Source organism: Myxococcus sp. XM-1-1-1, assembly GCF_020037095.1.
Lineage (GTDB): Bacteria > Myxococcota > Myxococcia > Myxococcales > Myxococcaceae > Myxococcus > Myxococcus fulvus.
In genome coordinates, this window is record NZ_JAIQDH010000018.1 from 57,672 (window position 1) to 241,663 (window position 183,992).

145 protein-coding genes and 1 pseudogene (1 of these 146 only partly in view) are annotated in these 183,992 nt (G+C 70.7%); 69 read left to right on the top strand and 77 right to left on the bottom strand.

Features of this window, described 5'->3' with window-relative positions; translation table 11 throughout:
- From K8640_RS29335 to K8640_RS29365, 7 genes are all read right to left on the bottom strand, one after another.
- Positions 1-260 carry the 5' end (the start) of an isochorismatase family protein gene (locus K8640_RS29335; RefSeq protein ID WP_141322786.1) on the bottom strand. The gene continues 289 nt to the left of window position 1, outside the view, so the window shows 260 of its 549 coding nt (coding positions 1-260); its start codon is at positions 258-260; the stop codon falls past the left edge of the window.
- Positions 261-323: 63 nt separating this feature from the next.
- Positions 324-752: a MerC domain-containing protein gene (locus tag K8640_RS29340; RefSeq protein WP_223750081.1), complete on the bottom strand. Its 429-nt coding sequence runs from the start codon at positions 750-752 to the stop codon at positions 324-326.
- A complete protein-coding gene (locus tag K8640_RS29345) occupies positions 749-2,473 on the bottom strand; it encodes a hypothetical protein (RefSeq protein WP_223750082.1) in 1,725 nt (574 codons plus the stop codon). The genes K8640_RS29340 and K8640_RS29345 overlap by 4 nt, the downstream gene beginning before the upstream one ends.
- Entirely contained in the window at positions 2,445-3,086 is a 642-nt protein-coding gene (locus K8640_RS29350) for a hypothetical protein (RefSeq protein ID WP_223750083.1), read from the bottom strand. The genes K8640_RS29345 and K8640_RS29350 overlap by 29 nt, the downstream gene beginning before the upstream one ends.
- A gap of 14 nt (positions 3,087-3,100) precedes the next feature.
- Complete coding sequence (locus K8640_RS29355) at positions 3,101-3,484, bottom strand: hypothetical protein (RefSeq protein ID WP_223750084.1); 384 nt, start codon at positions 3,482-3,484, stop codon at positions 3,101-3,103.
- A 96-nt stretch (positions 3,485-3,580) separates the two neighbouring features.
- Complete coding sequence (locus tag K8640_RS29360) at positions 3,581-4,072, bottom strand: hypothetical protein (RefSeq protein WP_223750085.1); 492 nt, start codon at positions 4,070-4,072, stop codon at positions 3,581-3,583.
- Between the two features lie 299 nt (positions 4,073-4,371).
- The gene (locus tag K8640_RS29365; RefSeq protein WP_223750086.1) at positions 4,372-4,806 is read right to left on the bottom strand and encodes a hypothetical protein; all 435 of its coding nucleotides are present in this window, start codon (positions 4,804-4,806) and stop codon (positions 4,372-4,374) included.
- 224 nt (positions 4,807-5,030) lie between these two features.
- On the opposite strand from K8640_RS29365, the gene K8640_RS29370 reads away from it, so the two are divergent.
- From K8640_RS29370 to K8640_RS29380, 3 genes are all read left to right on the top strand, one after another.
- The gene (locus K8640_RS29370; RefSeq protein ID WP_223750087.1) at positions 5,031-6,503 is read left to right on the top strand and encodes a hypothetical protein; all 1,473 of its coding nucleotides are present in this window, start codon (positions 5,031-5,033) and stop codon (positions 6,501-6,503) included.
- Between the two features lie 99 nt (positions 6,504-6,602).
- Positions 6,603-7,313, top strand: a complete 711-nt coding sequence (locus K8640_RS29375; RefSeq protein ID WP_046713189.1) for a Bax inhibitor-1/YccA family protein — start codon at positions 6,603-6,605, stop codon at positions 7,311-7,313.
- Positions 7,314-7,452: 139 nt separating this feature from the next.
- Positions 7,453-8,604 (top strand): lytic polysaccharide monooxygenase, encoded by a 1,152-nt coding sequence (locus tag K8640_RS29380; RefSeq protein WP_223750088.1) that lies wholly within the window; start codon positions 7,453-7,455, stop codon positions 8,602-8,604.
- A gap of 76 nt (positions 8,605-8,680) precedes the next feature.
- On the opposite strand, the gene K8640_RS29385 is transcribed toward K8640_RS29380, so the two are convergent.
- Positions 8,681-9,022 (bottom strand): ferredoxin, encoded by a 342-nt coding sequence (locus tag K8640_RS29385; RefSeq protein ID WP_223750089.1) that lies wholly within the window; start codon positions 9,020-9,022, stop codon positions 8,681-8,683.
- Positions 9,023-9,626: 604 nt separating this feature from the next.
- Here K8640_RS29385 and K8640_RS29390 point away from each other — a divergent pair.
- Positions 9,627-12,416, top strand: coding sequence for a vitamin B12-dependent ribonucleotide reductase (locus K8640_RS29390; RefSeq protein WP_223750090.1), 2,790 nt, complete (start codon positions 9,627-9,629; stop codon positions 12,414-12,416).
- 174 nt (positions 12,417-12,590) lie between these two features.
- On the opposite strand, the gene K8640_RS29395 is transcribed toward K8640_RS29390, so the two are convergent.
- Positions 12,591-18,164 (bottom strand): hypothetical protein, encoded by a 5,574-nt coding sequence (locus K8640_RS29395; protein ID WP_223750091.1) that lies wholly within the window; start codon positions 18,162-18,164, stop codon positions 12,591-12,593.
- Between the two features lie 335 nt (positions 18,165-18,499).
- On the opposite strand from K8640_RS29395, the gene K8640_RS29400 reads away from it, so the two are divergent.
- Complete coding sequence (locus tag K8640_RS29400) at positions 18,500-20,440, top strand: serine protease (RefSeq protein ID WP_223750092.1); 1,941 nt, start codon at positions 18,500-18,502, stop codon at positions 20,438-20,440.
- 97 nt (positions 20,441-20,537) lie between these two features.
- On the opposite strand, the gene K8640_RS29405 is transcribed toward K8640_RS29400, so the two are convergent.
- Both K8640_RS29405 and K8640_RS29410 read right to left on the bottom strand, forming a co-directional pair.
- Entirely contained in the window at positions 20,538-21,932 is a 1,395-nt protein-coding gene (locus K8640_RS29405; protein ID WP_223750093.1) for an undecaprenyl-phosphate glucose phosphotransferase, read from the bottom strand.
- A gap of 218 nt (positions 21,933-22,150) precedes the next feature.
- Positions 22,151-23,293, bottom strand: a complete 1,143-nt coding sequence (locus tag K8640_RS29410) for a glycosyltransferase (protein ID WP_223750094.1) — start codon at positions 23,291-23,293, stop codon at positions 22,151-22,153.
- A gap of 82 nt (positions 23,294-23,375) precedes the next feature.
- Here K8640_RS29410 and K8640_RS29415 point away from each other — a divergent pair, with 82 nt between their 5' ends.
- Positions 23,376-24,491 (top strand): glycosyltransferase family 4 protein, encoded by a 1,116-nt coding sequence (locus K8640_RS29415; RefSeq protein WP_370640409.1) that lies wholly within the window; start codon positions 23,376-23,378, stop codon positions 24,489-24,491.
- Positions 24,492-24,653: 162 nt separating this feature from the next.
- Here K8640_RS29415 and K8640_RS29420 read toward each other — a convergent pair whose 3' ends face one another.
- From K8640_RS29420 to pssA, 13 genes are all read right to left on the bottom strand, one after another.
- Complete coding sequence (locus K8640_RS29420) at positions 24,654-25,958, bottom strand: O-antigen ligase (RefSeq protein ID WP_255653564.1); 1,305 nt, start codon at positions 25,956-25,958, stop codon at positions 24,654-24,656.
- 13 nt (positions 25,959-25,971) lie between these two features.
- Entirely contained in the window at positions 25,972-27,087 is a 1,116-nt protein-coding gene (locus K8640_RS29425; protein ID WP_223750096.1) for an LptF/LptG family permease, read from the bottom strand.
- Positions 27,084-28,193: an LptF/LptG family permease gene (locus K8640_RS29430; RefSeq protein WP_223750097.1), complete on the bottom strand. Its 1,110-nt coding sequence runs from the start codon at positions 28,191-28,193 to the stop codon at positions 27,084-27,086. Before K8640_RS29430 ends, K8640_RS29425 begins: the two co-directional genes overlap by 4 nt.
- Positions 28,190-29,455 (bottom strand): phosphoribosylamine--glycine ligase, encoded by a 1,266-nt coding sequence (gene purD / locus K8640_RS29435; protein WP_223750098.1) that lies wholly within the window; start codon positions 29,453-29,455, stop codon positions 28,190-28,192. Before purD ends, K8640_RS29430 begins: the two co-directional genes overlap by 4 nt.
- A 1-nt stretch (position 29,456) precedes the next feature.
- The gene (locus K8640_RS29440) at positions 29,457-32,291 is read right to left on the bottom strand and encodes a zinc-ribbon domain-containing protein (protein ID WP_223750099.1); all 2,835 of its coding nucleotides are present in this window, start codon (positions 32,289-32,291) and stop codon (positions 29,457-29,459) included.
- A gap of 3 nt (positions 32,292-32,294) precedes the next feature.
- Positions 32,295-33,839 (bottom strand): bifunctional phosphoribosylaminoimidazolecarboxamide formyltransferase/IMP cyclohydrolase, encoded by a 1,545-nt coding sequence (purH, locus tag K8640_RS29445; RefSeq protein ID WP_223750100.1) that lies wholly within the window; start codon positions 33,837-33,839, stop codon positions 32,295-32,297.
- A gap of 104 nt (positions 33,840-33,943) precedes the next feature.
- The gene (locus tag K8640_RS29450; RefSeq protein ID WP_141322767.1) at positions 33,944-34,435 is read right to left on the bottom strand and encodes a sigma factor-like helix-turn-helix DNA-binding protein; all 492 of its coding nucleotides are present in this window, start codon (positions 34,433-34,435) and stop codon (positions 33,944-33,946) included.
- Positions 34,436-34,490: 55 nt separating this feature from the next.
- Positions 34,491-35,015 (bottom strand): MerR family transcriptional regulator, encoded by a 525-nt coding sequence (locus K8640_RS29455; protein ID WP_223750101.1) that lies wholly within the window; start codon positions 35,013-35,015, stop codon positions 34,491-34,493.
- Between the two features lie 378 nt (positions 35,016-35,393).
- The gene (locus K8640_RS29460; RefSeq protein ID WP_223750102.1) at positions 35,394-37,646 is read right to left on the bottom strand and encodes a serine/threonine-protein kinase; all 2,253 of its coding nucleotides are present in this window, start codon (positions 37,644-37,646) and stop codon (positions 35,394-35,396) included.
- Positions 37,647-37,668: 22 nt separating this feature from the next.
- Positions 37,669-40,146, bottom strand: coding sequence for a serine/threonine-protein kinase (locus K8640_RS29465; RefSeq protein ID WP_223750103.1), 2,478 nt, complete (start codon positions 40,144-40,146; stop codon positions 37,669-37,671).
- Between the two features lie 147 nt (positions 40,147-40,293).
- Positions 40,294-40,638 carry a hypothetical protein gene (locus K8640_RS29470; protein WP_046713170.1) on the bottom strand — a complete coding sequence of 115 codons (345 nt, stop codon included), beginning with the start codon at positions 40,636-40,638 and terminating at the stop codon, positions 40,294-40,296.
- Positions 40,639-40,835: 197 nt separating this feature from the next.
- Positions 40,836-43,787: a choice-of-anchor D domain-containing protein gene (locus tag K8640_RS29475; protein ID WP_223750104.1), complete on the bottom strand. Its 2,952-nt coding sequence runs from the start codon at positions 43,785-43,787 to the stop codon at positions 40,836-40,838.
- 163 nt (positions 43,788-43,950) lie between these two features.
- Positions 43,951-44,595, bottom strand: coding sequence for a CDP-diacylglycerol--serine O-phosphatidyltransferase (gene pssA, locus K8640_RS29480; RefSeq protein ID WP_223750105.1), 645 nt, complete (start codon positions 44,593-44,595; stop codon positions 43,951-43,953).
- Positions 44,596-44,749: 154 nt separating this feature from the next.
- Here pssA and K8640_RS29485 point away from each other — a divergent pair, with 154 nt between their 5' ends.
- Together K8640_RS29485 and K8640_RS29490 are read left to right on the top strand one after the other, a co-directional pair.
- Positions 44,750-47,266 carry a penicillin acylase family protein gene (locus K8640_RS29485; protein ID WP_223750106.1) on the top strand — a complete coding sequence of 839 codons (2,517 nt, stop codon included), beginning with the start codon at positions 44,750-44,752 and terminating at the stop codon, positions 47,264-47,266.
- Positions 47,267-47,642: 376 nt separating this feature from the next.
- Positions 47,643-48,092 carry a DofA protein gene (locus K8640_RS29490; protein ID WP_141322761.1) on the top strand — a complete coding sequence of 150 codons (450 nt, stop codon included), beginning with the start codon at positions 47,643-47,645 and terminating at the stop codon, positions 48,090-48,092.
- Between the two features lie 27 nt (positions 48,093-48,119).
- Here K8640_RS29490 and K8640_RS29495 read toward each other — a convergent pair whose 3' ends face one another.
- Positions 48,120-48,938 carry a ThiF family adenylyltransferase gene (locus K8640_RS29495; RefSeq protein WP_223750107.1) on the bottom strand — a complete coding sequence of 273 codons (819 nt, stop codon included), beginning with the start codon at positions 48,936-48,938 and terminating at the stop codon, positions 48,120-48,122.
- Positions 48,939-49,435: 497 nt separating this feature from the next.
- On the opposite strand from K8640_RS29495, the gene K8640_RS29500 reads away from it, so the two are divergent.
- Positions 49,436-50,794, top strand: a complete 1,359-nt coding sequence (locus K8640_RS29500) for a hypothetical protein (protein WP_223750108.1) — start codon at positions 49,436-49,438, stop codon at positions 50,792-50,794.
- A 10-nt stretch (positions 50,795-50,804) separates the two neighbouring features.
- Here K8640_RS29500 and K8640_RS29505 read toward each other — a convergent pair whose 3' ends face one another.
- On the bottom strand, positions 50,805-52,592 hold the full coding sequence (locus K8640_RS29505) for a sigma 54-interacting transcriptional regulator (protein ID WP_223750109.1): 1,788 nt from the start codon (positions 52,590-52,592) through the stop codon (positions 50,805-50,807).
- Positions 52,593-52,724: 132 nt separating this feature from the next.
- Positions 52,725-53,330, bottom strand: a complete 606-nt coding sequence (locus K8640_RS29510; RefSeq protein ID WP_223750110.1) for a GNAT family N-acetyltransferase — start codon at positions 53,328-53,330, stop codon at positions 52,725-52,727.
- A 464-nt stretch (positions 53,331-53,794) separates the two neighbouring features.
- Here K8640_RS29510 and K8640_RS29515 point away from each other — a divergent pair, with 464 nt between their 5' ends.
- From K8640_RS29515 to K8640_RS29555, 9 genes are read left to right on the top strand one after another with little or no spacing between them, the layout of a single operon-like run.
- Positions 53,795-54,499: a hypothetical protein gene (locus tag K8640_RS29515; RefSeq protein WP_223750111.1), complete on the top strand. Its 705-nt coding sequence runs from the start codon at positions 53,795-53,797 to the stop codon at positions 54,497-54,499.
- Between the two features lie 3 nt (positions 54,500-54,502).
- Positions 54,503-55,297, top strand: a complete 795-nt coding sequence (locus K8640_RS29520; RefSeq protein ID WP_223750112.1) for a DUF4126 domain-containing protein — start codon at positions 54,503-54,505, stop codon at positions 55,295-55,297.
- Positions 55,298-55,339: 42 nt separating this feature from the next.
- Positions 55,340-55,948, top strand: coding sequence for a 4Fe-4S single cluster domain-containing protein (locus K8640_RS29525; protein WP_223750113.1), 609 nt, complete (start codon positions 55,340-55,342; stop codon positions 55,946-55,948).
- Positions 55,945-57,030, top strand: coding sequence for a hypothetical protein (locus K8640_RS29530; RefSeq protein ID WP_223750114.1), 1,086 nt, complete (start codon positions 55,945-55,947; stop codon positions 57,028-57,030). Before K8640_RS29525 ends, K8640_RS29530 begins: the two co-directional genes overlap by 4 nt.
- On the top strand, positions 57,027-57,593 hold the full coding sequence (locus tag K8640_RS29535; RefSeq protein WP_223750115.1) for a hypothetical protein: 567 nt from the start codon (positions 57,027-57,029) through the stop codon (positions 57,591-57,593). The genes K8640_RS29530 and K8640_RS29535 overlap by 4 nt, the downstream gene beginning before the upstream one ends.
- Entirely contained in the window at positions 57,590-59,707 is a 2,118-nt protein-coding gene (locus tag K8640_RS29540) for an AAA family ATPase (protein WP_141322754.1), read from the top strand. Before K8640_RS29535 ends, K8640_RS29540 begins: the two co-directional genes overlap by 4 nt.
- Complete coding sequence (locus K8640_RS29545; protein WP_046713159.1) at positions 59,700-59,966, top strand: hypothetical protein; 267 nt, start codon at positions 59,700-59,702, stop codon at positions 59,964-59,966. The genes K8640_RS29540 and K8640_RS29545 overlap by 8 nt, the downstream gene beginning before the upstream one ends.
- Entirely contained in the window at positions 59,966-63,232 is a 3,267-nt protein-coding gene (locus tag K8640_RS29550) for a hypothetical protein (RefSeq protein WP_223750116.1), read from the top strand. Before K8640_RS29545 ends, K8640_RS29550 begins: the two co-directional genes overlap by 1 nt.
- Positions 63,229-64,275 (top strand): AAA family ATPase, encoded by a 1,047-nt coding sequence (locus K8640_RS29555; RefSeq protein WP_223750117.1) that lies wholly within the window; start codon positions 63,229-63,231, stop codon positions 64,273-64,275. Before K8640_RS29550 ends, K8640_RS29555 begins: the two co-directional genes overlap by 4 nt.
- A gap of 48 nt (positions 64,276-64,323) precedes the next feature.
- Here the strand turns inward: K8640_RS29555 and K8640_RS29560 are convergent, their stop codons facing one another.
- Positions 64,324-65,796, bottom strand: a complete 1,473-nt coding sequence (locus tag K8640_RS29560) for a hypothetical protein (protein ID WP_223750118.1) — start codon at positions 65,794-65,796, stop codon at positions 64,324-64,326.
- Between the two features lie 204 nt (positions 65,797-66,000).
- On the opposite strand from K8640_RS29560, the gene K8640_RS29565 reads away from it, so the two are divergent.
- From K8640_RS29565 to K8640_RS29585, 5 genes are all read left to right on the top strand, one after another.
- Positions 66,001-67,491, top strand: coding sequence for a hypothetical protein (locus K8640_RS29565; RefSeq protein ID WP_223750119.1), 1,491 nt, complete (start codon positions 66,001-66,003; stop codon positions 67,489-67,491).
- A 43-nt stretch (positions 67,492-67,534) separates the two neighbouring features.
- Positions 67,535-68,893 carry a WGR domain-containing protein gene (locus tag K8640_RS29570; RefSeq protein WP_223750120.1) on the top strand — a complete coding sequence of 453 codons (1,359 nt, stop codon included), beginning with the start codon at positions 67,535-67,537 and terminating at the stop codon, positions 68,891-68,893.
- A gap of 7 nt (positions 68,894-68,900) precedes the next feature.
- On the top strand, positions 68,901-70,052 hold the full coding sequence (locus K8640_RS29575) for an STM4014 family protein (RefSeq protein WP_223750121.1): 1,152 nt from the start codon (positions 68,901-68,903) through the stop codon (positions 70,050-70,052).
- A 94-nt stretch (positions 70,053-70,146) separates the two neighbouring features.
- Positions 70,147-71,355: a hypothetical protein gene (locus K8640_RS29580; RefSeq protein WP_223750122.1), complete on the top strand. Its 1,209-nt coding sequence runs from the start codon at positions 70,147-70,149 to the stop codon at positions 71,353-71,355.
- Between the two features lie 210 nt (positions 71,356-71,565).
- Positions 71,566-72,900 carry a reverse transcriptase family protein gene (locus tag K8640_RS29585; protein WP_223750123.1) on the top strand — a complete coding sequence of 445 codons (1,335 nt, stop codon included), beginning with the start codon at positions 71,566-71,568 and terminating at the stop codon, positions 72,898-72,900.
- 56 nt (positions 72,901-72,956) lie between these two features.
- On the opposite strand, the gene K8640_RS29590 is transcribed toward K8640_RS29585, so the two are convergent.
- The 12 genes and pseudogenes from K8640_RS29590 to K8640_RS43300 form a co-directional block, all read right to left on the bottom strand.
- Complete coding sequence (locus tag K8640_RS29590; RefSeq protein ID WP_223750124.1) at positions 72,957-76,109, bottom strand: efflux RND transporter permease subunit; 3,153 nt, start codon at positions 76,107-76,109, stop codon at positions 72,957-72,959.
- Between the two features lie 12 nt (positions 76,110-76,121).
- Positions 76,122-77,288: an efflux RND transporter periplasmic adaptor subunit gene (locus tag K8640_RS29595; RefSeq protein WP_305070691.1), complete on the bottom strand. Its 1,167-nt coding sequence runs from the start codon at positions 77,286-77,288 to the stop codon at positions 76,122-76,124.
- A gap of 361 nt (positions 77,289-77,649) precedes the next feature.
- Complete coding sequence (locus K8640_RS29600; RefSeq protein WP_223750125.1) at positions 77,650-78,567, bottom strand: alpha/beta hydrolase-fold protein; 918 nt, start codon at positions 78,565-78,567, stop codon at positions 77,650-77,652.
- Between the two features lie 234 nt (positions 78,568-78,801).
- Complete coding sequence (locus tag K8640_RS29605; RefSeq protein WP_223750126.1) at positions 78,802-79,686, bottom strand: STM4011 family radical SAM protein; 885 nt, start codon at positions 79,684-79,686, stop codon at positions 78,802-78,804.
- Entirely contained in the window at positions 79,683-80,999 is a 1,317-nt protein-coding gene (locus K8640_RS29610; protein WP_223750205.1) for an STM4012 family radical SAM protein, read from the bottom strand. The genes K8640_RS29605 and K8640_RS29610 overlap by 4 nt, the downstream gene beginning before the upstream one ends.
- A gap of 11 nt (positions 81,000-81,010) precedes the next feature.
- Positions 81,011-81,805 (bottom strand): STM4013/SEN3800 family hydrolase, encoded by a 795-nt coding sequence (locus tag K8640_RS29615; RefSeq protein WP_223750127.1) that lies wholly within the window; start codon positions 81,803-81,805, stop codon positions 81,011-81,013.
- The gene (locus K8640_RS29620; protein WP_223750128.1) at positions 81,796-82,551 is read right to left on the bottom strand and encodes an HAD family hydrolase; all 756 of its coding nucleotides are present in this window, start codon (positions 82,549-82,551) and stop codon (positions 81,796-81,798) included. Before K8640_RS29620 ends, K8640_RS29615 begins: the two co-directional genes overlap by 10 nt.
- 42 nt (positions 82,552-82,593) lie before the next feature.
- Positions 82,594-83,739, bottom strand: a complete 1,146-nt coding sequence (locus K8640_RS29625; protein WP_223750129.1) for an LOG family protein — start codon at positions 83,737-83,739, stop codon at positions 82,594-82,596.
- Between the two features lie 37 nt (positions 83,740-83,776).
- Positions 83,777-84,736, bottom strand: coding sequence for a L,D-transpeptidase family protein (locus tag K8640_RS43285; protein WP_223750130.1), 960 nt, complete (start codon positions 84,734-84,736; stop codon positions 83,777-83,779).
- A gap of 47 nt (positions 84,737-84,783) precedes the next feature.
- Positions 84,784-85,779, bottom strand: coding sequence for a tetratricopeptide repeat protein (locus tag K8640_RS43290; RefSeq protein WP_370640413.1), 996 nt, complete (start codon positions 85,777-85,779; stop codon positions 84,784-84,786).
- Positions 85,780-86,330: 551 nt separating this feature from the next.
- On the bottom strand, positions 86,331-86,414 hold the full coding sequence (locus K8640_RS43295; RefSeq protein ID WP_223750207.1) for an SWIM zinc finger family protein: 84 nt from the start codon (positions 86,412-86,414) through the stop codon (positions 86,331-86,333).
- A pseudogene (locus K8640_RS43300) lies at positions 86,410-87,234 on the bottom strand (ATP-binding protein); the annotation flags it as partial. The pseudogene K8640_RS43300 and the gene K8640_RS43295, both read right to left, overlap by 5 nt.
- A gap of 237 nt (positions 87,235-87,471) precedes the next feature.
- Here K8640_RS43300 and K8640_RS29650 point away from each other — a divergent pair.
- The 5 genes from K8640_RS29650 to K8640_RS29670 all read left to right on the top strand — a co-directional run bounded on the left by K8640_RS29650 (position 87,472) and on the right by K8640_RS29670 (position 92,505).
- Positions 87,472-88,716 carry a heparin lyase I family protein gene (locus K8640_RS29650; RefSeq protein WP_223750131.1) on the top strand — a complete coding sequence of 415 codons (1,245 nt, stop codon included), beginning with the start codon at positions 87,472-87,474 and terminating at the stop codon, positions 88,714-88,716.
- A gap of 92 nt (positions 88,717-88,808) precedes the next feature.
- Positions 88,809-89,126: an antibiotic biosynthesis monooxygenase gene (locus K8640_RS29655; RefSeq protein WP_141327140.1), complete on the top strand. Its 318-nt coding sequence runs from the start codon at positions 88,809-88,811 to the stop codon at positions 89,124-89,126.
- Positions 89,123-90,298: an iron-containing alcohol dehydrogenase gene (locus K8640_RS29660; RefSeq protein WP_370640410.1), complete on the top strand. Its 1,176-nt coding sequence runs from the start codon at positions 89,123-89,125 to the stop codon at positions 90,296-90,298. The genes K8640_RS29655 and K8640_RS29660 overlap by 4 nt, the downstream gene beginning before the upstream one ends.
- A gap of 24 nt (positions 90,299-90,322) precedes the next feature.
- Positions 90,323-91,060 (top strand): dienelactone hydrolase family protein, encoded by a 738-nt coding sequence (locus K8640_RS29665; RefSeq protein ID WP_141327136.1) that lies wholly within the window; start codon positions 90,323-90,325, stop codon positions 91,058-91,060.
- 287 nt (positions 91,061-91,347) lie between these two features.
- Positions 91,348-92,505, top strand: coding sequence for a hypothetical protein (locus K8640_RS29670; RefSeq protein ID WP_223750133.1), 1,158 nt, complete (start codon positions 91,348-91,350; stop codon positions 92,503-92,505).
- On the opposite strand, the gene K8640_RS29675 is transcribed toward K8640_RS29670, so the two are convergent.
- The gene (locus tag K8640_RS29675) at positions 92,493-94,022 is read right to left on the bottom strand and encodes an aminotransferase class V-fold PLP-dependent enzyme (protein ID WP_223750134.1); all 1,530 of its coding nucleotides are present in this window, start codon (positions 94,020-94,022) and stop codon (positions 92,493-92,495) included. The two genes, K8640_RS29670 and K8640_RS29675, sit on opposite strands and share 13 nt — an antisense overlap.
- A gap of 17 nt (positions 94,023-94,039) precedes the next feature.
- The gene (locus tag K8640_RS29680; RefSeq protein WP_223750135.1) at positions 94,040-95,638 is read right to left on the bottom strand and encodes an FGGY-family carbohydrate kinase; all 1,599 of its coding nucleotides are present in this window, start codon (positions 95,636-95,638) and stop codon (positions 94,040-94,042) included.
- A 169-nt stretch (positions 95,639-95,807) separates the two neighbouring features.
- Here K8640_RS29680 and K8640_RS29685 point away from each other — a divergent pair, with 169 nt between their 5' ends.
- Together K8640_RS29685 and K8640_RS29690 are read left to right on the top strand one after the other, a co-directional pair.
- The gene (locus K8640_RS29685; protein ID WP_223750136.1) at positions 95,808-97,304 is read left to right on the top strand and encodes a glycosyltransferase family 39 protein; all 1,497 of its coding nucleotides are present in this window, start codon (positions 95,808-95,810) and stop codon (positions 97,302-97,304) included.
- 260 nt (positions 97,305-97,564) lie between these two features.
- Positions 97,565-101,167, top strand: a complete 3,603-nt coding sequence (locus K8640_RS29690; RefSeq protein ID WP_223750137.1) for an endopeptidase — start codon at positions 97,565-97,567, stop codon at positions 101,165-101,167.
- A 110-nt stretch (positions 101,168-101,277) separates the two neighbouring features.
- Here the strand turns inward: K8640_RS29690 and K8640_RS29695 are convergent, their stop codons facing one another.
- Entirely contained in the window at positions 101,278-102,450 is a 1,173-nt protein-coding gene (locus K8640_RS29695) for an AI-2E family transporter (protein ID WP_223750138.1), read from the bottom strand.
- 308 nt (positions 102,451-102,758) lie between these two features.
- On the opposite strand from K8640_RS29695, the gene K8640_RS29700 reads away from it, so the two are divergent.
- Both K8640_RS29700 and K8640_RS29705 read left to right on the top strand, forming a co-directional pair.
- Positions 102,759-103,088, top strand: a complete 330-nt coding sequence (locus K8640_RS29700) for a hypothetical protein (protein WP_223750139.1) — start codon at positions 102,759-102,761, stop codon at positions 103,086-103,088.
- A 111-nt stretch (positions 103,089-103,199) separates the two neighbouring features.
- Positions 103,200-103,622 carry a cupin domain-containing protein gene (locus K8640_RS29705; protein ID WP_223750140.1) on the top strand — a complete coding sequence of 141 codons (423 nt, stop codon included), beginning with the start codon at positions 103,200-103,202 and terminating at the stop codon, positions 103,620-103,622.
- A gap of 25 nt (positions 103,623-103,647) precedes the next feature.
- Here the strand turns inward: K8640_RS29705 and K8640_RS29710 are convergent, their stop codons facing one another.
- From K8640_RS29710 to K8640_RS29720, 3 genes are read right to left on the bottom strand one after another with little or no spacing between them, the layout of a single operon-like run.
- On the bottom strand, positions 103,648-106,209 hold the full coding sequence (locus tag K8640_RS29710; protein ID WP_223750141.1) for a polynucleotide kinase-phosphatase: 2,562 nt from the start codon (positions 106,207-106,209) through the stop codon (positions 103,648-103,650).
- Entirely contained in the window at positions 106,206-107,609 is a 1,404-nt protein-coding gene (locus K8640_RS29715) for a 3' terminal RNA ribose 2'-O-methyltransferase Hen1 (protein ID WP_223750142.1), read from the bottom strand. The genes K8640_RS29710 and K8640_RS29715 overlap by 4 nt, the downstream gene beginning before the upstream one ends.
- The gene (locus K8640_RS29720; protein WP_223750143.1) at positions 107,610-108,623 is read right to left on the bottom strand and encodes a hypothetical protein; all 1,014 of its coding nucleotides are present in this window, start codon (positions 108,621-108,623) and stop codon (positions 107,610-107,612) included.
- Between the two features lie 316 nt (positions 108,624-108,939).
- Between K8640_RS29720 and K8640_RS29725 the strand changes: the two genes are divergently transcribed.
- Together K8640_RS29725 and K8640_RS29730 are read left to right on the top strand one after the other, a co-directional pair.
- Positions 108,940-110,223, top strand: coding sequence for a P1 family peptidase (locus tag K8640_RS29725; protein WP_223750144.1), 1,284 nt, complete (start codon positions 108,940-108,942; stop codon positions 110,221-110,223).
- A gap of 136 nt (positions 110,224-110,359) precedes the next feature.
- Positions 110,360-112,060: a hypothetical protein gene (locus tag K8640_RS29730; protein ID WP_223750145.1), complete on the top strand. Its 1,701-nt coding sequence runs from the start codon at positions 110,360-110,362 to the stop codon at positions 112,058-112,060.
- A gap of 11 nt (positions 112,061-112,071) precedes the next feature.
- Here K8640_RS29730 and K8640_RS29735 read toward each other — a convergent pair whose 3' ends face one another.
- From K8640_RS29735 to K8640_RS29745, 3 genes are all read right to left on the bottom strand, one after another.
- Positions 112,072-113,829, bottom strand: a complete 1,758-nt coding sequence (locus K8640_RS29735) for a DUF885 family protein (RefSeq protein WP_223750208.1) — start codon at positions 113,827-113,829, stop codon at positions 112,072-112,074.
- A 35-nt stretch (positions 113,830-113,864) separates the two neighbouring features.
- Positions 113,865-116,819, bottom strand: coding sequence for a DEAD/DEAH box helicase (locus tag K8640_RS29740; protein WP_223750146.1), 2,955 nt, complete (start codon positions 116,817-116,819; stop codon positions 113,865-113,867).
- Between the two features lie 69 nt (positions 116,820-116,888).
- Entirely contained in the window at positions 116,889-118,925 is a 2,037-nt protein-coding gene (locus K8640_RS29745; RefSeq protein ID WP_223750209.1) for a membrane dipeptidase, read from the bottom strand.
- A 271-nt stretch (positions 118,926-119,196) separates the two neighbouring features.
- On the opposite strand from K8640_RS29745, the gene K8640_RS29750 reads away from it, so the two are divergent.
- Positions 119,197-120,657 (top strand): amidase, encoded by a 1,461-nt coding sequence (locus tag K8640_RS29750; protein ID WP_223750147.1) that lies wholly within the window; start codon positions 119,197-119,199, stop codon positions 120,655-120,657.
- A gap of 231 nt (positions 120,658-120,888) precedes the next feature.
- Here the strand turns inward: K8640_RS29750 and K8640_RS29755 are convergent, their stop codons facing one another.
- From K8640_RS29755 to K8640_RS29810, 12 genes are all read right to left on the bottom strand, one after another.
- The gene (locus K8640_RS29755; protein ID WP_223750148.1) at positions 120,889-121,371 is read right to left on the bottom strand and encodes a hypothetical protein; all 483 of its coding nucleotides are present in this window, start codon (positions 121,369-121,371) and stop codon (positions 120,889-120,891) included.
- 12 nt (positions 121,372-121,383) lie between these two features.
- A complete protein-coding gene (locus tag K8640_RS29760; protein ID WP_223750149.1) occupies positions 121,384-121,842 on the bottom strand; it encodes a hypothetical protein in 459 nt (152 codons plus the stop codon).
- Positions 121,814-122,275, bottom strand: coding sequence for a hypothetical protein (locus tag K8640_RS29765; protein WP_223750150.1), 462 nt, complete (start codon positions 122,273-122,275; stop codon positions 121,814-121,816). Before K8640_RS29765 ends, K8640_RS29760 begins: the two co-directional genes overlap by 29 nt.
- A 9-nt stretch (positions 122,276-122,284) precedes the next feature.
- Entirely contained in the window at positions 122,285-122,719 is a 435-nt protein-coding gene (locus K8640_RS29770; protein ID WP_223750151.1) for a thioesterase family protein, read from the bottom strand.
- Positions 122,720-122,735: 16 nt separating this feature from the next.
- Positions 122,736-124,055 carry a hydroxyacid-oxoacid transhydrogenase gene (locus K8640_RS29775; RefSeq protein WP_223750152.1) on the bottom strand — a complete coding sequence of 440 codons (1,320 nt, stop codon included), beginning with the start codon at positions 124,053-124,055 and terminating at the stop codon, positions 122,736-122,738.
- A 66-nt stretch (positions 124,056-124,121) separates the two neighbouring features.
- Positions 124,122-125,063 carry a serine hydrolase gene (locus tag K8640_RS29780; RefSeq protein WP_223750153.1) on the bottom strand — a complete coding sequence of 314 codons (942 nt, stop codon included), beginning with the start codon at positions 125,061-125,063 and terminating at the stop codon, positions 124,122-124,124.
- Positions 125,063-125,593 carry a choice-of-anchor Q domain-containing protein gene (locus K8640_RS29785; RefSeq protein WP_223750154.1) on the bottom strand — a complete coding sequence of 177 codons (531 nt, stop codon included), beginning with the start codon at positions 125,591-125,593 and terminating at the stop codon, positions 125,063-125,065. Before K8640_RS29785 ends, K8640_RS29780 begins: the two co-directional genes overlap by 1 nt.
- 21 nt (positions 125,594-125,614) lie before the next feature.
- Positions 125,615-127,474, bottom strand: a complete 1,860-nt coding sequence (locus tag K8640_RS29790; RefSeq protein ID WP_223750155.1) for a hypothetical protein — start codon at positions 127,472-127,474, stop codon at positions 125,615-125,617.
- Positions 127,475-127,478: 4 nt separating this feature from the next.
- On the bottom strand, positions 127,479-128,231 hold the full coding sequence (locus tag K8640_RS29795; RefSeq protein ID WP_223750156.1) for a protein phosphatase 2C domain-containing protein: 753 nt from the start codon (positions 128,229-128,231) through the stop codon (positions 127,479-127,481).
- 2 nt (positions 128,232-128,233) lie between these two features.
- Entirely contained in the window at positions 128,234-129,073 is an 840-nt protein-coding gene (locus tag K8640_RS29800; RefSeq protein ID WP_141329772.1) for a vWA domain-containing protein, read from the bottom strand.
- 124 nt (positions 129,074-129,197) lie between these two features.
- A complete protein-coding gene (locus tag K8640_RS29805; protein ID WP_223750157.1) occupies positions 129,198-130,400 on the bottom strand; it encodes a M20/M25/M40 family metallo-hydrolase in 1,203 nt (400 codons plus the stop codon).
- A gap of 272 nt (positions 130,401-130,672) precedes the next feature.
- Positions 130,673-131,902: a mechanosensitive ion channel family protein gene (locus tag K8640_RS29810; protein WP_223750158.1), complete on the bottom strand. Its 1,230-nt coding sequence runs from the start codon at positions 131,900-131,902 to the stop codon at positions 130,673-130,675.
- A 264-nt stretch (positions 131,903-132,166) separates the two neighbouring features.
- Here K8640_RS29810 and K8640_RS29815 point away from each other — a divergent pair, with 264 nt between their 5' ends.
- Positions 132,167-133,393: an endonuclease/exonuclease/phosphatase family protein gene (locus tag K8640_RS29815; RefSeq protein ID WP_223750159.1), complete on the top strand. Its 1,227-nt coding sequence runs from the start codon at positions 132,167-132,169 to the stop codon at positions 133,391-133,393.
- Positions 133,394-133,400: 7 nt separating this feature from the next.
- Here the strand turns inward: K8640_RS29815 and K8640_RS29820 are convergent, their stop codons facing one another.
- The 4 genes from K8640_RS29820 to K8640_RS29835 all read right to left on the bottom strand — a co-directional run bounded on the left by K8640_RS29820 (position 133,401) and on the right by K8640_RS29835 (position 137,381).
- The gene (locus K8640_RS29820) at positions 133,401-133,862 is read right to left on the bottom strand and encodes a nuclear transport factor 2 family protein (protein WP_223750160.1); all 462 of its coding nucleotides are present in this window, start codon (positions 133,860-133,862) and stop codon (positions 133,401-133,403) included.
- A gap of 85 nt (positions 133,863-133,947) precedes the next feature.
- Positions 133,948-134,262: a hypothetical protein gene (locus K8640_RS29825; protein WP_223750161.1), complete on the bottom strand. Its 315-nt coding sequence runs from the start codon at positions 134,260-134,262 to the stop codon at positions 133,948-133,950.
- 31 nt (positions 134,263-134,293) lie between these two features.
- Entirely contained in the window at positions 134,294-135,742 is a 1,449-nt protein-coding gene (locus K8640_RS29830) for an aldehyde dehydrogenase family protein (protein WP_223750162.1), read from the bottom strand.
- Positions 135,732-137,381: an acetolactate synthase large subunit gene (locus K8640_RS29835; RefSeq protein ID WP_141329782.1), complete on the bottom strand. Its 1,650-nt coding sequence runs from the start codon at positions 137,379-137,381 to the stop codon at positions 135,732-135,734. Before K8640_RS29835 ends, K8640_RS29830 begins: the two co-directional genes overlap by 11 nt.
- 104 nt (positions 137,382-137,485) lie before the next feature.
- Between K8640_RS29835 and K8640_RS29840 the strand changes: the two genes are divergently transcribed.
- The 3 genes from K8640_RS29840 (at position 137,486) to K8640_RS29850 (ending at position 139,749) form a co-directional block, all read left to right on the top strand.
- On the top strand, positions 137,486-138,370 hold the full coding sequence (locus K8640_RS29840; RefSeq protein WP_223750163.1) for a LysR substrate-binding domain-containing protein: 885 nt from the start codon (positions 137,486-137,488) through the stop codon (positions 138,368-138,370).
- A gap of 132 nt (positions 138,371-138,502) precedes the next feature.
- A complete protein-coding gene (locus tag K8640_RS29845; protein WP_223750164.1) occupies positions 138,503-138,898 on the top strand; it encodes a VOC family protein in 396 nt (131 codons plus the stop codon).
- Positions 138,899-138,951: 53 nt separating this feature from the next.
- Positions 138,952-139,749: a phytanoyl-CoA dioxygenase family protein gene (locus K8640_RS29850; RefSeq protein WP_223750165.1), complete on the top strand. Its 798-nt coding sequence runs from the start codon at positions 138,952-138,954 to the stop codon at positions 139,747-139,749.
- A gap of 217 nt (positions 139,750-139,966) precedes the next feature.
- Here K8640_RS29850 and K8640_RS29855 read toward each other — a convergent pair whose 3' ends face one another.
- On the bottom strand, positions 139,967-140,662 hold the full coding sequence (locus tag K8640_RS29855) for a sigma-70 family RNA polymerase sigma factor (RefSeq protein WP_223750166.1): 696 nt from the start codon (positions 140,660-140,662) through the stop codon (positions 139,967-139,969).
- A gap of 38 nt (positions 140,663-140,700) precedes the next feature.
- Between K8640_RS29855 and K8640_RS29860 the strand changes: the two genes are divergently transcribed.
- Together K8640_RS29860 and K8640_RS29865 are read left to right on the top strand one after the other, a co-directional pair.
- Positions 140,701-143,625 (top strand): tetratricopeptide repeat protein, encoded by a 2,925-nt coding sequence (locus K8640_RS29860; RefSeq protein WP_223750167.1) that lies wholly within the window; start codon positions 140,701-140,703, stop codon positions 143,623-143,625.
- Positions 143,609-144,178: a GNAT family N-acetyltransferase gene (locus K8640_RS29865; RefSeq protein ID WP_223750168.1), complete on the top strand. Its 570-nt coding sequence runs from the start codon at positions 143,609-143,611 to the stop codon at positions 144,176-144,178. Before K8640_RS29860 ends, K8640_RS29865 begins: the two co-directional genes overlap by 17 nt.
- A 6-nt stretch (positions 144,179-144,184) precedes the next feature.
- Here the strand turns inward: K8640_RS29865 and K8640_RS29870 are convergent, their stop codons facing one another.
- The gene (locus K8640_RS29870; RefSeq protein WP_223750169.1) at positions 144,185-144,529 is read right to left on the bottom strand and encodes a hypothetical protein; all 345 of its coding nucleotides are present in this window, start codon (positions 144,527-144,529) and stop codon (positions 144,185-144,187) included.
- A gap of 714 nt (positions 144,530-145,243) precedes the next feature.
- Between K8640_RS29870 and K8640_RS29875 the strand changes: the two genes are divergently transcribed.
- The 20 genes from K8640_RS29875 (at position 145,244) to K8640_RS29970 (ending at position 163,748) form a co-directional block, all read left to right on the top strand.
- Complete coding sequence (locus K8640_RS29875) at positions 145,244-145,975, top strand: beta-ketoacyl synthase chain length factor (protein ID WP_223750170.1); 732 nt, start codon at positions 145,244-145,246, stop codon at positions 145,973-145,975.
- Positions 145,968-146,747, top strand: coding sequence for a 1-acyl-sn-glycerol-3-phosphate acyltransferase (locus tag K8640_RS29880; protein ID WP_223750171.1), 780 nt, complete (start codon positions 145,968-145,970; stop codon positions 146,745-146,747). Before K8640_RS29875 ends, K8640_RS29880 begins: the two co-directional genes overlap by 8 nt.
- Complete coding sequence (locus tag K8640_RS29885; RefSeq protein ID WP_046713101.1) at positions 146,734-146,994, top strand: phosphopantetheine-binding protein; 261 nt, start codon at positions 146,734-146,736, stop codon at positions 146,992-146,994. The genes K8640_RS29880 and K8640_RS29885 overlap by 14 nt, the downstream gene beginning before the upstream one ends.
- Positions 146,995-147,023: 29 nt before the next feature.
- The gene (locus K8640_RS29890) at positions 147,024-147,290 is read left to right on the top strand and encodes an acyl carrier protein (RefSeq protein ID WP_223750172.1); all 267 of its coding nucleotides are present in this window, start codon (positions 147,024-147,026) and stop codon (positions 147,288-147,290) included.
- Positions 147,287-147,838 carry a hypothetical protein gene (locus K8640_RS29895; RefSeq protein ID WP_223750173.1) on the top strand — a complete coding sequence of 184 codons (552 nt, stop codon included), beginning with the start codon at positions 147,287-147,289 and terminating at the stop codon, positions 147,836-147,838. The genes K8640_RS29890 and K8640_RS29895 overlap by 4 nt, the downstream gene beginning before the upstream one ends.
- Positions 147,831-149,525, top strand: coding sequence for an AMP-binding protein (locus K8640_RS29900; RefSeq protein ID WP_223750174.1), 1,695 nt, complete (start codon positions 147,831-147,833; stop codon positions 149,523-149,525). The genes K8640_RS29895 and K8640_RS29900 overlap by 8 nt, the downstream gene beginning before the upstream one ends.
- Positions 149,522-150,259: a glycosyltransferase family 2 protein gene (locus K8640_RS29905; protein ID WP_223750175.1), complete on the top strand. Its 738-nt coding sequence runs from the start codon at positions 149,522-149,524 to the stop codon at positions 150,257-150,259. Before K8640_RS29900 ends, K8640_RS29905 begins: the two co-directional genes overlap by 4 nt.
- Entirely contained in the window at positions 150,256-151,200 is a 945-nt protein-coding gene (locus K8640_RS29910; protein ID WP_223750176.1) for an acyltransferase, read from the top strand. The genes K8640_RS29905 and K8640_RS29910 overlap by 4 nt, the downstream gene beginning before the upstream one ends.
- On the top strand, positions 151,175-152,731 hold the full coding sequence (gene hutH, locus K8640_RS29915) for a histidine ammonia-lyase (protein WP_223750177.1): 1,557 nt from the start codon (positions 151,175-151,177) through the stop codon (positions 152,729-152,731). Before K8640_RS29910 ends, hutH begins: the two co-directional genes overlap by 26 nt.
- A complete protein-coding gene (locus K8640_RS29920; RefSeq protein WP_046713096.1) occupies positions 152,721-153,140 on the top strand; it encodes a thioesterase family protein in 420 nt (139 codons plus the stop codon). The genes hutH and K8640_RS29920 overlap by 11 nt, the downstream gene beginning before the upstream one ends.
- The gene (locus tag K8640_RS29925; RefSeq protein WP_223750178.1) at positions 153,137-153,745 is read left to right on the top strand and encodes an outer membrane lipoprotein carrier protein LolA; all 609 of its coding nucleotides are present in this window, start codon (positions 153,137-153,139) and stop codon (positions 153,743-153,745) included. Before K8640_RS29920 ends, K8640_RS29925 begins: the two co-directional genes overlap by 4 nt.
- On the top strand, positions 153,735-156,032 hold the full coding sequence (locus tag K8640_RS29930; protein ID WP_223750179.1) for an MMPL family transporter: 2,298 nt from the start codon (positions 153,735-153,737) through the stop codon (positions 156,030-156,032). The genes K8640_RS29925 and K8640_RS29930 overlap by 11 nt, the downstream gene beginning before the upstream one ends.
- Entirely contained in the window at positions 156,029-157,258 is a 1,230-nt protein-coding gene (locus K8640_RS29935) for an NAD(P)/FAD-dependent oxidoreductase (protein ID WP_223750180.1), read from the top strand. The genes K8640_RS29930 and K8640_RS29935 overlap by 4 nt, the downstream gene beginning before the upstream one ends.
- Entirely contained in the window at positions 157,246-157,812 is a 567-nt protein-coding gene (locus K8640_RS29940; RefSeq protein WP_223750181.1) for a DUF3261 domain-containing protein, read from the top strand. Before K8640_RS29935 ends, K8640_RS29940 begins: the two co-directional genes overlap by 13 nt.
- Positions 157,813-157,816: 4 nt before the next feature.
- The gene (locus tag K8640_RS29945) at positions 157,817-158,995 is read left to right on the top strand and encodes a beta-ketoacyl-ACP synthase (protein ID WP_223750182.1); all 1,179 of its coding nucleotides are present in this window, start codon (positions 157,817-157,819) and stop codon (positions 158,993-158,995) included.
- Complete coding sequence (locus K8640_RS29950; protein WP_141325833.1) at positions 158,995-159,459, top strand: 3-hydroxylacyl-ACP dehydratase; 465 nt, start codon at positions 158,995-158,997, stop codon at positions 159,457-159,459. The genes K8640_RS29945 and K8640_RS29950 overlap by 1 nt, the downstream gene beginning before the upstream one ends.
- Positions 159,452-160,183, top strand: a complete 732-nt coding sequence (gene fabG / locus K8640_RS29955) for a 3-oxoacyl-ACP reductase FabG (protein WP_223750183.1) — start codon at positions 159,452-159,454, stop codon at positions 160,181-160,183. The genes K8640_RS29950 and fabG overlap by 8 nt, the downstream gene beginning before the upstream one ends.
- On the top strand, positions 160,180-161,418 hold the full coding sequence (locus tag K8640_RS29960) for a beta-ketoacyl-ACP synthase (RefSeq protein ID WP_141325835.1): 1,239 nt from the start codon (positions 160,180-160,182) through the stop codon (positions 161,416-161,418). Before fabG ends, K8640_RS29960 begins: the two co-directional genes overlap by 4 nt.
- A gap of 11 nt (positions 161,419-161,429) precedes the next feature.
- Positions 161,430-161,873 carry an excinuclease ATPase subunit gene (locus K8640_RS29965; RefSeq protein WP_223750184.1) on the top strand — a complete coding sequence of 148 codons (444 nt, stop codon included), beginning with the start codon at positions 161,430-161,432 and terminating at the stop codon, positions 161,871-161,873.
- A 102-nt stretch (positions 161,874-161,975) separates the two neighbouring features.
- Positions 161,976-163,748 carry a serine/threonine-protein kinase gene (locus K8640_RS29970; RefSeq protein WP_223750185.1) on the top strand — a complete coding sequence of 591 codons (1,773 nt, stop codon included), beginning with the start codon at positions 161,976-161,978 and terminating at the stop codon, positions 163,746-163,748.
- Positions 163,749-163,959: 211 nt separating this feature from the next.
- Here the strand turns inward: K8640_RS29970 and K8640_RS29975 are convergent, their stop codons facing one another.
- The 5 genes from K8640_RS29975 to K8640_RS29995 form a co-directional block, all read right to left on the bottom strand.
- Positions 163,960-164,772 (bottom strand): DUF429 domain-containing protein, encoded by an 813-nt coding sequence (locus tag K8640_RS29975; protein ID WP_223750186.1) that lies wholly within the window; start codon positions 164,770-164,772, stop codon positions 163,960-163,962.
- A gap of 36 nt (positions 164,773-164,808) precedes the next feature.
- Positions 164,809-165,216, bottom strand: coding sequence for a hypothetical protein (locus K8640_RS29980; protein WP_223750187.1), 408 nt, complete (start codon positions 165,214-165,216; stop codon positions 164,809-164,811).
- Positions 165,217-165,300: 84 nt separating this feature from the next.
- A complete protein-coding gene (locus tag K8640_RS29985; RefSeq protein WP_223750188.1) occupies positions 165,301-165,903 on the bottom strand; it encodes a TetR/AcrR family transcriptional regulator in 603 nt (200 codons plus the stop codon).
- Between the two features lie 109 nt (positions 165,904-166,012).
- On the bottom strand, positions 166,013-166,498 hold the full coding sequence (locus K8640_RS29990; protein WP_223750189.1) for a hypothetical protein: 486 nt from the start codon (positions 166,496-166,498) through the stop codon (positions 166,013-166,015).
- Between the two features lie 36 nt (positions 166,499-166,534).
- Positions 166,535-167,236: a DUF6585 family protein gene (locus K8640_RS29995; protein WP_223750190.1), complete on the bottom strand. Its 702-nt coding sequence runs from the start codon at positions 167,234-167,236 to the stop codon at positions 166,535-166,537.
- A gap of 400 nt (positions 167,237-167,636) precedes the next feature.
- Between K8640_RS29995 and K8640_RS30000 the strand changes: the two genes are divergently transcribed.
- The 5 genes from K8640_RS30000 (at position 167,637) to K8640_RS30020 (ending at position 171,329) form a co-directional block, all read left to right on the top strand.
- On the top strand, positions 167,637-168,365 hold the full coding sequence (locus tag K8640_RS30000; RefSeq protein WP_223750191.1) for a hypothetical protein: 729 nt from the start codon (positions 167,637-167,639) through the stop codon (positions 168,363-168,365).
- Between the two features lie 38 nt (positions 168,366-168,403).
- Positions 168,404-170,014, top strand: coding sequence for a sigma 54-interacting transcriptional regulator (locus K8640_RS30005; RefSeq protein ID WP_370640411.1), 1,611 nt, complete (start codon positions 168,404-168,406; stop codon positions 170,012-170,014).
- Between the two features lie 60 nt (positions 170,015-170,074).
- A complete protein-coding gene (locus K8640_RS30010) occupies positions 170,075-170,419 on the top strand; it encodes a hypothetical protein (RefSeq protein ID WP_223750192.1) in 345 nt (114 codons plus the stop codon).
- On the top strand, positions 170,400-170,870 hold the full coding sequence (locus K8640_RS30015; protein ID WP_223750193.1) for a hypothetical protein: 471 nt from the start codon (positions 170,400-170,402) through the stop codon (positions 170,868-170,870). The genes K8640_RS30010 and K8640_RS30015 overlap by 20 nt, the downstream gene beginning before the upstream one ends.
- 72 nt (positions 170,871-170,942) lie before the next feature.
- Positions 170,943-171,329: a hypothetical protein gene (locus K8640_RS30020; protein WP_223750194.1), complete on the top strand. Its 387-nt coding sequence runs from the start codon at positions 170,943-170,945 to the stop codon at positions 171,327-171,329.
- Here the strand turns inward: K8640_RS30020 and K8640_RS30025 are convergent.
- The gene (locus K8640_RS30025; protein ID WP_223750195.1) at positions 171,319-174,954 is read right to left on the bottom strand and encodes a serine/threonine-protein kinase; all 3,636 of its coding nucleotides are present in this window, start codon (positions 174,952-174,954) and stop codon (positions 171,319-171,321) included. The genes K8640_RS30020 and K8640_RS30025 overlap by 11 nt on opposite strands.
- Positions 174,955-175,461: 507 nt before the next feature.
- Positions 175,462-176,874, bottom strand: a complete 1,413-nt coding sequence (locus K8640_RS30030) for a serine hydrolase (protein ID WP_223750196.1) — start codon at positions 176,872-176,874, stop codon at positions 175,462-175,464.
- Between the two features lie 130 nt (positions 176,875-177,004).
- Here K8640_RS30030 and K8640_RS30035 point away from each other — a divergent pair, with 130 nt between their 5' ends.
- Positions 177,005-177,226, top strand: a complete 222-nt coding sequence (locus K8640_RS30035) for a hypothetical protein (RefSeq protein WP_223750197.1) — start codon at positions 177,005-177,007, stop codon at positions 177,224-177,226.
- Positions 177,227-177,234: 8 nt separating this feature from the next.
- On the opposite strand, the gene K8640_RS30040 is transcribed toward K8640_RS30035, so the two are convergent.
- Both K8640_RS30040 and K8640_RS30045 read right to left on the bottom strand, forming a co-directional pair.
- Complete coding sequence (locus K8640_RS30040) at positions 177,235-177,672, bottom strand: hypothetical protein (RefSeq protein ID WP_223750198.1); 438 nt, start codon at positions 177,670-177,672, stop codon at positions 177,235-177,237.
- A gap of 466 nt (positions 177,673-178,138) precedes the next feature.
- Positions 178,139-178,468 carry a hypothetical protein gene (locus K8640_RS30045; RefSeq protein WP_223750199.1) on the bottom strand — a complete coding sequence of 110 codons (330 nt, stop codon included), beginning with the start codon at positions 178,466-178,468 and terminating at the stop codon, positions 178,139-178,141.
- 595 nt (positions 178,469-179,063) lie between these two features.
- Between K8640_RS30045 and K8640_RS30050 the strand changes: the two genes are divergently transcribed.
- Positions 179,064-181,442, top strand: coding sequence for an Ig-like domain-containing protein (locus K8640_RS30050; protein ID WP_223750200.1), 2,379 nt, complete (start codon positions 179,064-179,066; stop codon positions 181,440-181,442).
- Between the two features lie 360 nt (positions 181,443-181,802).
- Here K8640_RS30050 and K8640_RS30055 read toward each other — a convergent pair whose 3' ends face one another.
- Positions 181,803-182,420, bottom strand: a complete 618-nt coding sequence (locus K8640_RS30055) for a S41 family peptidase (protein ID WP_370640412.1) — start codon at positions 182,418-182,420, stop codon at positions 181,803-181,805.
- Positions 182,421-183,422: 1,002 nt separating this feature from the next.
- Here K8640_RS30055 and K8640_RS30065 point away from each other — a divergent pair.
- Complete coding sequence (locus K8640_RS30065) at positions 183,423-183,734, top strand: hypothetical protein (protein WP_223750211.1); 312 nt, start codon at positions 183,423-183,425, stop codon at positions 183,732-183,734.
- The last annotated feature ends 258 nt before the right edge of the window (positions 183,735-183,992 follow it).

The window sequence follows — 183,992 nt, forward strand, 5'->3', positions numbered from 1 at the left end:
GCGGCGCTGAACTCGAGCTTCTCCACGGCCTTGTAGCTCTTCAGGAACATCTTCAGGAGCGAGTGCGTGGGCCCCAGCCCCTGCGGGTATTGCTCCGTGACGATGATGGGCAGTCCCAGCGCGCGGGCCCCCTGGATGGCCGCGTTGGTGCGCGCGAGCATCCGGTCCAGCGCGTCGCGCTCCATGGCCGCGCACAGGCGCTCCTGGACATCGACGATGAGCAGCGCGGTCTGGTCCTGCGTGAGACGGAAGGTGGCCATGCCCCCTCCTCGCGCGAATGGCGCGGGGCCGTCAAGCACGAGGCACGACGGACGCCCGACGCCTCACGCTTCCGCGCGGCCCGCTTCGGGCGGACGACACTCGCGGCACAGCGTCCGGTTGCGACCATGCGCCACGGCCAACAGCACGCCGCCGCCCACGGTGAGTCCCACCTCCCAGGCCTCGTCCATGCCCTCGGGCACCAGGAAGGCCCCGGCGCCGAGCAACCCGAGCCCTCCCACCGCGAGCACCGGCACCCACGCGCGGCGATGCAGCCGCCACCCCGGGAGGAAGGCCGCGAGCGCGCCGAGCAACGCCAACGCCAGCAGCCCGCGGTGAGCTCCCTCCCCGCCCAGCCACCCCGCCAGCGCCGCGGGCAACAGCCCGAGCACCGCGGGGAGCACCAGGCAATGCACGACACACAACGCGGAGAGCAGCTGTCCCACGCCATCCCAGCGCGAGGGCGCGACGGCGCTCCGTTCAAGAGAGCTCAACAGGACACCTTCTCCAGGGGACGGAAGTCGGGAGGAACCGGGGGCGGCACCTCCGCCGTGTGGACCAGTCGCAGGATGCGCCCGCGGCCGGAGATGTACGTGCGCGCGCGCCGCAGCTCCGGCAGGTGCTCGTCCGCGTCACGCCACCGCTCCAGGAAGCGCTCGAAGTCCTGCACCGCGAGCACCCGCTCCCCCATCGCCACGTGCGTCTCCGCCAGGAGCAGCCGGTAGTGGCCACACGCGGGGCGCTCCTCCACCAGCGCGCGCGCCAGCTCCAGCGCCTTCTGCTCGCGCTCGCCGCGCAGCCGCGCCCGCGCCAGCGTCTCCCGCGCGGGGCGGGAGAAGGCCGAGGGCCCCGCGGTCCGCAGCCGCCGCTCCATGCGCCACGCGCGCACCAGCGTGGCCTCGGCGCGGCCACCATCACCCCGGCGTGACTCCAGCGCGCCGCGCAGCTCCTGCTCGGCCACCTCCACGACGCGGGCGACATCGCGCGGACACAGCTGCCGTCCCTCGGCGCGGCGCAGCTCGGACAGGGGCGCGTGCAGCAGCGCGAGCGCATCACACGCGCGCTCCACCTCCGAGAGTCGGCCGGCATCCATCGCGTTGATGCCGCGCGTGTACAGGCGCAGGCCATCGCGCAGGCCCCGCTCGGCCGCGGAGAGCTCGCCCGAAAGCTCCAGGGGCACGTCCGCCGCCGCACGGCAGAAGCCGAAGCGCAGGTGCGTGGACACCAGCGTGGACGCCGCGAACAGGAGCGCCTGGGGCTCGGCGCCCGCGGACTCCACGCGCTGACGCAGCCGCCGCGCCCACGTCTGCGCGTCACTGTACTGCCCCGCCTCCGCGCAGCCCTGGCTGAGCAGTCGCATGGCCAGCTCCGCGCACGGCGCGAAGGACGCGGGCAGCGACTCCGCCGCCAGGTACGCGTCATCCGTCTCCACGACGGCCTCCAGCACCCGATAGGCCGCGTCCGTCTCCCCCAGCCGGCTCAGCAACCGCCCCGACGCCAGCAGCGCGGGGCTCGCTCCAGGCGCGAGCCGGGGCAGTCGCAGCGCGCTCTCGTGCGCCGCTTCGGGGCGGGAGCTCGGCAGCGTCGCGCACACCCAGGCGAAGTGGACGCCCACGTGGTCCGGACTCGTGCGCATCAAGTCCCGCAACATCGCCTGCGCGTAGGGCTGGCCCTGTCCGGGGCGGCCGTCCGGCTCGTAGCCGTCCACGAGGAAGCCCGCGAGCAGCAGCTTCGCCTCGACGTCCTCGGGATAGCGGTCGATGAGGCTCTCCATCTCGCGGATGAAGGCATGGCGACCGTTGGCGGGCCCCTTGTCCGACAGCAGGCTGGCCGCGACGATGTAGCGCTGCTCCAGGTCCGGCAGGCCCTCGCTCAGCGCGAGCGCGCGGGCCATGGCCTCGGCGCGAGCGGCCGCGAAGCGCGCTCCCGGCCCGCGCGTCAGGGCCAGGCCCCACCACGCCATGGCCAGCTCCGGGTCGTGCCTCGCCGCCTCCGCGAAGGCGCGGCGGGCCTCCGAGCCCCAGCCCAGGTGCAGGAGGCTCAAGCCCTGGTCGAACCAGGCCTGCGCCAGCGGCACACGCGTGCTCACCTTCAGGTGCGAGGCGCCCAGTCCCTCGCGCAGCCGGGGACGCGGAAGCGCCTCGTCCGCGACGTCCTCCCAGGCGGCCTGGACGTAGACGGATGGCTCATCGTTGCGCAGCAGTCGCGACAGCATGATGTCCTCCCAGTGCCCCGGCATCCGAGGCGCCACAGGCTTCGAATTCACAACCCAGTGAGCGAATGCGCGCGCCGAGCCGCCACCACGCGGCGGCCAGCGCTTCCGGTGGAACCGGAGACGCCTTGCGCCGCGACGCGACGCACGCACGCCTCCAGTCCAGTCCCACTTCCCGCAGCACCCAGTCCTCGTGCCCGGCCAACCACTCGGCGAGCTCCACCAGACACTGGTGGACCTCCCGCCGCTCTCCGACGGTGGCCGGAGCCCGCGAGGGACCCAGCTCACTCGCCTGGAAGGCCGGACGCGCGGGCGCGTGCTCGAGCCAGCGAGGGGTGAAGCCGTCCCGTGGGACGAAGACGGCCTGACCGCACTCGCACAGCGCACCGAAGCCCCAGAGCGACAGCCTTCCGCCGTGCGCCAGCGCGATGGAGTAGGCGCTCTGCCCCTCCACGCCCTCGGGCCGCGCGTGACGCGTGAGCCCTCGACGCAAGAGGAGGTTCCCCTCAGGGCAGCGCACATCCTGTCCGAGACACCACATGGTGACGTCGAACAGGCGGTCCGCGTCCCGGAGGACGTCGCGGGGAAGCAGCTGAAGGGCCTCGGTTCCAGACATGGGGTCTCCGGGGCTCAGCTCGCGGACTTCTTCGCGGGGGCGCCGGAGCGGATGGCCGTGTCACCGAACAGGGCCTTGGAGTCCACCGCCGCGCCGCCCTTCTTCGACAGCACCGCGTTGATGGCCCGCACCAGCTTGCCGCGCACCTTGCGGGGCAACGGCTTGTCCTCGAGCGCCGCCTGGAGCTGCTGCGAGCTCACACCCCGGCCGCTCTTCGGCTTGGCGAGCGACAGCTCCGTGTAGCTCTTGCCCTGCGTCTCCTTGTCCCGCCGCTTCGAGGTCCGCTTGCGCGCGAGCGCGCGGCCATCACTCCCCTGCGCCTCCAGCTGACGGGACAGTCGCAGCAACGCGTCGGAGGCAATCTGCTTCTCGGTCAGGAACTGCTGAAAGGTACCCATGGTCTTCTCTCCAGGAGGGGCCGGCCGGAAGGCCGACCCCGGATTCGGTTGAGGCAGGACACGAGGCCCCTCGCGAGGCCCCGGACACGCGGCCGGCTAGTGCTCGTGGCCCTCGTGCGACGCCTCCTCGATGACGAGGTTCACGGACGCGGAGGTGGTGGGGCCGAAGGTGAAGGTGAACGTGCCGACGGACAGCGGGACGACGTGGCGACCCTTGATGTCGGTGCAGGACTCGGAGCTCTTGGCGCTCTCCTCGATCTCCACCGCCGCGCCGCTGGCGTCGGTGATGACCACCGGCACGTCCGCGCTCAGGTAGAGGACGTAGTCGGTGGCCTCCGCCGCGGCGAACGACACCGAGCCCCGACGGCCGCCCGCGCCATCCACCAGCGAGATGTCGTAGCGGCGGTGGTCGTTCGACACGGAGGGCGGCGTGCCCGTCAGCGTGGCGTTGACGGCCGTGGACGGGCCCTCGGCCAGGTGCTCGCACCCCTCGACATCGACGTCCTCTTCGTGCGGCTCGTCGTCACCGCAGGCGGTGGTCAGGAGCGCGGTGGACATCAGGAGGGCGGCCAGAAGCTTCTTGTTCATGTGTGTAGCTCCACGTGGATGGACTGCGGATACCCAGCCACCAACGCCGCCACGGACCCCACCCGCGAGGGCAGAGCCAAGACAGACATGGGCGACAGGGTGGGAATCGCGCGAACCGTGCGCGACACGGGGGGCGAGAGCGTGCACGCAGGGGAAACGAGTCATCCGGCGGCGCGTCGCGCGACGTCTGACGCGGGGCTCCGAATTCCGGAGCCGGACGTCAGGTGTCGACCACGGACCGCGGCCTTCTCACGGCATGGCTGTGCCGGGAGCGAGGGACGCGTACCCTGGGTGCTGACTCAGGCGCGAGGCGGAGAGGCCTTGGGGGCCAGGTGCAGACGGGCCACGGGCTCCGCGTGGAAGCGGAACACGGCCAGCGCCGGCGAGGAACGGGTGGGCACCCGGGTGACGACCGGGGTGACCTCTGTCGGAGGAGGACCCTCGCGACGGATCAACGTGTGGACGCAGTGGGCCTCGGAGCCGTGGCCCGCAGGAGCGTCGTCACGAGAAGTCAGCCGGACGTCGTCGAAGGACTCCTCGGCGACGGGGGCGGTGTGCGAGCCCCCCTCCTCCACGTGGACCACCTCACCGTGCTCCAGACACGTGGCGTGCTGGACCATGGCGAAGTGGAGCACCGTCCCCATGTACGCCAGCGCACACACAGCCGCGAGCGGCAGCGCCAGGAGGCGCGACCGGACGAGACGCGAGGGCAGCGAGTGGAGGGAGCGGCTCACGGTGATAGGGATTCCAGCGTTGAACGCAACGCGGTTGTAAGCCAGACGGAGCGCGCGTGCAAGTCACACGAGCGAGTCCGTGGCGCGCGCGGGCCCCGCTGCTTGTTGGCGCGCGCGCCGTGAGGGGCCGTGCAGGCGGCGCGCCGATGGACCGGTGAGCCTGTCCGCGCATAGGTTCGCCGCCCCGGGCAGGCCCCGGCATCTCGAGAAGGACAGAAACACCCGTGCAAGAGCTCATCGACGTGCTGCGACATCAGGCGCGCCACTTCGCGCCCGAACTCGCGCAGCTCGCGTACAAGCGCGGACTGGCCGTCACCCAGTCGGACGGCACCACGCGCCCCATCCCCATCACCGCGACGCCCGTCATCCTCGACGCCGCGGAGATCCGCCGCCGCGCGGAGCTGTCCGCGCACCTGGCCTCCGCCACGGTGAAGATGGCGCGCGCGTGGCTCGCCGCGCCCGACGCCGAGCTCCTGCTGGCCTCGCTCTCCCCGCTCGAGCGCGCGCTCGCGGAGCGCACCTGGCCCCAGGCGGTGCGGCTGGCCACCACGCGCGTGGACTACTTCGTCTCCGGCGGAAAGCCGTGGGCGCTGGAGGTCAACGCGACCATTCCAGCCATGCAGGGCTACTCGGACATCGCGGCCCGCACGTTCATCGAGGTGGTGGCGCGCCACTTCCGCTATCCGGAGAAGGCGCTGTCCTCGCTGCTCACGCTCAACGGCAGCAACGCGCTGGCGCTCTATCGCTCGCTGTTGGACGGGTACGCCGCCGAGCGCCCCGGCCGGTTCCCGGACACGGTGGCGCTGTTGTGCCGCCGCAACGACGCGCAGATTTCGGAGCTGCGGTGGCTGTGCGAGCGCTTCCGGGAGTTCGGCGCCGACGCGGACATCGTTCACCCGGATGAGGTGTCCGGCGATGCGGCGTTCGAGGTGCGCGGCAAGAAGTACGACCTGGTCTACCGCCACCTCTTCGTGCGCCGGCTGGAGCAGCAGCCCTCGCCCTGGGTCGAGGACTTCCTCGCCACGGTGCCCGGCAAGAAGGCCGTGTTCCTCAATCCGCCCGCGTCGCAGGTCGAGGTGAAGTCCACCTTCGCGCGCCTGTCGCAGGCGCTGGCGGAGCCCGAGCTCGCCGAGGCCGCGGGGCTCACCCCCACGGAGCTGGAGGCCATCCGCGCCTCCGTTCCCTGGACGCGGCTGTTCCGCGCGGGCCCGACGACGGGGCCGGATGGGACGAAGCTGGACGACGTGGTGGCGGAGGTGGCGCGCACCCCTGCCCGCTTCGTGCTCAAGCGGGCGTGGGACTACGGCGGCAAGGCCGTGTTCCTCGGCCGCTCGGCGGGCACGGTGCCGTACACCGAGCGCGTGACGGCGGCGTATGGCGAGCCCCTGGGCTGGCCGGAATTGTGCGCGCGCGCGGCGAGCGACCCGACGGGCGGCGGCTTCGTGGTGCAGGAGATCGTCGACTCTCCTCCCGAGGACCACCTGCTGGTGGAGCCGCATGGGACGGTGCTGCCCACGTCGTTCTTCGTGGACTACTCGGCCTACGCGTCCGTGGGGCTGGCGAAGCAGCCCGCATGGGGCGGCGTTTGCCGGGGCTCCATGGCGGAAATCGTGAATATCGTGGGTGGCGGCGGCGTGCTGCCCCTCATCACCACCGAGGTCGCCTCGAAGCTTTTGCTCGCGTGGAAGGCGATTTAAGGAAGGGCCTCAGCCAGGGTCCGCGCACGCCCGGGTCGAAGACGCTATAAGCAGTGGCGCCGCCGGGGCGGGTCCCCGGCGCGAAAGGATACGATTCAAATGGCCTGGGAAACTTCCGGATGGCAGACGGCCGAGAGCGACTCGGTCAACTCCGTCCTGGTGCAGGAGTCGAAGCGCGCGTTCATGACGCGCGTGCATGGTTGGATGTTCGCGGGGCTGCTGCTCACGGGCGTGATGGCCATGGTGACGCTGAGCAACGAGGCGCTCCTGCGCACGGTGCTCGAGTGGCGGTTCGGGTTCATGATCGCGCAGCTGGGCGCGGTGTTCGCGCTGTCGTTCCTGGCGCCCCGCCTGTCGGGCCCGGCGGCCGCGGCCCTGTTCCTGGGCTACTCCGCGCTCACGGGGATGACGTTCTCCATCCTCTTCCTCGTCTACACGGCGGGCAGCATCGCGCAGGCGTTCTTCCTGACGGCGGGCGTCTATGGCGCCATGGCGCTGTACGGCACGGTGACCAAGAAGGACCTGAGCGCCTGGGGCACGTTCCTCTTCATGGGCCTCATCGGCGTGGTGCTGGCCGGCCTGGTCAACCTCTTCATGCGCAGTGACATGATGTCGTTCGTCATCGCGTGCGCGTCGGTCCTCGTGTTCGCGGGTCTGACGGCGTACGACACGCAGAAGCTGCGGGAGATGCACGCCAACACCGGCTACAGCAGCGCAGCCACGGTGAGCATCGTCGGCGCGCTGACCTTGTACCTGGACTTCATCAACCTGTTCCTCGCCATCCTCCGGTTGCTCGGCCGCCGTCGGTAGTCAGGCAGGCGACAACCCTCCGTTCGCGACGAGCGGCGGCACGGCCCATGTGGGCACGTGTCGCCGCTTTTTTATTGGGGCGTGTTTGACCCGATTGCCGGCCCTCCCTGCTCCATCCGTGGGCACAGGAGGAAACCCCATGCAGAGGTCTCTCGCATCATCCCTCGTCGCGCTGTCCCTGTTGTCCTCGAGCCTGGCGTCCGCGCACGGCTCCATGGAGGTGCCGCTCAGCCGCGTCTACAGCTGCTTCAAGGAAGGACCGGAGACGCCCAAGTCCGCGGCGTGCAAGGCCGCCATCCAGAGTGGTGGCACCCAGGCGCTCTATGACTGGAACGGTGTCCGGCAAGGCAACGCCAACGGCCGCCACCGCGAGCTCATCGCGGACGGCAAGCTGTGCAGCGCGGCCAACGAGAGCCACCGGGGCCTGGACCTGGCGCGCACGGACTGGCCCGCGACGCTCATCTCGCCGGACGCGAACAACCGCTTCGACTTCGTCTTCCACGCGACGGCGGTGCACGCGACCGCGTACTTCCACCTCTACGTCACGAAGGAGGGCTACAACCCCGCGCTGCCGCTGAAGTGGTCGGACCTGGAGGCCTCGCCCTTCTGCACGCTGACGGCGCCGTCCGCCCCGCAGAACAACCGCTATCGATTCACCTGTCCGTTCCCCCAGGGGCGCACCGGCCAGCACGTCATCTACGCCATCTGGCAGCGCTCCGACAGCCCGGAGGCCTTCTACGCGTGCACCGACGTGAAGTTCAGCAACACGCCCCCGCCCCCCACCACGTGGAAGGAGCTGGGCGCGGTGCAGGCGCGCGAGGACCTGGCCGCGCAGAGCAAGGTGACGCTGCGCCTGTTCGACAGCGGCGGTCGTGACGCGGAGACGCACCCGCTGACGCTCTCCGCCGCGACGCCCGCGGCCACGTGGATCTACCAGCTGGCCCAGCAGGTGAACGCCACCTCCAGCCGGGTGCAGGTGGGTGAGCTCCAGACGAACGGCACCGTGCGGCCGGCCAACAGCGCCACCGCGAACCGCGTCTACTCGCGCGAGGCGAGCGACTCGTTCCAGCTCGACATCGAGAAGCCCACGGGCGGCGGCGGGGACCCGGCGCAGTACAAGTATCCCAATGGCATCGACAGCTACGTGGCGGGGACGCTGGTCGAGGGGACCAACGGCAGCATCTACCGGTGCAAGCCCTTCCCCTACTCCGGCTGGTGCAAGGGCTCCGCGCCGTACTACGCGCCCGGCACGGGCAGCCACTGGAGCGACGCGTGGGAGTTCGTGCGCTGAAGGAGCGCTCGAGGTCGGTCCCGACGCGATGACGCAGTGGATGGGCGGGGGGTTGCCGGGGGCCAGGTGCCTTGCGTCAGCTCCCCGCTTTCTCCTTGCGGGAGAACGGCATCAGCAGCCGCTCCACGGGGCGGCCGTTCATCAGGTGCTCCTCGACGATCTCGCGCACGTCCTCCACCTTCACGCCCGCGTACCAGGAGCCCTCCGGGTAGATGACGACGGACACGCCGAAGGCGCAGGTGTCCAGGCACCCCGCGGCGTTGGCGCGCATGCGGCCCTTCACCCCGCGCTTGTCGAGCTCCTCCTTGAACGCGGCGCGCACCTCCTCCGCGCCCTTGGTGGCGCAACACCCCTTGGGGTGTCCGTCCGGTCGACGGTTGGTGCAGACGAAAACGTGGCGCTGGAAGGGAGGAGGCATGCTGGCCTCCTAACGCGCCGGATGTCCGAAATCGACCCCCTCCTGGCCACCCGGCGACGGGACTGTCGAGCGGCGGGCGCGCGGATCATCGCCCCCACTTGTGGCATCGCGGATCCCATGCACAGACTTTCAGCAAACGTCCCCCAGTGATCACGCCCGTTTGCGTCGGAGTGACGATACATGTCTCGCACGCTGTTATCCGTCAAGGTAGAGCCTGGCTTGCGGTGCCGGCGCCAAGGGTCTAGATCCGCCCTTGCACGCCCTCCGAGCTACAGGTTGCTACGTCCTCTGCCCGCACGGACGGCAGCGGGATAGAGCCCATTTAGTTGTGTGTGCGACAAGGCACAGCACTACCAATGGGGTCTGAGCTGTTCCTTGATCAGCCGAGGCGAAGCGCGTATTGATCCCGGCCGCCCGGTCCTCGGCCGGGCAATCTCCACAACGGAAGTCCGGGGCCAGCAGCCCCCCACGCACCGCTCGCGAGCCTGATCCAGTGCCGCTCACGCCTGTCCGCGTGACGTCCCTGGAACCTCCGGAATCTCGCGCGTTTAGCGTTGCGCAAAATTTTGCATTCCAACTCAGAGTGAACCCGGAGGGTGGCGACATGGAGAAGGAACTGAGTTCGAAGGCCCTGATCAACGGCAAGGAGCGCCGTGCGGCACGCAGCAAGCCGAAGGGGGTTTCGACGGGGCTGGGCCTGGAGCGCTACTTCACGACGCCGGGCGTGGACCCCGCGGACGAGCTGGCGTGGGAGTACCGCAGCGCGAGCATCACCGGTGAGGACGGCAAGGCCGTCTTCGAGCAGAAGAACATCGAGGTCCCCCGCTCCTGGTCGATGCTGGCCACCAACGTCGTGGCCTCGAAGTATTTCCGCGGCACGCCGGGCACGCCCGAGCGCGAGACGAGCGTGCGCAAGCTGGTGGCGCGCGTGGTGGACACCCTCACCCGCTGGGGCGTGGAGGGCGGCTACTTCGCCACGGACGTGGACAAGGAGACCTTCCACGCCGAGCTGACGCACCTGCTCCTGCGCCAGAAGGCCTCGTTCAACTCCCCCGTCTGGTTCAACGTCGGCGTGGAGGCGCAGCCCCAGTGCTCGGCGTGCTTCATCAACAGCGTGGATGACTCCATGGAGTCCATCCTCACGCTGGCCCGTACGGAGGGAATGCTCTTCAAGTACGGCAGCGGCACCGGCAGCAACCTCTCCACCATCCGGGGCAGCAAGGAGCTGCTCGCGGGCGGAGGCACCGCGTCCGGCCCGGTGTCGTTCATGCGCGGCTTCGACGCCTTCGCCGGCGTCATCAAGAGCGGCGGCAAGACGCGCCGCGCGGCGAAGATGGTCATCCTCAACGCGGACCACCCGGACGTGCTCGAGTTCATCCGCTGCAAGTCCGCCGAGGAGAAGAAGGCCTGGGCCCTCATCGAGGCCGGGTATGACCCGTCCTTCAACGGTGAGGCCTATGCCTCGGTGTTCTTCCAGAACTCCAACAACTCCGTGCGCGTCACCGACGACTTCATGAAGGCCGTCGTCTCGGATGGCCCCTGGCAGACGCGCGCCGTGCGCGACGGCTCTCCCCTGGACACCTACCGGGCGCGCGACGTGTTCCGCGAGATCGCCGAGGCCGCGCACCTGTGCGGTGACCCGGGCATGCAGTTCGACACCACCGTCAACGGCTGGCACACGTGCTCGACCACCGCGCGCATCAACGCGTCGAATCCGTGCTCCGAGTACATGTTCCTGGACGATTCGGCGTGCAACCTGGCGTCGCTGAACCTGATGCACTTCCGCGACATCGCGGGTGACTTCGACGTGGCCGCCTTCAAGCACGCCGTCGACGTCATGCTCATGGCGCAGGAGATCATCGTCGGCTTCTCGCGCTACCCCACCGAGCGCATCGCCAAGAACAGCCACGACTACCGGCCGCTGGGGCTGGGCTTCGCGAACCTGGGCGCGCTGCTGATGGCGTCGGGCCTGCCGTATGACTCGGACGCGGGCCGCAACTACGCGGCCGCCATCACCTCGCTGATGTGCGGTGAGGCCTACGCGATGAGCGCGCGACTGGCCGAGAAGCAGGGCCCCTTCGCCGGCTACGCGAAGAACGCCGAGCCCATGCTCGGTGTCATCCGCAAGCACCGCAAGGCCGCCTACAGCGTCCCCCAGGCGGGCGTCACGGCCGACCTGCACGCCGCGCAGAAGGCCGCGTGGGACTCGGCGCTCGCCCTCGGTGAGCTCCATGGATTCCGCAACAGCCAGGTCACCGTGCTCGCCCCCACCGGCACCATCGGCTTCATGATGGACTGCGACACCACCGGCATCGAGCCCGACATCGCGCTCATCAAGTACAAGAAGCTGGTCGGCGGCGGGATGCTGAAGATCGTCAACCAGACGGTGCCGCAGGCGCTCGAGAAGCTGGGCTACCCCCAGACGCAGGCCCAGGACATCGTCGCCGCCCTGGACAAGGCCGACACCATCGAGGGCGCTCCCCACCTCAAGCCCGAGCACCTGTCCGTCTTCGACTGCGCCTTCAAGCCCGCCAACGGCTCTCGCAGCATCCACTGGATGGGCCACATCCAGATGATGGAGGCCTGCCAGCCCTTCCTCTCCGGCGCCATCTCCAAGACCGTCAACATGCCCTCGGACTCCACCGTGGAGGACATCGAGAAGGCGTACATGGAGTCGTGGAAGCGCGGCCTGAAGGCCGTCGCCGTCTACCGCGATGGTTGCAAGCGCACCCAGCCGCTCAACACGTCGAAGGCCGGCGTGAAGGACACGCGCAAGGCCGAGGCGGCCCCCGTGGTGGAGCCGGCCGTGAAGCCGGAGCCTCGCGCGGTGCGCCGTCGCCTGCCGGACGAGCGCCGCTCCATCACCCACAAGTTCTCGATTGGCGGCCACGAGGGGTACCTCACGGTCGGCATGTACGAGGATGGCTCGCCGGGCGAGCTGTTCATCGTCATGGCGAAGGAGGGCTCGGTGGTCAGCGGGTTGATGGACAGCTTCGCCACCAGCATCTCCCTGGCGCTCCAGTACGGCGTCCCGCTGAAGGTCATGGTGGACAAGCTGAGCCACACCCGCTTCGAGCCGAGCGGCTTCACGGGCAACCCCGCCATCCCCATCGCCAAGTCCATCACCGACTACATCTTCCGGTGGCTCGAGCTGAAGTTCCTGCCGAGCGAGGACCTGGTGGAGGACGCGGTCCTGTCTCCCGCGGAGGGCGCGTCCAAGCAGCCCGCCCTGCCCGCCCAGGCGGCCTCGTTGTCGCTCCCGTCGACGAACACGCGCGCGACGTGGCTCAACCAGGCGGATGCCCCGCCCTGCCACACCTGCGGCGCCATCATGGTCCGCAGTGGCGCTTGCTATAAGTGCGGCAACTGCGGCGCGACCAGCGGCTGCAGCTGAACCTCACGCGATGAGCTGAAGCACTCGAGGGCTCCGGAGCGCTGCTTCCGGGGCCCTCGCTGTTCTCGCGCTCGCGGCGGCGGCCACGCGGGTGGCGCGGTACGCCCGCCGTGCCCACTTGGGGCGCGAGGTCCGTGGATGCGGGACCTCGCGCGGGAGCGGACGATGCGTGGCTCAGTCCGCCCGGGTCGCGGGCAGCCGGTCGTAGACCTCCGAGGCCTTCGCGGACACTCGCGTCAGCTCGTCGAGCGTCGTGGTGGCCACCTGCGCGCCTCCCGAATCCGCGACGACGAACGCCACGGGACGCCCACGGGCGCGGATGGGGACGACGAGCAGGTGTGACGTGGGCCCACCGAGCGCGGCGAAGATGGCCTCGTCCTGGACGCAGGACGGAGCATCGAAGCTGCTGGGCCCCAGCTGGCCGAGCGCGGACACGAGCAGCGACGGGGCCTCCAGGTCCACCTTGAGCGAGGCCACCGCGGGGCTGTCACTCCCCGGCCCCCATGCATGGCCGACGCGCACGAGCCCGAAACTCTCCCCGAGCAGGAAGGCTCGCTGGAATCGACCCGCGCAGTAGGCGATCAACACCTTGCCGAGCACGCCTTGTGAGCCGACGTCATCGAGCGCCGTGAGGACCTGGTCCGCGGAGACCCTGGGGCCGTCGGGGCTCGCGTCTGGAGTGGACTCGTCCGCGGCGGCCAGCAGCGTCGTCAGTGCCTCCGAGGGAGCACGGGCCTGGGGCTGCCAGGGCTGCTGGATGAAGTCCCAGGCGGAGGCGAGGGGAAGCTCCGTGGTGGCGCCCGCTGGCGCCGCCGGACGAGCGTTGCCCTCGAGGTCCACCGCGCGGTCCTCCCACGTGTTCTCCGCGGAGTGACCGATGGTTCCGTTGCCTTCGGCCCCCTGCCACCCGACGAACTCCCACGTGGACGCGAGCTGCATCGGCGCATCGTCCGCCGCTGGAAGTTCGTCCAACTCGATGGCCGCGCGGCGCTGCGGGACGGGCCTGGGGGGCGGCGCCGAGGGCGTGGGCTCCGCGTCGGGCACCTGGGGCTCGCGCAGGGCAATCACCTCGGCGCCCGAGTGGGGACTGGGTGACGGTGGATCCACGGGAGCCGAAGCCACGGTCGCGGAGCCGGAGGACTCACCGTGGGACGCGAGCATCGTGCCCGCGGCCTCGAGGGTCAGGGTCTCCCCCACGTCGCCCTCGACGGGCACGGAGGACGACGCACCCGAGTCAATCGCGGAGGCGGGCGTGTCCTGGGCAACCGGGCTCGCGTCACCGAGCGTTGCCTTCATGAGCTTCCAGTGTTCGACCGACGGCGCTTCCGTGCTGTCGGATGCGGCGGCGCCCGAGTGCTCGGCCTCGGGGACCTCCGGTGACGACGGGACCTCGGAGTGAGGCTTCACCTCGGTTTCGTCGAGGTAGGCCACCGCGGAGGACGACTGGACCTCGGGAGCGCTCGACGTCTCCGCGTTGCGCGTCTCTGTCGCGTCGTTCGATAGCGCGGCGGTCTGGAGCGCTCGTGCAGCCGACCCGGTGGTCGATGTGAGAGGCACCTCAGGCGCTGCGCTGTCATCGGACTGCGCGGAGATGGAAGGGGCATCAACGCTCGGCTCGAGCGTGGAGACCTCGATGGAAGACCGCGCGACGGTTTGGGACTGCTCGTCGACAGCTCGGCGCTCTTCCGGCGTGGTCCTCGCCTCTCGCGCGGCAGGCTCCACATCCACGGAAGCCCCCGTGACCTTCAACTCCGGCTGCGCGACATCACCCCAGTCATCAAGCGGGCTCGCGTCCTGGCCGGTGATGCGGCCGTCCGCCCCGGAGACACCCTCCGCCAAGGGACGCGCGGAAGGCGCACGGTCGGAGGCCGCGGCGCTCGAATCGACCTCGACCGTCTGGAGCGAACTGCCCTGTGCTGTCTGCGATTCGACCGCGAACGGCGCGGAGGCAATCACCGAGGCGAGGGCCACGTCCGAAACCGTCTCGACATCAGCTGGTGCGGCCCCGTCCAGCGTCGGCACATCGGAGCCCGTGGTGGACGGCGCCACCACCGCGCCCTCCCCGACTTCTTCAGGAGTGGAGAGCCGAACCGCCTCGGCATCCTCGGACGACGATGCGGCTGCGTCCTTGTCCGCGGGAGTGACGTGTTCCTCCAGTTGGGCAGGGACCGGCACATCGGTCGTCGCAGCCGCGCCCTCTCCTTCGAGCGGGTGGGCCGCGCGCGACGTGGCACCGGCCTCATGCGATGAGGCGGGCTCGACCCCATCGACCTGCGCGTTATCACGTGCCTCGATGCGTTCGTCCGCCACACGGGGTTGCGCGAGGTGCGTCTGCGCTCCGCCCACCGGCTCGGGGTGCTGGGCGACGGTCTCGTGCGAGGCGACTTCGCCGTTCGGCGCAGGCTCAGTTCGAGCACCCGCGTCACCCTCACTCCACGGTGACCCGGAGACGTCGGACGTCGTGGCCTGCGGCGACTTCTCCGCGGCACGTTCCCCAGGAGGGAGCTCCTCCTCGGACACGTCCCCCCGTGTCAGGTCGCTCGCGGCTTCGACGTTCAGCGCTGGAGCCGAGCCCGCTGCCGTCGGAGGACTCGCTGCGGCGACCGCATCGTCCAGACCCTGCGTGTTCGACGACGCGAGCCCCGCCACTTGCGCAGGTCCATCGTCGAGAGCACCGAGCGCCGCTGGAGAGACGTCACGTGCGTCTGTCTCGCGAACCGACGAGACCTCGGAGGCATCCGCGGCCTTCGCCGGCCCATCGTCGAGAGCGCTGTGCCCCGCTTGAGGGACCCCAGGTGCTCCACCCTCACGAACCGCGGAGACCTCGGAGCCATCCGAGGCTTGCGCCTGACTGCCTTCGCGAGCGCTGAGCACCGCGCTGGAGACTTCGAGCGCGCCTCCATCGAGGACCGCTCCGGCCACGGAGGCATCCGGGCCCGAAGCGGACTGGCTGTCCTCCGTGGAGAGAATCTCCGGACCCGACTCAGACTCCACGCGCGCATCGAGCGCGCTCGGAGGAGCCTGCGAGACATCGCCGACCGAAGGCGTTGCGGGTCCGATGCTCGACGGAACGGAGCTGGCGGCGGCGTGCGGTGGCGCTCCTCTTGGCGCCATCCCCGGAGGTTGTGGCGCGGCGATTCCCTTCATGCCCGGAGGCGGCTGCGGCCCCATCGACGGGCGCGGCGCTGCACCACCCACTTCGGGAGTCATGCCGCCCATGGGCTGGGGCGGACGCACCGTTCCTGGAGGCGGTGGCGCTCCGGGTCCTCCGGACATCGAGGGAGGTCGTCCCCCTTGCATTCCGGGAGGCATCGCACCGTGCGGTGGTCCGGGGACCGTGGGGAAGCCCGTTCCCGAGGGAGGGCGCGCACCCGACATGCCTGGAGGCACGGGGCCTTGTGGGGCCCCCATGCTCGGCATGCCCGGGTTCGAAGGACGCGTCCCCGCGCCCCCCGGAGGCACCGGCCCCTGCGGTCCCGGACCGCCCGCTCCCTGCGGAGGACGAGGTCCCATCCCAGGAGGCACGGGCCCGGGCACCGTGGGAACTCCCGTACGCGACGGAGGCCGTGCCCCCGTCATCCCAGGAGGCACGGGCCCCGACGGAGGCCGAGCGTTCATCATCCCAGGAGGTGCGGAGCCAGGCCCCCCCATCGACCCCGGAGCAGGCGCGGCCCCAGGCATCGGCGGCGCCCCTGGTCCCGGAGGCGGCCCGCCCACGCCCTGCGCGGGTCTCGCCACCATTCCAGGCGGCAGCCCCTGACCTCCCGCTCCGGGTCCACCCGGAACAGGAGGCCCTCCCTGAACGGAAGGCATGCCGCTGCTCGACGGAGGCCGGGCCCCCATCATTCCAGGGGGCCCACCAGGTCCACCGGCGACAGGTCCACCTCCAGGCGCCCTGGGCGGAACAGCCCCCTGCACCGAGGGCACTCCACTGCTCGAGGGAGGACGCGCGCCCGGCATCCCAGGCGGCCCCAGGGGGCCCGGTCCACCCGGCATCCCAGGAGGCACAGGGCCAGGAACCACGGCCGTGCCCGCGCTCGACGGAGGTCTCGCTCCGCTCATCCCTGGAGGAACAGGTCCCTGCGCACCGGACACGACGGGAATCCCCACCCCCGACGGCCGGGCACTTGCGAGCCCCGGCGGGACAGCCCCTGGGCCCCCCGGCGCGCCGGTGTTCGGAGGAGGCCTTGCGCCTGGCGCGGCGGCCGGTCCCCATCCCGGTGACGCAGGCGGCTTCGCGCCTTGAGGCGCCGCGGACGGAGCCACCACCGGAGCGCCCAGGCCCGGCTGCGGCCGCGCTCCCGGTCCCGCCACGGGCCCCAAAGGCACCGCCCCCTGCGTCGCCACGGCCGGCTCGGAAATGCCACCCGCGGCAGCGGACGGCCGCGCCGCAGCCCCCATCCCCGAAGGAATCCCACCCTGCGGTCCCGAGGCAGCGGCCTCCACGACTCCACCGGGAGCAGACGGCGGTCGCGCGGCCATCGCCGGAGACACCGGCGCCTGCGGCTCCACGGGTGCGCCTCCGGCTCCAGGTCCACGAACCGGAGGCAGCCCCGCGCCACCAGGCCCCGCCGCCCGGGCCAACCCCGGAGGTTGGACCGGAGACCACTGCCCCGCGGACTGTCGCGACACCATGCCCGGCGGTTGAGCGGATTGTCCCCCCTGTCCCTCGGGGTTGCCGGCGAGCACCGGGCTCCTCGGAGCGGGAGTCTCCACCACCTCCTCCATCACCCCTTCGAGCACCTCCTCGGTTTCCACCACATCGAGCTCCTCGGTGGGCTCGATCTCCTCCGCCGCCTCGAACTCCTCCTCGGGTTCGATCTCCTCCGCCTCCTCAATCGGCGTGGGAGGAATCGCCGGAGCCAGCCGAGGCGGCTCCGCCGGCGCGAGCCGAGGCGGAGGCCCCGACGGCCGAGCCCCTCGCGCCGCGTCCACGGACGCCAACTGGGGCGGCCCCGGAGGCCGGGCCGACGCCGCGGGCCCCAGCACCGGTGGCCCGGACTTCGTCACCACCGCCGCGGGCGCCTCCGACGCATCCCCCAGCAGCCCCCCCGTTGGCGCCAGCACCGGGCTCGCTCCCGTCCACGGCGTCTCTTCCGTCGTCGCGTCGTCGGAGTCGTCACTCAGGAACTGCCCGGGCGCCAATCCACCGAACATCCCCTCCGTCCCCGGAGCGGCCCGCACAGGCGCGGGCGGGGGCGGAGACTCGGGCTGCTCCACCACCCCGCCCCGCGTCTGCACGGGCGGGGCCGCGGGACGAGGCGGCGGCGCCGGAGCCAACCGCCGGGCCGTCGCCATGCTCAACGAGCGCGACTCGCGCCGGATGCCATAGCGCTGGGCCTGGTAGTGGAACAGCCGCAGCTCGGGCGTGATGTGCGGGAGGATTCGCAGGCCCGTGATGAACCCCAGCGCGTCCGTGTGCTGGATTTCGAAGGGGCTCGCCATGGCCACCCTCAGCCGGCGCCCCTCCTGTCCCAGCGGGAAGGCCAGGTGCTTCTCCGCGAGCGCCGCCGGAAGCAACGTGAGCGTCGCGTCCGTGACGGCCTCGAAGTCGGCCTCCTGCGCCACCGGGTAGCGGGTCTGCTCCCCCAGCACCATCGCCAGGGTGTCGATGTCCAGCATCTCCAGCTCGACGAGGATGGAGCCCAGCCGCCCACCGTAGATGAGCTGTGCCTTCAGGGCTTCGTCGAGCTGCGCCTGCGAGAGGAGGCCCTTGCGGACCAGGATTGCTCCGAGCTTTTCGGCCATGCCTCCCGGAGTCTAGACGGCTTCGCCCCACACCGGACCGGCCCCCGTGCGGCCTCGCGTCATTTCGCCCAGGTCCGCGGGTACCTCGCACACAACCCGGCGGCAACAATCGCGCTCCGTGTGAAATCAGACGGGCGCCCAACCTGCCTGCCCTCCCCCCGAGACAGTGTCAGTTCCGCGTCCAGGACCCTTGCTCCCGGCAAACGCCGCCAGGCCCACATCCCATCGCTTTGTTGCAACCGGGTACTCAACTGCGAGTCGGGGCCCTACGTGACTGCCGCTATAACGGTGCGTGCAGCCCACGCTGCGAAGTCCCATCCCCTGCAGGAGAACCGATGAAACGATTCCAGCTCGCAGGTCTCGTCGCCGCGCTGTCGCTCAGCGCGCCGGCGGCGCTGGCCTCGGCGCCCGTGTGTGAGGCGACCGTGTCGCCCGCCTCCCAGCGCGCCACGAAGGTCGGCGAAGACGTGCACCGGCGTTTCGAGTCGGCCCATCCCTACGCCACCCCGGAGCTGCGCACACGAAGCGGTCCGCTCCACACCGACGTCATCACCCACCCGGGCGCCGCGTACATCGCCGCGCACTTCGAGCGGCTGGAACTCGCGGAAGGCGACTTCGTCGTGGTGCGCGCCCCGGACGGCTCGCGCTCCAAGCGCTACGACAACCGCCACCCCGGCGCGCGCGACGGCTTCTGGGCCCTGCACATCCCCGGCGACACGGCCATCATCGAACTGCACAGCGCGGACCACCCCGGCCGCCAGGGCATCCTGAACCAGCACGGCTACAGCATCGACCGGTTCGCGCGCGGCTACACCAACGAGGAGATGGGCTTCACCTCCGAGCTGAACAAGGCCGTGTGTGGCGCGGACGACTCGCGCTGGGCGCCCTGTTACGCCGCCAGCGACCCCACCCTCTATGGCCGCGCCCGCCCCGTGGCGCGCCTGCTCATCGGCGGCTCCAGCGCGTGCACCGGTTGGCTCGTAGGCAGCCAGGGTCACGTCATGACGAACCAGCACTGCATCGCCACCGCGAGCGACGCGCAGAACACCGACTTCGAGTTCATGGCGGAGGGCGCCAGCTGCGCCACGAGCTGCGGCAGCTGGTTCGGCTGCCCCGGCCACGTCATCTCCGGCGGCACCCTGGTCCAGGCGGACGCGCCCCGTGACTACGCGCTGGTACGGCTGGCGGTGAATCCCACCAACAGCTTCGGCTACCTCCAGCTTCGCGGCTCGGGCGCGGTGGTGAACGAGCGCATCTACGTCCCGCAGCACCCCGCCGGGTACGGGAAGAAGATCGCCGTCGCCTCCACGGACGCCTCGGACGCGTCCGGCTTCGCGGAGGTCTACAGCCTCAACGAGCCGTCCTGCCAGTCCGGCGGCCCCAACGACGTGGGCTACTTCGCGGACACACAGGGCGGCTCCTCGGGCTCCCCCGTGATTGGCCATGGCGACCACCTGGTGGTGTCGCTGCACCACTGCGCCAACTGCCCCAACCGCGGCGTCCCCATCCAGGCCGTCATCAGCCACCTGGGAGCGAACCTGCCCACGTGCGCCCTGCCCGCCGCCGGCTGCCCCAACCCCAACGGCGACGGCACGCCGCCCCCGGAGGAGCCGCCTCCGCCGACCAACTCCTTCGCGTACACGGCCTCCAACACCAACGACGCCCAGCAGAACACGACGAACAAGCGCATCGCCCTCACCGCCGGCCAGACGCTCACCGTGGCCACCTGCGGCCTGACGGGAGCGAAGACCTCCGGGGACACCTATCTGCGCCTGCACAACCCGTCCGGCGCCTCCGTGGCCGCCAACGACGACGCCTGTGGAGGCCGCGGCTCCAGCATCACCCACGTCGCCACCGTCACCGGAGAGTACGAGGTGCGCGCGGGCTGCTACGCCAACGGGAGCTGCGGCGGCACCGTGGTGTGGGAGGTCTCCGGCGGAGGCAATCCCCCCACGCCCCCCACCTCCGGCACCTTCCAGTACAACGGGACGAACACCGACAGCGCCCAGCGCAACACCACCAACCGGGATGTCGTCGTCGCCGCGGGCCAGACGCTCCTGGTGGCCACCTGCGGCCTGCCGAACACGTCCTTCAGCGGGGACACCTTCCTGCGCCTCTACGGCAACGGGGCGCAGGTCGCGGCGAACGATGACGCGTGCGGGGGCCGGGGCTCCAGCGTGAGCTACACCGCCACCGCCAACGGCACGGTCCAGATTCGCGCGGGCTGCTACACCAGCGGGACCTGCAGCGGCACGGTGGTCTGGAACCTCCAGTAGCGCGGGTCCGGTTCCACGGCGCGTCGGGCCCTCGGATTTCCACGGCCCGACGCGGCCCCGGGCCTCGGATTTCCGAGGCCCGCTCGCCCTCCCGACGTCAGTAGGCGTTCTTCGAGAGGAAGCCGCCGAGCGCGGTGCGCACGAGGATCTTCAGGTCCATCAACAGCGACCAGTTCTCGATGTAGTACAGGTCGTACTCGATGCGCTTCTCGATGCACGTCTGGCCGCGCAGGCCGTTGATCTGCGCCCAGCCGGTGATGCCCGCCTTCACCTTGTGCCGCAGGTGGTAGCGCGGAATCTGGCGCTTGAACTCCTCGATGAAGACGGGGCGCTCGGGGCGAGGGCCCACGAGGCTCATGTCCCCCGTCAGCACGTTGAAGAACTGCGGCAGCTCATCCAGCGAGTACTTGCGCAGGAACGTGCCGATGACGGTGCGGCGCGGGTCGTCCTTGCGCGCCATCATCGCCCCGGAGTGCTCGGCGTCCACGCGCATGGTGCGGAACTTGAGGATGGAGAAGGTGCGCCCGTCCATCCCCATGCGCTCCTGGCGATAGAGCACCGGCCCGCGGCTGGTCAGCCGCACGGCGATCGCGGTGGCCAGGATGAGCGGCGAGGTGGCGAGGATGGCCAGGAGCGAGAAGAGGATGTCGAACGCCCGCTTGGCCACCCGGCTCCAGCCCTCCATCGGGTCGCCCTGCAGCCGGATGATGGGCAGGCCGCCGAACTCCTCCAGGCCGCCATACAGGGTGATGTACTGGTAGAGGTCCGGGACGACGCGGACGTCCACGGTGCGCAGCGCCAGTTGCTCCATGAGCTGCTTGACGTGGGCCTGCTCCTGCAACGGCAGCGCGAGGATGACCTGGTCCACCGGGTGCGCGTCCAGCACGCGCTCCACGTCGCCCACGTGGCCAATCACGCGCACGCCGTTGACGTACTGGCCCACCTTCTCCGGCCGCAGCGACAGAAGGCCCGTCACCCGGAAGCCCAGTTCCTTGTGGACCTCCACCGTCTCCACCACGCGCTGCCCCAGCTCCCCCGCGCCGATGACGAGGATGGACTTCAGGTTGTGGCCGCGCCGGCGCACCTCGCTGAGTACGTAGCGGAACGCCAGCCGGCTGCACGTGACCAGCACGAAGGCGTAGACGACGAAGATGACCAGCGTCAGGCGCGAGTAGCGCTCGCGCACGAAGTAGGTCACCGCCACCAGGATGAGCGTCGCGGTGATGGTGGACTTGAAGACCTCGAACACCTCACCGGTGTTCGTCCGGGAGCGGATGGCCGCGTACAGCCGCGACTGCTTGAAGGTCACCGGGAAGATGACCAGCAGCATCAGCAGGAAGACGAACGAGTCCTCCCAGGGAGGGATGCCCTCCGTGACGGGGACGATGCCGGAGAACCGCGTGGCGTACGCCAAGGCGAACGCCAGCGCGAGCATCACCATGTCCGCGACAACCTTGATGGACGTGTAGAAGCGCTGGAGACGACTGAACACGCCTGGACTCCTGTAACCTGGTCAACGGGGCGCCACCCCACTGCAAGACTCGCACCCTGGTCCGACGAGCACGCGTCCTGCCCGACTCCCTCTGACGAGACGGCCTCCTAACACGGAAAAACGCGTGAAACCAATGGGTTACCTCCACCCCGGCTGGACAATGGTGGGCAGAGGACACAGCCCGTCGATGAAAGACGGAGGTGGGGGTGACAGCCGCGTCACACCGCCGTGGCGCGGGTTGTGGATTTCGTCGACAGGCTGAGGAGCGACTCCACTTCGCGGAGCATCGCCTGCTGGAAGGACTGGCGGCTGAAGCGCTCGGCCTGCGAGCGGGCCTCTCGGGGACTGAAGCTCGCTTCCCAGGAATCGAAGCGGCGGACGGCCTCCGACAACGACGCGGGTGTCTGTTCTGAAAAGAACAGTCCGGTGCGGCTGTTCACCGTCTCCAACGCGCCGCCCTTGGCGAAGGCGATGACGGGGCGGCCGGTGGCCTGGGCCTCCAGCGGGGTGATGCCGAAGTCCTCCTCGGGCGTGAAGATGAGGGCGCGGGCGTCCCGGTACAAGGACGGCAGGGCGTCATCGGAGACGTTGCCCAGGAAGCGGATGTTCGGCGGCGGAGCGCCGGAGGTGAGCCGCGCGGCCTCCTGGCCGGTGCCCACCACCCAGAGGGGAACGCCCAGCTCGCGGAAGGCCTCGAGCGCGATGTCCAGCCGCTTGTAGGGCGCGAAGGCGCCGAGCCACAGGAAGTATCCGCCGCGTCCCCCGCCCTCCAGCGGAGACCGGGTGAAGCGCTCCAGGTCCACCGGGGGATGCACGACGGTGGCCTCGCGCCCCCAGAAGCGCTGGAGCTTGCCGGCGACGTGGTGGCTGTTGGCCACGAAGCGGTCCACGCGCGCCGCCGAGGCGCGGTCCCAGCGCCGCAGCCAGGGCCGCACCGCGTGCGCCGCCGCGCGCACGGGCAGCCGGGCGCGGCCGGGGCCAAAGTAGTCGTCGAACAAATCCCACATGTACCGCATGGGCGCGTGCACGTAGCTCAGGTGCGGCACCCCCGCGGGCGCGCGCAGGCCCTTGGCCACGCAGTGGCTGGAGGACAGCACCAGGTCGTAGTGCCCCTGGAGGCGCAGCGACTCGATGGCCCGGGGCATCAGGGGCAGCAGGTGCCGGTAGCGGCCGTGGACGCCGGGGATGTGCTGGAGGAACGAGGTGAAGATGCGCCGGGACTCGATGGCGGGGGACTGGGTGCCCGGCTGGTGGATGAGGGTGTAGATGTCCGCGTCGGGCAGTGCTTCGCAGAGCGCGTCGAGCACGCGCTCTCCCCCGCGGTGGGTGACCAACCAATCGTGGACCAGGGCGACCTTCACGAGGGCGGCTTCTAGCACCCCCCATGCCGTGCACGGCCAGCAACATGAAGCAGGTGGCTGCCTGCCCCCACGAGGGCCGCGCGTGTGGTACGCGGGAAGCGTGGCTCAAGTCCTCCTCGACCTGCGCATGGTGCGCGGCCGGCTGCATGGAATCGCTCGCTACGCGCTGGAGCTGGCGCGACGTGTGCCGCTCCTCGCGCCGGACCTGCGCTTCTCCGCGCTGGTGCCACCCGAGGGGCTCCCCTCGGACCTGGGGGTGCTCGCGCCCCGGATCCCGCTGCACCGCTCGCTCGCGGGCTTCCTCTCGCCGGTGGAGCAGGCCGCGCTGGCGGCGGAGCTGACGAGGCTGTCACCGGACGTCTTCCACGCCACGTCGTTCTCGCTGCCGCTGTTCTGGCGCGGTCCGCTGGTCGCCACGCTGCATGATGCCAACCACGTCGCGCTCGCCCGCGAGTACACGCCGGCGCAGGCGCTCTACTACCGGCTGGTGGTGGGTCCTCGCGCGAGGCGGGCCTCGGCGCTGGTGACGGTGTCCGAGTTCTCCCGGGAGGAGCTGGCGCGACACCTGGGGCTGTCGCCCTATCGGCTGCAGGTGATCCACAACGGCGTGGACCCGAGCTTCCAGCCGCCGTCCCCGGTGGAGGCCCGCGCGTTCCGCGAGCGGCACGAGCTGCCCGCGCGCTACTTGGCCGCGGTGGGCAACGCGAAGCGGTTCAAGAACCTGGAGCTGCTGCGCCACTTCGCCGCGGACCTGCCGGTGCCCATCGTCCTGCTGGCCGGCAAGGGCGCGGTGGCGCACGAACTGGGGCTGCACGAGAACGTCCTGGACCTCGAGGAGCTGCCCGAGTCTCAGATGCCGCTGTTCTATGGCGCCGCGGCGGCGCTGCTGTTGCCCTCGAAGTACGAGGGCTTCGGGCTGCCCGCGCTCGAGGCGATGGCGACCGGGTGCCCGGTGCTCGCGGCGGACGCGACGGCGCTGCCCGAGGTGGTGGGAGGCGCGGCGTTGAGACTGCCTCCGGATGACCCGGACGCCTGGCGCGAGGCGACGCTGCGAATCCTGCGCGACGATGCGCTGCGCTCGGAGTTGATGGAGCTGGGGCGAGAGCGCGCCGCGCGCTTCACCTGGGACGAGTGTGCTCGGCGCACCGTCGCCGTGTACCGGCGTGTCCTCGAGAACCGCGCGCCCTCCACGACCTGAGGAGTCGACCGACGTCACGCCTGCACGTCGCATCCCGCGGGCGGCGACACCTGTTCCTCACGCGGCCTCGAAGCAATTCATGGCGCGAGCCATGGAAAAGCCCTGACACACGACGACGCGCCAGGCCGAGGCAGAGCGGCGACACGCAACGCCGCTCGGACCTCACTCGTGCGCGGCGGGCGCCGGTGCGGCGGGCCGACGTGGCGCCGCGCCGCGAAGCACCCCGCTCCCCTCGCACAGCCCCAGTCCCCACACGAGCGCGAACGACAGGTGCACGCTGGAGTGGAACGGCAGGTAGTGCACGAGCGCAAGGATGTGGAAGCCCACGAACGACAGCAGCGCGCCGGTGGCCGCGATCGACCCCGCGCGGTGTCGACGGATGAGCGCCCAGCCCAACAGGCCGTGCACCGTGAGCATCAACACCAGCCCCACCAGCCCCGTCTCGGCCCACACCGTGAGCCAGAGGTTGTGCGAGTCCGTGGCCAGCAGGTCCGTGATGCCCGACTCGTCCTGCCGCGCGAGCACCGCCGCCTTGTGGTTGCCGAAGCCCACGCCCACCCAGGGGTGGTCCTGGACGAGGCTCCAACCCACCGTCATCGCCAGCTCGCGCTCGCCGCCGTAGATGTTGTCCGCCGCCTTCCCCAGGCGCGCGCGCCACGCGGGAGACGCGAGCACGACGACAATCAATCCGGCGATGAGCCCCAGCCCCACCCTGCGCGCCAGGCCGCTCACGAGCAGCAGCAGCGCCACCACGCTCACCATCAACGCCGCGCCGAGCGCCGCGCGCGCGAACGCGTTGTAGATGGACACCAACATGCCCAGCACCACCACGCCCGCCAGCAGCCGACGGCGCGCGACCTCGGAGCCTCCGAGGATGGCCAGCGCGGGCCCCAGCGCGGCGATGGCGCCGTGCGCGAAGCGCAACCGGTGGAAGAAGATGCCGCCCGCCGCGTAGCGCGGTGAGGCCTCCGTGCCGAAGTTCTCGTGCAGCCGGGCCAGGTTCAGCTTCAGGAACGCGGGGGGCTCCCAGGGCCAGCGCACGCGGTTCTGGAAGATGCCCAGGCCCGCCGCGAACAACCACCCGCCCAACACCGTCCCGGCAAGCGCCAACCAGGGCACCCCCACCGAGCCCACGCACGCCACCGCCGCGCCCGCCACCGAGTCGAGCACCTGCCCGTAGCGGGAGCTCCGCGGCCACGCCGCCGCCGCGCCCGTCATGAGCGCGAGCGCGGGCGACACCACCTGCCACGCGCACAAGGCCACGCTCGCCAGGACATACGCGCGCACGTCCCTGGCGAGCACGAGCCTCCGCTTCGCCAACAGCACCAGCGAGAGCAGCACCGCGGCGGACGCGGCCACCTGCAGCACGACCTCCGCCAGCACGAGTCCCACGGCCCAGGCGAGCAGCACTCCGGCCACGACGCGACGAAGAAGAATCTCCAGCCGGGGCTGGGAGGGTTGGTCCATGAGGGGGTTCACGCTATCTCACGGCGAGCCAACGACGGGGCACGTGAAGAAACCCCTCCCGACGGAGCCAGAGCGCGGCGGCCACCAGCACGAGGATGACGGGGGGTGTCCACGCCGCCACCGGGGGTGACAGGCGCTCCGTCAGCACCAACGTGCGGCACACCATCATCAGGCCCCACATGCCCACCGCCACGAGCAGGCCCTCGACGATGGCGGCGGTGAGGTGGCCCTTGCGGCTGTTTCGCAGCGCCAGCCCCACCCCCAGCAGCGCGGCCGGCAGCGCCGCCAGCGGATAGGCGAAGCGGTTGTGCAGCGCGAGCTCGAACTGCTTGGTGGCGAGCCCCACCTCGCGCCGCGCGACGATCTGCTCGCGCAGCTCCCGCACGCGCATCTGCTCCGGACGGCCCGGGCGGATGCGGAAGGCCGAGGCGGCGATGCCCAGCTCGTACTCCGCGCTCTCCAGGCTCTTCACCGCCGTGTCCTGCTCCCCGCTGAACGTGCGCTCCACCACGCCCGTCAGTCGCCAGCGGTTGCCGTCCAGCCACTCCATGCGCGCCGCGTCCAGTCGGCTTCGCAGCTCGAACTCGCGCGACAGGGTGAAGATGGACACATCCTGGAAGCCCTCCTGCGCGCTGCCCGCGCGGAGGAAGAAGATGCGGTCCCCTCGGCGGAACCACTGCTTCGGCGTGTAGTAGAAGCGCCAGTCCCCCCACCGGTTGAAGCGCTGGGTGGTGATTTCGTCCACGCGGCGCCCGGCGTGCGTCGCCACGACCTCGTCGAAGACCACCAGGCCCGAGCAGGCCAACAAGCCGAACGCCAGCACCGGCATGTACAGCGCGGAGGGGCCGAAGGTCAGCGCGCGGATGGCCGTCACCTCCCCCTGCTTGCGCAGCGCGGACACCGTGGTGCCCGCGGCCAACAGCAGCGCGGCCGGCCCCAGCTGCTGGACGGCCATCAGCGCCTTGTAGCCGTAGAGCTTCGCCGCGTCCGTCACCCAGCCCGGGCCCGTGTACGTCTTCGCCCGGTCCACGAAGTCCACCACCACGAACACGAGCACCAGGCCGCCGAGGATTCCCAGCGCGAAGCGCACGTACGTCCGCAGCACATAGCCGAAGAGCGTCAGTCTCACCGGACCGTCCCCGAGCGGCTCACCCGATACAGGGCCACCGCCCCCACCACCATGAACACGACATTGGCCAGCTGTCCCGCGAGCGCCGCCGGCAGCTTGCCCTGCTGTCCCAGCTGCTCGAAGGCCCGGCTGAGCAGGTAGTACAGGACGTAGCCGCCCAGCGTCAGCAGGTAGCCCCACGCGCGGCCCGCCTGTCGCCGACCGATGGCCAGCGGCGTGCCCAGCAGCGCGAACGCGATGGGCGCCAGCGCGCCCCCCAACCGGCTGTGCAGCGCCATCCGGAAGCCTCGCGCGTCGCCGCCCTGCGCCTCCGCCTCGCTCGCCGCCTGCATCAACTCCACCGGCGTCAGCTCCTCCTTCGCGGAGGTGAAGCGGCCCCGCTTGCCCATGGACGCACCCACGCCCACGCTGATCTCCGCGCCATCGAAGTGGATGACGCTGTAGTCCTCGCTCGCGCGCCCGGAGCGGTGCACCTCGCCGTCCTCCAGCGCGAAGCGCAGCACCTCGCCGCTGTTGGACGTGCCCACCTGTCCGCGATGCGCCAGCACGAGCAGGGGCGAGCTCGCCTCGCGGTCATCGTGCAGCAGCACGTTCGTCCACTTGCCGTCCGCGGACACCTTCTCCGCGTACAGCGTCAGGTCACTCAGGTCCTCGTAGAAGGTCCCCGACTTCACGTCGCCCACGACGTTCTTGCGGATGACCTCGCTCACCAGCTCCTTCACGCCGGTGAGCCCCCACGGCTGCGCGGTGGAGGTGATGAGCAGCATGAGCGCGCTGAGCGCCACCGCGATGCCCATGGGCGCCGCGAGCAGCCGCGAGGGCCCCACGCCCAACGCCTGGAGCGCCGTCAGCTCGCGGTCCTCGCCCAGCCGCCCCAGCCCCAGCAGGATGGCCAGCAGGAAGGCGATGGGCAGCGCCATCATCAGGAAGTGCGGCGTCAGGTACGCCACCAGCCGGCCCAGGTCCGTCAGCGTCACGGACGAACCCAAGAGCACGTCCGTGCCCCGCAGGAACTGCATCACGAAGAGCAGCAGGAACATGAAGGCCACCCAGACACCGAGCGGCACCAGCAGCTCCTTGAGCAGATAACGCGAGATGCGCGTCACGACGTCGCCTTCAGCCCCTTCGCGCCGATGTCACGACGGAAGTGCATGCCCTCGAAGCGGACCGCCTCCACCGCCGCGTAGGCGCGCTCCCGCGCCCGCGCCAGGTCCTCGCCCCGGGCGCACACCGTCAGCACGCGTCCGCCACTGGTCACCAGCGCCCCACCCCGCTCCTCCGCGCCCGCGATGAACACCAACGCGTCCGCCGGCACCGCGTCCACCCCGTCGATGCGCTGCCCCTTGCGCGGTGACTCGGGATACCCCTCCGCCGCCACCACCACGCCCACCGAAGCGCCGGACGCGGCCACCAGCGGCCTCGACTCCAGCTGCCCCCGCGCGCACGCATCCACCAGCGGCAGCAGGTCCTCACCCAGCTGCATCATCAACACCTGCGTCTCCGGGTCTCCGAAGCGCGCGTTGAACTCCAGCACCTTGGGGCCGCTCCGCGTGAGCATCAGCCCCGCGTACAGCACGCCCCGGAACGCAAGCCCGCGCCGACGCAGCACCGCCAGCGTGGGCGCGATGACGCTCTCGCCCACCTCCGCCAGCTGCCGCGCGTCCAGGAAGGGCGCCGGGCTGTAGGCCCCCATGCCGCCCGTGTTCGGACCGGTGTCGCCATCCCCCACGCGCTTGTGGTCCTGTGACAGGGGCAGCATCACGTAGCGCTCGCCGTCGCAGAGCGCCATGGCGGAGACCTCCTCGCCCTCGAGCAGCTCCTCCAGCACCATGCGCTGGCCCGACGAGCCCAGGGCCGCCACGGCCCGCACCGCCTCGCGCGCGGCCTCCACGTCATGCGCGACGATGACGCCCTTGCCCGCGGCCAGCCCGTCCGCCTTGACGACGATGCGGCCCTGCGCCACCGCGTAGGCCTCCGCCTCCGCCGCGTCCGTGAAGGTCTGGAAGGCCGCGGTGGGCACGCCCGCCTCGGCCATGATCTCCTTGGCGAAGGCCTTGGAGCCCTCGATGAGCGCGGCGCCCGCCACCGGTCCGAAGCAGGCGATGCCCGCCTTCGCCAGCGCGTCCGCCACCCCCGCCACCAGCGGCGCCTCCGGTCCCACCACCACCAGGTCCACCGACTCGCGCTTCGCCAGCGCCACCACCTCGTCCGGCGACTCCGCCTTCACCGGCACGTTCGTGGCCAGCTTCGCGGTGCCCGGGTTGCCCGGGGCACACCACAGCCGCGTCAGGCGCGGGCTCTGCGACAGCTTCCACGCCAGCGCGTGCTCACGGCCTCCGGAACCCAGCAACAGGACCTTCACATCCACCTCATCTGTCCAACAGGTAGAGCATCCGTTTGGCGGGGAGGTACTCGGGGTCCAACCCCACCACGCTCACGAGTTCCTTGCGCGCCTCGGCTCGCCGCTGCGTGGACTCCAGCTCCGCCAGCCGCACCCTCGCGGACCAGAGCGTGGGAGACAACCCCAGCGCATCCCGCAGCGCGCGCTTGGCGGGCTCCACCTGACGGCCGTCCGCCAGCGCCCAGCCATGCGCCAGGTGCGCCACCGGGTGCTGCCGCCCCGCCGACACCGCGCGCGCCGACAGCGCCCGCGCCTCCGTGGTGTTGCCCTTGCGCGAGGCGATGAGCGAGCGGTACGCCAGCGCGTCCGCGTTGTTCGCGTCCGACTCCAGCACGTCGCGCAGGTGCCGGTCCGCCGCGTCCAGCTCCCCCTGATGGAAGCGCAGGACCCCCTCGTAGAGGGAGGGGCCCGGGTCATCGGGGTTCTGCGCGAGCGCGAGGATGGTGCCCTCCACGCCCCTCACCGTCTCCGCGGGCCGCAGCCAGAAGCGCGTGCTCACGGGCCGGGGCTCCAGCCGCAGCGGGTCCGCCGCCAGGGCCTGCTTCAGCACCCGGAACGCCTCCGTGCTCCGCTTCGCCGCGGCCTCGGCCACGCCCGCAAGCAGGTGCGCGTCCAGCCGCCGCGCATCCAGGCCCGTCGCCGTCTGGAAGCGCTCCAGGGCCTCCAGGGGCTTCTTCTCCAGGAGCAGCAGGCGGCCCTCCAGCACCGCCTCCAGCGCGCGGTCCTCGAGCCGACCCTTGATGCCGTCCAGGTGCTTGCGCGCCCTCGCCGCGTCGCGCTGCTCCAGCGCCACCAGGAAGACCTGCAGGTGCGCCTCGGGCAGCTCCTTCGACAGGCCCAGCGCCTCTTCCGCGGCCTTCACGCCCGCGTCGCTGTTGCCCGCGGCGCGCTCGGCGGCGGCCAGGTGCACGAGCACCTGCGCCACGTCGCGGTGGTCATGGCGCTCGCGCGTCTTCAACAGCGCCCGTAGCTCTCGCACGCCCGCGGCGGCATTGCCCTCCGCTTGATAGCGCAGCACCGCGAGCGGCAGCAGCGCCCGCAGCTCCCCGGGGTCCGCCTTCACGCGCGCCTCGTACAGCTTGCGCGCCTCCTGCGGCTCACCGACCTCCTGGTAGATGCGTGACGTGGCCGCCAGGCTGTCCCAGTCCCGAGGGTCCGCCGTCAGGCGCTTGCGCAGCGTCTCCAGCGCGAGCTTGTACTCACCCGCGGACTCGTGCGCGAGCGCCCGGTAGTACTGGATGCGCTTGAGGTCCGGGGCGAGCTTCTGCGCCATGCCGAACTGCTGGTCCGCCAGCCCCCCGGACGACGACAGGTAGACGCGGCCCATCACCAGATGCGCCTCCGCCTTCTGCGCATCCGTCGCCTTCGCGTGCGCCAGCGACTCCTCCGCCAGCACCCGGGCTCGCTCACGCGGCGCGCTCTGCCGCGAGCGCGTCAGCAACAGGTTCGCCTCCGCCAGGAGCAGCTGGGGCACGCGCCCCGCGCGCGACTGGGCGGCCTCGACCAGCTCGCTCGCCTCCTTGAAGGCCCCGTCATCCAACCCCGCGCCGCGCCCCAGCGCGAGCGACTGGACATAGCCCGCGATGGCCTCGTCGCTGCGAGGGTCCAGCAACAACGCCTGCTGGAAGGACTCCTCGGCCTCCGTGTACGCGGAGCGCTCCTCGCGGGCCAGCTGCCGCCGGCCGTCCTCGAGTCGCTGCGCGCTCGTGCCCTCCAGCTCCAGGTACTTCAGCTTCCAGCGCGGGAGCACCGTCTGGATGACCTCGGGGATGGGCGCCACGACGGGCGTCGCGGCCGCCTGCCGCGCCTCTTCCTGATGCTGCAGGTAGAAGTAGCCGCCCACCCCCGCGCCACCGAGCACGAGCACCAGCCCGCCCACCAATCCCCAGCGCCCCCCACCGCCCGACGAGCCCTGCTTCTGCGCGGAGCCCGAGCGCACGTTGGACGGCGGACGCGCCGCGGCGCGCTTGCCACTGCGCGGCTCCGCGCCCAGCTCCGGCGCGGGCGGGCCCCGCATCGAGCTCACGTCGTCCCGCATGCTCTGCCCCAGCGAGGCGTCCACCCCACCTTCCTCGGGCGCGGTGAGCGGGGGCAGGAAGTCCATGCTTCCCGGAGCAGCGACGGGCGCGGCCGACTTGGGCGCACTGCCCGCGGACTCGCGCTGACGGCACGCATCACAGATGCCGAGCGCCTGGTCGAACGGGTCGACGAGCGGCTTGTTGCAGGTGCGGCACCCCATCGTCGCCGGCTTCGGCGCGGCGGCAGCGGCGGGCGGAGGCGCGGCGGGACGCGGCGGCGCCACGGAGACAGGCACCGCGCCGGGCTCCGAGGAGATGCGAGCCACGGGCGCGGGCGGCGAGGTGGGCGCGGGCCCCAGGAAGTCGAGCAGCGGATCCGCTCCCGCCGAGGGCGCCGGCGCGGGCCCGCCCAGGTCGGCGAACGGGTCCACCGGCGGCGCGCTGCTCGGCGAGGGCTCCGGCATCGCACCGAAGTCTCCGAACAGGTCGGCCTCCGGCGCCGCGGCCTTCGCGGGCCGGGCCGGAGCGGCGGGCGCCTGCGCGGGCGTCGGCGCCGGGGCGCCGAAGTCACCGAACAGGTCATCCGCGGGAGGCGGCGCGGAGGAAGCAGCCGCCGCGGGACGTGACGGGGCCGCTGGCGCGTCCTGTGAAGGCGCGGCCGAGGGATCCCGCCGGACGAGCTGCAGGTTGCGGCAGCGGGGACATTGCGCGCGGACGCCCTTTGCCGTGATCAGTCGATCATCGATGGCATAGGCGGCGGCGCATTTCTGGCAGACGATGCGCATGAGTCAGTGCCGGAAGTGTCGCACTCCGGTCACCACCATGGCCATCCCATGTTCGTCCGCGGCGGCGATGACCTCCGCATCCCGAACAGAGCCGCCCGGCTGGATGACGCAGGTCGCACCCGCCCGGGCCGCCTCGTCCAGGCCGTCCCGGAAGGGGAAGAAGGCGTCCGAGGCCACGGCGCTCCCCTGGAGGGCCGCTCCGCCGCGCTGCATCGCGATTCGGACCGAGTCCACCCGGTTCGTCTGTCCGCCGCCCTGCGCCAACAGCTGGCTGCCCGAGGCGAAGACGATGGCGTTGCTCTTGACGTGCTTGCACACCTTCCAGGCGAAGCGCAGGGCGCGCTCCTCGTCCGGTGTGGGGGCCCGCTTGGACACCACCTTCCACCCCAGCTCCGGCTCCACCGCGTCCCGGTCCATCAGCAGCAGGCCTCCGGACACGCTCCGGCCGTCCAGTTGGGCCCTTGGCCGCGCGGTCGGAGACGCGAGCGCCGCGCCCGCCTCCAAGAGCCGCAGGTTCTTCTTGGCCGCCAGCACCTGCAGCGCCGCCTGCGAGTACGAGGGGGCGATGACCGCCTCCAGGAACGTCTCCGCCATCGCCTGCGCGGTGGCCTCGTCCACCTCGCGGTTGAACGCCACGATGCCGCCGAACGCGGAGGTCTCATCCACCGCCCGCGCCGTGCGGTACGCCTTCACCAGCGCGTCATCCACCGCCACGCCGCACGGCGTGTTGTGCTTGATGATGACCGCGGCGGGCCGCTCGGCGAACTCGAGCGCCAGGCCCAGCGCCGCGTCCAGGTCCAGGATGTTGTTGTACGAGAGCTCCTTGCCCTGGAGCACCTTGGCGAAGCCCACCGTCGGCTCCGAGGGCGCCGAGTGCTCGCGATAGAAAGCACCGCGCTGGTGCGGGTTCTCCCCGTAGCGCAGGTCCTGCGCCTTCTTGAACGACAGCGACAGCTCTCCGGGGAAGGGCTCGCTTGCCTGCGCGGACAGCCACGCGGAGATGGACGCGTCGTAGGCCGCCGTGTGCGCGAACGCCTTGCGCATCAGCTTGCGCCGCGTCGCCTCGCCCACCGCCTTGTGCTGCTCCAGCTCCGCGAGCACCGACGGATAGTCGTCCGGGTCCACCACCACGGCCACGTGGCGGAAGTTCTTCGCGGAGGCGCGCACCATCGCCGGCCCGCCAATATCAATCTGCTCGATGACGTCCGCCTCCGCCGCGCCCGACGCCACCGTCTGACGGAACGGATACAGGTTCACCGCGACCAGGGAGATGGGCTCGATGCCGTGCGCCTTCATCTCCTCGCGGTCCGCCTCCAGCTCCAGGCGACCGAGGATGCCGCCGTGGATGCGCGGGTGGAGCGTCTTCACGCGGCCGCCGAGAATCTCGGGACTCTGCGTGTGCTCGGACACCTGGGAGGCGGGGATGCCGGCGCCCTTGAGCGCCTCCAAGGTTCCCCCCGTCGACAGCAACCGGAACCCCAGGTGAACCAGCCCCTGGGCGAAGGGAACCAGACCGCGCTTATCGGAAACGCTGAGGAGTGCCAGCACGTGTGCGCCTCGGTGTGCGGGAAGCGGCGGTACTAGCAACCACCCCCTGGGGTGTCAACGCAACACGTCGGCGCGACGTTGGCGGCACCAGGCCGCCGGTCGATTCAGGGCTTGCGGGCCGAGACAGGAGGCTCGGCCTCGGTGGCCTCGCGCAGCTTCATCAGCCCGCGCGTCTCCACCTGGCGGATGCGCTCACGGGTGAGGTTCATGATCTCCCCCACCTCCTCGAGCGTGATGCCGCCCTTCTCCGCCACGTCCAGGGCGCAGGTGTGCTCCAACTCCCAGATCTCCTTGTCCGGGAAGTTGAGCTTGATGGACCCCGTCTCCGGGTTCACGTCCAGATACAGGTTGTGCTTGCAGGAGACGAACATGCACGGACGCGGTCCGTTCACGCAGTCCGCGCGCGTGCGCGGCCGGGTGTCGTCCATCTGCTTGAGCAGGTCCGCCTCTTCCGGGTCCACCTGCCCGGTGAGCCGACGGCGGCGCAAATCACGCGCCATCTCCTTGCGCGACATCGTCTTGGACCGTCGGCGCTCCTGCGCCAGGTCCTCTTGCGCCTGGTCTCCGCCCTCCTCCACTTGCTTCACTTCCGACATGTCCCCTCCACGTGAGGCCAGTCTAACCGGGTCCACCGGTTGCAGGGCCGGCATCTTATTGCGAACTCATCGTTTCGTCTTCGCGTGCGGTCACCGCGCTGCCCAGCCGGGCCACGTCCCGGACCAGATCCTGCGCTCTTTGCCGCAGCGTTGCCAACTCCGCCTCGAGCGAACGTCGATGCTCCCCCCCGAAGGCGCGCTCTCCCAACTCCTCCTGGAGCCCATCCAATAGACCGCCGAGGTCGCGTTCCACCTGGTCGATGTGGTTGCGGTGGAAGACGAAGGACTTCTTGATGTCCTCCAGGGTGTGCCCCTCCGCCATCATCTTCTTGATGACATTGATCCGGCGCACCGCTTCCACGGGGTAGAGCCCCAGGCTCCCCTGGTGCTTCCCCTTCCGCCCCACCCGGCGACTCCTCGGTAGCAACCCCGCCTGGACGTACTTGCGGAAGGTCGCCTCCGACAGCCTCACGCCCCTCGGACGAAAGATTTCAAGGATGGCGCTCGCGGGCAGACCGCCCGCGTTCTCGCGCTCGATCCGAGCAATCTCGTCGGGAGCCAACAGGTCCATCGGTTCCATTGAATATAAGCCACTCAGTAGAAGACACTGAGTGCCAGAAACGACCATTCGGTGTCAAGGCAGACCGCTACAGGGCTGTTGTGCTGTCGGCCTGTTCACGCTTTCGAGAAAGACGGCGGGTGCGCCCGCGCCCGAGCGAACGGCGCTTCGAACGGAGTGCTCGCGGACCCGGAGGACCCCTCGGTTTTCCACGAGGCGACGCGCGACGCGGGGTGACAGGAGACCCGGCGTGCGACTCGGACGCGGAGTGATGAGGACGAAGCGAGGCTCCGTCACGCGTGGCGCGAGGGCGGAACGGGGATGCAGGCGGACCGGGTCAGCTCACGGCGCGCGGCGGAGACGACGCGATGCTTCGGGGGGCGACGTCGCCGCGGAGGTTCAACGACCGCGCGGCGGTCGGAACTCTCGCGTCACCGTGCCGCCCGCGGAGAGGGTGATGACGAAGAGCTTCTCGCCCGCGGGATGATGGAAGAGCAGCTTGTAGGTGCCCGGCGCGAGCTTGAAGGTCGCTCGGCCGGAGACTTCGCCCAGCTTCCGTCCGTCGAGGAAGACCGTGGCATACGGCGTGGCCCGGACGAGCAGCGTGCCCGTGCTCGCGGGGACCTGCGACGAGGGCTCGGGGACGGAGTCTCCTCCCCTCGAGGGAGTCGGTCCCGCCGCGAGCACCTCCTCGCGCTTCATCCCCTCGACCTCGGCCTCTGAATCGGCGGACAAGGGCTCCACCACCGGGCTCGCGGCGTCACCGGTCTCCACGTCGGCCTTCGGCGCGGTGGGAGCCTGCCCCGTGCCACCCCGCGCGCTGAACTCGCTCGGCGCGGGAACGGCCTCGGGCGGAGTCTTCACCGCGGAGGTGGAAGGGGTCTGCGTGCCCGTCGGCACCGGGTTCCATCGATCCTGCGTCATCACGATGGCGGACACGAGCAGCGACAGGCCCAGGCTGCCGACGAGCAGCCACGTCCTCGGCCGCCGCGACTTCGAGGTCGAAGCGCTGCCCGGCGAGGAATCCGTGACGGTGGGGACCTCACTGCCCGACAGGGACTGTGGCCCCCCTGCCCGCGCATCAGGCACCGCAACGTGGTTCCCGCCCGTCGAGGTCCGCGCACGGCCCTGGCTCGCGTCTCGTTGCGCCCAGGCTCCCGAGTCTCCCTCACCGACGGGCTCCGGAGCACCCTCCGGCCGGGGCGAGGATGTCGCCGCCCCCTCGGACACGTCGGAGACCGCGTCGTCATGCTCCGCGAGTGAGTCCCGTCGCGAGACAGCGGCCACGTCGCCCGGACGGCTCGGCGTCCGAGCGGGCACCGCCGACACGCCGGAGGTCTCCTTCTCGAGCGGCAACGCAACCGAGGGGGTCCCCTCCGGGCGGCTCGGGCGCACCGAGGCCACGGGCGGAAGCGAAGACGGCGTGGGCCTGCGAGGCACCGGCGACGACGCCACCGCCGGCAGCGGCATCATCGGCGTGGCCATGGGCGGCAACGGGACGAGCGGCGCCTCCATCACGGCCTCGTCGCGCCGGGGCAGCACGAAGGTGGACGCGTCGAAGTCCTCGTCGGGCGAGGACGGCGCCCCACCCGTCCGCCCCGGCCTCATCACCGCGGTGGGCTCCCTGCGCGCCGGAGCCAGCGGCGCGACGTCCTCGTCGTCACCCTCGGGCCCCTGCTCGCGCGGCAGCACCTGCGTGCGCTCCTGCACCGCGGGCAGCGCCATGGTGGGCGTCGTGGGGAACAGCCGCCGCAGGAAGCCCGCCAGGTCCGTGTCATCCACGGAGCGGGCGTGCCGCAACACGCACTGCGCCAGGGCGCGCTCCAGTTCTCCCGCAGTCTGGAACCGCGCGGCCGGATCCCTCTCCAGCGCGCGCATCACCACCGCGTCCAGCTCCGCGGGCACCTCCGGGTTGAGCCGCGCCGGGGGCGGGATGACGCTGTGCTGCACCGCCCGCAGCACCGCCAGCTCCGAGTCCCCGTCGAACAGCCGCCCGCCCGTCAGCATCTCCCACAGCACCACGCCCAGCGCGAACAGGTCCGTGCGCGAGTCCACGTCCTCGCCCCGCGACTGCTCCGGGGACATGTACGCGAACTTGCCCTTGAGCATCCCCGGCTGCGTGAGCTTCTTGCCCGCCTTGGCGATGCCGAAGTCCGTCAGCTTCACCGCGCCGTCGTACGAGAGCAGCACGTTGTGCGGCGTCACGTCGCGGTGCACCAGGTCCAGCGGGTGCCCGCTCACCTTCAGCCGGTGCGCGTAGTGCAGCCCCCGGGCGACCTCCGCGCCGATGTGCGCCACCAGCATCGGCGGCATCGGCTCCATCAGCTCCTTGCACTTGCGCCGCAGCTCCCACAGCGAGCAGCCGCGCACGTACTCCATCGCCAGGTAGTACGTGTCCTCGTGCTTGTCGAAGTCGAAGATCTGCACCACGTTCGCGTGGTTGAGCCGCGAGGCCAGCCGGGCCTCCGCGATGAACATCCCCACGAACTCCGGGTCGCTCGCCAGGAACGCGCGCACCCGCTTGATGACCACTTCCTTCTCGAAGCCCTCCGCGCCCCGGGCGGTGCAGAGGTAGATCTCCGCCATCCCGCCCTCCGCGAGCTTGCGGCGGACGACGTACTTGCCGATCTGCGTACCGGCGAGGAGCGTCAAGGGAGCTTCCGGAGCATGTGCGCTATTCGAACTTCACGCTCACGACGTTCAGGTCGATGGGCTTCACTTCGATACGTCGACTGAGCGTCTTCTTGAGGTCGGGATTGAAGAATTTGCAGTCGTAGCTGCCAACGCGCAGCTCTACCGCCTCGAAGGGCGTCTCGCCCAGCTTCTTCCCTCCACACGTCACCTCGGCCCACGGCCTGACGGCGAAGCGAACCTTCGCCATCCGCGTCTCCGCGCGGACCTCCTGCCGGGGCGGACGCGGCGGCGTCACCACCGGGGCCACCCTCGCCTCCGGCTGCAGCGTGAAGCGCTCCACCTGCTCCGGCCCCGAGCCCACCGTCACGGTGCGCTCCAGCGGGTGGTGCTTCGCGGCCTCCACCCGGACGGCCAGCGCCACGCCCGGCGCGGACTCCACCACCAGCGGCGCCGCTCCCTGCTGGCGCCCATCCACGTACACGAGCGCCTGCGCGGGCTGCGACTCCAGCCGCAGGCGGACCTTCTGGGCGACCTGCGCGGGAGGCGCCTCCACGGGCGCCTGCTCCGGCTCGGCCACGGGCACGGGCTTCTTCTCCGCCGGCGCCACCGACACCAGCTTCAGCACGCCCAGCGGCAAAGGCCCCGAGGCCTGCACCTCCAGCTCCGTCCTCAGCTCCTGGTAGCCCTCCAGGGACACCACGAGCGCGTAGCGCCCCTCGGGCATCCCCGGCAGCGTCAGCGGCGTGCGCTCGGGCAGCTCGCGCCCGTCGAACACCACCCGCGCGCCCGCGGGCTCGGTCTCCAGCCGCGCCTGCACCGGCGCCGACTCGCCCGGCTTCATCCACGCCCACAGCAGCACCAGCACCACCAGCCCCAACCCCACCGCGGGGATCCACCAGCCCAGCCGTGACGTGGTCGCCTGCGACACCTCGCCCGTGCGCGCCGCGCCCTTCTTGCGCCCCGGCCGCGACATGCCCAGCGACAAGGTGGGCGCGTCCTCCTCCTGCTCCTCATCCTCCTCACGCGGCACTGGCAGCGCCAGGCGGGAGGGCCTCGAGGGTGACGCCACCTCCGGCAGCGCCAGGCGGGAGGGCCGCGACGGCGTCGACGCCAGCTCCGGCATCGCCAGCGTGGGCGCGTCCTCCTCCACGTGGTGGCCGTGGTGCACGACGACGGGCACGGCCCGCGTCGGCGGCCTGCCCTCGGGCTTGGGCTCGGTGGCCGCCTTCACGTCCGTCAGCGTGGCCCGGGACGCCGCGCGCCCGTCCATCGTCGGCGCGTCCTCCTCCACCCGCGGCGCCGCCGGCACCGCGCCCAGCCCCGAGCGCGACGCCCGCTCCGGCGCGGACGACGACTCCAACGCCCGGCGCTGGCCCGTCAGCCGGCCCGCCGGTGACTCCAGCTCGATGCGCCCCGTGTTCCGCGTCTGCCCGCGAGGCCTGAGCGCCGCCGTCTCCCCCTCGGGCGCCACCGCCGAGCGCGACAACGACGGCCGCAGACCGCTCCTGCGCGGGCCCTGCTCCTGGCGCCCGGAGCCCGACGCGGGGTCGGAGTCCTCCATCGGCACCTCGCCCGAGCGCGCCTCCGACGCCAGCCGCTCCGCGTAGATGTCCTTCATGTACACGGCGACGTGCGCCGTGGACGAGGGCAGCCGGTTCGCGCTCAGCCAGTCCTCGAGCGCCAGCTGCAGGTGGACCGCCTCCTGGTAGCGGTCCACCGGGTCCTTCGCGAGCGCCTTGAGGACGATGGCGTCCAGGTCCTGCGGCACCCGGGGGTTCACCTGCGAGGGCGGCAGCACCTTGCACTCGGCCACCGCCGCCAGCGTCTGGATGTCGCTGGGGCGCTTGAACAGGCGCGTGCAGGTGAGCAGCTCGTACAGCACCACGCCCAAGGCGAAGATGTCCGCCCGGCAGTCCACGCGCTGACCCGCGGCCTGCTCCGGCGACATGTACGAATACTTCCCCTTCAGCACGCCCGAGCGCGTGACGGTGGCCTGGTCCGCCGCCTTGGCGATACCGAAGTCCACCACCTTCACCCCACCCTCGAACGTCACCAGGATGTTCTGCGGGGACACGTCGCGGTGGACGATGCCCAGGGGCCGCCCCGTCGACGGGTCCGTGCGCTTGTGCGCGTAGTCCAGGCCCGAGCACGCCTCGATGAGGATGCGGCACACCAGCGGCACCGGCACCGGCTGCCCCATCGCCTCCGACTGCTTCCAGATGCGCCGCAGGTCGTCGCCGTGGATGTACTCCATGGCGATGAAGAACGAGTCGTCCTGCGCGCCCAGGTCGAAGATCTGCACCACGTTCGCGTGGTTCAGCCTCGCGGCGATGCGCGCCTCGTCCAGGAACATCTTGACGAAGTCGTCGTTCTCCGCGAGGTGCGGGAGGATCCGCTTCACCACCACCAGCTTCTCGAAGCCCTCCGGGCCCTGCTGGCGCGCGAGATAAAGCTGCGCCATCCCGCCCATGGCGAGTCGCTTCAGGAGCTGGTACCTGCCATACGTTTCAATGGTCACGGCGACCTGACCGGCACTCCCACAGGGATACCCACGGCCCGTGGCCTACCGGAATCCGGGCGCGGCGAAGTCCCGAGCGTAAGCCCACACGACAGGGGGGTCAAACCCTTGTAGGCATGGCGGAACCGGTTAATCCCGGCCCGCGCGCTACCGCCGGGCCACCCGGACCTCGCGCGTCTCGCGCATCAGCGCCTCCAGTTCGTCCAGGTGCCGCTTGAGCACCGGCATCAGCACCGGCGCCCGATCCACCCGGTCGAACAGGTCCAGGACCCGGTCCACCTTGCGCTCGATTTCCTGGGCTCGCGCCGGAGAGATGCGGCGCAGGAGCAGGTCGGCGCCGGCCTCCATCAGGGCGCGGGCGACGGCATCCCGGGAAGCGAGCGGCTCCTCCTTGCGGCGGCCCTCGCCCTGGATGACCCGCAGGCCCGGCGAGCGCGCCGCGCTGGGGCGGGCCGGGCTCGTCGTCTTGGTTCCTTCGGAGTCTGGGGACATCACCGGGTGCCTCCTCGGCGGGAGCGGGTACGACCTCAGGGTACACACCGTGAGGAGCGCTCCAATTTTCTGGTCATCCGCACAGGCGGAAGCAGACCTGTAGCACCCGGGACCGACATGAACGTCGAGGGCCGGATGACCGGCCCTTCGACTGGCTCACACCTCCTGTCTGGAAGCCCCCGCCCGCGCCCGCCTGCTCACCCGGCGTCGCACGAGCGGCGGTAGCTGATCGACACCTTGGCGCCCGGCGCCGGCACGTTGGTGAAGACCACGCTGTTGGTGGGCGCGTCGTAGCGCCAGCCCGTCGTCACCGGGGCGCCGTTGACCGTCACCGTCACGCTGCCCGGCTCCGGCGAGTCGCTCAGCGGGAAGCGGTCCTGGGCGGAGAAGGCCTTGTTGGCCACCGCGGACAGGAGCGGGCCGTAGTTGGCCGCGCAGACGTTCATCACCTCGCCGCCGGTGCGCGCGGTGGCCTCCGCGTAGCGCGTGCCCGTGCCGCCCGCGGTGCCGCACGCCGTCGCCGTGGGGGCGATGGCGTAGAACGTCGCGCGCTGGGGCTGGTTCTGCCCCTTGAGCTGCTGGGCCCACGCCACGTAGGTGTCCACCGCGTCCGGCGAGTGATCATCCTCGTCGCCCACGAACACCACCACCAGGGCGGCCGCGTCGCGCAGGAAGCCCAGGTTGCCGTCGCGCGGCAGGGACGTGCGCGGATCATCCGCGTTGTTCACCAGGGGCGGCGACAGCGCCCGCCGCATCGCCTCGAAGCCCTGCTCCACCTGGGCGCACTGCCCCACCTGCACGTTCTGCTGCAGCAGCGTCGTCAGGTTCGGCGTGTTCTGGGTGAGGATGCGCGGCCGGGCGTTGTCCGCCGGGAAGAAGCGGCCGGCCTCGCCCCCCTGGGCGCCGCCCGGGCACGCGTTGGAGACGGCGGAGATGCCCGTCGTCGTCACGGCCACGTGCAGGTCCACCTGCTTGGCCAGCGCCGCGTCCACGAAGGACGGAATCGCCGACACGAGCCGCGGGTGCTCCTCCACCATGGACGCGGTGTTGTCCACGACGAAGAGCACGTCCACCTTGCTCACGTCCTGCTGGGTGAAGTGGTCCGTCTTGTCCGTGCGCTTGGAGGACTCGCCGATGAGCGGCACCAGCAGCGGCGCGGCCAGGTCGTCGGAGCTCACGAACAGGGGCGACAGGTTCATGCCGTACACCTGCGCGGTGTAGTCCAGGTCCACCGTGAAGGCCTCGCCCGGCTGCAGCGTGAAGGGCAGCGGCGTGGGCACGCCGCTCACGGAGAACTCGCCGTCCGTGGTGCCCGGGCCAATCCACACGTTGGACACCGACACGGGCATGGTGCACGCGTTGAGGTAGTTCACCTCGCGCGGCTCGGGCGGACAGTCGCGCCGCGCCACGCCCCAGTCCACGTACCAGGGCGACGGGATGAGGCACGTCGCCTGCGCGTTGGCGATGAGCGGCACCAGCACCACCGGGTTGGCCGGCTCCATCTGCTCCACCTGCAGCGTGCCCGCGAAGGTGCCGCCGGTGACGGGCATCTGCACCGCCACCTGGAAGCTGAACCAGTCGCCCGGGTAGATGATGACGCCGAACAGGTCCCCACCCGGCATGCGGAACACGCCGCCGTCGCTGTCGCGCAGCTGGATGTTCTTCACGGGGCACAAATCGCGCCCCTTGTTCTCCAGCTTCACGCCCAGCACCGCGCCGCGCCCCGGCGGCACCGTGCCGAAGTCCAGCGCCATGGGAGTGATCGCCAGCTCGCAGGGCGCGTGCGCCAGGGCCGTGCCGCGGAAGTCCATCTGCACCATGGCCGCGGAGTACGCGTTCGTCGTCATCACCAGCACGCCCGACGCGGAGCCCGTGCGCGTGGGCTCGTAGAAGACGGGGATGTTGATCTCCTGCCCCGGCTGCAGCGTGTGCGGCATGGCCAGCGGCGTGTGGTTGAACTGCGCTGGTCCCGCGGGGTCCGGCTGCCAGGTGAGCGACTCCAGCGTGAGCGCGCCCGCGTTGGACGAGCCGCAGTTCTTCACGTTGACCATGACGCGCGTCTTGGAGCCCAGCGGCTGCGTGCCGAAGTCGTGCGTCACCGGCGACACGCACAGCTCCGCCGCGCCGCCGAAGCCCTTGAGCTTCACGTCGGTCGTCGGGTGGCGCTTGCTCACCACGTGGTAGCGCGCCATGTCCTCCGCGGGCCCCATGTGGCCGGGGCTGTAGCGCACCTGGAACCCGCGCACCTCGCCGGGCTGGAGCACCAGCGGGAAGCCCGTGTTCGCCTGCGAATAGGACAGGTCCAGCCCGTCCAGCGTGAGCTGGTTCACCGTCATGGGCTCGGTGCTGATGTTGCGGATGCGCGACTCGCGGAAGGCCTCGCGGTCCACCGGCACCGCGGCGAAGTCGAGGACCGGGGGCTCGGCCACCACCGCCTGCTCCAGCGACTCGGCCGCCACCAGCACCGGCACGTCCGCGCAGCCCCGGCACGGCGTGAGTGCCAGCGCCACCTGCTTGCGGCCCACCTTCACCGGGTTGAACTGGATGGGCAGCTCCACCTTGGCGCCCGGCTCCACCACCACGGACTTCGCCACGAACTCGTCCTTGTCCGCGCCGACCAGCCGGGGCGTCACCTCCACCGCCAGCTCCGTGGGGTTCTCCAGCGACAGCGCCAGCGTCTTGCTGGAGTCCGCCTCGATGCGCCCGAAGTCCAGCGAGCGCGGCGACACCCGCGCCCACGCGTCCACGCCCGAGCCCGTGAGGGGGATGCGCAAGAGCGGCTCGATGCGCGTGTCCGAGCGCACCACCAGCATCGCCGGCTGCCCACCCTCCTTCGTCGGCGCGAAGCGCACCTTCAGCGACGCCGCGCTCCCAGGCACCAGGCTGTGGGGCACGTCGCTGGTGAACTCCGCCCGGTAGGCGCCTTCCGGCCCCTCCACCCAGACCTCGTTCACGTCCACCGGCGCACGTCCCACGTTGCGCAGGGAGATCTCCGTCTCGCGCGCGTCGTAGAGCGCCACCTTCTGGAAATCCATCCCGCCCGGGGTCGCCGTCAACCGCCCGTCCGCGAGCGTCGAGCGCTCGCGATCCGCGCACCCCGCAACCAGCCCCAACACCGCGAGGGCCCAAATGCCCAAGCGCCCCGTCATGGCTTCCACCCCTTCCCCGCGCCCATCGCCCTGTGCCGCTTGCTTGCCGCCAGTGAGGCAGCCGAGCGGACCCGATGGCGAAACTAGGCACCCACCCAGGGGCGGGCAACCACCCACGAGGGCCAATCCCGGTGTCAGGGGGGCCTACGACGTCCGGTTTCCCTCAAAGCTTCGGGATGCGCAGCGTCTTGGAGATCATCGCGCTGCCGCTGGCCGCGTACAGCAGCACCAACGGGTGCAGCACCAGCGGCCCCACCTCCCAGGTGCCCCACAAGAGCGCATCGCCGATGCGGCCCATGTAGGTGGCCACCGCCAGCACCATCACCAGGGCCAGGCTGGTGGGGATGGGCGTGCCCTCGAAGTACTTCACCTTCCCCGTCGGGTCGGCCAGCTCCGCCGACGTGACGTTGAAGCGCGCCAGCCGGCTGATGCCGCACGCCACGAAGTACAGCAGCACCGCCACGTCCAGCGCCCCGCGCATCCCCACCGCGAACGCCAGCGCCGCCGGCGCCATCCCGAAGGAGATGACGTCCGCCAGCGAGTCCAGGTCCGCCCCCAGCGGCGACTTCTTGAAGCGCCACCGGGCGATGCGTCCATCCAGGAAGTCCATCACCAGCGCCAGGGGCATCAGCGCGAAGGCCACCCACATCCAATGCACCTGCCCCGTCGCCAGGTACTGCATCGCGGCGAGGATGGTCCCCGCTCCCGCGAAGCCGTTGCCCAGCGTCACGAAGTCGGCGAGCACGAAGGTGCGGATCATCGAGAAGTGGCGGCGCGGGCGGCGGGCTCGCGGCTGCTCGGTCGTCATATGCGCGCTCTCCTAGCACAGGGAATCCTCACTGCCGGTCCCTCGCTGTCGTGTTTCATGCCGCGGTGCGTCTGAGTTCAGGCTCTCAGGAATCGTCGAGTTCGAGAAAACTTTTGACGGCTGAATCAGCCCCTTCCTACGCTCGACGACTGCCATGCATCCAAACCCAACCGTGTCCTCCCCGCGAGGGGCGTCCTGGAAGTCCGGGCGCTCTCGCTGGCACCTCACCCTTTTCGCCGGCGTGAGCCTGGCGCTCGCCACCGCCTGTGGTGAGGATGATGATGGGAAGCCCACCCCGCCAGCGCCGGAGGAGCCCGCGAAGTACGAGGCCACCATCCGCCGCACCGCGCATGGCATCCCCCACATCATCGCGGACGACCTGGGCAGCCTGTCGTATGGACAGGGCTTCGCCTTCGCCAAGGACCACGTCTGCATCCTGTCGGATCAGATTCTGAAGGTCCGCGGCGAGCGTTCCCGCTACCTGGGCATGGGCCCGGGCAACACCTACGTGGGCAGCGACTTCGGCTACCGGGTGCTGGCGCTGGACAAGAAGGCGGAGGCCGCCTTCCCCAAGCTGCCGACGGACGTGCAGGAGATGTTCAACGGCTATGTGGCGGGCTTCAACCGCTACGTGAAGGAGACGCCGCCGGACAAGCTCCCCGCGCCCTGCACGAACGCGCCCTGGGTCAAGCCCATCAGCGCGGTGGACCTGCTGGCCTATGACATCAGCGTGGGCCTCGCCGGCAGCAGCTACCAGCTCATCCTCGCCATCGCCGCGGCCATGCCCCCCGGCCCGGGCGCCGGCAGCGAGGGCCGCCCCGCCCCCGGCAGCTTCAAGGTGGAGCGCCCCGAGTGGAGCAGCGTGGGCAGCAACGGCTGGGCCATCGGCGCGGACCGCTCGGCCAACGGCCGCGGCATGGTGGTGGCCAACCCGCACTTCCCCTGGGAGGGCGAACTCAAGCTGTGGGAGAGCCAGCTGACCGTCCCCGGCCAGCTCAACGTCTACGGCGTGGGCCTGCTCGGCGTGCCCGCGGTGCTCATCGGCTTCAACGAGCACGTGGCCTGGACGCACACGTTCTCCTCCGGCCAGCGCATGACGCTCTACGGGCTGCAGCTCGTCCCGGGCAACCCCACCCGCTACAAGTACGGCTCCGAGGAGCGGGACATGGTGGCCCAGGACATCACCGTCCTGGTGAAGCTGTCCGAAGGCTCGCTCACCCACGTCACCCAGCGCTTCTACAGCAGCCACTACGGCCCCGTCATCGTCATCCCCGGCACCGCGCCGTGGACCGAGGCGTCGGTGCTCACCTACCGCGACGCCAACCTGGACAACACCCAGCTGGTCAGCCAGTTCGTGGGGATGAACCGGGCCAAGAGCCTGGAGGAGTTCCAGAACGTCTACGCCACCGTCCAGGGCATCCCCTGGGTCAACACCATGGCCGCCGACCGCGCGGGCAACGTCTGGTACACCGACGCGACGCCCACCCCCAACCTGTCGCCCGTCGCCATCGGCACCTGGCGCGCGGCCTCCGCCGGCGCGGACCCGACGACGGCCGCCATCTGGAACAGCATGGGCCTGGTGCTGCTCGACGGCAGCAACCCGGAGAACGAGTGGCGTGACGCCGAGGGCGCGCGCGGCCCCGGCCTGGTCCCCTTCAGCGGCGTGCCCAAGCTCGCCCGCCGCGACTTCGTCTTCAACGCCAACGACAGCTACTGGCTGGCGAACCCGAACCAGCCGCTCACGGGCTTCTCCCCCATGCACGGCCTGGAGAACGTGGGCCAGACGCCGCGCACGCGCATCAACGCCAAGCTCCTGATGGAGGAGAACGGCGCGTCGGGCGCGGACAACAAGTTCACCGTGGCGGAGCTGGAGAACGCCATCCTCAGCAACCGGGGCATGGTCTCCGAGCTGATCAAGGACCAGGTGGTGGCGCGCTGCACGGGCGTGACGACGGTGCAGTACAACACCACGCAGATCGACATCCGCGCGGGCTGCGCGGCGCTCACGGCCTGGGACGGCCTGTTCAACGCGAACAGCCGCGGCGCGGCGCTGTTCCGCGAGTTCTCCGGTCACCACACCATGGGCACGCTGTCCAACGGCGGCACCCTGTTCGCGGTGCCCTTCAACGCCGCGGAGCCCCTGGCCACGCCGCACACGCTGGCGGCCGCTCCCGCGACGGGCTCGGACCCGGTGCTGCTCGCCCTGGCCGCGGCCGTCTACCGGCTGCAGGTCGCCGGCATCCCCGTGGACGCGCCGCTGGGTGAGTCGCAGTACTCCACCCGCGTGGACGGCAAGAAGATCCCCATCCACGGCGGCGGCAGCTACGACGGCACGGCGAACATCGTGTCGTGGGGCACGCTCAAGTCCACCACGCCGGACTCCGACTACAGCGCGGTGCGCGGCAGCACGGTCATCAACTCCCGCACCAACCTCACCGACCAGGGCTACGTCATCAACAACGGCAGCAGCTTCATCATGGCCATGGGCTTCACCGACACGGGCGTCGAGGGCCGCGCGGTGCTGACCTACAGCGAGTCCAGCGACAAGAGCTCGCCGTACTACGCCGACCAGACGGAGCTGTTCTCCAACAAGCAGTGGCGCAACATCGTCTTCACCGAGGAGGCCATCAACGCCGCCAAGGTCGAGGAGACGAAGATCTCCGGCAACTAGCCCCAAGCCGTCCGGGCGCTCGCTCCTCGCGTGAGGGAGCGCCCCCCTTGAAGCACCCGAGGCCCCTGCCCTTCAACGGCGGGGGCCTTCGTTTTTTCGGGCGCGTGGGGGACACCACCCCGCACCTTCCCGGGCCGGCCCTCGGAAGCCCGCAGTCCACCACGCGACAGCGGCGGGGGCGCGGGCAACCTCGGGACGACACTCGGCGAGACGCGGGGACGAGCCCCGTGTCCAGCGGGTGATGCCCGCCCTCGTGGGCGGCTGGCGTCACGGCGGGGCGAACCCAGGATGCGCGGGCAGACCGCCCGGCACCGCCAGCAGCACGCGGTGAAACGGCCCCGGGGGCACCGGTACTGCGAAGGAGCGGAAGTGCACCATGACGACGACACCCGTCTTCAAGACAGCCATCATCGACAGGGTCTTCTTCTTGCGGTGGGAGTCCCCTCCCGACCCACAGGACATCCAGCGCGTGTTCCAGCAGATGCGCGACGCCCACGCGAGGCCCGAGCCACCCCTGGTGCTGGTGGCGAGCCTGTCCTCCAGGTCCGCGGTCCCCAACAGCGAGCAGCGCTCGAACCTGTCCGCGTTCCAGTCGGATGCGCGGCCGCTGTTCACGGAGATCCACGCCATCGTCGAGGGCAATGACCTGCAGTACAACCTCCAGCGCGTCATCATCGCCGGCATCAACATCGTCACGCGCACCTACGACAAGACGCTCCAGCGCGTGCACCAGCGCGCCGAACAGGTGGCGCCGCTGCTCTCCGACACCCTGGGCGTGGACGGGCCCCGGGTCATCGAGGAGGCCAAAAGGCGCGGCGTGGTGTGAGCCACCTGCACGCGCGTCGGCCCGCCCTCACGCGGGCTGGCGCGCGGGCTCCTCGCTCCGGGGCCTCGCGCGGGCCTTGACGTAGCGGTGGTCGAAGAGGTCCACGTAGAGGTACTCCGGCCACGACACCATGGTGTGGGCGCCGAGCATCACCCCCCGCATCAGCTCGCTCACCATCATCCCCGCCGCGGTGGTGGCCCCCACGACACAGGTGGGCGCGGGCCCCTTGCCCGCGAAGCACGCCTCCATGGCGGCCTGATGCAGGTAGTCGCCCAGATGCGGGATGATGGCCGGCAGGTCCACGCGGCCATCCGGAAGGATGTACAGCTCCTCGTACAGCGGGGCATCCGGTTGGAAGACATGCAACGCCGCCCCGAACCCCAGCATCAACCCCGTCATCGCCGGGACGCCGCGCTCGCGGCACGCCTTGTGGAGGGCCTGCTTGGCGCGCGCGCCCGCGATGTCGATGACCTCCACCACGTAGTCCACCGGCGGCAGCACCTGGGTGCCCGCCAGCACGTCGGTGACGTTGTCCTCGGTGATGCCCTCGTGGACCAGCCGCAGGCGCAGGTCCGGGTGGATGTCCAGGCACATGCGCCCCACCACGTCCACCTTGGACGCGCCGAGCGTGCTCTCGAAGCACCCCACCTGCCGGTTCATGTTGTGGACCTCGTAGGTGTCGAAGTCGGCGAGCGTCAGGCACCCCACGCCCAGCCGCGCCAGGTCCACCGCGCACTGGCCTCCGGCCCCTCCCACCCCGGCGACGAGGACGTGCGTGCGGGCCAGACGCGCCATCACCTCGGCGCTCACCACTCCCAGATTGCGCTCGAAACGGGGCTCCACCATGACGCCTCCCCTTTCTTTCCCGGGAGCGTCGAGGTGTGCGTGCGACGTGTCGCCCTCGCGTCATCCCAGGGCCCGTCGATGTGGTCCTCGTCCCCCGCTCCCGGGAGGGGCTGGCGGCCCGGGATGTTCACCAGTCCGCCTCCCCCGGGGACGGTGTCCGGCGCACGGCACTCGGCACGTCCGACAGCCTCAGCCATCCGCCCCGCGCCACACCCGTGATGTGCCTGCTTCAGTCGTGAAGCGGGGTCTTTCCCACCGCACCCGCCAGGGCATGTCAGACGGTTGCTTCACAGTGGACACCAGGCGTGAAGTCCAGGGATAGGAGACACTCCGCGAGTTTCGTGTGTTCAAACTCTGGCGTGGATTCTGCTCAGCGGGTGACACGGCACGGAGGAGCCAGGACACCGACGCGCGGCCTCCTCCGAACCCCTCTTCTTCGATTCGAGGTCCCTATGCGTTTGAGGTTCAGCCTTCTTGTCTGTCTGACATTCTTGTCATTGGGTTGTGGGAATTCCGAGCCGCCCGCCACGCCGGAGGCGCTGCGGGACAGCGCGACGGAGGCGCTCGCGACGAACGGCTCCGAGCTGTTGGGTGTGGCGGGCCCCGCCACCGCGCGGCACGCGACGCGCGAGGTGCTCTTCGGAGACCTGGCGCACTACCGCTTCGAGCTCCAGGTGGGGCCCGGTGAGCATGACGTGGTGACGGTGCACCGCGTGGTGCGGGAGAACGCGCCCTGGTGGCCCGCACGGACGCAGCGGGCGGTGTTCATGCTGCACGGCGACGCGTGGGGTTTCGACGCCGCGTTCCTGTCGAGCGTGGGCTCCGCGCACGTGCCGCGCGAGCAGTCCATCGCCGCGTACCTGGCGGAGGAGGGCGTGGACGTGTGGGGCATGGACATGCGGTGGGTGGGCGTGCCCGCCGGTCAGCAGGACTTCTCCTTCATGGCCGGGTGGAACCTGGGCACGCATGCGAAGGACCTGGGCGCCAGCATCCTCCTGGCCAAGGCGCTGCGGCTGACGAATGGAAGCCTGGGCTCGCTGCACCTGCTCGCCTGGAGCCGCGGCGCCATGGTCGCGTATGCCTATCTGAACGACGAGGCGCGGCTGCCCAGGGGGCTGCGCCAGGTGGATGGGTTCATCCCCGTGGACATGGTGATGCGGCATGCCCCGCAGAACGCGGAGCAGCGGGCCTGGGCGTGCGGGCGTCACGCGGCGATGAAGGCCCGGCGGGACTCGGGCATCTACGAGGGTGGGCTGCTCGGCGCGGCGCCGGGAATCACGCTGCAGGCCATCGGCCAGCTCGCGGCCCTGGCGCCGTCGGCGCCGTCCCCGCTCTTGCCGGATGATGTCTTCGGCCCCGGCACGGGTCGGCCCACCAACCGCCGGGCGGCCATCGTCTCCGCCGCGGCCACGGGCGCGCTGCTCAAGCCGCTGGAGCCGCTCGCCCCGGGCTACCACCTGCTGGCGGGCAAGGCGGACGAGACGGGACTGCCGGGCAGCCTGACGTACACGTCCGAGGCCTACCTCTACGAGTACGCCCAGCGCGCGGCGCCCTACCAGAGCCTCAACGAGGTGGTGGAGTCGGATGCGTGGACGTGCGGGCTGGAGGTGCCCTACGACGACCGGCTGAGCCAGGTGAAGCTGCCCGTGCTGTACGTGGGCGCGGGCGGCGGCGTGGGTGAGTACGGGGTGTTCTCCACGTCGCTCCTGGGGAGCAACGACGTGGTGTCCCTCATCGTGAGGGACCACCCGGTGGCCGAGCGCGCGCTCGACTTCGGTCACGCGGACCTGTTCCTCGCGGCCAGCGCCCGTCAGCGGGTGTGGCGTCCCATCCTCCAGTGGGTGCGCGCCCACTGACGCCCGGACGTCAGTCCTGCTTCCACAGGCCGTGGCGCCGGGCCCGGCGGCCCAGCGTCACCGGGTCCATGCCCAGCGCCATGGCCGCGCGTCGGAGCACCCCGCCGTGGCGCTCGAGCGCCTCGCGGATGAGCTCACGCTCCACCCGCTCCAGTCGCGCGCGCAAGGAGCCGTCTCCCGCCAGTTCGTTCCGGGGCGGGGACGCGGACGCCAGGCTCGGCGGCAACAGCCGGCGCGACACCACCTCCCCCGGCCGCGACAGCAGCACGGCGCGCTCCAGCACGTTGCGCAGCTCGCGCACGTTGCCCGGCCACGGGTAGGCCCGCAGCATGTCCTCCACCTCCTGGGACATGCCGCTGGCCGAGCGGCGCAGGGTGCGGTTGAACAGGCCCAGGAAGTAGCGCGCCAGCTCCGGGATGTCCTCGGGCCGCTCGCGCAAGGGCGGGATGTCGATGGTGAAGCTGTTGAGCCGGTAGAACAGGTCCGCGCGGAAGCGCCCCGCGCGCACCTCCTCGCCCAGGTCCTTGTTGCTCGCGGCCAGCACCCGCACGTCCACGTGGCGCACCTGGGTGCCGCCCACCGGACGCACGTCGCCCGTCTCCAACACACGCAGGAGCTTCGCCTGCAGGTTGGGGGTGGTGTTCTCGATCTCATCCAGGAAGATGGTGCCGCCGTTGGCCAGGACGAACAGGCCCGGGTGGTCCGCCACCGCGCCGGTGAAGGCGCCCTTCACGTGGCCGAACAGCTCGCTCTCCAGCAGCGTCTCCGTGAGCGCGCCGCAGTCCTGGATGACCAGCGGGGCCTCGCCGCGCCCGCTGAGGCGGTGGACGATGCGCGAGAGCACCTCCTTGCCCGTGCCCGTCTCGCCCTGCAGCAGGACCGCCACGCGGTGCGGAGCGACCAGCCGCACCATCTCCATCACCCGCTGCATGGCGGCGCTGCGCAGGCCCACCTCCTCCTCACCCCGTGCCCCCGACACCGAGGGCAGGGCCTGCGACAGCGCGCGCTCACGCAGGAGGTTGCGCTCGAGCTCCAGCGCCATGCGCCACTGTTCGGTGCGCACGCCCCGCTCGCGGCCTGCCTGGAGCACGGCTTGGAGCACGGCCTCGGGAGGGGGAGACTCACCGAGCGCGCGGAAGACGAGCCCCGCGTTGAACAGGGCCACCAGTCGCTCGGGCGCGGCGGGCGCGCAGTAGATGATGCGCGAGGTCAGGTCGGAGGGTGGCCCCGCGGAGGACAGGTCCACGTCCTCGGCCGGCGTGCCCAGCCCCGCGACCAACGACAGCGCGCGCTCCTCGTCACGGCCGCAGACCAGCAGCGCCGCCGCGTCGCCACGGGCCAGGAGCGCCTGGGCCTCCTCGGCGCTCGACGCGAAGTGTGGCACCGCCTGGCCCTCAAGCGCGGCCCGCACGTCCTGGGCCTCCTCGTCGCTGGCGAACGCCACCACCACGTGGAGCCGCGCGGTGGCCAGATAGCGCGCCAGCTTCACCCCGTCCGAGTCCTCGAAGGCGTGGAAGAAGACGCCGAGCGCCGTCACCGGGCCGCCCGTCTCGTGCCGCCAGCGCACGTCGCCCCGGGCGCGGATGTGCTCGCCCGAGTCCGGCAGGGAGAAGGACAGCTCCACGGACTCGCCCTCGCACGGGCCTTCCTGCGGGCCACGCGGCGTGGCGATGAGGCCGATGCCGGTCTCGCTGATGTTGACGGCCCAGCACCCAGGGAGCGCGGGCTGCGTCACCACCTTCACGTACAACGGCTTGCGTTCGCTTCGAGGGGCGTAGGCGGACACAGGCCGCGTCATGACGCCCGCAGTCTACTTCACGGATGAAGCCTTGCTGGGAAATTGCGGCGGCAGGGGAAAGACAATGTCGCCGTCCGGTCGTCGAGGGGCGGTGCGGGCGAGCCCGGTGGCGGAGTGAGGGTGGAAGGCGACTCAGGGCCGCTCGGGGTGGAGCAGCAGGCTCATGAGGAGGTCGTCGACCCAGACGCCCTCCTCGGTGCGCAGGAAGTCGCGACGGGTGCCCTCGAGGACGAAGCCGAAGGAGCGATAGAGGGCCTGGGCGCGGGGGTTGTCGCCCCGGACCTGGAGCTCCACGCGGTGGACCCTGTCTCCGTTCGCGTCACGATGGGCGCGCAGCCACGCGAGCAGGTGATGCATCAGCGCGCGACCCACGCCCAGGCCCTGGGCGTCGGGGTGGACGCCGATGCCGAGCACGCCGCCGTGGCGCAGCATCCGGTAGCTCGGCCTCAGGAAGGAGGCCTCGCCCAGGAGCGCGCCTCCGGGTGCGGTGGCGACGAGTGGGAACGCGGTGCCGTCCTGACGGTGGAGCCCCGCGGCCTCACGTCGGGCGGTGAAGGCGGCCGCGTCCGCGGGCAACTCGTCCGGCAGCTTCACCAGCCCCTCGCGAGCCTGGACGACGGCGCGCTCCAGTTCGAACAACGCGGGTCCATCCTCGGGCGTCGCCTCCCGGATGAGACAGGGACGACCCTCCTTCAGCGACAGCGACACGGGCGAAAAGCGCATCGGTGCACCCTTCATCGAGCAAGACTCCAGGGGGAGAGAAGACAGGGGGTCGCCTCACTCGGCAAGAGCGCCCTCGCGAAAGGCGGCATGGCCATGGGATGACGAGATGCCCGAGGGCGCTTCTTCAACAAGCGCGACGGCCGGAGAGACAGTCGACATGGGCTGGAGAGATAGCGCCGGCCGCCTTCAGCAGGAGCAACCGCCGGGGGGAGCATCGACCTGGAATGGCGAGGCAACGGAGCCGCCCCTCGTTCCGCACGCTCCACCCATGGAACGCCCCTCCTTCGACGAGAGCGCCGCTGATGACGAGCCTGTCGACACGGGCTGGCGAGACGGCAGGAAGGCCCCTCCCTCAGTGAGCACGCTCCCGGTAACGGACCTGTCGACATGGGAGGTCGCGACGGGGTGCGGAGACCGGACCTGACTCGCTCGCGGGTTCGGGGCATGATGCGCGCACGCAGATGAGGGGGAGTCCCATCTTGACGATGACCACCACCGCGAGCCCTCGCGGCGAGGAACACGAGCTCGCGCTGCTGCTCGGCGGACGCTGTCGGCGCTGCGCCGAGCGGATTCCGGGAGGGACCGCGCTGCGCGGCCGCCCCTGCCCTCGCTGTGCCGAGGCCACGCTGCCCAGCCCCGAGGACCGGGAGGTGCTCCACCAGCTCGCCACCCAGCGCGCCACGGTGCACCTGAGCGTCGCGGTGGTGGGCGTCGCGGCCGCGGCCCTGGTGGCCAGTTGGGTGCCGCTGCTCACGTCGTTGCTCCTGGTCGCCGCGCTCGTGTGGCTTCGCGTGACGCTGGTGACGCCCGCGCTCCAGCTCCTCTCGCTCCAGCGCAAGCTCGTCGCACGCTGGACGCTGCGGCTGGCCGCGGGCTGCTTCGTGGCGCTGTCCGTCCTCCTGCTGGAGCTCCTGACGCTGGTGCCCGGCCTGGGCGCGCTGGCGAAGGTGGCGCTGAGCGCGGGACAGGTCGCCGTGGCGGGGCTCTTCGCGCGTCGCTACCTGGCGTGGCAGACCGGACGCGAAGCCCGGGGCGTGCCCATCGCCTGGTGGGAGCTGGGGCTTCTCGTAGCGTGGATGCTCCTGCTACTCGCCTTCACCACGGCGTCGGTGCTGCTGGTGCTCTACGTGCTCCAGTCCCTGGGGTTCGTGAAGGAGTTCCTCGTCATGCCGGTGGGAGGCTGAGCGATGCTCACGTACGCCCTCGTCTCGCAGGCCATCGGCCTGAGCGGTGCTTCGGGGACTCGCGCGGGAGGCAGCCTGCTGCTGCTCGCGCTGGCCGCGCATGCGCAGTACCTCACGCTGCCTCCTGAGCTGACGTGGCTCGCCACGCCGCAGGCGCTCGGCGCCATGGTGGCCCTGCTCGCGTTCGAGATGTACACGCAGCGCGACAGCGACCTGCGCATGGTGCTCGGCCTCGCGCAGTTCGCGTTGAGCGCGGGCAGCGGCGCCACGGTGGCACTCGCCTCCGTGGGCGTGGGCACCGAGACTCTCCCACCCTGGGCCGTGGGCGCGGTGGGCGCCTTCGTCGCCGTGTCCACGCTGTCGCTGCGCCAGTGGCTGCACACGCGCGTGGACCAACTGGAGACGGAGGTCCTGCGCCCCCGGAAGTGGCTCCTGCGCATCGAGGACTGCTTCGGACTGGGACTCGCGGCGGTCGCCATCCTCTGGGCCCCGCTCGCCCTGGTGCTCGTCCTCCTGTTCACCCTGGCCTGCGCCGTGGCCGGCTGGTTCGCCTACCGGCTGGAGGCACGTGGCCGGCGCCCCTGCCCCGCCGGCTGTGGCGCGCGCATCCGACAAGAAGCCTCGCGCTGTCCGAAGTGTCGCGCGGATGTGCCCATCGCCCGCACGCTGGACCTGCGACTCGCGGGCCGGATGCGGGATGCGCTCCAGAACGCGCTGGGCTCCGGGACTTCCGGTGTTTCCCGCGCGGACCCGAGCGTCCGGCGCGGCGGCGGCAAGCTCCCCTCCCGACTGGGGTGATGCGCGGCCCGCGCCGTTCCTGGCATGCTGCGAACCTCCGCCATGTCCTCGAGCCCGGACACGTCTTCGACCGGCCCGGTGCTCCGGGTCGCCCAGCAGGTTCCTCGCACCGAGGCGGAGGGCCCAGGCCGCCGCTTCGCGCTCTGGGTCCAGGGCTGTCCGCTGCGCTGCCCGGGCTGCTGCAATCCGGAGATGTTCGCGATGGAGCGCGGCGCCGTCGTGACGGTGGAAGCCCTGGCGGCCCGGGTGCTCGCGACGCCCGGCATCGAGGGCCTCACGATCCTGGGCGGTGAGCCCTTCTCCCAAGCGGACGCCGCGGCGGAGCTGTGTGAGCGCGTGCGCGCGGGCGGGCTCAGCACCCTCGTCTTCACCGGCTACACGCTGGCCGAGCTGAAGGCGCAGGGCCGACCTGAGGTCGAGCGCCTGCTCGCCTCGCTGGACCTGCTGGTGGATGGGCGCTACGAGAAGGACCAACCGGAGACGCGCCGGCGCTGGATTGGCTCTCGCAACCAGGTCATGCACTTCCTCACCCCGCACTACGCCCCGGAGGACCCGACGTTCACCGCGCCGAACACGGCCGAGGTCCACCTCATCGAGGGGCGCATCATCGTCAACGGCTGGCCCGACCTCGCGGACCGCCTGCGCCCATGACGCGCGTCTCGCCCTCCGAGCACCGGCTGCTCACGCTCGCGCGCGCCATCCTGGGTCAGGGCCCCTACGTGCCCGTGGAGGACCTGTTCCGCGGCAGTCACGTCTGTGCGCCCCAGCTCGGCCCCGCGGCCCTCTCCGCGCTGAGGGACTCGCTGTCCAAGGGCACCGTGCTCGCCCTCGCGCGGATGGGCGGCGGTCGCAAGCGTCGCCACCTGCCCTCCACCTCCGGAGCGACGCGGCTCTGGGAGCGACACCCGTCCCGCCCGCTCCACTTCTCCGCGCTCTGCTTCCACACCCTGCGCTGGCTGGTGGAGCAGCCGCTCACCGTCCCCGACCACCGTGCCCTGGACGTCGACGCGCCTCCGACGCTCGCGGATGAGCTGTTCCTGTATCTGTGCTGCCGGATGCTCGTGGGGACCTCCTGCGCGCCGGCGCTGGGCAAGGAGCCCCAGTTCCGCCGCTCCGCCCTGTGCCGGCTCGGGTTCCCCGACGTGTTCGCCTCCGTGTCCGATTCGCTCTCGGCCGACGACTTCGCGCCGCTGCTCGCCGAGGGTGGCTGGCTCCTGGAGGCCGTCCAGGACGAGCTGGCCCTGCGCTGGCGGAAGATGGAGGAGTCCAAGAGCCGGCGAATCGAACCCCGGGAGCTCGTCGAGCTGGGGGCCTCGCAGACGCGGGTGCTGGACGCCTTCTTCGATGCGCTGGACCGCGCGCGCCGAAGAGACCTCGCGGGCTTCCTGCTGGACGCGCTGCGCCCCCTCGTGGACCAGCCCGCGGCCCGCTGGGTGGCCCACCTGTCGCCGCGCGCGCCGCTGGGCGCGAAGGTCGAGGCACGCCGTGGCGCTGGCGCGGGATTGCGTGCCCTGGCCCGACTGGCGCGGTGGGACCAGGAGCACCGCGCGGTGCGCTTCTTCGACGATGACCACGATGACGCCCAGCTGCTGCTCTCCGAGTGGTCCTCGTTCGGCGACGCGGGCTTCCGGCTCGCGGCGGACCGGGAGCGCGAGCTGGGCTCGGACCTGATGGTTTCCTCCGAGGTCCCCGAGGACGGGGCCTCTTCGACTTTCACCGGGAGCGCCCCATGAGCCGCGCCTATCGCATCTCCGTCTCCGAGTCCCTCAACCGCATCGTCCACGCCGACGACGGCGTGTGCTCCAAGCTGGAGCTGTTGCCGCTGCTGTCGCGCGAGGAGACGGCGGGCCTGCTCGCCGCGGACCTCGCCGCGCGAGGCTTCGTCCAGGAAGGCGACGTGGCGGTGCGCACGGAGGCGGACGGCGTGCGCGTGGCCGTGGACGTCACCACCGGCGAGGTCAGCGTCACGCTCGCGGCCCAGCAGGAGGTGGAGCTGACGGCCGTGGGCGAGGTCCTCACCAATGCCCCCTCCGGCACCGAGGCCACGCAGAAGCTCGCCCGGGAGAAGGCGCGCGCGAAGCTGGAGGACCGCGCCCAGGACGCCACGGAGGCGCTGCGCGAGGAGGTCACTCGCAAGCTGGAGGGCCGCCTGCGCGACCTCAAGGCGGAGCTGGACGCCATCTCCAACAAGGTGACGGCGGAGGCGCTCAAGGTGCGCGCCTCCCAGCTCGGCACGGTGGAGGAGATCCACGAGGACGCGGCGACGGGCTCGCTCACCATCAAGGTCCGCGTATGAGCCAGCGCATCCCCGAGGACTCGCTCCCCACGGAGCTGACGCCGTTCCAGGCGGTCGAGGCCGCGTACCCCGCGGAGCTGGAGCGCACCCGCGAGGCGCTCCTGCGCGGCCTGCCCGTCATGGTGGAGGCGGACAAGGAGCTGACGCCCTACTTCTACAAGTGCCTGCGAGACAGGCTGAAGAAGGACGGCAAGCAGTTCCTCTATCTGGACGGACGCGCCGCCGCGGAGCCGCCTCCGGGCATGCCCGCGCCCAGCATGATGGCCACGCTCATCGGCCAGCTGCGGGACGCGGTGCGCGGCGCGGTGCGAGAGCGAATCGTCGTGCTGCCGCACCTCGACCTGCTCACCACCAGCAGCGGAGGGCTTACCTCCGAGGCGCGCGAGGTGATTCCGCTGCTCTACGAGAACCCGGAGATGGTCTGGGTCGGCTTCAAGGACCCGTCCTTCCCGCTGCCTCGGGTCATCGAGAACCTGTTCCCGCACAAGGAGACCCTCCTCGGTGTGAGCCGCGAGCGGCTGCGCCACCTGGTCACCCAGCGCGAGTGCCGCAAGTTCGGCCGGGGCCTCCAGCCCTACGTGCTCTACAAGCACGTGTCCGGAGTGAACGCCGTCCGCCTGCGTCGGCTGCTCGGCGCCATCACTGGCGAGGACTATCCGAGCGACGCGCGGCCCGCGTACGCGCAGCTCCGCTCGGCCACGCTGAGCGGCTCGCTGAACGTGCCGGACCTGGACCTGCGGGCGGACATCGGCGGCTACACGCAGGTGAAGGACCGGCTCCAGCGCGAAATCCTCGACGTGCTCGCGCACAAGGACACGCTGTCGGACCCGGAGGCGGTGAAGCGTGTCGAGGGCCTGCTCCCGCGCGGGATGATCTTCTGGGGCCCGCCGGGCACGGGCAAGACGCTCTTCGCCAAGGCCATGGCGTCCTCGCTGGGCGCGGCGGTGCTCGTGGTGAGCGGCCCGGAGCTCAAGAGCCGCTGGGTGGGCGAGAGCGAGGAGAACCTCCGGCAGATCTTCGTCCGGGCCCGGCAGGCGGCGCCGAGCATCATCATCTTCGACGAGCTGGACTCGTTCGCCTCCGCGCGTGGGACCTATACGGGCTCCGGCGTGGAGCACTCGATGGTGAACCAGCTGCTCACGGAGATGGACGGCTTTCGCAAGGAGGAGCTCGTCTTCGTGGTGGGCACCACCAACTTCGTGGAGTCGCTGGACCCCGCGCTGCTGCGGCCGGGGCGCTTCGAGTTCCAGCTGTGCATCCCCTACCCCAACAACACGGACCGCCGGGCCATCCTGTCCATCTACAACGAGAAGCTGGCCCTGGGCATGACCGAGCGCGCGCTGGACTACGCGGTGAAGCGCACCGGAGACCGCGTCGAGGGCACGGGCACGCGCTTCTCCGGCGACCACATCCAGGCGCTGTGCCGCGCGCTCGCGCGACGCCGGCTGCGTGAAGGCGCCCAGACGCCCACCGAGCCCGTGGACGTCGAACGCGCCCTCACCGACTACCTGGACCGGCCCGCACTCACGCCCACCGAGGAGCGCGTCGTCGCCACGCACGAGGCCGGCCACGCGGTGTGCGCGCTGTTCTGCCCCAGCGCTCCCGCCATCGACCGCATCAGCATCCGCGGTGACCTGGCGGGCACGCTCGGCTTCGTGCAGTACGCGGACCCCGCGCATCGCCACGTCGTCACCCGGGGGCAGCTGCTCGACAGCATCTGCATGCTCTTCGGCGGACGCGAGGCGGAGGCGCTGCTGCTCGAGGACCTGTCCATCGGCAGCGCGCATGATCTGGAGCGCGCAACGGAGATCGCCCGCGAGCTGGTGGAGGAATTGGGCATGGGCGGCGACGGCCTGCCCGTGCGCCGCTTCGACGCGCCGGGCAGGAACGCGGACCGACACGCGCTCTCCGACGCGACGCGCGGCACGCTGGAGGCGGCCATCCTGGAGGTGCTCGAGGTGCAGCGGGCCCGGGCGCGCGACATCCTGCGCCGCGAGAAGCCCCGCCTCGTCGCGCTGCGGGATTTGCTCCTGGAGCGCAAGGTGTTGGACCGCGAGGCATTCGTCCACCTGGCGCCCGAGGCGGCGCCCAAGAAGGAGCCGGCCCATGGCTAGTCTCATCCTCCGCCTGCTCGTCAATCCCCAGACGGGCCGCAAGGACGTCGTCATCCAGTACGAGAGCGACTCCGACGCGCTGCCCATGGAGCACGAGGACGAGCACCGCCGCCTCGTGGACCAGCTCATCGCCGGGGGCGCGTTGAAGGCGTCGGAGCTGGGCCAGGTCATCGTCCAGCGCGACACGCCGTCCGGCCAGGCCGCGAACCCCGAGTCCACGTCCGACGGCAACGCCGAGAAGGTGAGCCAGAAGGCCTGATGTCCACGCTCGTCTTTCCCACCCGGGAAGCGCTCCACCTCGCGCTGACCTCCCGACTCGTCCCTCCCGAAGTCCAGGCCGCGCCGGCCCATCACCACACCCGCGCCGAGGGCCCGCTCTACGTCACGCCGCACGCGCCGCTGACGAAGGCCGCGCTCGCGGAGCTGGCCGCGTTCGGCGTCCGCGTCGACGCGAAGGCCCCTCGCGGTGAGGCCATGGTGCGCTGCTGGGCGGAGCTGCTGCCCACCCACCGCGCCCCGCTGGAGGGCGTGCTCCCCGGCACGGTGATGTTCCTGCCCACCGACGCGGACGCGCTGCTCGCGCTCGCGGGTGAGCTGCTGCGCCTGGGATGCGACCGACAGGAGCTCTGCTTCGCGAAGGGCGAGGTGGGCTCGCGGGCGCTGCTGCGCGCGGTGGCGCCTCCGTACTTCACGCTCACGGGCGCCCTCGACCGCGCGGGCGGGCTGCGCGCCTTCGTCCCCGCCGTCCCGGGTCAGACGTCCGTCTGGGTGGAGCTGGGGCATGTGCATCCGCTGGCGCGAACGCTCCAGCCCGCCGCCGGCAACGTGCTGCTCATCCCGGGCGAGGGCGCGTGGCTGACGGCCGCGGACGGCCCCTGGCTGGACCTGTACCAGCTCACGGACTTGCGGCTCCCGGAGCCCGCGCGCGCCTGGGAGCCCCTCCCCGCGCCCGGCCGGCTGTCCGTCCCGCTGCGCCTCACCCGCGCCGCGCGCACCGAGGCCGCGAGCCTCTGGGTGCTGCGAGAGAACGCCGTGGCCCAGGTGGAGTCACTCGTCCACACGCTGCCCGAGCCCGTTCTCGCGCAGCTCCGCTTCGCGGTGACGGGTCCACCGGACGCGCCCTGCATCATCCTGCGCGCGCGCGCCGGCCGGGAGCGACCTCCGGAGCTGGGCCTGTCCGCGATGGCCTATGCGCCGCTGCCGCAGGTCGCGGAGCTGTACCTGCCGTGCGACGGACTGCTGGAGCCGCCCGTGCGCAAGGAGCGGCTGCGCGCGCTGCTCGTCCCCACGCCGGAGACGGTGACGTGGCTGCACCCCACGGGGGACGGAGGCTTCCGCGCCGAGCGCATCTGCGAGAAGGCCTTCCAGCCACTCGAGACCTGGGTGGACTACGTGGTGGACGCGAGTGCCGTCGCGCTGGAGCCCTGGATGAAGGGCGCGACGTTCGACTTCGACGCCATCGAGCTCGCCGACGGGGAGTGGATTCCCGGCACCACGCGCGCCCCTTCCGCGGAGAAGAAGCCCAAGGACGCGCAGCCCTCGCGGACGGAGCGCCGCGCCCATGACACCGCCGAGCCCGAGCCCGTCGCGGAGCCCTCGCGCAAGGCCTCGAAGAAGGCGGCCACGAAGGCCCCGAGCGCGCCGCTCGTCCCCCTCGCGCCCGAGCGACAGGACGCGGCGGCCGAGGCGCTCGCCCGCGCGGAGAAGGACTTCCTCGCGCTGGACGTCCCGGCCGATGCCCCCGAGAGGCAGGCGCTGTGGGTGCGCATGGCGGAGCTGCAGGTGCAGCTCGGACGCGCTCGCGAGGCGACCCTGTGCTGGACCCGCGCGCTGTGGAGCGCGACGGGCGATGAGGCCACCGAGCTGGCCGAGCGCTGGGCCCGCGCCGAGACTCGCAATGGCCAGCCCCCCGAGCAGCTGTTGACCCGGGACACGCCGTCGGAGGACGACGTCCGCGGCCTCGCGAGCGCGCTCGTGCACGCGGCGCGCGCATCGGGAGGGGCGACCTTCAGCGACGTCCCGACGGTCCAGCGCTGGCTGGACAAGCACGACACCGCGCTCGACGTGCGCACGCTGTGGCTGTCCCGCGCGGCGCTGGACAAGCTCGCGGGGGGAGATCCGCTGAGCCTCGCGAAGGCGGGAGACCGGGTGCAGGAGATGCTCCAGCGCGGCCTCTCCCTGTCGCGCGACGTGCCGCTCTTCCTGCGCGGAGGCACGGACGCGGCGCTGCTGCCCCGGCTGGCGACGCACCTGACGACGCTCCTGGACCGCTTCGAGCGCACCACGCGCCGACGCTCGTCGGTGGAAGCCCCCACCGCGCTCACCCAGGCCTATGTCCGCCTCGTCTTCGCCTGCGGCCTCGCACGGGTGGGCCAGCCGGAGCACGCGCGCACGCTGGTGGAGGCGGCCACGGCGGCGCTCTCCAAGTCGGACCCCATCCACGGCTTCCTCGTCCGGGCGTACGGCGCGCGCGTGACGCAGGCCATGGAGGGCGAGCCCCTGGAGACGCCGCTCCCCGCGGACATCGCCGCGGAGCTCAACGCGCTGGTCACCTTCCAGCGGTACAAGGTGGACCGGCTGCGCCAGGGCTCCGGACTGCTGGAGCCCAGCGAGCGACTGGACCCGGCGCGCGCCTTCGGACGCGGGACGCGCGACCTGCGTGGCGAGGAGTTCGCCGCGCTGCGAGACATCCGCGACCCGGAGGTCGTCGACCGCGAGGTGCGCCAGCTCGTCCAGCGCGCCACCGGGGCGAAGCTGAACGCGGCCGAACGACAGCGGCTCATCGGCGGGCTGCTGGAGACGCTGCCCCGGCTCCCGATGGCGCGCGCGCTGCCGTTGATGGACTCGCTCGTGTCCGCGGTGGACACGCTGCCGGGCGAGGTGCAGGCGCGGCTGCTCGGAGACGCGCTCGCGCTGGCGGCGCTCTTCGGCCGGGTGGACCGCGCCACCACCTTCGCGGGACGCCTGCGCACCGTGCTGGCGGGCCTGCCGCCCGACTCCCACGCGTGGAGCGCGGGCATCCTGGAGGCGAGCCTGCGCGGCCTGCGTCGGGTGGGCCTGACGCGCGAGGCGGGCGACCTGGTGGAGGCGACGCGCGGCCTGCTGACGCGGCCCAAGACGCCGGTGGCCGCGCGACTCGGCGTCGCGTCCGGCATGGCCTTCGTCGGCCGCATGCAGGAGGCGCTGCCCGTGTTCGACGCCGCGTTCGAGGCGCTCGACGCGCTGAAGGGCACGCTCCCGGAGCGGCTGGCGCTGATGCGCAGCCTCGCGGGAGCGCTGTCCCATGCGCCCGCGGACCTGGCGCTGTCGGGCCTGGCGCGCCTGTCCGAGGTGCTGCCCCTGGTGACGGACAGCTACAACACCAACAGCCACTTCTGCCTCTCGGTGGTGGAGCTGGCGGACATGCTGGTGCTGGGACACGTGGAAGTGGCGCGCGGCTCGGGTGAGCGCGCGCGTGGTTGGTTGGATGAGGATGAGTTCCTGGTGCGACGACGCATCCACCAGGAGTTGGAGGAGCGTCTATGAGCAGTGTTCCCCGGCGTGAGGAGCCCGCCGCCGACCCCATCTCCGCGCTGACGTTCGATGCGCTGTCGCGCGAGGCCCAGGGGCTGAGAGACCGACTCAACCGCTTCCGTCAGGCGCTGGGGCGGCACTTCGTGGGCAAGCAGACCCTGGTGGACTTGATGACGGTGGCGGCGGTGGCCCAGGAGCCGCTGCTGCTCGTGGGCCCTCCGGGCACGGCCAAGTCGGACCTGGTGCTCAAGTTCCGCGAGGCGCTGCGCATCCCCTCCGAGGACTACTTCGAGTACCTGCTGACGCGCTTCACCGAGCCGTCGGAGGTGCTGGGCCCCATCGACATCAACCTGCTGCGCCAGGGGCGCTACATCCGCCGCGAGGGCGGCAAGCTGCCCACCGCCCGGCTCGTCTTCCTGGACGAGGTCTTCAAGGCGAGCTCCGCCATCCTCAACGCGCTGCTCACGGTCATCAACGAGCGCAAGTTCTACCAGGACGGCGCGCCGCAGCCGGTGCGCCTCAAGGTGCTCTTCGCCGCCACCAACGAGCTGCCCGAGCACGCGGAGCTGGGCGCGCTCAAGGACCGCTTCTGCCTCAAGGCCGCGTGCCGGCCGGTGCAGGACCGCTACTTCCTGGAGCTGCTCGACTCGGGCCTGGAATCGCAGACGAACCGGGAGCTGAACCAGAAGCCCTGGGCGGAGGGGCACGCCACGCTGGAGGACGTGCTCAAGGCGCACCGCTACCTGACGCTGATGATGGGCCGCAAGGAGGCCGGGCCGGAGGGACGCGAGCTGAGAGACCGCGACCTGTTCTTCCGCGACGAGCTCTTGCGTGAGTTCCGCCGCGTGGTGCAGACGCTGACGCGCGAGGACGGCGTGTTCATCAGCGACCGCAAGCTCGTGAAGCTCTACCGGCTCCTGCGCACGCGCGCGTGGATCTTCCACGGCGGCGCGGTGGAGCGGCAGGACCTCCAGCTCCTCTCCTACCTGGGAGAGACGCGAGAGGAGATCGACCTCCTGGAGGAGAAGGTGCCCCGGCTGCTCGGCCTGACGTGAGTCCGGAAGGAGCGGAAGGCGCCCTGCCCTCCGCTCCCGTCCCTTCGGCTACGGCGTGCAGCTCACGTTCGAGGGCATGGCCCAGAGCTGGTGGTAGCCCGTGTCATCCCTCGCGCCGAAGTAGATGCGGTTGCCCACCCGGGCGAACGCGGTCGCCAGATGCGTGCGCGACGGGCTCGTGGTGATTTCGGACGAGGTCTCGTCGGTGCCGTAGGACACCCACGGCACCGCGAAGGAGCCCTCGCCGCCCGCGGTGAACACCACCCCGCCATTGTCCGCGGCGATGAGCGGAGACCAGTACTCGTCGGAGGTGCTCAGCGCCGCGGGAACCCGCCGCGTCGTCCCGGCCGTCCCCTGCGTCACCCACAGCCACACCCTGCGCGGCGCGGGACCCGACGTCCCGATGGCGACGGAGAAGTAGAGCGTGTCCCCCGAACGCACGACGCCCTGGACGTAGGTCCCCGCATCCGGGTCATTCCCCCATGGGTTCTCCAACTGGGTGACGTTCGCCTTCCCGCCCCCCGCCAGCGACACGCTGGAGAGCGTCATGATGGGCAGGTAGGCGCTGTCCACCAGGTACACCGAGCCGCCCAGCGAGCCGAGCATCAGCATGCGCTTGCCGAAGGTCTCCAGCCGCACCGTTCCCGCGGCCGTCCCGTCCGTCTTCCAGACCTCCGTGTTGCCGCCATCCAGCAGGGTGAACAGCCCCACGGCGCCATCCTGCGTGGTGCCCACGTCCATCACGGGGACCTGTCCGGCATCCAGCTTCTTGACGAAGACCGTTCCGCCCGCGGTGCCATCCGTGCGCCACAGCGACGTGCCGTCCGTCGCATTGGACATGAAGAAGAAGTGCGCGCTCGTGGTCCGCACGTATTTCTCCGACAGCGTGCTCAGCACGCCCAGGTTCACCTCCATCCGCGTGCCGGCCTCCGTGCCATCCGTGCGCCACAGCTCCACCTGCGTCCGGGGCGGCGTGAGCACCTGCCGGGTGCGGAAGAACGACGCGCTGTTGCCCCACACGGAGACCTGCGACATCGCCGTGCCCTCCGGTCCGGGTGTCACGTCCTTCAGCAGCCGCGTGCCAACCTCCGTCCCGTCCGACACCCACGGCTCGCGGCCCGACTCCGGCGTGTAGACGGTGAACAGCAGCTTGTCGCCGAGCGGCGCCCGCGGAGACAGCGCACGCTCGGGCCACATCGCGGAGAAGGCGCGGACCTGCACGGTGCTGCCCTCGGTGCCCTGCGTACGCCACAGCACGGAGGCGCCGTCGGGGTAGTTCACGGTGAAGTACGCCGTGCCCTGCACACCCACGAAGCCCGCGGGTGACAGCCCCGCGAACGGCGGAGGCTCGGGCGTCCCCGGGGGAATGACGACCTTCACCCGCTGCGCGCCACCGGTCGGACATGACGGTGCCAGCAGCGGCGCTTCCGCCGTGCTCACGGGACTCTCCGCCCTCGCCTCCGGTCCTCCGCAGCCCAGGGCCCCCAGCAACATCACCGCCCAGCCAGACTTCGCGCGCATGTGGCCTCCTCTCCCGCGAGGGAGCAAGGAAGCGAGGGTGGGAACCGACCCTGGGCTGGACAACTGCCCCGAAGTCGCAGGGGCCTGTCCGCGTCGAGACAGGGACCGCTCCTCCGGTCCCCTGCCGAAACCACGGCGCCTCGGCGCCGCGCACCGACACGCCCCTGCATCCGCCCCCAGCGGGAAGTGATACATGGTGGACGCATGGGAGTCCCCGAGCCGCGAGCCCCCCAGGACCTGGAACGCTGGTTGTGCGCGGGGCTCTGCCTCTCACGGCAGGAGGGGCTCGACGCGGAGGCGCTCGCCGCGAGCATCCCCGGGCTGAGGGCCATGCTCGAGGAGGCCCCCACGCTCCCGCCGCCCGCGCTCATCGCCGACCTGGGGCGGCTCGTCTCGGGGCAGCCTCCCGCACCCTCCCTCCCCATCGCGGACACCCTGCCCCGCCTGCGCGACGCCGTGCGGGCCTACGACGACCACGTCCTCGCGCGCCTGGCCGCCGAGCCCTCCCTGGAGGCCGTGTCCGCCGCGCTGGCCCGCGTGCCCCAGGCCCTGCGGCCCAAGGGCCTGGCCTTCCTCGTCAGCCGCGTGCTCACGCGCATGGGCTTCACCTCGGGCACGCCCGTCAGCCCCGCGCTGGCACGGCGCATCCTCGAGAAGCCACCGGGTGAACTGTTGCAATCGGGATACGGCGCCCTGCGCGAGCGGGACTCCGCGCTCGAGTCGCTCGCCCGGGGCTACGAGGCGCTGGCCACCGGGGCGCGTCGCGCCAGCGCCCTGCTCGGCGACGCCGAGGTCTTCACGCTGGAGAACCTGGAGCACCTGAAGGGCAAGGCGCAGCGCCTGGCGTTGGAGCAGGCCGTGGAGGCCGCCGAGTCCCTGTCGCGCACGCTGCCGCCGCGTCTGCGCGCGCGCGCCGTCTCGCAGGGCCCCGCGCCCACCGCGCTGGAGGACGAGGCCGCGTTCCCGCAGGGCGGCTTCTCGTCGGTCTCCAACGTGGGCAGCCTGGAGAACCTGGTCACCTCCGAGCTCGTCTACATGGAGGACGAGCCCACGCTCGACTTGTTCGACGTGCGCTACGTCGAGGGCGAGCTGCTCTACTACACGCGCGACGAGAGCCTCGCGGTGCGCCGCCGTCGGGTGCTCGTGTTCCTCTTGCCCGTGAGCCTCGCGGACGCGCGCGTGAAGGACAGCGGCGTGAGCTGGCAGCGCGCCGTCGTGGCCCTGGGGTTGGTGCTGTGTCTGGTGCGGCGGCTCTCCGTGTGGCTCGGAGACCAGGACCTGCGCTTCCAGGTGGCCTTCCCCTGGGAGGGACAGGGCCCCCACCCGCTCGAGGCCGAGCGCGGCTTGTGCGAGCTGCTCCTGCGTGAGTGGCGCGCCCGCGGCACGGTGGAGATTCTCACGCCGCGAGACAATGAGCAGGTGTTGGAGCAGGTGCGTGTCGACGCGAAGCGGGCACGCGTGGACGTGCTGTGGCTCGACGCGGTCCGTCAGTCGCCGCTCGACACGCGCGGGCTGCCCTCGCACGTGAGCGTGCACCGGGTGGACCTGAGCGGGCCGAGCCCTCGGGTGCAGACGTCACGGCCGGGTGTCCCCGCGCAGGGAATCCCGGAAGACGGGCAGGCAGGGCGCGTGCCCGAGACGCCCTGGGAAGCCTGGATGGGCGCGACGCTTGAGCTTGCGCGAGGGCTTCTCTAGCTTCCGGTCGGACGCGCCACGCTCGGCGCAGGAGAGGACGGCCATGCCGCGGTACGAGTTCAAGGAAGGCAGCTCCAGCAAGTTCTGGGAGATCAAGCTCGAGGGCGACTCCTTCACCACGCGTTGGGGCCGCATCGGCACCGACGGCCAGGAGAAGACGCAGTCGTTCGACTCCGACGAGAAGGCCCAGAAGGAGTACGACAAGCTCGTCCGTGAGAAGGAGAAGAAGGGCTACGAGCTGGTGGGCGACGGCGAGGGCGGCGACGACGACGACGAGGGCGAGGCCGTCGAGGGCAAGTCGAACCCGGAGCTCGAGGCCGCCATCCAGAAGGACCCGGACAACGTCGACGCGTACCTCGTCTATGGCGACTGGCTCCAGGCCCAGGGCGACCCGCGCGGCGAGCTCATCGCGCTGCAGCACGCGCTCTCCAAGGCGTCCGGCGCCGAGGCCACCGCGCTCAAGAAGCAGGTGTCCGCGCACATCAAGAAGCACAAGGCGCTGCTGCTCGGCTCCATGGCGAAGGGTTGGAGCGACGAGGAGATCACCCTCGAGTGGCACCTGGGCTTCATCCGCTCGGCGCGCCTGGGCCGCAAGGAGTACGACTCCGAGTTCGACGTGGGCGAGGGCGTCAAGACACTGCTGACGCACCCGTCGGGGCGCTTCCTGCGCTCGCTCGCGGTGGGCATCGTCGACGCCTCGGATGGCGAGAACAGCTACGAGCCCGTCCTGGAGGCCCTGCAGGAGGCGCCCCCCAAGGGGCTCGAGCACCTGTTCCTGGGCGACTTCGAGTATCCGGACGAGACCGAGATCTCCTGGTCCTACGTGAACGACGTCTCGGCGCTCTACAAGCTGGTGCCGAACCTGCGCTCGCTGCGGCTGCGCGGCGCGGGCGCGGACCTGGGCGACATCGACCTGCCGGAGCTTCGCGAGTTCACCATCGAGACGGGCGGCCTGCCGCTGGGCGCGGTGAAGTCCATCGCCAGCGCGAAGTGGCCCAAGCTGGAGAAGCTGGAGGTGTGGTTCGGCCAGGACAGCTACGGCGCCGAGGGCGGCGTGGCGGACATCCAGCCCATCCTGGACGGCAAGGGCCTGTCGAACCTCAAGGTGCTGGGCCTGCGCAACGCGGAGTTCACCAATGACCTGGTCAAGGTGCTGCCGACCGCGAAGGTGCTCCCCCAGCTCGAGAAGCTGGACCTGTCCATGGGCTGTCTGACGGACGAGGGCGCGAAGACGCTCGCGGAGAACGCGGCGGCCTTCAAGCACCTCAAGCACCTGGACCTGACGGAGAACACGCTCACCGACGCGGGTGAGAAGCTGGTGGCGAAGCTCGCCGGCACCGTGGCCGCGGGCAACCAGCGCGAGTACGACCCCGAGTACCACTACGCCGCGGTGGGCGAGTAGTCCTCCCATGTCCGCGTTGCCCGGCTTCATCGTCATTGGCAACGCGGAGAACCGGCGCGTCTCGCTGTTCCAGGACGCGCTGGACCGTCAGGGCCTGCCGCCCGCGAAGGTGGTGCCCTGGCGGGAGCTGCTGGAGTCCCCTGCCCGCCTCGCCGAGCTCCCCGACACGGACGCGTTCGTCCGCATCGACGCCGCGGGCGAGAGCTGGGAGGTGGAGAAGGGCCTGTTGAAGCGGGGCTACGAGGACGCGCTCGCGCACGGGGGACAGGTGCTCGCCCCCGACGAGGTCGACGCGCTCGTCGAGGACCACGGGCGCATCCTCGCCCCCCGGCAGGGACACCTCGGCATCCTGCGCGTCCTCTCGGAATTGGAGGCCGTGTTCCGCGAGCGCCCGTCGTGGCGGGTGCTCCAGTCGCCCGCGAGCATCCGGGACTTGTTCGACAAGCGCGTCACCTCGCGCCAGTACGCCGCGCTGGGCGTGCCCGTGCCGGAGCCCCTGGACGGGGTGACGGACGTGGCATCGCTGCGCGAGCGCATGGACGAGGAGGGCTGGCGCGAGGTGTTCGTGAAGGTGTCCTGCGGCTCGTCCGCGTCGTGCCTGGGCATCTTCCGGCGACTTCGCGGCCACGAGTCGCTGGTCACCACCGTCGAGCAGTCGCCGCGGGGCTGGTTCAACACGCTCAAGGTGCGCCGCATCCGCGAGCCGGAGCCGCTGGAGCAGGTGCTCGGCTTCCTCTTGCGCGAGGGCTCGCAGGTGGAGCGCTCGATTCCGAAGGCGCGGCTGGGCGGAGACCTCTTCGACTGTCGGGTGCTGGCGGTGCGCGGCGAGCCCGCGTTCATCGTGGTGCGCCAGAGCCGGCTGCCCATCACCAACCTGCACCTGGGCGGCTGGCGCGGAGAGCTGGAGGAGCTGGAGGCGGCGGTGCCCCGGAACGAATGGGACGCCGCGATGGAGAGCTGCCGCCAGGTGGCGCGCGCCCATGACTGCCTGCACGTCGGCATCGACCTCATGTTCGAGGAGTACTTCACCGGGCACCGCGTGCTGGAGGCGAATGCCTTCGGTGACCTGCTGCCCGGCCTGAAGCGCGATGGCCTCACCGTGTACGAGTGGGAGATTCGCGAGGCCCTGCGGGCCGCGGGCTTCCACGTGCCCGCCTGACGCCGTCGCCGCAAAGACAGGCACGGACGAGAAAGAGCGGTTCATCCGCCTCTCCGGGCCTAGAGTGCGAGCCTTTCTCGAGGAAGGTTCCGCCATGAATTGGAAAGTGTCACTCGGTGCGTTGTTGTTCACGCTGACGGCCTGCTCGGAGTCTCCGGACCCGACGCCCACGCCGCCCCGGCCGATGAAGGCCGTGTTGTTCCCCTACATCCCGGACACGGTGGGCGACGGCTTCGCGAGCCTCGCGGCGCGCCTGGAAGCGGACTTCGAGCGGGAGCACTCGGACATCGACCTGGACATCGTGTTCGATGCGAACCTGGATGTGTATGACCTGGATGAAGGCGGCACGCTGAACCAGCTGCTCGGCTCGGGGCCCTCGGCGGCGCAGGTGGTGGAGGTGGACACGCTCATCCTGGGCTCGCTGGTGTCGAAGGGCTGGATTCAGCCGGTGACGCCGGCGGCGGGCACGGTGCATCCGGCGGCCGAGGAGGCGGTGCGCATCTCCGGCACGAGCTACGGCATGCCCACGTACCTGTGCACCTACGTGGTGTACTCACACAGCACGAACATCCGCTCCGCCACGAATGGCGCGACGCTGGTGGACATCCTGCGGGAGGTCTCTCCGGGCAAGCGGCCGCTGGCGGCGAACTTCGACGGGAGCTGGACGCTGCCCTCCTCGTACATCGATGCGTGGGGAGACACGCACCCGGCGGACGCGCTGCCCGGCGCGCTGGCGCTGCCGCTGGATGCGACGACGCTGGCCCCGTTCGAGACCGTGGTGGACAGCTGCGCGATGGAGCCGGGCGTCAACCCGTGCCTGGATGGGACGTACGCGGACAACACCGCGGCGGAGGAGGCGTTCGCCTCGGAGCAGGCCAACGGGTTCATGGGCTACACCGAGCGCCTGGTGCCCATCCTGAAGGCCCGGCCGGGGATGGCGTTGCCGGACGTCGTCTCGGTGCCGCTGGGTGGCGGCTCGGCGCCCACCGTGTTCGTGGACGCGCTGGTGCTCAACGCGGGCTGCACGGGCACGTGCGCGGAGGACGCGAAGGCGCTCACCACGTTCCTGGGGAGCCCCGAGGTGCGCGGCCTCATCGCCTTCAGCGGCGAGGGACCGCAGGGCACCCTGCCCCGCTATCTGCTCCAGGCCAACCGCGCCTTCTACCAGCAGGAGCCCGCGCGCTCGGACCCGATGTACCGCAAGTTCGAGCCGCTCATCCACGGCGCGCGGCCCTTCCCCAGCCAGGGCTTCCCGGAGAACCGCAAGGCGATGCAAGCCGCCCTGTTGGAGGCGTTGAAGTAGTAGGGTCCGCCTCGCCATGCGGCGGCTCGGAAACCCAGCGCGTAGACGGTCCGTGGTGACACGGCCCTCTGCATCTCCGGGGTACCCCCGGGGACTCTTCATGAGGAACACACTCCCACGCGAGGCCGGTATCGCGGCGAGCCGCGAGTCTGGCCACGCCGGACGGGACAGGTGGGCCCGAGCCGCCGCATGGCACCCGGAGGCCCGGACGTGAGCACGCGCCACCCCGTGGCGGCGGCGCTCGCGTCCGCGTTCCTCGCGGGTCCCTGGACTCGAGCGGGACTGAGGGAACGAGGCGCCCATGTCGTGGGCGGCCGCCCGCGCTGGCTCGTGCCCGTCGTCCGCGGCATCCTGAGGTACTTTCCTCGCCCGCCCCACGCCCGCATCGAGCTGCTCACCGAGCTGCTCGCCACCCGCCCAGCGCTCATCCGCGCCTGCGGCAACAGCGCCGAGCCCATCCGCATCCGTCACTGGCTGGACGCGGAGCCCCAGATGGGCCGGCGGCCGTGGCCCGTCCCCGAGCTCACGACGCAGGCCGCCCTCGCGCAGTGGCTCGGGGTGACGGACGCCCAGCTGGGCTGGCTCGTGGATGGCGCGGGCTTCGAGCGCACGTCCCGTCCCGGCCAATGGCGACGCTATCGCTACGTCTGGATTCCCAAGCGCACGGGCGGCAAGCGACTCCTGGAGCAGCCAGGGCTGGACCTCGCGCGACTGCAGCGCAAGGTGCTCCACGACATCCTGGACGTCATCCCGCCCCACGCCGCCGCTCGCGGCTTCGTCCGGGGCCTCGGAGTGAAGGACTTCGCAAGCCCCCACGTGGGCCGCGCAGTGGTGGTGCGCGTGGACCTGGAGGACTTCTTCCACGCGGTGCGGCCCGCGCAGGTGTGGGGCGTGTTCCGGACCGCCGGCTATCCCGATGGCGTCATCAACGCGCTCGCCGGGCTCTGCACCAATCGGACGCCGGGCGCCGTCGTTGAACAGGCACGCCGGGCCGAGAGCGCACAGGAGCTTGACGCCTGCTGGCGACTGTCGCGCAGGCTCTCCGCGAGACACCTCCCGCAGGGAGCGCCCACGTCACCGGCGCTCGCGAACCTCGCGGCCTATCGACTCGATGTCCGCCTGTCCGCGCTCGCGGCGACGCTGGGCGCCCGGTACACGCGCTACGCGGATGACCTGGCCTTCTCCGGTGACGAAGCCCTGGCGCGACGCGCGCGCAGGCTGCTCACGTGCGTGACGCGCATCATCCGCGAGGAGGGCTTCACCGTGCACCACGGCAAGACGCGCGTGATGCACCAGGGCCAGCAGCAGCGGCTCGCGGGCGTCGTGGTGAACGCGCACCCCACCGTCCCTCGCGAGGACTACGAGCGCCTGAAGGCCGTGCTGCACCTGTGCCGCACACGCGGCCCCGAGAGCCAGAACACCGAGCAGCATCCCGACTTCCGCGCGCACCTGCTCGGGAGGATTGCCTGGGTGGAGCATCTGCACCCGGCGCGAGGAGCCCGCTTGAGGGCCACCTTCGAGCGCATCACCTGGGCGTCGGAATGAAAAGAGGCCGCCGACAACGCGCCGGCGGCCTCTTCGGGCTTCACGTCGTCCCAGGCTCAGGACGTCGCGTGTGAGTCATCCACCGGGGGCGAGGACTCCGTCTCCGTCTTGCGTCGGGTGAACAGGCGCTGCACCACGACGAAGAACAGCGGCACGAAGAAGATTCCGAGCAACGTGCCCACCAGCATGCCGCCGAGCACGCCCGTGCCGATGGCCCGCTGGGCACCGGCGCCCGCGCCCGAGGCGATGGCCAGCGGCACCACGCCGAAGCCGAATGCCAGCGACGTCATCAGGATGGGCCGCAGACGCGCACGCACCGCGAGCAGCGTGGCCTCCACCAGCTCCATGCCCTTCTCGACGTTCTCCTTCGCGAACTCCACGATGAGGATGGCGTTCTTGCTCGACAACCCCACCGTGGTCAGCATGGCCACCTGGAAGTAGACGTCGCGGTCCATGCCTCGCATGAAGCTGCCCAGCACCGTGCCGAGGATGCCCAGCGGCGCCACCAGCAGCACGGCCGTCGGGATGGTCCAGCTCTCGTACATGGCCGCCAGACACAGGAACACCAGCAGCAGCGACAGCGTGTACAAGAGCGGCGTCTGCGAGCCCGCCTGCCGCTCCTGATACGACTGGCCCGTCCACTCCAGGCTGAAGCCCGGCGGCAGCTGCGCCACCATCTGCTCCACCGCGGCCATGGCATCGCCGGAGCTCACTCCGGGCGCCGCCTCACCGGTCAGCTCCATGGCGGACACGCCGTTGAAGCGCTCGAGCCGGGGAGAGCCCGAGCCCCACCGCACGCTCGCGAACGCGGGGAACGGCACCATCTCCCCCTTCGTGTTGCGCACGGACCACCGGCTGAAGTCCTCCGGCACCATGCGGAACGGAGCGTCCGCCTGGATGAACACCCGCTTCACGCGGCCGCGGTCGATGAAGTCGTCGATGTACTGACCACCCCACGCCGCCGTCAGCGTGTTGTTGATGTCCGCCGTGGAGAGCCCCAGCGCGGTCGCCTTCGCCACGTCCACGTCCACGCGGAACTGCGGCGTGTCCTCCTGGCCGTTGGGCCGCACGTAGGCAATCAGCGGGTTCTGCATCGCCGCGCCCATGAACTGGTTGCGCGCGGCCGTGAGCGCCTCGTGCCCCTGTCCGATGTTGTCCTTGAGGAAGAACGTGAAGCCGGCCGAGTTGCCCAGCTCCGCCACCGCGGGCGGCGGGAAGGCGAACGCGAGCGCGTCCTCAATCTGCCCCAGGGCCCCCGCGGCGCGACCCGCCACCGCGTTGACGCCCAGCTCCGCCGACTTGCGCTCCTTCCAGTCCCGCAGGTTGATGAACGCGATGCCGGCGTTCTGACCGCTGCCGGCGAAGCTGAAGCCCTGCACGCTGAAGAGCGCCTTGACGGTGTCCTTCTCGTTCTCCAGGAAGTGGTCCTCCAGCTGCTCGATGACCTTCATCGTGCGCTCCTGCGTGGCGCCCACCGGCGTCTGCACCAGGGCGAACAGGAAGCCCTGGTCCTCGGACGGGAGGAACGACGTGGGCAGCTTGAGGAACAGCACCACCATCAGCGCGACCATGGCCACGAAGGCGACCATGAAGCTCCACGCCCGGCCCAGGATGCCCTTCACCACCGACTGGTAGCGGGCGTTGCTCCAGTCGAACGCGCGGTTGAACGCGCCGAAGAAGCCCTTGCTCGCCGCGTGGTGGCCCTTGGGAATCGGCTTGAGCAGCGTGGCGCACAAGGCCGGCGTGAGCACCAGCGCCACCAGCACCGACAGCGCCATGGACGTCACGATGGTCACCGAGAACTGCCGGTAGATGACGCCCGTGGAGCCCGCCAGGAACGCCATGGGGATGAACACCGCGGAGAGCACCACGCCGATGCCCACCAGCGCGCTGGTGATCTGCGACATCGACTTGCGCGTGGCCTCCTTGGGGGACAGCCCCTCCTCGCTCATCACGCGCTCGACGTTCTCCACCACGACGATGGCGTCATCCACGAGCAGGCCGATGGCGAGCACCATCGCGAACATGGTGAGCATGTTCGCCGAGTACCCCAGCGCGGTGAGCACGCCGATGGTGCCCAACAGCACCACCGGCACCGCGATGGTGGGGATGAGCGTGGCGCGGAAGTTCTGCAGGAACAGGTACATCACCAGGAACACCAGGAGGATGGCCTCCAGCAGCGTGGAGACCACGCCCTGGATGGCGACCCGGACGAACGGCGTGGTGTCGAACGGCACCACCGCCTTGAGTCCCTTGGGCAGCGTCGGCTCCATCTCCTTGAGGGCCGCCGCCACGCCCTGCGCGGTGTCCAGGGCGTTGGCGCCCGTGGCCAGCGACACGGCGATGCCCGTGGCGGGCTTGCCGTTGTAGCGGCTGATGACGCTGTAGTCCTCGGAGCCCAGCTCCACGCGGGCCACGTCGCCCAGCCGCAGCACGGAGCCGTCCGCGTTGCCTCGCAGGACGATGTTCCGGAACTGCTCCGGCGTCTGGAGGCGGTCCTGCGCCGTCACCGTGGCGTTGAGCTGCTGGCCCTTCACCGCGGGCGTGCCGCCCAGCTGACCCACCACCACCTGCTGGTTCTGCCCGCGGATGGCGCCGATGACGTCCGTGGGCGTCAGCGCGTAGGTGTCCAGCTTGTTGGGGTCCAGCCAGATGCGCATGGCGTACTTCGTGCCGAACACCTGCGTGCTGCCCACACCCGGGACGCGGGAGATGGGGTCCACCATGTTGGTGGCGACGAAGTCCTGGATGTCGTCACCGCCCATGCTGCCGTCCTCGGACACGAAGCCGATGACCTGCAGGAAGCCCGAGGCCGCCTTGGTGACGGCGATGCCCTGCTGCTGCACGGCCTGCGGCAGCAGCGGCGTGGCCAGCTGCAGCTTGTTCTGCACCTGCACCTGCGCGATGTCCGGGTCGGTGCCGTTGGCGAACGTGAGGGTGATGGTCGCCGCGCCGTTCGACTCGCTGGTCGACGACATGTAGAGCAGGTTGTCGAGCCCCTTCATCGTCTGCTCGATGACCTGCGTGACGGAGTCCTCGATGGCCTTCGCCGAGGCGCCCGGGTACACGGCGCCGACCGTCACGGTCGGCGGAGCGATGATGGGGTACTGCGCGATGGGCAGCCGGGTGATGGAGAGCGCGCCAGCCATCATGATGATGATGGCGAGGACCCACGCGAAGATGGGTCGATCAATGAAGAATCTTGCCATGGCTGCGTTCCGTCACTGGTTGGGAGCCGGCGGGACGAGGGGCGCGGCTTCGCCCCCCTTCGTCTCTGTCGGCGGGGCTTCCGTCGCCTGGACGGGCATGCCCGGCTGGATCTTCTGGAGACCGGAGATGATGACGCGGTCGCCCTCGGTCAGGCCGCTGTCCACGAGCCAGCGGTCTCCCACGGTGCGGCTCACCGCGACGGTGCGCGGCTCCACCTTGCCGTCCTTGCCCACCACGAGCGCGGAGGCGTTGCCCTTCGCGTCGCGCGCAATGCCCTGCTGCGGGACCAGGAGGCCCTCCTGACGCAGGCCGTTGCCCACGAGCGCGCGCACGTACATGCCGGGCAGGAGCATCTGGTCGGGATTGGGGACGGTGATGCGCAGCGCGAAGGTGCCGGTGCCCGGGTCCACCGTCACGTCGGAGAACGTGAGCGAGCCGGGGTGGGCATAGCGGCTGCCGTCCTCCAACAGGAGCGTGACGGGCGTGCTGTCGGTGGGCTTGAGCGTGCCGGCGCTGAGCTCCTTGCGCAGGCGGAGCAGCTCGCTGCTCGACTGGGTCAGGTCGACGTAGAGCGGGTCCAGCTGCTGCACGACGGCGAGCGCCTGCGGCTGGTTGGCGGTGACGAGCGCGCCCTGGGTGACGGACGACTTCCCGATGCGACCGGCGATGGGCGAGGTGATGCGCGCGTGTCCGAGCGTCACGCCGGCGCGCTGGACGGCGGCCTGCGCGGCCTTGACGTCCGCCTCCGCCTGGGCGAGCGCGGCGACGGCCTTCTCGTTGTCGGCGGGGGTGACGGCCTCGAGCTTGAACAGCTCGGCGGAGCGCTTGGTGGAGAGGGCGACCGAGGTCAGCGTCGCCTGGGCGCGCTCCAGCGCGGCCTTGGCGCTGGCGTAGTCGGCGCGGTAGGTGGCGTCATCGAGCTCATAGAGGGCCTGGCCCTCCTTCACCTGGCCGCCCTCGGTGAAGAGCCGGCGCTGGACCAGGCCGTTGACCTGGGGGCGGACCTCCGCGACGAGGAACGCCTGGGTGCGCCCGGGCAGCTCGCGCGTGAGCAGCACGGACTCCGACTTGAGGGTGACGACGGTGACGGGGGCGGCCTGGGGAGCCTGCTGCTGCTGCTGTTGCTGCTGCTCGGCGGGCTTCTCACAGGCGACGAGCAGCACGGCGCCAGACAGCATTCCAACGAACGCCGGCGTGAGCCGACGTGAACGAGACCACATGAAGTCCTCGGGGGTGGGGGACTGAAACGGGCGGCCGAAATCCTTCCGGCGCGGCCTCTCCTCTACCGAATACGCGCGCTCATGCCACCAAATCCGCATGCGCCCGGAGTGAATCCTCCGAAGCGACGTCAGCAATTCGCGGCGGACGAAATCCCGCTGGAATCCTGACAGGAGTTGTGTGCACGCGAGATTTCCGGTTGTGCGGCGTGCACGCGTTTTCGAGCACGACGAACGGTCGTTCTCGGGCGCGACACGCGCACGTCACGGAGGTGAGGACGGGCGCCACCCCACGAGGGCGCCCGTCCTCAGGAGCCGGAGCTCAGGGCACCGACGCGCGCTGCTGCGCGAGGAGCCAGTCCCAGAAGGCGTAGTTGTTGTAGGTCTGGGTCCAGCAGTCATGCGCGCTGCCGGGAATCACGGTGAGCCGGGCCTGGAGGTTGCCCGTCGACACGTAGCCCGGCTGGGACGTCCACACGTTGCTCGCGGCGCCGGCGAACAGGTACGTCAGCGTCGCGGACGGCTGCGGCACCGTCACCATCTGTCCCTGGTTGAAGTTCTTCGTCACGCCCATCAGCCACGAGCGCTCGGCCAGCAGCGAGTTGCCATCCGCGAACGAGTGCACGGCCCACACCGGCACGTTCTTCAGCTGGGTGATGGTGGGGCCCGGGCCGCCGATGTTGGTCGCCATGGGCGCGAGCGCCGCCAGGCGGTGGCCGTACGTATACGCGTACTGCCAGGCGCCATAGCCGCCGTAGCTCAGGCCCGTGACGTAGATGCGGGACAGGTCCACGCGGTAGTTCGCCACGATGAAGTCGACGAAGGCGTTGACCTCGGCGGGGACCCAGTTCGTCGCCGCCTGCGGCGTGAAGATCATCACCTGCTTCTGACCGAAGTACGTCTTGGCCGTGGGCTCGTGGCGGATCTTCTTCAGCGCCCCGTTGGCCGTGCCCTTCTCGAACAGGGCCGCCTCGTTCTGCGCGGTGCCGAACTCACCCCGGCCGTTGAGGTGGATGATGACCGGGTAGCGCGTCTCCGGAGACGTCAGGTAGCCGGGCGGCAGGTACTCGACGTAGCCATACAGCGTGCCCGTGCTCGCGGGCATGCGCGTCACGAGCTGGTCCTCGGTGGTGACGGTGAGCCGCGAGCCCTGCGCCTCCAGGGACTCGTGCTCCCCCAGCTCCCCTCCGCAAGCAACAACCCCCATCACGAAACACAGCAACATCCAACGTAGCAGCATGGTGTGCTCTCCAGGGTGAACGACGGTAGGCACCTGGAGTCTGCACAAAAGCTGGAATCCCGGAAACAGCCACAGCCCTGCTGATACAATCGGGATTCAAATGCGACACGAGGGCCGTCGACGCACCTGACCCCCGCTGCCCTCACATCAACCGCCCCAATAGCCCCGGGCAATGCAGGTGCAGCGCACAAACAGACGCGCCATGTCTTGCTTTGCGGCCGCGACGCCCAGGCTTCAGCGACTCGCGACAGGCTCACGCCGCCACAGCGGCTCGGCCGGCACGCGCTCCAGGATTCCGGAGCCGAAGACCCGGTCCAGCTCCAGGTAGTCCATGTGCACATAGCCGATGTGACAGCCACAGGTCGCCTTCGAGCACGGTCGGGGACGCAGCGCCTGGTCGAAGTCCGGCGCGTAGATGTTGCCAATCGCCTCGTCGATGAAGTGACACCGCCGCGCCGTGCCCTCCCCGTCCACCGAGATGACCGACTCCCCTCCCCTGCACGCCTTCCCCAGGCTCGGGTGACGCACGTTGTTCACCGGGAACAGCGGGTCCAACCGCGTGAAGCGCGCCACGTCCTCGGGCGTGTACGGCTCCTCCTGCCCGTCCTTCACCGCGTTGATCCACAGGTACGTCTCGGCCGGCAGCTCGCGGCGCAGCGTCTCCGCCTCCTCCACGAAGCGCAGGAAGCCCACCACGCCCACACTGTGCCGGACGCCCAGCGACACCAACGTCTCACACTGCTTCAGGAAGCGCGGCCGCTTCGTCCACTCCGGGTGGTACGTCGCCCAGAGGCCCAGCTTCTCCGCGCGGCAGTCCTTCACCCAGTCCAGCCGACACGACAGGTTCGTCTGCGCCGCCACCCGCTCCACGTGCGGCAGATGCGTCAGCCGCGCCAGCGCCTGCTGATACCAGGGCCAGATGAGCGCCTCACCCCACGGCGTGAAGAACACCGACACCGTGTCCTGCGTGCGCGCCTCCACCCACGCGATGAACCGCTCCAGGTCCGCGCGGTCCTTCGCCAGCTCCTCGTCCGTGTGCTTCCACTTCCCGAACGGGCAGTACTCGCAGCCGTAGTTGCAGCTCGACAACGGCCCCCGATAGAGCACCGTGAGCTTCATCGCCAGGCGTACTCCGACGACAGCGCGCGCACCCCGTCCGAATGCAGCCACGGACCAATCAAGTCCGAGCGCTCCACCCCCGCCGCCGTCAGCCGCAGCCCCGTGGCGTCCCTGCGCCCCAGGCCGTGCGCCTCCAGCTCCAACAGCTCCGGGAAATCCTCCAGCACCTCCGCGCCGAACCGCGCCCGGTACGCCGCCAGGTCCACTCCTTCCGCGAGCAGCGACAACAACATGAACCTGCGCCGCCGCTCCCCCTCGTCCAACCGGAAGCCGTACCCCACCTCTCCAAAGGACTCCGCCGTCCGAGCGCTGTACGACGCGATGATGTTGCGCACCTCGCGCGAGCCCACCGCGTACTCGGACGAGTAATGCACCGCCCCCGTGTACGAGCGCGCCCCGCAGCCCAGCCCCACCATCCCGTCCTCCTGGCAGCGGTACACGGGGCCCCCCGCGTCCGGCGCGTGCTTCGCGCGGAACATGCGCATCGACACCTGCGTGTACCCCTGCGACAGGAGGAAGTCCCGGCCCGTGCGGTACAGCGACAGCCGCAGGTCATCCCATGCGCGCGCCTTCTTCCCCAGGAAGGTCAAGGGGCGCACGTACAGGGGATACAGGTAGATCTCCTCGGGCGAGAAGCGCAGCGTCTCCCGCAGCGAGTACAGGAAGCTCTCCGGCGTCTGCCCCTCCATCCCATAGATGAGGTCCAGGTTCAGCGTCGGGAAGCCCGTCGAGCGGATGAGGTCCAGCGCCGACTCCACCTGCGCCGTCTTCTGCGGACGCTTCACCGCGGCCACCTCCGCCTCGATGAAGCTCTGCACGCCCATGCTCACCCGGTCCGTGCCCCGCGAGCGCAGCGTCCGCAGCTTCTCCGCATCCACCGTCTCCGGCGACACCTCCACCGACACCGGGATGTTCCGAGGGTCCGCCCCCAGCACCTTCTCCGCCAGATCGAACACCTTGTTCAGCCCCGCCACGTCCAGCAGCGTCGGCGTGCCTCCGCCCAGCGCCAGCCTGGCGAAGCTCGCCCGACCCAGCGCGTCCTTCACCCGCTGCGTCTCGCGCTCCAGCGCGCCCAGATACCCGTCCACCACGTCCTGCCTGGGGCCCGCCGCGGTGAACAGGTTGCAGAACCCGCAGCGCATCTCGCAGAACGGGACGTGGAAGTAGAGGAACAGCGCGTCGCGCCGCTCCTCGGCCCACACCGACTCCAACGAGAGCGGCGGCGTGAAGGGCCGGTAGGCCGTCTTGTGCGGGTACCCATACAGGTACGCCACGTACGGCGACTCTCCCAACATCTGCTCCAGGCGCGTCATGGTGCGGGCTCTCACGGCAGGGTGAACTCCGCGTAGGGCACCGTCCAGACGACGGGGTGACCCACGCGGTGACCGTTATAACCGTCCTCGCCGTACGCCGTGCCGTGGTCCGAGCAGACGATGCAGAAAGCCGGCCCCCGCCGCCGCAGCGCGGCGAACAGGGGAGGGAGCTGACTGTCCACGTATTCCAGGGCTGCCGCGTGGGTCTCCCGCGAGTCCTCGCTGGCGCCCGGCAGGTAATGACGGTTGGGCTGGTGGAGCGCGGAGATGTTGATGAACAGGAAGACTCGCTGTTGCCTCGGGAGGGCGTCCAGGCGACGGACCGCCAGGGCCACCTGGTGCTCGGTCGAGCGGGGCTCGCGCACCCCCAGCTCCGGCGCCCAGTGGCTCTCCGCGAACAGGCCCGGCAACACGTTGCCCAGCGGGTTCAGCTTGTTGAAGAAGCCCACGCCGCCGATGCACACCGTGTGGTAGCCGCGCCCCGCGAGCCCCGTCACCAGGTCCGGCGCATCCAGCACGCACGTCCCCTGCCCCGTCGTCTCGCTGCCCTCGAAGCGCATGGCGAACAGGCGCGGGTGGCGACCCGGGCGCGCGGGGGTGGGAAGGAAGCCCGCGAAGAAGGCGTGGTGCGCGGCGTAGGTGAAGCTCGCGGGCGAGTGCCGCTCCTCCCACTGTCCTCCGGGCAGGAGCGCGGCCAGGTTCGGGATGCGCCCCGAGGCGGCCAGCTCGGTGGCCACGTCGTGGCGCAAGGTGTCCAGCGTGAGGAGGAGCAGGTCGTGCGAGCCGACCACCTGGTTCATGTCCATATCGAGAGCACCCGCTCGAGGTCCCGCACGGCCGTGGAGACGCGCTCCACGGTGAAGTCGGGCGGAGGCAGCGACGCGGGCCACTCGCGCCCGTGCGACACCCAGCACGTGGTGATGCCCAGCCGCCCCGCGCCGACGATGTCGCGCACCGGGTCATCGCCCACGTGGAGCACCTCCGAGGGCGCGCGGTTCACGTGCTTCAGCGCCGCCTGGAAGATGGCCGGGTCGGGCTTCTCCACGCCCACCTCGCTGGAGAAGAAGCCCTGCGGCACGCAGTGGTAGAGCCCGGCGTGGAGCAGCTTCATGCGCTGCGTGTCCGCCGCGCCGTTGGACACCACCACCACGGGCTGACGGCCCGCCCGCGCGGCGAGCCACGCCACCAGCTCCGGGTCCGACGTCACCTGCCGCGCCAGCCCCACGTGGAACTCCGCGCGCACCGCCTTCTCGGAGAGCCCCACCGGGAAGCGCTCGAGCAGGTCCTGGAAGAACGCCTGCCGGTCGCGCCCACCCCGCTCGTCGAGCACGCGCAAGGTGGCCAGGTCCTCGGCGCGACGGTGCGCGGGGAAGACGTCCGGGAAGCGGGCCATGAAGCTCTCGAAGTAGCGCGTGAAGGCGCCCCCTCGGTCGACCAACGTGTCGTCGACGTCGAAGAAGAGCGCCTTCGGACGCACCGGGCCGTGCTTCCCGAAGGCCCGGGGCTTGTCCATCCAGCGTCTGTCCGCGTACTGCCCACCCTTCTTTCGCATCGCATCCTCCCGTGCCTCACGGCGCGGGTGAAGTCCAGCGGCTCAGCTGGCGGCCGGCGATGAGCGGTCGTACGCCCGCAGCGCCTCGACGACCTCCTCGCGTGAGTCCGTGAGGAGCAGGTGCCGCGCGTACTCGTGGCCCTGCGCGAGCTGCGCCAGCAGCGGGTACACCGGGCGGGTGCGCGTCCAGAACTCCCGGCCCAGGAAGATCATCGGGCTGATGACGCCCACGCTGTTGTAGTGATTCTGGCAGGCGTCCTGGAACACCTCCTGGATGGTGCCGGCGCTGCCGGGCGCGTACACGATGCCGCCCTTGGCGATGGTGAGCAGGCCGTCCTCGCGCACGCTGTTGGCGAAGTACTTGGCGATGTGCGTGGCGAACGGGTTGGGCGGCTCGTGGCCGTAGTGCCACGTGGGGATGCCCAGGCTCGAGCAGGCGAAGACGTCCTTGGGCCCGAGGGGGAACGCGCCGCGCACCTCGAAGGCCCGCGCCAGCCACTCGCGGTCCGTATAGCTGGGGGCCCTGGCGAGGATCTCGAGCCCCGCGTCGAGCTCCGCCTCCGTGCGCGTGGCGAACCAGGCGCCCACGTGCGTGGCCTCCATCGCGCCGGGGCCGCCGCCGCTCACCAGGAAGAAGCCCGCGCGCGTCAGCTCGCGCGACAGCGTGGCCACCTCGCGATAGTCGGGCATGCCGCGCTTCATGGAGTGCCCTCCCATGATGGCCACCACCTTGCGCGGCGGCCCCGCCTTGAAGAGCAGGCCCTCCATCGCGTCCGTCACCGCGTGGTCATGCAGCCGCTGCGCGAGCGTCTCCAGCAGCGTCGGCGGCGTGCCCCGGCCGTGGGATTCCCAGTGGCGATAGATGCGCGCGTCGAGCGTGTCCTCATACGTCTCCGGGCGCGCCGGGTCGAAGCCCGCGTACAGCTCCTCCGGCGTGTAGAGCGTGCCCCGGTACGGCTGATAGGGCACCCCGGAGATGGGCGGGAAGACGAGCGCGCCGTGGGCGAGCGCCGCCTGGAGCGCGTCCTTCTCCAGCTCGCAGCCCAGGAACACGGTGCCCGCCAGCGGCAGCGTGCCCAGCTCGCGCGTGTAGCGCCTCAGGTCCAACCCCTGGATGACGACGTTGGCGAGGCTGTGTCCCTCGCGAAGATGCCGCTCGAAGGCCTCGGGAGTCTCTAGCTCGATCACCCCGGAAGGATTCCACGCCTCGCGGCCATCTTGAAGGCTAGAAGAGGACCACCATGGTGCCCTTGGGCATCTGCTCGTACAGCCTGGTGATGTCCCCCGGGTGGAACACGACGCAGCCCCAGGACAGCCGCCCGCCGCTCTCCTCCAGGGACCACTCGCCCGACCAGCCGTGGAACCCGATGCCGCTGCCCAGCCGGGTGCTCGCGTCCGTCGCCTCGCGCGCCGTCCACGCGCGCGCAATCCTCTCGCGCCCCTTCTCCGTGAGCCACCCGCGCTTCACGCCCCGGCTCGCATCCCACGGGTTCGGGTAGTTCACCCGCAGCCAGTGTCCGCCGTAATAGGCCGCGTACGGCCCGGTGATGTTCCCGCGCACCGTCTGCACGATGAAGTACATGCCCACGGGCGTGCGGTTGTCGCCCCGCTCCTGCTTGGGCCCCTCCCCCTGGCCGAAGCCCACCTCCACCCTCGCCCGCTCGACGCCCCGCTCGTACAACCGGAGCTCGTTCCGAGCGTGCGAGATGAGCACCAGCACCGGCTCCTCCAACGGCTGCGGCAGGCGGGCCCGCTCCCGGGTGAAGCGCCGGGCCTCCGCCGGGGACAGCTCGCGGTCCGTGTGCAGCACCACCGAGGCCCGCGGCCCCACGCGCCCGAGCACCTGTCCACGGGACACCCCGGCTCCGCGGTCAAGCGACACCGACGCCAGTCCCGAGTACACGGCGCGCACGCGCTGGAGCTCGTGGTTCTCGTGATACAGATGTTCCAGGGTGACACTTTCGCCCGTGGCCTCCACCACGCGGCCTCGCGCCAGGGAGCGCGCCTCGGCGCCGGGCTTCGCGCCGCCCAGGTCCGCCCACGCCTCGAACCCGTCCGCGGGAGCGTGGGCCGGACGCAGCCAGGCCTCGAAGACATCCGGCGCCTCGGCGAGCGCGCGTGGGGTGACCAGGGCGAACAGGAGGCAGGACAGGAGCCCGCCATGACGGAGCACGAATCGAGGCACGTGTCCTGGACACTCGGGCCGCGCCGACGGTTCCGTCAACCCCCTCGTCAGCGCCGGGCCTCCAGCGCGCGCAGGGCCGCCTGGGCCTGGAGCAGCTCCGGGTGGGCATTGGCCGCGGCGGCGTCCTGCGCGGCCAGCCGCAACTGTCGCGCGGCCTCCTCGCGCTCTCCCAGCCGCAGGTGGGCGCGCCCCAGGGCGCAGCGCAGGAGCGACTTCAGCTTCCGGTCTCCCAGCATCCCCGCGAGTTGGAGCCCCCGGACGGCGTCCTCCTTCGCCAGCTCCGGCGCGTCCGCCTGGCTGTGCAAGAGCGCGAGGCCATGGTGCGTGTACGCCATGCCGCCCCGGTCCCCCGTGCGCGCCTTCGAGTCCAGCGCGAGCTGGAAGTAGTGCACCGCGCGCTCACGGTCCCCCGAGCGCGCGTAGGCATCCCCCAGGTTGAACAGCGCCGTGGAGTGCTCCCACGTGTCCCCCGCGCGCTCGGTCCAGCGCAGCACCGCCGCGTACTCCGCCGTGGCCTGCTCCGCGCGCCCCTGCCGCATCAGCAGCATCCCCATGGCGCGGTGCAGGGACGCCTCCGCGCTCGCCCGGCCCACGCCGTCCTGCCCCGACACCTGGAGCAGCCGCGCGCGCGCGCTCCCCAGCCGCGCCTCCGCCTCGGTGAAGCGGCCCAGCCAGCACAGCGCGAGCGAGGACAGCGCGTCCAACGAAGCGGCGGCGACGAGCGCCTCCTCGGACGACTCCTCCACGACGCCCACCTCGCCCAGCGCCACCACCTCCTCGTGGCGCTCCAGCGACAACACCACCGAGACCAGCTTGCTCAAGCACTGGAGCCGCCCGGCCGTCCCCCCGCGTCCCCCCACCTCGTCGAGGGACAGGGCGATGCGCCACGCGGACTCCGCCTCCCCCCGCTCCCCCGCCAGCCGGTGCGCATCCCCCATCCGCTCCCACAACACCCGCCCCCACTGACACGCGGACTCCAATGACAGCCGCGAGGACACCTCCAGCGCGAAGCGGTACACCTCCAGCGCGGCCGCGGGCTCCATCGCGGCCAGGTTCCACCCGGCGACCTCCAACAGGTGCGGCAGCGCGCGCTCCGGCCGCTTCGCCCCCAGCCAGTGACGGGCCACCTCCGCGCACGCGCGCCGACGCGTCTCCTCGGAGAGCGCCTCGTAGGCCTCCGCCACGCGCGCGTGCAAGGCCACCCGCTCCGCTTCCGTCCACGTCGCCTCGAGCCCCGGCGCCCGCGTCGCGCTCGCGTAGCGGCCTCCCGAGACGGGCGTGAGCCACCCGCCCGACTCCAACCCCGCGAGCGACGCGAAGCCCCCCACGAGCGCGCCCAGCACCGCCCGGGGGAAACACGGCCCCAGCAACGCGCCCACCCGCAGCGCCTCGCGCCGCGCGTCCGACAGCGCCTGGAACCGGGCCGACACCACCTGCTCCGCCGTCGCGGGCAACGGCTCCAGCGGCGACTCCTCGTGGAGCGCGAGCGCCTGCAACAACCTGCGCGGATGGCCCGCGCCCACGCGCAAGAGCGCCTCCCGCGGCAGGCCCGCGGGCAGGCGCGCGGAGACCAGCGTGGCGGCCTCGCTCGCGCTCAACGCTCCCACCTCCAGCACCTCGGCCGGTGGCGGCACGGACGCCCCCGTGCGCTCCAGCACGAGCACGAGCACCGGCGCATGCGCCAGTCGCGTCACCAGCACCTCGAGCATCGCCCGGCTGAGGCCATCCGCGTGCTGCCAGTCCTCCAGGACGAGGACGCGCGGCGTCCGGTGTGGCAGCAGCGCATGGCAGAGCGCGTCGAGCAGGGCGATGCTCTCCGCGGAGAGGCTCGCGGGCACGCCTCGCCACCGCCGCCCCTCCAGCCACCCCGCCACCCGCTCCGCCTCGGCGCTCGACATGCGCCCCACGCCCGCCACCGGCCGCAGCGAGCGCGTGGCGTCCAGCAGGTCCAACAGCGGTCCCGCCGGAGTCCCTGGATGGGCCAAGCCGCTGCCCTCCCAGATGTCGAAGCGGTGCGCGGACAGCGACTCCACCAGCGCGTCCTTCAGCCTCGACTTGCCGATGCCCTCTTCTCCCACCAGCCAGATGGCCCGCCCCAGCCCCCGGCGCGCCTCCTCGGCGCACCACTTCAGCCGCTCCAGGTGCGCCACCCGCCCCACGAGCGGCGGCTGACACGAGGCGAGCCCCCAGCGGCGCACCCCGCCCGCCAGGGGCGCGAGCAGCAGCGCGCGCGGGCACGTGGAGAGACCCGGGGAAAGTCGTGTCCCACAGGCCAGGCACACGCCCGACGACGCGGTCATGAGCACCTCCAGAGCCCGAACCTCTAACGCCACGGCCCCTTCACGCGCCTCGCGCCCGAGGGCTGTGCGTCTGTATTGAATCCGCCTGTGGGCCTGCCCTCCAGGCCACCGCACGCACGCACGCCCCCGCTGGATGTATGCCCTTTCCCTCACGGCATGGATGGGCTCGCCACCAATGCCAGACATTTCCAGCACCATCGCCCAGACCCACACGTCGAGTATGCGCGCCGCGTTTCCTGCCCAGCAGGCAGGCTCGACGAGAACTGTTGAATACGAAATAAAATGAGGCGATGGTTGTCCTCCGCTGCAACGCGGCGAACCCCCGCCGTGACCTTGGAGAAGCCCCGCAACTGAAATCACTCGTCGGCCCGTCGTGAGACGTCGCCGGACACACTCCCCGTCTGTCTGTTTTTGAATCCCCCCAGAGGTTCCCACATGAAGCAGTCTCTTCTGCTGGCCGGCGCGTTGCTCGGCCTTGGCGCCACCGCGTGCGGTCCCCAGGACTACAATGAGCTGGGAGAGGCCCCCTCCGGCGCGGAGGCCACCGCGTTCGCGACGTCCGCCGCCGCGCTGACCGCCTCCAACTGCACGCAGCTCACGGCCACCTCCGTCATCGCCAAGGGCCACGACGGCAATGTGCCGGCCAACACGATGGATGACCGGCTCGACACGCGCTGGAGCATGCTCGGCAAGGGCGCGTGGATCGACTACGACCTGGGCGCCATCAAGTCGATCTCCGGCGTCACGGTGGCCTGGCACGAGGGCAACACGCGCTCCAACACCTTCACCGTGTCGGTGTCGCCGGATGGCTATACGTACACGCAGGTCTACAGCGGCACGAGCGCGCTGCAGACCGCGGCGCAGACGTACTCCTTCGGCACCACGTCGGCGCGCCGGGTGCGCATCACCGTCATGGGCAACACCGTGAACGACTGGGCGTCCATCGCGGAGGCCCGCGCCTGCGGCAGCACCGTGACGTCCCCGCCTCCGCCCACCGGCAGCAGCGTGGTGTGGGTGGGTGACTTCGAGACGGGAGACCGCACCCAGTGGACGCGCGCGCAGATGGTGAGCTCGGACCGGCTGGCGCTGGTGTCCTCACCCAAGCGCCAGGGCGGCTACGCGCTGAAGGCCACGGTGAAGAAGGGCGATGACCCCATCAACTCCAGCGGCAACCGCAACGAGCTGGTGCGCATGACGAAGGAGCCGTCCGGCTCCGAGTACTACTACCGCTGGAGCACGATGTTCGACTCCACGTTCCCCAACGTGAACACGTGGCAGCTGTTCACGCAGTGGCACCAGGAGAGCGACACGGTGGGCGGCTCGCCGCCGGTGGAGTTCTACGTCTACGGCAACGAGGTCCGGCTGAACATCGGCGGCAACCCGGGCACCATCGTCTGGCGGGCGCCGCTGGTGCGCGCCAGGTGGATGGACTTCATCTTCCACGTGCGCTGGTCGGCGGACGCGAAGGTGGGCTTCGTGGAGCTGTACGTGGACGGCAAGCTGGTGCTGCCCAAGCGCTACATCGCCACGCAGTACAAGGGGCAGGTCAACTACCTGAAGATCGGCCTGTACCGGAACGACACCATCACCCCCACCGGCATCGTCTACCACGATGGCTGGGTGATGGCGCGCAAGCTCGAGGACGTGCTGAGCCCCACGGCCATCGTCAAGGCGCCGTAGCCCGGCGACGGCTGTACGGCACTCCACACGGTTTCAACCTCCGGGTCCTGGTCGCGTCCCCACGCGGCCCGGGCCCGGAGTAGTTTCGGGGCATGCCCAACACCCTGCGGGTCGTCCATGTCCACGTCCACGTGAAGCCCGAGCACGTGGACGCCTTCCGGGAAGCCACCCTGGCCAACGCGCGCGAGAGCGTGAAGGAGCCGGGGGTGGCGCGCTTCGATGTCATCCAGGACAGCGAGGACGCCACGCGGTTCGTGCTCGTGGAGGTGTACCGGAGCGCCGAGGCACCGGCCGCGCACAAGGACACGGCGCACTACCTGCGCTGGCGCGACACGGTGGCGCCGATGATGGCAGAGCCGCGCACCAGCCGGAAGTACGTGAACCTGTTCCCCGAGGACGCCGGGTGGTGACGGCGGGCCCCGCGGTCTTCGAGTTCGCCACCGCCACGCGGATTGTCTTCGGACCGGGCAGGTTGTCGGAGGCCCCCGCGTTGGTGCGCGGCCTGGGCGCGGAGCGCGTGTTGCTCGTGACAGGGAAGAACCCCGGGCGTGCGCGCGGGCTCCAGACGGCGCTGGAGGCGCAGGGGTTGGTGGTGAGCACGTTCTCGGTGGAGGGCGAGCCCACGGTGGACGTGGTGCGGCGTGGGCTGTCGGTGCTCGCGGCGGCGAGATGCGAGGCGGTGGTGGCGCTGGGAGGTGGCAGCGCGCTCGACGCGGGCAAGGCGCTCGCCGCGCTGGCGACGCAGCGGGGCGACCCGCTGGACTACCTGGAGGTCATCGGCCGCGGACAGCCGCTCACCGGGGTGGCCCTCCCCTTCCTGGCGATTCCGACCACGGCGGGCACGGGGTCGGAGGTGACACGCAACGCGGTGCTGGGGTCGAAGGAGGCGCAGGTGAAGGCGAGCCTGCGCGGACCGCAGCTGCTGCCGCGGGTGGCGTTGGTGGACCCGGACCTGCTCATCGGCGCGCCGCCGTCGGTGCTCGCGTCCAGTGGCATGGATGCGTTGTCGCAGCTCATCGAGCCGTTCCTCTCCGCGCGCGCCAATCCGCTCACGGACGCATTGGCGCGTGAGGGGTTGCGTCGGTCCGCGCGCTCGCTGCGCCGGGCTGTGTTGTCGACGGAGCCGGATGCCGAGGCCCGCGAGGACCTGGCGCTGGCCAGCCTCTTCGGTGGACTGTGTCTGGCCAACTCGGGGCTGGGTGCGGTGCATGGCTTCGCGGCGCCGCTCGGAGGCATGTTCGATGCGCCGCATGGGGCGGTCTGCGCGGCGCTGCTCTCCGCGGTGCTCGAGACCAATCTGCGCGCGCTGCGGGAGCGTGCTCCCGAGCACCCGGCGCTGCCGCGCTACCGGGAGCTGGCGACGCTGCTCACGGGCCGCGAGGGCGCGAGCGCCGAGGATGCCATCGAATGGGTGGAGTCCTTGCGGGGAGCGCTGCGCATCCCTGGCCTGGCTCGTCATGGACTGAGCCTGGAGCGGGTGCCGGAGCTGGTGACGAAGGCGCGCGCCGCGAGCAGCATGAAGGCCAACCCGCTTCCACTCACTGACGCGGAGCTCACGCACATCGCCACCCGTGCGCTGTAGCCCCCGGCATTCACGAGGAACCCTATGGAAGACATCGACCTCGACACGCCTGATGGAACGATGGACGCGAAGCTATTCCAGCCGGAGGGGCGCGGCCCTTGGCCCGCCGTGCTGCTGCTCACGGACGCGATGGGCATCCGCCCCGCCTTCGAGCACGCGGCCCAGCGGCTCGCGGACGCCGGCTTTGTCGTGCTGCTGCCCAATGTCTTCTATCGCGAGGGGCGCGCCGCGACCCTGGACCTGAACGGCTCCTTCGCGGATGAGGCCTTCCGCAAGCGCATCTACGCGCTCATCGCCACGCTGACGCCGGAGCGCGTGCGCACGGACGGCGCGGCGGAGCTGGACTTCCTCGCGCGGCTCCCTCAGGTGCGTGGCCCCAAGGTCGGCGTCGCCGGCTACTGCATGAGCGGCGGCATCGCCGTGCGGCTGGCCGCGGACTTCCCTGACGTCATCGCCGCCGCCGTGTCCAATCATGGCGGTCGACTCGCGACGGACTCGCCGGACAGTCCTCACCTGCGCCTGGGCGACGTGAAGGGCGAGCTCGTCTTCGGCCACGCGGACCAGGACGCCTCCATGCCGGCTGATGCCATCCAGCGACTGGAAGCAGCGCTGAAGGCGGCCGGCGTGCGACACCAGTCCCGACTCCACGTGGGAGCCCGCCACGGCTACGCGGTGGAGGACTCGGCCGCCTATCAGCCCGAGGCCGCCGAGGAACACTGGCGCGAGCTGCTCGACGTCATGGGACGCACGCTGGCGAAGTGAGGCCCACCCGAGGCCCTCTTGCCAGCAAATCGCGGGAGCGTTATTCGTACGCCCATGGTTCGCGTCGTGATTGCTCGTCGATTTAGCCGCCCCCCGGCCCCCTTCGGGTGTCGGGAGGCCGTGCTGCTCTGAGCGCGCACGCACCTCTCGTTGGCGAAACGCCGTCTGGCGCGACGCCCACCCGGAGCCGCCGGGGGGGCATCCGAGGCCGGTGACGCCTGGCGGACTCCTCGCTCGGCGTGCCGGAGACCGCTGCGTTTCCCGTTCGCTTCCGAGAGGTCTTCCCCATGTCGTCCCTTCCCATCGCCGTCCTCAGCGCCGAGGAGCTTCGGCGCGCCCTGTCCGTTCGCGATTTAACCGACCCCGCCTCGGGTCCCCACGCCCTCCAGCTCCTCGTCGCCTCCGCGCTCGACGCCCTGCGCACCGCCTGGCGCTGCGAGGTCCTGACGCATCGACAAAGCCCCGTCGTCTCCATCGCCGACAACTACGACCGCCTCCACTACCCACCCGGAGGCGTCGCCCGCGACGCGCGCTACACCCGATACGTCTGTGACACCGCCCTCCTGCGCTCGCAGACCTCCGCCATGATTCCCGGCGTCCTGCGCCGCCTCGCCTCCTCCCCACCCGAGGACGTACTGGTCGCCTGTCCCGGCCTCGTCTATCGACGCGACTGCATCGACCGGCTCCACACCGGCGAGCCCCATCAGATGGACCTGTGGCGCATCCGCCGTGGCCCGCCCCTCACCCCCCAGGACCTGCGCCAGATGATCGCCACCGTGGTCCAGGCACTCCTCCCCGGACGCGAGCTGAAGCTCACCGACGCCGTGCACCCATACACGACCGACGGCCTGCAGATCGACGTCCAGGACGGCGACGACTGGGTGGAGATCGGCGAGTGCGGCCTCGCGCTCCCCGCCCTGCTCGCCGAGAGCGGCCTGGAGGCGGGCCCCGTCACCGGACTCGCCATGGGCCTGGGACTCGACCGCATCCTCATGCTGCGCAAGGGCCTGGACGACATCCGGCTCCTGCGCTCCACCGACCCACGCATCGCCACGCAGCTGTTGGACCTGACGCCCTATCAGCCCGTGTCCTCGATGCCCGCCGTGCGCCGCGACATGTCCCTGGTCATCGACGAGCACCGCACGGCGGAGGAGCTGGGCGACGCCGTCCGCGCCGCGCTGGGCGCACGGGCGGAGCTGGTGGAGAGCGTCGAGGTGGTGAGCCAGACGCCCTACGCCGAGCTCCACCCCAACGCGGTGAAGCGCCTGGCCCTCCGCCCGGACCAGAAGAACGTCCTCCTACGCGTGGTGCTGCGCTCCCTGGAGCGAACCCTCACGCATGACGAGTGCAACGAGCTGCGCGACGACATCTACGCCACGCTGCACCAGGGGACCACGTGGGAGTGGGCCGCGCGCCCACGTCCCAGAGCGCCTCAGACCTTGTAGAGCAGGTCCATGTACTTCTTGAGCAAGTCGCTCACGAGGCCACGGAAGGGGACGGCGGCGGCCATGCCGTAGACGGGCGCCATCGTCCCCTTCTGGCCGGGGTTCGCCTTCACGTGGTCCACGGCGGCGCGCAGGTCCGACAGGAAGCGCTCCGCCACGCCCGGCTGCGCGTGCCGCAACGTCACGCACAGGTGCACCGCCGCGGGCTTGTGCAACCCGTTGAGGCTCCACCCCTGCTCACCCAACCGCTCCATCACCTTGAAGATGTCCACCGTCTCGGAGCCGAACGCGATGACGAACAGCGGGTCCCCCAGCACGTGCAGCTCGGGGATGGCGCGGATGCCTTGCTTGATCGTATCCGCCGTCTCGAGGATGCGGCGTGTGGCCTCCAGGTAGCCCTGCTCCCCCATGCTGACCAGCGACGCCCACGCCACCGCGATGAGCGCGCCGGGACGACTGCCGGAGAACGTGGGCGAGAAGTAGATGCCGCCGGGCCACTCCGTGGCCGTGAAGTACTGATGCGAGCGCAGCTCGGTGCCCCGGTACAACACCACCGACGAGCCCTTCGCCGCGTAACCGAACTTGTGCGTGTCCGCGGACATCGACGTCACGCCCGGCAGCCGGAAGTCGAACGGCGGCACCTCGCGCCCCAGCTTCCTCGCGAAGGGCAACACGAAGCCGCCCAGGCACGCGTCGGTGTGGAAGCCGATGCGCTTCTTGCGCGCCAGCTCGGACAGCTCGGCGATCGGGTCGATGACACCGTGGGGAAAACCCGGCGCCGAGCCGATGAGCACGATGGTGTTGCGCGTGATGGCCTTCTTCGTCGCGGCCACGTCCGCGCGGTAGTCGGCCCCCACCGGCACGCGCACCATCTTCACGCCGAAGTAGTGCGCCGCCTTGTCGAAGGCCGGGTGCGCGCTGGAGGGCGCCACCATCTCCGGCTTCGTGATTCCCTTCGTCTCCCGCGCCCAGTCCCGGTACGTCTTGATGGCGAGCATGATGCTCTCGGTGCCACCCGAGGACATCGAGCCACAGACGTGCTCGGAGGCCGGGCGCCCCGCGTTCGCCGCGTCCGCGCCCAACATCGTCGCGGCCATGGCGATGACCTCGGCCTCGAACTTGGTGGCGCTCGGCCACAGGTCCGCGTGCAGCGGATTGCTCTGCGAGTGCAGCGCGTAGACGCGGTTGAGGAAGTCGATGTGCTCCGAGTCGCCGCTGTACACGGCGCCGGACACCTTGCCGTCCCGCCAGCGCGCCTCCTCCTGCGACTCCAGCGCCTGCAGCTCGCGCAGCACCTCCTCGCGCGAGCGCCCCGTCACCGGCAGCCGGTCGAACGCGGGCATCTTGCCCCGGTACGGCTTGAGCCCTCCCTCCAGCTCCGACAGCAGCGTGTCCGTCTCCTTCGAGAGCAGGTCGCGCACCAGCGGCACGGCCTTGAGATAGCGCTCGGCCGCCGACAGCAGGCGGGGCGGGACGTGGTTCAGCAGGTTCAGCGACTTGGGGTCGGGCAATGCCATGCGCGGCTCCTGGGCCTTCAGGCGCTTCGCGCGCGGTTGAGCCGCGCGAAGATGGCCTTGTTGCTCTTGTAGAGGTTGACGAATTCGCGGAACAGCTCGTCGTACAGCGCGCGGTTCGCGGGGTCCGGCTCGAAGGTCCGCGCCACGGGGACGAGCGCGGGCAGCTGCTCCACCGTCAGCTCCCCCAGCGCCACGGCCGCCTGGAACGCGGCGCCGCGCGCGTTGGCCAGCACCGGCTCGTCCACCTGTTGGATGGAGCGGCCCAGCACGTCCGCGTGAATCTGGCACCAGAGCGCCGAGCGCGCCCCTCCGCCGATGATGCGCAGCGACTCCAGCTTGCGCCCGACGAACTGCTCCACGTAGGTGAACAGCCAGCGCGAGTTGAAGGCCACGCCCTCCATCACCGCGCGCACCAGGTGCGCCCGCGTCGTCTTCAGCGACTGGTTGAAGAACCCGCCGCGCAGCGACTTGTCGTCCACCGGGCTGCGCTCGCCGTTGAGCCAGGGCAGGAAGATGAGCCTGTCACTTCCGGCGGGCACCTGGCTCGCCTCGCGCTCCATCAACCGGTACACCTCCGCGGAGTCCTCCTCCTGTCCCTCGGGCCGGCCCGCCTGGCCATACAGGATGTTGTCCTTGAGGAAGGTGAGGCAGATGCCCGCGGACTCCTGCTCGTTGGCGAGCAGGTAGCGCCCCGGCAGCGCCGACGGCACGGACGCCATCTGGTGGAACAGGTCCGACTTCTTGTACGGCACGTGGCAGCACAGCCACGACGACGTGCCCACGCACAGGTGCGCCTCGAAGTCGCGCACCGCGCCCGAGCCCACCGCCGCGGCGAGGATGTCCGGCGCCCCCGTCACCACCCGCACGTCCTCGCTCAGCCCCAGCTCGCTCGCGGCCCGGGGGCTCAGCGGCCCCAGCACGCTCGCGGCGGGCACCAGGTCCGGCAGCTTCTCGCGGTGCAGGCCCGACATGCGCAACAGCCCCGCGTCGTAGTCCACGCGGCCCAGCGTCCGATTGTCCGTCACCCAGTGCAGGGTGATGGAGTCGTACGACGCCGCGAAGCGTCCGCTCAGCTTCAGGTTGAGCCAGTCCTTGGGCTCCAGGAACTTGTACGTCGCGCGGTAGACCTCCGGGTGCTCCGCCTGGAGGTAGAGGATGTGGCCCACCGGGTCCTTCCCGGACAGGCTCGGCACGCCGCCCGTCAGGCGGATCCACTGGAACAGCCGCGTGACGCCATAGCCCTCGATGGGCACCAGGCCTCCCGCCACGCGCTTCACATGAGGCGCCCCGCGCGAGTCCATCCAGATGAGCGCCGGACGCAGCGGCGTCCCCTGCTCGTCCACCGCCACCGTGCCGGACCACTGCGAGCTGCAGTTGACGCCGATGATGTCGCGCGCGGACACCGTCCCCGCGCCGAGCAGCCTGCGCGTGCCCCGCACGATGGCGCTCCACCACGCCTCCGGGTCCTGCTCCGCGCCGCCGTCCGGCAACAAATCCAGCGCCAGCGGCTCCACCTCGCCCCCGAGGATGCGCCCGCGCAGCGTGACGACCGCCAGCTTCACGGCGGAGGTGCCCAGGTCGATGGCCAGGATGGACTTGTCGCCTGCGTGGGACACTCGGCCCTCCGAGCCGGAATGGGGAGCCGCCCGAGCACGACGGCGGGCCGGACTCTAGGAAGCGCGTCGTGCCCCTTGCCATCCACAAGTCGGGGCAAGGGCGCTTTTCTGAACGACGGGCCCCGCCCCGGGCCTTGGTGCTAGCGTGCACGCCTCCCCTGGGGGTGGCATGCGCCGGTTCGTCGTCAGCGCGAGGGAGCTGTGGCAGCGGCACCCGGTGGCGCTGGGTGTCGCGGTGACGTTCTCGCTCAGCCTGCTGTTGCGCTGGCTGTATCTCCAGTCCGCGCCGGACCGCGCCTGGCCCTTCTCCATCTTCTTCTACGGCGACTCGCGCTTCTTCCACACGTACGCGCTCGAGCACGCCCGGGGACTGGAGAGCTCCGCCACCCTGCCCTACCACCCGCCCCTGTTCCCGTGGCTCCTGGGCCTGCTGTACCGCGTGCTGGGCGAGCCCCAGGGCAACGCCTATCCGTACAAGCTGTGCCTCGCCGCGCTCAGCGCCTCCACCGTGGCGCTGTCGTGGACGTGGTGGCGGGGCCTGCTGGGCACCGCGTGGAGCTTCGTGGCCGCGGGCCTGTTCGCCGCGAGCTTCGGCTGGCTGGTGCTGTCCACCACGTACAGCAACGAGGTCCTGTACGCCTTCTTCCTCACCGCCACGCTCGCGCTCGTGCTGCGCCACCGAGCGGGGCCCACGCCCGTCGGCGCCGTGCTGCTGGGACTCGCGATGGGACTGGGCTCGCTCACCCGCGCCGAGCACCTGTACCTGTGGCCCTTCCTGCTCGCGTGGGCCTGGCTGTACCGGGGCTCCACGCCGCTGACGTCGCTGGCCACCCGCTGGGGCGCCGCGGTGCTCGTGTCCGCGCTGGTGCTCGCACCGTGGGCCCTGCGCAACGCGCGCGTGCTCCAGGAGCTCAACGCGAGCACGCCCGCGCTGGAGCCCCTGCCCGTCATGGCGCCCGTCACCGTGTACGGCCCCATCAACTTCGCCATGGCGAACCACGCCGGCGCCACCGGCGGCTTCACCCCGGACTCCGTCAACCAGCTGGGCCAGGACGGCCACCTGGACGTGGCCAACACCGCCCAGCGACACCTGCTCCTGCACGGCTACGCGGTGGGCCTGGCGTGGATGCGCGAGCACCCCGCCGACGCCGCGCGGCTGTGGAGCGCCAAGCTGGGACGGTGGCTGGATGGACTGAGCCTGGGCCTGGGCGCGTCCAACCTGCCCTCGGGCCTGAGCGGCTCGCGCGCGCCCGTGGACCTCTTCGTCCCCGAGGGCGGCGCGCTCAAGTGGCCGCTCGTCGCGCTCCTCGTCGCGGGCGTCCTGTTGTCCGTGACGCCCCGCTGGCGCGCCTTCAGCCTGCTGTCGCTCGTCGTCCTGCACCGGGCGCTCATCACCGCCGCCTTCTTCGGCTACACGCGCGGCCTGCTCACCATCTTCCCCGCCCTGCTCCCGCTGCTGCTGCTGCCCCTCGTCGCGCTCACCGCGCGAAGGCCCGCGCTCGCCCTGCGCGTGCCCGCGGTCGCGGGCGTCCTGCTGCTCCTGTTGTGGGTGGAGGCCGGGGCGCTCGCGCTCGGCGCGCCCCGCGGCTTCATGGCCAGCGGCAGCACGGACCGCACCAGCGGCAAGCTCATCCAGGACGACTGGGTGCGCATCTGGCCGAAGTGAGCCAGAACAACCTGTCAATAAAATTTGGATGAGGGTGGCACAAATACGCGCCCAGCGCCACAGCGGTATTCACTTAGGGTGCGTCGAAGTGTTCGCCAGTCAACACTCCTACCCCGCGTTTTCCCTAGAGCACATGTCTGGAACGAATCTCTGGGAATAAGCCATATTCAATTTTCTGCGGGGCATCAGTAAGGCGTCTGCGGGCTCCGCACCGGAGCCTTCGGGGTCCGCCCCTCGGGACCCCCATAGAGGAGAACCGCATGCGCCACACCCAGGTGTCAGCAGCATGTCTTGCCTTGCTCCTGTCAGGGACGAGCTGGGCGGTCCAGCCCCCCCAGGCGGGACCGAGCGCCGTCGCCGACAAGGCCTTCTTCAAGCCGGAGTTCTACCTTCCCATCCAGAACATGCCGCTGCAGCAGGCCCAGCAGACGCTGGACAAGGCGGCGGTGGGAGGCTGGGACGACTTCTTCAAGCGCAACGGGAGGGACTTCCGCGTCCACATCGACCCTCGCACCGGCACGCCGTCGGGCATCGAGGGCGCCTACCCCATCATCCCCGGCAAGGGCGTGCGCAACCGCGTCACGCTCGACAGCGTGCGCGAGGCCATCGGCCGCTCCGTGGCGGAGGTGGACGAGTCCGTCGTCGGTGACCTGGTGTTCAAGTACATCGCGGACAACCAGGCCGCCTTCAACCTCGACGTGATGCAGATGAGCGCGCCGCGCGTCACGAAGATCAACGACAACCTCTGGCAGGTGCACATCGGCCAGGTGGTCAACGGCATCCCCGTGCGCCACGCGCGCATCGCGGCGACCATCAGCCACGGCAACCTCATCCTCGTCGGCACCGAGGCGTGGGCCACGGTGGGCATCGAGACCCGCCCGGCGCTGTCCGCCGGTGACGCGCTGGTGGCCGGCAACGGCTTCGTGGGCCTGAACACCAGCCCCCAGGGCCTGTGGCAGCAGCCCACGCTGGAGATCGCCCCCGTCGCGCCGGAAGGTGAGTCCTTCGCCGGCGCCGTGGGCACCGGCTACAAGCACCAGCTGGTCTACGCCTACGGGTTCCAGGACCCGGACAGCCACCAGCGCTGGAAGGTCACGGTGGACGCGAACTCGGGCGAGACGCTCGCCATCGAGGACGACAACCACTACTTCGACGCGCAGATCAACGGCGGCATCTACCCGTCCACGAACATCGGCACGTGCACGGACAACACCGTGTGCGGCACCATCAAGCCCAACTCTCCCATGCCCTGGGCGAACACGGGCCTGGCCTCGCCGAACAACTTCACGGACGGCGCCGGCATCTTCAACTACAGCTCCGGCACCGTCACCACGTCGCTCGCCGGTCGCTACGTCCGCGTGTCCGACAGCTGCGGCGCCATCAACGTCAGCTCCACCACGGGCAACATCGCCCTGGGCGGCGTGAACAACGACCACGACTGCACCGTGCCCACCGGCACGTCCGCGGGCAACACCGCCGCGTCGCGCTCCAGCTTCTACGAGCTCAACAAGCTGGCGGAGCAGGCCCGCGGCTACCTGCCCAACAACACGTGGCTGCAGCAGCAGCTGCTCGCCAACGTGAACATCAACAGCACGTGCAACGCCTTCTGGAACGGCACGTCGGTCAACTTCTACCGCAGCGGCGGCGGCTGCCGGAACACGGGTGAGATTGGCGCCGTGTTCGACCACGAGTGGGGCCACGGCCTGGATGACTTCGACGCCAACGGCTCGCTGTCCAGCTCCAGCGAGGGCTACGCGGACATCGCGGCCATCTACCGCCTGCAGACCTCCTGCGTCGGCTACGGCTTCTTCCACACGACCAACCTGGGCTGCGGCCAGACGCCGGACGGCTCGGGCTACAACCAGCAGGAGTCGCAGGTCTCCGGCTACAAGTGGTGCGACACGCGCTGCTCCGGCGTGCGCGACTCCGACTGGGGCGCGGCGCTCTACGCCACCCCGTCCGCCCCGACGCTGGTGCCGGCGCCCCCGGCCACCCCGCAGAACTTCGTGTGCCCCATGTGCTCCTCCGGCACGGGCCCCTGCAGCAAGCAGGTGCACTGCGCCGCGTCGCCCGCGCGTCAGGCCGCCTGGGACCTGGTCGCTCGTGACCTGACGGCCGCGCCGTTCAACTACGACTCCAACACGGCGTTCATCGTCGGCAACAAGCTGTTCTACCAGGGCTCCGGCAACATCGGCGCCTGGCACGCCTGCAACTGCTCGGGCGGCACGTCCGACGGCTGCGGCTCCACCAACGGCTACATGCAGTGGCTGGCGGCGGACGACGACAACGGCAACCTGAACGACGGCACGCCGCACATGACGGCCATCCACGCCGCGTTCAACCGTCACAACATCGCCTGTAACACCATCACCCCGGTGAACTCCGGTTGTTCGTCCGGTCCCACCGCGGCGCCCACGCACACCGCGACGCCGGGTGACGGCCAGGTGGCCCTCAACTGGACGGCCTCCGCGGGCGCCACGGAGTACTGGGTGATGAAGACCGAGGGCATGGGCTGCGACTTCGGCAAGGCGAAGGTCGCCACCGTCTCCGGCACCAGCTACACGGACACCGAGGTCGCCAACGGCCGCGAGTACTGCTACTCCATCGTCCCCGCGTCCTCCAACGCCTGCTACGGCGCGGCGAGCACCTGCTCGTGCACCACGCCGGTCTGCGCGGCGCCGGGCGTCGCCACCCTGTCCACGCCGTCCAACGGCGCCACCGGCGCGGAGCTGGCCACGGTGCTGGACTGGAACGACGTGACGGGCGCGTCCACGTACGAGGTGCAGGTCTCCACCAGCCCCACGTTCGCCACGGTGGTGGCGTCCGCCAACTCGCTGGTGGGCAGCACCTGGACGGTGACGCCGTCGCTCAACGTGAACACGACCTACTACTGGCGCGTGCGCGCGAACAACTCGTGCGGCGGCGTGGGCACCTGGTCCACGGCGTCCAGCTTCACCACGCGCGGCTGCGTGGCGCTCTCCGCGCCCACGCTCGCGTCCCCGGCGGATGGCGCCACGGGCGTGGCCTCGGCCACGGCGCTGGACTGGGCCGACGTGCCGAGCGCGGCGACGTACGAGGTGCAGGTGGCCACGGACGCGGGCTTCGCCAACATCGTCCGCTCCGCCAACGCGCTGACCACCAGCAACTGGACGGTGTCCCCCAACCTGAGCAGCGCCACGACGTACTACTGGCGGGCCCGGGCGGCGGACGTCTGCGGCACCAGCGCCTTCAGCGCCGTGCGCAGCTTCACCACGTCCACCGTCTGCACGCCGACGCTCGCCACGTTCGACACCACCCGCCAGGCCCCCACGTGCGGCACGGTGTGCGGCTGCGACACCGGCCCCACGCTGGTCAACGGCCGCGGCTCGATGTCCGGCGGTATCGAGCCGAACCAGCCGAACACCATCAATGACTCGTGCGCGGACGGCACCTCCGGCTCCTACCACGGCGACGAGAGCATCGACCGGGTCGTCATCAAGACGGTCGACCAGGGTCCGTTCGCCGCGGGCAAGCAGGTGACGGTGGAGGTCACGGTGTGGTGCTACAGCACCGGCTCCTCCGACTTCTTCGACCTGTACTACACGACCAACGCCGCGTCCCCGACGTGGACGGCCCTGGTCACCGGCGTGGTCTGCCCGGCGGGAGGCGTGCAGAAGTTCACGCACACGTTCAACCTGGCCAACACGGCGGGCACGCACGCCATCCGCCCGCAGTTCCGGTTCACCGGCACGGCGAGCGCCTGCGCCAGCGGCAGCTACAACGATCGCGACGACATGGTCTTCTCCGTCGGCGCGGCCGTGGCCTCCGCGGACTCGGGCAAGTCCACCACGTCCCAGGGCCGCGCGGCTCCCGCCGGCCGCTGACCGACGCCTCCCGTCCCCTCCGGTGCAAGCGGGCCGGAGGGACGCGGGTGAGTGACAGCAGGGATGGATGACGAGGGCTTCCGGGCGGTCCGCCGGAGGCCCTCTGTCTTTCAGTGGCGCTCGCCGGGGCCCTGCTCCGACGGAGGCTCGCCGCCTTCCAGCGGGCCCGCGAGCAACAGCCCCTCCTCCACCGCGCCCTTGCCCACCTGGCGGCGCGCGCGCTCGCGGTGGTGGGCGCGCCGGAAGCGCAGCTGCCGCTCGCGGAGGACCTCCTGGAGCAGCACCTGCGCGGCGGCGGCCAGCGGCACGGCGATGACCGCGCCGAGCAGCCCCGCCAGGGCGCCACCACACAGCACCACCAGCGAGATGAGCAGCGGGTTCATCCGGATGGCGCGCCGCTGCACCATGGGGCCCAGCACGTTGGACTCAATCTGGTTGTAGACGACGAAGATGATCAACGCGATGACCGCCGAGCGGAACCCCACGGTGGCCAGCGTGGTGAGGCTCACCAGCACACCGCTGACGATGCTGCCGATGTAGGGGATGACGCCCAGCACCATCACCGCCAGCCCCAACGGCAGGAAGTACGGCACGCCCTGGGCGAGCGCGACGATGGCCGCCACCACGCCGCCGATGGTCATCACGAACAGGGTGCCGGCGATGTAGTTGCTCACCGCCTCGCGCATGCGGCCCACCAATTGGCGCACGTGGTGCTGCCGCCGCGGCGCCACCCACTGGAGGATGCTCTCGTACAGTTCGCCGCCGAACAGCAGGCCGAACACGGTGAGCGCCACCACCGTGATTCCACCGGCGAGCAGTCCCAGGGAGGAGGACAGCACGCCCACCGCGCGACCCGCCAGGTCCAGCGGCTCGAAGCGCAGCAGCTCCTCCGGCTTCAGCTCGAAGCGGTAGCGCGTCCCCAGCTCCTGGAGCCACTTCGACTGGGAGAGCTTCTCCAACAGCCCCGGCGCGGACTGGACCAGGCCCTCCAGCTGCTGCACCAGCGCGGGCACCAACGTCCCCACCAGCACGCCCATCAACCCCAGCAGGAGCAGCGCCACCGCCGCCACGCCCAGGCCGCGGCGCACGCCCCAGCGCTCCAGCCTGCGCACCAGCGGGTCCAGCGCGAGCGACAGCAGGAGCACGACGGCCAGCAGCGTCAGGAGCGGATAGAGCCTGCGCAGCACCAGCCAGCAGACCGCGAGCAACAGCACCTGAAGCCCCACGGCCCACACCGTGCGGGCGGGCACGTAGACGGGGAGCTGGCGTCCTGAGTCCTTCATGCGCGACAAGGTAGGAAGTGGCGCGCCGCCAGTCAGTCCCCCACCCACACGAGCGCGGGACGCTCGCGCGCACGAGCGCCCGGGCCCAGGGGCGTCGACGCTCGGTGTCTCGTGGAGCAGGCGGACGGCCGAGCCCCCGTGCGCGCGCTGACTCCACGGGGCGGTTGGCGGCGCGCCGGAACGAACCTGTGCCGTGAGGGTGCTGGCGCCCCACCCTTCAGTCCGACAGCGACGGGACACAACCGGACTGCGCCATGTCCGATAATCTTCAAGCAGACCTGGAATCACGCCCGGAAGGAGGCGACGCGATGTGGGTCGAAGCCATCGTCATGCCCCGAGAGAAGCCCGCGGAGGTTCGAGCCGCTCCACGCGGCGAGGCCAGGCGTGCGTCCGCGGCCGCGCCCCTGGAGAGCCGCGCGGCCATCCACCAGCGTGCGGGGGAGGAGAGCCGCCAGTTCCGCGACCAGGTGCTCGGCTTCCTGCGGGCGCACCAGTTGATGAGCGCGGTGCGCTGGGTGAGCGAGCCCGGGGTGTTTCCGTTGGTGACGCTGCACTGCACACGCGGCGTGCTGGAGCGGCTGCGCCGCGAGCCGGGCTTCGAGGCGGGCCAGGCCATGTCGTTGGAGCTGACGACCTGAGGCCCTGTCGCGCCCCGGGAGCATCCCTACGTTTCCCTTGAGACATCACAGTCGGGCCACGGGTTCCGGGGCGCTCCGGCGCTCCTCCGCAGGCTCGCAGGGGGGAACATCATGAGCGAGCTCAGCATCAAGCGCTTCTCCACGCCCGACGAGCGTCGGCCTTTCGCCGACCACGGGCACGCGGAGATCCTCCGCTTCGACGACGACACGACGGTGGGAAGGGTCGTCTTCGAGCCGGGTTGGAAGTGGTCCCAGGACGTCAAGCCGCTGGCGGGAACCGACTCCTGCCAGGTGGCGCACGCCTGCTACATCGTCAGCGGGCGCATGGTGATCCGGATGGATGACGGCACCGAGCTCGAAGCAGGCCCGGGAGACGTGGCCATCATCCCGCCGGGCCATGATGGCTGGGTGATTGGCGACGAGCCCTGCATCGCGGTGGACTTCGAGGGCATGGGCCACTACGCGGAGCGCGGCGCGTCCCAGGGCCGCGCGCGCGTGCAGTCCTCCACCCAGCAGCCGCCGGGCGTTCACTGACTCGGGGAGCGGGGCGGGCCCTCGGCTACAGCCGGGGGTCCACCGGTTCACTCTCCAGCGCGAGCACGCCGAAGACACACTCGTGCACGCGCCGCAGCGGCTCCCGGCGCACGAAGCGCTCCAGCGCCTCCAGGCCCAGTGACAGCTCCCGCATGGCCAGCGAGCGCTTGGTGGACACGCCCCGCTGGCGCAGGCGCGACAGGTGCTCGGGCGCGGTGTACTCGGGGCCGTAGATGATGCGCAGGTAGTCGGGCCCGCGGCACTTGATGGCCGGCTGGAGGTAGCCCTTCTTGCCACGCGCCACATAAGCCCGGGGCTTCACCACCATGCCCTCGCCGCCGTTCGCCGTCAGCGACTCCCACCACCGCGTCGCCGCCGCCACCTCCTCCGCGTCCGCCAGCGACACCACGCGATAGGGCGTGGCCACCAGCCACCCGGCATCCGCGCGGCACACCCTGGCCAGCGACTCCATGTGCCACACGTGGTCCTTGTCCGTGTGCACGGCGCCCTCCGTCGCCAACAGGTGGAACGGCGCGAGCCGCACGTCCTCCAGCGAGGCCACCGGCCAGCAGTAGCGCCGATAGGCCGCGACATAGCGCCCCACGCCGTCCGCCTTGCGCTCGAAGCGGCTCACCAGCGCCGACAGGTCCAGCCCCCGCGCCGCCGCCTGGGCCACCGCCTCCCGGGCCGCGCCCACCGAGGCCAGCGCCGCCGCGCCCACCGCCGCGTACTGTTCGCGCACCAGCTCCCGCGCCTTCAGCGACCACGGCATCAGTTCGCAGTCCAGGCAGGCCCAGTCCGTCTGGTGCTCCCCCCAGAACCCGGAGGCGTCGAAGGCCGCGCCCAGCCGCGCCAGGAACGCCGCCTCCAGCGCCTCGTCCTGGAAGAACCGCCGCCCGGTCCGCGTGTAGCACGCGCCCCGCTCGTCCCCGTCGAGCCCGAAGCGCCGGCGGGCCACGTCCGCGTCGCGGCACAGCACGACGACGGCGCGCGAGCCCATGTGCTTCTCCTCGCACACCACCTCCAGCACGCCCTCGCGCTGGAAGTAGGCGAACGCCTCCTCCGGGTGCTCCAGGAGCCCGGGGCGCGCGCTCGTCTCCGACGGCGACATGGTGGGCGGCAGGTAGATGAGCCACTTGGGGTGCACCGCGAAGCGGCTCATCACCTCCAGCGCGGCCGCGGCGTTCTCCTCGCGGAGGGTGATGTTGCGCATCAGCCCCGTGGTCACGATGCGCTTGCCCAGCACGTCCGCCACGTCGAGCACGTCGTCGTCCTGCTGCTGCGCCGTCAGCGCGGCGGGAGCGCCTCCGATGCCCGGCGGCCTGCGCGCCTCGCAGTACACGCGCGCCGCCTGCACGGAGCACAGCTCCCGCTCCGGATAGCGCAGCGCCGTCAGCTTCCCGCCGTAGACACAGCCGGTGTCCACGCAGAGCGTGTTGTTGAGCCACTCGGCCTCCGGCACGGGCGTGTGGCCGTAGACCACCATCGCCTTGCCCCGGTACTCGGAGGCCCAGTCGTGGCGGACGGGCAGCCCGTACTCGTCCGTCTCCCCCGTCGTCTCGCCGTAGAGCGCGAAGTCGCGCACCTTGCCCGAGCCGCGCCCCTGCATGGACTCCTTGAGCCCCGCGTGCGCGACCACGAGCCTTCCACCGTCCAGCACGTAGTGGGACACCAACCCGTCGATGAACTTCACCACCTGGGCGCGGAACTCCGGGGGCTCGCGCTCGAGCTGCTCCATCGACTCCGCGAGGCCGTGGGACAGCTTGACGTCACCGCCCCGCAGCTTCCGCATCAGCTTGGTTTCGTGGTTGCCCGGCACGCAGAGCGCCGTGCCCGCCTCCACCATCCCCATCACCAGCCGCAGCACCCCGACGACTCCCGGCCCCCGGTCCACCAGGTCGCCCAGGAACACCACCTTGCGGCCCTCGGGCGGGCGCACGTCGAAACCGGGGTCCCCCACCGGTCGGGGCGTGACGACGTAGCCCAGCTTCGTCAGCAGCAGCACCAGCTCGTCCAGACACCCGTGGATGTCGCCGATGATGTCGAAGGGCCCCGTCTCCTGCTTGCGGTTGTTCCACAGCGGCTGACGCTCGATGACCAGGTCCTCGATCTGCTCGGGCTTGAGGATGTGGACGTGGCGGAAGCCCTCGCGCTCCAGGCCGCGCAGGGACTGGCGCAGTTGCTGGAGCTGGTGGCGCACCACCCGGAGTCCGAACTGGCGGTTGGGCCTCAGCGCGTTGCGCGCGTGGCAGGTCGCCTCGGGCACGTCCAGGACGATGACCACCGGCAGCACGTGGTACTCGCGCGCCAGGGCCACCAGCGGCTTGCGCGCCTCGGGCTGGGTGTTGGTCGCGTCGATGACCGTCAGCCGGCCGCGCGCCAGCCGCTTCGCCGCGATGAAGCGCAGCACGTCGAACGCGTCGCGCGTCGCGTCCTGGTCGTTCTCGTCATCGGACACGAAGCCGCGACAGGTGTCGGACGAGAGGACCTCCGTCGGGAGGAAGTGCTTGCGCGCGAAGGTGGACTTGCCGGCGCCAGAGGGGCCGACAAGCAGGACCAGGGACAGCTCGGGAAGGGAGATTTTCATCGTGTGAACACCGCCATCTGGGTCGGCGCGCCGACCTCCGCATCCAGCGTCCCGACGGGCACGAAGCGCACGCCGTAGCCGAAGCGCTCCGCCTGCCGCCGCGCCCAGGACTCGAACTGCGCCCGCGTCCACTCGAAGCGGTGGTCCTTGTGCCGGAACGCGCCCGGGGCCAGGCCCTCGAAGCGCACGTTGTACTCCGCGTTGGGCGTCGTCAGCACCACGACGCCCGGACGCGCCCACTCGAACAGCACCCGCTCGAACGCGGCCAGCCGGGACGGCTCCAGGTGCTCGATGACCTCCACCACCGTCGCGGCGTCATGGCCCGAGAGCCGCGCGTCCCGGTACAGCAGCGAGCCTTGCAGCAGCTGGATGCGCTGACGTTGGAGGTCGGGGAGCCGCTCCAGCTTCAGCCGCTCGGCGGCGACCTCCAGCGCCCGCGTGGACACGTCCATGCCGGTGATGCGCGTGAAGCGACGCTCCTGGAGCAAGGCCCGCAGGAGCTTGCCCTCGCCGCAACCCACGTCCACCACCGACGCCGCGCCCTGCTCGACGAGCGCCGTCAGCACGGCCTCCCGCCGCTGCTCGTCCAGGCTGACCCGCCGCTCCAGCGTGGCCTCGGCCTCGTCGCGGGCCGTCTCGACCGCGTCCGTCACACCGGTGTCCTCGCCCTCCAGCAGACGCGACATCGCCTCGCGCGCGAGGCTGCGCTGGTGGCGCAGGTAGCGCCGCGTGATGACCTCCCGCTCCGGATGCGACGCGAGCCAGCCCTCGCCGTGGCGCAGGAGCTTGTCGATCTCATCCTCCGTCACCCAGTAGTGCTTGTCGTCGTCCAGCACCGGCACCAGCACGTACAGGTGGCTGAGCAGGTCCGACAGCGGCTTGTCCCCCTGGAGCGTCACCGTGAAGTAGCGGCTGGGCCCCCACTCCGGCACCGTCTCGTCGAGCACATGGCGGGTGGCTGTCACGGTGTAGCCGAGCGGCTCGAAGAGGCGCCGCAGGAAGGGCTCGCCTCCACGACACGGCAGCACGGACAGCCGCGCGGTGAGCGGCAGCGCCCGGGACGCCAGCTCGGGCCGCTCGCGGCTGCGGCCGGAGAGGGCCGCGCCGAAGACGCGCGAGAGCGCCACGCTCAGGAACGACGAGGCCACGTAGGGGCGGTCATTGACGTACTGCTCCAGCGCGCCGCCGTCGCCGGAGGGGCCCTTGCGCTCGCGCACCAGCGCCACCGGGTCCACCTCCAACAGGAGCGCGGCCGTGCAGCGCTGCTCGGTCGCCTCCGGGTAGAAGACGTGCGCCGTGCCGAACGACACGTCGAACGACTGGGGCTTGTGCGGGCTCTTGTGCAGCAGGTAGCCCAGGTCCGTCGCGGGAGAGTGGGTCGTCGAGAGTGTCAGGAGCATTCAGTGCCAGACCCGGGCCGAGGCCACGAGGGTGTCGAGGTCGATGCGAAACGCGCGAGTGCCTTCGCCGCCATACAACCAGGGCCCACGCCCGCGCATCCACGTGGGCTGCCAGCGCTCGCCGTCCGGGTCCACGAAGACGAAGGTCCCCGCGGAGGCCAACGTCTTCTCGCGGCGACCGTGCAGCACGTACAGCTCGAACTGGGAGCGCGCCGAATACGAGCCGCCGAACAACACGTGCGTAGAGCCCACCGCCATCGCGCTCGCTCCCGCGACGGGTGTCTTCCAGGTCACCGGCTTCGCGCCGTCGCGCAGCCGCACCAGCGGGAAGTCCGTGTAGAAGTACAGCCAGGTCTCGTCGTCCGACGCGACGTTGAGCGCATAGCAGTCGATGATGATGTCCGTCCCGGCGGCGCGCGGGTCGAACTCACTCAAGCGCCGCCCCATCGCATCGAATTGCACCAGCCCGCTGCGGCCGATGGGCTCGCTGTCGATGTCACCCTGACCCCAACCCCGGTTGCCGAGCACACCTTCGTCGAAGTAGCTCACCCACAGCCGGCCATCGCTCGTGGTCTGGATGTCCTGGATGCCATCACCGAGCGTCAGTTCGCGCCGGGCCACGCCTTGTCGCGAGTAGACGATGGCATTGCGGGCGTGAGCGTCCTTGTCCACGTAGGCGCACCGGGCCCCCGCCAGCAGCAGGTCTCCATCGGGCAGGGGTTGGACGAAGTGGAAGTTGAGGCGCTCGGGTGGAAGGAGGATGGACTCGGGCTCGGCGTCCGGGGAGGGATAGCGCAGGACCTCGTAGGACTGCGGAGCGTCCGCGTGGGACTTGGCGAACGAGGCACCTCCCGGCGTGAAGGACATCCGGTCGTCGCGCTTCCCGTCCAGTGCCACGAGCCACAGGTCGAGGTCGGGCCCAACTCCCTGCGCCACCACCTCCCGGCCCGCCAGGGCCTCCGAGAAATCGACGAAACACGGCACCTCGAGATGGGTCAACTCGCGTTCTGACATGGCTTTTTCCTGGTCTGGGAACCGAGCTCGGGGGGGCCGGTTTCGAGGCCGCAGACGCCAGGTCCAGAGGGGACCTGACGCTCCCCGAGGGCGCACACCTCCCCCATGACAGGCACTCGCGCTACGGTGGAAACACCCTCCGCGCGCTTCGTTGTTCAAGCCGCACAACATCGTGTCCCCCACGGGCCTCACCTCGTCGCCGGGCCTGCGCGCGGACGGCACCGCGTTCTGACGCGGTGCGAGGGCGCCCGGAATGACGCGGGCGCCCTCATCCCCGCGCTACACGACCACCGCGCGGAGGAGTAGGAAGCGGTGCATGCGCACCCTGCTCTCCTCTTCCGTGCTGCTGTCGCTGCTGCTGACTCCCACGCTCGGCGCCGCCCAGGCCGAGCGCCCCAGGCCTCGAGCCAGGGACCTGGGCATCACCTTCGGGGGGCAATCAGGCCCCCTCAACGCCATCACCGACGTGCCGGGCGTGGAGGTGGGCCACACCACGCTCATCTCCGGCCAGGGCCGCATCGAAGCGGGCAAGGGCCCCGTGCGCACCGGCGTCACCGCCGTGCTGCCCCGAGGCAAGGCCAACGTGGGCGAGCCCGTCTTCGCCTCCACCTACGCCCTCAACGGCAACGGCGAGATGACCGGCACGCACTGGATTCAGGAGTCCGGTGAGCTCAACGGCCCGGTGATGATCACCAACACCAACGACATCAGCGCCGTGCGCGAGGCCGTCATCACCTGGGCGGTGAAGAAGGACCTCGCGTGGGACCTGGGCCTGCCCGTCGTCGCGGAGACGTGGGACGGCATGCTGCACGACGTGTATGGCTTCCACGTCAAGCCCGAGCACGCGCACCAGGCGCTCGAGACGGCGCGCACCGGCCCCGTCCCGGAGGGCTCCGTGGGCGGCGGCACGGGCATGGTGTGCCACAACTTCAAGGGCGGCATCGGCACCGCGTCGCGCAAGCTGCCCGAGTCCGCCGGCGGCTACACGCTCGGGGTGCTGGTGCAATGCAACTACGGCTCGCGCCGCCTCTTCTCCGTCGAGGGCGTGCCCGTGGGAGAGGAGCTCCCGGACCAGCGGCCGTGCTACCTCGGCTCCCAGAAGCCCGGCAGCCCCATGATGCAGGCGGTGCCGTCCTGCGACGCGACGGGCGCCCCGTCCAAGGCACCCAACCCCTTCGAGGGCGCGGGCTCCATCATCGTCATCGTCGCCACGGACGCGCCGCTCCTGCCCCACCAGCTCAACCGGCTCGCCCGCCGCGTGCCGCTGGGCATCGCCAAGATGGGCGGCCTGGGTGAGAACTACTCGGGCGACATCTTCCTCGCCTTCTCCACCCAGCACCTGAAGCCGCCGACCCAGGCACACGTCGCCAACGTGGCGGTGCTCGGAAATGATCGCCTCAACCCCCTCTTCGCGGCCACCGTCCAGGCCACGCAGGAGGCCATCCTCAACTCCATGCTGGCCTCCGACACCATGACCGGGGCGGACAACATCCGCGTCTTCGGCCTGCCGCACGACGGCCTGGTCAAGGCGATGAAGAAGTACGGACGGCTCAAGCCCGCCGCGCCCGCGCCGGCGACCCGCAAGACGGCGAAGCCCTGACCGGACTCGGGCGGCGGCTCGCATGGGCTCCAGGCGGCCACTCGGAGACCCACCCGCCGTCGCCCGGGCCACAGTCATTCTTTGTCATGCAAGTATCGAGTGACGACATTGTCACGTCCGTGATTAAGGAACGGGAATGCGCTTCTCGTTCTTCGCGACTTCCACCACCCTGAAGAAGCTCTATGCCCCCGAGATGTCCAAGGTCCTCCTGGCCGGAGGATTCAATGGATACTGGAACTTCGGGGACATCCTCATGCTGCAGGGCGCCGTGCGCTGGCACCTGGGGCGCAAGGAGTCGGCGGTCGTCTCCATCCACGAGCTGGGGCGGGTGCAGGACGCGCAGTACCTGCGTCAGCTCCCCGTGGTGCTCGGGACGGAGGACTTCGTCTTCTTCTCCGCGGACAGCGGAGACACCGCGTCCACCAAGGCCCGGGAGCTGGGCCTGGAGCCCGTGTCGCCCACGCGCCTGAGGGGCGCGGCCCGGCTGCACGTCTATGGCGGCGGCTACTTCAATGGCCGCTGGGGCGACGGGATGCTGGCGCTCGTGGAGTCGCTGCTGCACGCCTGGCTGCCGGGGCACTACGTGCTGTCGGGGCTGCAGGTCGGTCCCGAGTTCGCGAGCCGGCTGGCCGCGCACGCGCACCAGTGGCAGCCGCTGCTGCTCGGGTGTCGGGACCCCGAGTCCGTCCAGGCGCTGGTGGAGCATGGCGCCCCGGCGCTCCTGTCCGGGGATGACGCGCTCGAGGAGCTGGACCGCGCGGCCGGGGAGGCCTCGCGTCAGGAGCCCCGGCCGAAGGTGCCCGGTCGCTTCGCGCTGCACATGAACCTCTCCACCTACGCGTATACGGACCCCGGCGTGGACCCGGACTCGCTGCCGCCTCCCGCCGCGACGATGAACGAGCAGTTGCAGGCGCTGCGCTCGCACTTCGGTGAGGCCGCGGCGCCGGTGGTGCTCAATGCGTATATCGACGAGCGCCCCGTGGTGGAGGACAGCCTCGCGGCCATGCGCAAGACGGCCTTCACGGAGCACTTCCCGCAGGCGGACGTGGTGGACCTGGTGGGGCTGCTCTTCCAGGGACGCCTGTCCCAGGCGGTGGAGCGCATCCGCGAGTGCGAGGCGCTCGTCGCGTCCTCGTACCATGTGACGCTGCTGGGCAAGGTGTCCGGGGTGCCCAGCCACCTGTTCGCCTTCAACGAGTACTACCGCCAGAAGAAGGCGGGGCTGGCCGAGTCGGAGACGTCGCTGAAGGACTTCCTCGAGGGCGGCCTGCCATCGTCGGTGGAGCGCGGCGGCGCATACATCGAGGAGCAGCGGAGGCTCCGGCGCGAGTGGCTGTCACGGCTGGAGGCGAGCCTCGCGCAGCCGGTGGCCAACGTGAACTGGGTGTCGCGCGCGGCGACGTGGCTGGAGGAGGTCCGCGCCGAGCTGCGGCAGGAGAAGCAGCTGCGCGCCGAGGAGACCCACGCGACACGCGGCGCGCTCGAGGAGCTCCAGGCGCGCCACCACGCCCTGCTCGCGCGCTGCGAGGCGGGTGAGGCGCGGGTGCGGGAGCTGGAGCAGCAGCTCGCCCACCGGGACGCGGAGGGCACGGCGCTCAGGGGAGAGCTGCACGGCGTGCGCGAGCTGCTCGCGTCGAAGGAGTTCGAGCTCGAGTGCTCCACGAGGCGCGAGGAGGAGCTGCGCGCCAGCTACGAGGCCCTGCTCACCACCGAGCCGCCCCTGCGCCACCGACTGGTGGATGACCTGAATGACCGGCTCATCAAGTCCGCCGGAGGCCAGCGCGCGCACCGGGCCATCAAGCACCTGGTGCGCGTCACCGTGGGGCGCGGCAAGTAGTCCGCGCTCCCCTACTTCGCGAGGGCCTTCTGGCGGGCCACCCACGCGTCCACCTTGCGCTCGAGCACGTCGAGCGGCAGCGAGCCGCTCAGCAGCACCACGTCGTGGAACTCGCGCACGTCGAAGCGCTCACCCAGCGAGGCCTCGGCGCGGGTGCGCAGCTCGCGAATCTTGAGCTGCCCCACTTTGTACGCCAGCGCCTGTCCCGGCCAGGCGATGTAGCGGTCCACCTCGTTGGTGATGTCCAACGCCTGGCGGGGCGCGTTCTCCATGAAGTAGTCGAGCGCCTGCTGACGCGTCCACTGCTTCGCGTGCATGCCCGTGTCCACCACCAGCCGCACCGCGCGCCACATGTCGTACGAGAGCTGGCCGAACTTGTCGTACGGGTTCTCGTACAGGCCCATCTCGTCGCCGAGCGTCTCGCAGTACAACGCCCAGCCCTCGCCGTACGCCACGTAGTAGCCAAAGCGGCGGAAGTCCGGCAGCGCCGTCTGCTCGGTGGCCAGGGACGTCTGCAGGTGATGTCCCGGCACGGCCTCGTGCAGCGTGAGGGGCACCATCTCCCAGTGCGGCCGCGTCTCCGGACGGTACAGGTTCACCAGGTACGTGCCAGGGCGCGAGCCGTCCGAGGAGCCCGCGTAATAGAAGCCCGTCGTCACGTCCGGCGCCATGGCCTCCGGCGTGGGCTCCACCGCGTACGGCTGCCGGGGCAGCGTCTTGAACAGCCGCACCAGCAGCGGGTCGATCTGCTTGGCCAGGCTCCGGTAGCGCATCAACAGCTCTTCACCGGTGCGCGAGTAGAAGCGCGGGTCCGTGCGCAGGAACTGGAAGAACTCCGGCAGCGTGCCCTTGAAGCCCGTGCGCTTCATGATGGCGTCCATCTCCGCCCGGATGCGCTTCACCTCCGACAACCCGAGCGCGTGGATCTCCTCGGGCGTCAGCGACGTGGTGGTGAACCGGCGCGCGAAGAAGCCGTACGCGGCCTGGCCGTCGGGGAACTGCCAGATGCCCACCGCCTCGGGCGCGCCGGGCAGGTACTCCTCGACGAGGAAGCGGTGGAAGGCACGCAGCGCGGGCACCACGCCCTCGCGCACCGCCTTCTGCCCCGCCGCCGCCAGGCGCTGCTGGTCCTGGGCGGACAGCTTCGCGGGGAAGCGCAGGAAGGGCGTGTAGAAGCCGCTCTTCGTCGGGTCCTCCACCAGTTGCCGCTCGATCTGCGGCGGCACGCGCTGGAGGATGACACGCGGGTGCACCTTCTTCTGGCGCACCCCCTCGCGCATCAGCGCCGTCACCTGCTCCACGTAGGTCCGAAAGCCCTCCAGCCGGGCCACCCAGTCCTCGTAGTCCTTCACCGTGTCGAAGCGCAGCGTGTCCGCGAGCTGGTAGGCCGTCTGCACGCCCGGAGGCTGGCGGATGCCCTCGGGGATGCCGCCCACCTGGTTGACGGGCAGCAGGTGCCAGCCGAAGCGGAACTCCTCCAGCCACGTCTCGTGCTCCTTGCGGAACAGGTCCAGGTTGAGCTGGTCCTCCTCGGACAGCTTCGCGCGGTCCACCTTCTTCAGCTGCTCGAGCACCTGGCGCGAGTGCGTGTTGTCCGCCTGGAGCGCGGTGAGGCTCAGGTCATCCCAGCGCGTGTTCCAGCGCCGGTCTCCGGCGACGGACGCGTACGTCGGGCTGCGCTCCAGTTGGTATTGCCAGTCGCGCTCGAGGATGGTGCGCAGCGTGGTGGCCGCGTCCTGCTTCTTGGCTTCGGCATCCATGGACAGCATCAGGAAGAACCCCAGGGTGAGTCCGAGCAACCGCTTCACGAGAACAGCTCCAGCAGGTCTTCACGGGTGATGGCCGCCGCGCCGCCGGCCTCGCTCAGCGCGGCCTCCATCAGCGCGCGCTTCTTGTCCTGCAGCCCGAGGATGCGCTCCTCGACGGTGCCCTGCGACACCAGCCGGTAGACGTTCACGGGCCGCTCCTGGCCGATGCGATGCGCGCGGTCCGCCGCCTGCGCCTCCGCGGCCGGGTTCCACCACGGGTCCACCAGGAACACGTGGTCGGCCGCCGTCAGGTTCAAGCCCGTGCCGCCCGCCTTCAGCGACATCAGGAGCACCGGCGGGCCGTCGTCCGCCTGGAAGCGCGCCGTCACCTCGCCCCGGTTCGCCGTGCTGCCGTCCAGCCGGTCGAAGCCGATGCCCGCGCGCTTGAGCGCCGGCTCGATGAGGTCCAGCAGCGACGTCCACTGCGAGAACACCAGCGCCTTGTGGCCCTCCGACACCGCCGTGTCGAGCGCCTCCACCAGCGTGTCCACCTTCGACGACGAGGTGGCCTTCTGCCCGGGCACCAGCGCCGGGTGGCACGCGGCCTGACGCAGGCGCAGGAGCGCCTCCAGCGCCTTGAGCACGCTGCCGCCCTCGTTGAGCAGGGCCACCACCTCCGCGCGCGTGGCCGCCATCACCGCGTCGTAGATGGAGCGCTCGCGCTCATCCAGCGACACGTGCATCACCGACTCGATGCGCGGCGGCAGCTCCGGCGCCACGTCGCGCTTGAGGCGGCGCAGCACGAAGGGACGGATGCGGCGGCGCAGCTCGCTCGCGGCGCCCGCGTTGCCCTCGGAGATGGGGCGCGCGAGCTTCTCCTCGAACTGCCGCCGTCCTCCGAGCAGGCCCGGGTTGGTGAAGTGCATCAGGCTCCACAGCTCGTCCAGGCGGTTCTCCAGCGGCGTGCCGCTGAGCGCCAGCCGGAAGCCGGACTTGATGCCGAAGGCGGCGCGCGCCACCTGGCTCTCCGGGTTCTTGATGGCCTGCGCCTCGTCCAGCACCACCATGGCCCAGTCCTGCGCGCCCAGCACCGCCGCGTCCAGGCGCAGGATGGAATACGTGGTGAGCGTCACGTCCGCCGCCGCGTCCAGCGCGCGGCCGGGGCCGTGGTAGACGCAGACCTTCAGCGAGGGACGGAAGCGCTTGAGCTCCGCCGCCCAGTTGGGCAGCACGCTGGTGGGGCACACGACGAGCGAGCCCTTTCCCAGGACGCAGATGGTCTGGAGCGTCTTTCCCAGGCCCATGTCGTCCGCGAGGATGCCGCCCAGGCCCGCGCTCTTGAGGAAGCCCAGCCAGCTCACGCCCGTCTGCTGGTAGTGGCGCAGCGACGCGTTGAGTTCCTCCGGCAACACCGGCGGCGGCAGCTTCTCGAAGCCCTCGACGAGCGGCGCCAGCTTGTCCAGGCCCGGCGGAGGCGGCTGCTCCAGCGTCTCGCACAGCTGCGACAGCTGCGGCAGCGCGTGGTTGGACACGCGGCCATCCGACTGACGCGCGGCCAGGAGGTCCGCCACGCGCTGGCCGTTCTTCTCCAGCCAGGCGCGAGGCAAGGGCGCCCAGCCCCCGCCCACCAGCGGCACCAGGCCCAGCCCCTCCTGCCACGCGCGCACCACCGCGGCCGCGTCCACCGAGCGCGTCTCGCCGCCCTTGCCCCCCTCCACCTGGAAGTCGAGCGTGAAGCGCACCTCCGGCACGCCGAGCGCGTTGGTGGCACCCTCCACGGACAACGAGGGCTTGAGCCGCACGTCCGGGCTCACCACCGACGCGCCGTCACCGGCGAGGTCCCCGCCCCACCGCCGCAGCTTGTCCGCCCAGCGCACCATCTCCGGCCCCTGCACCGTCACCCGACGGCCCGGCACCAGGTTCAGCTCCTCGCGCAGCTCGTGCACCAGGCGCTGCTCCACGGCCTCGTCGCGCAGCGGCACCGCGCCGCGCAGGTACACCATGCGGCCGTTGTCGATGCGCACCGCCGGCGGCGCGCCGTAGACCAGCGTCGGCAGCACCGACAGCCCGGACTCCAGCTGGTGCAGCTCCAGCAGGATGCGCGGCTTGAGCTCGCGGTCGATGGACGGCACCCGCTTCGTGCGCACGTCCACGGCCATGCGACGCCCCAGCTCCGGCAGCACCTTGGAGGTCAGCTCGCCGAGCTGCTCCGCGCCGTAGGTCCGGACGATGGGCAGGTTGTTGAGCCACGGGCCCGTCATGCCCGTCTCGCCCAGCCGCGCCAGCGCGTCCCCCACCAGCGCGACGCCGGGGCTCACCACCTCCGTCACGCGGGAGTCCCTCGCCACCGTCACCACCAACTGCCCGCCACGCTCCTCCACCAGCGCCCGGGGCACGACGACCTCGTCGGGGATGGCCACGGGGCGGCCATCGAGCAGCACGTTGCGCGCCTGCACCAGGACCTTGAGCAGCGCCTCCAGCGTCTCGGGGGCCAGGGCGCCGCGCGTGCGGCGCTGCTCGAGGATGCGGTCGGCCAGCAGGTCGGCCTGCTCCACCTGGAGCTGCGCGGCCTGCGCCGGCTTCGCCATGTACGAGGCGAGGCTGCCGTCGAGCGCCTCCTCGCGTCCGTCCGCGTGGGCCAGCGTGCGCTTGAGCTGGAGGCCGTCGCCCGTGCGCGCGAAGTGGTACACCACGCGCGACCAGCGGGTGGCCGCCGTCTCCATGGGCGCGTCCGTCTTCTCCGCCTGCTGGAGCGACAGGGCCGCGGCCACCACGTGCTCGCACGGGTCCACGCGGCTGGGGCAGTCACACTCCCAGGCCTCGTCGGCCGGATAGAGCGTCACCGTGAAGGGAACCGGGCGCCCCGACGAGCGCACCCTCAGCTCCAGCTCGCTCTCCGTCTTCGACTGGAGGACCACCGCCCCGGCGCGGGAGAGGTTCACTCCGTTGGACCAGATACCGGGGCGGGCTTCCTTCCGGACGGCTTCGAGCAGTTGGACGGTGGCGGACATAGGGGATGGGAACTCCCTACGCCCCCGGGGTGCGCCGCGCAACGGCGATGCGCACCCCGGCCCCCCGGCTCAGCCGCAGGTCAGCGTCCAGCGGCAGCTACCCGACAAGCACTCCTTCCCGTACAGGCAGGTGGCCCCTCGGGCCTTCTTCGGCTGGCACTTGCCGCTGTTGAGACCCCAACCACAGTACTGCGTCGACGCGCAGTCGGCCTCCTCGTCGCAGATGCAGGTGCCGGAGCTGTTGCAGCCGGACGCGGTGCACGCGTCGCTGATGCACTCCTCCTTGAAGCGGCAGGACTCGCCCACGGCCTTGGAGTCCGGCGCGTAGCGCACGCCGCACAAGAGCGGGTACTGCGTCTCGCGGGTGGCCTTGTCCACGTAGGTGGCCACGCCGCTGGTGTCGATGTCCGCCGCCGCGTCCGCCATGCCCGTGCGCGGGTTCACGGCGCGCTCCCACGTCTTCAGGAACGTCTCCGCCGAGCCCGACAGGCCCGCGGTGTTCGCGCCCACGCGGCCCAAATCCTTGAGCAGGTCCGGCAGGTAGCCCACGTGCGCGAGGCCGTACTCGTCGAAGCCCGTGCCCAGGCGCGTGGGGCCGGCGACGTTCTGCTGCCGCAGGTGCGCGTCCGCCTCCGCCTGGAACGTGGCCGAGCACGCGCCGTTGTTGCCGAAGCGCGGACGGGTCTGCTGGATGAAGCCGTTCAGGTCCGCGCCGAAGGCCATGGGCACCTTGAGGCCCTGGCGGCCGAACTCGACCGCCTGCGCCAAGGAGCGCGTGGAGCCGTGGCAGTTGTTGGCCACGCCCGAGCGCGAGTACGTGCGCGTCTCGTCATGCGCCGTGCGCAGGCCGAAGATGCCGCCCGTCTGGCGCAGGTAGCGCACCACCCACGCGGGCGTGGTCTTCTCGTCGTCCGCCAGCTTCGGGTTCATCACCTCGCGGAAGTGGCCGTGGGAGATGACCAGCGGGTAGTACGTGTTCGCCTGCGCCAGGGCGAAGGCGTCCTGCAGGCCCTTCTCCGACAGGTGCGCCACGTCGATGAGCATCCCGCGGCTCATCATCGCCTGCACCAGCGCCTTGCCGTCCGCGGTGAGGCCCTTGGTGTTGCGGCAGTTGCCCGCCGCGTCGCGGTACACGTCGAAGCCGAGCGTCATCGTGTCGGTCGTCACGCCGCAGTCGGTGTCCACGTGGCACGTCTCCAGGAACTGCGCGGCCTGGAAGATGGCGTTGTGCAGCGCCGCGCCGCCGAAGCGGTTGTCCAGCTGGTGCACCGGCTGGAGCGAGCGCACACCCAACGAATAGAAGCGGTCCAGCTCCGTGCGCCAGTCCTTGGTGCCGAACAGCTTGCTCGTCTCGATGGAGAGCACCATGGCGAGCTTGCCGGAGGCGATGATGTTGCGCGCGTGCGAGGGCGTCAGGGCGATCTCCACCCAGTCGTTGCGCGCGTCGAAGTCACGCGCCATCTGGAGCTGGAGCTCCACGTCCACCATCTCGTCGCACGGCCGCGAGATGTTCTGGTACGGCAACACCTTGCAGAGGAACTCGTTGCTGACCAGCGACACCATCACCAGCGACATGCCGCCCTGGTGCGCCTGCCGCAGCCACCCCTCCCACGACTGCTGATGGGCGATGGTGTCCCAGCGCGGCCACTGGGTGTTGACGGACATGCGGCCCAGGTGGATGCCGGTGTCGCCCTCGGTGCCCTCAATCTTGCCGATGAACTCCGAGCCCACCGCGCCGCCCAGGCCGAAGAGCGCCGCGAGCAGCGGGTTGCCGCCCAGGTTGATGCCTCCCGAGTTCGGGCACAGGTTGAGCAGGTTGCTCAAGTCCATGCGCACGCGGGCGTGGTCGCTCTCCGGAAGGCCGCCGTCACAGCTCGTCAGCGAGCCGGTGTGGCTGCCATGGAACCAGCCACCGCCGAAGGCCTCCTCCGCGAACATGTGGTGGTGCAGCTCCGCGAAGCCCGGGGCCGTCAGCGGCTGGGATTCGGACTCGGTCGCGGGCGCTTCGGACGGCGCCTCCTCCTGCACGGGACCGCAGGCGAGCCCCAGACACAGGCTCAAGGGAAGAAGGGCCAGGACACCCTGGCGTCGATGACGCGGGGACATGAACATAAGCGGGGGATTCCTTCTCGGGATGCGGGCGGATGGCTCCGCGGCCGCGGTGGTGAGGATACTCCTCGCTCAACGCGCATTTCGAGCCGCGTCCGTGCTGCTTGAAACATTCGGTGACAGTTGTCGCCGCCTTGCGTCATCGGCTTCGCGTGGTGGTGCGGTGGCGACCCGGCGCGGCGCGCGCGAGCAGCGGCGAGAGGTGTAGCGGTATCCTCTCGCGCCGCACCTGGGCCGCGTCCCGTCGGCCGGTGCGCCACGAGGACTCATGCACCTGGACGACTACACGCGATACGACGCGCTGGGGCTGGCGGAGCTGGTGCGTCAGAAGGAAGTCAGCCCCGACGAGCTGCTGCGCGCGGCGCTGGAGGCCATCGCCCGCGTCAATCCGAAGCTGAACGCGGTCATCGACGTCCGGGAAGCCGACGCGCGCGAGGCCTTGAAGCGGGGGGTGGCCGATGGGCCCTTCCGTGGGGTGCCCTTCCTCATCAAGGACCTGGTGGTGCACGCCGCGGGAATCCCCACGGAGCTGGGCAGCCGGCTGGCGCGTGGCCTGGTGCTCCCGCATGACACGGTGTTGATGGAGCGCTATCGCCGCTCGGGCCTGGTGCTGATGGGGCGGACGAACACGCCGGAGTTCGGCAACAACGCGACCACGGAGCCGGTGACGTACGGCCCCACGCGCAACCCGTGGGACCTGTCGCGCAGCCCGGGTGGCTCGAGCGGCGGCTCGGCGGCGGCGGTGGCGTCGGGCATCGTCCCGGTGGCGCACGGCAACGATGGCGGCGGCTCGCTGCGCATCCCGGCCTCGCTGTGCGGTGTGTTCGGCTTGAAGCCCACGCGCGGGCGCGTCTCGGTGGGTCCGGACGGAGGCGACGCGGTCAACGGCCTGGGCATCGAGCATGTCATTACCCGCTCGGTGCGCGACAGCGCGGCGATGCTGGATGCCACGCAGGGCGCGGCGCCGGGTGACCCGTACTACGCGCCGCCGCCGGAGCGGCCGTTCCTGGAGGAGGTGCGTCGGGAGCCGGGGAAGCTGCGCATCGCGATTTCACGCAAGGCGGCGTCGGGCGTGCCGGTGCACCCGGACAACGTGGCGGCGGTGGAGGACGCGGCGAAGCTGTGCGCGTCGCTGGGGCACGACATCGTGGAGGCCGCGCCCGTCTACGACGACGCGGTCCTGGTGGAGGCCATGGTGTCGGTGTGGTGCGCGAGCAACGCGGCGCTGGCGGAGATGCTCGGCGGAGCGCTGGGGCGCACGCTGGGGCCGGACACACTGGAGGCCACGACGTGGGCCGCCGTGGAGCACGGACGGCGTCTGCGCGCGCTGGACCTGCAGGCGGCGTTCGCGGTCTTCAACCAGGTGAGCCGCGTGGTGGGCGCGTTCTTCGTGGACCACGACGCGCTGCTGACGCCCACCGTGGCCGTGCCGCCCTACCCGCTCGGCGTGCTGGACTCGAACAAGCCCATGGGCGCGGGCGAGTGGTACCGGCACGTCTTCACGCTGATTCCCTTCACGCCGCTCTTCAACGTGACGGGACAGCCGGCCATGTCCGTGCCCCTGCACTGGAACGCGCAGGGCCTGCCCATCGGCGTGCAGTTCGTCGGCCGCTTCGCGGAGGAGGCCACCCTGTTCCGGCTCGCGGGCCAGTTGGAGCACGCCCGCCCCTGGTCCGTGCGCAGGCCGCCCGTGCACGCGGCGCGGGCGACGGAGAACCTCTCCGCCTGACCCAAAGCCAGAGTGAGCGCGCTCCACCACCTGGTCGACGACGGCAGCGACCAGGTGGCTCCAAGCCTCATGCGCTCAGGGGACTGGACGGACCGGCCCTCGACAAGAACCGTCGGGTCTTCCTGCTCCTGGCCCTGTCCATCCAGCGGGGCGCCCAAGGACCAGGTGCCTGGCTGCACGGCGTCGGGGAGCCGGAAGTATCGGGTCAGCCTGACGGACATCCTAGCGACCTCACTCGCCTCGAGACGGAAACCGTTGAAGCCCAGGCTCCAGGCGCGGCAGGTATCGGCCGAGTCCATCCATCACCAGGGCCTCGATTCGGACCACGGTCCGGTCGGGCCCGATGACGAGTGTCTCGACGCGCTGGAACTGGGAGGTCTCACGCCGCCGCTCCTTGATTTCAGACCAGGGGATGAGCAGCGGCGGATGGAACGGTGTGAAGCTGGGCATCATCGCGAGATAGAGCCCCGCTTCACTCGCGCCCACCGTCAGGCAGCGGTTGTAGTGCGTCCAGCCCATCCGCCCGGTCGACATCTTCATGAACAGGTCCGGCCGGGGCGCGCTCGTCCGGTAGCGCTTCGCGAGCCCGGACCAGCCACCCTTGACCGACGCGAAGAACGAGATGCCCACGAGGCCCAGCACGAACAACGGAGGAAACAGCCAGCCCGGTAAGGCCCCCGTCGCCAGCAGGAGCATGTCTCGTGACTCCAGCATCTGAATCCCTCCTCACTCGCCCCGGCGCGGAGCACGCGCCCAGAGCACATCCCAGGTCAGCTCCAACCCCGCGGAGCCGGGGGTCTCGATGACGACCTGCACCTCGGTGGCCGCCACCTGTGCCCCCTCCGCCCTGGCCCGATTGAAGAGCTGCTGGAGCAGCTTCGGCCCATCGACATACGTCGCGAAGAGGAACCCCGAGGCGCCCACCGGCGTCAGCGGCTCCGCCTCCGGCAGGTCCACCCCCAGCCCCCACGCGGCCAGCAGCTCGTCGTACAGCTCATCCAGATCATACAGCGGCGCATGAATCCCCAGCGCGCCACAGCCACACTCCCACCCGAAGCTCCCCGCCAGCGCGCCCTCCTCGAGCAGCCGCCCCTTCGCCGGCGCGGCGCACAGCCCGCACGACACCGGGGGCACCTCCCCCACCAGCTCCCGCTGCTCATCGAAGACGAGTCTGAACGCGTCCATCGCGGCCGTCCTCCAGGTAGGGAGTGAGCGACTCCATCGCGGACGAGGGAACCGTCAGCCGAAGGTGCGTCGGGCCGAGGAGGAGCGTGTCGGTCCACCAGAACAGGAACTGCTTGCGCTCCCACGCACGAATCTCCGACCAGGGGATGCGCAGCGGGGAATGGGAGAGCCGTAGCGGCAGGATGGGACACAGGTAGAGCCCTCGCGCGTCGCCTCCCATCCGGAGACAATTGTTATACGAGGTCCACCCCAACCGGGCCGAGCGCAACCACCGCATCGACTCGGGCCGGTCCTCGGTGTCCGTCGCGAAGTCCCGCGCCAGCCCACGCCAGCCACTCATCCACGACAAGCCCCACATCACGAACGCGAACCACAGCGCCGCGAGCGGCAGGATGAGCACGAGAGCAGGACCTGACAGGGACAGGGACGCCATGACACCTCCCTAGGCGGGCGCTACCAACCGCGAAAGCGCTTCTCTCAATCGCTCGGGAATCGCCGTGGACTTGCGCGTCTGTCGGTCCACGAACACATGGACGAAGTGGCCGTGGGCCGCGGCCTCCGCCTCGCCCTCCTTGAAGATGCCAATCCCATACGTCACCGAGCGCGTGCCCAGCTTGTCCACCCGCAGCCCCGCCCGGAGGCGGTCCGGATACGCAAGCGGCGCGCGGTACTGGCACTTCGACTCCACCACCAACCCGATGATGGGGCTCGCGTGGATGTCCAGCCCCCCCTCGTGGATGAGGTAGTGGTTCGCCACGGTGTCGAAGTAGCTGTAGTACGTGACGTTGTTGATGTGACCGTAGACGTCATTGTCCATCCACCGCGTGGTGATGGGCAGGAAGTAGGTGTAGCGCTCGGCGGTCTCGACGTCACTCACGGCACAATCCCTCTCATCACGGCGACCAGTACCCCAGGGCCTGCTGGAAGAGCCCTTCCAGCACCGGCCGCGTCATCTCTCGGGGCGCGTTCTGGAGCAGGCGCTGCTGGGGCAGCGCCCCCGACGCGAGCGCCGATACGTCCTCCTGCGTGTACCCCACCCCTCGAAGCCCGTTCGGCATCCCCACCGCGCGCATGATGCGGATGAGCTTGTCCGCCAGCACCTCGCCCGCGTCCCCAGGCCCCGCGCCCCGCGCGTCCGCGCCCAGCCACGTGGCCGCCTCCAGATGACGCTCCGGGCTCTCGGCCGCCGTGTAGCGGAACACCGCCGGCGCGTTGAGGATGACCGCCATGCCGTGTGGCACCAGCGGCTCCTCCTGGGGATAACCCGAGGGACGGAAGTCCCGCACCCGCCCCGCCACCGCGTACGCCATGCCGTGCGGCGCATGCACGCCCGCGTTGCCGAACGCGATGCCCGCCAGCGTCGCCGCCCACATCAACTGCTCTCGAGCCTCGTGGTCCGTCGCGTCCGCCACACCCCGCTCCAGATACAGCCCCATCAACCGCAGCGCCTCACGACAGCCCAGATCACTCCAGGGATTCGCCCCCTGACTCATCGGCCGCAGCGTCGGACGCGCGGGCGCGGGCCGGCGCACATAGGCCCGGGCCGTATAGCTCTCCAGCGCGTGGGACAGGACATCCAGTCCACTGGCCGCCACGACCTCGCCCGGCAGCGTGGCGGTGCAGTCCGGGTCCACCAGCGCCTCGGTGGGCCGCAGCGCGTTCGACGCGATGCCCGTCTTCGCGCCCAGCGAGCGCAAATCGAAGATGGTGATGCCCGTCACCTCGCTGCCCGTGCCGGACGTGGTGGGACACGCGATGTGGGGCTTGAGCGGCCCGGGCACCGGCCGGCCCTCGCCCACCGGCGCATTCACGTACGTCAGGAAGTCGGACGGCCAGGTGGCGAAGAGGTTCGCCGCCTTGCACGTGTCGATGACGGAGCCACCGCCCAGGGAGACATAGCCATCCGGACGCAGGTCCGCGGCGAAGCGGATTGCCTCCAGGAAGGACTGGTCCGTGGGCTCGATGCTCACGTCCTTGAAGACGCCAAACTCCAGCCCCGCCGCGCGCAGCGACTCCACCACGGTGCCGAAGATGGGCAGCCTGGCCACCCCCGCGTCGGTGAAGAGCGCCACGCGCCGCATCCCGAGCGCCCTCGCCCTGTCCCCCACCTCCGACAGGCAGCCCCGTCCGAAGGTGACGCGCGAGGACTCCATGGTGAAGGCGGAGTCACATCCCTCCCCCACCTCCTGGTAGTGGCAGCACCCGAAGCCCATGACGTCCTCCCGCGAGGGTCCAGGCCGCAATCTACCGTGGCTCGACGCCCCAGGGGCGCGCCGTCGTCAGCAGTCGTAGTCGGGAGGTGTCCCCCCGTCCTCGATGACCACCGGCGCGGGGCCGCCCCGCTTCGCCAGCGCCTCTCCGCAGTCGAGCGATGCCTCCCCCGACAGCGTGCGGTAGAGCACACATGACGCGCGCTCGACGAAGAACGCCTGACGTGGCCAGTCCGGCCCGCGCGCCACCAGGATGGCCACCGTGTAGTGCCCGCCGTCCGGCAGCCGCACCACGCCCACCTCGTTGAGCACGTTGTAGCGCGCGTCGTCCGAGCAGCACCCCGGAGGCAGCCACCCCGCCTTGTGCCGCAAGCTCGCGCGGGCCTTCGCCGGCAGGCGCGTGCCCAGCCACCCACCGCAGCCCTCGCGAGGCGTCAGCTCCATCCACTTCAACAGGCGCGACGTCGGCCGGGGCTTCAGCAGCTCGCCCGCCGCCAGGCGATGGAGGAAGGCCACCGCGTCCGCCGCGCAGAGGTAGTTGTCGTTCCCCATCACCTTCGGGGAGTTGGTGGCCCAGCGCGGCTTGCCGTAGTTCCACTTCGTCAGCGCGGTGTTCTTCACCTCGAGCGAGCGCAGATAGTCGTTGATGGCGTCCGGCCCACCCACCAGGTCGATGACCGCGCCCGAGGCCTCGTTGTCCGAGGTGCGGAAGACCTTCTCCGCCAGCGGGGCCACCTTCTTCTCCTCGGCCTTCTTCAGCGCCGCGGCCACCCAGAACACCTTGGCCGAGCTCGCGGAGATGTGCGGCACCGTGTCCGAGAACCCGGCGTACTCCCCCGTCCTCGAGTCCCGCACCGCCAACGCGATGTCCGAGCCCGGCGACAGGCTCGCCGCCTCCGCCGCCAGCGAGTCCACGACGGACTGGAGCGAGGCACGCGCGGGGCCCGCATCCGTCGCCTGAGCGGTCCCCACCGCGAGCAGCCCCAGCACCAACGCTCCCACCCGAAACATCAGCGCTCCACCTGGGGCTGCGGCGTGACGAGCGGAATCCCCGCGGCCGCCACGTACGCGCCGTAGTCATAGGGAGGCAGGCGCTGGGCGCCGTCGTAGTCGAAGTCCACCACGCCGGTGAGCGTCACGCCCTTGTCCACCGCGGCCGAGGAGGCCAGCAGGTGGAAGTCCTTCGCCGCCGCGTCCCTGAAGCCCGCCGCAGACAGCTGCGTGGACACCAGGTTCGCCCTCGCGAGCAGGTCCAGGCACGCCGTGTTGTTGCCATTGCCCGCGTGCGTCGTCGGCGCGCCCGCGACGATGTTGTTGGAGAAGGTGACGTTGAAGCGCGTCCCCGTCCGGGCTCCGAGGATGATGTTGTTCATCACCAGCGAGCCGCCCAGGCCCTGGAACATGATGCGCTCGGGGCCCGCGCTGGAGCCATCCACCCAGATGGAGCCGCTGCCAGCGCCGATGAGCTCCGAGCACCCGCCCCCCACGACGAGGACTGCCCATCCCACGGCCGCAGTGAAGATGCTCGAGCGAGTCGTCATGGACCTGCTCAATACAACTTTTCACGGTTTGTCGGGAGTCTCCTGAAAGAGCCAGCCGAGGAAATGGGAGAACTGGCTGGAGCCGTAAGCGGCGAGCGCACATTCGGCGACGAGCTCACGCGAGCCCTCGACGACGAGGTCATGTCGCGTCTGAGCGAGCGCGCGGTCCACCTCGGTGAGCGGACTCACCTGCGTCCGCAGCAGCTCGATGAGCGCGGCGGCCCGGGACATGGCCTCACGGAAGGCCCTGGAGAGGACGCCAGAGGTCCGAGCCTGGGCCGCCGCGGTGTCCTCCTCCGCCTCCAGCGCGGCGCGGCGCTCGTCGAACCGGGCCTCGAGCGCAGCCAGGCGCTGCTTGAAACGCAGCAGCGCCTCGTCGCGCGCGCGGGCTGAGAGCGATTGTTGAAGCTCCGCGTCGTCCTCCCAGCGTCGACGTTCGACCTCCAGGTCCTTGCGAGCGTTGAGCTCCTCGCGCTCCACCTGCGCCCGCCGTCCCTCGATGCGCTCCAGCTCGGAGCTGTCCACGTCCAGGTTGCGTCGACGCACGTCCTCCATCCACGCGTGCAGGGCGTCCTGCTCCGTGAGCAATGGGGAGCGCGCGGCCTGGGACTCGCGCAGGACGGCGGGACGGGACTGGGTCAGCCGACGCAGCTGCTCCTCCAACCGGACTCGCGCCGTGGCCGCCTCGGTCCGCTGGCGTTCCCACGCGAGGCGCTCGCGCGCCAGTGCGTCGCGCAGGTACAGCGCTCGACTGCGCACCGCCCCCACGCTCCCGACGAACCCCGCGCCCAGCAGCCACCACGGCGAGAACACCACGGCGGGCACCAGGCCCAGCGCCGCGGTGACCAGCAGCCCGCCGACCATGCCGCGCTCCAGCGAGCCCTCGCGGGAGAACTCCCGCACCACGGGCTTGTCGAGGGGAAGGAACCGCGACAGCTCGCGCAGCCAGGCCATCGTCGGCGACGCCTCGCCCGCCCTGGGCGGCGACACGTCCAGCGACACCTCGGGCACCGCGTCGGCGCGCATCGCCAGCAGTCGCGACAACATGGGGGCCACGTACTCGCGCACCCGCGCGTGGGGCGAGGTCCGCAGCGCCTGGAGCAGCGGGGAGCGCTCCGGCTCGACGAAGTCCCTGCGGCGCAACAGCAGACAGTCATCCCCGCCCTGGAAGCGCTCCCAGAGCGACGGCTCGTGCGCGAGCGCCACGAGCGACAGCCACACCACCCAGCCCGAGAAGTGGTCCAGCCGCAGGTCGAAGAACGCCGCGTCGCGGCCGGGGTGCTGGTAGTTCGGGTGACCCGTCTCGTGGCCCGTGCGCCCGACCAGCGCGGGTACGCACATGCCGTCGTAATCGATGAGCCGCAGCCCCCGCTCCGTGACGAGCACATTGCCGTGCTGCAAATCGCCGTGCGCGATGCCGGCGTCACGCAGGGCCGACAGCAGCCCCAGCCACTCCGCGGCGAGCCTGAACAACGTCAGCGGCTCATGCAGGTGTCGGCCGACGTAGCGCTCCAGGGACTCGCCCTGCACCCACTCCATCATGACGATGGGCAGCCAACGGCCACGGACGTGGATGCCACGAGGCTGGAACCAGACCCCCACGGACGATGGCAGCCAGCGCTGCTCCAGATGCCGCCGGATCTCGAGGTAGCGCGACTCCTGGTCCCGGGGATACGGGCGCGTGAAGCAGCGCACGGCGTAGACCTGGTCGCCGCAGGTCACCTTGTACGTGGTGGCGAAGTTGCCCGCGCGAGGCCGGGGCAGCCCCGCCATCGCCCCCGTCCCCTGCTCGACGACGCCCGCCTTCAGCCGAGCGTCGGAGAAGGCCTGTCCCGGATGCTGGAGGGCGGCTTGATAGTCGCTGTCGGAAGGCAGGGCCATGACGTCACGCCCCCACCGACAGGCGCATCAGCGTGGTGTCGTCATTGCGGATGCTCCGCGCTGCGCGCAGGCCCGCCACGAACGACTCGAATGAAGCCCGGGCGGGCAACGCCAGCCAGGGCCGCGCTCCCCGCTCATGCTCCCCCAGGAACCAGTGGGCCAGCGCATCCGTCATCAGGAGCAGCATGTCACCCGCGCGCACCTCGCCCGTCGCCCCGCGCGCCTGCTCGACGACGCGCGCGTTCTGCGCGCCGTGCGTGGACACCAGGAAGGGACGCGAGCCGAACGACGACGCGAGCTCCAGGGGGAAGCTCCGCACCAGCTGCTCGTCGCGCACCTGGAACAGGCAGGAGTCCCCCACGGCCAGCGCGGACCATGTGCCCACGACGCCGTCCCCTCGCGCCGGCGTCCCCGCGAGGCTCACGCCCAGCAGCGTGGCGAAGGCCCCCTCGCGGAGCTTCTCCTCGGCGTACCAGGGCAGCTTGCGCCCCTCGACCTCCACGAGCCAGCGACGCTGCAGTCCTGGCAACGCCTGGAGCAGGTCCGGGGGCGCCCGCAGCGGGCCCTGGGCGTACTCACGCGCGAGCAGCCGCGCCCACAGACCGGAGAAGAGGCTCTCCGTCGCCCCGTCCGCGACGGCCACGTGCAGCGTGTCCTCTTCGATGACACAGGCGTGCTCGGGCGCCGCGGCGTCCTCGTTCTCCGAGGGCGCGTTGCCGTCCTTCTGGACACCCATCACCTCGAGCCCGATTCGCATGCTCAACGCAGGTTGCTCGGCCGCGTCCCGATGTTCAGGAACTTGATGAGCGAGAGGATGTCCGCGTTGAAGACGAAGCCGCGCGCGCCCTCGCGCACCGCGTGGCCCTCGTCCCTGGCCGCGGCGAGCATGCCCTGGGTGAGCGGGCTGGAGAGCGCGAAGAGCCTGCGCGCGTGCGCGTCCGGCAGGTTCGTCTCCGAGTCGGGGAACTGGATGGGCACGGCCGGGTTCGAGGACAGGTGCACGTTGAGCAGCAGCACCGCGCCGTCCGCGCCCTGCACCGAGCGGAGCGCCGCCGCGGCCTCCGTCGGGTCGCCGTCCGTGGGCTCGCCGTCGGAGATGTTCACCACGATGGGCGGGAAGCTCTCCGGGTGCTCGCGCCTCCAGGCCGTCACCAGCTCGCGGGCCCGGAGGAGCACCTCGCACATGGGCGTGGGACCGTGCGCGTGCGGCTCGACCCAGATGGGGAAGCGGACCTTCTCGCGCACCAGGCCCCCCATCCCGTCCTCGCGCTCGCGCGTGCGCTCTTCCAGCCTCGCGGGCGCATGCCCCACCTCGCTGATGGGCACCAGCCCCCGCCCCGCGAGCGCGCCGGAGAAGGCCGGGGCGACCTTCTCGCCATACCCGAGCACGCCCAGGTGGAAGTAGTCCCGGATGCCCTCCTCGCGGGCGCACCGCACCACCAGGTTCTGCAACAGGCGGTTGGTGACGTCCGCCACACCCTCGGCCTTCTTGCGCGTGCCGCCCTGCCCCCCGAAGGGGTCGTCCATCGACCCCGACTGGTCGATGAGCAGCAGGATGCAAGCGGGCTGGGTGCGGCTGATCTCCGACGAGTAGGCCATGGGTCCTCGCACTGCGCGGTCCAAGCTGCGCGCGCGAGCCTACAGTGCCCCCTGCCGACGGGGACGACGATTCGACGCCCTCCGCCGCGCCCCGGGACAGCCGGCGCGGCGGAGGACGGACGGCCTAGTTCGTCACGCCCTTGGCCAGCTCACCCACGAAGCCCGCGGCGATGCGCGAGAACTTCAGGGCGTGGTTGGCGTTGTTACCCGACTGGGCAATCGTGTCGTTGACCGTGTGGATGTAGGGGTTGCCCGAGCTGACCGTGGACTCGTGCGGGATGGAGGCGGCGAAGCCCTGGTTCGTCCACGACGCGTGGTCCGAGCACGCGTAGCCACACGTGGTGTCGCGCTGGACGATGCCACCGCCGTAGGTGGTGATGATGTTGCGCAGGAACGTGTTCTGCGCGGCGTTGGTGTAGTCCGTGACCACGCCCACGTCATGGGTGTTGCCGGCGCGCTTGTAGTTGGTCATGTCCAGTTGGAGCACGCCCACCACGTTGATGCCGTTGTTCTTGTGCCAGGCAGCGATCTCCTTCGAGCCGCGCAGGCCGACCTCTTCGGCCGCGTAGCCGATGAACTTCACCGTGCGCAGCGGACGGTAGTTGCAGGACACCGCGGCGCGGATGACCTCCGTGAAGGACGCGATGCCGGAGGCGTTGTCATCCGCGCCAGGCGCCGTGGAGCCCGAGGAGATGGAGTCCAGGTGGCCGCCCACCACCACCACCTCGCTGGCCAGCGTGGAGCCAGGGATGGTGAGGACCACGGAGGGCTGCGCCCACGCCGCGTGGGTGAACAGCGACGCGGTGATGTCGCTGCGCGACGCGGCGATGTTCGCCCAGAGGGTGCGCAGCGCGTTCGCCGCGTTCACGCCCGTCGTGTGCGTGTAGTAGCGCGTGGTGTACCCCGACAGCGTGGTGATGGTGGAGCGCACGCCGGGCTCGGTCAGCCGGCCAATCATGCAGTTGACGGCGGTGGCGTTGTCGATGGTGTACGTCACCAGCTCCTGCGTGGCCGCCAGCGGCTCGGGCACCAGCGACTTCTCCGCCTCGTCCCGGGTCTCGAACGTGACGAAGCCCGCACACCGGTTGAACTTCTCGTGCATGACATGCGCGATGCGCTCCAGCTGCGACTCGCGCACCGCAATCACCGACACCTCCTTCTTCGTCAGCGACGGCGGCGGCAGCTTCCAGCCTTCCTTCGCGAACGCCTCCGCCACGGGCTCCATGGCGTCGGCGCCCAACGAAATCCACAGCTCCCGGTCCTCGGCCCCCGCGAACGACGCGGTAGGGCTCAGCAACATCAGGGCAAACGGAATCAACCGCTTCATGGGCAGCGCTCCTTGCTGGGTGGGTGGTGCGTCGCGGATCACCGCGGCCAGCCGCATCGCACGGCCTCCGCGTGTGGACTCCACATGGCGCGCGCACTGCTGCCGCGCGCGCCCTCGGGAGACGGAACCGCACTTTCCGCTTAATCCGCGATTGCGGACAACCTACCCCACCCCGGAGACGCAGGGTGAACTATTCACCACTCAACAAACACGCCCCGTATGGGAGCCGCGCCTCCACGGGCCCACCTGCACGGCCGTGGAGTGCGGGCCAGTCACTCGCTGGGGAGCACGGCCACCACATTCGTGCCCGGCCGGGCGCCGTTGTGGGAGGACGGCTCGTGCTCGGTGAGGCAGGCCTCGGTGCGGACCATTGGCAGGCCGTAGGGCTGCTCGCGCAGGAAGGCCATCAGCCGCTCGCGCACCAAGCACCGCAGGTCGAACGCCTTGCCGGAGTCCGCCGCGCTCACCAGGGCGCGCAGCTTCATGGTGCGCTCGGACATGTCCGTCACCTGCAGCCCGCCCACCTTGCCGTCCCACAGCCCGTTGGACTCCTGCTCCAGGATGCGCCGCAGCTCGGCGCGGACCGCGGGCACGTCCGTGCGGAAGTCCACGTAGAACTCCGCGGTGCCCATGATGTCCGGAGACACCTTGCTCCAGTTCTGGAAGGGCTTCTCCAGGAAGTGGCCCATGGGAATCACCAGCCGGCGCAAATCCCACACCTTCACCACCACGTACGTGAGGGTGATCTCCTCCACCCACCCCCACTCGTTCTCCACGATGACGGTGTCGCCGATGCGGATGGGCTGGGTGATGGACAGCTGGATGCCGGCCAGCAGCGTGGAGATGGACTTCTGCGCCGCCAGGCCGATGAACAGGCCGGCGATGCCCGCCGAGGCGAGCAGCGACACGCCCACGTTCCGCACCGCCTCGAACTGCAGCAGCATCAGCGACGCGCCGATGAGCACCACGGCGACCTCGACGACCCGCCGCAGCACCGCCAGCTGCGTGCGCAGGCCTCGGGCCCGGCCCACGTTGCCGCCCTTCTCCTCGCGCACCACCGTCTGCTCGACGAAGCCCGCGGCGAGCTTCACGAAGCGCAAGAGGAACCACGCCACCGCCACCAGGCCCACCGAGCGCGTCACCAGCTCCACGCCGTGCTTCGCCACCGGCGGCAGCTTCAGCGCCCACAGCCCCGAGGCCACCAGCACCGCGAACAGCACGTAGCGCGTGGGGCCTCGCGCGGACGTCGCCAGCTGGTCATCCCAGCCCGACTTCGTCATGGCGGTGGCCCGGTCCACCAACCTGAGCACCAGCCACTCGAGGGCCCGCCCCAACAGCCACGCCCCCACGAACAGCACCGCCAGCCCCGCCCACTGCCACAGCTCCAGGCCCCACGCGCTGCCCTCGGGCACCGGGACGGGCAACGGAGGCGGCGGGGCGCTCGCCACGGGTGCTTCGGGAGTCGCGGCGGAGAGCCAGGGCAAGGGGATGGAACGCACCATGTCTGGGACCTTTCGAGTCGGGGCGCACGGCGAGCCCCGGTCCCGCGCCTCCCTCTCGCGTGGACTCCGTGCTCCCGGGCTTAATGTTTGAGGTCAAACCTACTAACGGTACGAGCGGGGATGGTCCAGGACCTTTTTGGAGGGAGGTTCCCCTGGACCCGGCGCGGCTTTCCGGGATGACCGGGTTGAGGGAGACTCGGGCCCCACGCTGTCCACCCGGAACCACGGCCCGGGCCGTGTGCTTCCTGAGCGCAGGAGATGGTGATGAGCATCTGGAATGTCGCGGGCCGTTGGGCCCGGAGCGTCGTTCAGCAGCCGCCCGCCCCCTCCACGGCCAACGAGGCGCGGCCCAAGGATGGCGCGGGCGCGGCGTCGGGCTCGGCGCAGGCGAAGGACTCCTTCACGCCGTCTCCGTCACCGGGCCCCAGCCCCACGCGGCCGGACTTGTCTGGGGGAGCGAACGAGGGGCCGAGCGGGTACTCGAAGCCGGTGCACGCGGACGAGCTGCCGGACATCCAGAACGGCACGGGGGTGCTGACGCTGAACCTGGCCAACGGCGCGGGCTCCGAGTACCGCACGGCGAAGAACCGGGAGGAGCAGGCGGAGCTCATCCGCGAGACGGGCGCGACCATCGCCGGGTTCCAGGAGGTGGACATCGGCGTGGACCGCAGCGGGAACGCGAACACGGCGTTGGACATCGCGCGGCACCTGAACCCGGCGTTCGAGGCGTTCAAGTCGGGCACGGTGCCCACGGTGGGGCTGCACGAGGACGCGCCGGCCACGGCGATCCGCCAGGGCGCGGATGGGACGACGCTGTACCAGACGCCCGAGGGGACGCTGGTGACGGGCGAGTCGTTCTCCGGGGACGACAGGAGCATCAAGGGCGACACGGGCGCGGACGCGACGTACGGCAACGCCATCTACGTGGGGGCGCCGGACAAGGTGGTGGACGCGTACACGGTGACGCTGCCGGCGGCGGAGTCCGGAGGGCCCGCGGTGTCGTCGAAGGAGGACCTGGCGGCGCTGGGCGACGGCAAGCTGACGGAGTCCGAGCGCAAGGCGCTGGGGGAGCGCAACGAGGCGCTCAGGAAGAACAGTCCCTCCGAGCCGCGCACGGCGCTGGTGACGCGCGTGGTGGGGCCGGATGGCCAGGAGAAGAGCATCATCAACGTGCACCTGGCCGCGGGGAAGGAAGGCGCGGGGCTGCGTGAGAAGCAGCTCCAGTTCCTCGCGGAGGTGGCGCGCGCGGAGGCCAAGGGGCCGCCGGCGCGCGAGCTGGTGGTGATGGGTGACTTCAACGACTCGACCGAGAACGTGGGCAAGGCGCTCGAGGGCGCGGGGCTGCACCGCGTGGTCGGCGGCAAGAAGGCCAACGGCGACAACTTCGACCAGGTCTGGGTGTCGGGCGGGCTGGACACGCACAACGCCGCGCAGGTGAAGACGGACGGCGTGAGCGACCACGCGCACGCCGGTTACGCCATCATCCGCTGACGCGGGGTCACTTCGCGCCGGTCTTCGCGGCCGGCGCGGGCCCGGGCAGTCGCGAGACGTGGCTCGCGACGATGCGCCACCGGCCCTCGCGCTTGATGAGGGTGTCGGTGAAGCGCAGGTCCGCCGCGAAGGAGGAGCCGCCCGCGACGCCCTTGACGGAGGTGATGCCAATCACCACGGCGGTGTCTCCGTACAGGCGGACCTTCATGTCGTGGTTGCGGAACACCTCGTAGCGAGGCTCCCGGGTGCGCACCTCGGCGAGCGTCGCGGCGCGGTCCGTGAGGTTGCCGGAGGAGTCGAGCAGCGTGAAGCCGTCGGCGAGGAAGCCCTCGAGGAAGGCGACGTCCCCCTTCTCGAAGGCCGCGCAGCCGGCGTGCAGCGCGTCGAGCACGGCCTTCTCCTCCGCGCTCGCGGCGGAGGCGGGGGTGGACAGTGCAAGCAGGACGAGGACGAGCAGCGTGCGGACCATGGGAGGACCTCCTGGGGAGCGAGGCCCCCTGGCGTACAGCGACCTCCGCGCGCTGTCGAACCATCGTTGCTCCGTGATGCCCGGGCTACTCGATGATTTTGACGTGCTGCGCGCCGCCGGCCTTCAGGTAGTCGGCGATGCGCTGGATGATGACCTCGCGCTCCGCGTCGGTGACCTTCTTGCCGTCGTCCCAGCGCCGGATGGACTTCTTGACGATGAAGGCGAAGCCGGCGCTGAACTCGAACAGCAGGGCCCTGTCGTTCTGCTGGTAGAAGCCCATCTCGCCGCGGCCGAGCGCCGTGATTCGGTACTCCTCCGAGTCGCTCACGCGCACGCGGAGCCCCCGGGAGGGATCCTCCTTCTTGATGCGCTCGATGAAGTCGCGCTCGTCCTGGTCCATCCGGGCATCTTGGCCACGCTCGCGCCGCGCCTCAATCCTCCTGGGGCGCGCGCTGGCGCAGCACCAGCAACCGCAGCTCGGTCATGTCCTCGATGGCGTACTTCACGCCCTCGCGCCCCAGGCCGGAGCCCTTCACGCCGCCGTAGGGCATGGTGTCCACGCGGAAGCTCGGCACGTCCCCCACCACCACGCCGCCCACCTCCAGCTCGTCCCAGGCGTGCATCGCGCGTGAGAGGTCGTTGGTGAAGAGCCCTGCCTGGAGCCCGTACCGCCCCGCGTTGACCTGGGCCATCGCCTCCGTGAAGGACGTGAAGGGCTGCAAGAGCACCACCGGACCGAACGCCTCCTCCGCGCTCAGCGGCGCGTCCTCGGGCACCCCCTCCAGCACCGTGGCCTCCAGCAGCGCCCCCTTGCGTCCACCGCCCGTCAGCACCCGGGCGCCCCGCTCCACCGCGTCCTGGATCCACCCCTCGAGCCGCTTCGCCGCCGGCTCGTCGATCATCGGCCCCAGCGTCGTCGCCTCGTCCCGAGGGTTCCCCGAGCGCAGCGCCCGCGCCCGCGCGACGATGAGCGCCTTGAATGCGTCGTAGTGCGACGCATGCACCAGCACCCGCTGCACCGAGATGCAGCTCTGCCCCGACTGGAAGAACGCCCCGAGCGCCACGCGGTCCGCCACCGCCTCCAGCGGCGCGCCCGGCTCGCGGTCCACCACGCACGCCGCGTTGCCGCCCAGCTCCAGCACCACCTTCTTGCGCCCCGCGCGCGCCTTGAGCTCCCAGCCCACCTTCTCCGAGCCCGTGAACGACAGGAGCTTCAGCCGCTCGTCCTCGATGAGCGGACCGATGTCCTGCAGCGTCGGCGTGACGACGGAGAACGCGCCCTCGGGCAGGTCCGTCTCCGCGAGCACCTCCGCCAGAATCATCGCGCTCACCGGCGTGCGGTCCGACGGCTTCAGGATGAACGGGCAGCCCGCGGCAATCGCGGGGGCGACCTTGTGCGCTACCAGGTTGAGCGGGAAGTTGAATGGCGTGATGAGCGACACCGGCCCCACCGGCACCCGACGCGTGAAGCCCCGATAACCCTCGGCCCGCGCGGACACCTCCAGGTTCAGCACCTCGCCGCCTCCTCGCACCGCCTCCTCGGCGGCGGCCTTGAACGTCTCGATGAGCCGCGTCACCTCGCCGCGCGCGTCACGCAGGGGCTTGCCCGCCTCGATGCAGAGGACCCGGGCCAGCTCCTCCGCGCGCGCCTGGAAGCGACGCACGCAGTGCTCCAGCACCGCCTGTCGGGCATGCGCGGGCAGCCGCCGCATCGGCCCCGCCGCGCGCACCGCGGCGGCGATGGCCTCCTCCACCGCGGCCGCGTCCGAGAGCGCGACGCGCGTCACCACCTCGCCCGAGTATTTGTCCACCACGGGCAGGTCCGTGTTCGGCCAGCGCGGCCGGTTGGCCACGTAGTACGGATAGCGTTCAGCCAACATGGAGCACCTCGCCTTCCTTCTCCCCGACGCCGAGCGCGCGGGTGTTGTCCGAGTAGTCGATGGGCAGGTCGATGACATGCACGCCGCCCGACTCCAGGCAACGTGACAGGGTCGCGCCGAACTCCGACGCGCTCGTGGGTCGATGCCCCCTGGCGCCGTACGCCTCCGCGTAGCGGACGAAGTCGGGGTTGCCCAACGCCATGCCGAAATCCGGCAGACCCATCTCCCCCTGCTTCCAGCGAATCATCCCGTAGCCGTCGTCACGCACGACGACCACCGTCAGGTCCAGCCCCAGCCGCACCGCCGTCTCCAGCTCCTGCGAGTTCATCATGAACCCACCGTCACCGCAGACCGCCACCACCTTGCGGCGCGGATGCACCAGCTTCGCCGCAATCGCGGAGGGCAGCCCCGCCCCCATCGTCGCGAGCGCGTTGTCCAACAGGAGCGTGTTGGGCCGCCGCGTGCGGTAGTACCGGGCGAACCACAGCTTGTACATGCCGTTGTCCAGGCACACGATGCCGTCATCCGGCAGCGCGCGGCGCACCTCCGCCACCAGCCGCGCGGGGTAGATGGGGAAGCGGTCATCCGCCGCGCCTCGCGCCAGCTGCGCCTCCAGCCCCGCCCGGGCCTTCTCGAACGGCGCGAAGTCCCAGCTCGCCCCACGCTGTCCCAGCCCCTCCGCGATGCGCCACACGGCGTTGGCGATGTCCCCCGTCACCTCCAGCTTCGGGAAGTAGACCGGGTCCACCTCCGCCGAGGAGAAGTTCAGGTGGACGACGGCGCGGCTGCTGTCGCGCATCACGAACGGCGGCTTCTCGATGACGTCGTGTCCCACGTTGATGATGCAGTCGGACATCTCGATGGCGCGGTGGACGAAGTCTCCGTCCGACAGCGCGGCGGTGCCCATCCACAGCGGGTGGGACTCATCGACGACGCCCTTGCCCATCTGCGTGCTCGAGAAGGGAATCCCCACCCGGTCCACCAGGACGCGCAGCATCTCCGAGGTGAGCTTCCGGTTCGCGCCCGCGCCCACCATCAGCAGCGGCCGGCGCGCGGAGGCAATCGTCTCCACCGCCCGCGCGATGGAGCCCTCGTCCGCCACGGGCCTGCGCCACGCGCTGGGCGCGAGCAACGGCGCCTCGGTGGCCTCGCGCGCGACGTCCTCGGGCAGTTCCAGATGGGTGGCGCCGGGGCGCTCCTCCTCCGCGCGGCGGAAGGCCTCGCGCACGGCGGACGGGACGTGCTCCGCGGAGACGAGCGTGCGCGTCAGCTTGGTGAGCGGGCGCATCATCCCCACCACGTCGACAATCTGGAAGTGGCCCTGCTTGCTCGCCTTGATGGGCTTCTGCCCGGTGAGCATCACCATGGGCATGGCGCCCAGCTGCGCGTACGCGGCGGGCGTGACGAGGTTGGTGGCGCCCGGCCCCAGCGTCGCCAGGGTGACGCCCGCCTTGCCGGTCAGCCGCCCCCACGTCGCCGCCATGAAGCCGGCCGCCTGCTCGTGGCGGGTCAGCACCAGCTTCAGGCTGGAGCCGCGCATCGACTCCAAGAGGTCCAGATTCTCCTCGCCGGGCAGCCCGAAGACGTAGCGCACGCCCTCGGCCTCCAGCGCTTTGACGAACAGGTCCGATGCCTTCATCTCGCGGTCCTTCCTTCCGGTGACACCGAAGTTCTACGGACCGGGCTCGATTCGTATATTCGTTTGTTCACATCGCTTTAATAGGCACCATCTATGATGGCCCCATGGAGCTCCGACACTTGCGCTACTTCACCGCCGTGGCGGACACGCTGCACTTCGGCCGGGCCGCGCGGCGGGTCCACGTCTCGCAGCCCACGCTGTCCCAGCAGATCCGCCAGCTGGAGGAGGAGCTACAGACGCCCCTCTTCGAGCGCTCCCGCGCGGGCGTGCGCCTGACGCAGGCCGGAGAGCTGTTCCGCAGCTACGCGTCGCGCGCGCTGGAGGACGTGGACGCGGGACGGATGGCGGTGGGCGCGCTGCGAGGCCTGGCCACGGGCGCGCTGCGCGTGGGCTATCCCCCCAGCATGCGAGGCCTGGTCGTCCCAGCGCTCGCCGCCGTCCTGCGCCGGCACCCCGGCCTCGCGCTCAGCGCGGAGGAGCTCGTGGTGCGCAGGATGGAGCGGCGCCTGTCGGACGGAAAGCTGGACGTGGGGCTGGGCTACGCGCCGGCGCGCGCACCGGACCTGGACACGGAGCCGGTGTTCGACAGCCGGCTCGCGCTCGTCGTCGCGCGAGGCCATGTGCTGGCGGGCGCGGAGACGGTGGGCGTGAAGCAGCTCACGGACGAGCCCTTCGCCCTGCTCTCCCCGGGCCTGCGGGTGCGCTCGCGCGTGGACGCGTACTTCGCCACGCTGCGGCTGTCCCCGCGCATCGCGCTCGAGTCCAACGCCGTGGGCACGGTGCTCGCCATCGTCCGCGCGGGGCTCGCCGTCACGGTGCTGCCCGAGCCACGTCTCGCCGACGTGGAGCGGCTGGTCGTCAAGCGGCTGTCCCCGGCGCCGCGCTCCGAGCTGGCCGCCCTCCTCTGGCGCAAGGGTGCGCCCCGAGCCCCCGCCGCCGAGCTGTTCGCCGCCGAGGTCCGCGCCCGCGCCAGGGAGTCCGGAAGCTGACCCACTTCACGCCCGAGCCGCACTCACAACCAGATGGTTGACTGTCCCATCTCCATCGCTATTCTCAACGAAATGGTTGAACGTCACGCGGGAGGACCGCGTCGACGACGTTGTCCCCTCTTGGAGGAACCGATGCGCATCTCGATGAATAGCGTGTTCGTCGACGACCAGGCCAAGGCCCAGAAGTTCTACACGGAGAAGCTGGGCTTCGTGACGAAGGTGGACGTGCCCGCGGGCGGAGCGCGCTGGCTGACGGTGGTGTCGCCGGACGACCCGAACGGCACGGAGCTGCTGCTGGAGCCCAACGGGCACCCGGCGGCGACGGCGTACCAGAAGGCCATCTTCGCGGATGGCATCCCCGCCACGGCCTTCACGTCGACGAACATCCACGAGGAATATGAGCGACTGAAGGCACGCGGCGTGGTGTTCACCAAGGCGCCCACCCAGTTCGGGCCCGCCATCATCGCCACGTTCGAGGACACCTGCGGCAATCTCATCCAGATGCTCCAGGTCGTGGGACAGCCCTGACGTCCCCGCGCGGGACCTGTCAGGATCAGCGCGTCCCTTCGTCCCCGCGCCCCATGCCCCCTGAATCCTCCCCGGTCCTGAGTGCGTCCCAGCTTCAACAGTTCATCGAGCAGGGCTTCGTCCGGCTCGATGACGCCTTCCCGAAGGAGGTCGCCGCCGAGGCGCGCGCCCTCCTCTGGAAGGACACCGGCTGTTCACCCGACGACCCTTCGAGCTGGACCCGCCCCGTGGTCCGGCTCGGCGAGTACACGCAGGACGTCTTCCGGAGGGCCGCGAACACCCCCAGGCTGAAGGCCGCGTACGACCAGCTCGTCGGCTTCGAGCGATGGTGGCCGAGGATGAGCCTGGGCTCCTTCCCGGTCCGCTTCCCCAGCACCGAGAACCCCGGTGACGACGGCTGGCACGTCGACGTCAGCTTCCCTCCACCGGGCGGCACCGACTCCTTCTTCGAGTGGCGCAGCAACGTCTCCACCCAGGGGCGCGCACTCCTGATGCTCTTCTTGTTCTCCGATGTCGGAGAGAGCGACGCTCCCACGCGACTCCGTGTCGGCTCACATCACGACGTCGCGCGGATGCTGGCCCCCATGGGCGATGCGGGTCTTTCGTTCATGGAGCTGGCGCAGCGGATGGAGCAGACGGCGTCACGACCGGAGGCGCTGGCCACGGGCGACGCGGGGACCGTCTACCTCTGCCATCCGTTCATCGCCCACGCCGCGCAGCCGCACCGGGGCACCCGCCCCCGCTTCATGGCGCAGCCTCCCCTCTTCCCTCGCAAGCCCTTCGACCTGGAGAAGGACGACTGCCCCCTGGTGGTCGCCATCCGACAGGCGCTCGCAACGACGAAGGCCTGAGCGCACGCTCGAACAAGGAGCGTGGAGAGGCCCCCCGCGGACCTTCTCCACGCTCCCCTCGAATTCCCGACCAGGAGCGGTCAGCCGTCCCCGGGTCCGCGCAGGGGGTGTGGGGAAGCAAGCGCGGTATCGGGGCACATCACCCTCTCGACACGCCCCGGCGCGAAGTGGCGCATTCGCGCCTCGCTTTTCCCCAAGAATCCGGGCGCGCCAGCGCTCAAGACGGCGTCGCGTCGCGCATCACCGAGCGGATGCTCAGGTCCAGCTGACTCTGGAGCACCCGCAGCAAACTGGTGAGCCCCTCGGAGTTCTCGCCCAGCCGGGCCGCGAGCCGCTCGCGCACGTCCTGCCGCAGCCGCTCGCGGAACTGCGCCAGCCACCGCTTCACCGTGGAGCGGTCCACCTGGTACGCGCGGGCAATCTGCGCCGTGCCCATGCCCTCCACCAGGTGCAGCCGCAGCAGCATCCGCCCCCGAGGCTCCAGCGCGCCGAGCGCCTCCTGGAACGCCACCGTGAAGTCCTCGCGGTAGCGCTCCTGGATGAAGCGCCGGTCCATGTCCACGTCTTGAACGCTCGTCTCCGCGAGCTTGGAGTCATCCAGGTCGAGCGAAATCTTCCGCTCCCGCATCAGGTTGAGCGCGGTGCGCAGGGCGGCCACGCGGAGCCACGCCAGCAACGAGCCCTGCCCCTCGTAGTCGGCGATGCGCGGCGCGCGCTCTCCGCTGGGAAGGAAGAGCTTCACGCGCAGTAACTGGAGCGCCTCATCCGCCACCGTGACTTCCAGCCCCCGGTGCAGCAGCGCCTTGCGGAGCGACGGGATGAAGCGCGACTCGAACTCGGTCAGGGCGCTGGCGTCCTGCCGCGCACAGGCGCGCGCGAAGGCCAGGTCCTCATCATGCTCGGAGCCACTCATCGTCTTGACCGCCCACGTCGGTTATCTTCGCCACGGTCATGGAATGCATCGAGACACGACGACTCTTCGCCTTCGCACTGGGTGAGCTGGACGTCGAAGCGACGCATGAGGTGGAGCAGCATCTTGATTCCTGCGCCTCCTGTCGAGCACTCCTGGCGGAGGCCGCGCGTTCGCGGGACGAGGAGGCAAGCCCTCCGTCCTCGACGCCCGCGACGCCCACCTCCGCGCGCTCGTGGATCGAGCGCGGGGCGCTGCTCGGGCGCTACGTGGTGCTCGAGCGCATCGGCTCCGGGGGCATGGGCGTCGTCCACGCGGCGTATGACCCGGAGCTGGACCGGCGCGTCGCGCTCAAGCTGATCCGCATCGACTCCAGCAGCTCCGCCCACCTCGAGCGCGCCCAGGCGCGGCTGTTGCGCGAGGCCCAGGCCACCGCCCGCGTCATCCACCCGAACGTCATCACCATCCACGACGTGGGCCGCTTCGGTGAGCACGTCTTCCTGGCCATGGAGCTGGTGGACGGCACCACGCTGCGCGCGCACATCCGCGCGAGCAAGGGCCCCAAGGACTGGCGCGAGACGCTGGGCCTGTTCATCCAGGCCGGGCGCGGGCTCGCGGCGGCGCACGCGCAGGGGCTGGTGCACCGGGACTTCAAGCCCGACAACGCGCTCGTCGGCAAGGACGGGCGCGTGCGCATCACCGACTTCGGGCTGGCGCGCATCGTCGAGGGCGTCGAGGACACGCCCACGCCCACCCCGAGCGGCCCGCCCGCCCCGCTGCGCAGCGAGTGGCACACCCGCTCGGACATGGTGCTGGGAACGCCGGCCTACATGGCGCCCGAGCAGAAGCGCGGCGAGCCCTCCGACGCGCGCAGCGACCAGTACAGCTTCTGCGTCGCGCTGTACGAGGCCCTCTATGGCAAGCGCCCCTTCACCCCGGCCGAGCCCGCGAGCCCCGGCACGCAGCTGCCTGTCCGCGTGCCGCCCGGATCTCGGCCACCACCGGGCTCGGATGTCCCGGTGTGGCTGCATCAGGTGTTGCTGCGAGGACTCGCCGCCTCGCCGGAGGCGCGCCACGAATCCATGGACGCGCTTTTGCGCGGGCTCAGCCATGCCCCCGGGACCCGGTGGCGCCGCGCCGCGCTCGCCACGGCCGCGGGGCTGGTGTTGCTCGTGGGAGGCGCCGTCCTGCACCGCACCACGTCCGCGTCGCCCTGCGCCAGCAACGAGCAGGCCCTCGTCGGCGTCTGGGATGAGGCCCGCGGGGCCGCCGTGCGCGCGCGCTTCACCCAGAGCCCCCTGCCCTACGCCGCGGGCGCGTGGAGCGAGGTGGAGCGCACGTTGAACGGCCAGGCACGGGCCTGGCTCACCGCGAGCCACGAGGCGTGTGTCGCCACGCGCGTGAAGGGACAGCAGACGGAGCGGCTGCTCGAGCGACAGGTCATCTGCCTGGACCAGCGGCTCAAGGACCTGGGCGCCGTGGTGGACACGCTCGCCGCCGCGGACGCGCAGGTCATCCAGAACGCGACGCGCGTGGTGCACTCGCTGGAGAGCGTGTCCGTCTGCGCCAACCTGGCCGCGCTGGCCGCGCCCGAGCCGCCGCCCACCGACGAGGCCAGCCAGAAGCACATGGAGGCCCTGCGCACCCGACGGGCCCAGGTGCGCGCGAAGCTCAACGCGGGCCAGGTCGCGCCCGCGCTCCTGCTGGCGAACGAGGTGGCGGCCGAGGCCCACGCCATCGGCTACGGGCCGCTCGAGGCAGAGGTGCTGGACCTGCTCGCCGAGACGCAGGGGAAGAACCTCGCGTACCGCGACGCCATCAAGACCCTGCACCAGGCCATCCAGGTGGCCACCGCCAGTCGCCATGACCGACAGGCCGCCGAGTCGTGGGCGGGCATGATCCGCCTGCTCAGCCTGGTGGGGCCGGAGGTGGACCCGGACGGCGCCGTGCCCGGACACGCGGAGGCGGCGCTGCGCAGGCTGGGCGGCGACGCGCGCATCGAGGCGATGTACTTCCGCAACCTCGCCAGCCTCCACCGCAGGCGCGGGCGACGCGAGGAGGCGCTGGCCGCGAGCCAGCGCGCGGTGGAGCTGGCGCGCAAGCTCTACACCTCGAACGAGCCGGAGCTCGGCACGGCGCTGTTGACCATGGGCCACGCGCTCCACGAGTTCGACCGCCACGCGGAGGGGCTTCGCTTCCTCACCGAGGCGGAGGCCATCTACCGGGAGAAGTACGGCCCCGAGCATCCGTACCTCGCCACCGTGCTCAGCAACCTCGCCGTCTTCAACGTGCGGCTCGGCGACATCGAGGCCGCGCTCCGATACGGACGGGAGGCGCTGGCCATCAACCAGCGCGTCTACGGCGAGGAGAGCGAGGCGGTGGCCAGCGCGTACCACAACCTGGCGGGGTTCCTGATGGAGCAGGGGCGCCCGGAGGAGAGCCTCCAGCACTACATCAAGGCGGCGCGCATCCACGAGAAGGTGCAGGGCCCCGACGCCAGCGACGTGGGCGCGTCCCTCTCACGCATGGGCCTGGTGCTGGCCTCGCTGGGGCGGCACGAGGAGGCGCTGAAGCACCACCAGCGCGCGGTGACCATCCGCGAGAAGCGCTACGGTCCCCAGGATGCCCGGGTGGGGATGGAGCTGATGCACGTCGCGGATGACCACCTGGGCCTGGGGGAGTCGCGCAAGGCCATCCCCCTGCTGGAGCGGGCCCTCGGCCTGCTCGAACAGCCCTCCGCCGAGCGCTACGCCGATGAGCTGGCCAGCGCCCGCTACTCGATGGCCCGAGCGCTCGAGGCCGAGCCCGGCCAGCGCCAGCGCGCCCTCACGCTGGCGAACGCCGCGCAGCGCTACAACCAGTCCCACCTGCCCGCCCGCACCCAGCAGTTCAAGGACGTCGAGCGCTGGCTCGTGCGACACACCACGCCTCGTCTATCCTCCCAGCACCATGGCAAGCCCCTATGAGGTGACGGCGGTGCGCGGCCCGTCGGAGCTCCCGCGAATCCTGGAGCTGCAGCGCAGGAACCTGAAGCAGGTGCTCGAGGATGACGAGATGCGCTCGCAAGGCTTCGTCACCGTGGAGCACGACGTGACGGCCCTGGAGCAGATGCACGCGCTGGCGCCCAGCATCGTCGCGCACCACGGCGACGAGCTGGTGGCGTACGCGCTGACGATGCCCCGCGAGTGCCGGGCGCTGATGCCCCTGCTCGTCCCGATGTTCGACCTGCTCGACACGCTGGAGCACCGGGGGCGCGCGCTGCGAGAGCAGCGCTTCTACGTCATGGGGCAGGTCTGCGTGGACAAGGCCCACCGGGGCAAGGGGCTCTTCGACCAGCTCTACGCGAAGCACCGGGAGCTCTACCGCGGCCGCTTCGACCTGCTCGTCACCGAGGTGTCGGCGCGCAACACGCGCTCGCTGCGCGCCCACGAGCGCGTGGGCTTCAGGACGCTGCACACCTATCGCGACGCCACGGACGAGTGGGCCGTGGTGGCGTGGGACTGGAGCGAGGCGCCCTGACGGCGGCTACCACCACGCGGAGCAGCGCCCCGTGCTCGTGTTGCACAGCCGCAGCAGGAAGCGCTGGACGCCCGAGTACTCGCCGCTCCAGGCCGCGTTGAAGACGTAGCCGTCCGCGTAGAACTGGAGCCGGGTGCCACTGGCGTGGCTGCTGGTGGACCACGTGCCCCGATAGACGCCACCACCCATCGCCGTCCACGTCTTGCAGACGTTCGCCCGGCGGTTCCCGGGCGCCGTCAGCGTGGTGCAGGCCCGCGCCAGCTCCGCGGCGGCGTCGGGAGGCGCCTCGGGGACGGGTGGTGAACCGGCGACACCCGCCGCGGCGAGGATGCCTGCGAGGACCTGGAACATGGTGTGACGCTCCTGCCCGGGGCCCGTGCGGCCCACAGCGGGCTGTCGAGGGAGCGGCCAAGCTGCCTCCGGTCATGCATCGCGGCAACGAGCCCCGAAGGGACGGCCACGCTCCGACGCGTGACACCTGACTGCGGGACAGTTGCGCATGCGGGGCGCGCGGGGACCGCCTCCGTCGCCCGGGAGGAGCGGACCGCCGCCGTATGTCATTGCCCCGCGTGTCATCCCGGCCCGGCGCACGCTTCGCGCCAACGCGCTCCGCCCGGTTTCTTCGAAAGCGCGGGGCCCGCGGCATCGATTCCTCCCTGGCGGAAATCACGGGGTCCGGCCGCTTGCGCAGTCCCTCGGTGATCCGGGTCGTCATCACACCATGGGAAACCACGAGGTCTCTCCTACCCTCTACCACCCAGGGTCTGGAGGCGGCGCACGGGGCGTCACCATTCCGGACGGCACGCTCGCGCGCTCGTGACCCAGGCCGCTCGACGTGGAATCGACCCGTGGGCGGGCGGCGGCCACCTCCCCACCGGCCATGCGAGCGCGTCGTCCACCCCACCCCTCTCGGCCCGGTGCGGGCGCGGCGTAGCATGAGCGAGTGAATGCGCGGGTGCCCTGTCTCGTCCTCGGAGGCAACGCCCCATCGGAGCCAATTGTCTCGTATATGATGCTTTGGTAGAGGACCGCCGCAGGCAGCACCCGCCTTTCTTCCCCGCCATCATGGTTTTTTCCGTCCACCACTGGGCCGCGTGGGCTCCTGGGCTTTTCGGGCAAGACGCCTGGAGGTCCTGGCTCTCCAAGCCCCATCCACTCCCGTCCGAGGGAACGCCTCCCCTGACGGAGATGCCGCCGATGATGCGCCGTCGGGTGGACAGGCTGGGCCGCATCGCGCTCCAGGCGGCGTACACGTGCCAGGCGGACGCCCCCGCGTGTCCCCTGGTGTTCGCGTCCCGGTATGGGGACATGGGCCGCTCGGTGGACCTGCTGGAGCAGCTCGCGAGGTCCACCCCGCTGTCGCCCACGTCCTTCAGCCTGTCGGTGCACAACGCCATCGGCGGGCTGTACTCCATCGCCCGGGGGGATTTGACGGCGCAGAGCGCGGTGGCCGCGGGCGCGGAGACGGTGGAGGCCGCCTTCGTGGAGGCGTGCGGGCTGCTCGGCGAGGGCGCTCCGGAGGTCGTCGTCATCGTCTACGACGAGCCCCGCCCCGCGCCCTTCCAGCACTTCCCGGAGCAGACGTCCCTGGCGCACGCCTGGGCCTGCAGCGTGAGGCCCGCGGGCGACGGCCCCCGCTTCCGGCTGTCCTGCGGCGCCGCGGAGGGTGTCCCTCCCGCGCCGACGCCGGAGGGGCTCCCGGAGGAGCTGTCCGTGCTGCGCTTCCTCGTCCTGGGCGACGCGCGCCTGGAGCGGGTCCTGGGCTCGCGCCTGTGGCGGTGGGAACGCGATGTCTGAGCGCCTCAACTACTACTGGCGCGTGTTCGCCACGGGCTTCTGCTTCGCCACCTTCGGGCTGGGCGGGCTGGCCCTGCGCATCTTCTTCTTCCCGCTGCTGTCGCTGCTGGTGCGCGACCGGCCCCGGCGCACGCGGCTGGCCCGGCTGGCGGTGCACCACTCGTTCCGCTTCTTCATCGAGCTGATGCGCGTGGTGGGCGTGCTGGCCTACCGCATCGAGGGCGTGGAGAAGCTCGCGCGCCCCGGCCTGCTCATCCTCGCCAACCACCCCACGCTCATCGACGTGGTGTTCCTCATCTCGCTGGTGCCCAACGCGGACTGCGTGGTGAAGGCGAGCCTGGCCAACAACCCCTTCACCCGGGGGCCCGTGGAGGCCACCGGCTACCTGTGCAACGACTCCGGCCCGGAGCTGGTCAAGGCGTGCATCGCGTCCGTGAAGGCGGGCAACAACCTCATCATCTTCCCCGAGGGCACCCGCACGCCGGTGACGGGGCCCATGAAGCTGCAGCGCGGCGCGGCCAACATCGCGGTGCGCGGGCCCTGTGACATCACCCCCGTCACCATCCGCTGCCAGCCGCTGAGCCTCACCAAGGGCCTGCCCTGGTGGCGCGTGCCCCCCTCGAAGATGAACTTCACCATCGTGGTCCAGGACGACCTCCAGGTCGCGTCCATGGTCGACGAAGCGCACGGAGAGGCGCTCGCGGCCCGCCATCTCACCGAGAGATTGCACGACTACTTCTCCACGGAGACACAACGTCATGCAGGTGCTTGAGCAGGAGATAAAGAAGCTGGTCATCGAGACCTTGAATCTCGAGGACGTCAAACCCGAGGACATCGACCCGGGTGCGCCGCTGTTCGTCGAGGGCCTGGGGCTGGACTCCATCGATGCCCTGGAGCTCGGCCTGGCGCTGCAGAAGACCTATGGCGTCGCCCTGGCGAGCGATTCCCAGGAGAACCGTCGTCACTTCGCCAGCGTGCGCGCCCTCGCGACCTTCGTGAGCGCCCACCGCAAGTCCTGAGCATCCACCATTCATTCGAGGGGGCCCTTATGCACCACATGACCAAGAACCAGCTCTTCGAGAACCTGCGCACGCTCCTGCAGGACACCTTCGACATCGACCCGGCGCGAATCACCCCCGAGGCCCGCCTCCGGGACGACCTGGACATCGACAGCATCGACGCGGTGGACCTGCTGGTGAAGCTCAAGCCCGTGACGGGCAAGCGCATCTCGCCGGAGGTCTTCAAGTCGGTCCGCACCATCCAGGACGTCGTCGACGCGCTGCACAGCCTGCTCGACGAATCCGTGGCGGCGTGAAGCACCTGCGTCCAGCGCTGCTCGGCGTGCTGAGCCTCGCGTACCCGCTCTTGATGTACAGCGGGCTGGGCCGGTTCGAGCCTCGCTGGATGGCGATACCCCTGGTGGTCATGGCCGTCCTGCGCGCCGTGGCCACGAAGGAGCGCGTGTGGCTCGTCACCGCCGCGCTCGCGCTCGTGCTCGCGGGCACCAGCATGCTGGGCAACCACGCCCTGCCGCTGAAGCTCTATCCGGTGCTCGTGAACTCGATGCTGCTCGCCGTCTTCGCCACCAGCCTGGTGTATCCGCCCACCGTCATCGAGCGGCTGGCGCGGCTGCGCGAGCCCCAGCTCCCGGCGTCGGGCGTGGCCTACACGCGGCGGGTGACGCAGGTGTGGTGCGGCTTCTTCGTCGTCAACGGCGGCATCGCGCTCGCCACGGCCCTGTGGGCGAGCGACGCCACGTGGGCGCTGTACAACGGGCTCATCTCCTACGGCCTGATGGGGCTGCTCTTCGCCGGCGAGTGGCTGGTGCGCCGACGCGTGAGGGCGGGCCACGTCCATGGCTGAGAGCGTCGCCCTCGAAGAGCTCCTCACCCACGGCCGCCCCTCCGACTTCCCGGTGGCGCTGCGGGACGGGCACGTGCTGGGGTTCGCGGCCTTCCAGGCCCGGGCCGCCGGCTGGCGCGCGGCCTTCGAGCGGCGCGAGGGTCGGCGCCTGGCGCTGTACTTCGAGGACACGTACGAGTTCGCCGCCGCGCTCCTGGGCGCCTGGCACGCGGGGAAGTGTGTCTACCTGCCGTCCGACCTCCAGCCCGCCACGCTGGAGCGGCTCGCGCGCGAGGTGGAGGGCTTCGCCGGACAGGTCCCCGCCTCGCTCTCCCCGCTCGTGCCCGAGGAGGCCCGGCGCTCCGACTGGAGGCCGCTGTCCTCGGGGGCGCGCTCGCTGGTGGTCTACACCTCCGGCTCCAGCGGCGAGCCCGCGGCCATCGACAAGCACCTGGGCCAGCTCACGCGCGAGGTCCACACGCTGGGCCGCCTCTTCGACGCGCGCGTCGGCGACGCCCGCGTGCTCGCCACCGTCTCGCATCAGCACATCTACGGGCTCTTGTTCCGGGTGCTCTGGCCGCTGACGGCGGGCCGGCCCTTCCTCGCGCGGAGCCTGCCGTATCCGGAGGAACTGCTCGCGGAGCTGACGAAGGGCCCGGCCGTGCTCGTGGCCAGCCCCGCCCACCTCAAGCGGCTGCCCGGGACGCTGGCGTGGGAGCGCGCGCGCGGGAGCCTTCGCGCGGTGTACTCGTCCGGAGGGCCGCTGCCCACCGAGGCGCTGCACGCGTGCCGGACGCTCCTGGGGCAGGCGCCGGTGGAGGTCTACGGCAGCTCGGAGACGGGCGGCATCGCGTGGCGACAGCGCTCGCGCGAGGACGACGCGGGATGGACGCTGATGCCGGGCCTGGAGGTCCGCCTGGAGGACGACGCGCTCGCGGTCCGCTCCCCGCACCTGCCTGAGGACAGCTGGTTCCAGACCGAGGACCGGGCGCGGCTCCTGCCGGAGGGCTTCGAGCTGCTCGGGCGCAAGGACCGCCTGCTGAAGCTCGAGGAGAAGCGCGTGTCGCTGAGCGCCATGGAGCGAACGCTCGTGGCGGGCGGGCTCCTCACCGAGGCGCGCGTGGTGCCGCTGCAAGAGGGCCTGCGGGTGACGCTCGCGGTGGTGGCGGTGCCCACGGCCGCTGGCGGGAGGCTCCTCACGGGACAGGGCAAGCGCTCGCTGAACCAGGCCCTGCGGGAACAGCTGGCCCACGGCTTCGAGCCTGCTGTCCTTCCGCGTCGATTCCGGTATCTGGAGGCGATGCCAGTCAACAGCCAGGGCAAATCCACCGAGGCGGCACTCACCGCCCTCTTCGACTCCCGCAGGCCGCCCCTGCGCGTGCTCGAGCAGGGTCCGGAGAAGGCCGTGCTGAGCCTGGAGACGCCGGCGAGCCTGCCCCAGTTCAAGGGCCACTTCCCCCAGAAGGCCATCCTGCCCGGAGTGGCGCAGATTGAATGGGCCATCCAGTTCGCCCGCGAGCTGTTCACGCTGCCGCCCCACTTCCTGCGCATGGAGGTGGTGAAGTTCCAGCAGCTCATCGTCCCCGGGACGCAGGTGACGCTGGAGCTGACGTGGAGCGCGGCCAAGGGCAGCCTCCACTTCAAGTACACCTCCGAGGCCGGCACCCACGGGAGCGGCCGCATCCTGTTCACCGAGGTCCACGGATGAAGGTCTGCGCGGTGATTCCCGTCTACAACCACGGCGAGGCCGTGGGCGCGGTGGTGCACGCCGTGCGCTCGCATGGACTGCCGTGCGTGCTGGTGGACGACGGCAGCGAGCCGGGCTGCGCGCGGGTGCTGGACTCGCTCGCGGCAAGCGACACGTCCGGTGTCTCCGTGGTGCGCCTGCCCCAGAACGAGGGCAAGGGCGGCGCGATGATGGCGGGCCTCAAGGCGGCCCAGGCCGCGGGCTACAGCCACGCGCTGCAGATCGACGCCGACGGTCAGCACGACACCGGCGACATCCCGCGCTTCCTGGAGCTGGCGAAGGGCGCGCCCGACAAGCTCGTCTGCGGCACGCCCGTGTACGACGAGTCGGTGCCCAAGGGCCGGCTGTACGGCCGCTACGCCACGCACATCTGGGTGTGGATCAACACGCTGTCCCTGGCCATCCGCGACTCGATGTGCGGCTTCCGCGTCTATCCGCTGGCGCCCACCGTGGCGCTCATCGACCAGGTGCGCATCGGCAAGCGGATGGACTTCGACGTGGAGGTGCTGGTGCGGCTGTACTGGCGGGGGATGGGCATCCTCAACCAGCCCACCCGCGTGCGCTACCCCACCGACGGCATCTCCCACTTCGACGTGCTCTGGGACAACGTGCGCATCTCCGGCATGCACGCGAAGCTGTTCTTCGGGATGCTGGCGCGGCTGCCGCTGCTCCTCTGGAGGAAGGTCTCCTCATGAGGGCGCGGCACTGGGCGGAGATGGGAGAGAGCACGTTCGTGCTCGGCATCTGGCTCCTGTACTGGGTCCACCGGCTCCTGGGCCGCTGGCCGTTCCGCCTGTGCCTGTACCCCGTCGTGTTCGTCCACTGGCTGTCGCGCCCCGTGGTCCGCGACGCGTCGCTGCAGTACCTCACGCGCGTCCAGGCGGCCACGGGCGCCATCGGCCACACCCCGGGCCGGAAGGACAGCCTCAAGCACCTGGTGACCTTCGCGGAGACGATGCTCGACAAGCTGCTCGCCGTCAGCGGCCGCTACCGCTTCGAGCAGGTCCGCACCGAGGGGCGCGAGCAGTTCTACGAGGTGGTGAAGCAGGGCAAGGGCGGCATCATCGTCACCGCGCACATGGGCTGCCTGGAGCTGTGCCGGGCCATGGCGGAGAAGCGCGGCGAGGTGAAGCTCCACATCCTGGTGCACACCCGCCACGCCGAGCAGTTCAACCGGCTGCTCAAGCGGCTCAACCCCGACAGCATGTTCCAGCTGGTGGAGGTCACGGACATGGGGCCGGGCACCGCCGTCGCGCTGGAGAAGTACGTGGCGGCGGGCGAGTTCGTGGTGATTGCCGGGGACCGCGTGCCGGTGAACGCCAGCCAGACGGTGGACGTGGAGTTCCTGGGGCACCCGGCCGCCTTCCCCGTGGGGCCGTACGTGCTGGCCTCGCTGTTCAAGTGCCCGCTGTACCTCTTGGGCTGCATCCACGAGAACGGCGGCTACACCATCCACTTCGAGTGCCTGGCGGAGAAGGTCGAGCTGCCCAGAGGCAGGCGCGTGCCTGCGCTGACGGAGCACGCCAGGCGTTATGCCGGACAGGTGACGGCGCTGCTGAAGCGCTCACCGTTCGATTGGTTCAACTTCTTTCCCTTCTGGGATCAGGCGAATGTCTCCGCCAGGAATCAAGAGTGAGCGCGCGGTCCGGTTCGATGGGAGCCGGCTCGCCATCGAAGACGTGTCCGCGCTGTCGCGCCGCGAGCGCGAAGCCGAGCTGAGCACCGCCGCGGAGTTCCGGGGACGCATCACCCGGGGCGCGGAGTTCCTGGACCGGCTCCTGGCCGAGGACGGGCACATCTACGGGGTGACGACGGGGTACGGCGACTCGTGCACCGTCACCATCCCCCCGGAGCTGGTGGCCGAGCTGCCGCACCACCTCTACGCCTACCACGGCATCGGCGCGGGCCGCTTCCTCACCCCCGAGGAGACGCGCGCGGTGCTCGCGGCCCGGCTGGCGTCGCTGTCGCAGGGCGTGTCCGGCGTGGGCCTGGGGCTGCTCCACCAGTTGGAGCAGTTCCTGCGCCTGGACATCCTGCCGCTGATTCCGGCCGAGGGCTCGGTGGGCGCCAGCGGTGACCTGACGCCCCTGTCCTACGTGGCCGCCGCGCTGTGCGGTGAGCGCGAAGTCCTCCACCGGGGTGAGCGCCGTCCCGCGGCCGAGGTGCTGGCGAAGCACGGGCTTGTGCCCCTGAGGCTGCGCCCCAAGGAGGGGCTGGCCATCATGAACGGCACGGCGGTGATGACCGCCCTGGCCTGCCTCGCGTGGGGGCGCGCGGAGTACCTGAGCCGGCTGGCCACGCGGCTGACGGCCTTCAACGTGGTGGCGAGCGCCGGCAACGCGCACCACTTCGACGAGGCCCTGTTCGCCGTCAAGCCGCACGTGGGCCAGCAGCGCGTGGCCGCGAGGCTGCGGCAGGACCTGGCCACCGAGCGCCCCAGCCGCAACGAGCAGCGCCTGCAAGACCGCTACTCGCTGCGCTGCGCGCCCCACGTCATCGGCGTGCTCGAGGACGCCCTGCCCTTCTTCCGCGCGCAGATTGAGAACGAGCTCAACAGCGCCAACGACAACCCGCTCATCGACCCGGACAGCGAGCGGGTGCTGCACGGCGGGCACTTCTACGGCGGCCACATCGCCTTCGCCATGGACGGGCTGAAGAACGCGGTGGCCAACGTGGCGGACCTCTTGGACCGTCAGCTCGCGCTGCTGGTGGACACCCGCTACAACCACGGCCTGCCGTCCAACCTCTCCGGGGCCACGGGCCCGCGCGCGGCCATCAACCACGGCCTCAAGGCGGTGCAGATCAGCGTGTCCGCGTGGACGGCGGAGGCGCTCAAGCAGACGATGCCCGCGTCCGTCTTCTCCCGCTCCACCGAGTGCCACAACCAGGACAAGGTGAGCATGGGCACCATCGCCGCGCGCGACTGCCTGCGCGTCCTCGAGCTGTCCGAGCAGGTGGTGGCCGCCATGCTCATCGCGGCGCGTCAGGGAATCGCGCTGCGGCAACGCGTTGCTCAAGGTTTGAATCTCACGGCGTCTCTGGCGTCGATGCAGGCCGAGCTGGAGCAGCGAATCCCGTTGGTGGTGGAGGACCGCGCGTTGGACCGTGAGCTGCAAGCGCTGCTGGGGGCCATCCGCGCCCGTGAGTGGAGGCTCTATGAAGCCTGACCTCAGCCACGAAATCGAGCTGACGCCGCCCTTCCATGACATCGACCTGATGGAGGTCGTCTGGCATGGCCACTACGTGAAGTACCTGGAGCTGGCGCGGTGCGCGCTCCTGGCGAAGTTCGACTACGACTACCCGCAGATGCTGGCGTCCGGCTACGCGTGGCCCGTGGTGGACATGCGGCTGAAGTACGTGCGCTCGGCGACGTACGGGAAGGCGCTCAGGATTCGCGCCGAAATCACCGAGTGGGAGAACCGGCTGCGCATCGACTACGTGCTGCGCGACGCGGCCACGGGCCAGAAGGTGAACCAGGCCCACACCATCCAGGTCGCCGTGTCCATCGCCACCAAGGAGATGCTGTACGTCTGTCCGCCGGTGCTCTGGCAGCGGCTGGGGGTGAAGCCCGAATGAAGCGCGTGCTCCTGCTCGTGGCGCTGCTCTGGGGAGCGGCGGCGAGCGCCCGTGACGTCGTGTCCCAGGTCCGCGAGCGGCTCGTGGATGTGTCGCTGCTGCGCGGCGACTTCGAGCAGAAGAAGACGGTCTCCGGCTTCAAGAAGCCGCTGGTGTCGCGCGGGGTCTTCCTCCTGTCGCGCGAACAGGGCGTGCTGTGGGACACGAAGGCGCCCTTCGCCTCCACCCTCACGCTGACGCGCAAGTCGCTGAGCGCCGAGCAGGGCACGGGCGCGGCGGCGTACCACCTGGACGCGAGCAAGGAGCCGGGGCTCGCCGCGGTGAACGAGGTGATGTTCGCGCTGCTGTCCGGCGACGTGAAGGCGCTCTCCAGGCGCTTCAAGGTCGAGGGGGAGCTGGTGGGCGCGGCGGGCTGGAAGCTGACGCTCACGCCCACGGACACGGGCCTGCAGCGCGTGTTCCGGAGCATCCACCTGGAGGGCGACCAGTACGTGCGGCGAGTGCAACTGGAGGAGGCCCGAGGCGACTCGAGCGTCATCCTCTTCGACAAGCTGAGCCAGACGCCTCCTCCCAGCGACGCGGAAGCCGGACGCCTTGCGAAATAAGTGGGCCATCCTGTGGCTGCTCGTGGTGCTCGTCGTGGGCGCGCACCAGGTCCGGTTCTGGCGCTCGGCGCGCCTGGACACGGATGTGCTGGCGCTGCTGCCCGAGGACGAGCAGGCCCCCGAGGTCGGCGCCGCCACGCGCAAGCTCGCCGACCAGGCCGGCCGTGAGCTGGTGATGCTGGTGGGCGCGGCGGACTGGGAGTCCGCTCAGCGCGCGGCGGACGTCGTCAAGGCGGAGCTGTCGCGCGAGGACTCGCCGCTGAAGGCCTCCGCGCTGGATGCGTCCTCGCTGGAGACGGCGCTGGAGCTGTACCGGCCCTATCGCGACAGGCTGCTCACCGCCTCGCAGCGCGAGTGGCTGGCGAAGGCGAGCCCGGAGGAGCTGGGCGGCACCGCGCTGATGAAGCTGTACCAGCCCGCGGGCCCCAAGCTGACGGACTGGGAGGCGGACCCGCTGGGACTGTGGCCCGACTGGTGGGCGGCGCGCGCATCGGAGAGCACCGCGCGTCCGCGGGATGGACGCCTGTGGTTGTCGGGCGAGGGGCGTGAGTGGGTGCTGCTCGCGTGGCACAGCCAGGTGTCCGCCTTCGCGCTGGGCGACGAGGGGAACATCACCTCCGCGGTGGCGCGAGCGCGCGCGACCATGGAGGCCCAGGTGCCCGGCAGCCGGATGGTGTCCGCGGGCGTGCCGCTGTACGCGGAGGCCGCCGCGTCCCAGGCCAGCTCGGAGATGTCCACCATCGGCATCGGCTCGCTCGCGGCGGTGCTGTTGCTCGTCTGGCTCACGTTCCGCTCGGTGCGGCCCATCGTCCTGGTCGGCGTGTCGCTGGCGCTCGGGTGCGCCGTGGCGCTGAGCGTCACGGCCCTGGTCTTCGAGCGGGTGCACCTGCTCACCCTGGTGTTCGGCTCCAGCCTGGTGGGCGTGGCGGAGGACTACGGCTTCCACTACTTCGCCGCGCGCCAGGGCAGGCCGCCCTCGGAGCGCTGGCCGCTGATGCGCGGCCTCCTGCCTGGCATGGTGCTGGCGCTCGCCACCAGCGTGGTGGCGTACCTGGCGCTGGGCGTGGCGCCCTTCCCCGGCCTGCGGCAGATGGCGCTCTTCTCCGCCACGGGCCTGGTCGCCGCGTTCCTCACCGTCGCGTGCTGGTTCCCCCTGCTGGACACGGGTGAGCTGCCGGTGACGTCCTTCGCCACCCGCTTCGGCGCGTCGCTGTCGCGCTGGCCGCGCTTCACGCACACGCCCGCGTGGTGGGTGGGCACGGCGGTGCTCGGCCTGTTCGTCGTCGGCGGCCTGTGGCGGCTGGGCACGCGCGACGACGTGCGCCAGCTCCAGAACGCGCCCGCGCACCTCATCTCCGACCAGCGCGAATTGGGGCGCCTGCTCGGCCTGCCCAGCCCCGCCCAGTTCTTCCTGGTGGGCGGCGGCGACCCGGAGCAGGTGTTGGAGCGGGAGGCCGCGCTCAAGGTGAAGCTGGACCCGCTCGTCACGCAGAAGGTGCTCTCGGGCTATCGCGCGGTGTCGGACTGGCTGCCCAGTCGCGTGCAGCAGCTCGCGGACGCGGAGCTGAGCGCGCGCGCGGAGGCGCAAGCGGTGGCCGCGGTGGCCGAGGCCACGGGTGAGGCCCCCACGCGCGCCCGCTTCGCCGACGACGTGTTCACCCCCGAGCGGCTGTTGGCCAGCCCCGCCTCGGCGGCCATCCGCCAGCAGTGGCTGGGCCAGCTGGGCGACGGCCACTTCAGCATCGTCATGCTGCGCGGGCTCAATGACCCGTCCGTGCTGCCGCGCGTGGCCGATGCCGCACAGGGCCTGGAGGGCGTGCGCTGGGTGGACAAGACGCGGGAGATCTCCAGCCTGCTGGAGCGCTACCGCCGGCTCATGGGCGGGCTCATCGTGCTGGGCTACGTCGCGGTGCTGCTGCTGCTCGTCGCGCGCTTCGGCCGACAGGCCTGGCGGGCGTGGGTGCCCACCGCGCTGGGGACACTGGTGACGCTGGCCTGCTTCGGCTGGGTCGGCGAGCCGCTCCAGCTCTTCACGGTGCTCGGCTTCATGCTCCTTTTGGGCATGGGCGTGGACTACGGCATCTTCATGCTGGAGCACCCCGGGGACAACTCCGCCTGGCTCGCGGTGGCGCTGGCGGGCGTGAGCACCCTGCTCTCCTTCGGACTCCTGGGACTCTCCGCCACGCCGGCGCTGCGCTCCTTCGGACTCACCATGTTGTTGGGCGAAGTCACCATCTGGGTGCTCACGCCCTGTTGCAGACTGCCATCAGGCAAGGACGTGTCGTGAAGATCGAAAAAACGGAAGTCGTCATCATCGGGGCGGGTCCGTCGGGTTCAGTGGCGGCGGGCATCCTGCGCAAACAAGGCCGTCAGGTGTTGATCCTGGAGCGCGAGGAATTCCCCCGCTTCTCCATCGGAGAGAGCCTGTTGCCGCAGAGCATGCAGTACATCGAGGAAGCGGGGATGCTCCGCGACGTCGTGGAGGCGGGCTTCCAGTACAAGAACGGCGCGTCCTTCGTACGCGGCGACAAGTACACCGACTTCGACTTCCGCGAGAAGTTCTCCCAGGGCTGGGGCACCACGTACCAGGTGCAGCGCGCACAATTCGACCACGTGCTGGCGCTCGCCGCCGAGCGCATGGGCGCCACGCTGCGCTTCCGCCACACCGTGGAGTCCGTGGACGTCTCCGGCCCCACGCCGGAGCTGACGGCGCGCGGCCCCGACGGTGAGCCCTACCGCGTCCAGGCCCGCTTCCTGCTCGACGCCAGCGGCTTCGGCCGCGTGCTGCCCCGCCTCCTGTCGCTGGAGACGCCGTCCAACTTCCCGGTGCGCGGCGCGCTCTTCACGCACGTGGAGGACCGCGTCGCGCCGGGCACGTTCGACCGCAGCAAGATCCGCATCACCGTGCACCCCCAGCACGTGCACGTCTGGTACTGGACCATCCCCTTCTCCAACGGGCGCTGCTCGCTGGGCGTGGTGGCCAGGCGCGAGTACCTGGAGCAGTTCAAGGGCACGGAGACCGAGCGGCTCAAGGCCATCGTCGCCGAGGACCCTTCGCTGTCCGGCCTCCTGAAGGACGCCGTCTGGGACACGCCCGCGCGCGCCATCACCGGCTACGCGGCCAACGTGAAGTCGCTGTGGGGCAACGGCTTCGCGCTGCTCGGCAACGCGGGCGAGTTCCTGGACCCCGTCTTCTCCTCGGGCGTCACCATCGCCGTGAAGTCCGCGAGCCTGGCGGCGAAGTGCATCGCCCGGGAGTTCGCGGGTGAGAAGGTCGACTGGGAGGCCGACTACGCGGTGCCCCTCAAGGGCGGCGTGGACACGTTCCGCACCTTCGTCGAGTCCTGGTACCAGGGCGGCTTCCAGGACGTCATCTTCCACCCCAACGCCTCGCCCGAGGTGCGCAAGATGATCTCCGCCATCCTCGCCGGCTACGCGTGGGACAAGGAGAACCCCTTCGTGGCCGACAGCAAGCGCCGGCTCGGCGTGCTCGAGAAGCTGTGCGCGGCCTGAGCGCCACCCTCGCCCTGGTGGGGCTCGCCTCCTGCGTCACCCCGGCCCCGCGCCGGGGCGCGCCGGAGGTGGCCTTGCCCGCGCTCGCCCTGCCGCCGGCCTCGCTCGGCGCCAGCGTCAGCCTGACGCAGCGGCTGAGCTTCGCCCACGAGTTGGACCCGGGCGGCCCGCGCTCGCTGGAGGCCCTGCTGGAGGTCGACCCGGCGGCGCTGCGCCTGGCCGGCTTCGCGCTGGGCCAGCGGGTCTTCACCATGGAGTGGGACGGTGAGCGGCTGGAGGAGCAGCGGGACGCGCGGGTGCCCGAGCAGTTCCAGGCTCGGACGGTGCTGCGCGACATCCAGTGGGTCTACTGGCCCGCCCCCGCGGTGCGGGATGCGCTCCCGCCAGGATGGACGCTCGAGGACGGCCCGGGCCAGCGGGTCCTGCGGTATGGAGACAAGGAGTGGATGTCGGTGCGCTATGGTGGAGAGCCCCGCTGGAAGGGCCGCGCGGAGCTGGTCAACGCGGCGGAACACTACCGGCTGACCATCGACTCCCAACCCACGGAGGAGTGAGCCCGTGACGCCGCCCGTCTTCCTCAACCACCTCGGCGTGGTGTGCGCCCTGGGCCATGGCACCACCGAGGTGGCCCAGGCCCTCTTCGGCACCCAGCCGACGGGCGTGGCCCCCAGCCCCGACTTCGCCTCCCGCGTGCTGCACGTGGGGCAGGTCACCTCGCCGCTCGTGGCCACGGACGCGCTGCCGGTGCACCTGCGAAGCCGCAACAACGCGCTCCTGCTCACCGCGCTCGCCCAGGTGCGTCCCGCCGTGGATGAGGCCCTGCTGCGCTACGGGCCCCAGCGCGTGGCCGTGGTCCTGGGCACCAGCACCTCCGGCATCGGCGAGAGCGAGGCCGCCATCAAGGTCCGCGAGGCCACGGGCGAGCTGCCCGCGCACTTCGACGTGCGACAACAGGAATTGGGCTCGCCCGCGCTGGCACTCAACCACGTGCTCGGGGTGAACGGGCCGTCGTTCGTCATCTCCACCGCGTGCTCGTCCAGCGCCAAGTCCCTGGCCACCGCGGCCCGGCTCCTGCGCTCGGGAATCGCCGACGCGGTCATCACCGGCGGCGCGGACGCGCTGTGCGCCTTCACCGTGGCGGGCTTCGCCTCGCTCGACTCGGTGAGCGAGGCCCGGTGCAACCCGATGAGCGTCCACCGCCGGGGCATCAACATCGGGGAAGGCGCGGCGCTGTTCCTGATGACGCGCGAGCCGGGGCCCGTGCGGCTCGCGGGCTGGGGCGAGTCCTCCGACGCTCACCACCTCTCCGCACCCGAGCCCGGGGGACGGGGCGCCCTGGTCGCCATGCGGACGGCGATGGAGCGCGCGGGCGTGACGGCGGCCGACGTGGGCTACGTCAACCTCCACGGCACGGCGACGCCGCAGAACGACGCCATGGAGAGCCGCGCGGTGGCCTCGCTCCTGGGGCAGGCCGTGCCGTGCAGCTCCACCAAGCCGCTCACCGGGCACACGCTGGGGGCCGCGGGCGCGCTGGAGGCGGCCCTGTGCTGGCTGACGCTCACCGACGCCCACGGGCGGCTTCCGCCCCACTGGTGGGACGGCGAGGCGGACCCGGAGCTGCCCGCGCTGGCGCTGGTGAAGCCGGGAACGGCGCTGGGGCGCCCGCCGCGCTATGTCCTGAGCAACTCCTTCGCCTTCGGCGGCAGCAACGCCGCACTTCTGTTGGGGACGGCCTGATGCGCACGCCCATTGCCTTCGACATCTCGGAGATTGTCCCCCACGCCGACCGCATGCGGCTGATAGACAGGGCGGTGGAAGGCGACGAGGAGGGCCTGGTGGCCGAGGTGACGCTGCGCGAGGACTGCCTCTTCCAGGAAGGGGGCGAGGTGGGCGGCTGGGTGGGCATCGAGTTCATGGCCCAGGCCATCGCCGCCTACGCCGGCTGGCGGCAGCGGCTGCAGGGACAGCCCCAGCGGATGGGCTTCCTCCTGGGCACGCGCAAGTACGAGTGCAGCCGCCCGTCGTTCAAGGTGGGCGAGCACCTTCGCATCGAGGTCCGCCGACAATTCTGGACGGACGAGGGCATGAGCCAGTTCGACTGCACCCTGGGCGTGGGCGGGGAGACGGTGGCCACCGCGGCGCTGACGGTGTTCCAGCCGCCGGCCTCGGTGGACCTGACGAAGGTGGGCAAGGATGAGTGAGAAGACGGTACTGGTGACGGGCTCCAGCCGGGGCATCGGCCGCGCCATTGCCCTGCGGCTGGCGCGCGACGGCTTCGACGTCGTGGTGCACTGCCGCGCCAAGGTGGAAGAGGCGGAGGCGGTGGCCGCGGGCGTGCGCGAGCTGGGCCGCGCGTCGCGGGTGCTGCGCTTCGACGTGGCCGACCGCGCCGACACGGAGAAGGTGCTGCTCGCGGACATCGAGGCCCACGGCTGCTACTACGGCGTGGTGTGCAACGCGGGCATCGCCCGGGACAACGCCTTCCCCGCCATGCCCGCGGAGGACTGGGACGCGGTCATCCACACCAACCTGGACGCGTTCTACAACGTGCTCAACCCGCTGAGCATGCCGCTGGTGCGCAGGCGCAAGCCCGGGCGCATCGTCACGCTGTCCTCGGTGTCCGGCCTCATGGGCAACCGGGGCCAGGTGAACTACAGCGCGGCGAAGGCGGGCATCATCGGCGCCACGAAGGCGCTGGCGGTGGAGCTGGCCAGCCGTGGAATCACGGTGAATTGCGTGGCGCCGGGCCTCATCGACACGGAGATGGTGGAGCCGCACGTCGTCGAGGAGGCGCTGAAGATGATTCCGGCGAAGCGGCTGGGCAGGCCCGAGGAGGTCGCCGCCGCGGTGAGCTTCCTGATGAGCGAGGACGCCGCGTACGTCACGCGGCAGGTCATCTCCGTGAATGGAGGGCTGCTGGGATGAAGCGGGTCGTCGTCACGGGCGTGGGCGCGCTGAGCCCCCTGGGCCATGACTGGCCGCAGGTGGAGGCCCGGCTCAGGTCGCTGCGCAATGCCGTGCAGGTCATCGAGGACTGGAAGCAGTACGAGGGGCTCAACACCCAGGTGGGCGCGCCCACCGCGCCGTTCGAGCTGCCGCCGCAGACCTACTCGCGCAAGACGATGCGCGGCATGGGCCGGGTGGCGCTGCTGGCCACGCGCGCCAGTGAGCTGGCGCTCGTCGACGCGGGGCTCCTGGGCGACGCGCTGCTCTCCAGCGGGAGGATGGGCGTGTCGTACGGCTCGTCCACCGGCTCGCCGCCGAGCATCGGCGACTTCGGCCGGATGCTGATGAACAAGAGCACCGAGGGCATCACCGCCACGTCCTACGTGCGCTCCATGTCCCATACGGCCGCCGTCAACATCGGCGTCTTCTTCGGGCTCACCGGGCGCATCATCACCACGTCGAGCGCGTGCACGTCCGGCAGCCAGGGCATCGGCTACGCGTACGAGGCCATCAAGATGGGCCGGCAGGTGGCCATGCTCGCCGGAGGCGCCGAGGAGCTGGATGCCACCGGCGCCGCCGTGTTCGACACCCTGTTCGCCACCAGCACGAAGAGCAACGGCACCCCGGAGCTGACGCCCCGCCCCTTCCACGCCCAGCGCGACGGCCTGGTGCTCGGCGAGGGCGCGTGCACGCTGGTGCTGGAGGAGCTGGAGCACGCCCGGGCCCGGGGCGCGCGCATCTACGCGGAGCTCATCGGCTACGGGACCAACAGCGACGGGCGCCACATCACCCAGCCGCACTCGGAGACCATGGCCCTGGCGATGCGACTGGCCCTGGAGGACGCGGGCGTGGAGCCGGGCGCGGTGGCCTACGTCAACGCGCACGGCACCGCCACCGACACGGGCGACGTGGCGGAGAGCGTGGCCACGAACCAGGTCTTCGGCGAGCGGATGCCCATCTCGTCCCTCAAGAGCTACATGGGACACACGCTGGGCGCCTGCGGCGCGCTGGAGGCGTGGATGACGGTGGAGATGATGCGCTCGGAGTGGTTCGCCCCCACGCTCCATCTGGATGAAGCGTCGGTGGACCCCCGCTGCGCCCCGCTGGACTACGTGACGGGAAATGGCCGAAGGATCCAGGCCGACGTCGTCATGTCGAACAACTTCGCCTTCGGTGGCATCAACACCTCGTTGATCTTCCGCCGGTGGCAGTGACGGAGAACTCCATGAAGAAGGCAATGCTGCTGTCGCTGCTCGCGCTCACCGTCTCCACCCCGGCCCTCGCGCGCGACACCGTGGTCATGATTCCGCTCAAGGAAGTCCTGGCCATGCCCCAGGCCCAGGAGAAGCTGGACGGCACGGTGCGCTTCTACCTGGCCGGCGCCAAGACGCCCGACATCGTCAAGGAGATGGGCGAGGACGTCTCCAACAAGAAGACCAACGGCCTCAACAAGTCCGACGAGGAGGGCTGCAAGTGGGCCACCCTCTCCGCGCTCATCGCCCTGCAGGAGGGCGCCAAGAAGCGCGGCGCCAACGCCGTGGTCGGCATCGTCAGCTACTACAAGAAGAACGAGCTGCAGCACGCGACCGAGATCGAGTGCCACGCCGGCACCTTCGCCATCGGCGTCGCCCTCAAGGGCACGTACGCGAAGGTCGCGGGCAAGAAGTAGCGCCTTTCCACGGGGGTCCTCGACCACCCCGGTGGCTTGGTTTGAGCCCCGTCCAAGTCGTAATTCGCGAGGAGCGGGAGGCCTGGACTAGGCTCCCGCGTCGTGACGCCCTACACGATGTTGCATCTGGCATTGGCCGGCGCCTTCCTGGTGCTCGCGCTGGTGCACCTGGCGACGTGGGGCGCGGTGCGCTCCCAGCGGGTGCAGCTGTGGCTGGCCACGAGCTTCCTGGGCTTCGCGGCGCTGAGCTTCTCCACCGGCGTGACGAGCCACGAGGCGGGGCGGCTGTTCATCGACACGCGCCCCTGGTTGCTGTTGGGCGCGCTGATGGCCATCCCCCTGCCCTACACGCTGCTGCGGGTGCTGTGGGCGCTGTTGGACCTGCCGCTGACGCCCTGGCGCAAGGTGTTGGTGGCGCTGGCGGTGGCCTTCGGCGCGCTGCGCATCGTGGACGTGCTGGGCTCGGTGCTTTCGAGCGCGAGCGTGCGGATGACGCCGGCGGAGCTGGGCCAGGCGACCTCCAGCCTGGGGTTGCCCATGTTCTGGTTGCTCGCCTTCACGGTGGGCGGGACGTGGGCGGTGGAGGCGCTGCGGGCGCTCAAGCGGCGCGGGGCCATGGCGGTGGCGGTGCTGTTCGCCGCGCTGTGCGCGCTCGGCATCCTGGGGCGGGAGCTGGCGGTGGACCTGGGGTGGACGCAGGGGCCGTCCTTGACGACGCTGGTGGGGATTCCCTTCCTGATGCTGGCGACGACGGCGCTGGCCATCCTCACCGCGCGCTCGCTGAGGGGCGCGGACCTGGGCACGGGCATCCACCGCTATCGGCGCTTGTCGCGGTTGGGGCGTGGCGGGATGGGCGAGGTGTGGCTCGCGGTGCGCACGGGGCGGGCGGGGTTCCACCGGCTGGTGGTGCTCAAGCGGATGGTCGACGAGGGGGGCGAGGACCTCGCGGTGCGGCTGCAGCGCTTCATCGGTGAGGCGCGCACCGCGGCGCGACTGCATCACCCGAACATCGTCTCCGTGCACGACCTGGGACAGGTCGACGGCGCGTGGTTCATCGTCATGGAGTACCTGAGCGGCGTGAATGCGCTGAAGCTCGCGCGGCAGGTGCGGCGCGGGAGCGTGGTGCCGCTCGAGGTCGTGGTGGAGATCTGCGTGCAGGCGCTGCGGGGGCTCGCGTACGCGCACGAGCGCGGCGTCATCCACCGGGACATCAGCGCGGACAACCTGGTGGTGACGTTCGACGGCGTGGTGAAGGTGGTGGACTTCGGCATCGCGCACGGGCTGGGCGCGCCGCAGGAGTCGTCCGTGTCCACCGCGTCCGTGCCCGCGCTGAGCCACCTCACCCAGGAAGGCGACGTCATCGGCAAGGTCGCGTACATGCCGCCCGAGCGGAGGGCGGGGGCCCCGGCGACGGTGTCCGGGGATGTGTATGCGCTCGGCTGCGTGCTGCATGAGCTGCTGTGGGGTGAGCTGCCGGGCATCGGCATGAGCCTCCAGCAGCGCGCGCTGTGGGATGGGCCCGAGGCGGCCGAGGTGAACCGGAAGCTGCGGGCCATCGTCGACCGGGCGCTGCACCCCATGCCCGCGCGGCGCTTCGAGGATGCGCGGCAGATGGAGCTGGCGCTGGAGGGGCTGAGGCCCGCGCTGCCTGCGGTGAATCTGGCGCGGTGGCTGCGCGAGGACTTCGTGGAGAAGTACGCGCATGAGTGCGCGCTCGCGGACTTGAGCGACCCCACGCCCGAGCAGGTGGAGGCGCTCCAGTCGCGCGCGCCCGGGGTGGCTCCGGTGGAGCTCGTCCCCACCCAGTTGGTGGCGCCAGTGGAGGCCGCGCCCACGGAGCTGCAGGCCACGCGCAAGCTGCGCGCCCCGAGCTGATGAAGCCGAGCGGCTCGTGCCAGCATGGCGTCCACAGAAGCCCTGCCGCGAGCGGCACGCCGAGCCTCGAGGTCCTCATCGCTCCGACCTGGCACAGACCAAGGCCGCCCCCTGGTGAGCTGCGGCGCGCGCGCTCCGAGCCGGAGCGCCCCTCGCGGCGTGGGGACGGAGGACCTCGTCGGTTGCGAGTGCCGCGCGTCTCCTCGGGGCGCTATGGGCCGGGGCGCTCCTGTACCGGGTAGATCCACCCTTCTCCCGAGCGCACCACGGAGGCGGGAGCACCACTGAACCCCGAGGCCCAGGCCGACGCGGCCGACAGCGCCGCGAGGAGCGAATCGAGCGCGTCGCCATCCGCGTCGGAGACCAGGGTGAGCTGGTCGCGGGTGGAGATGACCAGCCCGGTGGATGCACGAACGCATCGGAGGAGGTCGCGGCGGCGCTCGGCGAAGTCGCGGCCCTTGTATGTCCTGGGCAATCCCAACCAGCGGACGACCTCGGCGGGGAGCACCTCCACCACCGCCGGCCCGGGGTGCATGCTCCACGGAGGAACGGCCCCGCGCCAGCCCGCGAGCGCACGCAGGCCCCAGTACGTCTGTCTGAACATGCGCAGGTTCGTGGGCGCGAACGGCGCCGAGCACGTCACGTCCGTGACGCGCTTCTTCTCCGGCCCCACCGCGTCCCTGAACGCTTCAGCCGAGGCATGCACCTTCGCCACCGCGGCCCCCAACCGCGAGGGGCCCGTCACGGGGAGCCCCAGGCGCTGGAGCTGGCTCGCCTCCAGGCTGAAGCAGAAGTCGAGCCCGGCCACGTCGGCGCCGTGGGACGACAACCAGGGCCCCAGCCCCTCCGCCACCACGAGCGCGCCTCCGGAGGAGAACGGGCGCACGAGCGACACGAGCCTCGCCCGCCCCGCCTCGAACTCCACGGTGGCGGCCCAGACCTTCCGGTGGGCGTGGACCGCGCCACTCCAGTCCACTCCCACCGCGCGCCCCTGCCGCGGGAGCCACATGCGGCGCGACGTCACGACCCGAAGCTCCCGCGCACGCTCACCCCAAGGGCCTCAGAAGTAGAGCCACCGCGCGCCCGTGGGCGAGCTCGAATACGCCGAGCACAGCAACGCGTCCGCGAAGCCACTGCCACTACAGCACGCCATCTGCGTCCCAATCTGACTGCGCAGGCAGGACTGGTTCGCATACTGGCTGCACGCGGGCAGCCCCGAGCAGGTGGACTGGGAGCACGCCGTGAACACCCCATCACACGTGACGCCCTGCCCGTCCGTGCCCGAGCACGTCGTCCCCGAACACGACACGGACGTGGACCCGGGACACGACACGGAACAGACGGCGAGCTGGGAATGCGTCGCGCCCTCCTCCGAAGGCGCCGCGGAGCCGGGCTCCAGCTCCGTCCCACCACATCCGATGAACGAAAGCGCGACGAACAACGCCAACATGACTCCCGACGGCTTCATGTGCGTACCCCCGGCTTGGACGGACAGCCGCGCGACTCTAACGCGCGAGGTCCGGGAGTTCGATGTGCCCCGCCCCACTCACCCTCACGATGAAGTGTCATCGGAAACGGGTGACCGCATCGTCAGCCCACGAAGCACCAGCTCGAGCATCTCCGAGAGCGCCGCACGCTGACGGGCGCCCTCCGCTGACGTGAGGAGCATTCCGGTGATGCCGTGGAGCCCGGCCAACAGCCCCATCGCGACGCTCCGGGGCTCGCGGACGACGAAGGCCCCCCGCGCCTTCCCCTCGACGATGATGGACTCCAGCAGCGCGAGCTCCCGCGCCCGGTCCTCCCGGAGGAAGGGCTCGGCGACGGGGATGAACTCCAGCATCGCGGTTTCAGGGAGCGAGAGCGTCCGCGTGACGCGCGTGAGCTGCGCCTCGCGCACCTCGATGAACGTGCGCAGCTTCGCTTCCGGAGTCGCCGCCCTGCGCACCGCGGCCTCCAGGTGGACGAGCGCCTCGCCCCGGTTGCGGTCGATGACGGCGCCGAGCAGGGCCTCCTTGCTCTCGAAGTGGAGGTAGACGGTCCCCTTGCCGATGCCCGCGCGCTTCGCGATGTCCTCGATGGAGGTCTTCTTGAAGCCGAGCCGGGAGAAGCTGTCCGTGGCGGCGTCGAGAATCGCGGTGCGGTGCTCGGAGCTCATGCCCCGAGGGTAGACCGGAGGGCCGGTCCCCCCAAGCGACACGAAGCGCCCCGTGCCACGCGCACACGGGGACGGCCGGCCGCCTGGAGACAGGCGGCGAGCGAGGGCTTCAGCGCTGGCTGTAGCGGTCGCAGGTGGCCAGGTACTCGTCGCTCGACATGTCGAGCGCGGCCACGCGGTACTGCTTGCCCTTGGGCTTCTTCAGCGTGGTCTTGATGACCACGAACTTCCCGATGGGGATGCCCATGTACGACTGGTCGAGGTAGGTGTTCTCCTCGATGTGCTCCCAGGCGATGTGCACGCCATCCGCGAAGTGGATGCCGTCGTGGCCGATGGTGAGCCCGGGCTGGTCCATCTTGCCCAGCACCATCGGCTTGATGCAGTTGACCAGCATCACCAGACAGCCGAACAGGATGAGCCCGGCGATGGCGAGCACGGCGGCGCCCTTGTCACGCGCGGCGAACGCGAGGTAGCCGAAGAACGCCGTGGCCACCACCCAGATGACGGTGCCGATGATGAGCTTCGTGCGCGAGTAGTAGAAATGCTGGGGCTGGTTCGACTTCGCCTTCGACTGAGCGGATCGGTAGAGTTCCATGATGTGCTGCCTGACGGTGGGGTGAGGACGAAAAGCTCAGCCGGCGAGCCGGTCTGAGAGGTAGGAGAACAGGACGGGCGCGTTGACGAGCTTCTCCTCGTCGATCTTGTGCAGCCGACCGTTCGCGAGGATGTGCAGCTCCCGAGTGGAGACGCCCTGCTCGAAGTCGTCCTGCAGCCGCAGCGACTCGATGTCCTCCCACTCGATGAGCTTCTTCTTGAAGACCAGCCCCTCGGCGCGGATCCACAGCGGACCGAAGCGCACCTCTTCGCCGCGAGCCACCTGGCGACGGATGGCCGGCAGCAGCATGGAGACGACCTGCTGGGTGACCACGGCCTCCAACTCGTCCGAGTCACTCCACAGGTGCAGCCGCAGCCGGTACTTGCTGTCGCGATGCGCGAGGATGAGGCACTCGTTGTTGTGCTCGCGCACGATGCTCGTCATGTCGCGCCACAGGACGGACTTCTTGCCCACGTGGATGCCGCGGGCGTCGAGCACCAGCGAGTTCGGCGAGAGCAGCCACGCGAACAGGTCGCCCGCGCGCCAGAGAATCAGATAGAGCCCACACGGGATGCCGAGCAGCGCGAAGGCGAACCCCGTCTGACTGCGCACCATCCCCTTCACCATGTCCGCGGGCAGCAGATGGATGCCCGAGGGCGTGAGCATCATCGCGAGCGCGAAGTAGATGAGGACGAGTCCCCCCGCCAGCCAGGACAGGGTGTGCGTGGGGAAGACCAATGAGTGCGAGTACTTCAGGGGACGACTCCCAGCGGGCCGACCGGGGCACGAGCCTCAGCGAACGTTCGGTCACCTATAAAGGAGTGCGGGCGATTTTTCGACCCCGAAACACTCTCCGCGACACCGCCTCATTTGGGAGTCAGGCTTTCCAAGCCAGCCCTGTTGGACGCGCAGGGAAATGCAGCCCGGCTCCGCCTGCCGTCTCACACGGTGAGACTCACCCTCCGCGAATGCGCGGGTAGCTCCAGGGAGTGTGTCCAGGACATGCCGTGGACATGTCGCCGACACGCCAGGTCTTCGAGGCAGCCCTCACACGGGGCCGTCGGGGCGCGTGGCACATGTCCTGCTCTCGACAGGCTCGGCGTGAGCGACACGCCGGTCCCCACTCCTGGAGAGAGCAATGGCTTCCTATCAATGGAACGACGGCCACATCCTGACGTTGTCCCAAGGCGACACCGCGAGCTGCGCGGGCGGACTCAACAAGGAGTTGCTCCATGCGCTCTTCTTCTACAACAGCGCGCAGAACGAGACCGGCGCCACGCTGACCGTCGTGTGGAAGAACAGCGAGGCGCCCGTGACGGTGCGAGTGCCCGGCACCAACGCGAAGCAGGGGCTGGCGTCGCTGTTCTTCGTGTCGGGTGACGACACCAACAACGTCTCGGTGGGCATGAGCAACAACCAGCCTGGAGCCCAGGTGCAGTGCTTCATCGGGAGCGTCAAGATGCCCACCAACACCACGGGCCTCAACAACACGCTGCTGGAGGCGGATGGGAAGCTGCATCCCCTCAAGACGTTCACGCGGTACCACACCGCGCCCCAGCCCTCCTGGTACCAGGGACAGCTGCAGAGCAACGTCAATCAGTTCATGTCCGTCCAGTTCACCTCCAAGAAGGCGACCGTCAACCTCGTGAACAGCCAGGTGGAGCCCACGAGCGCGTTCTATTACGCGACCTCCCGGCTCAAGGACCTGGTGCAGATCAACCGCGCCGAGTCCCAGACACTGCAGTGGAACCTCCAGGGCAACGGGGAGCAGGTGGTGTGGATCAACGCGACCAGCCTCCAGAACTCACAGACTGCGTCCATCGCCTTGCAGAGCCTCGCCTCGCTCTACAAGCTGGTCCAGGACTAGCGCCTCCGCGGGTGGGAAGCCGGCTACAATGCCAGCTCGTGTCCCGGCCCCCTCTCGTCTCCCCTCCATCGCCCCAGCTCCTCGCGGATGTCTCGACGGCCGCGGAGCCCCCGCGCCGGGGCGGTGAGCCCATGCACCACCCGGCGGCGGTATTGACGCTCGTCGCCCATCCCCAGCTCGCCCGGGTGGGCGAGCGGCGGGTGCTCGAGGACCTCCTCGCGGGGCAGGAGTGGGTCCTCTCGCGCAACGCTCCGGACTTCACGCCCGCGTCCAGCGCCTTCGGTGCGCCGCTGGGGGACCCGTTCCTGAGCCGCAAGCCCTTCCTCCGGTTCAATCGCACGCAGACAGGGATTCGCGTCAGCGTGGGGCCCGAGACCCGGTGCACGTCGGACGGCGTGCCACTGCGGGACTCGCGCGAGTGGGACCTGGAGGCGGTGCGCTCGGGGGTGCCCCTGGAGCTGGCGGGGCGACTCGTCCTGCTGCTGCATCTGTGCGAACCCGGACCGTCCACCGCGCTCGCATCGCCGGGCATGGTGGGAGAGAGTGTGGGATTGCGCCGGGTGCGCAAGGACATCCAGCGCGTGGCGGACCTGGACCTGTGTGTCCTCATCCGGGGTGAGACGGGGACCGGAAAGGAATTGGTCGCCCAGGCGCTCCACCAGCAGGGCCCGCGCGCGAGGAAGCCCTTCCTGAGCATCAACCTGGGCGCCATCCCCAGGGAGCTCGCGGCGGCGGAGCTGTTCGGCGCCGCCAAGGGGGCCTTCACCGGGGCGAACCAGGCACGTGATGGTTTCTTCCGCGCCGCCCAGGGCGGCACCCTCTTCCTGGATGAAATCGGCGAGGCCTCCGCCGAGCTCCAGGTCATGCTCCTGCGAGTCCTGGAGGCGGGTGAGCTGTTCCCCGTCGGCGCCAGCACGCCGGTTCGCACGGACGTGAGGCTGGTCGCCGCCACGGACGCGGACCTCGAGACCCACATCCGCGACGGCCGCTTCAAGGCGCCGCTGCTCCACCGGCTCGCGGGCTATGAAATCCAGCTGCCGCCCCTGCGCGAGCGCCGCGAGGACATCGCCCCGTTGTTCCTCCACTTCGCCCGGGAGGCGTTGGAGTCCATCGGGGAGTCGCATCGACTGACACCGGGAGACCCCTACCAGGAGCCCTGGTTGCCACCGGCGCTCGCGGTCCGGCTGCTGCGCCATTCCTGGCCCGGGAACATCCGCCAGCTGCGCAACGTCGCGCGACAGCTCGTGGTCGGCAGCCGGGGACAATCCCAGCTGGAGCTGGGCCCGCGGCTCGCACAGGAGCTGGAGTCTCCCCTGCCCCTCGCGCGGCCTCCGGCTCCCGCGTCGCCTGACGCCGAGCCCCTCACCCGCCGCAAGTCCACGGAGGTGACGGAGCCGGAGCTGCTCGAGGCCCTGCGCGCGCACGAGTGGGACGTCAAGCGCGCCGCGGACCACCTGGGAATCCCCCGCTCGTCCATCTACAACCTCATCGAGCGCAGCCCGGTCATCCGGCTCGCCGGGGACTTGAGCGTGGAGGAGCTCACCCGCTGCTTCCACGAGTGCCAGGGTGACCTCGATACCATGGTCCGCCGCCTGGAAGTCTCCCGGCGCGCGCTCAGCCGTCGCATCAAGGAGCTGGGGCTCGGCTGACCCGATGACGGGGCCCCTGGATTGCAATCACATCGTGCCTCTCACGAAGTGGAGGCATGGATGAGCAATCCCCTTCCCAAGAAGCAACCACTGGCACCCGCCCCGGGCCTCGAAACCCTCGAGGCCGAGCCGGATCTCTGGAGCCTCGACGGCACGGGCTATCAGCCCGGCCAGGTCATTCCCATCCCAGGGCATGCCTCGGTCGAACTCGAGGCGTCGCCTCAGTTCATCAAACCGCAGCTCTACCTGGATGGCTCCCCCGTCGGGGACGGAGCCATCATCATGGGCCTGGCCCCCGGCATGCACCCGGTCGAATGCACATACACGGGCGAGGGCGACGTCGCTGGAGACCTCACGGGGACCCTCAACGTCGGGACCGGCACCGATGACGACGCACACAAGTAAGCAGGGCGAAAGCGAGGCCAGGATGAGCACCCCATCTCCTCAGCGCCCCCTGGAGAGACACGCCGATTACCGCATCGAACTCAGGGACGATGGCTGGTATCTCAACAACGTGAAGTCGCCCCGCCAAGGCATGAGCATCCCAGCGGGCCGCGAAAACACCCTCCTGTTCACAATCACGGCCGGGACCCGCTCCATCCTCGAGGACGTACCTGTCCAGCTCCACATCGGACTCAGCGGCGCGGCAGCCGCCCTCCACACCCCCGTCCGCCTGAACACCCTGCTTCCCGACGTCCTGCCCTCCGGGAGCTACCTGCTCACGGTCTACTCCTCGGAGAAGAAGCTGCTGGGTGACATGACGGGGACGTTGAACGTCGGAAAGGGTGGAGATGAGCCCCCATCCTCGGTGTCGCCACGAGCAGCGGGCGTGGACGACTCCAGCCCGGGTTGCTGAACCCGAGCCGCACGAATGGGCGGGGCCCGTGGATTGCACATCCCGGGCACTTCTCACATCACGGAGGTGTGCATGGGGATTCCACCCAAACAGAGACAAGACCCGGCGCGCGGTGGACTCGACGTCATCAAGGCCACGCGGCAGTACTGGCTCCACAACGAGAAACCGGTCAAGGACGGTAGAATCAACGTCACGGCGGGCAGCACCCATGTGCTCCTGTTCATGACCGCACACGACCTCGGAGATGCTCGAATCCAGCTCCGGACGCAAGGCTTCGACTCGCGTCCGCCTGTCGACCTCTTCGTCCCGAAGAACGTCCCCATTCCAGACTTCCTGCCCGCGGGGCAATACACGATCACCTGCCAGTTCCGAGACGTCCTGGCTGGCGAAATCACCGGGACGTTGAACGTCGGCATGGGGACCGAGGAGCCCCGCGGAAACTCCCACGTCAACGCGTGAGCGTGGCGCCCCGCGGCTCCCGTCCGTTCGACCAACGGGGGGCAAGATTCGGGTTGCGGGAGAGCGCCAGGTTCAACGCCTCCCGCGCCTGAAGCCGCGCCCTTCGGGAGTCCTCACCCTCTCCTGGCGTGAGCTCCGCCCTCGCCAGGAGCAGGCCCGCGCGGTGGGCCTGTGCGTTGGGCCATCCGGGCCTCGCCTCCAGCGCCTCGTCCACGCGGAGGAGACCTCGCTCCAGCAGGGCCTTCGCGTCCGCGCCCCGCCCGGCGCTCCACGCCGCCCAATCCAGACAGAGCCGCACGAAGGCCAGCCGGAAGTCATGGCGCTCGGGAGCAAGCTTCAGGGCCTCATCGAACGCTCGCGCCGAGGCCTCGAAGTCCTCATCCTTCCCCTGCCCCTTCGATGCACGCCAGCGGGCGAGGACCGCGAGCCGCTCCCCCTGCCCGCTCCAGGCCTCCGCCAGCCGGGGGTTGTGCTTCAGGGCCTTCTGGAGCGCGTCCTCCGCGCGCCTCAACGCAGGGCCCGGGTCTCTACCTCGTACCAGGTCCTCCGCGGCCCCCTGCACCTCGCTGGTGCCCAGATTGGACCAGGGCTGGGCATGCTCCGGCGCCAGCACCACGGCCTGCTGGTAGGCCTCCAGCGCCGCGCGGAGGCTCACGCCCGGGTCCTTCCCCGCCTCGCGCAGGTGCAGGGTCCGCACGGCGTGCACCTCGCCCAGGTTGTTGAGCGCGGGGAGCCACTTGGGCGCCACCTCGAGCGCCTTCTCATAGCTCGCCTGGGCCTGGGCCAGCAGCGGCTCCGAGGCCTCGCCGCGCTCCCACGCATCCTCCGCCAGCCGTCGGAGCACCCGTCCCACGCCGTTGTGGAGGTGGGGCAGTCGCGGATTGATGCCCAATCCCTGGCGGTACAGCTCCAGCGCGGCGTTCAGCTCCGGCTCCGGGTCTCCGCCCGAGTTCCGTCGGCGCGCCGCCAGGAGGATATGGACCTCGCCTCCATAGAAGAACGCCACCACGTGTCTGGGATTGATGCGTCGGCCCTCGGCCAGGGCATCGCGCGCCCGGGACAGGTCCTCCTCCTGCTCCGCGCCGTGCGAACCCTCGGCCCGGGTGATGTATGCGATGGCCAGATTGATGTACGGCTCGGGCAGTCGAGGGTCGAGCGCGATGGCCTCGCGATAGGCCTCCATGGCCCTCCCACGGGCTGCCCGCGAGGACAGCCCCGCCTGCTCCTCGTACTCCGCCCATTCCTTGTGGAGCAGCCCTCGCTGGTTGTGGAACCCGTGGTCTCGCTGCCCGGGAGCGATTCCCTCCAGCATCGCCAGGGCCTCGCGGAAGCGCTCGCGCGGGTCGCCTCCGTGCTCCCGGCGGGACTGTCCCCACTGGAGCAGGACGTTGACCAGCTCGAGCCGCGCCTCGGGCCGCTGGGGTGCGAGCGCCAGCGCGGCCCGCAGGCGCTCGGAGGACTTCTGGAGCAGCGCCTCCAGGTCCACGCCATGGCGGCCCCGGTCCTCGGCCCAGCGACGATGGAAGCGCGCCTCCAGGACGAGCGACTCATAGTCCTCGGGTGAGGCGGCCAGCGCCCGCGCGACGGAGGCGAGCCCCCGCTCGTAGGCGGGCCCCACATCGCCCTTGTCGTAGAGCTCCATCAACAGCACCGCGTACTCGAGCCCAGCCAGGGCCCGATGCGACGCGGGCAGACTCTCGGCGATGGCGATGGCCCGGGAGTAGGCGCCGCGAGCGGCCTCGAAGTCGCGCAGCGCCTCCTCACGCGCACCGGAGGTGCCCTTGCGAGTCGCGCGAGCCACCAGGATGTCCCCGCGCAGCATCGGCGCCTCGTGGAGCCAGGGCTGCTGGGTGCCCAGCGTGTCCAGCAGACCGAGGGCCTCGTCCAGGCGCCCTTCGTAGAAGGCCAGCAGGGCCGTGCCGTACTCGGGAGCGAGCCCCTCCGCGCCCTGGCTCTGGCGCAGGTACGCGAGCGCCGGGTCTCGATAGTCGCGCTCCAGATCACTCAGGCGCGCCTGTCGTTGCTCGGGAGAGCGCAGGCGCTCGGCCTCGAGCAGGTGCTCCCGGTAGAGCTGCCCCATCACCAGGGCCAGGGACTGGGCCACGCGGGGCTCACGGAAGTCCGCGCTCCACGCGGACTCCAGGGAGCGGCGGGCCTGGGCGAGGTCGCCCAGCGCGAGGGCGCCTCGTCCCAGCGCGTAGTGTCCGGGGCCCTGGGCGCTCGGCCCACCCGTGTCGATTTCGGCGGCGAGCACCTCCATCCGCTCGCGCAACCTGCGCTGGTCCTCGCGCGTATCGTGCAGCGGGGCGAGCGCGGAGTAGCGCGCCAGGGCCTCGATGCGCTCCACCTGCTCGGTGAAGCGGCGGGCCAGGCGCTCACGCACCGAGGCCTCATGGCGAGCCAATGCCACCTGCCCGAGGGCGCTCGCGACGACCAGGAGCATCGCGGCGGCCACTGCCACGCGGCGCCAGTGTTTGCGCAACCGCTTGCGGAGCTGGTAGCTGGCGCCCCGGTGCGCGCGCACGGGCTCGCCCGAGAGGTAGCGCTCCAAATCCTCCGCGAGCGCGCGCGCCGAGTCGTAGCGAGCGGAGCGGTCCTTCTCCAGACACTTGAGGGTGATGGCCTCCAGGTCCTCGGGGATGGCCTTGTCCAGCATCCGGGGTGGCCGAGGCTCCGCGGTGCGCAATTGCTCCAGCACCTCCAGGGCCGTGTGCCCCTCGAATGGAGCACGCCCGGTGAGGAGGAAGTAGAGGCTGGCGCCCAGACTGTAGACATCCGCGCGGCGGTCCAGCGAGGCGTGCTCGCCGCGGGCCTGCTCGGGGGCCATGTAGTGGGGCGTGCCCAGCAGCGTCCCATCCAGGGTGGTGCTCGCGGACCAGTCACGGGCGAGGCCGAAGTCCATGACATAGGGCTTCAGCGTGCCGTCATCGGCGCGCTCCACCATGATGTTGGAGGGCTTCAGGTCGCGATGGATGAGGCCCACGCGATGCGCCTCGTGCACGCCGAGCGCGGCATCCCGGAGCACCATCACCCGCTGCTCCAGGCGCAGCGACGGAGCGAGCGTGCCGAGGGGTTGCCCGTCGATGAACCGCATGGCGATGAAGACCTTGTTCTGGACCTCACCGACCTCATAGACCTCGCAGACGCGCTCGTGACTCACGCGGGCCTGGGCGCGGGCCTCCGCGATGAAGCGGCGCGTGAGCCACGACGACTCGTCGCGGACGAACTTGAGCGCCACCTGACGTCGCAGGCGCGGGTCCCACGCGAGGAACACGCGCCCCATGCCGCCCTGCCCCAGGAGCCGGACGGGCTGGTAGCGGTCCCACCCGGGCACGGGGAAGTCCTCGGGCGCTATCGCGCTCCGTGCCTCGACGGGAGGCGACACCGTGACCGTGTCGTCGGGAGAAGGGCCCGCCGCGGGGTTCGGAGCCGGGTGACTGGACAGGTCCTGACGCAGCGCCGCCAGCGTCTGCGCGGAGAGCCGCCCACGCTCCAGCAGGAGCTGGAGGGGGCTCTTCCCCATCCGGAGCGCCTCCTCGCGAATCGCAGTCACCTCGTCCCGGGTGAGCAGGCCTTCAGCCAGCGCCACCCCGAGCAACGGCTCATCACCATCCTGGACAGCCATGGGACCCCGCGGTCAGGAACAGGCAACAACCCTCCACGGGTGCCTAGCATGCCCTGAGCGGGACAGGTCTGGGAGGGGGCCCCGCACGTCCCCGCGCTACAGCGCAGGTCCGGGGAGCCCCAGGCCCGCATGGGCCGCCTTGGAGCGCCCCAGGTCGAGCCCAGGTGTCGAGCTCCGAGACATCCTCGAACATCCACTCGCCCGCAGACACAGGGAGCGTCCCTCTTCGAACACCCTCCTTGAAGCCGACTTCAGCTCGTTTGGGACGTGTTTCATGAATCACCCCACACAAGGAGCACCACCACGCTGCGTTCGACCTCCCACCACAGGTTGACTCTGGGACTGCTGGCCCTGTGCTTGTCGTGGCATCCCCCGTCGCTCACGCGGAAGACCTCCTGCCGGGCAACCCCATCACGGGGCCACTGCTCTTCAACCTGAGATGCGCCCAATGTCATAGCACCGCCCCGGGGACCAACCCGCTGGCCGCATGGCCCTCCAGGGCCTTCGCTACTTCTTCAGCTCGGTCATGCCAAACAGGGACACGCGGCCATCCGGGATGAGCGACACCTTGTACACGTAGGTGTCGGTGCCGAAGTCCACCAGGTACGTGTAGACGCGGTCATCGCCCACCACCTCTCGCTGGGCGAGCCGCAACATCCCCGTGGGCCCCAGCTTCTTCAGGCGCTCCGTGAAATGCGGCAGCGCCTCCGAGGCGAGCCACGGCGGCGCGTAGGCGAAGCGGGCCTTGTCCACCGTCCCCGCCCTCACCTCCTCGAGGAACGCCGTCAGCTGGGCGGTGACCTGCGGCTCGGTGTCCTCGACGGCGGCGAGCTTCGGCGGACCGAGCGCCGGGTTGACGATGGCGGCGATGCCCTCGGTGAACCGCCCGGGGCTGGCCTGCGCCGTGTTCGCCAGCACGATGATGGACAGCGAGTCCCCCTCGTAGTGGGCGTAGTGGGCGCGGAACCCCTGCCACGCGCCACCGTGCTGGTGCAGCGGCTTGCCATTGCGCTCCAGCAGCTGCCAGCCGAATCCATAGGGATGCGTGGCGCCGCTGTTGAGCCGCACGGGTGAGAGGATCTCGCGCCAGCTCTCCTCGCTCAAGAGCGCGCGCTTCCGCACGGCGGTGTCCCACGCCAGCAGGTCCTTCACGGAGAAGTAGAGCGCTCCGTCTCCCGTCGTGTTGAGTGACGGGGACACCCAGGTCTGGTGCTTGGGCGTGCCCTTCACCAACTGATAACCGGACGAGCGGTTGGGGATGATGTCGGCCTCGCTGATGCCGCGCGCCGTCTTCATGCCCGCGGGCTTGAAGACCTTCGCGTCCAGGACATCGACATACGTCGTGCCCGTGATGCGATTCACCAGCAGGCCCAGCAGGACATAGCCGGAGTTGCTGTAGCTGAAGCGCAGGCCCGCCGGGAACTCCAGGGGCAGCGTGTAGATGAACCGCGCGAACTCCTCGTCCGTGTAGTCCTTGCGCTCGTCGAGCTTCCCCTCCAGGTCCTGGATGCCGGACGTGTGCGTCAACAGGTGGCGCACGGTGATGGGCGCCCAGGACGCGGGGGCGTCCGGGAAGTGCTTCGTGATGGAGTCGGACAGCGACACCCTGCCCGCCTCCACCTGCGCCATCACCGCCATGGCGGTGAACATCTTCCCCACCGAGCCCGACTGGAAGAGCGTGTCCGTCCCCACGGGGACGCGGTGCTCCAGGTCGGCGGAGCCGTACCCCTTCGCGAGCACGACGCGCCCATTGTGCACCACGCCCACCGCGAGCCCCACCACGCCCTGACGCTTCTGCTCCGCCTGGACGAACGCGTCGATGCGCCCTCGCAACGAGCCCTGCGCCAACGCGGGCCCCGCCGCGAGGAGGACACCAAGGATGACGCCGAAGATCCGCCTCTGCCCCGAACGACCTTGCATGAAAGCTCCTGCGCGAGAACACCCCTGTGGCCCTACGCAATGACTGCAACAGGATTGCGCTTCTTGGCAGGTCTCCGCCTGCCCTCCGCCCCTCCAGGGAGGATAGCCCCGCTCCACGCAAGCCCTCCGAATGAATTCGCGCGCCCCCGAGCCCTGGGGGCCTCACGCGCATGTCAGCGAAACTGTCTACCGGAGGACCACGCCCGCGACGCCGCGGCCCAAGACGTTCGCCAATGCCGCCCCCGCCCCGCGGTGCGGCATCGCGCGGCGCCGGGCCATCGACTTCCCCAGCCTGGACGCCATCGTGTGGATGAGTCCCTCGAACCACGACGTGCTCGTCTACCGCCTGTGAGGCGACGCTCAGAACCGGCCGCCCAACCCCAACGTCATCCCCCCCTGGGTCACCGAGACCAGGGGTTGCAGGTGGACGTCCGACGGGGCCGGCGGCGCGCTGTTGGCGGCATGGGACAGTTCATGGCCCACGAAGGACCCCAGGACCGAGCCCACCAGGGCGACCGAAGGGACGATGATGAAGTCGCCCTTCTCCACCAGGAGCAGAGACACCACGGTGCCCGTCCCCGCGCCGACCCCGGCCCCCAGGAGCGTTCCGCTCCACGTCCCCTTTCCATCCAGGATGCGTGCTCCCCACATGATGCCGATGGGCGCGCCCACGGCGGCGCCCACGAGGAAGCCCGCAGCTGCATTGTCGATGCACGCACCGATTCCCGAGCGGGATTGACAAGACGCATTGCCCACGAAGAAGCCGGGGAGCCCCATCGACAAGGAGGTCACGGACATGGCGCCAATCTCCACCGCGATGCGGGCACTCGTGCGAAGCGCCGCGAGCGCCGCTGCGTCGGATGACGGGGCCGCCTCCCGAGGCGGAATGCTCGTGGCTCCATCCGGAAGGGGCGCTTCAGCGGCCCCGGGGCCCTCGCTGGACGCGAGCGCGAGGCGCGGGGAGAGGAACAGCAGTGAAAACAGCAAGGACCATGTCGACAGGAGTCGTGCCGTGATGACGAACATGCGCATGCGCCACTGCAAGCCAGGAGCCCCTCCGAGCCCCGAGGAGTTTCCAGCAGATGCGCGGCCCGCTCACGCGACGTGGTGCCTGGCATGTGCAGCCCGGTGCACACTCCCGCCCGGGTGCGAAGCCCGTTGTGCGGCGACAGACCGAGGCGGCGGATGAGGCGCGAGGGACCCTCGGCGCCTCATCTCGAAGGGGGCCACGCCTGGCGGCCCCACCAGCACCGAAGCTCCGCGGTTACGGCAGACAGTCCGCGCAGGAGCCGGACAACCGGGTGTTGGCGATGAAGGCGTCGTAGTCCGCCTGGGTGGTGAGCACCGCGGAGCCGAAGTCCGCGTAGACGGCCCAGAGCGAGGGCGTGGCCGCCGCGCCCTCGAAGGTTCCGCGATAGTAGTCCACCCCATTGTTCGTCTGGATGAAGCTCCACCCGTGGTTGCGATTCCAGGGGCGGCAGCTGGCGTGGGTCACCATGTAGCTCTGCGTGGGATTGCCCCCGCGCCCCTTCCACAGGTAGCACGCATTCGCGGGCGCCTGGGAGGAAGGCGTCTGCGCTTCGGCGCCAGACATCAAGAGGCAGCTTCCCAGTGCGAGGAAGGACAAGGAGCGGCGAGGCATCATCGGTCATCTCCGGTTGGGCCCGGATCGTCGGGCGGGAGCCCGCGCTGCAAACCTCACACCCGGAGATGAAGAAGCCCGGGCCCGGTGACCCCGTTCGCGGCCTGGGGCCACGCCGCGTGGTTTGACATGTCAAGGGAAGGATTTGACGTGTCAGGAGCGGGGTCGTGACGCCAGGCCGAGGATGCTGGATGTCTGCCCTAGCGCCCGAGAATTGACGGCATTCCTGGTATCACGACAGGCAATGCGCTATGAGTCGCCGGGTCGTCTCCGAGCCGCTCCTGGTCAGGGTCACTGAAGGCCCCGTCACGAGCATGTCTGAAGCGAGCCCCTGAGACGCGAAGCGCTGTCGACACCTGTCGTTGACATGTGTCCATGGCACTCGAGTGCCTGGCGGCTGGTGGCCGGAGGACGTTGGCCATTCATGTATTGCGCGACGAGACGTCGGTCGCAAGAAGAGCTGTCGTTCAATCCACGAGGGGGATGGTCCATTCCGGGCATCATCTTGCTCCTCGGGGGGAGTCCATCGATGCGAAGTGGTCCTGGGATGACGTGGTCATGGGGGCTCGGCGTGACGCTGGCCCTGTCGCTGGCGGCGTGCGGTGCGGAACCCGTGGTGGAGGAGCAGGTCCGTGCTCCGGAGCCCGGGATGTCGCAATCCGGGGAGGCGGCGTTGACGTGGGACCCGTATGCGGACGCGGTGGCGTCGGGCACCAACGCGGCGGTGCTCAACGCGAGCGCGGCGCTGGGCGCTCCGGACGGGAGGGCGGCGACCCTGCTGGGCCTGCTCAACGCGGCGCTGGTGCTGGACCTGGGCCAGGGTGAAGAAGGGACCGGGGACCTGCGCGTCTACTACCAGGGCCTGTCGCTGGCGCTGGTGGCCCAGGTGGACTTCCTGAAGGCGGATGGGACCTTCATTGGCTCCAGCCCGCTGCACCTGGTCGAGCTGGGCCTGGGGACCCATATCGCGGTGGCGAGGTACCCTGGGAACGTGCCCTATCGCTACGTGCGCCTGAAGGGGGCGCTCGCCGTGTATCTGGTGGACGCGGTGGAGACGTCGCTGCGGGTCATCTGTGGGGACGGCGTGCTGGACGGGTACGAAGTCTGTGACGACGGCAATCAGCACTCCGGAGACGGCTGCAGCAGTGTCTGCGAGGTCGAGCCGGGCTACACCTGCACGGGACAGCCGAGCGTCTGCGACAACAACCGCGCCCCCACCGTCGAGCCCGTCCAGGCGACCACCCCCGAGGACACCGCGGTGGACATCACCCTCCCCGCGGCGGATCCGGATGGCGACGCGCTGAGCTACACGTTCACCCTGCCCGACCATGGCACGCTCACGGGCACGGGAGCCGTGGTGACGTACACCCCGAACGCGAACTTCAACGGGACGGATGCGTTCCAGGTCACGGTCTCGGACGGGAAGAAGCAGGCGAGGGCCACCGTCACCGTCACGGTGACGCCGGTCAACGACGCGCCCGTGGCGACCTCCGCGGCGGTGACGGTGAACCACAACACGTCGACGCCCGTCACCGTGGCGGCCACGGACGTGGACGGGGATGTGCTGGGCTTCACGGTGACGACGCCGCCCGCCCACGGGACCTTGTCCGGGACGGGGGCCCAACTGCTCTACACGCCGAACGCGGACTACCAGGGGACGGACGCGTTCACCTTCACGGCCAACGACGGCGTGCTGACGTCGAACACGGCCACCGTCAGCATCACCGTCCGGGGGCCGCCGGTCTGCGGTGACGGCTTCGTCGACTCGGGTGAGGTGTGCGACGACGGCAACCGGGCCGCGGGCGATGGCTGTCGAGCGGACTGTCAGGGCCTGGAGGTGTGCGGCGACGGACTGGTCGACAGCGCGGCGGGAGAGCAGTGCGATGATGGCGGGACGACGCCGGGAGATGGCTGCGACGCCGAGTGCCAGCTGGACGCCTTCTCGAACATTCCTCCCACGCTCATCAGCGGGACGCTGAACTGCACCACGGCCAATTCGAACACGGGCCGCAAGGCCGCGGTGGACGCCCTGGGGCGCTTCTACGTCGTCATGCTCTGCGGTGGCTCGGTCCATGTCAGCGTGAGCGCGGACCGGGGTTTCACCTGGGTAGGGCCGACGCCGCTGGGCATCACCGACGCGGCGGAGGTCGCCATCGAGGGCGGCCCCACGGGGACCGCGTATGTGGCGGCCACGAGCGCGGGCTCGCTGCTGTTCACCCGGACCGTGGACGCGGGGACGAGCTGGGAGGCGCCGCGAAGCCTCGGCAACGCGGGCAACCCCACCGTCAGCCTGGATTCGACAGGCGACGCGGTCTACGTCGTCGTCTCACGAGGCGGCGCGGGGGTGCGCGTCCTGCGCAACTTCGCGCGCGGCACGGGCGACTTCAGCGTGACGGACGTGGACCAGAACAATGCCTTCTTCGACGTACTCGTGGACAAGATCAGCGGCGATGTCTTCTCGGTGAGCGATGACCCGACGTTCCGCATCCGTCGGAGCAGCGATCAGGGGACGAGCTTCGGTCCGCAGAGCTCGCCGCCGGGGCAGGCGTTCTTCTCGGACTGGACGGGCTCCAACGGGTTCATCTACGTCACGGGCTCCTTCGGGGACGACAACGTGGATGTCATCCCGGTGTCCGCGCCGGGGACGAGCATCCAGGTGACGGGCCTGCCCACGGATGTCTCTCCGGCTCCGGTCCGGTCGATTGACGCGGACGCACTCGGCAACGGCTACATCGTCACGCAGCGGGGGACGGGCAACATCCAGTTGGACCGGATGCTCGTGGGGGCGACGTTGATTCAGCCCACGGACGCCAGGACCATCGGGCCGGGCAACGTGCCCGCGGTCGCCGCGCTCCCGTCGAACGGCGGCGCCTTGGTGGCGTACACGAACGGCACCAGCGTCTACGCCTCGGTGGTGGTGTACTGAACGTCCGGTCGCGCGCCTCCTGCTCATTGTGGGAGGCGCGCGGTTGGCGTTCCTGTTGAAGGTTGTCTTCAGGCCGCAGCGCACGGCGAAGGCGCGCCCCCAGAGACTGTCGTCACGAATCGCACGTGCCGGGCAACACCGGGTCTCCATGCGGGCCCGTGCCGCCCCGGCGCAATGTGGCTTCGCGGCATGGTCCTCTTCCGAGATGCGTCCTGGGTCATCCAGTCCGAGTCCACGCAGGAGCTGCGCCCCACGGCTCCTCCGGTCAGTCACCGTGGCGATGAAGCACGGTATCACGGCCCTCTCGTGACGCCGCGCCCCGGGCCCAACGTGTCCGTGCGCGTGAACGCGGAGCCCGGTTCACCGGAGGCGTTGGAGCACTTCCTCGAGCGCCTGGTCGGCGGGGACCAGGATGTCGGGGGTGATGCCAACGCCCTCCCAGTCCTTTCCCGTGTCGGGGTCCAGGGTCCGCCCGACGGGGAGGACCACGGCCAGCGAGTCCCCGAGCGGTTGTGGGCAGGCGAAGTGATTGGCCCCTGCCGTGGTCTCGCCCACCAGGGTCGCGCGCTCCGTGCGCTGGAGGGCCAGCGCCAGGTGCTCGGCCGCGGACGCGGTCCGGCTGGAGACGAGGTAGAAGACCCGCGCGCCGAAGAGGCGTGACTCCGTCGTGTGGGGGTGCACGCGGTGCTCCCGCCGATGGATTCCCTCGGGCCCATGGCCCTCGCGCATCAGGACGTCCCCGGGCGGCCCGCATTCGAGCTCGAGGTTGCGCCGTGGGGTGTCCAAGTACGCCAGGAGGGCCTCCTGCTCGAAGAGATAGGACAGCAGGACGTTCATCTCGCGAGGGCCTCCGCCGCGATGGGTCCGCGCATCGAGGATGAGCGCCTTGGCCGTCGCATGCTCTCTCATGAACCGGCCCACCGCGGCGACCGACCTCTCGTCGCCGGGGAAGGCATTGATATGGACGCACAACACCACGGTCAGCAGCTACTCAGGCAGGGGGCCACCGCTAACAGTCTTCTGCGTGCACTTGCCAGAACAGCCATTTCCAGAGCAACTGAAGGGCGTACATGAGCCATTCATATGCGCCTGACACCCATAGCCACTGCACGACGGTCCGCTGCACTCAAGGATGCACTCCACCTTTCCCGGCTCCGGCAGCGGATCATTGAAAGAGGAGTTCACCCACACGACATCCACAGTCGAGACCGTCTTGTCCTTCGACACCCGCACGGTCCTCGTCTCCCCTACCTGGTAGACGGACACATCAGGTCGCGCGAGATACTCTCGAAGTTTCGGGTCCGTCTCATCCGTCACGATTCCGGTACACGTCCCCGAGACTTCGTTCGGCGCCTCAGCTGCCACGAGCCCACTCGACAGCGCTACCGCCAGAAACAGCCACCTCATGCTAGACCGCATGTATTCTCCCTGAGAAAGCGCACGCAAACTCGCGCTTAACGAGAATATAGCGCAAACGCATCGAGACTGCCACCAATCAACATATGCCATCATGATGCAAATACCCCTCAGTGGTTTTGACTCTTGAGCAGCTACCACCCAGAGGCTCCTACCCTGCCACCTCCTGGAACTCCGCGCTGACGTCGTGGGCGTTGAATCCCTTCACGCTGGTAGACCAGCTCTCGCAGACGACGCGGTGCACCCGCGCGCCGGCCCCCGGTGAAGGTGAGCGCCGCGCCCGCCGCTGGGGCAGCGACGAAGGTGACAAGCCCCGAGGCGGAGAGCGCGTAGCCCGTCCCAGCGACGAGAGGCACGCCGTCGCGGAAGAGGACGGGCGGCGCGCCCCACTCCGTCACCGGCACGAGCTCCACGGGGCCACCGGGAGCGAGCGGTCGCTCGAGCAGGAACTGCGTGCGCGCTCCGTCCCCGGTGCCGAAGCGGAACACTGCGACAGCCCACGCACTCGTGGGCGCGACGAACTCGAAGGGCAGCGCACCGCGGTGGGCGACGAGGAACGCCTCGATGGCGTCCGCCTCCGCCTTCCTCCGGGTGTTGAACTTGGAGTGCCCAGCGCTGGAGATTGGGACGAATGCCGTCCTCCGCGCGCTGGGCGTGCCCGTCACCGAACTGGGCTTTCAAGATGCGGGGCTGTGCCTGCTGCTGCGCGCCGTAGTCCGGCGTGAAGGGAAACGCTCCATTCTCGCCAGCCTCGGCGGCGAAGCGGACGTGTTCCAGCAACTCGCTCTGGCGATGCCTCAGTCTCGTTGGATGTGGCCGAGCATCCTCAACGCGATCACTTCCATCTGCGCGTACGCCAGTCGCGCCCGCACGTAGCGCGTCCTCGCCTCGGGACTTCCGTCCCGTCCCGCGACTGCCCGCTGCAGCTCCCTCTCCACCGCCGCCAAGCCCTGCTCGAGCGCCACCCGCCTGCTCCAGTCGTCCATGGGCAGGCGGGAGCACATCGCGTGCCTAAGCACAAAGCCCTTCTGCGGAGGTGAGTCCGCAGTGGGGCGTGCTCAGACTCGACTTTCGCCATTTTAGAGCGAGGGAGAGAGCGCGGCGGTCTACTCCGCGCTCTCCAGAGATGGCGGG

Bases quoted from the DNA above. Each gene is read 5' to 3' on its own strand.
- K8640_RS29345 (WP_223750082.1), bottom strand. From the start codon at position 2,473: ATGCTGTCGCGACTGCTGCGCAACGATGAGCCATCCGTCTACGTCCAG.
- K8640_RS29350 (WP_223750083.1), bottom strand. From the start codon at position 3,086: ATGTCTGGAACCGAGGCCCTTCAGCTGCTTCCCCGCGACGTCCTCCGG.
- K8640_RS29355 (WP_223750084.1), bottom strand. From the start codon at position 3,484: ATGGGTACCTTTCAGCAGTTCCTGACCGAGAAGCAGATTGCCTCCGAC.
- K8640_RS29360 (WP_223750085.1), bottom strand. From the start codon at position 4,072: ATGAACAAGAAGCTTCTGGCCGCCCTCCTGATGTCCACCGCGCTCCTG.
- K8640_RS29375 (WP_046713189.1), top strand. From the start codon at position 6,603: ATGGCCTGGGAAACTTCCGGATGGCAGACGGCCGAGAGCGACTCGGTC.
- K8640_RS29380 (WP_223750088.1), top strand. From the start codon at position 7,453: ATGCAGAGGTCTCTCGCATCATCCCTCGTCGCGCTGTCCCTGTTGTCC.
- K8640_RS29385 (WP_223750089.1), bottom strand. From the start codon at position 9,022: ATGCCTCCTCCCTTCCAGCGCCACGTTTTCGTCTGCACCAACCGTCGA.
- K8640_RS29390 (WP_223750090.1), top strand. From the start codon at position 9,627: ATGGAGAAGGAACTGAGTTCGAAGGCCCTGATCAACGGCAAGGAGCGC.
- K8640_RS29395 (WP_223750091.1), bottom strand. From the start codon at position 18,164: ATGGCCGAAAAGCTCGGAGCAATCCTGGTCCGCAAGGGCCTCCTCTCG.
- K8640_RS29400 (WP_223750092.1), top strand. From the start codon at position 18,500: ATGAAACGATTCCAGCTCGCAGGTCTCGTCGCCGCGCTGTCGCTCAGC.
- K8640_RS29420 (WP_255653564.1), bottom strand. From the start codon at position 25,958: ATGGACCAACCCTCCCAGCCCCGGCTGGAGATTCTTCTTCGTCGCGTC.
- K8640_RS29440 (WP_223750099.1), bottom strand. From the start codon at position 32,291: ATGCGCATCGTCTGCCAGAAATGCGCCGCCGCCTATGCCATCGATGAT.
- K8640_RS29450 (WP_141322767.1), bottom strand. From the start codon at position 34,435: ATGTCGGAAGTGAAGCAAGTGGAGGAGGGCGGAGACCAGGCGCAAGAG.
- K8640_RS29455 (WP_223750101.1), bottom strand. From the start codon at position 35,015: ATGGAACCGATGGACCTGTTGGCTCCCGACGAGATTGCTCGGATCGAG.
- K8640_RS29470 (WP_046713170.1), bottom strand. From the start codon at position 40,638: ATGTCCCCAGACTCCGAAGGAACCAAGACGACGAGCCCGGCCCGCCCC.
- K8640_RS29475 (WP_223750104.1), bottom strand. From the start codon at position 43,787: ATGACGGGGCGCTTGGGCATTTGGGCCCTCGCGGTGTTGGGGCTGGTT.
- pssA (WP_223750105.1), bottom strand. From the start codon at position 44,595: ATGACGACCGAGCAGCCGCGAGCCCGCCGCCCGCGCCGCCACTTCTCG.
- K8640_RS29485 (WP_223750106.1), top strand. From the start codon at position 44,750: ATGCATCCAAACCCAACCGTGTCCTCCCCGCGAGGGGCGTCCTGGAAG.
- K8640_RS29490 (WP_141322761.1), top strand. From the start codon at position 47,643: ATGACGACGACACCCGTCTTCAAGACAGCCATCATCGACAGGGTCTTC.
- K8640_RS29495 (WP_223750107.1), bottom strand. From the start codon at position 48,938: ATGGTGGAGCCCCGTTTCGAGCGCAATCTGGGAGTGGTGAGCGCCGAG.
- K8640_RS29505 (WP_223750109.1), bottom strand. From the start codon at position 52,592: ATGACGCGGCCTGTGTCCGCCTACGCCCCTCGAAGCGAACGCAAGCCG.
- K8640_RS29510 (WP_223750110.1), bottom strand. From the start codon at position 53,330: ATGAAGGGTGCACCGATGCGCTTTTCGCCCGTGTCGCTGTCGCTGAAG.
- K8640_RS29520 (WP_223750112.1), top strand. From the start codon at position 54,503: ATGCTCACGTACGCCCTCGTCTCGCAGGCCATCGGCCTGAGCGGTGCT.
- K8640_RS29525 (WP_223750113.1), top strand. From the start codon at position 55,340: ATGTCCTCGAGCCCGGACACGTCTTCGACCGGCCCGGTGCTCCGGGTC.
- K8640_RS29530 (WP_223750114.1), top strand. From the start codon at position 55,945: ATGACGCGCGTCTCGCCCTCCGAGCACCGGCTGCTCACGCTCGCGCGC.
- K8640_RS29535 (WP_223750115.1), top strand. From the start codon at position 57,027: ATGAGCCGCGCCTATCGCATCTCCGTCTCCGAGTCCCTCAACCGCATC.
- K8640_RS29540 (WP_141322754.1), top strand. From the start codon at position 57,590: ATGAGCCAGCGCATCCCCGAGGACTCGCTCCCCACGGAGCTGACGCCG.
- K8640_RS29545 (WP_046713159.1), top strand. From the start codon at position 59,700: ATGGCTAGTCTCATCCTCCGCCTGCTCGTCAATCCCCAGACGGGCCGC.
- K8640_RS29550 (WP_223750116.1), top strand. From the start codon at position 59,966: ATGTCCACGCTCGTCTTTCCCACCCGGGAAGCGCTCCACCTCGCGCTG.
- K8640_RS29555 (WP_223750117.1), top strand. From the start codon at position 63,229: ATGAGCAGTGTTCCCCGGCGTGAGGAGCCCGCCGCCGACCCCATCTCC.
- K8640_RS29560 (WP_223750118.1), bottom strand. From the start codon at position 65,796: ATGCGCGCGAAGTCTGGCTGGGCGGTGATGTTGCTGGGGGCCCTGGGC.
- K8640_RS29565 (WP_223750119.1), top strand. From the start codon at position 66,001: ATGGGAGTCCCCGAGCCGCGAGCCCCCCAGGACCTGGAACGCTGGTTG.
- K8640_RS29570 (WP_223750120.1), top strand. From the start codon at position 67,535: ATGCCGCGGTACGAGTTCAAGGAAGGCAGCTCCAGCAAGTTCTGGGAG.
- K8640_RS29575 (WP_223750121.1), top strand. From the start codon at position 68,901: ATGTCCGCGTTGCCCGGCTTCATCGTCATTGGCAACGCGGAGAACCGG.
- K8640_RS29580 (WP_223750122.1), top strand. From the start codon at position 70,147: ATGAATTGGAAAGTGTCACTCGGTGCGTTGTTGTTCACGCTGACGGCC.
- K8640_RS29590 (WP_223750124.1), bottom strand. From the start codon at position 76,109: ATGGCAAGATTCTTCATTGATCGACCCATCTTCGCGTGGGTCCTCGCC.
- K8640_RS29595 (WP_305070691.1), bottom strand. From the start codon at position 77,288: ATGCTGTCTGGCGCCGTGCTGCTCGTCGCCTGTGAGAAGCCCGCCGAG.
- K8640_RS29600 (WP_223750125.1), bottom strand. From the start codon at position 78,567: ATGCTGCTACGTTGGATGTTGCTGTGTTTCGTGATGGGGGTTGTTGCT.
- K8640_RS29605 (WP_223750126.1), bottom strand. From the start codon at position 79,686: ATGAAGCTCACGGTGCTCTATCGGGGGCCGTTGTCGAGCTGCAACTAC.
- K8640_RS29610 (WP_223750205.1), bottom strand. From the start codon at position 80,999: ATGACGCGCCTGGAGCAGATGTTGGGAGAGTCGCCGTACGTGGCGTAC.
- K8640_RS29615 (WP_223750127.1), bottom strand. From the start codon at position 81,805: ATGGACATGAACCAGGTGGTCGGCTCGCACGACCTGCTCCTCCTCACG.
- K8640_RS29620 (WP_223750128.1), bottom strand. From the start codon at position 82,551: ATGCGAAAGAAGGGTGGGCAGTACGCGGACAGACGCTGGATGGACAAG.
- K8640_RS43290 (WP_370640413.1), bottom strand. From the start codon at position 85,779: ATGGAGCCCGCGGCCGCGCTGGAGGTGTACCGCTTCGCGCTGGAGGTG.
- K8640_RS43295 (WP_223750207.1), bottom strand. From the start codon at position 86,414: ATGCGCCGGTGCTCGTGCTCGTGCTGGAGCGCACGGGGGCGTCCGTGC.
- K8640_RS29650 (WP_223750131.1), top strand. From the start codon at position 87,472: ATGAAGCAGTCTCTTCTGCTGGCCGGCGCGTTGCTCGGCCTTGGCGCC.
- K8640_RS29655 (WP_141327140.1), top strand. From the start codon at position 88,809: ATGCCCAACACCCTGCGGGTCGTCCATGTCCACGTCCACGTGAAGCCC.
- K8640_RS29665 (WP_141327136.1), top strand. From the start codon at position 90,323: ATGGAAGACATCGACCTCGACACGCCTGATGGAACGATGGACGCGAAG.
- K8640_RS29670 (WP_223750133.1), top strand. From the start codon at position 91,348: ATGTCGTCCCTTCCCATCGCCGTCCTCAGCGCCGAGGAGCTTCGGCGC.
- K8640_RS29675 (WP_223750134.1), bottom strand. From the start codon at position 94,022: ATGGCATTGCCCGACCCCAAGTCGCTGAACCTGCTGAACCACGTCCCG.
- K8640_RS29685 (WP_223750136.1), top strand. From the start codon at position 95,808: ATGCGCCGGTTCGTCGTCAGCGCGAGGGAGCTGTGGCAGCGGCACCCG.
- K8640_RS29690 (WP_223750137.1), top strand. From the start codon at position 97,565: ATGCGCCACACCCAGGTGTCAGCAGCATGTCTTGCCTTGCTCCTGTCA.
- K8640_RS29695 (WP_223750138.1), bottom strand. From the start codon at position 102,450: ATGAAGGACTCAGGACGCCAGCTCCCCGTCTACGTGCCCGCCCGCACG.
- K8640_RS29700 (WP_223750139.1), top strand. From the start codon at position 102,759: ATGTGGGTCGAAGCCATCGTCATGCCCCGAGAGAAGCCCGCGGAGGTT.
- K8640_RS29705 (WP_223750140.1), top strand. From the start codon at position 103,200: ATGAGCGAGCTCAGCATCAAGCGCTTCTCCACGCCCGACGAGCGTCGG.
- K8640_RS29710 (WP_223750141.1), bottom strand. From the start codon at position 106,209: ATGAAAATCTCCCTTCCCGAGCTGTCCCTGGTCCTGCTTGTCGGCCCC.
- K8640_RS29715 (WP_223750142.1), bottom strand. From the start codon at position 107,609: ATGCTCCTGACACTCTCGACGACCCACTCTCCCGCGACGGACCTGGGC.
- K8640_RS29720 (WP_223750143.1), bottom strand. From the start codon at position 108,623: ATGTCAGAACGCGAGTTGACCCATCTCGAGGTGCCGTGTTTCGTCGAT.
- K8640_RS29725 (WP_223750144.1), top strand. From the start codon at position 108,940: ATGCGCACCCTGCTCTCCTCTTCCGTGCTGCTGTCGCTGCTGCTGACT.
- K8640_RS29730 (WP_223750145.1), top strand. From the start codon at position 110,360: ATGCGCTTCTCGTTCTTCGCGACTTCCACCACCCTGAAGAAGCTCTAT.
- K8640_RS29735 (WP_223750208.1), bottom strand. From the start codon at position 113,829: ATGCTGTCCATGGATGCCGAAGCCAAGAAGCAGGACGCGGCCACCACG.
- K8640_RS29740 (WP_223750146.1), bottom strand. From the start codon at position 116,819: ATGTCCGCCACCGTCCAACTGCTCGAAGCCGTCCGGAAGGAAGCCCGC.
- K8640_RS29745 (WP_223750209.1), bottom strand. From the start codon at position 118,925: ATGTCCCCGCGTCATCGACGCCAGGGTGTCCTGGCCCTTCTTCCCTTG.
- K8640_RS29750 (WP_223750147.1), top strand. From the start codon at position 119,197: ATGCACCTGGACGACTACACGCGATACGACGCGCTGGGGCTGGCGGAG.
- K8640_RS29755 (WP_223750148.1), bottom strand. From the start codon at position 121,371: ATGCTGGAGTCACGAGACATGCTCCTGCTGGCGACGGGGGCCTTACCG.
- K8640_RS29760 (WP_223750149.1), bottom strand. From the start codon at position 121,842: ATGGACGCGTTCAGACTCGTCTTCGATGAGCAGCGGGAGCTGGTGGGG.
- K8640_RS29765 (WP_223750150.1), bottom strand. From the start codon at position 122,275: ATGGCGTCCCTGTCCCTGTCAGGTCCTGCTCTCGTGCTCATCCTGCCG.
- K8640_RS29775 (WP_223750152.1), bottom strand. From the start codon at position 124,055: ATGGGCTTCGGGTGCTGCCACTACCAGGAGGTGGGGGAGGGATGTGAC.
- K8640_RS29780 (WP_223750153.1), bottom strand. From the start codon at position 125,063: ATGTTTCGGGTGGGAGCGTTGGTGCTGGGGCTGCTCGCGGTGGGGACC.
- K8640_RS29785 (WP_223750154.1), bottom strand. From the start codon at position 125,593: ATGACGACTCGCTCGAGCATCTTCACTGCGGCCGTGGGATGGGCAGTC.
- K8640_RS29790 (WP_223750155.1), bottom strand. From the start codon at position 127,474: ATGGCCCTGCCTTCCGACAGCGACTATCAAGCCGCCCTCCAGCATCCG.
- K8640_RS29795 (WP_223750156.1), bottom strand. From the start codon at position 128,231: ATGCGAATCGGGCTCGAGGTGATGGGTGTCCAGAAGGACGGCAACGCG.
- K8640_RS29800 (WP_141329772.1), bottom strand. From the start codon at position 129,073: ATGGCCTACTCGTCGGAGATCAGCCGCACCCAGCCCGCTTGCATCCTG.
- K8640_RS29805 (WP_223750157.1), bottom strand. From the start codon at position 130,400: ATGAAGCGGTTGATTCCGTTTGCCCTGATGTTGCTGAGCCCTACCGCG.
- K8640_RS29810 (WP_223750158.1), bottom strand. From the start codon at position 131,902: ATGGTGCGTTCCATCCCCTTGCCCTGGCTCTCCGCCGCGACTCCCGAA.
- K8640_RS29815 (WP_223750159.1), top strand. From the start codon at position 132,167: ATGAGCATCTGGAATGTCGCGGGCCGTTGGGCCCGGAGCGTCGTTCAG.
- K8640_RS29820 (WP_223750160.1), bottom strand. From the start codon at position 133,862: ATGGTCCGCACGCTGCTCGTCCTCGTCCTGCTTGCACTGTCCACCCCC.
- K8640_RS29825 (WP_223750161.1), bottom strand. From the start codon at position 134,262: ATGGACCAGGACGAGCGCGACTTCATCGAGCGCATCAAGAAGGAGGAT.
- K8640_RS29830 (WP_223750162.1), bottom strand. From the start codon at position 135,742: ATGTTGGCTGAACGCTATCCGTACTACGTGGCCAACCGGCCGCGCTGG.
- K8640_RS29835 (WP_141329782.1), bottom strand. From the start codon at position 137,381: ATGAAGGCATCGGACCTGTTCGTCAAAGCGCTGGAGGCCGAGGGCGTG.
- K8640_RS29840 (WP_223750163.1), top strand. From the start codon at position 137,486: ATGGAGCTCCGACACTTGCGCTACTTCACCGCCGTGGCGGACACGCTG.
- K8640_RS29845 (WP_223750164.1), top strand. From the start codon at position 138,503: ATGCGCATCTCGATGAATAGCGTGTTCGTCGACGACCAGGCCAAGGCC.
- K8640_RS29850 (WP_223750165.1), top strand. From the start codon at position 138,952: ATGCCCCCTGAATCCTCCCCGGTCCTGAGTGCGTCCCAGCTTCAACAG.
- K8640_RS29855 (WP_223750166.1), bottom strand. From the start codon at position 140,662: ATGAGTGGCTCCGAGCATGATGAGGACCTGGCCTTCGCGCGCGCCTGT.
- K8640_RS29860 (WP_223750167.1), top strand. From the start codon at position 140,701: ATGGAATGCATCGAGACACGACGACTCTTCGCCTTCGCACTGGGTGAG.
- K8640_RS29865 (WP_223750168.1), top strand. From the start codon at position 143,609: ATGGCAAGCCCCTATGAGGTGACGGCGGTGCGCGGCCCGTCGGAGCTC.
- K8640_RS29870 (WP_223750169.1), bottom strand. From the start codon at position 144,529: ATGTTCCAGGTCCTCGCAGGCATCCTCGCCGCGGCGGGTGTCGCCGGT.
- K8640_RS29875 (WP_223750170.1), top strand. From the start codon at position 145,244: ATGGTTTTTTCCGTCCACCACTGGGCCGCGTGGGCTCCTGGGCTTTTC.
- K8640_RS29880 (WP_223750171.1), top strand. From the start codon at position 145,968: ATGTCTGAGCGCCTCAACTACTACTGGCGCGTGTTCGCCACGGGCTTC.
- K8640_RS29885 (WP_046713101.1), top strand. From the start codon at position 146,734: ATGCAGGTGCTTGAGCAGGAGATAAAGAAGCTGGTCATCGAGACCTTG.
- K8640_RS29890 (WP_223750172.1), top strand. From the start codon at position 147,024: ATGCACCACATGACCAAGAACCAGCTCTTCGAGAACCTGCGCACGCTC.
- K8640_RS29900 (WP_223750174.1), top strand. From the start codon at position 147,831: ATGGCTGAGAGCGTCGCCCTCGAAGAGCTCCTCACCCACGGCCGCCCC.
- K8640_RS29905 (WP_223750175.1), top strand. From the start codon at position 149,522: ATGAAGGTCTGCGCGGTGATTCCCGTCTACAACCACGGCGAGGCCGTG.
- K8640_RS29910 (WP_223750176.1), top strand. From the start codon at position 150,256: ATGAGGGCGCGGCACTGGGCGGAGATGGGAGAGAGCACGTTCGTGCTC.
- hutH (WP_223750177.1), top strand. From the start codon at position 151,175: ATGTCTCCGCCAGGAATCAAGAGTGAGCGCGCGGTCCGGTTCGATGGG.
- K8640_RS29920 (WP_046713096.1), top strand. From the start codon at position 152,721: ATGAAGCCTGACCTCAGCCACGAAATCGAGCTGACGCCGCCCTTCCAT.
- K8640_RS29925 (WP_223750178.1), top strand. From the start codon at position 153,137: ATGAAGCGCGTGCTCCTGCTCGTGGCGCTGCTCTGGGGAGCGGCGGCG.
- K8640_RS29950 (WP_141325833.1), top strand. From the start codon at position 158,995: ATGCGCACGCCCATTGCCTTCGACATCTCGGAGATTGTCCCCCACGCC.
- fabG (WP_223750183.1), top strand. From the start codon at position 159,452: ATGAGTGAGAAGACGGTACTGGTGACGGGCTCCAGCCGGGGCATCGGC.
- K8640_RS29960 (WP_141325835.1), top strand. From the start codon at position 160,180: ATGAAGCGGGTCGTCGTCACGGGCGTGGGCGCGCTGAGCCCCCTGGGC.
- K8640_RS29965 (WP_223750184.1), top strand. From the start codon at position 161,430: ATGAAGAAGGCAATGCTGCTGTCGCTGCTCGCGCTCACCGTCTCCACC.
- K8640_RS29980 (WP_223750187.1), bottom strand. From the start codon at position 165,216: ATGAAGCCGTCGGGAGTCATGTTGGCGTTGTTCGTCGCGCTTTCGTTC.
- K8640_RS29985 (WP_223750188.1), bottom strand. From the start codon at position 165,903: ATGAGCTCCGAGCACCGCACCGCGATTCTCGACGCCGCCACGGACAGC.
- K8640_RS29990 (WP_223750189.1), bottom strand. From the start codon at position 166,498: ATGGAACTCTACCGATCCGCTCAGTCGAAGGCGAAGTCGAACCAGCCC.
- K8640_RS30000 (WP_223750191.1), top strand. From the start codon at position 167,637: ATGGCTTCCTATCAATGGAACGACGGCCACATCCTGACGTTGTCCCAA.
- K8640_RS30010 (WP_223750192.1), top strand. From the start codon at position 170,075: ATGAGCAATCCCCTTCCCAAGAAGCAACCACTGGCACCCGCCCCGGGC.
- K8640_RS30015 (WP_223750193.1), top strand. From the start codon at position 170,400: ATGACGACGCACACAAGTAAGCAGGGCGAAAGCGAGGCCAGGATGAGC.
- K8640_RS30020 (WP_223750194.1), top strand. From the start codon at position 170,943: ATGGGGATTCCACCCAAACAGAGACAAGACCCGGCGCGCGGTGGACTC.
- K8640_RS30025 (WP_223750195.1), bottom strand. From the start codon at position 174,954: ATGGCTGTCCAGGATGGTGATGAGCCGTTGCTCGGGGTGGCGCTGGCT.
- K8640_RS30030 (WP_223750196.1), bottom strand. From the start codon at position 176,874: ATGCAAGGTCGTTCGGGGCAGAGGCGGATCTTCGGCGTCATCCTTGGT.
- K8640_RS30035 (WP_223750197.1), top strand. From the start codon at position 177,005: ATGAATTCGCGCGCCCCCGAGCCCTGGGGGCCTCACGCGCATGTCAGC.
- K8640_RS30040 (WP_223750198.1), bottom strand. From the start codon at position 177,672: ATGTCCGTGACCTCCTTGTCGATGGGGCTCCCCGGCTTCTTCGTGGGC.
- K8640_RS30045 (WP_223750199.1), bottom strand. From the start codon at position 178,468: ATGTCTGGCGCCGAAGCGCAGACGCCTTCCTCCCAGGCGCCCGCGAAT.
- K8640_RS30050 (WP_223750200.1), top strand. From the start codon at position 179,064: ATGACGTGGTCATGGGGGCTCGGCGTGACGCTGGCCCTGTCGCTGGCG.
- K8640_RS30065 (WP_223750211.1), top strand. From the start codon at position 183,423: ATGGCGTCCGCCTCCGCCTTCCTCCGGGTGTTGAACTTGGAGTGCCCA.